The organism is Thalassotalea sp. Y01 (genome assembly GCF_012932945.1).
GTDB lineage: Bacteria > Pseudomonadota > Gammaproteobacteria > Enterobacterales > Alteromonadaceae > Thalassotalea_A.
The window spans coordinates 1-213,423 of the sequence record NZ_JABBXG010000003.1 but is presented as its reverse complement, the minus strand read 5'-3'; the positions used below and the strand labels follow the sequence as shown (position 1 = coordinate 213,423).

Annotated in this window: 192 protein-coding genes, 1 tRNA gene, 1 other RNA gene and 1 pseudogene; 80 read left to right on the top strand and 115 right to left on the bottom strand. The window is 43.3% G+C overall.

Annotated elements, in window-relative coordinates; translation table 11 throughout:
- Window positions 1-100: 100 nt before the first annotated feature.
- The 9 genes from HII16_RS05835 to HII16_RS05795 form a co-directional block, all read right to left on the bottom strand.
- Window positions 101-176, bottom strand: a tRNA-Phe gene (locus HII16_RS05835).
- Window positions 177-436: 260 nt separating this feature from the next.
- Window positions 437-754, bottom strand: a complete 318-nt coding sequence (locus HII16_RS05830; protein WP_169128307.1) for a DUF1289 domain-containing protein — start codon at window positions 752-754, stop codon at window positions 437-439.
- Window positions 755-964: 210 nt separating this feature from the next.
- Entirely contained in the window at window positions 965-2,524 is a 1,560-nt protein-coding gene (locus HII16_RS05825; protein ID WP_135439156.1) for a SulP family inorganic anion transporter, read from the bottom strand.
- 222 nt (window positions 2,525-2,746) lie between these two features.
- On the bottom strand, window positions 2,747-3,790 hold the full coding sequence (gene hemH / locus HII16_RS05820; protein ID WP_135439155.1) for a ferrochelatase: 1,044 nt from the start codon (window positions 3,788-3,790) through the stop codon (window positions 2,747-2,749).
- 11 nt (window positions 3,791-3,801) lie between these two features.
- Window positions 3,802-4,398 carry a glutathione peroxidase gene (locus HII16_RS05815; protein ID WP_169128305.1) on the bottom strand — a complete coding sequence of 199 codons (597 nt, stop codon included), beginning with the start codon at window positions 4,396-4,398 and terminating at the stop codon, window positions 3,802-3,804.
- 34 nt (window positions 4,399-4,432) lie between these two features.
- A complete protein-coding gene (ccmI, locus tag HII16_RS05810) occupies window positions 4,433-5,725 on the bottom strand; it encodes a c-type cytochrome biogenesis protein CcmI (protein WP_169128303.1) in 1,293 nt (430 codons plus the stop codon).
- Window positions 5,726-5,734: 9 nt separating this feature from the next.
- Entirely contained in the window at window positions 5,735-6,214 is a 480-nt protein-coding gene (locus HII16_RS05805; RefSeq protein WP_169128300.1) for a cytochrome c-type biogenesis protein, read from the bottom strand.
- Between the two features lie 3 nt (window positions 6,215-6,217).
- The gene (locus HII16_RS05800; protein WP_135439152.1) at window positions 6,218-6,763 is read right to left on the bottom strand and encodes a DsbE family thiol:disulfide interchange protein; all 546 of its coding nucleotides are present in this window, start codon (window positions 6,761-6,763) and stop codon (window positions 6,218-6,220) included.
- 3 nt (window positions 6,764-6,766) lie between these two features.
- Window positions 6,767-8,764 carry a heme lyase CcmF/NrfE family subunit gene (locus HII16_RS05795; RefSeq protein WP_169128298.1) on the bottom strand — a complete coding sequence of 666 codons (1,998 nt, stop codon included), beginning with the start codon at window positions 8,762-8,764 and terminating at the stop codon, window positions 6,767-6,769.
- 370 nt (window positions 8,765-9,134) lie between these two features.
- Between HII16_RS05795 and ccmA the strand changes: the two genes are divergently transcribed.
- The 7 genes from ccmA (at window position 9,135) to HII16_RS05760 (ending at window position 15,380) form a co-directional block, all read left to right on the top strand.
- Window positions 9,135-9,779, top strand: a complete 645-nt coding sequence (gene ccmA / locus HII16_RS05790) for a cytochrome c biogenesis heme-transporting ATPase CcmA (protein WP_169128296.1) — start codon at window positions 9,135-9,137, stop codon at window positions 9,777-9,779.
- Window positions 9,776-10,462, top strand: coding sequence for a heme exporter protein CcmB (gene ccmB / locus HII16_RS05785; RefSeq protein ID WP_135440478.1), 687 nt, complete (start codon window positions 9,776-9,778; stop codon window positions 10,460-10,462). Before ccmA ends, ccmB begins: the two co-directional genes overlap by 4 nt.
- Before the next feature lies 1 nt (window position 10,463).
- A complete protein-coding gene (locus tag HII16_RS05780) occupies window positions 10,464-11,204 on the top strand; it encodes a heme ABC transporter permease (protein WP_169128294.1) in 741 nt (246 codons plus the stop codon).
- A 10-nt stretch (window positions 11,205-11,214) separates the two neighbouring features.
- Window positions 11,215-11,424 carry a heme exporter protein CcmD gene (ccmD, locus tag HII16_RS05775; protein WP_135439148.1) on the top strand — a complete coding sequence of 70 codons (210 nt, stop codon included), beginning with the start codon at window positions 11,215-11,217 and terminating at the stop codon, window positions 11,422-11,424.
- A 1-nt stretch (window position 11,425) separates the two neighbouring features.
- Window positions 11,426-11,887, top strand: coding sequence for a cytochrome c maturation protein CcmE (ccmE, locus tag HII16_RS05770; protein ID WP_135439147.1), 462 nt, complete (start codon window positions 11,426-11,428; stop codon window positions 11,885-11,887).
- A 516-nt stretch (window positions 11,888-12,403) separates the two neighbouring features.
- Entirely contained in the window at window positions 12,404-15,007 is a 2,604-nt protein-coding gene (locus tag HII16_RS05765; RefSeq protein ID WP_169128292.1) for a TonB-dependent receptor, read from the top strand.
- Between the two features lie 106 nt (window positions 15,008-15,113).
- The gene (locus tag HII16_RS05760; RefSeq protein WP_169128290.1) at window positions 15,114-15,380 is read left to right on the top strand and encodes a hypothetical protein; all 267 of its coding nucleotides are present in this window, start codon (window positions 15,114-15,116) and stop codon (window positions 15,378-15,380) included.
- Between the two features lie 7 nt (window positions 15,381-15,387).
- Here the strand turns inward: HII16_RS05760 and HII16_RS05755 are convergent, their stop codons facing one another.
- The 6 genes from HII16_RS05755 to HII16_RS05730 form a co-directional block, all read right to left on the bottom strand.
- Window positions 15,388-15,789: a biopolymer transporter ExbD gene (locus tag HII16_RS05755; RefSeq protein WP_211183414.1), complete on the bottom strand. Its 402-nt coding sequence runs from the start codon at window positions 15,787-15,789 to the stop codon at window positions 15,388-15,390.
- A gap of 224 nt (window positions 15,790-16,013) precedes the next feature.
- Window positions 16,014-16,736, bottom strand: coding sequence for a response regulator transcription factor (locus HII16_RS05750; RefSeq protein WP_169128288.1), 723 nt, complete (start codon window positions 16,734-16,736; stop codon window positions 16,014-16,016).
- Between the two features lie 321 nt (window positions 16,737-17,057).
- Window positions 17,058-18,836, bottom strand: a complete 1,779-nt coding sequence (locus HII16_RS05745; protein ID WP_169128286.1) for an acyl-CoA dehydrogenase C-terminal domain-containing protein — start codon at window positions 18,834-18,836, stop codon at window positions 17,058-17,060.
- A 435-nt stretch (window positions 18,837-19,271) separates the two neighbouring features.
- Complete coding sequence (locus HII16_RS05740) at window positions 19,272-20,339, bottom strand: NAD(P)/FAD-dependent oxidoreductase (protein WP_169128284.1); 1,068 nt, start codon at window positions 20,337-20,339, stop codon at window positions 19,272-19,274.
- Window positions 20,340-20,478: 139 nt separating this feature from the next.
- Entirely contained in the window at window positions 20,479-20,991 is a 513-nt protein-coding gene (locus HII16_RS05735) for an RNA methyltransferase (RefSeq protein ID WP_169128282.1), read from the bottom strand.
- A gap of 135 nt (window positions 20,992-21,126) precedes the next feature.
- The gene (locus tag HII16_RS05730; protein ID WP_169128280.1) at window positions 21,127-22,509 is read right to left on the bottom strand and encodes a PhoH family protein; all 1,383 of its coding nucleotides are present in this window, start codon (window positions 22,507-22,509) and stop codon (window positions 21,127-21,129) included.
- A gap of 423 nt (window positions 22,510-22,932) precedes the next feature.
- Between HII16_RS05730 and rapA the strand changes: the two genes are divergently transcribed.
- Window positions 22,933-25,836 (top strand): RNA polymerase-associated protein RapA, encoded by a 2,904-nt coding sequence (gene rapA, locus HII16_RS05725; protein WP_169128278.1) that lies wholly within the window; start codon window positions 22,933-22,935, stop codon window positions 25,834-25,836.
- 32 nt (window positions 25,837-25,868) lie between these two features.
- The gene (gene rluA / locus HII16_RS05720; protein ID WP_169128276.1) at window positions 25,869-26,537 is read left to right on the top strand and encodes a bifunctional tRNA pseudouridine(32) synthase/23S rRNA pseudouridine(746) synthase RluA; all 669 of its coding nucleotides are present in this window, start codon (window positions 25,869-25,871) and stop codon (window positions 26,535-26,537) included.
- Window positions 26,538-26,586: 49 nt separating this feature from the next.
- Here the strand turns inward: rluA and djlA are convergent, their stop codons facing one another.
- Genes djlA through HII16_RS05705 form a run of 3 tightly spaced genes read right to left on the bottom strand, consistent with a single transcriptional unit; the run spans window position 26,587 to window position 29,080 of the window.
- Complete coding sequence (gene djlA, locus HII16_RS05715; protein ID WP_169128274.1) at window positions 26,587-27,381, bottom strand: co-chaperone DjlA; 795 nt, start codon at window positions 27,379-27,381, stop codon at window positions 26,587-26,589.
- A 23-nt stretch (window positions 27,382-27,404) separates the two neighbouring features.
- A complete protein-coding gene (murU, locus tag HII16_RS05710; RefSeq protein WP_169128263.1) occupies window positions 27,405-28,070 on the bottom strand; it encodes an N-acetylmuramate alpha-1-phosphate uridylyltransferase MurU in 666 nt (221 codons plus the stop codon).
- Entirely contained in the window at window positions 28,067-29,080 is a 1,014-nt protein-coding gene (locus HII16_RS05705) for a phosphotransferase (protein ID WP_211183413.1), read from the bottom strand. The genes murU and HII16_RS05705 overlap by 4 nt, the downstream gene beginning before the upstream one ends.
- Before the next feature lie 178 nt (window positions 29,081-29,258).
- Between HII16_RS05705 and lptD the strand changes: the two genes are divergently transcribed.
- From lptD to HII16_RS05670, 7 genes and pseudogenes are all read left to right on the top strand, one after another.
- Entirely contained in the window at window positions 29,259-31,541 is a 2,283-nt protein-coding gene (gene lptD / locus HII16_RS05700) for an LPS assembly protein LptD (protein ID WP_169128261.1), read from the top strand.
- A gap of 40 nt (window positions 31,542-31,581) precedes the next feature.
- Window positions 31,582-32,889 (top strand): annotated as a pseudogene (surA, locus tag HII16_RS05695) (peptidylprolyl isomerase SurA); the annotation flags it as partial.
- Window positions 32,889-33,872 carry a 4-hydroxythreonine-4-phosphate dehydrogenase PdxA gene (gene pdxA, locus HII16_RS05690; protein ID WP_169128248.1) on the top strand — a complete coding sequence of 328 codons (984 nt, stop codon included), beginning with the start codon at window positions 32,889-32,891 and terminating at the stop codon, window positions 33,870-33,872. The pseudogene surA and the gene pdxA, both read left to right, overlap by 1 nt.
- The gene (rsmA, locus tag HII16_RS05685; RefSeq protein WP_169128246.1) at window positions 33,869-34,675 is read left to right on the top strand and encodes a 16S rRNA (adenine(1518)-N(6)/adenine(1519)-N(6))-dimethyltransferase RsmA; all 807 of its coding nucleotides are present in this window, start codon (window positions 33,869-33,871) and stop codon (window positions 34,673-34,675) included. The genes pdxA and rsmA overlap by 4 nt, the downstream gene beginning before the upstream one ends.
- Before the next feature lie 13 nt (window positions 34,676-34,688).
- Entirely contained in the window at window positions 34,689-35,075 is a 387-nt protein-coding gene (apaG, locus tag HII16_RS05680) for a Co2+/Mg2+ efflux protein ApaG (protein WP_135439129.1), read from the top strand.
- Between the two features lie 2 nt (window positions 35,076-35,077).
- The gene (locus tag HII16_RS05675; protein WP_169128243.1) at window positions 35,078-35,890 is read left to right on the top strand and encodes a symmetrical bis(5'-nucleosyl)-tetraphosphatase; all 813 of its coding nucleotides are present in this window, start codon (window positions 35,078-35,080) and stop codon (window positions 35,888-35,890) included.
- Between the two features lie 70 nt (window positions 35,891-35,960).
- Window positions 35,961-36,884 (top strand): Dyp-type peroxidase, encoded by a 924-nt coding sequence (locus tag HII16_RS05670; RefSeq protein WP_169128552.1) that lies wholly within the window; start codon window positions 35,961-35,963, stop codon window positions 36,882-36,884.
- A 58-nt stretch (window positions 36,885-36,942) separates the two neighbouring features.
- On the opposite strand, the gene argR is transcribed toward HII16_RS05670, so the two are convergent.
- Window positions 36,943-37,413 carry a transcriptional regulator ArgR gene (argR, locus tag HII16_RS05665; protein WP_169128241.1) on the bottom strand — a complete coding sequence of 157 codons (471 nt, stop codon included), beginning with the start codon at window positions 37,411-37,413 and terminating at the stop codon, window positions 36,943-36,945.
- A 351-nt stretch (window positions 37,414-37,764) separates the two neighbouring features.
- Between argR and mdh the strand changes: the two genes are divergently transcribed.
- Entirely contained in the window at window positions 37,765-38,703 is a 939-nt protein-coding gene (gene mdh / locus HII16_RS05660) for a malate dehydrogenase (RefSeq protein ID WP_169128239.1), read from the top strand.
- A 128-nt stretch (window positions 38,704-38,831) separates the two neighbouring features.
- On the opposite strand, the gene HII16_RS05655 is transcribed toward mdh, so the two are convergent.
- The 8 genes from HII16_RS05655 to HII16_RS05620 all read right to left on the bottom strand — a co-directional run bounded on the left by HII16_RS05655 (window position 38,832) and on the right by HII16_RS05620 (window position 47,385).
- Window positions 38,832-39,305, bottom strand: coding sequence for a TlpA disulfide reductase family protein (locus HII16_RS05655; protein ID WP_169128237.1), 474 nt, complete (start codon window positions 39,303-39,305; stop codon window positions 38,832-38,834).
- The gene (locus HII16_RS05650; RefSeq protein WP_169128235.1) at window positions 39,305-39,634 is read right to left on the bottom strand and encodes a hypothetical protein; all 330 of its coding nucleotides are present in this window, start codon (window positions 39,632-39,634) and stop codon (window positions 39,305-39,307) included. The genes HII16_RS05655 and HII16_RS05650 overlap by 1 nt, the downstream gene beginning before the upstream one ends.
- A gap of 216 nt (window positions 39,635-39,850) precedes the next feature.
- Window positions 39,851-41,095: an ammonium transporter gene (locus tag HII16_RS05645; RefSeq protein WP_135439122.1), complete on the bottom strand. Its 1,245-nt coding sequence runs from the start codon at window positions 41,093-41,095 to the stop codon at window positions 39,851-39,853.
- Window positions 41,096-41,107: 12 nt separating this feature from the next.
- Window positions 41,108-41,446: a P-II family nitrogen regulator gene (locus HII16_RS05640; RefSeq protein WP_135439121.1), complete on the bottom strand. Its 339-nt coding sequence runs from the start codon at window positions 41,444-41,446 to the stop codon at window positions 41,108-41,110.
- A gap of 283 nt (window positions 41,447-41,729) precedes the next feature.
- On the bottom strand, window positions 41,730-42,335 hold the full coding sequence (locus HII16_RS05635) for a hypothetical protein (protein ID WP_169128233.1): 606 nt from the start codon (window positions 42,333-42,335) through the stop codon (window positions 41,730-41,732).
- 171 nt (window positions 42,336-42,506) lie between these two features.
- Entirely contained in the window at window positions 42,507-45,641 is a 3,135-nt protein-coding gene (locus tag HII16_RS05630) for an efflux RND transporter permease subunit (protein WP_169128231.1), read from the bottom strand.
- A 4-nt stretch (window positions 45,642-45,645) separates the two neighbouring features.
- Complete coding sequence (locus HII16_RS05625) at window positions 45,646-46,764, bottom strand: efflux RND transporter periplasmic adaptor subunit (protein ID WP_169128229.1); 1,119 nt, start codon at window positions 46,762-46,764, stop codon at window positions 45,646-45,648.
- Window positions 46,765-47,019: 255 nt separating this feature from the next.
- A complete protein-coding gene (locus HII16_RS05620) occupies window positions 47,020-47,385 on the bottom strand; it encodes a YacL family protein (protein WP_169128227.1) in 366 nt (121 codons plus the stop codon).
- Window positions 47,386-47,541: 156 nt separating this feature from the next.
- On the opposite strand from HII16_RS05620, the gene HII16_RS05615 reads away from it, so the two are divergent.
- The gene (locus HII16_RS05615; protein ID WP_169128225.1) at window positions 47,542-48,327 is read left to right on the top strand and encodes a hypothetical protein; all 786 of its coding nucleotides are present in this window, start codon (window positions 47,542-47,544) and stop codon (window positions 48,325-48,327) included.
- 192 nt (window positions 48,328-48,519) lie between these two features.
- Here HII16_RS05615 and acnB read toward each other — a convergent pair whose 3' ends face one another.
- Complete coding sequence (gene acnB, locus HII16_RS05610; RefSeq protein WP_169128223.1) at window positions 48,520-51,117, bottom strand: bifunctional aconitate hydratase 2/2-methylisocitrate dehydratase; 2,598 nt, start codon at window positions 51,115-51,117, stop codon at window positions 48,520-48,522.
- Window positions 51,118-51,484: 367 nt separating this feature from the next.
- On the opposite strand from acnB, the gene HII16_RS05605 reads away from it, so the two are divergent.
- The 5 genes from HII16_RS05605 (at window position 51,485) to HII16_RS05585 (ending at window position 56,746) form a co-directional block, all read left to right on the top strand.
- The gene (locus HII16_RS05605; protein WP_169128221.1) at window positions 51,485-52,462 is read left to right on the top strand and encodes a metallophosphoesterase; all 978 of its coding nucleotides are present in this window, start codon (window positions 51,485-51,487) and stop codon (window positions 52,460-52,462) included.
- A 185-nt stretch (window positions 52,463-52,647) separates the two neighbouring features.
- Window positions 52,648-53,328, top strand: coding sequence for a potassium channel family protein (locus HII16_RS05600; RefSeq protein WP_169128219.1), 681 nt, complete (start codon window positions 52,648-52,650; stop codon window positions 53,326-53,328).
- Complete coding sequence (locus HII16_RS05595) at window positions 53,321-54,406, top strand: AI-2E family transporter (RefSeq protein WP_169128217.1); 1,086 nt, start codon at window positions 53,321-53,323, stop codon at window positions 54,404-54,406. The genes HII16_RS05600 and HII16_RS05595 overlap by 8 nt, the downstream gene beginning before the upstream one ends.
- Before the next feature lie 17 nt (window positions 54,407-54,423).
- Window positions 54,424-55,659, top strand: a complete 1,236-nt coding sequence (locus tag HII16_RS05590) for an HlyD family secretion protein (RefSeq protein ID WP_169128215.1) — start codon at window positions 54,424-54,426, stop codon at window positions 55,657-55,659.
- A 7-nt stretch (window positions 55,660-55,666) separates the two neighbouring features.
- Window positions 55,667-56,746: a DUF2955 domain-containing protein gene (locus HII16_RS05585; RefSeq protein WP_169128213.1), complete on the top strand. Its 1,080-nt coding sequence runs from the start codon at window positions 55,667-55,669 to the stop codon at window positions 56,744-56,746.
- Window positions 56,747-57,013: 267 nt separating this feature from the next.
- On the opposite strand, the gene lpdA is transcribed toward HII16_RS05585, so the two are convergent.
- The 6 genes from lpdA to ampD form a co-directional block, all read right to left on the bottom strand.
- Window positions 57,014-58,450 (bottom strand): dihydrolipoyl dehydrogenase, encoded by a 1,437-nt coding sequence (gene lpdA / locus HII16_RS05580; RefSeq protein WP_169128211.1) that lies wholly within the window; start codon window positions 58,448-58,450, stop codon window positions 57,014-57,016.
- Window positions 58,451-58,776: 326 nt separating this feature from the next.
- Complete coding sequence (gene aceF / locus HII16_RS05575) at window positions 58,777-60,744, bottom strand: pyruvate dehydrogenase complex dihydrolipoyllysine-residue acetyltransferase (RefSeq protein WP_169128209.1); 1,968 nt, start codon at window positions 60,742-60,744, stop codon at window positions 58,777-58,779.
- 36 nt (window positions 60,745-60,780) lie between these two features.
- On the bottom strand, window positions 60,781-63,453 hold the full coding sequence (gene aceE, locus HII16_RS05570; protein WP_169128207.1) for a pyruvate dehydrogenase (acetyl-transferring), homodimeric type: 2,673 nt from the start codon (window positions 63,451-63,453) through the stop codon (window positions 60,781-60,783).
- A gap of 113 nt (window positions 63,454-63,566) precedes the next feature.
- Window positions 63,567-64,340, bottom strand: coding sequence for a pyruvate dehydrogenase complex transcriptional repressor PdhR (gene pdhR / locus HII16_RS05565; protein WP_169128205.1), 774 nt, complete (start codon window positions 64,338-64,340; stop codon window positions 63,567-63,569).
- Window positions 64,341-64,750: 410 nt separating this feature from the next.
- Window positions 64,751-65,596: a regulatory signaling modulator protein AmpE gene (ampE, locus tag HII16_RS05560; RefSeq protein ID WP_169128203.1), complete on the bottom strand. Its 846-nt coding sequence runs from the start codon at window positions 65,594-65,596 to the stop codon at window positions 64,751-64,753.
- A gap of 86 nt (window positions 65,597-65,682) precedes the next feature.
- The gene (gene ampD / locus HII16_RS05555; protein WP_248289515.1) at window positions 65,683-66,294 is read right to left on the bottom strand and encodes a 1,6-anhydro-N-acetylmuramyl-L-alanine amidase AmpD; all 612 of its coding nucleotides are present in this window, start codon (window positions 66,292-66,294) and stop codon (window positions 65,683-65,685) included.
- A gap of 21 nt (window positions 66,295-66,315) precedes the next feature.
- Here ampD and HII16_RS05550 point away from each other — a divergent pair, with 21 nt between their 5' ends.
- The 9 genes from HII16_RS05550 (at window position 66,316) to yacG (ending at window position 74,642) form a co-directional block, all read left to right on the top strand.
- On the top strand, window positions 66,316-66,837 hold the full coding sequence (locus HII16_RS05550) for a TIGR02281 family clan AA aspartic protease (RefSeq protein ID WP_169128201.1): 522 nt from the start codon (window positions 66,316-66,318) through the stop codon (window positions 66,835-66,837).
- Between the two features lie 57 nt (window positions 66,838-66,894).
- Window positions 66,895-67,788, top strand: coding sequence for a carboxylating nicotinate-nucleotide diphosphorylase (gene nadC, locus HII16_RS05545; RefSeq protein ID WP_169128199.1), 894 nt, complete (start codon window positions 66,895-66,897; stop codon window positions 67,786-67,788).
- A 470-nt stretch (window positions 67,789-68,258) separates the two neighbouring features.
- On the top strand, window positions 68,259-68,654 hold the full coding sequence (locus HII16_RS17035) for a prepilin-type N-terminal cleavage/methylation domain-containing protein (RefSeq protein ID WP_169128197.1): 396 nt from the start codon (window positions 68,259-68,261) through the stop codon (window positions 68,652-68,654).
- A gap of 128 nt (window positions 68,655-68,782) precedes the next feature.
- Complete coding sequence (pilB, locus tag HII16_RS05535; protein WP_169128195.1) at window positions 68,783-70,480, top strand: type IV-A pilus assembly ATPase PilB; 1,698 nt, start codon at window positions 68,783-68,785, stop codon at window positions 70,478-70,480.
- A 38-nt stretch (window positions 70,481-70,518) separates the two neighbouring features.
- Window positions 70,519-71,760: a type II secretion system F family protein gene (locus HII16_RS05530; protein WP_211183412.1), complete on the top strand. Its 1,242-nt coding sequence runs from the start codon at window positions 70,519-70,521 to the stop codon at window positions 71,758-71,760.
- Between the two features lie 100 nt (window positions 71,761-71,860).
- Window positions 71,861-72,748, top strand: coding sequence for an A24 family peptidase (locus HII16_RS05525; protein ID WP_348981392.1), 888 nt, complete (start codon window positions 71,861-71,863; stop codon window positions 72,746-72,748).
- Complete coding sequence (gene coaE / locus HII16_RS05520) at window positions 72,749-73,360, top strand: dephospho-CoA kinase (RefSeq protein ID WP_169128193.1); 612 nt, start codon at window positions 72,749-72,751, stop codon at window positions 73,358-73,360.
- Between the two features lie 103 nt (window positions 73,361-73,463).
- Window positions 73,464-74,210 (top strand): cell division protein ZapD, encoded by a 747-nt coding sequence (zapD, locus tag HII16_RS05515; protein WP_169128191.1) that lies wholly within the window; start codon window positions 73,464-73,466, stop codon window positions 74,208-74,210.
- 195 nt (window positions 74,211-74,405) lie between these two features.
- Window positions 74,406-74,642: a DNA gyrase inhibitor YacG gene (gene yacG / locus HII16_RS05510; RefSeq protein ID WP_211183411.1), complete on the top strand. Its 237-nt coding sequence runs from the start codon at window positions 74,406-74,408 to the stop codon at window positions 74,640-74,642.
- Window positions 74,643-74,792: 150 nt separating this feature from the next.
- On the opposite strand, the gene HII16_RS05505 is transcribed toward yacG, so the two are convergent.
- Both HII16_RS05505 and HII16_RS05500 read right to left on the bottom strand, forming a co-directional pair.
- Window positions 74,793-75,335 carry a hypothetical protein gene (locus HII16_RS05505; protein ID WP_169128189.1) on the bottom strand — a complete coding sequence of 181 codons (543 nt, stop codon included), beginning with the start codon at window positions 75,333-75,335 and terminating at the stop codon, window positions 74,793-74,795.
- 216 nt (window positions 75,336-75,551) lie between these two features.
- On the bottom strand, window positions 75,552-76,436 hold the full coding sequence (locus HII16_RS05500) for a LysR substrate-binding domain-containing protein (RefSeq protein ID WP_169128187.1): 885 nt from the start codon (window positions 76,434-76,436) through the stop codon (window positions 75,552-75,554).
- A 481-nt stretch (window positions 76,437-76,917) separates the two neighbouring features.
- Between HII16_RS05500 and HII16_RS05495 the strand changes: the two genes are divergently transcribed.
- Complete coding sequence (locus HII16_RS05495; RefSeq protein WP_135439095.1) at window positions 76,918-77,433, top strand: DUF3465 domain-containing protein; 516 nt, start codon at window positions 76,918-76,920, stop codon at window positions 77,431-77,433.
- 97 nt (window positions 77,434-77,530) lie between these two features.
- Here HII16_RS05495 and mutT read toward each other — a convergent pair whose 3' ends face one another.
- The 3 genes from mutT to HII16_RS05480 form a co-directional block, all read right to left on the bottom strand.
- Entirely contained in the window at window positions 77,531-77,926 is a 396-nt protein-coding gene (mutT, locus tag HII16_RS05490) for an 8-oxo-dGTP diphosphatase MutT (RefSeq protein ID WP_169128185.1), read from the bottom strand.
- Window positions 77,927-78,014: 88 nt separating this feature from the next.
- Window positions 78,015-80,699, bottom strand: a complete 2,685-nt coding sequence (gene secA / locus HII16_RS05485) for a preprotein translocase subunit SecA (protein ID WP_169128183.1) — start codon at window positions 80,697-80,699, stop codon at window positions 78,015-78,017.
- Between the two features lie 85 nt (window positions 80,700-80,784).
- Window positions 80,785-81,687: a M23 family metallopeptidase gene (locus tag HII16_RS05480; protein ID WP_135439093.1), complete on the bottom strand. Its 903-nt coding sequence runs from the start codon at window positions 81,685-81,687 to the stop codon at window positions 80,785-80,787.
- Window positions 81,688-81,751: 64 nt separating this feature from the next.
- On the opposite strand from HII16_RS05480, the gene HII16_RS05475 reads away from it, so the two are divergent.
- Window positions 81,752-82,225 carry a DUF721 domain-containing protein gene (locus HII16_RS05475; protein ID WP_135439092.1) on the top strand — a complete coding sequence of 158 codons (474 nt, stop codon included), beginning with the start codon at window positions 81,752-81,754 and terminating at the stop codon, window positions 82,223-82,225.
- A gap of 54 nt (window positions 82,226-82,279) precedes the next feature.
- Here the strand turns inward: HII16_RS05475 and lpxC are convergent, their stop codons facing one another.
- The 16 genes from lpxC to mraZ all read right to left on the bottom strand — a co-directional run bounded on the left by lpxC (window position 82,280) and on the right by mraZ (window position 100,306).
- Window positions 82,280-83,191: a UDP-3-O-acyl-N-acetylglucosamine deacetylase gene (lpxC, locus tag HII16_RS05470; protein ID WP_169128181.1), complete on the bottom strand. Its 912-nt coding sequence runs from the start codon at window positions 83,189-83,191 to the stop codon at window positions 82,280-82,282.
- A gap of 276 nt (window positions 83,192-83,467) precedes the next feature.
- Window positions 83,468-84,616 (bottom strand): cell division protein FtsZ, encoded by a 1,149-nt coding sequence (ftsZ, locus tag HII16_RS05465; protein ID WP_135439090.1) that lies wholly within the window; start codon window positions 84,614-84,616, stop codon window positions 83,468-83,470.
- 67 nt (window positions 84,617-84,683) lie between these two features.
- Window positions 84,684-85,919: a cell division protein FtsA gene (ftsA, locus tag HII16_RS05460; RefSeq protein ID WP_135439089.1), complete on the bottom strand. Its 1,236-nt coding sequence runs from the start codon at window positions 85,917-85,919 to the stop codon at window positions 84,684-84,686.
- Window positions 85,912-86,688 (bottom strand): cell division protein FtsQ/DivIB, encoded by a 777-nt coding sequence (locus HII16_RS05455; RefSeq protein ID WP_169128179.1) that lies wholly within the window; start codon window positions 86,686-86,688, stop codon window positions 85,912-85,914. Before HII16_RS05455 ends, ftsA begins: the two co-directional genes overlap by 8 nt.
- Before the next feature lie 55 nt (window positions 86,689-86,743).
- A complete protein-coding gene (locus tag HII16_RS05450; RefSeq protein ID WP_169128177.1) occupies window positions 86,744-87,694 on the bottom strand; it encodes a D-alanine--D-alanine ligase in 951 nt (316 codons plus the stop codon).
- Window positions 87,691-89,115 carry a UDP-N-acetylmuramate--L-alanine ligase gene (murC, locus tag HII16_RS05445; RefSeq protein WP_169128542.1) on the bottom strand — a complete coding sequence of 475 codons (1,425 nt, stop codon included), beginning with the start codon at window positions 89,113-89,115 and terminating at the stop codon, window positions 87,691-87,693. Before murC ends, HII16_RS05450 begins: the two co-directional genes overlap by 4 nt.
- A gap of 11 nt (window positions 89,116-89,126) precedes the next feature.
- The gene (murG, locus tag HII16_RS05440) at window positions 89,127-90,203 is read right to left on the bottom strand and encodes an undecaprenyldiphospho-muramoylpentapeptide beta-N-acetylglucosaminyltransferase (protein WP_169128175.1); all 1,077 of its coding nucleotides are present in this window, start codon (window positions 90,201-90,203) and stop codon (window positions 89,127-89,129) included.
- A complete protein-coding gene (gene ftsW, locus HII16_RS05435) occupies window positions 90,203-91,396 on the bottom strand; it encodes a cell division protein FtsW (RefSeq protein ID WP_169128173.1) in 1,194 nt (397 codons plus the stop codon). Before ftsW ends, murG begins: the two co-directional genes overlap by 1 nt.
- Window positions 91,396-92,724 (bottom strand): UDP-N-acetylmuramoyl-L-alanine--D-glutamate ligase, encoded by a 1,329-nt coding sequence (murD, locus tag HII16_RS05430; protein ID WP_169128171.1) that lies wholly within the window; start codon window positions 92,722-92,724, stop codon window positions 91,396-91,398. The genes ftsW and murD overlap by 1 nt, the downstream gene beginning before the upstream one ends.
- Window positions 92,725-92,762: 38 nt before the next feature.
- Window positions 92,763-93,842 (bottom strand): phospho-N-acetylmuramoyl-pentapeptide-transferase, encoded by a 1,080-nt coding sequence (gene mraY, locus HII16_RS05425; protein ID WP_135439084.1) that lies wholly within the window; start codon window positions 93,840-93,842, stop codon window positions 92,763-92,765.
- Window positions 93,836-95,230 carry a UDP-N-acetylmuramoyl-tripeptide--D-alanyl-D-alanine ligase gene (gene murF / locus HII16_RS05420; RefSeq protein ID WP_169128169.1) on the bottom strand — a complete coding sequence of 465 codons (1,395 nt, stop codon included), beginning with the start codon at window positions 95,228-95,230 and terminating at the stop codon, window positions 93,836-93,838. Before murF ends, mraY begins: the two co-directional genes overlap by 7 nt.
- Window positions 95,227-96,765 (bottom strand): UDP-N-acetylmuramoyl-L-alanyl-D-glutamate--2,6-diaminopimelate ligase, encoded by a 1,539-nt coding sequence (gene murE, locus HII16_RS05415; RefSeq protein ID WP_169128167.1) that lies wholly within the window; start codon window positions 96,763-96,765, stop codon window positions 95,227-95,229. The genes murF and murE overlap by 4 nt, the downstream gene beginning before the upstream one ends.
- A complete protein-coding gene (locus HII16_RS05410) occupies window positions 96,758-98,524 on the bottom strand; it encodes a penicillin-binding transpeptidase domain-containing protein (RefSeq protein WP_169128165.1) in 1,767 nt (588 codons plus the stop codon). Before HII16_RS05410 ends, murE begins: the two co-directional genes overlap by 8 nt.
- The gene (gene ftsL, locus HII16_RS05405; RefSeq protein WP_169128163.1) at window positions 98,524-98,832 is read right to left on the bottom strand and encodes a cell division protein FtsL; all 309 of its coding nucleotides are present in this window, start codon (window positions 98,830-98,832) and stop codon (window positions 98,524-98,526) included. The genes HII16_RS05410 and ftsL overlap by 1 nt, the downstream gene beginning before the upstream one ends.
- 48 nt (window positions 98,833-98,880) lie before the next feature.
- Window positions 98,881-99,822, bottom strand: a complete 942-nt coding sequence (gene rsmH, locus HII16_RS05400) for a 16S rRNA (cytosine(1402)-N(4))-methyltransferase RsmH (RefSeq protein WP_169128161.1) — start codon at window positions 99,820-99,822, stop codon at window positions 98,881-98,883.
- 25 nt (window positions 99,823-99,847) lie between these two features.
- Complete coding sequence (mraZ, locus tag HII16_RS05395) at window positions 99,848-100,306, bottom strand: division/cell wall cluster transcriptional repressor MraZ (protein WP_135439079.1); 459 nt, start codon at window positions 100,304-100,306, stop codon at window positions 99,848-99,850.
- Between the two features lie 292 nt (window positions 100,307-100,598).
- Between mraZ and HII16_RS16750 the strand changes: the two genes are divergently transcribed.
- The 4 genes from HII16_RS16750 to HII16_RS05380 all read left to right on the top strand — a co-directional run bounded on the left by HII16_RS16750 (window position 100,599) and on the right by HII16_RS05380 (window position 109,833).
- Window positions 100,599-100,844: a hypothetical protein gene (locus HII16_RS16750; protein ID WP_211183410.1), complete on the top strand. Its 246-nt coding sequence runs from the start codon at window positions 100,599-100,601 to the stop codon at window positions 100,842-100,844.
- Between the two features lie 109 nt (window positions 100,845-100,953).
- The gene (tkt, locus tag HII16_RS05390) at window positions 100,954-102,954 is read left to right on the top strand and encodes a transketolase (protein ID WP_169128159.1); all 2,001 of its coding nucleotides are present in this window, start codon (window positions 100,954-100,956) and stop codon (window positions 102,952-102,954) included.
- A 16-nt stretch (window positions 102,955-102,970) separates the two neighbouring features.
- Complete coding sequence (gene pgi, locus HII16_RS05385) at window positions 102,971-104,611, top strand: glucose-6-phosphate isomerase (protein ID WP_169128157.1); 1,641 nt, start codon at window positions 102,971-102,973, stop codon at window positions 104,609-104,611.
- Window positions 104,612-104,775: 164 nt separating this feature from the next.
- The gene (locus tag HII16_RS05380; protein WP_169128154.1) at window positions 104,776-109,833 is read left to right on the top strand and encodes a PAS domain S-box protein; all 5,058 of its coding nucleotides are present in this window, start codon (window positions 104,776-104,778) and stop codon (window positions 109,831-109,833) included.
- Window positions 109,834-109,993: 160 nt separating this feature from the next.
- On the opposite strand, the gene HII16_RS05375 is transcribed toward HII16_RS05380, so the two are convergent.
- The 4 genes from HII16_RS05375 to rnpB all read right to left on the bottom strand — a co-directional run bounded on the left by HII16_RS05375 (window position 109,994) and on the right by rnpB (window position 113,490).
- Window positions 109,994-110,713 (bottom strand): DUF481 domain-containing protein, encoded by a 720-nt coding sequence (locus HII16_RS05375; RefSeq protein ID WP_169128152.1) that lies wholly within the window; start codon window positions 110,711-110,713, stop codon window positions 109,994-109,996.
- A gap of 239 nt (window positions 110,714-110,952) precedes the next feature.
- Window positions 110,953-112,278 (bottom strand): GntP family permease, encoded by a 1,326-nt coding sequence (locus HII16_RS05370; protein ID WP_169128150.1) that lies wholly within the window; start codon window positions 112,276-112,278, stop codon window positions 110,953-110,955.
- A gap of 160 nt (window positions 112,279-112,438) precedes the next feature.
- Window positions 112,439-112,852, bottom strand: a complete 414-nt coding sequence (locus HII16_RS05365; RefSeq protein ID WP_169128148.1) for a hypothetical protein — start codon at window positions 112,850-112,852, stop codon at window positions 112,439-112,441.
- A 251-nt stretch (window positions 112,853-113,103) separates the two neighbouring features.
- An RNA gene (gene rnpB, locus HII16_RS05360) (RNase P RNA component class A) lies at window positions 113,104-113,490 on the bottom strand.
- A gap of 114 nt (window positions 113,491-113,604) precedes the next feature.
- On the opposite strand from rnpB, the gene HII16_RS05355 reads away from it, so the two are divergent.
- The 4 genes from HII16_RS05355 (at window position 113,605) to HII16_RS05340 (ending at window position 116,123) form a co-directional block, all read left to right on the top strand.
- The gene (locus HII16_RS05355; RefSeq protein WP_169128146.1) at window positions 113,605-114,906 is read left to right on the top strand and encodes a DASH family cryptochrome; all 1,302 of its coding nucleotides are present in this window, start codon (window positions 113,605-113,607) and stop codon (window positions 114,904-114,906) included.
- 4 nt (window positions 114,907-114,910) lie between these two features.
- On the top strand, window positions 114,911-115,060 hold the full coding sequence (locus HII16_RS05350) for a DUF2256 domain-containing protein (protein WP_169128145.1): 150 nt from the start codon (window positions 114,911-114,913) through the stop codon (window positions 115,058-115,060).
- 104 nt (window positions 115,061-115,164) lie between these two features.
- On the top strand, window positions 115,165-115,419 hold the full coding sequence (locus HII16_RS05345; protein ID WP_169128144.1) for a DUF3081 domain-containing protein: 255 nt from the start codon (window positions 115,165-115,167) through the stop codon (window positions 115,417-115,419).
- Between the two features lie 53 nt (window positions 115,420-115,472).
- The gene (locus HII16_RS05340; RefSeq protein ID WP_211183409.1) at window positions 115,473-116,123 is read left to right on the top strand and encodes a glutathione S-transferase family protein; all 651 of its coding nucleotides are present in this window, start codon (window positions 115,473-115,475) and stop codon (window positions 116,121-116,123) included.
- Here the strand turns inward: HII16_RS05340 and rsmI are convergent.
- Entirely contained in the window at window positions 116,099-116,947 is an 849-nt protein-coding gene (gene rsmI / locus HII16_RS05335) for a 16S rRNA (cytidine(1402)-2'-O)-methyltransferase (RefSeq protein ID WP_169128143.1), read from the bottom strand. The genes HII16_RS05340 and rsmI overlap by 25 nt on opposite strands.
- A gap of 129 nt (window positions 116,948-117,076) precedes the next feature.
- Here rsmI and HII16_RS05330 point away from each other — a divergent pair, with 129 nt between their 5' ends.
- Genes HII16_RS05330 through HII16_RS05315 form a run of 4 tightly spaced genes read left to right on the top strand, consistent with a single transcriptional unit; the run spans window position 117,077 to window position 120,587 of the window.
- Window positions 117,077-119,032 (top strand): penicillin-binding protein activator, encoded by a 1,956-nt coding sequence (locus tag HII16_RS05330; protein ID WP_169128142.1) that lies wholly within the window; start codon window positions 117,077-117,079, stop codon window positions 119,030-119,032.
- Complete coding sequence (locus tag HII16_RS05325; protein ID WP_135439066.1) at window positions 119,019-119,399, top strand: YraN family protein; 381 nt, start codon at window positions 119,019-119,021, stop codon at window positions 119,397-119,399. Before HII16_RS05330 ends, HII16_RS05325 begins: the two co-directional genes overlap by 14 nt.
- 3 nt (window positions 119,400-119,402) lie before the next feature.
- Complete coding sequence (locus tag HII16_RS05320) at window positions 119,403-119,993, top strand: phosphoheptose isomerase (protein ID WP_135439065.1); 591 nt, start codon at window positions 119,403-119,405, stop codon at window positions 119,991-119,993.
- A 30-nt stretch (window positions 119,994-120,023) separates the two neighbouring features.
- On the top strand, window positions 120,024-120,587 hold the full coding sequence (locus HII16_RS05315; RefSeq protein WP_135439064.1) for a BON domain-containing protein: 564 nt from the start codon (window positions 120,024-120,026) through the stop codon (window positions 120,585-120,587).
- Window positions 120,588-120,639: 52 nt separating this feature from the next.
- Here HII16_RS05315 and HII16_RS05310 read toward each other — a convergent pair whose 3' ends face one another.
- The 10 genes from HII16_RS05310 to zapE all read right to left on the bottom strand — a co-directional run bounded on the left by HII16_RS05310 (window position 120,640) and on the right by zapE (window position 129,437).
- Window positions 120,640-121,320 (bottom strand): hypothetical protein, encoded by a 681-nt coding sequence (locus HII16_RS05310; RefSeq protein WP_169128141.1) that lies wholly within the window; start codon window positions 121,318-121,320, stop codon window positions 120,640-120,642.
- Window positions 121,321-121,376: 56 nt separating this feature from the next.
- Window positions 121,377-122,975 carry a hypothetical protein gene (locus HII16_RS05305; protein ID WP_169128140.1) on the bottom strand — a complete coding sequence of 533 codons (1,599 nt, stop codon included), beginning with the start codon at window positions 122,973-122,975 and terminating at the stop codon, window positions 121,377-121,379.
- 94 nt (window positions 122,976-123,069) lie between these two features.
- A complete protein-coding gene (locus HII16_RS05300; RefSeq protein ID WP_228445264.1) occupies window positions 123,070-123,474 on the bottom strand; it encodes a ClpXP protease specificity-enhancing factor in 405 nt (134 codons plus the stop codon).
- A 19-nt stretch (window positions 123,475-123,493) separates the two neighbouring features.
- A complete protein-coding gene (gene sspA / locus HII16_RS05295) occupies window positions 123,494-124,135 on the bottom strand; it encodes a stringent starvation protein SspA (RefSeq protein WP_135439061.1) in 642 nt (213 codons plus the stop codon).
- Between the two features lie 142 nt (window positions 124,136-124,277).
- Window positions 124,278-125,033, bottom strand: a complete 756-nt coding sequence (locus HII16_RS05290; protein WP_135439060.1) for a cytochrome c1 — start codon at window positions 125,031-125,033, stop codon at window positions 124,278-124,280.
- Window positions 125,033-126,298 (bottom strand): cytochrome bc complex cytochrome b subunit, encoded by a 1,266-nt coding sequence (locus tag HII16_RS05285; RefSeq protein WP_169128138.1) that lies wholly within the window; start codon window positions 126,296-126,298, stop codon window positions 125,033-125,035. Before HII16_RS05285 ends, HII16_RS05290 begins: the two co-directional genes overlap by 1 nt.
- Complete coding sequence (gene petA, locus HII16_RS05280; RefSeq protein ID WP_135439058.1) at window positions 126,298-126,888, bottom strand: ubiquinol-cytochrome c reductase iron-sulfur subunit; 591 nt, start codon at window positions 126,886-126,888, stop codon at window positions 126,298-126,300. The genes HII16_RS05285 and petA overlap by 1 nt, the downstream gene beginning before the upstream one ends.
- Window positions 126,889-127,252: 364 nt before the next feature.
- Window positions 127,253-127,645, bottom strand: coding sequence for a 30S ribosomal protein S9 (gene rpsI / locus HII16_RS05275; protein ID WP_135439057.1), 393 nt, complete (start codon window positions 127,643-127,645; stop codon window positions 127,253-127,255).
- 2 nt (window positions 127,646-127,647) lie between these two features.
- On the bottom strand, window positions 127,648-128,076 hold the full coding sequence (gene rplM, locus HII16_RS05270; protein WP_135439056.1) for a 50S ribosomal protein L13: 429 nt from the start codon (window positions 128,074-128,076) through the stop codon (window positions 127,648-127,650).
- Window positions 128,077-128,321: 245 nt separating this feature from the next.
- Window positions 128,322-129,437 (bottom strand): cell division protein ZapE, encoded by a 1,116-nt coding sequence (gene zapE / locus HII16_RS05265; RefSeq protein ID WP_169128136.1) that lies wholly within the window; start codon window positions 129,435-129,437, stop codon window positions 128,322-128,324.
- 328 nt (window positions 129,438-129,765) lie between these two features.
- Between zapE and HII16_RS05260 the strand changes: the two genes are divergently transcribed.
- The 3 genes from HII16_RS05260 to HII16_RS05250 all read left to right on the top strand — a co-directional run bounded on the left by HII16_RS05260 (window position 129,766) and on the right by HII16_RS05250 (window position 132,948).
- Window positions 129,766-130,218 carry a DUF1043 family protein gene (locus HII16_RS05260; protein ID WP_169128134.1) on the top strand — a complete coding sequence of 151 codons (453 nt, stop codon included), beginning with the start codon at window positions 129,766-129,768 and terminating at the stop codon, window positions 130,216-130,218.
- 158 nt (window positions 130,219-130,376) lie between these two features.
- The gene (locus HII16_RS05255) at window positions 130,377-131,723 is read left to right on the top strand and encodes a DegQ family serine endoprotease (protein ID WP_169128132.1); all 1,347 of its coding nucleotides are present in this window, start codon (window positions 130,377-130,379) and stop codon (window positions 131,721-131,723) included.
- Between the two features lie 163 nt (window positions 131,724-131,886).
- The gene (locus HII16_RS05250) at window positions 131,887-132,948 is read left to right on the top strand and encodes a trypsin-like peptidase domain-containing protein (RefSeq protein WP_135439052.1); all 1,062 of its coding nucleotides are present in this window, start codon (window positions 131,887-131,889) and stop codon (window positions 132,946-132,948) included.
- 83 nt (window positions 132,949-133,031) lie between these two features.
- On the opposite strand, the gene murA is transcribed toward HII16_RS05250, so the two are convergent.
- From murA to HII16_RS05205, 9 genes are all read right to left on the bottom strand, one after another.
- Window positions 133,032-134,294 (bottom strand): UDP-N-acetylglucosamine 1-carboxyvinyltransferase, encoded by a 1,263-nt coding sequence (gene murA / locus HII16_RS05245; RefSeq protein WP_169128130.1) that lies wholly within the window; start codon window positions 134,292-134,294, stop codon window positions 133,032-133,034.
- 33 nt (window positions 134,295-134,327) lie between these two features.
- Window positions 134,328-134,585 carry a BolA/IbaG family iron-sulfur metabolism protein gene (locus HII16_RS05240; protein ID WP_135439050.1) on the bottom strand — a complete coding sequence of 86 codons (258 nt, stop codon included), beginning with the start codon at window positions 134,583-134,585 and terminating at the stop codon, window positions 134,328-134,330.
- Window positions 134,586-134,642: 57 nt separating this feature from the next.
- Window positions 134,643-134,945 carry an STAS domain-containing protein gene (locus tag HII16_RS05235; RefSeq protein WP_169128128.1) on the bottom strand — a complete coding sequence of 101 codons (303 nt, stop codon included), beginning with the start codon at window positions 134,943-134,945 and terminating at the stop codon, window positions 134,643-134,645.
- Window positions 134,946-134,948: 3 nt separating this feature from the next.
- A complete protein-coding gene (mlaC, locus tag HII16_RS05230; RefSeq protein WP_169128126.1) occupies window positions 134,949-135,644 on the bottom strand; it encodes a phospholipid-binding protein MlaC in 696 nt (231 codons plus the stop codon).
- A 23-nt stretch (window positions 135,645-135,667) separates the two neighbouring features.
- Window positions 135,668-136,141 carry an outer membrane lipid asymmetry maintenance protein MlaD gene (gene mlaD, locus HII16_RS05225; protein ID WP_135439047.1) on the bottom strand — a complete coding sequence of 158 codons (474 nt, stop codon included), beginning with the start codon at window positions 136,139-136,141 and terminating at the stop codon, window positions 135,668-135,670.
- Between the two features lie 18 nt (window positions 136,142-136,159).
- Complete coding sequence (gene mlaE, locus HII16_RS05220) at window positions 136,160-136,939, bottom strand: lipid asymmetry maintenance ABC transporter permease subunit MlaE (protein WP_211183408.1); 780 nt, start codon at window positions 136,937-136,939, stop codon at window positions 136,160-136,162.
- Complete coding sequence (gene mlaF / locus HII16_RS05215) at window positions 136,939-137,739, bottom strand: phospholipid ABC transporter ATP-binding protein MlaF (protein WP_169128124.1); 801 nt, start codon at window positions 137,737-137,739, stop codon at window positions 136,939-136,941. The genes mlaE and mlaF overlap by 1 nt, the downstream gene beginning before the upstream one ends.
- Before the next feature lie 315 nt (window positions 137,740-138,054).
- Window positions 138,055-138,855 (bottom strand): outer membrane protein OmpK, encoded by an 801-nt coding sequence (locus HII16_RS05210; protein ID WP_169128122.1) that lies wholly within the window; start codon window positions 138,853-138,855, stop codon window positions 138,055-138,057.
- A 339-nt stretch (window positions 138,856-139,194) separates the two neighbouring features.
- Window positions 139,195-140,004, bottom strand: coding sequence for an outer membrane protein OmpK (locus tag HII16_RS05205; protein WP_135439044.1), 810 nt, complete (start codon window positions 140,002-140,004; stop codon window positions 139,195-139,197).
- A 255-nt stretch (window positions 140,005-140,259) separates the two neighbouring features.
- Here HII16_RS05205 and HII16_RS05200 point away from each other — a divergent pair, with 255 nt between their 5' ends.
- The 12 genes from HII16_RS05200 (at window position 140,260) to mgtE (ending at window position 149,720) form a co-directional block, all read left to right on the top strand.
- Entirely contained in the window at window positions 140,260-141,228 is a 969-nt protein-coding gene (locus HII16_RS05200) for a calcium/sodium antiporter (protein ID WP_169128120.1), read from the top strand.
- Between the two features lie 13 nt (window positions 141,229-141,241).
- Window positions 141,242-142,216: a KpsF/GutQ family sugar-phosphate isomerase gene (locus HII16_RS05195; protein ID WP_169128118.1), complete on the top strand. Its 975-nt coding sequence runs from the start codon at window positions 141,242-141,244 to the stop codon at window positions 142,214-142,216.
- 18 nt (window positions 142,217-142,234) lie between these two features.
- Window positions 142,235-142,783: a 3-deoxy-manno-octulosonate-8-phosphatase KdsC gene (gene kdsC / locus HII16_RS05190; protein ID WP_169128536.1), complete on the top strand. Its 549-nt coding sequence runs from the start codon at window positions 142,235-142,237 to the stop codon at window positions 142,781-142,783.
- A complete protein-coding gene (gene lptC / locus HII16_RS05185) occupies window positions 142,780-143,346 on the top strand; it encodes an LPS export ABC transporter periplasmic protein LptC (RefSeq protein ID WP_169128117.1) in 567 nt (188 codons plus the stop codon). The genes kdsC and lptC overlap by 4 nt, the downstream gene beginning before the upstream one ends.
- Window positions 143,336-143,869: a lipopolysaccharide transport periplasmic protein LptA gene (lptA, locus tag HII16_RS05180; protein ID WP_169128116.1), complete on the top strand. Its 534-nt coding sequence runs from the start codon at window positions 143,336-143,338 to the stop codon at window positions 143,867-143,869. The genes lptC and lptA overlap by 11 nt, the downstream gene beginning before the upstream one ends.
- Before the next feature lie 2 nt (window positions 143,870-143,871).
- A complete protein-coding gene (gene lptB, locus HII16_RS05175) occupies window positions 143,872-144,600 on the top strand; it encodes an LPS export ABC transporter ATP-binding protein (RefSeq protein WP_135439039.1) in 729 nt (242 codons plus the stop codon).
- A gap of 99 nt (window positions 144,601-144,699) precedes the next feature.
- Window positions 144,700-146,163: an RNA polymerase factor sigma-54 gene (locus HII16_RS05170; protein WP_169128114.1), complete on the top strand. Its 1,464-nt coding sequence runs from the start codon at window positions 144,700-144,702 to the stop codon at window positions 146,161-146,163.
- Between the two features lie 23 nt (window positions 146,164-146,186).
- Window positions 146,187-146,474, top strand: a complete 288-nt coding sequence (gene hpf / locus HII16_RS05165; protein ID WP_169128112.1) for a ribosome hibernation promoting factor — start codon at window positions 146,187-146,189, stop codon at window positions 146,472-146,474.
- Between the two features lie 4 nt (window positions 146,475-146,478).
- Window positions 146,479-146,928, top strand: coding sequence for a PTS IIA-like nitrogen regulatory protein PtsN (gene ptsN / locus HII16_RS05160; RefSeq protein WP_169128110.1), 450 nt, complete (start codon window positions 146,479-146,481; stop codon window positions 146,926-146,928).
- Between the two features lie 12 nt (window positions 146,929-146,940).
- Entirely contained in the window at window positions 146,941-147,786 is an 846-nt protein-coding gene (gene rapZ / locus HII16_RS05155; RefSeq protein ID WP_135439035.1) for an RNase adapter RapZ, read from the top strand.
- Between the two features lie 44 nt (window positions 147,787-147,830).
- Window positions 147,831-148,109: an HPr family phosphocarrier protein gene (locus HII16_RS05150; protein WP_169128108.1), complete on the top strand. Its 279-nt coding sequence runs from the start codon at window positions 147,831-147,833 to the stop codon at window positions 148,107-148,109.
- A gap of 240 nt (window positions 148,110-148,349) precedes the next feature.
- Entirely contained in the window at window positions 148,350-149,720 is a 1,371-nt protein-coding gene (mgtE, locus tag HII16_RS05145) for a magnesium transporter (RefSeq protein WP_169128106.1), read from the top strand.
- A 271-nt stretch (window positions 149,721-149,991) separates the two neighbouring features.
- Here mgtE and pmbA read toward each other — a convergent pair whose 3' ends face one another.
- Entirely contained in the window at window positions 149,992-151,335 is a 1,344-nt protein-coding gene (pmbA, locus tag HII16_RS05140) for a metalloprotease PmbA (protein ID WP_169128104.1), read from the bottom strand.
- A 143-nt stretch (window positions 151,336-151,478) separates the two neighbouring features.
- Between pmbA and yjgA the strand changes: the two genes are divergently transcribed.
- Window positions 151,479-152,024, top strand: a complete 546-nt coding sequence (yjgA, locus tag HII16_RS05135) for a ribosome biogenesis factor YjgA (RefSeq protein ID WP_169128102.1) — start codon at window positions 151,479-151,481, stop codon at window positions 152,022-152,024.
- A gap of 81 nt (window positions 152,025-152,105) precedes the next feature.
- Here yjgA and tldD read toward each other — a convergent pair whose 3' ends face one another.
- The 8 genes from tldD to HII16_RS05095 are packed head-to-tail and all read right to left on the bottom strand — an operon-like array spanning window position 152,106 to window position 162,979.
- Window positions 152,106-153,545 (bottom strand): metalloprotease TldD, encoded by a 1,440-nt coding sequence (tldD, locus tag HII16_RS05130; RefSeq protein WP_169128534.1) that lies wholly within the window; start codon window positions 153,543-153,545, stop codon window positions 152,106-152,108.
- Window positions 153,546-153,561: 16 nt separating this feature from the next.
- Window positions 153,562-154,395 carry a carbon-nitrogen hydrolase family protein gene (locus HII16_RS05125; protein ID WP_169128100.1) on the bottom strand — a complete coding sequence of 278 codons (834 nt, stop codon included), beginning with the start codon at window positions 154,393-154,395 and terminating at the stop codon, window positions 153,562-153,564.
- A gap of 1 nt (window position 154,396) precedes the next feature.
- On the bottom strand, window positions 154,397-158,473 hold the full coding sequence (locus HII16_RS05120; RefSeq protein WP_169128098.1) for a YhdP family protein: 4,077 nt from the start codon (window positions 158,471-158,473) through the stop codon (window positions 154,397-154,399).
- On the bottom strand, window positions 158,473-159,942 hold the full coding sequence (gene rng / locus HII16_RS05115; protein ID WP_169128096.1) for a ribonuclease G: 1,470 nt from the start codon (window positions 159,940-159,942) through the stop codon (window positions 158,473-158,475). The genes HII16_RS05120 and rng overlap by 1 nt, the downstream gene beginning before the upstream one ends.
- Entirely contained in the window at window positions 159,942-160,523 is a 582-nt protein-coding gene (locus tag HII16_RS05110) for a Maf family protein (RefSeq protein WP_169128094.1), read from the bottom strand. The genes rng and HII16_RS05110 overlap by 1 nt, the downstream gene beginning before the upstream one ends.
- Window positions 160,523-161,005: a rod shape-determining protein MreD gene (gene mreD / locus HII16_RS05105; protein ID WP_135439027.1), complete on the bottom strand. Its 483-nt coding sequence runs from the start codon at window positions 161,003-161,005 to the stop codon at window positions 160,523-160,525. Before mreD ends, HII16_RS05110 begins: the two co-directional genes overlap by 1 nt.
- The gene (gene mreC, locus HII16_RS05100; RefSeq protein ID WP_169128092.1) at window positions 160,986-161,879 is read right to left on the bottom strand and encodes a rod shape-determining protein MreC; all 894 of its coding nucleotides are present in this window, start codon (window positions 161,877-161,879) and stop codon (window positions 160,986-160,988) included. Before mreC ends, mreD begins: the two co-directional genes overlap by 20 nt.
- Before the next feature lie 56 nt (window positions 161,880-161,935).
- Window positions 161,936-162,979 (bottom strand): rod shape-determining protein, encoded by a 1,044-nt coding sequence (locus HII16_RS05095; RefSeq protein WP_169128090.1) that lies wholly within the window; start codon window positions 162,977-162,979, stop codon window positions 161,936-161,938.
- Window positions 162,980-163,456: 477 nt separating this feature from the next.
- Here HII16_RS05095 and HII16_RS05090 point away from each other — a divergent pair, with 477 nt between their 5' ends.
- Window positions 163,457-164,407 (top strand): pyridoxal-phosphate dependent enzyme, encoded by a 951-nt coding sequence (locus tag HII16_RS05090; protein WP_169128088.1) that lies wholly within the window; start codon window positions 163,457-163,459, stop codon window positions 164,405-164,407.
- Window positions 164,408-164,457: 50 nt separating this feature from the next.
- Here HII16_RS05090 and HII16_RS05085 read toward each other — a convergent pair whose 3' ends face one another.
- The 8 genes from HII16_RS05085 to rnr form a co-directional block, all read right to left on the bottom strand.
- The gene (locus HII16_RS05085; protein WP_135439023.1) at window positions 164,458-165,186 is read right to left on the bottom strand and encodes a complement resistance protein TraT; all 729 of its coding nucleotides are present in this window, start codon (window positions 165,184-165,186) and stop codon (window positions 164,458-164,460) included.
- Window positions 165,187-165,198: 12 nt separating this feature from the next.
- The gene (locus HII16_RS05080) at window positions 165,199-165,909 is read right to left on the bottom strand and encodes a complement resistance protein TraT (RefSeq protein ID WP_169128086.1); all 711 of its coding nucleotides are present in this window, start codon (window positions 165,907-165,909) and stop codon (window positions 165,199-165,201) included.
- Window positions 165,910-166,110: 201 nt separating this feature from the next.
- Window positions 166,111-166,563 carry a 50S ribosomal protein L9 gene (gene rplI / locus HII16_RS05075; protein WP_135439021.1) on the bottom strand — a complete coding sequence of 151 codons (453 nt, stop codon included), beginning with the start codon at window positions 166,561-166,563 and terminating at the stop codon, window positions 166,111-166,113.
- An 18-nt stretch (window positions 166,564-166,581) separates the two neighbouring features.
- The gene (gene rpsR, locus HII16_RS05070; RefSeq protein ID WP_169128084.1) at window positions 166,582-166,809 is read right to left on the bottom strand and encodes a 30S ribosomal protein S18; all 228 of its coding nucleotides are present in this window, start codon (window positions 166,807-166,809) and stop codon (window positions 166,582-166,584) included.
- Window positions 166,810-166,818: 9 nt separating this feature from the next.
- Window positions 166,819-167,127 (bottom strand): primosomal replication protein N, encoded by a 309-nt coding sequence (gene priB / locus HII16_RS05065; protein ID WP_169128082.1) that lies wholly within the window; start codon window positions 167,125-167,127, stop codon window positions 166,819-166,821.
- Window positions 167,128-167,133: 6 nt separating this feature from the next.
- On the bottom strand, window positions 167,134-167,544 hold the full coding sequence (rpsF, locus tag HII16_RS05060) for a 30S ribosomal protein S6 (RefSeq protein ID WP_135439018.1): 411 nt from the start codon (window positions 167,542-167,544) through the stop codon (window positions 167,134-167,136).
- 218 nt (window positions 167,545-167,762) lie between these two features.
- The gene (gene rlmB, locus HII16_RS05055; protein WP_169128080.1) at window positions 167,763-168,521 is read right to left on the bottom strand and encodes a 23S rRNA (guanosine(2251)-2'-O)-methyltransferase RlmB; all 759 of its coding nucleotides are present in this window, start codon (window positions 168,519-168,521) and stop codon (window positions 167,763-167,765) included.
- Window positions 168,522-168,560: 39 nt separating this feature from the next.
- Window positions 168,561-170,969: a ribonuclease R gene (gene rnr / locus HII16_RS05050; RefSeq protein WP_169128078.1), complete on the bottom strand. Its 2,409-nt coding sequence runs from the start codon at window positions 170,967-170,969 to the stop codon at window positions 168,561-168,563.
- Window positions 170,970-171,105: 136 nt separating this feature from the next.
- On the opposite strand from rnr, the gene HII16_RS05045 reads away from it, so the two are divergent.
- Together HII16_RS05045 and HII16_RS05040 are read left to right on the top strand one after the other, a co-directional pair.
- Complete coding sequence (locus HII16_RS05045) at window positions 171,106-171,537, top strand: cytochrome c (protein ID WP_169128076.1); 432 nt, start codon at window positions 171,106-171,108, stop codon at window positions 171,535-171,537.
- Window positions 171,538-171,557: 20 nt separating this feature from the next.
- Window positions 171,558-172,214, top strand: coding sequence for a cytochrome b/b6 domain-containing protein (locus HII16_RS05040; protein ID WP_169128074.1), 657 nt, complete (start codon window positions 171,558-171,560; stop codon window positions 172,212-172,214).
- Between the two features lie 84 nt (window positions 172,215-172,298).
- On the opposite strand, the gene HII16_RS05035 is transcribed toward HII16_RS05040, so the two are convergent.
- The 6 genes from HII16_RS05035 to HII16_RS05010 all read right to left on the bottom strand — a co-directional run bounded on the left by HII16_RS05035 (window position 172,299) and on the right by HII16_RS05010 (window position 180,367).
- Entirely contained in the window at window positions 172,299-173,165 is an 867-nt protein-coding gene (locus HII16_RS05035) for a TraB/GumN family protein (protein WP_169128072.1), read from the bottom strand.
- Window positions 173,166-173,268: 103 nt separating this feature from the next.
- Window positions 173,269-174,693, bottom strand: coding sequence for a M20/M25/M40 family metallo-hydrolase (locus HII16_RS05030; RefSeq protein ID WP_169128070.1), 1,425 nt, complete (start codon window positions 174,691-174,693; stop codon window positions 173,269-173,271).
- 51 nt (window positions 174,694-174,744) lie between these two features.
- On the bottom strand, window positions 174,745-177,873 hold the full coding sequence (locus tag HII16_RS05025) for an efflux RND transporter permease subunit (protein ID WP_169128068.1): 3,129 nt from the start codon (window positions 177,871-177,873) through the stop codon (window positions 174,745-174,747).
- Window positions 177,874-178,974, bottom strand: coding sequence for an efflux RND transporter periplasmic adaptor subunit (locus tag HII16_RS05020; RefSeq protein ID WP_169128066.1), 1,101 nt, complete (start codon window positions 178,972-178,974; stop codon window positions 177,874-177,876). It abuts the gene before it with no gap.
- A 203-nt stretch (window positions 178,975-179,177) separates the two neighbouring features.
- Window positions 179,178-179,519 carry an iron-sulfur cluster insertion protein ErpA gene (gene erpA / locus HII16_RS05015; protein ID WP_169128064.1) on the bottom strand — a complete coding sequence of 114 codons (342 nt, stop codon included), beginning with the start codon at window positions 179,517-179,519 and terminating at the stop codon, window positions 179,178-179,180.
- A gap of 128 nt (window positions 179,520-179,647) precedes the next feature.
- Window positions 179,648-180,367 (bottom strand): DUF6776 family protein, encoded by a 720-nt coding sequence (locus HII16_RS05010; RefSeq protein ID WP_169128062.1) that lies wholly within the window; start codon window positions 180,365-180,367, stop codon window positions 179,648-179,650.
- Between the two features lie 91 nt (window positions 180,368-180,458).
- Between HII16_RS05010 and HII16_RS05005 the strand changes: the two genes are divergently transcribed.
- The 4 genes from HII16_RS05005 to hemL all read left to right on the top strand — a co-directional run bounded on the left by HII16_RS05005 (window position 180,459) and on the right by hemL (window position 184,997).
- On the top strand, window positions 180,459-182,114 hold the full coding sequence (locus HII16_RS05005) for a chloride channel protein (RefSeq protein WP_169128060.1): 1,656 nt from the start codon (window positions 180,459-180,461) through the stop codon (window positions 182,112-182,114).
- The gene (locus HII16_RS05000; protein WP_169128058.1) at window positions 182,115-182,549 is read left to right on the top strand and encodes a CopD family protein; all 435 of its coding nucleotides are present in this window, start codon (window positions 182,115-182,117) and stop codon (window positions 182,547-182,549) included.
- A gap of 140 nt (window positions 182,550-182,689) precedes the next feature.
- Window positions 182,690-183,703, top strand: coding sequence for an aspartate carbamoyltransferase (locus HII16_RS04995; RefSeq protein WP_211183405.1), 1,014 nt, complete (start codon window positions 182,690-182,692; stop codon window positions 183,701-183,703).
- 13 nt (window positions 183,704-183,716) lie between these two features.
- A complete protein-coding gene (gene hemL / locus HII16_RS04990; RefSeq protein WP_169128056.1) occupies window positions 183,717-184,997 on the top strand; it encodes a glutamate-1-semialdehyde 2,1-aminomutase in 1,281 nt (426 codons plus the stop codon).
- A 70-nt stretch (window positions 184,998-185,067) separates the two neighbouring features.
- On the opposite strand, the gene mrcB is transcribed toward hemL, so the two are convergent.
- Together mrcB and hrpB are read right to left on the bottom strand one after the other, a co-directional pair.
- Window positions 185,068-187,416: a penicillin-binding protein 1B gene (gene mrcB / locus HII16_RS04985; protein ID WP_169128054.1), complete on the bottom strand. Its 2,349-nt coding sequence runs from the start codon at window positions 187,414-187,416 to the stop codon at window positions 185,068-185,070.
- Complete coding sequence (gene hrpB / locus HII16_RS04980; protein WP_169128052.1) at window positions 187,406-189,949, bottom strand: ATP-dependent helicase HrpB; 2,544 nt, start codon at window positions 189,947-189,949, stop codon at window positions 187,406-187,408. The genes mrcB and hrpB overlap by 11 nt, the downstream gene beginning before the upstream one ends.
- 115 nt (window positions 189,950-190,064) lie before the next feature.
- Here hrpB and thpR point away from each other — a divergent pair, with 115 nt between their 5' ends.
- Window positions 190,065-190,598 (top strand): RNA 2',3'-cyclic phosphodiesterase, encoded by a 534-nt coding sequence (gene thpR, locus HII16_RS04975; protein WP_169128050.1) that lies wholly within the window; start codon window positions 190,065-190,067, stop codon window positions 190,596-190,598.
- Window positions 190,599-190,622: 24 nt separating this feature from the next.
- The gene (locus tag HII16_RS04970; RefSeq protein WP_169128040.1) at window positions 190,623-191,501 is read left to right on the top strand and encodes a hypothetical protein; all 879 of its coding nucleotides are present in this window, start codon (window positions 190,623-190,625) and stop codon (window positions 191,499-191,501) included.
- 14 nt (window positions 191,502-191,515) lie between these two features.
- On the opposite strand, the gene HII16_RS04965 is transcribed toward HII16_RS04970, so the two are convergent.
- Complete coding sequence (locus HII16_RS04965) at window positions 191,516-193,132, bottom strand: mechanosensitive ion channel domain-containing protein (protein WP_169128038.1); 1,617 nt, start codon at window positions 193,130-193,132, stop codon at window positions 191,516-191,518.
- A 152-nt stretch (window positions 193,133-193,284) separates the two neighbouring features.
- Window positions 193,285-194,574: an aminopeptidase PepB gene (gene pepB, locus HII16_RS04960; RefSeq protein WP_169128036.1), complete on the bottom strand. Its 1,290-nt coding sequence runs from the start codon at window positions 194,572-194,574 to the stop codon at window positions 193,285-193,287.
- A gap of 218 nt (window positions 194,575-194,792) precedes the next feature.
- On the opposite strand from pepB, the gene sfsA reads away from it, so the two are divergent.
- The 7 genes from sfsA to panC all read left to right on the top strand — a co-directional run bounded on the left by sfsA (window position 194,793) and on the right by panC (window position 200,760).
- Window positions 194,793-195,500 carry a DNA/RNA nuclease SfsA gene (sfsA, locus tag HII16_RS04955; RefSeq protein WP_169128034.1) on the top strand — a complete coding sequence of 236 codons (708 nt, stop codon included), beginning with the start codon at window positions 194,793-194,795 and terminating at the stop codon, window positions 195,498-195,500.
- 173 nt (window positions 195,501-195,673) lie between these two features.
- The gene (gene dksA / locus HII16_RS04950; RefSeq protein WP_135438998.1) at window positions 195,674-196,120 is read left to right on the top strand and encodes an RNA polymerase-binding protein DksA; all 447 of its coding nucleotides are present in this window, start codon (window positions 195,674-195,676) and stop codon (window positions 196,118-196,120) included.
- 2 nt (window positions 196,121-196,122) lie between these two features.
- The gene (gene gluQRS, locus HII16_RS04945; protein WP_211183404.1) at window positions 196,123-197,034 is read left to right on the top strand and encodes a tRNA glutamyl-Q(34) synthetase GluQRS; all 912 of its coding nucleotides are present in this window, start codon (window positions 196,123-196,125) and stop codon (window positions 197,032-197,034) included.
- Window positions 197,035-197,201: 167 nt separating this feature from the next.
- Window positions 197,202-198,545: a polynucleotide adenylyltransferase PcnB gene (gene pcnB, locus HII16_RS04940; RefSeq protein WP_169128032.1), complete on the top strand. Its 1,344-nt coding sequence runs from the start codon at window positions 197,202-197,204 to the stop codon at window positions 198,543-198,545.
- Window positions 198,545-199,042 carry a 2-amino-4-hydroxy-6-hydroxymethyldihydropteridine diphosphokinase gene (folK, locus tag HII16_RS04935; protein WP_169128030.1) on the top strand — a complete coding sequence of 166 codons (498 nt, stop codon included), beginning with the start codon at window positions 198,545-198,547 and terminating at the stop codon, window positions 199,040-199,042. Before pcnB ends, folK begins: the two co-directional genes overlap by 1 nt.
- A 66-nt stretch (window positions 199,043-199,108) precedes the next feature.
- Window positions 199,109-199,903 carry a 3-methyl-2-oxobutanoate hydroxymethyltransferase gene (panB, locus tag HII16_RS04930; RefSeq protein WP_169128028.1) on the top strand — a complete coding sequence of 265 codons (795 nt, stop codon included), beginning with the start codon at window positions 199,109-199,111 and terminating at the stop codon, window positions 199,901-199,903.
- Between the two features lie 8 nt (window positions 199,904-199,911).
- A complete protein-coding gene (gene panC / locus HII16_RS04925) occupies window positions 199,912-200,760 on the top strand; it encodes a pantoate--beta-alanine ligase (protein ID WP_169128027.1) in 849 nt (282 codons plus the stop codon).
- An 85-nt stretch (window positions 200,761-200,845) separates the two neighbouring features.
- On the opposite strand, the gene panP is transcribed toward panC, so the two are convergent.
- From panP to HII16_RS04895, 6 genes are all read right to left on the bottom strand, one after another.
- Window positions 200,846-202,483 carry a pyridoxal-dependent aspartate 1-decarboxylase PanP gene (gene panP, locus HII16_RS04920; protein WP_169128026.1) on the bottom strand — a complete coding sequence of 546 codons (1,638 nt, stop codon included), beginning with the start codon at window positions 202,481-202,483 and terminating at the stop codon, window positions 200,846-200,848.
- A 151-nt stretch (window positions 202,484-202,634) separates the two neighbouring features.
- Window positions 202,635-204,869, bottom strand: coding sequence for a cation:dicarboxylase symporter family transporter (locus tag HII16_RS04915; RefSeq protein ID WP_169128025.1), 2,235 nt, complete (start codon window positions 204,867-204,869; stop codon window positions 202,635-202,637).
- Window positions 204,866-206,032 carry an N-acetyl-alpha-D-glucosaminyl L-malate synthase BshA gene (gene bshA / locus HII16_RS04910; RefSeq protein WP_169128024.1) on the bottom strand — a complete coding sequence of 389 codons (1,167 nt, stop codon included), beginning with the start codon at window positions 206,030-206,032 and terminating at the stop codon, window positions 204,866-204,868. Before bshA ends, HII16_RS04915 begins: the two co-directional genes overlap by 4 nt.
- 112 nt (window positions 206,033-206,144) lie before the next feature.
- On the bottom strand, window positions 206,145-206,810 hold the full coding sequence (locus tag HII16_RS04905; protein ID WP_169128023.1) for an SAM-dependent methyltransferase: 666 nt from the start codon (window positions 206,808-206,810) through the stop codon (window positions 206,145-206,147).
- Window positions 206,810-207,583: an ABC transporter permease gene (locus tag HII16_RS04900; protein ID WP_169128022.1), complete on the bottom strand. Its 774-nt coding sequence runs from the start codon at window positions 207,581-207,583 to the stop codon at window positions 206,810-206,812. Before HII16_RS04900 ends, HII16_RS04905 begins: the two co-directional genes overlap by 1 nt.
- Window positions 207,580-208,506, bottom strand: coding sequence for an ABC transporter ATP-binding protein (locus tag HII16_RS04895; protein WP_169128021.1), 927 nt, complete (start codon window positions 208,504-208,506; stop codon window positions 207,580-207,582). The genes HII16_RS04900 and HII16_RS04895 overlap by 4 nt, the downstream gene beginning before the upstream one ends.
- A 112-nt stretch (window positions 208,507-208,618) precedes the next feature.
- Between HII16_RS04895 and HII16_RS04890 the strand changes: the two genes are divergently transcribed.
- Window positions 208,619-209,107 carry a transcription elongation factor GreAB gene (locus HII16_RS04890; RefSeq protein ID WP_169128019.1) on the top strand — a complete coding sequence of 163 codons (489 nt, stop codon included), beginning with the start codon at window positions 208,619-208,621 and terminating at the stop codon, window positions 209,105-209,107.
- Here the strand turns inward: HII16_RS04890 and HII16_RS04885 are convergent.
- Complete coding sequence (locus HII16_RS04885; RefSeq protein WP_169128017.1) at window positions 209,099-210,460, bottom strand: MFS transporter; 1,362 nt, start codon at window positions 210,458-210,460, stop codon at window positions 209,099-209,101. The two genes, HII16_RS04890 and HII16_RS04885, sit on opposite strands and share 9 nt — an antisense overlap.
- An 82-nt stretch (window positions 210,461-210,542) precedes the next feature.
- Complete coding sequence (locus HII16_RS04880; protein ID WP_169128015.1) at window positions 210,543-210,941, bottom strand: thioesterase family protein; 399 nt, start codon at window positions 210,939-210,941, stop codon at window positions 210,543-210,545.
- Between the two features lie 80 nt (window positions 210,942-211,021).
- Here HII16_RS04880 and HII16_RS04875 point away from each other — a divergent pair, with 80 nt between their 5' ends.
- Entirely contained in the window at window positions 211,022-211,717 is a 696-nt protein-coding gene (locus HII16_RS04875) for a 2OG-Fe(II) oxygenase (RefSeq protein WP_169128013.1), read from the top strand.
- A gap of 54 nt (window positions 211,718-211,771) precedes the next feature.
- Here HII16_RS04875 and pssA read toward each other — a convergent pair whose 3' ends face one another.
- Window positions 211,772-213,115 (bottom strand): CDP-diacylglycerol--serine O-phosphatidyltransferase, encoded by a 1,344-nt coding sequence (gene pssA / locus HII16_RS04870; protein ID WP_169128011.1) that lies wholly within the window; start codon window positions 213,113-213,115, stop codon window positions 211,772-211,774.
- Window positions 213,116-213,423 lie beyond the last annotated feature (308 nt).

Sequence of the window (213,423 nt, the reverse complement as noted above, 5' to 3'; positions counted from 1 at the left end):
TCTAGCAATTAGCTAGGTATTGTTAGTAAACTTAAAACCCAATTAAAGAAAGCAAATCCTAGAAAGTAAAAAACCAGCCATAAGGCTGGTTTTTTATATATGGTGCCCAGAGGCGGAATCGAACCACCGACACGGGGATTTTCAATCCCCTGCTCTACCGACTGAGCTATCTGGGCAAATCTCGGTTTTAACTTTAAATCCCTGGGGATTTTCAATGCAATTCCAAATGGCTCTACCGACTGAGCTAGCTGGGCAAATCTCGGTTTTAACTTTAAATCCCTTGGAATTTAAGGGTAATTCCAAGTCGCTCTACCGACTGAGCTAGACAACAAGGTATTTCCTTGAAGTGCGCGTATAATATAGCGCATCCTTGGCTATGGCAACCTCTTTTTTATGAAAAAAACTCACATGCCTAATTTATGCACAATAATTGACATTAGAGTTCAAAATCATTGAAATCGTCTTCATCCACGGATGTACAAATAAACTGTTCTGGTTTGAAATCGAGCAAAGATGGCTGTTTATTTTCACTATCTGTTTGCTCTTTTTTCTCTTTCGGTGGGGCTTTGCGGCGCTTCTCTCGTTGTAAGCATAGCTTAATGACGCGTTGCTTTTCACTGTTGCTCAAATCTAACCAACCAAACCTCTCATCCCGCGTGCGAAAGCAGCCCTGGCAATAGCCACGGGCATCTGCCTTGCAGACACCGCGGCAAGGGCTCGGCACATCAAAAAAGTCGAGTTGCAAATCTTTCATTCAGTACAACGTTTCTCTGAGTTAATTTAATAAGGTAACGGATGGGTATCTAGCGGCTAGCTAAAAAACAACCAGTTCAATAACTAAATGTACTTCGAAAACAGGCGTATGGCAACTTACACGGCGATTTAAGGCGGATAAATTAGCGTGCGTTTCGGCAATAAAAAACGGCCCTGAGGCCGTTTTTCAAATATCGATAACTGCTAAATGTTAGTCTAGCTTATCCGATGCTATGCGATAATTCGGATCTTCATAGTAATTCAATTCAACCAAATCACCGGCTTTCTTCAACAATAACTTACACTCAGGGCTTAAGTGGCGTAAGTGTAAGGTTTTACCGCGTTTCTTATAACGGTCGGCCAAGGTATCAATTGCTTCAATACCAGAATGATCAGCCACTCGTGACTTTTTAAATTCGACGATGACATCTTTGCTGTCATTTTGTGGATCGAATTGCTCTAGGAAACTGGTTACCGCACCGAAGAACAATGGACCATCAACTTCATATAACGTCCAACCGGTTTGCTCACATTCAGAGCGATGAACGATAACATGCTTGGCATGTTGCCATGCAAATACAAGCGCAGAAACGATAACACCAACGATAACCGCGACAGCTAAATCACTGATTACCGTAACACCTGACACTAAGGCGATGACAAACGCATCGGCTTTAGGAATCTTGCGCATGATACGAAATGAAGACCATTCAAATGTACCGATAACAACAATAAACATAACACCAACTAGCGCAGCCAGCGGTATCATCTCAATTAAGCCTGAAGCGAATAGGATAAAGAACAACAAACCAAGGGCTGCCACAATACCTGACGTTCTGCCACGGCCGCCAGAGTTTACATTGATCATTGATTGACCAATCATCGCACAACCACCCATGCCGCCGAAGAAGCCGTTCACTGTATTAGCGGCACCTTGCGCAACACATTCACGGTTGGCTTGACCATGGGTCTCGGTCAGCTCATCAATCAAGCTTAGGGTTAATAATGATTCAATAAGACCAATCGCCGCCAATACTAACGAGAACGGTAGGATGATCATCAGCATATCCCAGTTCCATGGTACATCAGGGATATTAAAGCTAGGTAAACCACCTTGCAAGGTTCGAGCCGGATCACCAGTCATATCACGGACATAATCAATAACCGTACGCGCATCAACGTCGGTATAAACGGCAATCAAGGTAACCACGACAATGGCAACCAATGACGACGGTACCGCTTTGGTTAACTTAGGTAAGAAGTGAATAATCGCCATGGTCAAAGCAACAAGTGCCAACATGGTGTACATCGCGGTACCTGTCATCCATTCAAATTCACCGGCTTCATTCATCACTTTGAACTGACCTAGCTGGGCAAGGAAGATAACAATCGCTAAACCATTTACAAATCCGAGCATGACCGGATGCGGTACCAGACGAATAAACTTACCGAGCTTGAATATACCGGCGAGAATTTGTATCAGACCGGTTAACAGCACCGCGGCAAATAAATATTGCACACCATGCAAGGCGACAAGGGACACCATAACGACAGCCATAGCGCCGGTTGCACCAGAAATCATTCCTGGGCGGCCACCAAATGCCGATGTAATCAAGCCAACCATAAAGGCAGCATATAAACCAACCAGCGGATCAACACCGGCGACGAATGCGAAAGCCACAGCTTCAGGTATCAAGGCCAACGCAACGGTTATGCCGGATAACACATCATTCTTTAAGCTAGCGACTTTACTCGCATGAAGTTCAAACATGATTTACTCACAAAAGAGAAGAAGAGCTGAGCGCAGTCAAGCACTTAGCTAATAACTATAGTTGTTAAGCCAATAATTGATGGATTAACGCGCAGAAAACAAGCGCGGGATGTTAATGATTTTTGACGTTTTTGTCAATGTAAACGGCAATTTACTGAAAACTAATTCGCTGTCGTCAGCAAGGTTGGATGCCCCGACTATCGCTTAATTCGGGGCTTAGAGTTAAATATGCGGTTTAATAAGATTAATTATGGTATCGATATGATCATCGCGATCATTTAACGCTTTGATGTAATGGAAGGTTTCGCCGCCGGCATCGCTAAATACCTTACGACTTTCAACATCCAATTCTTCAAGAGTCTCTAGGCAATCGGCGCTAAATGCCGGGCTAATCAAGGCAATGTGTTTTACCCCTGCTTGGGCTAATTCCTCAATGGTGTCATCAGTATATGGCTTTAACCACTCTGCTTTACCAAAACGAGACTGAAACGTCATAACAAAATCATCGTCACTAAAGCCGAGTTTTTGTGCCAGTAAACGCGTCGTCTTATGACAAAAACAATAATATGGATCACCATTGCTATGGAACAATTTTGGCATACCATGATATGACAACAATAGCTTTTGTGGCTTGCCATGTTGCTCTATATGCTCATTTATAGACGCTGCCAAAGCATCGATATACCCTGGGTTGTCGTGGTAACTGCCAATAAAATGCAAGCTAGGAATCCAGCGCCAAGATTTGACCTCATCGACCACCGCATCAAACACCGAGCCGGTGGTAGGTCCAGCATATTGCGGGTAAAGCGGCATAACAATAATTTTATTAATGCCTTGGCGTTGGAAGTTTTGTAACGCCTTATCGATAGATGGTTGGCCATAACGCATGGCCAAATCTACCGCAACATAATCACCGTATTGTGCTGCCAACACCTCAGCCACTTTGTCTTTTTGTTGTTCAGAAATCACCATTAAAGGCGAACCTTGCTCGGTCCATATGCTCTGATACAGCTTCGCAGACTTTGCAGGTCGAATGCGCAAGATAATGCCATGGAGGATTATCATCCAGACCAAACGAGGGATTTCAACAACACGCGGGTCACTTAAAAATTGACGCAGGTAAACACGCAATGCGTCGCTTGTAGGCGCTTGTGGCGTGCCTAAATTAGTTAATAACACACCTACCTTGGCTTTGCCTGTGTTGGCAGGCCCTTGGCTGATGTCGGCATCATGAAGCTGTTTATTATTGGCTTTATATCGTGACATTCTGTCGACTCTTAAATACTGCTACCAAGTTGTTTTTCTATCGCCTGAATTAACTCTTTTGAATCCGGGTTTGTCTTAGAATTAAATCGTTCAATGGTTTTGCCGTTGGCACTGACCAAATATTTATAAAAATTCCAATAAGGCGATGCGGTTTTTTCCCCTAAGTGAGCGAAAATTGGATGAGCACCATCACCGCGCACTTCGACCGTGGTAAACATTGGGAACGTGACGCCGTAGTTTACGAAACAGACTTTAGCGGTATCCTTTTCATCATCTTCTTCTTGGAAAAAATCATCTGAAGGGAAGCCAAGAATAACGAGACCTCTGTCTTTGTACTTTTGATACAGCGCTTCAAGGCCTTCAAATTGCGGTGTGAAACCACAATTACTGGCGGTATTGACGATTAAAAACGTCTTACCTGCGTATTGTTCGCAAATAGCGGTTTGCTTACTTGAATTCAAACGAGTGATATTGTGATCAAGAAAGGCTGGGCAAGTGACTTTGTTTATTGCCTCAACATTGCTGTCTGTATCAGCAGCTTGGCTTGTTAGTGACGCAAACGCTAAGCTAAACACGGTTGCGGTTTTGGTAATCATTGGGTATTTCATGGTTTTCTTCCCTATTTAATAGTGTTTATTGTTGTTATTTAACGACACTATCAATGATTAAGTTTAATGGCTCTGCACCTTTAACATTAATTTGTTTGGCTTCGCCTTTATAATCGCCCGCTTTAATGCCAGGTGTTCCTGATTGTGAAATCACGGCAAAAACGTCAACTTGCTCGACCATAGATAAGGTCATTTGGCCATTCATAGACATCGAGTCATCCAAGGTAACGACATACGGTAAATCGCTGGCACGTACTTTAACAGCAGCTAATGGCATTCTTGGACCATTACTGGCGACCGCATAAATAAACACGGTTTTATCGGCTTGGTCTGCCATCAGAGACATGATCTCATCAGACATAGAGACCGATAAGGCAATTGCTGCTACATCAGCACCTGTGTTCGCTGAGCGCTCAGTGCTCTCAGAGTTCATAGTCGCGCTTTCTTCTGCCATGCCGGCAACCGGTACACCTTCCGCACGCATTTGCGCTTCTTTTATGGCTTCCATAAGTGCAGGTGCATTGCTACCCGCATTACCACTGTCAAGAATCTGCTGCCAACTTTGCGAGGCCTGAGTGAAACGGTTATTAAGGAAATGATCCATGCCAATCAACATTAACGTGGTCGCATCATTTGGATCTAAGGTCAATGCCTTAGCCAATAAGTTATCGACTTGCTCATTGCGTTGACGGTTGTTTTTGTAATATATCGATTGCGCTTGCAAGGCCAAAATATCGGCTTGTTCACCTTCAATCTCATTGACCTTACCAAAGGCAACAAAGGCGCTATCGAACTCACCAACATTGGTTAGGATTTGCCCTAACTGAAACCATGCATTGGAATTATCCGGATTATCTTGCACTTCTTTATGTAAGGATTGCAATTGAGCTATGATCATCTGAGCTTGCGACTGCTCACCTTGAGGATGATCAGTTGGCATAGATTGTGCCAATTCGACTTGTTCGTGGGCGCCATATTGCACATACATAACAACACTATAAGCAACAACAAACACGGTCATAATCGCCGGCCAAACAAAGGATGTTTTCTTATCTTTGGCTTCCGCTTCTTTGTCACTGGCATTCATATCCAGTACTAATGATCGATCTAGCTCTTGTTTCAAAAATTCGAAGTTTTCTTGATCGATGCCGCCTTCTTGCAGATCTTTTTCAAGTTCCGTTAGGTGCTCGTAATACAAATCTTTATTGGTTTGACCGCGCATATTTGATTGGTCAGCTTGGTATAAACGGCGTTGGAAAAAATGGCGCCAAATAAACAAAATTGCCAACAACAGTAGCAATACAGCAAAAATATAAAAAGTTGTCATAATGGGCCTTTAGTCCTTGAGAATATCTTCAAGTTGTTTTTGTTGTTCTGCAGACAATGCTTTCGTTTGGCGTTGTTTTTTACGCAACAGCGAAATCACCACGATCAGACCTATTAATACAAACGCCGCCGGACCAAACCAAAGAGCGTAGGTCAGCTCATTTACTTTTGGGCGATACAATACATACTCACCATAGCGCTCAACCATAAAGTTCATGATCTCACTGTCTGAGCGACCATCAAGTAACATGGTGTAGACTTCTTTACGTAAGTCTGCCGCTATTGGTGAATTTGAATCCGCTAGATTTTGATTTTGACACTTAGGGCAGCGCAGCTCATAGTTCAATTCCGCAAAGCGCTTTTTCATTACCTCGTCAGGAAACTCATAGGTATCGATTGGACTAGCCTGTATTGACATCGCCGCCATCGCTGCAAATATCAAGGTCAGTATTGCCATCCATTGTGACTTTGCTATAGATAATCGGTTCATTGCTTAACTACCGCCCATTTCCATTTCAATTTGATTTATTAACGGCAGAAACTCTCGTTGCCATACGTTTTTTTCCAGTACACCAGCAAAACGCTTACGGATAATATTATTGTGATCGACCACAAAAGTTTCCGGTGCGCCATAGACGCCTAAATCGAGGCCAAGCTTGCCATCAACATCGTAGACTGAGAATTGATAAGGGTCTTTGTAATACTGCAACCATTCTACGGCAGCACCGCGCTCGTCTTTGTAATTAATGCCATACACACTAAAGCGAGGATCCTTAGATAACTTAACTAAGAACGGGTGCTCAATTTTACATGACGGGCACCAAGTGGCCCAAACATTGACAATTTTAATGCCCGGATTAAAGTTTTCCGAGGTCATGGTTTGTCCAGCATCTTTTAATTTAGTGAGCTGAAACTGTGGAAACGATTTGCCCACCAAAGCCGACGGCATATCCTGTGGGTTTAAACTCAAACCACGGAATAACAAAAGACCCAACAGTAAAAACAACACTAAAGGGATCAGGCGAATTACAACTTTCATTAACTAAGCTCCAACCTCAGCTTCGGCACTGACAACACCGTTGTCGACAACTTTTTGCTCGCTGCGTTTCGTCTTACGGCGACGATAACGTTTATCCAGCATGGCAAAGATACCGCCCATGCCCATAAAGATTGCACCTAGCCATATCCAACGTACAAACGGTTTGTAATGCACACGCACGGCCCAGGCACCAGCACCGAGTGGATCGCCTAATGCGACATAAACATCACGAAACAGTCCAGGATTAATCGCCGCTTCAGTCATGCCCATGGTTTGCACTCGATATGTGCGACGTTCTGGTTGCAACAAATCGATCATCTCACCGTCATCATACAACGCGATTTGACCTTGTTCCGCTGAATAATTTGGCCCTTCAACGGCTTTAACACCATTGAACTCTACCTCGTAACCTGACACCTCAACACGGGTACCTGGCGACATCTTGATATTACTTTCCTGTTCATAGGTTGACACCATGGTCACACCGACGATGGTAACGCCAATACCAATATGCGCAACCGCCATGCCCAAGTGTGACAAACTAAGGCGCTTGAACTGCCATTGACCTTTGCCAATATGAATTTGATTCTTTAAATCTTTCGCGGCGACCAGCATGACCCATGTCGCTAACGTGATACCAAAAGCAACGGAGCTAATAAATTGACCGCCATATAACACTGGAAATGCCAAACCAAATAATACCGCAAAGATAGATATCCACTTAAGTTGACGACTAAGTTCACCTTTTTTCGCTTTCTTCCAGCGAATCAGAGGCCCAATGCCCATAAAGATAAACATCGTTGACATTATCGGTACGAACACCGCGTTAAAATACGGAGGTCCAACGGATATTTTGCCCATGCCCAGCGCATCAATAATCAATGGATACAGGGTACCGAGTAACACGGTTACCGCAGCTGCAACTAAAAAGACATTACAAATCAGAATCGCCGTCTCACGAGAGACCAATTCAAAGCGCGAGAAACTGCCAACATTGGTACCACGAATTGCGTACAGCAATAACGAACAACCGACGGCAATCGCTAGCAGTACTAATATAAAGCTACCTCGCGTTGGGTCAGCCGCGAACGAATGCACCGATGTCAGTACGCCAGAACGTACGAGGAAGGTTCCCAGCAAGCTTAAGCTAAACGTAAAGATAGCCAATAACACGGTCCAATTTCGAAATGCGCCACGTTTTTCGGTCACCGCTAATGAGTGTATTAACGCGGTGCCAACTAACCACGGCATAAAAGAGGCATTTTCAACCGGATCCCAGAACCACCAGCCACCCCAGCCAAGTTCGTAATACGCCCACCAACTGCCCAACGCGATACCTATGGTTAAAAACATCCATGCGGCTAATGTCCAAGGTCGTGACCAACGTGCCCAAGCCGCATCCATTTTGCCACACATCAACGCAGCTATAGCGAAGGCAAAGGCAACGGAAAAACCAACATAGCCCATGTACAACATAGGCGGATGGATGATAAGGCCAACATCTTGCAACAATGGATTTAAGTCTCGCCCTTCCATCGGCATGTTAGGCAATAAGCGTTCAAATGGATTAGAGGTGAAGATGGTAAAGGCCATAAAGCCAACCGCAACCATGCCCATAATCGCAAGAACACGGGATACAAATGCTTGATCGACATGTTTAGAAAACTTGGCGACCGCCATGGTCCATGCCGTCAGTGAAAACACCCACAGTAATAATGAGCCTTCATGACCGCCCCATACGGCACTAATTTTGAAATAATAAGGAAGCTGCGAGTTCGAATGCCCCGCGACGTACTTTACTGAAAAATCATCAACGACAAAGCAATAGCCGAGCAACAGAATACTTATTGTCGTAAATAAAAACATTGCGCTTGTTAGTGGTTTGGCATAGTTAATAAGTCGCTGGTTTTGACCATACACGCCCACCAAAGGGACTATAGACAAACACACAGCAAACGCCATAGCTATGATAAGCGACAGCAGGCCAAGTTCAGGAATCATTCACTTCTCCAGAATTGCATTAAGCAAACTCTATCTTATTGGGTACACAGTAAAATGGGTAAAATCGAACCATTATACCAACACCGATCAATATTAAAACGTAAATAGCAGCAAAAATGTTTAACAAAGTGCGTCAAAAAGCCATTTAAATCAGCATAACGTATAAGAAATCTAGTTGCACATATACTAGATAACAACAAACAATGCCTATTTGATATAGATTAATTGTATTGGTTCAGCCTCGTAATAAACTGAGCAACAAACTCTGCCAACAACTTTAGTGAATATTTTTATTAAAGTCTTCTTTTGCGACGCACAAAGAAGTAGAATTGGCACTAAAATAAACAACTTATTGAACAACAGGTGGCCCTTGAGCAATACCCCATATTTGCTACAAGCTGACAATTTGACCTGCATTCGTGAAGACCGAATCTTGTTTGAAGATTTGAACTTTTCCGTGAGTGCCGGCGATATTATTCAGATTGAAGGCGCAAATGGCACCGGTAAAACCAGCCTGTTACGAATTCTCTCTGGTTTATCAATGCCTTATGCGGGCCATGTGCGTTTCGCTGGTGAGGATATCCACCACATTAATGAAGAGTTCAATCAAGACTTGTTGTTTTTAGGTCATTTGCCAGGGGTTAAAGGTGAAATGACCAGTGAAGAAAATTTACGTTTTTATCTGAGCTTGCACGGTCTCGATGCCGAACTTGCTGAACAAACCCTTGAACAAGTCAATTTGTATGGCTTTGAAGATGCCAAAGCCGGTCATTTAAGTGCCGGTCAACATCGCCGCATTGCGCTTGCTCGTTTATGGCAAAGTAATGCGCGTATTTGGATCTTAGATGAACCTTTTACGGCAATCGATAAAAACGGCGTTAAAAAACTGGAACAGTTGTTATTAGCCCATGCCGAAAAAGGCGGTTGTGTTATTTTAACCACTCACCAAGACCTAAGTTTGCCGTCAGAGCAGTACCAAAAAATCACCTTAGAGCACAGCTATTATGGAGAATAAGCATGTCATTATCCTATAGCTCTGCCTTTATGCTCATTTTGAAACGCGATTTAACCATCGCCTTTCGTCATCGCGACGACATTGTTAACCCGTTGCTGTTCTTTATTATTGTTTGTTCTTTATTTCCGTTAGGCATTGGCCCGGCAAGCAATACCTTAATGAAAATTGCACCAGGGGTTATTTGGGTTGCTGCCCTGCTCGCCACCTTATTGTCACTGGAACGATTATTTAAAAATGATCACCAAGACGGTTCGTTAGAACAGATGCTATTAAGCCCGTGCCCGAATTTCATCTTAGTTTTAGCAAAAATAACCGCACACTGGTTGATCACTGGGCTGCCGTTGATTATCATCGCGCCATTACTCGGTGTATTACTGAATTTGCATGAGCAAAGCTTTATCGCATTGATGTTAACCCTTTTGGTGGGCACACCCGTATTAAGTTTATTAGGGGCTATCGGTGTGGCATTGACCGTTGGCTTGAAAAAAGGCGGTGTGTTGTTGAGTTTACTGGTATTGCCTTTATATATACCCGTACTTATATTCGCCACTAACGCCATTGATGCAGCCAGTATGAATTTGCCCTATAATGGCCAACTGGCAGTAATTGCTGCGTTGTTTTTTGGTTCTCTAACTTTGGCACCTTTTGCGGTAAGCGCCGCTTTGAAAGTGAGTACAAACTAATATGTGGAAATGGTTACACCCATACGCTAATCCAGAAATCAGCTACCATTTTTGCGGTAAGCTGACACCTTGGTTGACGGCTATCGCCATTATTTTATTGACGGTCGGCATGGCATTCGGCTTGCTATTTTCTCCAGCTGATTATCAACAAGGTGAAAGCGTTCGCATCTTTTATCTGCATGTACCATCTGCCATGTTATCGATGGGCATTTATCTAGGTATGGCCATTGCCGCATTGTGTGGTCTGGTTTGGCAGTTGAAACTCGCTGAAGCATCTATTGCGGCCCTCGCGCCGATTGGTGCGGCATTTACCGCCATAGCATTATTTACAGGCGCCGCTTGGGGCAAGCCAATGTGGGGCACATGGTGGGTATGGGATGCTCGATTAACATCAGAGCTGATCTTACTATTCCTCTATTTTGGTGTGATTGCCTTGCACAATGCTTTTGATGATAAGGCGCTGGCAGGTAAAGCAGCGAGCGTATTGGCATTGGTTGGTGTGATTAATTTGCCGATTATTCATTATTCGGTTGAATGGTGGAACACCTTGCATCAAGGGGCAACCATCTCAAAATTTGAGAAGCCATCGATGTCTACGGATATGCTGATACCATTTTTGATATGTTTTCTCGGCTTCGCCTTTTTGGTTGGCAGTTTATTTTGCGTTCGATTCAGAGCACAAATTATCGAACGAAATGCCATGCGCCCTTGGGTTAAAGAACTTGCGATGAAGGCTCAGTAGGAGAAATAGCATGGCATTTGACAGCATAAGTGAATTTTTTAATATGGGTGGCTATGGCTTTTATGTCTGGCTATCTTATGCGTTTTGCGCGGTATTGCTAACCGCATTAACCATCAACAGTATGGGTATGCAAAACGCTTTGTTTAAAAAAATTAAGCAAAGACTCAAACGTGAGGCCAAACTTAAACAAGCCGCCGAACGTCGTAAACAAGGTATGTAGTATGAATCCTCGTCGTAAAAAAAGATTAACTATTATTAGCTCCATTCTCGCTGGTGTGGCCATTGTTGCCGGTTTATCGCTGTATGCACTTAGCACAAACATAGATTTGTTCTTTACCCCGTCAGAAATCGTTAACGGTAAAGACGATACCGGTGAAAAGCCCGTTGTCGGGCAACGTATTCGTGTTGGCGGTTTGGTTGTCGCTGGTACAGTGAATAGAGATTCAGAAAGTTTAAAAGTACAATTTAAGCTGATTGATACCGGGCCGATGATCACAGTTAAATACGATGGCATCTTGCCAGACCTATTTCGTGAGGGGCAGGGTATTGTTGCACAAGGTACGTTAATAGAACCAACGGTGCTTGAAGCTAGTGAAGTACTGGCTAAACATGACGAAGAGTACATGCCAAAAGAAATCGCTGAAAAAGTTGGCAAGCATCACCAAAAGCCAACTTATAACTAGAGACGCCGTATTACGTCTTTTATAAAGTCCGCCTTATGCGGACTTTTTTGTTTTTATGGCAACAATTGATACCAGTTACAACCTCAATCCGGCCAAATAATGTGCCAAGTTAAGAAAAAAACTTCAAGCAAAGCGCAAAAAAAAAGCGAATTAGGGACTTAAAATGTTTCAAGTTTGCAACAGCCAGCATGGTTGATTACAAACTGTTACAGATGGATGTTTTCCGAAAATTTATCACAAACTACTGTTTTAATTGGAGAAAACCATGGCATCTGGTCGTTTATTCAACAGACACATATTGCTCGATATATAACCAACAACACATGACACCTGTCAAAACATAAAAATAAAAACATAACAATCAATACCTTAAGGCATCATGCAACATATCATTAACAGCTCTTGCGGCTGTGTTACATAGCATTCTCCTTGGTTACACATTTCTCATAAGATGTGACCGAACGTAACGAGCGAATAAAAATTTTAACGCTCATTATCTATCCCCAGGAGTAAATTATGTTTAATAAGAATTTAATAACAAGAGCATTAATGCTTGGTGCCGCAGCATCGACGACGATGTTTTCCGCAAACACCAAAGCTGAAGAAAATGAAACAGCCGATGTAGAACGCATTGAAGTTACCGGTTCTCGTATCAAGCGCGCCGATATGGAAACAGCGAGTCCGGTTACGGTTATTGGTGCTGAAGAAATTCTTGCCTCAGGTGCAACCTCAATCGACCAAGTATTACAAAAAACCACAGCAGCAAGTGGTGCAATGACGAACCCAGGCATTAATAACGGTTCAGGTGGTAACGCGACCATCAACCTACGTGGTTTAGGCTCTAACCGTACCCTAGTGTTGGTTAACGGCCGTCGTATGATTAATTCAGGTACCGGTGCGTCGTCATCAGTTGATTTGAACACCATCCCTGTTTCTATGATTCAACGTGTTGAAGTTCTTAAAGATGGTGCTTCTGCGGTATACGGTTCCGATGCTGTTGCAGGTGTTGTGAACATCATTCTAAAGAAAGATTTTGAAGGCTTTGAGATTAATACCTCTGGTGGTATCTCAGGCGAAGGCGACGGTGAAGAATTTAGCATCGACGTCACCATGGGTGGTTCTTTCGACAAAGGTAATGTTGTCGTTGGTATCCAATATATGGACCGTGGCGAAGTAGGCATGGGTGACCGCGATGGCACTAAGTGTGATTACACCGAAGTTGAAAACGGTAATGGCGATCTTGAACTAGCCTGTGGTGGTTCAAGCTACACGCCATACGGTCACATCTGGTCAGGTGATAAGAGCTTGCAAGGTGAAGAAGGCGGTGGCTGGCACGAATTTGGTGCCGACGACAAGTATAACTACAACCCAGAAAGCTACTTGTACACACCAATGCAGAAACTAAACATCACAGGTTTAGGTACCTATGAAGTGTCTGATTACACCATGTTCTTCTCAGAAATGATGTACTCAAAGCGTTGGTCAGAGCAACAAATGGCACCACAGCCGGTATGGTTTGATTTTGAATACCAAGACTGGATGGGTGACTCGTTACTAGAGCACGGCATCAACTATGGGGACGATATTTCTTACGGTCGTCGTATGACCGACACCGGTGCTCGTGAGTTTTCACAAACGGTTGATACCGTGCGCGTTGTTGCTGGTTTAGAAGGTGAATTGGATAACGGTTGGACTTGGGATACATCAGTAACCTTTGGCCGTAATGACTCTGTAGACAAGCTAGCTAACCTGCACAATATGGGTATGATTCAGCAAGACATTGAAGCCGGTGTATTTAACCCGCTAGATCAATCGTCTTGGCAGCCAGAAACCATGGGTGAGTACGTTTACACTGAAGTAAACAGTGGTGGTAGTGAAATGTTTGTTCTTGCCGGTTCATTAGCCGGTGAAGTTATGGAACTTCCAGCAGGTTACTTAGGTTTCGCAGCAGGCCTAGAAACTCGTACTGAAAAAGCATGGTACACGCCTGACTCGTTAACCTCACAAGGTATGGCAAATGACCCGAAAGTTGACCCAACGGCCGGTGAGTACGATGTAAATGAAGCCTATTTAGAATTGGCTATTCCAGTATTGTCTGACTTGCCATTTGCTGAGCATGTTGAAATCAGTACCGCTGTACGTGCATTTGACTACTCGACATTTGGTAGTGATTCAACCTGGAAACTTGGTTTGACTTGGAAAGTAAACGACCAACTAATGTTGCGCTCTGTAGCCTCAACTGCATTCCGTGCGCCGTCAGTTGACGAGCTTTACGGTGGTGCGTCACCTTCGTTTGACCAAATTTCACACCCGGCAACGGATCAAGAGCAAGCAGAAGTGACCGTTGGTGGTAACTCAGAGCTTACTCCTGAAGAAGCAGATACCTTTACAGTTGGTGTGGTTTACGAGCCAGAGTGGTTAGATGGTTTATCAATCACTGCGGATTACTACCAAATCGAAATCGACAACGCGATCACGCAAGTAGACTCGCAATACATTGTTGACCAATGTTTGGATAATTCTGGTACCCCGATCAATCAAGACTCGGCACTTTGTCAATCAGCTGACATCAGCATGGACAATACTGGCCGTATTAGCTTCAACAACCAACTGCAAAACATTGGTGCAGAAAACACCTCTGGTGTCGATTTAAACATCGCTTATGCATTTGATGCGTTCGGTTTGGATTGGAGAACAGGTCTAGATACCACGTTCCTAAACGAGTACGAAGTTGAAGCGACCGGTGAAACGGTAGATTATGCCGGTGTTATCACAGGTGGTATCGGTAGCTACGCTGAAATCAAGTCTAACTTGTCAGTAGACGTAAGTGGCTCTAACTGGGATGCAGGTTATAAGCTTCGTTATATCTCAGGCATGGACAGCGCCGTATGTTTGGATGATCCATCATCTTGTTACGCGCCGACCACACCAAGCGTTGTCTACCACGATTTGAACGGTGCTTACCACTTCAGCGAAACGCTAACTTTCTCTGGTGGTGTTAACAACATGTTTGATAAAGAGGCGCCTTACTACACTGGTAATAATGATGCCAATACGGACCCGTACACATATGACACTATGGGTCGTTACTTCTTCGCACGCGCTACTATCAAGTTCTAAGCGAAGCAGTTAACTAAAATCAGCAAGCGATGGCATAAGCCATCGCTTCTATTTTTTTAAATTCAATGTATTAACACGTATATTGATTAAAACTTAGGTAAACACCATGTCATTCAAAAAACTCATACGAGAAGAAAGCAAACGATTTGCACAGGCGCCTTATGCCTATACGCTCGCTTTATTCTTGTTAATTTTTGGCTTAACCACATGCTCATGGAGTATTGCTGAACTGCTGGAAATAACGAGTTTTTCTTATAATTACAGCCTGACCACAATATTTTCATTGGCGTTGTCGATTTTCACCTTAATTTTACTCAATATCGAAGCGGATAAATGCCAAACCAAGGACAATCAAATAACACGTAATTGTTAATGCTGTGTCACTTAGACACTAAAGCAATTGCAAGACCTTCGATTTCTTTAATCTGATCCATTACCGCGACAACGACGTCATGTGTGGTTTGTGCGCTGGCAGATATCATCACCGTCGACACCGGTTGTTTAACCAACAAAAACTGCAAACTGGCACTTACCCGCTCGACATCAACCATCCTATTATTGACATAGACTGCCCCGTTATTATCAATTTGCACTAAAATAGACGGCTTCGCTGGGTCTGAATTGGTGTTGTTAAGTTGCGGACGATGTAAGTCCAATCCCGACTCTTTGACAAACGAGGTGGTGACAATAAAAAAGATTAACATGATAAATACAATATCAAGCATTGGCGTCATATCTACGCCAGCGTCTTGATTTATGTGATTGCGCTTTTTCGCCAACATATAATTCCCCTGTTTTTTTGATCGTTTGCTTAGTTGCTTGCTTGGTTACATAGTTACTTGCTTGTTAATGCCTAACCATCACCAGGCCAATCCGCCGCTCAATCTAAACAGCTAAATTTAAACAGCTCTGTAAAAACAACGATCGAGAAACCTTAAAGGGGTTAAATAGATATAAAAAAACGAGGCCAAGCCTCGTTTGTTCAAATTTGATATTGTTAATTCGATTATCCGTCGTCTGCTGACAATAGATAACCTTTACCCCAAATGGTTTTAATTTGGGTTTTTTCTACACCTTGGCTTACCAGTTTATCGCGCAAACGCGACAACCTCACATCAACCGAACGTTCTGACCCGTCATATTCTCTGCCAAGCAATAATTTGTAGATATCATCGCGAGTTAACACTTTACCGGCATTGAACATCAGCAAGCTTAGCAGTTCAAACTCAAACACACTGAGTGATATTTCATTGCCATTGACTTCACATTTTTGCTCACTTGGCGTCAAGGTAATTTCACCAACAGTGACTTTTTGACGGCTATTACTGGCGGTTTTACCTTTACTGCGACGCAATAAAGCTTCGATATGGGCACCAATAAGTTGCGGACTGGTCGGTTTAACTAAATAATCATCAGCACCGACGTTAAATGCGGCTAATTGCTCAGCCTCACTATCGCTTGATGTTAAAAATAGAATAGGACCATTATAAGTCGCTCGCAATTCGTGACAAACCTTGAAACCATCTTTGCCAGGCAAGCCTATATCAAGAATAATCAAATCCGGTTGGATCTTAATTTGACTGCGCGCAGCCTGATCACCACGAAACACCTGATGCACAACATGGGAAGATTTTTCTAAAAATGATTTCAATAGAGACGACAATACCTTGTCATCTTCAACGATCATTATGGTTGAAAACTCGCTCACCGAAGCTAAATCTTTATTCATTTTCCAATCTTTTGGCAAAAGTATGGGTGTGGATTTACACCTTTTGACACGTTGCTTAACGTATTTTGGATACAAATCCGCCTTTTAAACTAATCCTAAATACTAGATCAACTAAATGGTTAAAACTGTTTACAATTGTAACCTGATATTCCTAAAAGTCATGGCACAACAAATAAATGGCGCTAAAAGCTGTGAACGTGTCTCGATTGGGTGGCTTTTATAGCGTTTTATTAATATTTAGCTGTTACATTTACAGGCACATAAATAAAAAGACCGAGGCAATCGCCTCGGTCTTTCAATTAATATCATTTATCCATATGACTAAAATAGCTCGTCATCTAATTCGAACACCACTTCAGCCGCTGATGCCGCTGATGCTGCAAGTGACAATCTACGAGGCAAGATACGGGCAAAGAAATAACGCGCCGTAACCAATTTGCCTTTATAGAAATCATCACTGTCTTGTTTTTCAAGTGACGCTTTTGCCATCATAGCCCATACATAGGCCATTGCGGTATAGCCAAACACATGCAGATAATCACACGCTGCCGTACCTAATTGTTCAGGATTTTTCGCCGCTTTACCAAGAACATCCGTGGTCAGTGACACGAAATCCTCTACAGCTACAGCCAGTGGCTGAATAAACTCCGCCATTTCAGGGGTTTGATTGGCAGCAATAAAGGCACCAACTTCTTCGCCAAATAAGCGTAAGAATGCACCTTGGTTAGCGGCTAATTTACGACCGATTAAATCCATTGCTTGCACACCATTGGTGCCTTCATAAATTTGCGCGATACGAGCATCACGAACAAGCTGTTCTTGGCCCCACTCTCGCACATAACCGTGACCACCAAAAACTTGCTGACCAGCAATGGTATTTTCTAAGCCCAAATCAGAGAAGAATGCTTTGGCCAACGGTGTCATCAACGCTGTTAAGGCCTCACCTTTGGCTTGTTCATCACCACTGGCGTATTTGCTTAAGTCCAGCTGCTTCGAAATATACATCGCCAGAGCACGATTACCTTCGTTAATCGCTTTCATGGTAAGCAACATACGACGCACATCACCATGGACCATTAATGAATCCGCTGCTTTATCAGGTGACTTCGTGCCCGTTAGACTGCGACTTTGTACACGATCTTTAGCGTATTCAACGGCATTTTGATAGGAACGTACGCCTGCGCCTAAGCCTTGGATACCAACACCAATTCGCTCGTAGTTCATCATCGTAAACATACACGCTAAGCCTTTGTTTAACTCGCCGACAAGATAGCCTTCCGCATCATCAAAGTTTAAAACACAGGTTGCCGAAGCATGTATACCCATTTTGTGCTCAACACTGCCGCAAGATACGCCATTGCGTTCGCCCAAGCTGCCGTCGGCATTTACTTTAAACTTCGGCACAAGAAACAGGGAAATACCGCGAGAGCCGGCAGGCGCATCAGGAAGTTTCGCCAGCACTAGATGAATAATATTATCCGTTAAATCTTGCTCACCGCCGGTGATGAATATTTTCGAGCCGGTTAGCTTATAGGTGTCATTTTCACTTGGCACGGCTTTGGTGCGAATCATACCTAAATCGGTACCAGCATGAGATTCGGTCAAACACATAGTACCTGCCCATTCACCACTGTACATACGCGGTAGGTAGGTTTCTCTTAATTGATCTGAACCATGTTTCGCCAGTGACAAACACGCACCGCTGGTAAGCCCAGGGTACAAAGAAAATGCCATATCCGCGCCACACACCATCTCTTCTTGCAGAGCAGTTAGCATTTTCGGCATACCCATGCCACCGAACTCGGTATCACCGCCTAAGCCAATCCAGCCGCCTTCAGCGTAGGTTTGAAACGCTTCTTTATAGCCTGGTGCGGTTGTTACTTCACCGTTATCCCAGCTAACACCAACTTCATCACCTTCACGACTGATAGGTGCAATGACCTGCTCACAAATTTTTGCGCATTCCGACAAAATAGCGTCAGCGGTTTCTTTATCTATATTTTCTGCCAACTGCGGCAGTTGTGACCACATTTGATCCGCTTTAAATACATCATAAAGTAGAAAATTCATATCTTTTAAAGGTACTTGATAATCAGCCACGTCGGCCTCCTGAAAATTATTTAATGCCTATCGCCAAAGTTATTATTTAGTTTAGATTGTATACGGCAATAGATTGAGATCAGTTTAAAATTAAAACCATCAATTAAAACACTTGTTTGAATAATGCTATAACTGGACGGATGTGTAAAGAGCTAATGTCAATAATTTGTCCCACACGGGGCGATATCTTGGCTGATGGCTATCGACAACACCAAAACCAGACAATTCCAGCGAGCAATAGTAGCCCGCAAGAAACCAAGTAACCAAGTAACCAACTGTTTTTAATGAATAATATTCCTTCAAGGCATGACGAAAGCAACGCGTTTGTTATGACAGGCGTTGAGTGTCTTTATGGGTAGATTTGATGAGCAATTAGCAAATAATGGTGCAGGCAGATCACCTTGATGCATCAGCTTGATAGATTAACTGGATGCACTAAGCAATGGCAGAGTTGAGCGGACGCGCCAGTTGTTGCTGTTGAAAGTATTGGCTAAGATATTCTGCATCTTTAGCGACGCCACCTAATGTTGCCGAGCCACGAGTATGCATCCAAGGTAAACCGATAAAGTACATACCGGCACACTCACCAACGCCGCGGTAGTTAACCGGGTAACCCGTTTCATCGAATTCAATATTACCAAGCCAACGATAATCTGGTTTATAACCTGTGGCCCAAATGATGTTTTTAATGTCGGCGATGGATTCACCCTCAAAATCAAGCCTATTGTTTTGTGCTGCGGTAATGCGTGGCAAGGTCGTAACATTACTTTTGCTAAGCAATGCTTTTACATTGGTACCAATAACTGGCTGCATACGCTTTTTTATCTGCCTGCCTAAATAGGAATATTTGTTGAGTGACAAAATACCGAATGACTTTAACCACCACCATAAGGTTTTTCCCAAAAACTGTTGCGGTAACGATGCCATACTGCTGATACCTGAGATGTAGCAATCTCTGTTGGTTTGGGCGACCTCTTTTAGAATCTGCACCCCAGAATCACCACCACCAACGACTAAGGTTTTGCCCGGCTGCAACTGCTCTGGACTCTGGTATTCTCGTGAATGGATTTGAACGATATCATCACCTATATGCTCGGCGCATGATGGTAAAAAAGGCGTATGGAATGGGCCGGTTGCCACTATCACTTGTTGGCACGATAACTCGCCTTGATTGGTATGCAAGGTAAAGGCACCTTGTTGACCTGTGAGCTTTTCAACTTTGGTGTTTAATTGAAGCGGAATATTAAAAGTCGCAACGTAACGTTTTAGATAGTGCGCTACATCATCCTTGTTTGGATACTCGCGTTCACACTCAAATGCTAAGCCCGGCAGGTTATTGTATTTTTTTGGGGTAAATAGAGTCAGCGAATGCCAACGAGATAACCAACTGCTGCCGACTTCAGGACCTGCATCGACGACCAAAAATGACGCGTCTAACGTTTGTAATTGTTGCGCCATGGCCAATCCTGCCTGACTACCACCAACAATAATAAACTGATACATAGAACCTATTACCTTATTCACCGTAAAAACGCGCACATGGTAACAGCATGGATTGGCTAATTAGAGTTGTGCACTAAATTAATGCAAGACTAATCTAGGTAAAGTGTAAACTTGCAACGATTTACCGCTTAAAAAAAGATTATGGTGATTTCACTTTCACCTTGTTATTGATATCTCGACTGCTGCGAATAAGCTCGTCACCGGCTATTTTATTGGCCGATTTTGCTAGTCTATCGTACAACACCACATTCACCGTAGCCGCCAAATTCATACAACCTATGGTCGGGATGTAGACAACGTCGTCAGCGCTGTCGATAACACTTTGACTGATAGTGCCATCTTCTGGACCAAAGACATAATAGGCATTATCTGGGTGTTGATATTCTGGTAATGGCGTTGCCCCTTCGACAAGATCAACACAGACCATGGTTGCCTCTTGCGGTTTACCGGCAATAATGTGCTCGACTTCGGTTAACGGAATCTTTTGCGTTATGTTTTTGGTGTCAGTATGAAATTTCGCTGCGTGACTGTACCGTTGACCGCTATAACATACAGCATTCACCTGATAGTTGCCGCTGGCACGCATCACTGAGCCGACATTAGTGGGGCTTTTAGGGTTTATTAAACCAATGTGTACCTTGCCTGTCGTCATTTGGAGCCTTATTCACGTTACTTAGCTGACATTACGTCGTAAAGGTTTTATTTAGTAATTAAATCAGGGCAATTAAACGCAAAAAAGCTTGCCGAAGCAAGCTTTTTAATGACTACCATTGAGACGCTGTAATGATTACAGGTTTTCTTCGGCAAATGAGGCCAATGAACTACGTACCACACCATTAAGATTTACCGTGGTACTTCCAGGATAATCTTTAAAGCGTTCAACAATATAGGTTAAACCTGAAGTTAACGCGGTTAAGTAATTACTATCAATTTGCGCTAGGTTACCAGAACAAATTAACTTAGTGCCTTGACCACAACGAGTGATGATAGTCTTTAACTGTGCCGCAGTAAGGTTTTGACATTCATCTAAAATGACCACCGCGTTTTGCAATGAACGACCACGCATAAAGTTCACCGATTTAAACTGAATATTAGCCTTTTCCATGATGTAGTTCATGCTGCCGTGCATGCTTTCATCTTGCTTATGTAACACTTCCAAAGAGTCAGTGATGGCTGCCAACCATGGTGCCATCTTCTCTTCTTCGGTACCGGGTAAGAAACCTATCGATTCGGCAATCTCTGGTGTTGAACGGGTAACAATGATTTTCTCATAGGCGCCACGTTCAACCACATTTTCCAATGCACTGGCCAGTGCTAATAAGGTTTTACCACAACCGGCAGGCCCGGTCAGAATGACTAAGTCAATATCTGGATCGAGCAACGCATCAAATGCCATGCCCTGATAAATGTTTTTTGGATGTATACCCCAGGCATTGCGCCCCATTAAGCGCTCATGGCCTAAATCTTGAACCACTAACTTATCGTCGCGTATTTCAACGATTTTGCCGGCAAAGGTTTTATCTTCGTCAATTAAGTATTCATTTATAAAAGCGCCTGGAACGATGTCTTTGTCAATAAGATGCTGGGTGTAACGACCAGTGGTTTCACTGTCACACTCTTGCACTTGTTGCCAAAATTCACCGGTGAATTTGTGATAACCCTTGGTAAGAAATTTGATATCGTCAACCAATTGGTCAGTACGATAATCTTCTACATAGGCAAGTCCAGCACCTTTACCTTTAAGACGCATATTAATGTCTTTGGTCACCAAGACAACGCGTTTGTCTGGGTTATGTTCTTGCAAATACAAAGCACTGTTTATGATACGATTGTCGTTTTCATTGTGGGACAATGCGCCACTTTTTTCTTCCAAGCCAAAGTCATTAAAAATGGACAAGGTACCTGGATTCTCTTGCGTTTCACTGGTATTGGGCAGTGGCACACCTGCTAAAACTTCCTCAGGTGTCGAGTCTTTGAGTACATCCTCTAAAGCTCGTATGGCGACGCGTGCGTCACGACTGACGTCTTTGCGTCTGTCTTTAATACTGTCGAGTTCTTCGAGTACCGTCATGGGTACAACAACTTCATGTTCATCGAAGGAGAGAAAAGCGAAAGGTTCGTGGAGAAGAATATTGGTGTCTAGTACATAAAGGGTGCTTTTTTCTATCATAGTTAGTCCTACAGCGCTTAGTGGTTTAACTGAATGTTGTTACCAGTTCCACTGGCAGAGCAGCATTCGCTAAAGTAAGAGTATGTTGCCTGTATTCCTCCTTTTTGTAGCCATCCTTAAAACCAATCTGACAGCTTTTTACATAACTTACAAGGGGCAAATATGAAATATAGATGAAGATTTTTAATTTGATTCTATGCTTATATTCGGGGTGCCGTGTTCTCGTTTAATAAAGACTGTGTATTATCTGGCGAACAGGTTATCGCAAGACTTGCATTTGTGCGTTAATCATAGGCTGCGATGGTTCGCTGTTTAGGAACTACACAAACATCTCGATTTACATAAATAAGGGGTGAAAACTCCGGTCTAAATCGTTACCATAGCGCCCTTTTTTGCATTGCCCTCGGTGTGGAGTTTATCAATATGACGTTTTCTTTGGGTCAGCGCTGGATCAGCGACAGTGAATCAGATCAAGGTCTGGGTACAATTGTCGATATTTCTGGTCGTTTTGTCACGGTGTTATACACAGCAACCGGCGAATCTCGCCAATACGCGATTAAAGATGCGCCTCTGACTCGGGTTATCTTCTCCGTCGGAGATGTCATTCCTTCACACGAAAATTTCAGTATTACCGTTAGCGAGGTTCAATCTACCGACGATCTGTATACCTATATTGGTGAACGATTGGATAACGGTGAGACCGTCGCGTTAAAAGAAATGATGCTAGATCATTTCATCAAATTTAATAAACCACACGATCGCTTAATGAATGGTCAATTTGATCGTTTAGACTGGTATCAACTGCGTAAATCATCTTTGCAATATCAATATCAACAGCAGCAATCCGATCTCACCGGCTTACTCGGTGGTCGTGTTTCATTGATTCCACACCAGCTACATATTGCTGAAGAAGTTGGTAAACGATTTGCTCCAAGAGTATTGCTTGCCGATGAGGTGGGCTTAGGTAAAACCATAGAAGCAGGTTTGATCATCCATCAGCAGCTGGTATCTGGCAGAGCACAACGGGTTCTTATTGCCGTGCCAGAATCATTGATGCACCAATGGCTGGTGGAAATGTTGCGCCGCTTTAATCTCAGGTTCAGCATTTTTGATGAAGAGCGATGCCAACAATATGATGGTGAAGAAAACCCATTCAGTAGCGAACAACTGGTACTCGTCAATCTCGATTTCCTATCTCACAATGCTGAGCAATTTGAAAATATTGCTAACGAAGATTGGGATCTGTTGGTGGTCGACGAGGCACATCATCTGCAATGGTCAGCAAGCGAACCTTCGGTTGAATATCAATGTATCGAAATTCTTGCCCACAGTATTCCCGGTGTGTTGTTGCTAACCGCAACACCAGACCAACTTGGTCATGAAAGCCATTTCGCACGATTGCGCTTGCTAGATAGTAATCGTTTTTATGACTACCAAGCGTTTCTCAAAGAAGAAGGCGGCTATCAACAAGTTGCCGATGCAGCCAATAGTGTATTAGCAGAGCAAGGCTTAACGAGTGCACAGCAAACCACGCTAAAAGAGCTGATTGCCGAGTCTGATATCGAACCACTGCTGATTGACTTGCAACAGGATAATGATCGCCGAGATAACGCCAAACAGTCGTTACTATCCATGTTGTTAGATCGACATGGTACCGGTCGTATTCTATTTAGAAACTCGCGAAATACCATAAAAGGCTTTCCAAAACGTCAGCTATTTAGCCAAGAATTGGCGTTACCTGTGCAGTATGACGCAGTCATGAATCAGCTAATTGAAAGCTCGGATATAGAAGAGTTAAGAACGCGCGACGTAAGTAAGTACCTATTTACCCCAGAAGCCCTTTACCACCTTGATCCCCGAGAAGAAAGCTGGACAGAGTTTGATCCTAGGGTCGACTTTTTAATCGACTTGTTATTGCAAAATCGTCAGCAAAAAGTTCTGGTTATTTGTGCACATGCACAAACGGCAAAAGACCTTGAACAGGCGTTAAGAATAAAAGAAGGCATTCGTGCCGCAGTTTTTCATGAAGGTATGAGTATCTTCGAACGCGATAAAGCGGCAGCCTATTTTGCTCAGCAAGAAGAAGCTGCGCAAGTGTTGCTGTGTTCTGAAATCGGTTCCGAGGGACGCAACTTCCAATTTGCCCACCATTTGGTGTTATTCGATTTACCAACCAACCCTGATTTATTAGAGCAGCGTATTGGTCGCCTCGACCGAATTGGACAAACCGAGGATATCGCCTTACATGTGCCTTATTTTGCCAACTCGCCGCAAGGCATGTTGCTCAATTGGTACCATAATGCACTCGATGCGTTTGAGCATACCTGCGTCACTGCTCGTGCGGTTTATGAGCGATTTTCTCATGACGTTAATACGTTAGCCTTGCAAGGAATATGGCAAGACGAAGCGATGACTAACCTGATTGAAGCGAGCAAAGAGCTGCATTTGCAACTCAAACAAGACCTTGAACAAGGTCGCGATAAACTGTTGGAGATCAATTCATCAGGCCAAGGACACGCTCAAACCTTAGTAAGTCGTATTGCCAAGCAAGATGCCAGTTTTGACTTGCCAACGTATATGTTTGGCGTGTTTGACGTGTTCGGTCTTAATCAAGACGATCGCAGTGACAATGGCATCGCTTTGACACCTAGCGAGCATATGCTTAGTGCCAATTTCCCACATTTACCAGAAGATGGTACCACGGTCACCTTTGATCGCGACACGGCGTTAAGTAATGAAGATTATCAACTACTTAGTTGGGATCATCCGATGGTTACTGGTGCTATGGACATGGTGCTTAGTGATGATATTGGTAATGCCAGTATCGGTATTTTAACCAACCCAGCGATTCCTGTCGGTACCTTCTTTGTTGAGTGCATTTATACCTTAGCAGCGATGGCACCAAGCCAGTTGCAAGTGGGCCGTTATCTGCCAACCACACCAATCCGTATATTGCTTGATAAAAACGGCAATGATTTATCAGACAAGGTTGCCGAGTCGGTATTCGATAATCAGTTATCCCCGGTGAAAAAACAGGTTGGTTTGCAGTTAGTTAAGGCACTTAAGAGTCAAATCCCTGCTATTGTCGATAAAGCGGAACAGCACAGTAACAGCAAAGTCGCCAGCCTTATTGCCAAGGCAAAACAGCAAATGCAAGAATCACTGGCGCAAGAACACCAGCGTTTAACCGCCCTTGCGAGCATTAATCCTAACGTGCGACAATCTGAGATTGATTTTATTGTTCATCAACAACAAGAGCTTGAACACGTTATTGATCATGCGCAATTAAAGTTTGAAGCCATTCGCTTAATTGTGGTCAGTAGCTAAGTTGGCCATTCATTACACGTAGTAAGGTTGTCATGAGCGCTAATCCTGATTTTGTATATCGACCACCTATGAGCCCTTATCTGGATATTATTTATCTGGATGAGGACTTATTGGTATTAAACAAGCCAAGTGGCCTGTTAACCGTGCCTGGTCGCCTAGCAGAACATCAGGATTGTTTGCAAACTCGGGTACAGCGAGTGCTGCCAACAGCCACCATTGTGCATCGTCTTGATATGGCGACATCCGGTATCATCATCATGGCGCTTAACAAACAAAGTCATGTTGCCATATCCCGTCAATTTGAAAAACGCCAGACGAAAAAGTACTACCTCGCCCGTGTGCACGGGCAATTAAAACAAAAACAAGGCAGCGTAGATTTACCCTTGATATGTGACTGGCCGAATAGGCCAAAGCAAATGGTATGTCATGAGCGTGGCAAACAAGCCCTTACTCACTATAAAGTCTTAGAAGAACAGCGAGAATATAGTTTGCTGGAACTGAAACCGATAACGGGTCGCTCGCATCAACTTAGGGTGCATATGTTGTCTTTAGGTCATCCGATTCTTGGTGACCGCTTATATGCTCATGCTTCGGCGCTCGCGTTAGCCGACCGCTTGCAGTTGCATTCTCGATACTATGCTATTTATCACCCAAAAACCGGCGAGCAGTTAGAATTTCTCGCGCCGTGCCCATTTACCTAGTTTTTGAGCTAGTACTTATAATAGTTTGCTTGTTAGCGGGCGGTAATGGCTATTTATTTTGCTCGCTGACTAACTCATACGCGGCCTGAATATCTTGTGCCTTTTGTTTGGCATCGTCCATTAATTCCGGTGGTAAGCCTTTGGCGACTAACTTGTCCGGGTGATGTTGAGCCATCAATTTGCGGTAGGATTTTTTCACCTCTTTAAAGTCAGTATTGGCATCGACGCCAAGCACTCGATAAGCATTTGCGAGTTGCTGCTTTGCTTGAGCTGGTGATACATGGCCACCTTGCTGATGAAACTGCTCACCGGCAACAATTCGATCTAACAAGGCATCTAACTCACGGCTAGAGATACCTAAGCCTTTCGCTAATTTATGTAATATACGGCGTTCTTCTGGGTGCAAGTCACCATCAGCGAAGGCTGCTTGAATTTGGATTTCAATGAACATTTGCAGCAAGTCGTGGCGGCCAAAGCAGGCAACGCGCAGTTGCCTGATTTTCTTTTGCAACTGAAAATCAGCCTGCTTGCCATCACCAAACGCTTTTTGCGCAAGTTTGGTGGTCTCAGCATCCAGTCCCCAACGTTTCATTGACGCACTTGCAAAGGCGATTTCTTCTTCACTGACTCGACCACTGGCTTTGGCGATATGACCCATGATCGAATACGTGGCATCAAAGAAGATGCGCTGTCGATCGGTCTCGCTTTGTTTTCCTAAGGTGCTAAAGTCGAAATTTAGCCCTTTATCGACTTTATGACCTAGCCACAACCCCAATAAAGCACCAATAAGCCGCCCAGCCATAAAACCGAGTAGAAAACCAATGACTTTGCCCCAAATACGCATAATTTTGTGCCTGTAATAACTCTTTATTGCCTTAAAAGGCTATCAATATGTTGTAATCGTTCGATGGTGCCAACATCACTCCACAGCCCCTGATGGCATTGACCACCAATACGATTTTCTGCCATAGCTTTCCTTAAAATGGGTGCCAATGGCTGTTTTTCAATAGCTAGCCCTGCAAATAGCTGTGGCTGATAAATACCAATGCCGGCATAGGTGAGTTTTGCTTGCTCGCCGTCAACCGATAACCGTTGTTGTTGTAAGCAAAAATCCCCCTGTGGGTTATGCTCTGGATTTTCAACCATTAACAACTGCGCCAAATCACCATCTTGATACTTTAAGTCAGCATAGTTAACGTCACAATAGACATCACCATTAACCAGTAAGAAGGGCTGTTCACCAAGTAACGGTAAGGCTTTGACGATTCCGCCAGCGGTTTCTAAGGCGCCGTCGCGCTCCCAAGAATATTGAATATCGATACCCCATTGGCTGCCATCAGAAAAATATTGCTCTATTTGCTCACCAAGCCAGGCCAAGTTAATGACAAATTCAATATAGCCGGCTTTTTTCAGTGCCAAAATATGATGTTCAATCAACGGAATACCAGCGACTTTTAATAACGGCTTCGGGGTATTGTCGGTTAAAGGCCGCATACGCTCACCACGACCGGCTGCTAAGATCATAACCTTCATTGTTGTTCCTGCTTATCTGCAACTAATGGCAATACTTGTTGCGCCACCAGTTCACTTAAAAACTGTAACTCTGGGTATTTTGCCGCGATATCGACCACATAGGACAGCGTCAAAGGGATATCGTTCAAATAACCAGGCTTATTGTCTCGCAAATATAAACGCGCAAATATGCCGCTGGCTTTTACATGGCGTTGCAGGCCCATTAAATCAAACCAGCGCTGAAAATGTTGATAGCTGACCGCATCCGGCACAGGTTGTGCCCACTGTTGATAATATTCACAAACCAAAGGGGCGATTTGCTGCTGTGGCCAGCGTACATAACAATCGCGTAATAAGGATACAAGGTCATAGGTAACAGGCCCTATCACAGCATCTTGAAAATCTATCACAGCTAACGGCTCATCCGCGCCGGTTAACATCAAATTTCGGCTGTGAAAATCGCGGTGCACAACGGTTTGAGGTTGTTCTAAGGCGCTATCAATTAGCACTTGAAAACACTGCTGTAATTGCTGCTGTTGCAGCTCAGTTAAACTTATATCTAAATAATGCGTCACTAACCATTCACTAAAGATATCCATTTCCATTTGCAAAAATGGACCGTCATAGACAGGTAACTGCCAGTCTTTTATATCTTGTAACGATTGGATCTTGGCAAGCTCAGTAAGCGCTAGGCGATAATAATCAGGCATGGTATGTGGCGTTAGTTTGTCAGACAACAAGGTTTCGCCAAGATCTTCAAGGCAGAAAAAACCCAACGACTGATGATAATGATAAATAGCCGGTACGTGTATGTGCTTAGCTTTCATCGCCGTTGCAATCGCAAAGAACGCTTCGTTGTTGCATTTATCCGGTGGTGAGTCGACGGCAATATAGCGCTTACCTTGGATTTCAAAGCGAAAATAACGGCGAAAACCAGCATCGCCAGTAAGTGCTTGTAGTTGAATTGATGAAGATGAAAATTGTTCAGTTAACCAGCGTGTTAGCGCTTCGATACGACTTTGTGCAGACAATATAAGATCCCGGGAATTATTTGTTTAATCATGGACAAAAAATTGCCAAGCTATGTTAAACTATAAAGCAAGAATAAGATTAAAGATACCAGATACTTATTTGCGGTAACAAGTATTGGTAGTAGGCTTTTCAATAAAAATCAGACAAGCCTTTATTAGCATTTTGAACGGACAGTGAATGCAACACTACACGAAACTAATATTAATAGCGTGTGCCGCTGGCCCGGCTATAGTTGACGCACAAGAGCAAGAGCCAAAAAGTTCTACTCGATGCCAGATTATCCCGCCAGAGCCGATTGCCCTTGTTAACGACATCGACCGCACTAATGAGTTAATCATTATTGAGTCGAAGAAATCCGTCGTTGAGAAAAATAAAAAGACCACGTTAAGTGGTGGTGTCGTGTTGTCTAATGGTGGCAATAAAATTGCTGCTGATGAAGTCACTATCGACAAAGAAGGTGGCCAAATCACCACCAAGGGGCAGACAAAATTCCAAAATGATAGCGTCACCGTTGATGCCGATAGTTTATCTGCCAGCAGTACCGACAACACCGCCGAGCTCACCAATACCAGTTATCGCCTAAATAACAGCCCAGGTCGCGGCAGTGCGAAAACCTTGGGCTTAAATGAAGATGGCGTGGTGCTAGAAGACTCGACCTTTACCACTTGTACTGAAGAAGTACCTGATTGGCAATTAAGTGCCAGTGAAATTCGACTATCAAACGATGATAACGAAGGTGAGGCTTGGAATTCGGTATTTCGTATCAAAGACGTACCGGTGTTTTACTTACCTTATTTCAACTTTCCGCTAACCGACGATCGCAAGACCGGTTTGCTGTATCCACAAATAGGTTCGTCAGGCAGCAGTGGTTTTGAATATGGTCAGCCATTTTATTGGAACATCGCGCCAAACATGGACGCGACGATCACCCCTTATTACATGTCAAAGCGCGGTACGCAGCTAAATAGTGAGTTCCGTTATTTATTTTCCGGTCAATTTGGTCAATTAAACCTCGAATATCTTGATGAAGATGATGAGTTAATCAATAACGACGACGCGCGTTACTTGCATCGCTATCAACACTTTGGCACGTTCGCTGAAAATTATCGTGTACATATTGATTACAGCGATATTAGCGATGATAACTACTTAGTAGATATTGGCAGTTCACACTTTAGTAAGTCTGACGCCTATCTATGGCGTATTGGTGAGTTGTCGTATTTCAGTGATTTTTGGCATACCACGGTCAAGCTACAAGATTTTGAAGTACTCGGTGACAACAACGAAAGCTATCAAACCTTGCCGCAATTGGAAGGTGAGTTATATCTACCTGTCGGGTTGTCTCACGCCACTTTTAATATGTACGGCGAATATACTCGATTTGATATCTCAGAACCGAATTTACCTACCGCGGATCGTTTTCACTTAGAAGCTGGCTTTACCTTGCCAATTTCAACGCCAGGCTGGTTCTTTGACACCGACATGCGGGTAATGCATACCTATTATCAACAGGATAATATCGATTTTATTTCTCAAACCAGTGGCATTGAACTGGATGATGAAGTTAATCGAACATTACCTAAAGTGCGCTTGCATGGTGGGTTAAACTTTGATCGCGATACCTCGTTTCTGTTTGCTGACAAGATGCAAACATTTGAGCCGCAAATTCAGTACCTGTATATTCCACAAGATGACCAAAGCAATATCTTTATTTATGATACCTCGCCATTGCAAGATGACTTTGATGGCCTGTTTCGCGACCGCCGTTTTAGTGGTTTAGATCGCATCGCTGAAGCGAATCAAGTATCAATCGGTGCAACGACGCGTATTTTAAATGCCGATAATACGGAACTTTTCCACCTAAGCTTAGGTCGTATTTTTTATCTCAATGATAGTAACATCACGTTTGATGAAGAAGGTGAACGTGTTGATGAGTCGTCGCTTGCCGGTGACTTGTTTATTCAGTTAGCTCGACGCTGGCAGTTACAAACGGAAATTCAATACAACACCGACAATTCGACCACAGATAAAAGTCAGGTGAGCTTGGATTATCGTCATAACGAACGTAACCTGTTTCAAATCAGTCACCGGTATATTCGTAATTTCTCTGGTGAAACGATTGAGCAAGTAAGGGCATTAACCAGTTTTCCTTTAAATCAAGACTGGACATTTGTCGGTCATGTGACTCAAGATTTGGTTGGCAGGCGCTCTTTAGAGAGTTACGCTGGCTTCCAATATGAGAGCTGTTGTTGGGCTGTACGATTTGCTTATCATCGTGATATTAATACAAACCTTGACGATGAAGACTTTAATGATCAAAATCGCGATGAATTCGATAGTGGTTTTATGATACAGTTCGTACTCAAAGGTCTTGGCGGCAAACAACAACCGTTGCCGATCGACGATATGCTTGAAACAGGTATCTTCGGCTACAAGCGCCCCTATTTTTTAAATAATTGATTTGGCGAGTGATCTCGCCCAATAAAATAAACTAAGATGTAAAATGAAAACGATTACTAAGACGGCTATAGCATTATCAGGCCTCATCCTGTCCCTTGTTACCAGTTTCAATACTTTTGCCAAGCCTCAAGAACTAGACCGCGTAGTTGCTATTGTCAACTCGGGTGTGGTACTTGAGTCTGACATCGAAGACTTGGTTAACAGCGTAAAGCAACAAGCAAAGGCTGAAAACCAAAGCCTACCTTCAGACAAAGCACTGCGTACTCAAGCGATGGAAAAGCTGATTAATGACAGCTTATTATTGCAAATGGGTGAGCGTATGGGTGTGCAAATCAGCGATGCGCAACTGGATCAAACGTTGGCCAGCCTTGCCCAAGAACGCAACATGACGGTAGAACAGTTTCGTCAAAAGCTGGTAGATGCCGGTGCTAACTTCGAGCGTTACCGTGAAGGTATTCGAACCGAAATGATCGTTAATGAAGTTCGTCGAGGTAGTGTGCGTCGTCGCGTTAACATAACGCCACAGGAAGTTGATAACTTAGTTGAGTTGATGAAAGAGCAAACCAACGCTAATGTTGAATACCGCCTTGGTCACATCTTGATTGCTTTCCCAGATGAGCCGACTCAAGCCGACCTTGAAGATGCTAAACAACGTGCCGACAAGGTTATTGATCTGTTAAATACTGGCGCTGACTTCAAAAAGATTGCGATTGCTTCATCAAGTGCACCTACCGCTCTTCAAGGTGGTGATTTAGGCTGGCGCGGTATTAACGAACTACCAACCTTATTTGCCGACTTAGTTGATGGTAAGCCAGAAGGTGAAGTTTATGGTCCGATTCGTACCGGTCTTGGTTTTAACATCATCAAAGTCATGGAAATCCGTGGTAAAGAAAAAGTTGAAGTAACTGAGTCACGTTCTCGTCATATCTTAATCAAGCCATCTATCATCTTGTCTGAACAAAAAGCGGAAAACATGCTGCAAGATATGCTAGATCAAATTGAAAAAGGCGAAGCCGATTTTGATACCCTAGCCAGAGAGCATTCAGAAGGCCCTACCTCTTCGCGTGGTGGTGACTTAGGTTGGGCAGACCCTGACTCTTACGATCCTGCCTTCGCGCAAGTCATCAAAGCGTTGGACGTTGAAGAGTATTCTAAACCGTTTCGCTCTTCATTCGGTTGGCACATCGTGCAATTAACCGACCGTCGTACCCTTGATGCAACGGAACAAAATACTGAAAACCGTGCTTATCAGTTGATATTCAATCGTAAATTTGGTGCAGAAGCACTGCGCTGGATGAAAGAAACCCGTGACGGCGCTTACATTGAAGTCATGGATGATGACGAGTAATGATTAACAAAATCGCGATTACTCCGGGCGAACCCGCTGGTGTTGGCCCGGATATTCTTATTGCACTGGTACAACAACAATGGCCAGCGCAATTGGTTGCTGTAGCGGATCCACAATTATTGACGCAGCGCGCCGAACTACTCGGCCTACCGCTAACGATAAGTGAATACGATTCAACAGCGGCGCCGAAAGAACACCTACCTGGTCATATCGATGTTATCACGGTACCACTCAATGATACCTGTGTGGCGGGTGAGTTGAACCCGAACAATGGTGCTTACGTGGTCGAAACTTTACGTATCGCCAGTGAACGCAATATGTCAGGGGAGTTCAAAGCGGTGTGTACCGGCCCGGTGCACAAAGGCTTAATCAATAAAGCTGGTATTCCTTTTTCAGGACACACCGAGTTTTTTGCCCAGCAAGCAAACTGTAATGACGTGGTTATGATGCTCGCAACAGAAGGTTTGCGTGTCTCGTTGATGACGACCCATATTCCTTTAGCTTACGTATCAAAAGCCATTACCTACGACAGAGTTTTAAAGATTACTCGTATTCTCAATCAAGACTTGAAAGAAAAGTTTGGCATCAAAGAGCCAAAAATTTACGTCTGTGGTTTAAACCCACATGCCGGTGAAGATGGTCATTTAGGTAAAGAAGAGATCACCACGATAACCCCTGCCCTTAATGCCTTGCGCAATGAAGGTATGAAGCTATTTGGTCCATTACCTGCAGACACCATTTTTCAAGATAAATATCTACGTGATGCCGATGCTGTTTTGGCTATGTATCACGATCAAGGCTTACCAGTGCTAAAATATAAAGGGTTTGGCGATTCAGTAAACATTACCCTTGGTTTACCATTTATCCGTACTTCGGTAGATCACGGCACAGCTATTGAACTTGCAGGAACCACAAAAGCCGATGTCGGCAGCTTTAAAGCCGCATTATCCCATGCGATTGAACTAGTAGATAATCAGCAATGAGTAAGTCACACTTAGGCCATCAGGCCAAAAAACGTTTCGGTCAAAACTTTCTCCACGATGACGCCGTAATCAGTCGCATTGTTGATGCTATTGATCCCGGTGAAAATGAAAACCTAATTGAAATTGGTCCAGGCTTAGGCGCATTAACCGAACCGGTTATAGAACGTGCCGGTGATATCAGCGTGGTTGAACTTGACCGCGACTTAGCGCATCGATTACGCCATCACCCATTTATCGCCAAGCATTTGACCATCTATGAAACCGATGCGTTAAAATTTGATTTTTCGACCCTTGCTAATGACAAACCACTGCGTGTATTTGGTAACTTACCTTACAATATTTCCACGCCATTGATTTTTCACTTGCTAAGTTTTGGTGACAAAATCAAAGATATGCACTTTATGCTGCAAAAAGAAGTGGTCAATCGTATGGCTGCAAGTCCTGACAGCAAAGCCTATGGACGTTTGTCTATTATGTGTCAGTATTACTGTAAAGTAATGCCTGTCATGGAAATTGGCCCAGAAGCGTTTCAGCCGCCTCCGAAGGTCGATAGTGCTATTGTCCGTCTGGTTCCGCGTGAACAAATAGAGCACCCTGCCCACGATATTAAGTGGTTAAATAGGGTTTGTACCGAGGCTTTTAATCAGCGTCGTAAAACCATTCGTAACAGCCTGAAAAAGCTACTCAGCGCTGAGCAATTAGAGCAATTAGGTATCTCGCCATCACTACGTCCTGAAAATATCAGCTTGCAGGAATACGTAAAAGTTGCTAATTATTTAGCAGAGAACCCGCCAAAAAAATAATAGTAGGGCAAAGATGAGCAGTAATGATCCAGGACAACTTGTCAAAGTCACAACCTCAGTAGATTTTATCGAGGAACAATCGGACAGTTACCAGAATCGCTTTGTATTCAGCTATACAATTACGATAGAGAATAATAGCGACAAGACTCTACAGCTTATTTCCCGCAGCTGGTTAATAACCGACGCCAATGGCCACAAAGTCACTGTTGAAGGCGATGGCGTCGTCGGCCAACAACCTATCTTAAACAGCGGTCAGCGTTACCGTTATTCAAGTGGTTCAATTATTAAGACCCCTATTGGTGCTATGGAGGGGTTTTACACCATGCGTGACCTCGACAAGAACCAATATCGCGTCGACATCCCAGTCTTCGGTCTCGCCGTTCCTAATATGTTGAACTAGTTATGGCGATATACCTGATAGGAGATATTCAGGGTTGCCATACAGAACTTCTGCAACTCGTAGACAAGATTAATTTTAATGCCAAAAAAGACCAGCTTTGGTTTTGCGGCGATCTTGTTGCCCGAGGACCAGACTCGTTAGCGACATTACGTTATATAAAAGGCTTAGGAAAAGCGGCGAAAACGGTATTAGGCAATCATGATTTGCATTTAATTGCCACTTACCATGGTATTGGCCGCGTCAATAAAAAAGACAAGCTTGAAGAGCTACTCAACGCCAAAGACTGTGCAGAGCTGATGGATTGGCTGCTGCAACAACCTCTCGTATTGCAACTTCCAGATGCCGATGCCTACTTAAGTCACGCCGGTTTACCACCGGAATGGACCCCGAAAAAAGCCTTAAAAATGTCGGCCTTTGTACAGAAAAAACTGCAAAGTAAGAAGCGTAAAAAGTGGCTACGGGATATGTATGGCGATTTCCCGAATAAATGGCAGCACGCCCATTCCGATATCGAAAAGTTTCGCTTCACAGTTAATGCCATGACTCGTATGCGCTTTTGTTATCAAGATGGTGGCCTAGAACTAAACTGTAAAGGTTCACCACAAACCAATCAAAACAAGCACTTACAGCCTTGGTATGAAGTGCAACAGAATTTAGCCAACGTTGATTGGATATTTGGTCATTGGGCGGCTCTTGAAGGCAATACCATAGCGAAAAATATCCATGCCATCGACACCGGTTGCGTATGGGGAGGAACACTCACCGCCCTACGTTGGCCCGATAAGAAACTTTTTCAGGTAAATGCTGCCAAATAATGCCCGTCTCGCTTTCTTAATTGTTCATTAATTCATATACTTAATTAAAAATATTAGCGAGTTAATAATGATGGCTATTGAGCAATTTGGCGTTTGTGCGGAACCGAATCTGCACAGTTACTACCTGATGTTTAACGTAACAGATAATAAAGATGCGTTTATTCGCAAGATTTTGGCAAAGCTTCCCGCCATGTTCGACGAATATGCTCACAATTTCTCCGAAGCTAACCTAAATACTGTTATCGCCATTGGTGCTAATTATTGGGATCGTTATTATCCTACTGCTCGCCCTAGCCAACTTAAAGCCTTTGAGCACATTCAAGTTGATAATCGCGTTGCACCGGCGACAAACTATGATCTGTACCTGCAAATTCGCAGTGACCGCGCCGATGTTAACCATGTTGTATCGACCAAAGTATGCGAAATGTTAGGCGATGCCGTAGAGTTAGTTGAACAAGTTAAAGGCTTTCGATATCTCGACGGTCGCGACTTAACCGGTTTTGTTGACGGTACCGAAAACCCCAAAGGATTACACAAACGCGAGGTTGCTCTTTTGGACGACAGCTGTGGTGACTTTAGCAAAGGCAGTTATCTGCATATCCAACGTTTTCGCCATAACTTTAAAGCATGGGAAGGCTTAGAAACAAAACAACAAGAAGATATTATTGGCCGTACCAAGGTTGATGATATTGAATACGCCTCAGAAGATAAAGCGCCAACGGCACACGTTAAACGTACCAATCTAAAAGATGCTGATGGCAATAGTATGGAAATACTCAGACAAAGCATGCCGTATGGTCATATGAAGAATCAAGGCCTGTTCTTCGTGTCATTTTGTTACACCCCAGTCAACTTTGAAGAGCAGTTAAAGAGCATGTATGCCGGTGATGAGCACGGCAACTACGATCACATCTTAAAATATACTCAAGCCGAAACAGGTGCATCTTTCTTTGTGCCGTCGATGGATTTATTAGAACAAGCCGCGGAACTTTAACTCATTAGAAAAAACAAAGGGCGCTTAAAGCGCCCTTTGTCATCGATTCTTGAATTGCCTAATTCATTTTCTGAAATAGCATAAACAATTTTTCTTTAATTGACTGTATATCATTAACCGAGGTTGGTGAGATAAAGATGGTATCATCGCCTGCAATGGTACCTAAAACGCCGTCGGCTTTGCCTAGTGAGTCCAGTAAACGAGCAATTAATTGTGCCGCGCCCGGACTGGTACGAACGATTAACATAACTTCATTAGACTCGATATCTAGCACTAATTGTTTGAGCGGACTTTTTGCCGTCGGCACACCAAGTTCAGCAGGTAAACAATAGACCATTTCCTGTCGGGCATTGCGGGTTCTGACCGCGCCAAACTTGCTTAACATACGTGAAACTTTTGACTGACTGACGTTATCAAAACCTTGCGCTTTAAGGGCTTCAACGATATCGCCCTGTGAACCAAACTGCTCTTGTTTTAGCAGATCTTTAAACGCATTGATTAAAGCTTCCTGTTTTTGCTGTGTGCTCATAAATTATTCTTTTGACCGTATTTTCGGTGTTTACTGGTGACAGTAATCACGTTAAAACAATTCCCCAATACCTAATGGTTAACGCTCATTTCGACTGAGTCTATTTGACCAAAGGTGTCCCAATTCTTGTCGTTTCTTATTGTAATGTTCAGTTTATATTACAAATATCGAGATTCTGAACTAAAGTATCATATCACCATAGCCCTATTGTTGACAAAAGTGTTTGTATTTTTAGTCTCAATTTTGTATCTTTTGTGCACTAAAAAATTAAAGTAATTACTCAATCTGGAATTATCGTCTAGATTGGCTGTTAAGTGATTACTAACACTCACATCATTTTGGAGAAATTCAATGAAAGTTGCCGTTCTTGGTGCAGCCGGTGGTATCGGTCAAGCCTTATCACTATTACTTAAAACTCAATTACCAGCAGGTTCAGAGTTATCTTTGTATGACGTAGCCCCAGTTGTTCCAGGTGTTGCCGTTGACTTATCTCACATACCTACTGATGTAACAGTTAAAGGTTACGGCGCTGATGATTTAGCGACTGCCCTATCAGGTTGTGACATTGTAATTATTCCAGCAGGTATGCCACGTAAGCCAGGTATGGACCGTGCTGACCTATTTGCTGTCAATGCTGGCATCATTAAGACACTTGCTGAAGGCATCGTTGCTAACTGTCCAAAAGCGCTTGTTGGTGTTATTACCAACCCAGTAAACGGCACTGTGCCAATTGTTGCTGAAGTTTTCAAAAAAGCAGGTACTTACGAAGCGAACCGCGTATTTGGTGTAACAACTCTTGATGTTATCCGTAGCGAAACCTTCATCGCTAAGCTAAAAGGCAAGTCGACTTCAGAGGTTAAAGTACCAGTAATCGGTGGTCACTCAGGTACAACTATTCTTCCTCTACTTTCACAAGTTGAAGGTGTTGAGTTTACTCAAGAAGAAATCGACGCACTAACACCACGCATCCAAAATGCTGGTACCGAAGTTGTTAACGCAAAAGCTGGTGGCGGTTCTGCAACACTTTCTATGGGTGCTGCAGCAGCTCGTTTTTGTTTATCACTGGTACGTGGTCTACAAGGTGAAGAAGGCGTTGTTGACTACGCATATGTTCAAGGTAACACTGGTGATGCTGAATACTTCGCACAACCAGTTGTACTTGGCAAGAACGGTGTAGAAGAGTACTTACCATACGGTGAGCTTAGCGCTTATGAGCAAAAAGCAAAAGACGACATGCTAGCGACTCTAAACAAAGATATCCAAGAAGGTGTTGATTTCATCAACGCGTAATCACTTGGTTGCTACGCAATAAAAAACGGTCGCAATAGCGACCGTTTTTATTTTCAAGGGGTCAGATGACTTGATTCAATTCAAGTCATCTGACCCCTTGAAAAATGATGAGTTTAACTGCTGGTCATTTACTGTTGTAATAGCTCGACCAATTCAGCTTCATATTGTGCCTGTTTGTTAACAAAAAAGCCGGTATGAGCTTGGACTATTTTGCCACTGCGATCATAAATGAAACTGCTTGGCATGCCTTTTAATTCAAACTTTTTTGCCAATCGGCCATCGGGATCGTAGATCACCGAAAAGTTTGCAGGGTGTTCGGCAATAAAGGCTTCCGCCATGGCCTGTTTCACATCAACGTTAACCGAAATTACCGTTAATCCTTGCTGCTGATATTTGTTCTGCATTTCATTCATCCAAGGAAAGGACTTTTTACAAGGAATACACCAAGAGGCCCAAAAATCGAGATAAATAACCTTACCTTTATTTTCCGCGACCATGGTTTTCAGTTCACTGATACTATCGACAACCGTTTCAGCCTGTAATGATTTGCTCGCGAATAGCAAAGGCGAAATCATTACTAACACCGCAAGCATGTTACGCATTAATCGCTAGCTCCAGTTGCGGTTTCTACGTCTTCTGGGCGACCTTCGCGTAGGATGCTATCGACCGAGGTTTGGTTATTACATCGCTCATCGGTTTTATCATCACGATAGTAACGGATATTAACGCAATCTTGCTCATAGCGACGCTCGAGTTCAGTGCGTTTAATGGGATTATTTTTTGCGTTTACGATTTGCCTTTGAAGTTGTGCACATTGTTCGCGTTGCTCCGAGGTAAAGACGATATCTTCACATGGATCTTCACTGATAAAAGCACATCCGGCTTGGCTAAGCATTAGGGTGGAAAGAAGCGATATAGTTATTGTTTTCATAAGTACTACCTGATAATGCTGTATTAGTTATTTGTAACATAGCACCTGATTTGACAATCGGCAATGTGATCAGTCGACAAAGCGAAAAAACAACGAATTTGTGTTTGAGTGGTGTTTAGTAATTCAACAAAACAATCGCTAACTGTTTATTAATAATAAAAAAAGGGCCGGTATAAACCGGCCCTAAACTTTAACCAACTAGCGTCGTTATTGTTATTATCCTTTTAGCGAGACAAACTCAGGGTATGCTTCGACACCACAATCAGATTTGTCCACACCATTGTATTCTTCATCTTCACTAACACGGATGCCCATGGTTTTCTTCAATACAAACCATACTGCAAAACTTGCTGCAAATACCCATGCGAAGATAACGAATGCACCGTATAACTGAGCACCAAATGTTGCATCGCCGTTGCTAAATGGTACAACCATTAGCGCGAAGAAACCAACAACACCGTGAACGGAGATGGCACCTACTGGATCATCAATCTTGACTTTATCCAGAGAGGTAATTGAAAGTACCACTAACATACCACCAAGTGCACCAAGTAAGCTTGCAAACAGTGGAGATGGAGATAGTGGGTCAGCGGTAATCGTTACCAAACCAGCTAATGCACCATTTAGAATCATGGTTAGGTCGGCTTTACCCCAAATTACTTTATTAAGTAATAGTGCGGCAACAGCACCTGCAGCGGCTGCAGCATTGGTGTTAACGAAAATTTGACCAACAGCGGTTGCGTTTTCAGCATCAGATAGAAGCAATTGAGAACCACCGTTAAAACCAAACCAACCCATCCATAAGATGAAAGTACCAAGCGTAGCCAATGGCATGTTTGAACCTGGGATTGGGAAGATTTCACCGTTTTTACCGTATTTACCCTTACGAGCACCTAACAGTAATACACCAGCAAGTGCTGCAGCGGCACCGGCCATGTGAACAATACCAGAACCTGCGAAGTCGCTAAAACCAGCTTCAGATAAGAAACCACCGCCCCAAGTCCAGTAACCTTCAACAGGGTAGATAAAGCCTGTTAAAACAACGGTAAATATTAAGAATGCCCAAAGCTTCATGCGCTCAGCTACGGCACCCGATACAATAGACATTGCTGTGGCAACGAATACTACTTGAAAGAAGAAATCTGACTCTAAAGAATGATCAGCACCTTCCGCTTGTGTACCAATTAAACCGGCAATTGATGGTAAGATACCGCCTTCAGCGTTATCTACGTACATAATATTGTAACCAACCAACAAAAACATCACACATGCAATTGAATACAGCGCAATGTTTTTAGTTAGAATTTCAGTAGTGTTCTTAGAGCGAACCATACCCGCTTCAAGCATGGCAAAACCTGCCGCCATCCACATTACTAATACACCTGACAACAAAAAGTAAAAGGTATCAAGCGCGAATCTAAGTTCGGTTACTGTACCTGTTAATGTCGTTAACTCTTCCATTTTATCCCCCTGTTAAAGCGCTGCAGTATCAAGCTCACCAGTACGAATACGTACCGCTTGATCCAAGTCATATACAAAAATCTTACCGTCACCGATTTTTCCGGTATGTGCAGATTTGCTGATGGCTTCAACAACACGTTCAGCATCTTCTGCTTTTACCGCTATTTCTAGTTTTACTTTTGGTAAGAAATCTACTTGATATTCAGCACCGCGATATAATTCGGTGTGACCCTTTTGACGACCAAAACCACGTACTTCTGATACGGTTAGGCCTTCGACACCGACTTCAGAAATAGCTTCTCTGACGTCGTCTAATTTGAATGGTTTAATTATTGCGTTTATTAATTTCATTATCGCCCCCTAATAGTTGCTGGATTAATGGTTACAAGTTGCGTACCAACAAATATAAAACCAATAAAAACAATAATTTAAATTATTTTAAGTTGATTAATGAAAACACAACGCACCAAGTTGGGGCGTTGTGACCGCCATGTTGCTTTAAAACTGTGCTAATTATTTTTGCAGAAATACCTAAAACAGAAGCTGCCGAAAGAAGCGAGTAATAGAAACGAGTAACAGAAACTAATATTAGAAAGGAGTATCGATATAAAAACCGACTTTGGTTTATTAATCGTTAGTGGTCTTGGTCGCTAACGAGTGCCTTACATCGCTCATCAATGATACTCACCACGTCTTTCGAATACACCAAAGATGTATGAGTTTGATTCAGTACAATGTGCTCTGTCATGCCTGGTATACGAGTTTCAGCAATACTCACTGTACCATCGGAGTCCTCGACTCCATCGCGCCATACCCGATCCAGTAGCGGTCTAGCACCAATTTTAATAGAACCAGCGATAGAGATAAGCTTTTGCGGCACAGGCCAAGATTTAGTGAATCGTTTAGGCAATAAACCAAATTGAGTCGAAGAACCTAACAGATATTGAATGTTTACTTTTTTCATGTCTTCGGCAATTTGTGCGCCTTGATGTGGCGTGCCAAGAGTTATCACTAACGGTACGCGTTCAACCGATACTTGACGAGTAAATAAGTACTCAGTTGCAACGAGCCCGCCAAGTGAATGACCGAGCAACACCGTCGGCCCATCACCGACACGTTTATCAATGCTGTGAAACAATTTTTCTTTGTCGACTTTGGTACTTGGGTAAGAAATGTTTTCGACGATATGGCCAAGCTGCATAAGGCGATTGGCCAGCGGAGCCATGATAACTTTGTTCATAAACAATCCGTGTAATATGACAATTTTCATTTCTGTTCCAAATCAGATTAATAAGGGTAGGCGCTTTGATTTTGCTATAAAACTATTCGCTTGGCAAACTCAGTTTAGCGACCAAGCAAATAAAAATCGCACCAATTCAAACGAGTTAATGCGATTGATTTGCCTATTGATTTAACCGTGAGTTAAATTTGATGGCTGTCGTTTACGCTTAAATTGGTTGCCTATATCCTCTCGTATCATATATAGACTCGGAATCAAAAATAGCGTTATTACGGTGGCGAAGATAATACCGAAACCCAGTGATATTGCCATTGGGATAATAAACTGCGCCTGTAAGCTGGTCTCAAAATAGATAGGTAAAATACCAAAAAAGGTGGTAAGTGATGTCAGCAATATCGCGCGAAAACGTTGCATACCCGCTTCAATAACGATATCCATCATTCGCATACCGGTATTTTTGGCACGGTTAATAAAGTCGACCAAAATCAGCGAGTCATTGACGACAACACCGGATAACGCAATAAAACCGTACATAGACATCATATTAATGGTTTTACCGACGATCATATGTCCCCAGATGGCGCCAATGATACCAAACGGAATAACCGACATGATCACGAGTGGTTGGGTATATGATTTGGTTGGTATGGCAATCAAACCGTAAATTAAAAATAACGCCGTTACTGCCGCAAACATTAACTGCTGTAAAAAGTCCTGCTGATCTTTGCTCGCACCTTCCATTCCATATTTTACAGTCGGGTATTTAGCCAAAATAGCAGGGATTATTTGCTCATTGAATTCACCAAGCACTTTGCGAGACTCGACTTTTTCACTGTCAATTTCAGCAGCGATTTTGATGGTACGTTTATTATTGATACGGGTGATTTTTGAGAACCCTTGGCCGATTTCAACATCAGCAACCTGATAGAACGGCACTTCTTGACCACTCGGGGTACGAACCCACATGTTTTCTAAGTCAGTGATTGAACGACGTTCTTCTTCAGGGTAGCGCACCATAACTTTCACTTCATTACGTCCACGCTGTATACGTTGCGCTTCATCGCCATAAAATGCCTGACGTACTTGTTTACCGAGATCGGATAACGACAAGCCCAGCACTTCTGCCTCAGGACGAATCGACAATTTAATTTCTTCACTACCACGACTGAAAGAATTACGGATGTCATACACACCGTCGTATTCACCGAGTTTGTCCTGCACTTCCAAGGCAGCCTGTTCAAGCTCATACTCGTCCAAACCATTTAGTTGGAACTCCAAGGCAGCGCCACCCCCCGCATTGGTACCGGCAAATAGGCGGAGCTCTTTGACTCCAGGGATTTCGCCGATTTGTTCGCGCCATAATTTTTCAATCTCAAAAGCGTTTAATTCACGAAACTCTGATTTATTTAATTCCATTAAAAAACCGCCAGCGAGATTGCCGTTGGTAAACACCATAATATGACGGATAAAGCTTTCTCCTTGATAGAGGTTTTGCTCTGCCATTTCGTAGCCTGAGTCAATAACTCGCTGCAATGCCTCATTACGTCGTTCCGGTGCCATACCGTCCTCCATAATGATTTGCCCTTGAATAAAGTCACTAGGCACACTAGGAAACACCTCTGTTTTAACCAATGAACCGGCAATTAAACCAATTGAAAGAAAAAACAAAGCGATAAACGCTGCCATGGTGGTATAGCGATTTTTCAATGACCAGGTAATCGATCGTAGATAGGTGTTTTTAATAAAACTGTCGAGCCACGCTTTAAAGCGCAATTGAATGCGATGCACAATATGGGCGTTGTCGGGATCAATCTCGGTGTACTTCATGTGCGCTAAATGCGCTGGCAAGATCCACTTCGACTCAATGATAGAGAAAACCAGACAAAGCATTACCACGATGGCGATTGATTGGAAAAAGCCAGAGAAGTTGGTGTCGATAAAAATGAGCGGCGCAAATGCGGCAATGGTGGTTAAAACCCCGAAGGTCGCAGGCATTGCGACTCGATGCGCGCCACGAATGACGTTATCAACCGAGTGGCCTTTATTTTGCACTTCGCTATAGACGCTTTCACCGATAACAATGGCGTCATCAACGACAATACCCAATACCATGATAAAAGCGAATAAGCTGAGTAAGTTTACGGTTACTGAGAAATCCCCTAATAACGGCATCATCATAAATGCGCCAAGGAAACAAATTGGAATGCCGACCATAACCCAAAAAGCGACACGCACTCGTAAAAATAAGGTTAAGACTAAAAACACTAATGCTGCACCAAGCATTAGGTTTTCAAACATCATGGTCAGGCGCTCGCTCAAATAAAACGACGAGTCAGCAAAGACCTCGACATTGGCACCTTCAGGCAATGACTGCTGCTTTTTATCAACATAAGCACGTACTTGTTTGGCAATTTCTAAATCGTTTTGATTACTAGTAGAGCGAACACGAATACTGGTGGTATTTTTGCCATCAAATAACGCGAAGCCTTCATCTTCAACGAAGGCGTCCTTAACGTTGGCAATATCGCCAAGGGTCAAATGCGTACCATCAGAATTAGTGCGTAATACCAGACGAGAAAATTCTTGCCCAGTATAGGCTTGGCCTTCTGTACGTAATTGGATATAGCCACCGCTGGATTTAATGGTACCACCAGGTAAATCAAGCGAAGAGCGCTTAATGGCTTGTGAGATCTCATCAAACGTCAGGCCATATTCAAGTAATTGCAATTCCGATATCTCAATCGATATTTCATAATCTCGAATACCAACCACTTCAGCAATGTTGACGTCTGGTAATGCTGTTATTTCATCTTTAATGTCTTGCGCCAGCTCCTGTCGGGTGCGCCTGTCCATCTGACCATTAACCGATACCCAAAGTACGTCCATCTGAAACTCTTGCTTCATCACTAAGGGCCGCTCAATTTGTGCGGGAAAAGTGGTGATGGTATCTATTTGCATTTGAATTTCATTGAGCTTATCTTCCAGCGAATATCCGGAATTGATCTCGATGGTCACCGTTGCAAGGCCCTCAGTTGCCTCCGAGGTAACGCGCTTTAATCCTTGTACATTTTCTAACTTTTCTTCGATCTGCAAAATAACCGACTGTTCGACATCGGCGGGTGAGGCACCAAGATGCGTCACCGTAACCATAATCGTATTAGGGCTAAATTCCGGGAACATCTTTTTGGTGATATTGAAATAAGAGTAAATACCCATGATGATGATAAACACCATCATTAAATTGGCAGCTACACTGTTGCGAGCAAACCAAGCAATGATACCCGTGAGTTTTTCTTGCTGCTCCATGATGCTACTCCGAGTCTGGTTCAGGCTTTATTGCGGCAACTTGCTCACCTTCAACGCGCAGCGGCATGCCTTGCACAGGAGTACGTAAACTGGTCATCACTATGCGGTCGCCTGCGCTGAAATTATTTTTCACGTAAACGTCTTCGCCTTGGGCACGCACCACTTCAACCTCGATCACTTTGAGCTTGTTGTTGGCATCAATGATATGCAGCACGTTGGTGCCATGAATCGCTTCTCTTGGCACAACAACGATATTGTCGGCTTTCTTTCCTTGAATAATCGCATTAACGAACATGCCAATACGCACTTCGTCGTCATGTTCACGATTTTTTAAGTTATAGGGATCGTCAATCTGCGCGACAATATAGTGCACACGGGATTCATTATTGACCACGCCTTCATAGCGGGCGATGAATGATGACCACTCATCTACTTTAAAGCCGTCGTGGTAGATGATTTTAACAGGACGCGAGGTATCGCCGATTTCATTTACTTTTGGCAAGTTTAAAAAGCGTAAATCAGATTGTTTGACCGGCAGCCGCACTTCGGCATAATCTATGGCAAAGGTCTTCGCCAATTGACCACCTATCGATACATATTGACCAATATCGACGTATTTCTCGACCAATAACGCATCGTAAGGCGCATATATTTTGGTGCGTTCTAATTTGGTTTGTGCTTCTTTCAAATCCGCTTGCGAGGCTTTTACATCGGCTCTCGCCTTTTGTAATTGCGGTGTTCGCAACGCTAAAATTGGTGCATCATCTAATGGTTTGCCGGTCATGCGCCATTCTTCTTTGGCCTGATCTGAACGGGCTTGTTCTTGAATAAACTCGGCTTGCATCGATTCTAGACGTGATTGCGCTTCGAGCAAATTTACTTCATAGACGATAGGATCAATTTCCAGCATTAATTCGCCTTTAGAAAAATAACCGCCGACTCGTAATTTTTCGGACACAAAGGTAATTTGTCCTGACACTTCAGAAATCATTACTGTTTCAGTACGTGCCTTTACGGTGCCCTGACTAGTGACTTCAAATACCACATCCTTGACTTCAATGTCGTTGGTTTTAACCAGTGGTGGACTAATATCGATCTCTTTTTTCTCCGGCTTTTGCGCCATTGAAGCGAGCCCCACAAACCCTAGAATGCCAGCAAGGATGATCGCTATTGGCACTATTATGTTTTTCGTTCGACTCGGCGGGGCCGGGTTTTGAGCTTCGATCTGAGGATGTAATTTAGTCATTGCTAAGTACCGCGTTAATGATTTTTAAAGCCTTGATATAGCGACTTAAATATAGCGCTAAAGCATTAATTTTTCTTCTATTTTTTCACTATAAAGTGATTTAACTCAATCGCCTATGTAATTTACATTGATTTACCAAAACTGATGCCAGGCACTAAGCATTTCCAGTAAGTCTTCTACGCCGCAACTCGCCGTTTGGTTCATATCGAAATTATCTACATCATCAATTAACCGCTCGGGTAAGTCTTCGTCACTGCAAATAATGTTCGCAAAAACGGTAGCCTCGCCCTCTTCTATACTCAATGAATACTCTTTACCGTTCAGTTGCTGCTTATCACTGCGGGTTTCGCTGGCATTAACAAGCGCTTGTACAGCATTAAATTTTGATTGGTCGGTGCCTATTTCACTTTCAAGCCACGGGCCGAATACATGATGTTCAAGGTTAAACTCGGCGCGAGGCTGGCCATTAATAAAGTCGAGGGTAAATTGATAATCCATAATTGCTCTGGGTTGCTGTTAAAACAGTTGCTTAAGATAAAAAGTAGATGATAAACGCGTTAATTTTACTATGTTGGAAACTAAAAAGCGTTAACAACATCAAACGACCCATTGGAGTTAATAATAATTTAACATATTTTGATAACAACAGGGACTATGACCGCTACTAAAGCCAAAAAATCAAAACTGAACTTGGTTAACGCACTGAGCTTGTCAGTGTTGCTGCACCTTGTTTTACTTGCGGTGTTTTTATCGCAATCAGTTGGCGTCGACAAGCTCAGTAATCGCCAGCAATGGCACGCAAACGCAAATCTTATCGATACACCTAAGCAAAATATCAAAAGCTACATTTATCGTTCACCAAAAAAAACAGCTGTTAAGGCCCAGTTAACACCTGAGTTAACTTCTGAGCAAACACCTGAACTAGAGCCTCAGTTAGCACCCCAGTTAAAAGCTGGGTCCAACGGCAATGTGGAGGCAGAAGACAACAATGAAGCAACGGAACCAACAAGCAAACAGCAATCCCCTTCAGCAAGTCCCGCCAGCCCGAGCAAAGATGTGATGGCAAAAGACACACAAGGCAGTGACTTTAATCCCTATAAAACACGCATGCAGTTTGCTGAAAAGCTGCAACAACAAAGTCTGTTAGATATGCAAAAGCCGGAAAACAATAATGGCCCTTTACCGAACTGGCAAGCAGCCCCGATTAAACCGTTAGTAAAAACACAATTACAAATAGACGCTGAAAATACCACGGTCATAGGAAATGAAACCATCATCAAAAAAGATGGCTGGTGTCAGCAAAGTACTGATTTAAGTTTTATCGATGATAATTTGGGGACGGTTTATTCGGCAAGTTTCTGCGGTGAAAGCAAAGCGGATAAATACTACCGAGAATTTATGAACAAGCACATGGAAGCATATAAACGCAAAGGCGAATAAACCGTGAGCAGTACCCATTAAAAATTAGCGTTTGGAGTTAGTAGCAATCTCGCGACAATAGTTCTGGCAAAGCCCATCACAAGATTCATGGCAACGCTCATGGCCATACTTATGAAAACGTCCAGGACAATCTGAAAACAATAAAAAGGGCCGCATTAGCGACCCTTTATGGTGTTATTAGTTAAACCGCAGTTATGCTACGTTTTGGGCAATAACAACTTCTTTTGCTTTGTTGGTGTAACTTTCCATCTTGTGGAAGTTCAAGTAACGGTATGTATCGGCTGCTGTTGCATCGATTTGCTTAGCGTATTCCATGTACTCTTCTACAGATGGTAAACGACCAACGATAGCGCCAACGGCAGCTAGCTCTGCTGACGTTAAGTAAACGTTAGCGCCGGTACCTAAACGGTTCGGGAAGTTACGAGTAGAGGTTGACAATACGGTCGCCTTGTCAGCAACACGTGCTTGGTTACCCATACACAGTGAACAACCTGGAGTTTCGATACGAACACCAGACTTACCGTAGATTGAGTAGTAACCTTCTTCAGTTAACTGATCACGGTCCATCTTAGTTGGTGGAGCAACCCACATACGTGTTGATAAAGCACCGCCAAAGTTTTCAAGCAATTTACCCGCTGCACGGAAGTGACCAATGTTGGTCATACAAGAGCCGATGAATACTTCATCAACTTGGTCGCCAGCAACATCAGAAAGAAGCTTGGCATCATCTGGGTCGTTCGGACAACAAACGATTGGCTCTTTGATATCAGCTAGATCAATTTCGATAACGTGGGCATATTCTGCATCCGCGTCAGCTTCCATTAGTGATGGGTTCGCTAACCACTCTTGCATGCCGTTGATACGACGCTCGATGGTACGAACATCGCCGTAACCTTCAGAGATCATCCACTTAAGCATAACGATGTTTGACTCAAGGTATTCTTTAACAGCGTCTTCTTCAAGCTTGATGGTACAACCTGCAGCTGAACGCTCAGCAGATGCATCAGATAATTCAAATGCTTGCTCAACAGTCAAACCTTTAAGGCCTTCAATCTCTAGTACACGACCAGAGAATTCGTTGATTTTACCCGCTTTTTCAACAGTTAATAGACCGTTTTTGATGCCGTAGTAAGGGATAGCGTGTACTAGGTCACGTAAAGTGATACCTGGTTGCATTTCACCTTTAAAGCGAACCAATACTGATTCAGGCATATCAAGAGGCATAACGCCGGTAGCGGCAGCAAATGCAACCAAACCAGAACCCGCAGGGAATGAAATACCAAGAGGGAAACGCGTATGAGAATCACCACCTGTACCAACAGTGTCAGGCAACAACATACGGTTTAACCATGAGTGAATTACGCCGTCACCTGGACGAAGTGATACACCACCACGGTTCATGATGAAATCAGGTAATGTGTGGTGAGTTTGCACATCAACTGGCTTAGGGTAAGCAGAGGTATGACAGAAAGACTGCATGGTTAAGTCAGCTGAGAAACCAAGACATGCTAAATCTTTTAGCTCGTCACGGGTCATAGGACCTGTGGTATCTTGTGAACCAACGGTTGTCATTTTCGGCTCGCAGTATTGACCAGCACGAATACCGTCAACGCCACATGCTTTACCAACCATCTTCTGTGCAAGGGTGTAACCTTTACCAGAGTCAACAACATCAACAGGCTTGTTGAATAAATCAGTTTCACCAAGACCTAGTGCTTCACGTGCACGGCCAGTTAGACCACGACCGATGATTAGAGGAATACGACCACCAGCACGAACTTCATCAAGAAGTACCGGGCTAAGCTCAAACGTAGAGATAACTTCGTCCGTACCAGAACGCTTAACAACACCTTCGTAAGGGAAGATATCAATCACATCGCCCATGTTCATTGCTTGCACGTCTAGTTCGATTGGCAATGCACCAGAATCTTCCATTGTGTTGTAGAAGATAGGGGCGATTTTACCGCCTAAACAAACACCACCACCACGCTTATTCGGTACGTATGGGATATCATCACCCATAAACCAAAGTACTGAGTTAGTCGCTGACTTACGAGATGAACCGGTACCAACAACATCACCTACGTAGGCAAGAGGAATGTTGTCTTGTTGTAGTTCTTCAATTTGCGCGATTGGACCAATCGTACCGTCTTGATCAGGGTTGATACCGTCACGAGCCATCTTTAACATTGCTTTGGCGTGTAGAGGAATATCAGGACGAGACCAAGCATCAGGTGCTGGAGATAAGTCATCGGTGTTAGTCTCACCAGTAACTTTAAATACTTTAACCGTGATCTTCTCAGCTACGGCGTCACGGTTAGTAAACCATTCACCGTTAGCCCATGATTCCATAACGGCTTTAGCTTGAGCATTACCCGCTTCAGCCTTTTCTTTTACGTCATAGAAAGAATCGAACATAAGAAGTGTTTTAGAAAGACCGGTAGCGGCGGTAGCAGCTAGCGCTTCATCTTCTAATAAATCGATCATAGGTTGGATGTTGTAACCACCTAACATGGTACCTAGTAATTCGGTAGCACGTTCAGCATTAAGGATTGGTGAATTTGCTTCGCCTTTAGCTAATGCGGCTAAGAAGCCAGCTTTAACGTAAGCGGCATCATCAACACCTGGAGGCACGCGATTGGTTAGAAGGTCTAAAAGAAACTCTTCTTCGCCTGCTGGTGGGTTTTTAACAAGTTCTACTAGCTGAGCAACTTGTTCTGCATCTAGTGGCTTAGGAACAATACCTTCTGCCGCACGCTCTTCTACGTGTTTACGATAATCTTGAAGCACTTTGCTTTCCTCTCTTGCATAAAACGGATGTACCGGGTGTTAACCCTGTTCTGAACACTCGTTTATTGTGATTTTTAACCGCGCAAATTATACGGGATCTGCCGCAAAAACTGAATACACAAGTCAGTAATTAAATTTATATCTGGTATTCATGGCGTTTATATTGATTTACATCTCGGTATAGAGTCAGGGCAGAACCGTTTGTTATTTTAGCCTACCTTGGATGACATTTTGGTGACGATTACATTTTAATTTGAGAACAAGGCATAAGGGCTAAGGGCTAAGCGATATTGTGGCAGGTTATTTATTTTCACCCCCGATTTAGATTCTATACTTTGTTTGGTTGAGTAAATTAACGGGACAACAGATGTCACATACAAAGACCTTTGCGTTGATAACTTTTTTCATTGGCTGTTTTGCCATACAGGCAAAAGCACCAGATTTTGTCGCACCAAAAGAACAGCCCGACATGGTTCGTTTTGCCATCATTGCCGATTTAACCGGTGGTGAGCGTCCGGGAGTTTTTAATGTTGCAGCCGAAGGCATTGCCCGACTGCAGCCCGATTTTATCATGAGTATTGGTGATTTAATCGAAGGCGGTACCGAAGACATCGCGCAAATGAACAAAGAATGGCGAACCTTTAAAGCCAACCTCAATAACCCTGACATTAGTTTTTATCCGACCGTTGGCAACCATGACATATCCAACAGCGTCATGCGTGACTGGTATGAATCGACAATTGGACCACGCTATTACCATTTCGTCTATAAAAATGCCTTGTTTATCGTTATCGACAGTGAGGATTTTAGTGATGAATTTTTCATTGAATTAAAACAAAAACGCGATAAAGCCATAGAGGCCTATAAAACCAACCCTGATCAATTTGCCGATACGGAATACGCGAAAATGCCACAACGTCACTATGGCAAGATTAGCAAACAACAAACAGACTATGTATTAAAGGTATTAAAGCAAAACACCGAGGTACGTTGGACCTTTCTGTTTATGCATAAACCGGTTTGGCAAGACGAAAACGAGAGCAACTTTAAGCTGCTAGAGGATGCAATGAAGGATAGAAGCTATACCGTTTTTAACGGCCATGTACATATGTATCAACACACCCACCGCTTTGGCATGGACTACATTCAGCTGGCAACATCCGGTGGCAAAATGTTTGCCGGTAAAAGTCAAAATATGGACCACATCACAATGGTCGCTTTATCCGATGATAAGCCGACCTATCTCAATATTAAACTCGACGGCATGATTGACAAAACAGGTAAAATTCCAGCAAAAGGCGATACCCTATGCTTTTCTGCATCAGACTGTGCCAAAAGTAAATAAGCCGACAATTCACTGGCTTTAATTTCATCTACAACAAGGCGTTGTCTGACGCCTTGCTGAACTTAATATAAATTCATAATAAACAACTGCTTAGTTTGTATAAAAATTGGCAGCATTTGCAACGCTAAACTATGCTTTTAAAGCATGTTAAACAAAAATAAACCTGACAGGATCTGCTCACCTTAATGACTAATAAAGATAATTTTATCTACCTTACCTGGTCGTTAGCATTACTGCTGTTTGCGGTGACCATAGTACAAAACAGTGTCGACCCCGCTTGGCAGCGTCTAGTGCAGTCGGCAACTGTGCTTACGTTATTACTCGCTGTTTGGGGAGTACAAAAGCGTGAAAAGCGCCGCTTTGTGCTGCCTGTATTGATCATTGCCTTCTCTGTCGGTGGCAATTTATTTGATGACAACAGTGAAAACTATTTCCATTTATTCTTACTGTTGGTGTTTTTAATTTTGACCGCCTTTAAAACCGCCAAACAGGTACTGTTTAGCGGTGAAGTTACTGGCAACACAATTTTAGGGTCAATATGTCTATATGTCTTATTTGGTCTGATTTGGGCAGTACTGTACACCCTACTCGAAATTTTATTTGGCAATGCCTTTACCGGCATTGGTGATAGCACTAGCTGGCATCAGCTATTGCCTGATTTTATTTACTTTTCATTCGTAACAATTACCACATTAGGCTATGGCGACATTTCGCCAATTGTGCCGATAACCCGTTTTTTTGTATACCTTGAAGCCATCATTGGTCAGTTTTACATAGCCATTCTGGTCGCTAGTTTGGTTGGCTCCAGATTATCGAGTGTACAAGAACCTAAATCCTATAAACCTGAAGGGCAAGACGATGAATAATTCAAACCTTAGCGATACTAGCCGCAGCATCATAGATGCCGGTATAGTCATTATCGCCGGCATGATACTTGGGATAGCCTGTTTTGATATCATTAGGCCATTTATACTTCCTATTGCGTGGGGGGCGATTATTGCTATCGCGTTATACCCACTATTTAATAAGCTAAAAACCAGTTTAGGTGGCAAAGGCGGCTTAGCGGCGGCCATACTCACCATTATTGGTATTTCAGCCTTAGTGATTCCTACGGTGACGTTTTCTAGTTCCGCAATCGACGCTATTGGCTCAGTAGGAGAGCAATTAAAAGAAGGCACCCTTGATGTACCACCACCAAGTGAAAAGGTAAAAGAGTGGCCATTAATCGGCGAAAAAACCTATACCGCTTGGGAGAAAGCTGCCACCAACATTGAAGGCTTCGCCAGTCAGTATTCTGAACAAATCAAAAATACATTTTCTGCGATGCTCGGCGCCGCAGCCAGTTTTGGTGGGGTGATATTGCAATTCGTTTTTTCGATGATCATTACCGCCATATTCTGGACCAATGCCGAGGCGTGTAATAGAGGATGTCAGATTTTCTTCTCTCGTCTAATGGGCGACAAAAGCGATGAAATCCTAAAAAATAGCGTGGCAACAGTGCGCAGTGTTGGCGCCGGTATTTTAGGTATCGCCTTTACGCAAGCCATACTGGCCGGTATTGGCTTGGTCGTCGCGGGCATTCCAGCAGCCGGCATTTGGGTATTGTTAGTTTTGATTGTCGCCATCGTACAATTGCCACCTATCCTAATTCTTGGTCCTATTGCTGCTTATTACTTCTCTGTCGCTGACACCACGCCTGCAGTGATATTCTTAATCTATTCATTTTTAGTGAGTATGAGTGATGCATTCTTAAAACCCTTATTGCTCGGTCGTGGTACCGACATCCCCATGCTGGTGATTTTGATGGGCGCCATTGGTGGCATGATAATGTCCGGTATCATTGGTTTATTTACCGGTGCGGTGATTCTAGCCTTAGGTTATCAAGTGATGCTGATGTGGCTTAATTCTCGTCAAACAAAGCCCCAGGAAAGCGCCGAAGAGTAACGCAGAAAAGGTGTTCAATGAGCTCTAATTACGATAAAAATAAGCAAGATAACGGCGGCAATGATGACGCAACTGAAGCACAACATAGTTCAGCTTCAGCTGCCGAGTCAGAAAGCAAGTTAGAAGCCAAGACAGAAGCCGAAGACGCAAAAGCTAGCGAGGAAAAGCCGGCTGGCAAAGCTGCTAAACCAGACTTTGCCAAGCGTTTTTCTAAAATAACGTTATCTTTGGCATTGTTGTATTTTCTTTGGTATGTGATTGGCGATCGGGTTACGCCAATCTCTGACCAAGGTCGCATTAGAGCGTTTGTTATTCCTGTGGTACCGCAAGTTGCTGGTAAAGTGTCAAAGATTTATGTTGGCGGTGACAAGGTGGTCAAAAAAGATCAAGTGCTATTTGAAATCGACGATAGGGATTATCAATTGGCATTGGAAAAAGCCAAAGCTAATCTCGAACTCACCGGACAAGAAATCGGCGCAGATACTGCGGTACTTGATTCCGCCAAAGCACGACTCGATCAAGCCAAAGCGGATTTAGAAGTAAAGAAAATAAACACCAGCCGAGTTTTTATCCTTGAGCAAGAAGGCATTATTTCAGGTTTTGATGGCGATCGTGCTCGTGGCGTTTTAACGCAAGCAGAGCTTGCTGTAGTCGATGCCGAAGCCGGTTATGAACAAGCTAAACAAAAACTCGGCAAAGAGGGGAAAAATAACCCCAAACTATTATCTGCACTGGCGGAGTTATCCACTGCTCGTTTAAATCTAAGTCGCACCAAAGTATCCGCACCGAGTGATGGTGTGGTCTCTTATGCGAAAATAAATGTCGGTTACTATGCCGCTGTTGGCCAACAAATCATGACTTTTATTGGCAAAGACACGGTGTGGATAGAAGCCAGCTTTAGAGAAAATAATTTAGGCAATTTAAAGTCGGGGGATCCGGTCGATATCATTCTCGATTCCGCCCCCGGTCAAATATTTAAAGGCAGTATTGGCACCATAGGTTTTGGTGTTAATTTTGACAAAAATGAACCTGGCGCCCTGCCTACACCAGAAAAACCAACCGGTTGGATGCGCGATCCACAGCGTTTCTCGGTCAATATCATATTCAAAGCCCCAGAAAGCATACCTAAACGCTTATTGCGCGAAGGTGGCCAAGTCAGCGTTATCGCCTACACCGATGAAAGCAATATTGTTTTCGACAAGTTAGGCAAAGCGTGGGCTTGGATTACGTCTTATATGTCTTACTTGTATTAGTACAACCATGAGAGTGACGACCGCAATTCATCATGCCTTGCACAGTCAAAGTGATGATGTGATCAGAATGTTGCGACTCACTTTTGGCCTGACGCTCGCCATCGCATTAGCGTTTGCGATTGCTTGGCCGCTGTCTTTTATTACCGCCGTGTTTACCGGCAGCTTTTTAGGTAATCGCAGCGGTAAAATGCCATTTAAATTACTTGTCACATTATTGATGGTGGCAACGACCGCCTTTGTTAGCGGCATTTTGATATCCAGCATGCTGCTTAACTATCCTATCGTTTTCATGTTGGTGATGACGTTAATTATTTTCGCGGTTTCTTATTGGAGTTATCGCGGAGGTAATGATTTTGTCATTGCCATGTTATTGGTAGGCTTTACCTTAGTACCGCTGCTTGGCATATTACACCCAGCCATCGCTGGTATTGTGACGCAAAATTTTATTATTTCTTGCGGTTTAGCTCTGTTTATCACCATGCTGTCCCACGAGATCATTCCCGATAAGCCGGATGTGGTCACCGCCCCTCCTAAACCCGTATTTGATGTTGGTGATAAAGTCATCGGTTTTCAATTGGCGCTGCTCAGTACCATCATCATCATGCCGGCGATGATATTCTTTTTTTATTTTGGACTGACATCCGATTTACTGGTGCTGGTATTTATTGCCATATTGGCACAAAAGCCTGATGTACTTATCGGTATGAAGGGTGCGATGGGGCTTTTGCTCGGCAATATTATGGGCGGCATCATATCCATCGTTATTTTTAATGCCTTGATTATGGTGCCAAGTTACACGTTTATGATCTTAGTCTTTTTAGTGTTGATATCGTCTTTAGGGCGGGTCATTTTTTCCGACTCACGGCTTGCCCCATTATATGCGATGGCACTCAACACTGTGGTTATTATTGTTGCCAAAGGCAGTGGTGAAGATGGCAATGCCGCCGATGACTTTTATATACGCATATTCCAGATTGGTGCCGCTTGCGCCTACGTTGTCTTTGCAGCCTATGTGACCACGCCTTGGCTTAGTCAAATCAAAGCCCAGTACCACCAATTGCAACAAAAAGCCGCATCACCGCAATAGAACCGCTATAGCTGAATTACGTTAATAGAATCACCATAGTCGTGTCACGATACTCTAGTCATTGTAAGGAGGATAGCTAATCACAACATAATAATTAAACGATACAGCTCAGTAGGTTTAGGGGCTTTAAGCCAACGTCTTAAAGCAAATATCTTCATTCCAATACCGTTAAGCCAGTACCGTTAAGCCAATGCCTTTAAGATAATATTTGCCCATAAAAAAACGCCAGCACTTGCTGACGTTTTTGATAGCGATGCAATTAAAGAATTACTTCTTCTTTTTCTTAACCGCTTTGGCGTTTGGCAAGTCAGTAATTGAACCTTCAAATACTTCAGCTGCCAAGCCAACAGACTCGTTTAATGTCGGGTGAGCATGAATGGTCAAACCAACATCTTCCGCATCAGCGCCCATTTCAACCGCTAATCCGATTTCACCTAACATTTCACCAGCATTGATACCAACGATAGCACCACCTAGTACGCGACCAGTGTCTTTATCGAAGATCATCTTAGTTTTACCTTCAGTACGCGCTGAAGCAATTGCACGACCTGATGCAGACCAAGGAAAGTTAGCAACTTCGATGTTTAAGCCTTGCTCTTTCGCTTCACGTTCAGTAACACCTACCCATGCAATCTCAGGGTCAGTGTAAGCAATTGAAGGGATACAGCGTGGTTCAAATACGTGCTTCTTACCAGCAATAACTTCAGCTGCAACGTGCGCTTCGTGAACCGCTTTATGAGCAAGCATAGGTTGACCAACAACGTCACCAATTGCGAAGATATGTGGCACGTTAGTGCGTAGCTCGTTGCTTACGTTGATGAAACCGCGCTCATCCACATTAACGCCAGCTTTATCAGCGGCAATTAAATGACCGTTTGGTTTACGACCTACAGCAACCAAGATCTTGTCAAAACGAACCTGACCTTCTGGTGCTTTTTTGCCTTCAAACGTTACATATAAACCGTCTTCTTTTGCATCAACGGCAACAACCTTGGTTGAAAGCATGATTGATTTAAAGCGTGGTTTGTTGTGCTTAGTATAAATTTTAACAACGTCTGCGTCAGCCGCTGGTACCAATTGGTCAGCAAACTCAACAACAGAAACGTTAGCGCCTAATGAGCTGTATACCGTACCCATTTCAAGACCGATGATACCACCACCTAAAACAAGCATCTCTTCAGGTACGTCTTTAAGCTCAAGTGCACCTGTTGAGTCGATGATGCGGTCATCTTCTGGAATGAACGGCAAGTTCACAACAGATGAACCACAAGCGATGATCGCGTTGTCAAAGTTTACTGTGGTGTTACCGTCAGTGCTTTCAACTTCAATGCTGTTAGCGCCGGTGAATTTACCGTAACCGTTAACAACCTTAACTTTACGCATCTTGGCCATACCGCCAACGCCTTGGGTAAGCTTGCCAACAACTTCGCTGTCTTTCCACTGGCGAATTTTTTCCAGGTCAATTTCTGGTTGACCAAAAGTAACACCGTGAGCGGCCATGTCTTTTGCATCATCAATCACTTTAGCAACGTGAAGAAGTGCTTTAGATGGAATACAGCCGACGTTTAGACAAACGCCACCTAAGTTGCTGTACTTTTCAATTAATACTACGTCTAAGCCTAAATCTGCGGCTCGGAATGCTGCAGAATAACCGCCAGGGCCTGAACCTAAAACCACGACTTGTGTTTTAATTTCGTTGCTCATGTTTACCTCAAATTCTTGAAATTAGCGCCAATACTTAACCTGTGATTGACTACCAAATTACACCCCTAAACTCGTTCAGGCATGCAGTAAAATTCCTATTGTGAATGCGTTTAAAAGTGCTTAAGAAAACTTTTAACACACCCTCTAATTTTTTAAACGGGGCAAGTTTACAGTGTGTGACAAAAAATCGCCAACATTTATGTAAAAAATTCCAACCATGCTCTGCGCCTGCGCTTAACCTAGGTAAACTTTTCGATGCTTTGCAAAAGGGTTGTAATAATTGCCACCAAATTAAAATCGCCGGTGCGAACACCGGCTAAAACGATTTACAAAATCATTTGACGAATATCGGTCATCATTGATGACAAATAAACGCTAAAGCGTGCTGCTAACGCGCCATCAATTACTCTGTGATCATACGATAGAGACAGAGGTAACATCAGACGAGGCACAAACTCGCTACCATTCCACTTAGGTTTCATATCTGACTTAGAGACCCCCAAAATGGCAACATCAGGCGCATTTACGATAGGTGTAAATGCTGTACCACCAATACCACCTAATGATGAAATGGTGAAACAACTGCCTTGCATATCCTTCGCCGTTAACTTACCGTCACGAGCTTTGGCAGAAATTTCCAATAACTCTTTAGACAGTTCATAAATACCTTTTTGATCAACGTCACGTACAACCGGTACAACCAAACCATTTGGCGTATCAACGGCAACACCAATGTGCACGTATTTTTTCATGATCAAGCTTTCGCCATCTTCACTCAAACTTGAGTTAAATACCGGGTACTCACGAAGCGCAGCGGCTGCCGCCTTCAAGATAAACACCAATGGCGTGATCTTAAAGCCTAACTTCTTCTTCTCCGCCAACACATTTTGTTGTTTACGGAATGCTTCTACTTCAGTGATATCGGCTTCATCAAATTGCGTAACATGTGGAATCGTTACCCAGTTGCGATGCAGATTAGGTCCTGAGATTTTTTGAATACGGGTTAATGGCACTTGCTCAATTTCACCAAATTTAGAGAAATCTACTTTTGGTTGAGCGATAACTTGCAAGCCACCTTCACCACTGGCAACCGAGGTGTTCGCCGTTGCTTTCGGACGTGACAATTCGTATTTCACATACGACTGCACATCTTCTTTCATGATGCGAGCTTTTTTACCGGTGCCTTTCACCTTGGATAAATCAACACCAAATTCACGGGCTAAACGGCGAATCGCCGGCGATGCGTAAATTTGACCTTGCTTCAGTGCAGAACCTGCACTTGGGTGGTGTGGTACTGGAGCGGCTTTCTTTTGTTGCGGCGCAGGTGCAGCAACAACCGTTTGTTCTTTCGCAGCTTCAACCGCTGGAGCAGCCGGTGCAGGTGCGACAGCAGCTTGGGTTTCAAGCAACAATACTAGGCTGCCTTCTCCCACTTTATCGCCAACAGCAACTTTCACTTCTACGACCTTGCCACCTTGTGGTGCAGGAACGTCCATGGTTGCTTTGTCAGTTTCAAGGGTTATCAAGCCATCTTCGGCAGCGATGTCATCACCGGCAGCAACTAGTACATCAATAACGTCAACTTCACCGTCTTGACCAATATCAGGTACGCTAACCTCGATAATGGCACTGGCTGCAGGAGCCGCTGGTGCCGCAGCTGATGCTGGCGTATCTGCTACAGGGGCTGGCGCAGCCGGAACTTGTGCAGCTGGTGTTGCAGCTGACGCTGATGCACCAACTTCTAGTAACAAGACTAAGCTGCCTTCTCCCACTTTATCACCAACAGCGACTTTCACTTCAACGACCTTGCCACCTTGTGGGGCAGGAACGTCCATGGTCGCTTTATCGGTTTCAAGGGTTATTAAACCATCTTCAGCACTGATTTCATCACCCGCGGCGACCAATACATCGATGATATCAACTTCACCGTCCTGACCAATGTCAGGTACGGTAATTTCAACAACGTCAGAGCCGCCTGTTGCTGGTGCAGCAGCTGCTGCAGGTACAGCTTCAGCAGCCGGAGCTGCGGCTTGTTCTGCTGGAGCAGAATCCGCAGCAACAACCTCAAGAACAACGATCAAATCGCCTTCTGAAATTTTGTCACCAATCGCAACTTTAATTTCTTTAACCACACCAGCATCCGATGATGGTATGTCCATTGAAGCTTTGTCAGTTTCAACACTTACCAATGCATCTTCTACCGCTACAGTGTCTCCGACAGCAACGCTTAGTTCGATAACTTCGACTTCGTCACCACCGACATCCGGTACGAGAATTTCTTTTATATCAGACATGTTATTATCCTTGCCTTACTTACGCTAATTGCTTAATTAAGCGTAAAGCGGGTTAATCTTGTCAGCGTCAATACCAAAGTCTTTAATGGCCTTGGTCACTACGTCCATTTTGATCTCGCCACGCTGGGCCAGTTCATACAACGAAGCAACAACAATATAGTTGTGATCAACTTCAAAGTGACGACGCAAGTTGGCGCGCGAATCAGAGCGACCGAAACCGTCGGTACCAAGTACACGGAAATCGGTGTCAATAAATGCACGAACTTGATCTGAGTACGCTTTGACATAATCCGTAGCTGAAATTGCTGGACCTGCATCTTTACTGATAACAGTTGAGATATAAGGTACTTTCGCTTCACTTTCTGGGTGTAGCATGTTCCAGCGATTCGCTTCTTGGCCATCTCGCGCCAATTCGTTGTATGACGTTACCGAGTAAACATCTGACGATATTGCAAACTCTTCGGCTAGAATTCGAGCAGCTTCTCTTACTTGCAGCAAGATTGTACCTGAACCCATTAACTGAACATTGGCTTTAGCTTTTTTGCTTGGCTCAACACGGTCTAGTTTATAAATACCTTTAATGATGCCTTCTTCAGCATCCGCGGGCATTGCTGGGTGTTGATAGTTTTCATTCATTAACGTTAGGTAGTAGAAAATGTTTTCATTTTCTTCATACATACGGCGTAAACCTTCACGAACGATAACCGCGACTTCATAACCGTATGTTGGATCATAAGTTAAACAGTTCGGGATAAGGTTTGCTTGTACATGCGAATGACCATCCTGATGCTGCAGACCTTCACCGTTAAGTGTGGTACGACCGGCAGTAGCACCTAATAGGAAACCACGTGCCTGACTATCACCAGCAGCCCATGCTAAGTCACCAACACGTTGGAAACCAAACATTGAGTAGTAGATGTAGAACGGAATGGTTGTCGCATTACAAGTTGAATAAGACGTACCAGATGCAACCCATGACGCCATGGCACCTAATTCGTTAATACCTTCTTGCAATACCTGACCTTTTTTATCTTCGCGGTAGTACGCGACTTGGTCAGCATCTTGTGGCACGTATTTTTGCCCTTCATGAGCGTAAATACCGACTTGACGGAATAAACCTTCCATACCAAAAGTACGCGCTTCATCAGGAATGATTGGCACGATTCGGTCACCAATCTTTTTATCTTTAAGCAATGCATTCAAAATACGAACGAAGGTCATGGTAGACGATACTTCACGTTCGCCACTGCCTTTGGTAATTGCTTCAAATGTTTTTAACGGTGGGATCTCAAGAGACTCTTCCGCTTGTTCGCGACGGGCAGGTAGTGAACCACCAAGGCCTTCACGGCGCGCACGCATATATTGCATTTCTGGGCTGTCATCAGCAAAACGGAAGAAAGGCAATTCTTCTAATTGATCATCGGCAATTGGCATATTGAAACGATCGCGGTATTGCTTGATTGATTCAATGTCCATTTTTTTAACGTTATGTGCAACGTTTTGCGCTTCACCTGATTGACCTAAACCGTAACCTTTTACTGTTTTTGCCAAGATAACGGTTGGACGATCTTTGGTTTTCTTAGCATGGTCATATGCTGCGTAGACTTTAACCGGATCGTGACCACCACGGTTTAAACGCCAAATATCAGCATCTGACATGTTGGCAACCATAGCGGCTGTTTCAGGGTATTTACCGAACCAGTTTTCACGGGTGTATTTGCCGCCTTTTGCTTTACAGTTTTGGTACTCACCATCAACTGTTTCATTCATAAGCTGCAAAAGTTTACCGGATGTGTCGCGAGCAATTAACGGATCCCAGTAAGAACCCCAAATAACTTTAACAACTTCCCAACCAGCACCACGGAAGGTACCTTCTAGTTCTTGAATGATCTTACCGTTACCACGAACCGGACCATCAAGACGTTGCAAGTTACAGTTGATAACGAAACATAGGTTGTCTAGACCTTCACGAGCTGCCAAGCCAATCGCACCTAATGATTCTGGCTCATCAGTCTCACCATCACCTAGGAAACAATAAACGCGCTGATCTGAACAGTCTTTGATACCACGGTCCGTTAAGTACTTAAGGAAACGTGCGGTATAGATAGCTTGCAATGGACCCAAGCCCATAGATACTGTCGGAAACTGCCAAAAATCTTGCATAAGATGTGGATGCGGGTAAGACGATAAACCTTCACCGTCAACTTCCTGACGGAAGTTATCCATTTGCGTTTCAGATAAACGTCCTTCAAGGAATGCACGGGCATAAATACCAGGAGAGATATGACCTTGAGCAAATATAAAGTCACCACCGTCGGCCGGACTTGCTGCTTTAAAGAAGTGGTTAAAACCAACATCATATAAAGTTGCACTTGATGCGAATGATCCAATATGACCACCAAGCTCTAGGTCTTTCTTAGATGCACGTAAAACCAATGCCATCGCATTCCAGCGAATCGCTGCACGAATGCGTGATTCAATGGTTTGGTCAGCAGGCATGTTAGGTTCTTGGCCAACAGGGATTGAGTTTACATAAGCAGTAGTTGCTTCAAACGGTAAATGAGTACCACCGCGACGGGCGCGCTCGATCAACGACTCAAGAATGTGATGTGCACGTTCTGGCCCATCTTGTTCAAGAATAGCTTCTAACGACTCAAGCCATTCTTGTGTTTCTTGCGGATCGATATCGTGATTGATTTGATCAGTCATAACGATGTTTTTCTCCAAATTTACGCCTTTATTTTCAAGGACGTTTTAATTTTTAAGTTGCCTTAAAGGTAGTCGAAAATAACGATAAACCTTAATTCTAAAGGCATTAAAGCTTACTGGGTTTGCAGTCGTCGCAACGATCTGGTGACCCTTGAGTTTTCTTCCGCCAGATTAAGCATTATCTCTTCGATGTAGGCCAAGTTTTTATGGCTTGCTCCCCACGCTTTGTTGGGTTCACCGCTGATAATACTTTCCATCAGACGCTTGCGGTAATGAGCAATTCGCGCCGGAACTTCCGGACGTTTTGCCAATACCTGTAAATTCTTTTCTATATTGTCGATAAGCAAACCGCTCATCGCACGGGCCAAATGCAAAATCACCGCATTATGCGAGGCCTCACATATGGCTAAGTAAAATTCAAAAACACTTTGCGCTTCACCGCGAAAATTTTCACTTAGCTGAGTGTTTTCAATATGGGCAACGGTAATTGCTTCATATTTCGCTTCAATATTGCTGAAGTCTTCTTTGGTACCACGCATCGCAGCATAATATGCAGCCATACCTTCAATGCCGTGTCGAAACTCAAGTAAATCAAATTGTGACTCACCTTTATTTGCCATTAACGCAAACAAAGGGTCCGACAAGCCGCTCAATAATTTATCCGCAACAAAGGTGCCACCGCCCTGACGACGAAAAACCAAACCTTTAGCTTCTAAATTTTGAATCGCTTCACGCAACGATGGACGGGAAACACTGAATTGCTCGGCTAATTCTCGCTCAGGTGGTAATTTTTGTCCGGCCGATAAGCTTCCTTCGAGTATCATTTCTTCTAACTGAGAAGTGATTACATCAGATAACTTAGGTTGTTTAATCTTCTTATAAGCCATTGAAAAATATTACAAACCTTTCGATTTAAAACCAATAACCATGGTCAATTGGTATTACCAATTCAGGGTTTCGATGCTTTAAAGTAACAGAGTTCTGTTATAATGTAAAATTATTACAACTACGACCAGTGCAACAAGACTTGTCACAAATTAGCAAAAAACCTCAATGGTATGACCAATATATTAAAAATTGATGTTCGCAGTGTTCGCACGCAACGCTGTTATATATAAAGGGATAGGTAAAATATAGATGCAAATATTTAGCTTGCCAGAAAAGCGCAAAGTTAAGAGCAAGGTAAAGGACTAAGTAAAGCGACAGGTAAAGCGGTAAATGAGCAAAATAGCAGCGCTAAAAATAAAAAAGAGCCGTAAACGACTCTTTTTAGTGGCGATATGAAACTAACTTTCAGCTAGTGGATAACCCCCGCCATTGTCATAAATGCGGTAGCGGCGAGTAATAACATTACATTGCGTTTGGCAAGACGCACCAAAAAGCCAGGTTCAGCGGTTAAATCCCCTTCTTCAATCGTGATTTCTTCCGATATTTTGGCAACTTCACATAAATAACGGCGATTAGTAATATGGGTGTTTAACATACCTTCCAACCAATAGGTTAAGGCTCTAGAGAAATGACCAACCAACATATAACCTAAGGCGACAAAGCGCACCGGAATAAAATCAATAACCCTCAGCAAAGACCCCGACTTTTCAACGGCAATCTCAGGTAATATTGGTTCATCATTACCGTTACGAACCTCAGAGTTAGTAGCAACAAGCAAACGATAGAAGACAACAGCAGCGATACCAAAGAAGATAAACATGAGCATAACCGCCATATAGTAACGGTAATTTACCCATACTAAAGTTTGACCGAACGACTCTTGTTCACTTTGCTGGCCATTTTGCAGCTCCATTTGATAATGAGACACCGCGACTTCATCGCCACGCATTGCCGCATTTAAGAAATTTTTGTAAGACTCTCTCGCGGTGTTCGAACCAAGACAGATAATAAGCAATAAGGTGGAGGCGACAAATTCAATCAAGCCGCTGTCAAAAAATTCTAACAAGCCCCACAATATAAGGGCAGGCACCACAGCAAACGCTAAAATATTGCCGCGATTTTTGCTGATTTCACCTTTGGACACAAAACCACGCACGAGTTTAACGTACGAAATAAAATAGGTATCAAAATGCCAGTTCTTTGACACCATTACTCGCTCAGCAGCGAGTGCAATAAGCAAACTGATAAGACTCATGTATATCCTGACGACAATCGTTTGTTGTTTTTAAAAAAGCTGATACCTAATAGTATACAAAGATAATACTCAGAAACCATATAAAGTTACTGTTTTAAAATACAATTATCCGCAACAGAAGCGAAATATTGTTGCCAGTCAAAACTTTTTCCGGGATCCGTCTTACGCCCTGGGGCAATATGACAATGACCGGTAATACGCTGCTTATTAATATCAGGATAATTAGCCATGATGGCTTCGGTTAAGGTTGCTAGAGAGCTGTATTGTGATTCGGTATAAGGCAGTTCATCGGTGCCTTCCATCTCGATGCCGATAGAATAATCATTACATTTTTGTCGACCACAAAACTCAGACACGCCGGCGTGCCAGGCGCGTTTATTTAGCGGAACATATTGAATCACCGAGCCATCACGTCGAACTAAAAGGTGCGCAGACACTCTTAACTTATATATGTCTTTGAAATAATCATCGTCATTAGGGTTTAATTGCCCAAGAAAAAGGTCGGTTATATGATTTGAGCCAAATTTACCCGGCGGTAAGGAAATGTTGTGAATAACCAACAAACTGATGTCATCGCATTCTCTATCATCACAATGCGGCGATGCCTTATGACTGATATGAAAGTCAAAACTATTGCTATCAAGCCAACCTTTATTGATCTTCACCTGTACAACCACCATAGTATTAAATAAGAGCATTATTAAACTACAAGATATCTTATGAGCGAAACAGATCACAGTAAAAAAATGGGCAAAACCATGATGTGGATAGCATGGGGGCTATTTTTTGCGCTAATGATATGGTTTTTCCAAGGCGCTTTGGACAAACAGCACAACCCAAACCAAAGACCACAACTTAACTTAACCCATGACGGTAAGAACGAAGTCACCCTTAAGCGCAATCGTTACGGTCATTATCTGTCACCAGGCAATATTAATGGTAGTGAGGTGCTGTTCTTACTCGATACGGGGGCGACAAATGTGTCTATTCCCGCCAATGTCGCCCAAGCTCTCAACTTGCCGGTTCTTGGTACACATTATGTACAAACGGCGAACGGCTCAGTAAAAGTGCAACGAACTGAAATTGAGCAATTGAGCATTGGCAATATAATTTTGTATAATGTCGCCGCAAACATTAACCCAGGCATGGATACCGCTGAAATCCTGCTGGGCATGAGTGCATTAAAACAACTCGAATTCAAACAAAGCGGCCAATATTTGACACTGACAGAGCAATATTAGGTCACCTATAAACGCTATGTTTGCAAACAAAAATCAACAAGGTCATAGAGATTTAATATGTCAGAGCAAAACCTGAGCATTAGCCCGGAACTGGAAAAAGATATCGCAACCACCATTGCCTGGGCTCTCGCTGAAGATTTAGGAGCCGCGCCAGGCGAACAAGCCAGTACCGACAATGATATAACCGCACAACTTATTCCTGCAGAAAATCAAGCAGTGGCAACCATTATTTGCCGTGAAGATTGTGTTGTATCAGGCGTCGCTTGGGTTAATGAAGTATTCAAACAACTTGACCAAGAAACAGGCCTTAGCACGCAAATCACTTGGTTTGTACAAGACGGGCAAACTGCGAAAGCCAACACCACCTTGTGCGAATTACAAGGTAACGCCCGTTTGTTGTTAACGGGTGAGCGTACCGCTCTGAACTTTTTACAAAGCCTTTGTGGCACGGCTACCATCACCAGCCAATACGTAAAAGAGCTTGAAGGCGGTGAGACCAAACTACTTGATACCCGTAAAACCATTCCCGGTATGCGCAGCGCACAAAAATACGCGGTGACCTGCGGTGGCGGCCATAACCATCGTATTGGCTTGTTTGACGCTTACCTTATTAAAGAGAATCACGTCAATGCCTGTGGTGGCATCAAAAATGCGGTACAAACTGCACAGCAAAACCACCCAGGTAAAACCGTAGAAGTCGAAGTCGAGAGCCTTGATGAATTAGAGCAAGCGATTGATGCCGGTGCCGACATTATCATGCTCGATAACTTTAGCACCGAAATGATTGCCAAAGCGGTTGAGCTGACACGTGGCAAAGCCAAGTTAGAAGTATCAGGTAATATGACATTGGAAAAGCTAAAAGCGTATACCGCTGCAAAAGTAGACTTTATATCGGTTGGCGCACTAACCAAGCATGTTAATGCCATCGATTTGTCGATGCGATTTGCTTAAATTTAGCGACTTCTTAAAGTTGTAGCATTAAACATAACTGGAAGCGCAATTTAAAAAGCGCTATCGCAGTAATTAGCAGGCATCAAAATCCCAATAAAAGTCCCAGCTCAGGCTGGGATTTTTAATTTAAAACGCCACTCAATTAAAGCAATTTAATCAATTACAACGGATTAAGTTATAGCGAACTACTAGTAAACTAGTAACAAATCACCAACAAACCGTTAGCAACATAAGCTTGCCAAGCTTCCTGCAATCACCGTTAATTTCGGGCTCTTAGTAAACAAATCAACGCATTAGCAACATTTTTAGTGCTTAAAAACAATTACAAAACTGTATAACCGTTGAACAAATGCACAAAAATGCAGCAAAAGGTAAAATTTTGATCAAATTATAATTTACATTTTTTGCCAGATGTTTCATATTAGTCACTAGCCCCCATAACAATAAATATATATTTAATGGAATTTAATATGAAAACTATGAAATCTAATCAGGGTTTTACCCTTATCGAATTGATGATCGTTGTTGCGATTATCGGTATTCTTGCAGCTGTTGCACTACCTGCTTATCAAGATTACACGGCTAAATCAAAAGCTGCACAAGCTGTTGCGTCTTTAGCTGGTAACAAAATTAAAGTTGCTGAAGTATACTCAGTGTCAGGTACTTTAGGCTGTACTAACGATGGCGTTGCTATTCAGCATTGTACTGGCAATGGTGTTTTATCTCGTGCAGATTCTACTAATACCATTACTGCGACATTGACACCAACAGCGTCAACTACCGCTGGTGAAGCACTAACATGGGCCTGTACTCTTGCAGGTACAGGTGCAGTTGCGATTACAGGTTGTACTGTACCTGCCGCTTAAGTTACCGAATATATAACTTACAAGTTATAAATTGTTTTTAAAAAAGCTGGCTATTAAGCCAGCTTTTTTATTTCGTTTTTATATGAAAGAATGTATGCTGTAGTAAACATACAATAAGAAGAAAACCAATGAAAGGACTTCATCGACAATCTAGTATCCTTTCCGCTGTGGTCCGCAACGAGTTAATAGCGAAAGACAAAGCGGCGGCAATATTTGAAGAGTGCAAAAAAAACCAACGTTCTGTTGTTAAACATCTTTTAGACAAAGAGAAGCTCCCTTCTAAGAACTTAATTAAAGCACTTTCAAAAAGTTTTGGCATACCTCTAATTAATTTGAAAAGCCTACATCTGGAAGCAATACCAGATGGTTTGCGCAACGAAAAATTGGTTAATAAACATACCGCTCTGCCTCTTTATCTCCGTGGTGGTATTCTTTATGTTGCAGTCTCTGATCCTACTAACATTGATGCCTTAGAAGAATTTCAATTTAATACTGGCCATAACACCGAAATGGTCCTTGCCGACGATAAAATGTTACGCGAGACTATCGAAAATATTTTGGAAGATGATCATGCTGCACTTGAGCTATCAGATTTAGATGCAGACGAGCTAACAGATATAGATGTCGAGGAAACAAAAAAAGATGACGACCCAAGCGGGGGCGAAAATGACGCCCCCATTGTTGTCTACATTAACAAAATTCTCCTTGATGCCATTAAAAAAGGCGCATCAGATTTGCACTTTGAACCGTTCGAGAAGAAGTTCCGAATCCGTTTTCGTGTTGATGGTATCTTAACTGAAGTCGCAGCGCCGCCAGTGAATTTAGCTAGCCGGATGACAGCTCGATTAAAAGTTATGTCAAAGCTCGATATCGCCGAGCGTCGCGTACCACAAGATGGTCGCATAAAGTTAGCCATTACAAAGAGTAAGTCCATTGATTTTCGTGTCTCTACCCTACCAACTATGTGGGGCGAAAAAGTGGTAATGCGTATTCTTGACAGTTCAAGTGCAAAACTTGGTATCGATATTCTCGGTTATGAAGAAGAGCAAAAAGCATTGTATTTAGATGCGTTATCAAAGCCGCAAGGCATGATACTGGTAACCGGCCCTACCGGTTCAGGTAAAACCGTATCACTTTATACCGGCCTGAATATTCTTAATACTGAAGAGCGAAATATATCCACTGCAGAGGATCCAGTTGAAATTAACCTTGAGGGTGTTAACCAGGTTCAAATTAACAATAAAGCCGGACTGACCTTTGCCGAAGCATTGAAATCCTTTCTGCGTCAAGATCCAGATATCGTCATGGTCGGTGAGATTCGAGATTTAGAAACAGCGGAAATCGCCATCAAAGCGGCACAAACCGGTCACTTGGTATTATCAACCCTGCATACAAACTCAGCAGCTGAAACTCTGACTCGTTTATTAAATATGGGCGTGCCCTCTTATAACGTCGCAAGTTCAGTAAGCCTAATTATCGCCCAGCGTCTAGCGCGTCGTTTGTGTAATCACTGTAAAGAAGTGGATGACATTTCTGAACAAGCGTTAATTGAGCTTGGTTTCGATGCTGCCGAAGTATCAGGCATTACCATATACAAACCAAAAGGCTGTGATGAATGCACCAAAGGCTATAAAGGCCGTGTGGGTATATATGAAGTGATGAAAATAAGTAGTGCAAACGCCAAACTGATTATGGATGGTGGCAGCTCATTGGAAATCGCTGATCAAGCGCAAAAAGAAGGGTATAACAACCTACGCCAGTCGGCATTATTGAAAGCTAAAGCAGGCGTAACCAGTCTTGCGGAAGTAAGCCGTGTAACTGCATAACGGTTATAGTAAACGCATAATTATAAAAAGAGAATATTATGGCAGTAACAAGTTCCCAACCGAAAATGGTCAAACCTAAGCCTCTTGAGACGTTTCAATGGGAAGGGGTAAATCGTAAGGGTAAAAAAATCAAAGGTGAGCTTTCCGCGACCAACGCCATGGAACTGAAAGCTCAATTACGCAAGCAAGGTATCACCCCGTTAAAGCATAAGAAAAAACAAAAGTCACTGTTCAATGGTGACAAACCGATAAGGCCAGTAGATATTGCCGTTGTGACCCGTCAGATTGCCACAATGCTAACGGCTGGTGTTCCACTAGTTCAAACCATTGAAATGATCGGTAAAGGAAATGATAACGGCAATATGCGTAAGCTGCTCGGTGATATAGGAAACAAGATTCAATCTGGCCTGCCTTTATCCGAGTGTTTGCGAGAACACCCTAAGTATTTTGACGATTTGTATTGTGATCTAGTTGAATCCGGTGAGCAATCAGGTGCATTAGAAGCGATATTTGATCGAATCGCCATCTACAAGGAAAAAGCGGAAGCGCTTAAATCAAAGATCAAGAAAGCACTTTTTTATCCAATATCAGTTCTAGTGATTGCTGCAGTAGTTACCTCAATACTTCTTATTTTTGTAGTACCCACCTTCGTCGATATATTCAATGATTTTGGTGCAGAGCTACCTGCATTTACAACTTTCGTTGTCAATATTTCAGACTTTATGGTGTCTTCTTGGTACCTAATGTTAGGCGCACTTATCGCTGCTGGCTGGGCCTTTAAACAGGCACATTTTAGAAGTCAGGATTTTCGAGACAAAGTAGACGCCGCTGTTTTAAAAATACCGGTAATAGGCATGATATTAGATAAAGCCGCTGTAGCGCGATTTGCACGAACTCTATCGACAACCTTTGCTGCCGGTGTACCGCTCATAGATGCTTTAGATTCAGCTGCTGGTGCTTCTGGCAACGCAGTTTATCGAGAAGCTATTAACGAGATTCGCGGTGAAGTATCTGCTGGTATGCAAATGAACCTTGCTATGCGCAACGTAAACCTATTTCCTGACATGGTAACGCAAATGGTTACCATAGGTGAAGAATCTGGTGCTCTAGACGATATGTTAGCCAAAGTTGCGACAATCTATGAACAAGAAGTTGATGATGCAGTAGATGGCTTAACATCATTACTTGAGCCTTTAATTATGGCGGTGTTGGGTGTAGTGATTGGTGGCTTGATCATTGCGATGTATCTGCCTATCTTCGCAATGGGATCTATTATTTAATAATATATCTAACTATATTAGCTTAGCGCCGAAGTATATTAACAAGCTTCGGCGTTTTCATTTACCATCATAATATCAATAAAAATTTAAGGGTCACGTTGTGCTGTCGGATGTAACATCTTTATTTGAACAAGTACCTGTTGCGTATTTTTCTTTCTCCCTTATTCTTGGCCTAATCATTGGTAGCTTCCTAAACGTGGTGATATTTCGTTTACCAAAAATGATTGAAGCCGAGTGGGACTGTGAATGTCGTGAGTTTTTAGCGGATGATTTGAAAGACTCAGCTAAGAACAAAGAGCCACAAAAAGTGACTCTTTCAAAGCCCGCTTCTACTTGCCCTAAATGCGGTCACAAAATCAAGATATGGGAAAATATCCCAGTGATTTCTTGGTTATTATTGCGCGGTAAATGTTCTTCTTGCAGTAACCCGATTTCAGCCCGCTACCCAATTATTGAAACCATAACCGGTATCTCGACGGTTGTTATCGCTATGCATTTTGGGGTGACTTGGCAAGCTGCGGTTATGATGGTGCTAAGCTGGTGTCTGATCGCCCTTACCATGATTGATTTTGATAAAATGATTCTACCAGATCAGATCACTTTGCCGTTGGTTTGGATAGGTTTGATCCTTGGCTTAAATGACGTATTTGTCAGTTTAGATCAGGCGGTAATAGGTGCCATTGCTGGATATATGAGCTTGTGGTCTATCTATTGGCTATTCAAGTTAGTCACAGGTAAAGAGGGTATGGGCTATGGTGACTTTAAGTTATTTGCCGTATTTGGTGCTTGGTTTGGATGGCAAGTACTACCGATGCTGATTTTAATGGCCTCTTTGGTCGGCGCTATTGTCGGTATCAGTTTAATGGTATTTAAAAGCCATGAGGGCTCAAAGCCAATTCCCTTTGGCCCTTACCTTGCTGTTGCTGGTTGGATCACAGCACTTTGGGGTGAAGGTATCTGGGCTTGGTATATGGGAATAATGGTATAAATGTCTAAAGTAATTATCGGTTTAACTGGTGGCATTGGCAGCGGCAAGACAACCGTTGCCAACTTATTTGCTGAATATGGCGTCGATATCATCGATGCCGATATCGTAGCCCGACAAATTGTGCAACCTGGGCAACCTGCACTGCAGCATATCGCCGCTCACTTTGGTGAAGACTATATTCTTGCCGATGGCAAACTAAACCGAGCAAAGCTTCGAGAAAAGGTATTTGCTAATCCTGACGATAAAGCTTGGCTGAATGGCTTATTGCATCCATTAATTCGACAAACCATGAATGAGCAATGCCAGAACGCCAAAAGCCCTTATTGTTTTTTGGTTGCGCCTTTATTAATTGAAAACGGCATTAACCGCAGCGTTGATAACGTACTGGTCATCGATGTAAAACCTGAGACACAAATAGCCAGAACGGTTGCCAGAGACAATAATAGCAAAGAGCAAGTTAAACGTATCATTGCTGCACAAGTTGGCAGAGAAGAGCGTCTTATTCATGCTGACTTTGTTATTAATAACGATAAAGCGACAATGGAAGAATTGCGTATGCAAGTAGAAATATTGCATCGCAAGTTTTTAAAAATGGTCACGGAAGACGTTTAAAACAAACTATTTCGCGAAAACCATTTAGCTCATATTGCCTTTGCCCTATTCTCTGGTTACTATAGAAAAGATTACAACAATAATTACAACAATAGTTACCTCAATGGCTGGCATTCTATACGAGCACCCGTTAAACGAACGGATCCGCAACTACTTGAAGTTAGAGCAATTATTTGCTCAAGCTCGGTCTTGCCTTGCTCAAGAATTTGATTCGAGTCATACCTCTTTTTTTAATGCACTATTTACCATTCTAGATACCATTGATCGCACCGATGTACGTGGTGATATGATCAAAGATTTGGAAAAATTAGAGCATAATCTGCACCTTTGGTCAAAATCACCAGCGGTTAACGATAAAGCACTGCAATTAAATCTAGAACAAACTAAAAAGCTTTCGACTGAATTACGCTCTAAGCAAAACCAGTGGGGCTCACTTAAAGAAGACAAGTTTTTGGATGCAATGCGCAAGCGTTTTAGTTTAACCGGTGCCTATTGCGGTTTTGACTTACCCGCCCTTGTGCATTGGCTAAACCAACCACCGATATTTATTCAACAAGATATCGACCGTTGGTTGTCATGTTTAAGCACCATTGAACAGGCCCTCGTATTGGTATTGAAGTTTATTCGTCAAAAATCTAACTTTGAACTGGTTGAAGTCGGCAATAGCTTTTATCAAGATAACGGTGAAGGATTGTTGTTACTTCGTATTGAATTAGAAGATGGCGCTGATTATTTTCCTTCGGTAAGTGGCAACCGATATCGTTATTCGATACGTTTCATGGAGCTATGCGAAGCGAAGGGACAGCAATACATTACAGATAATGTTTCATTTAAACTCGCTAAGTGTTAACCCCCGTAAAAGCAATCTATAATCTCTCGATAAACCAACTAAAGCTGCTAAATCCAAGTTAAAACCTCACTAAAACCTTGCTAAAACCTTGCTAAAACCTCACTCAAATCTACCTAAACCCTACAATAGCTATTTTATAAATCACTTGGGTGCGTTAAAATCTGGTCATTATTCGCCATTAAAAACATTGTCATTATGGTCACCAAAGTAAATTGCCCTACATGTGAAAAACAAGTCATCTGGAACAAAGATGCTAAATATCGGCCATTTTGTTCTGAGCGCTGTAAATTAATAGATTTAGGTGATTGGGCTGAAGAAAATCACAAAATTTCCCAACCTGCGCAAGGTGCTGATGCATTGAGTGAAGAGATGCTTGATGCGCTTGAAGATCAGTTTTTGCAAAGTAACAAATTTTTTGTCGATTCTGAGTAATGCTTATTCTGTCATTAGTAAAATAAAAGGTGCGCAGTTTTTTAACTCTTGCGCACCTTGATTTGTAAAATCATATTTTCACCTTTTTCATTACAATTTCTGTCGCATCCTTTCCTCCTCAGCAGCGATAGCTGCAATTACAAGTTACATTTAGTGATTACTTGCTAACATCTCTTTTTTCATTAGTGCGACCGTCATGGCTTCAATATTTGCTTTAACGATGCGGTTATCGTCATATTTCATCGCCATATTAAAGTCTTTAAATGCACTTACCTTGTCACCTAAATAGTGATTTACAATGGCGCGATTACTGTAAGCGATGGCCGTAAGATATGCACTGGCATTGCTCTCGCTGTTGCTAATCACTTCAATTGCTTTATCACATGCGATTTTTGCCTCACTAAAGCGGCTAAGCTTTAAGTTCGCCACGCAATTTGCCATTAACAGTTCCAGCTTTTCATTTACGTCATTAGCTGAGTTGATTTTGCTTAACGCATCTTCATAGTCACCAGCATTAATGTCACGCAATCCGGTACTGTTTTCGATCATAGCAATCTTAAATGTACTATTAAGGTGTGCAAGGTCTTCGTCAACCATCTTAGCGTTGGCTATATGGCTATGAGCAAGGCCGGCAAGCAATAACGTTGCTAGCGGCAGCTTTAAGCCTTTAAGTATGTGAGTTGATGTTTTCATCAGTATGTCTCCTTGAAATTAAAAAAGCGCAAACCAATCGGTTTACGCTCTCACTCTAGAAAAACAGGCCAATTCTGACAAACGAAATAAAATGACCTTTATAGGTTAATAAAATTCATATGATATTTTTATGACGCGTTATCGGGGCACTTTGGTAGCAAGCGCGATTAAGACCCAGCACTAGCGCACTAACTGCTTGTTAGTAACATTAGCCTCTTAATATAAGTCACAAAATGTCTCTTGCATCCAATTGGCAAACATTAATAGTTCGTCAGATTGCTCAAGGTTTTCATGCTGCACTAAAAAGTATCTATCATTGGTCACTAACTCTTCTTCATAAAGGCGCACCAATAACTGCTCTTTAAACCAAGTTTGACTTATTGGCAAAGGAATTAACGCTATACCCATGCCTTGTTGTGCTGCTCGAGCGACGCCAAACATACTATCAAATTGAATAATCTGCTTTGGATCAAAGTCCGGTACACCAACTTCATCTGCCCATTGGTGCCAAGCCCAGGGTCTGGATTGATGCAATATCAAAGGGACCGTTTTTAATGCTTTAAAACCCTCAGACGCCCACTTTCGATAAAGGCGTTTATTACATGCCGGTACATATCTTACTGGGAACAAATCGGTGATAACTGGACTATTTGGACGACCTCTGGACAAGACAATAGACAAATCGGCACTGGCAGCCGCTTGTGATCCTGTTTTAACCGTCTCAAGTTGTAAATTAATATCCGGGTGTGCCTGAGTCCAGTCGCTTAAACTCGGCACAAACAATTCGCTAGCAAAAAACTCAGGCAAGCTAATGGTGATGGTTTTATTTTGTTTGCTATTGGTGAAGTCATCAATGGTACTTTCTAAATCGGTAATAATCGGTTGAATGGCATGATAAAAACGCTTGCCGGCACTGGTTAATTCAATGGCTCGGGTTTGGCGAGTAAATAAATTAAATCCAAGTTGCTCTTCCAACTGCTTGATTTGATGACTGACGGCAGATGGCGTAAGAAAAAGCTTAGATGCGGCATGCTTAAAACTTAAACACTTGGCAGCTATACAAAAGGAGCGCAAACCACGAATGGGTGTTTGAACGGCCATGAGTAATGAAAAATCCTAAGGGAATCAAAAACATTGATGATGCAATTCCCGCACCAACCATGTAAACCACTGTTTAATATAGGTTTAATTAAAATATAAATTAAATTAACGATTTTAAGAGCAACATAGCGCACTAAACTTGTGCATTTAAATGACGGGAAGAAAAATGGGCACCTAAAAGGTGCCCTAAAAATAACCAAATGATACTTTGTAAACTCATGGGGAGAGTTGTATTTATGATCTTGGGGAGACCAAATCAACAAAGCAAGGTAACGATAAGCTTTTTCCTGAAGTTCGACAAACGAGAAGAAATCATTTAACGAATTAAATAATTTCATCCATTTATATCATTGCCTTTGCAAATATCAATAAAGTGGCATTAAAAACTAAGATTCATTGCCTATACCCTTGCATTTGCGTTTCGCTATTTGGCATACTAAAAAGAGAATTAGAACTAGAGTACAACATACCTACTTTTATTATGAAGCATATCCTTATCGCCTTCGTCTTATTTGTCGCTGGCATTACTTTTTTGGAAGTACAATCAAAAACCAATGCTGAACCTGTCGCTGCAGACGTAAAGCCGACCAATGACATTGAAACATTAGAGCGTGCTTTTAGTAGCAGTAATTATCAAGAGTCCATAAACCTTGATGACTTTTCTGATCTAGAGAAAATTAGTTACGCCTTTGACAATGGCTTGTCTGATATCCAAGTTAGAGGCTTTGGTGAGGTCACCAAAGTACTGGCAGATGATAACGACGGCAGTAGACACCAACGTTTTATTGTCCGCTTGCAGAATAAACACACCTTATTGATAGCTCACAATATTGATTTAGCTAAACGAATCAATACCTTGCGCCAAGGTGATGAGATTGAATTTTATGGTGAGTATGAGTGGAACGACAAAGGTGGTGTGGTGCATTGGACTCATAAAGATCCACGCAATAAGCATGAGCACGGTTATTTGCGTCATTCCGGGTTGAAATACTGGTAAGCCCTAAGCTACTAAATTTAATTCAATAAAAAAGCTTAATGAGTGATCATTAAGCTTTTTTATTGCTTAGCGCACCGTGCGTTTTATTTGCTAATAGCTACAAACCTTTGTCGATAATTTTGGCTACAATGGCATCATTGGCCTTTGGAAAATCAATTTTGCTGAGTTGGTCTGCACTAAACCAACCTTGTTGTTGGCCTTCTTGTGCGGTTGGTTCCCCGGCAAACTGATCAACCAAAAACACCTCCAACAAAACCTGCTTATCAACGTAATCGTGGCTAATCTCAATCAAGGGTTGCATCGCTAGCGTATCGATAGCGATTTCTTCCTGTAATTCTCTATGCAAGGCCTGATGCACGGTTTCATTGTCTTCGACTTTACCACCAGGAAACTCCCACTTACCCCCCTGATGAGCGCTAGCAAGCCTCTTTGTTAAAAAGAACTGACCTTGTCGATAAATTACGCCAACGGCAACGTGTACTCGTTTAGTCATCGTCATTACTTCTGTTTAGTTATTAATTGTTTTAGCTCGTATAACAAAAAGGACGGTAATAACCGTCCTTCCTTCATTTCAGTACCTATTAGCCTAATTTGCCATGACACTGTTTATATTTCTTACCTGAACCACACGGGCAAGGCTCATTGCGGCCTACGCGCGGCAGTTTGTTATCTTCTGTTGCCGTGCCACTGCTTTCATGAGTAAATTGCTTTTGCGCTTCTTCGGCTTTTTGCTGCTGTTGCTGCTCCATTTTTTCTACTTCGCTTTCTTGTTGAATGCGAACCTTAGAAAGCAGGCTAACAACATCGTATTTCAGGTTATCTAGCATACCTGAGAACAAGGCAAATGATTCTTTCTTGTATTCTTGCTTAGGGTTTTTCTGTGCATAACCACGTAAATGAATACCTTGACGCAAATGGTCCATCGCCGCTAAGTGCTCTTTCCAAAGGTTATCAAGTGTTTGCAACATAACCGCTTTTTCAAAGTGGCGCAGTACTTCGGTACCGATTTGCTCTTCTTTGGCTTTATAAGCGTTATCGACTTCTTCGATGACTTTGTCGCGAAGTGATTCTTCGTGCAACTTATCGTCTTCTTCTAGCCACTTAGCAATTGGTAAATCAAGCGCTAAGTCACCTTTCAACTGCTCTTCTAGACCTTGAATATCCCACATCTCTTCTAACGACTGTGGTGGGATATGGCCAGCAATAATGCCGCTAACAACATCTAGGCGAATTGCTGCAATGGTTTCTTCAATATCACCGTCATCAAGCAATTCGTTACGTTGATCGTAAATTACTTTACGTTGGTCGTTCGCCACATCATCGTATTCAAGCAATTGCTTACGGATGTCAAAGTTACGACCTTCAACTTTACGTTGTGCATTCTCGATAGACTTAGTTACCCATGGGTGTTCAATGGCTTCACCGTGTTCCATACCCAATTTACGCATCATGTTGGCAATACGTTCTGAGGCGAAAATACGCATCAAACCATCTTCCATTGAAAGATAAAAGCGCGTAGAACCGGCATCACCTTGACGACCACTTCGTCCACGTAACTGGTTATCGATACGACGAGATTCATGGCGTTCGGTGGCAACGATATGTAAACCGCCAGCCTCAAGCACTTGTTCATGCTCTTCTTGCCATTTACTTGTCGCTGCGTCGATCTGCTCTTGGCTTGGGCTATCAAGCTTAGCTAATTCTGCCGCTAGATTACCACCTAATACGATATCGGTACCACGACCGGCCATGTTCGTGGCGATGGTCACCGCGCTAAGTTTACCAGCATTGGCAACGATCTCCGCTTCTTCGGCATGGAATTTAGCGTTTAATACTTTGTGTTTGATCTTTTCTTTGCGCAAGAACTGTGACAAGAACTCAGATGTTTCGATACTGATGGTACCAACCAATACCGGTTGACCACGTTTAACGCAATCTTGGATATCTTCAAGTATCGCTTCAAATTTTTCTTGCTGCGTCAGGTACACTAAATCAGGTAAATCTTGACGGATCATTGGGCGATTCGTTGGTACAACTACCGTCTCTAGACCATAAATATGATTAAATTCAAATGCCTCAGTATCAGCTGTACCGGTCATACCGGATAGTTTTTGATATAAGCGGAAATAGTTTTGAAAGGTAATAGACGCTAATGTCTGGTTTTCGTTTTGAATGTCTACACCTTCTTTGGCTTCAACAGCCTGATGCAAGCCTTCTGACCAGCGACGACCTTCCATAGTACGACCGGTATGTTCATCAACGATAACAATTTCACCGTCTTTAACGATGTAATCAACATCCTTAACAAATAGTTTGTGTGAACGCAGTGCCGCCATAACATGGTGCAACAATGAAATGCTGCTTGCGCCATAAAGCGAGTCACCTTCGGCTAACATGCCACGCTCAGTAAGAATCTCTTCAACACGCACCTGGCCACGTTCTGTCAGATATACCTGTTTTGATTTTTCATCAACGGTATAGTCACCGGTACTTTCAACGCCCTCTTCATCTTCTCGGTCTTGCAACTCAAGTAGAGGAACGATTTGGTCGATCATCTTGTACAGCTCTGAACTGTCTTCAGCTGCACCAGAGATGATTAATGGTGTACGAGCTTCATCGATAAGAATAGAGTCGACCTCATCGATTACAGCGAAGTTTAACGGACGTTGTACACGTTGTTGTGGCGAAAATGCCATATTGTCACGGAGATAGTCAAAACCGAACTCGTTATTGGTACCGTAGGTGATATCCGCTTCATAGGCTGCTTTCTTATCTTCAGGTTGCATACCCGGGATATTACAACCAACCGTCAAACCTAAATATTCAAATAATGGACGTGCCCAATCTGCATCACGCTTGGCTAAGTAATCGTTAACGGTAATTACATGTACACCTTTACCGGTTAACGCATTCAAATATGATGGCAGCGTTGCGGTTAATGTTTTACCTTCACCGGTACGCATCTCGGAAATTTTACCTTGATGCAACACCATACCACCGACCATTTGCACGTCGAAATGACGCATACCAAATACTCGAATACTGGCTTCGCGTACTACCGCAAATGCTTCAACTAAGATATCGCTCAGGCTAGCACCGCCTTCAATACGCTCTTTAAACTCAGCTGTTTTGCCTTTCAATTCCTCATCGCTTAGCGCTTTGATGGTATCTTCAAGGGCATTAATTTTAGTAACTTCTTTATTTAATTGTTTCAGTAGGCGATCGTTACGGCTACCGAACAGCTTCGTCATTAATTTTACAAACATGTTTATTAAACCAATTATTCAAATATATTTTGGCGACTACTAGGATTTTAGAGTGCGTTAAGTATTGTTATCGAGTGGATTTATCTTAAGTTTTTGGCTTGCGATAAACGTATTTTGCAGGATTGATTTGTTTGTCGTTTCTAAGAATTTCGTAATGTACATGTGGACCAGTTGATCGGCCAGTTGAACCCATTCTCGCAACAGGCTGACCTTTACTTACCACATCACCGAGCGTAACCAGGTTTAGTTTGTTATGGGCGTAACGGGTTTTGTAGCCATTACCATGGTCTATTTCAACCATATTACCATAACCATACTTCTCACCTGAGAAACTCACAACGCCACTACCCGTAGCGAATACTTCGGCGTTTTCCTTACCAGCAAAGTCGACGCCTTTATGCATCGCCGGTTTACCAGTGAAAGGATCTTTACGAACTCCGTAATACGATGACAACCAACCTTTACCTATAGGTCGTCCCGATAAATAACTCGTATTTTCGATATGGTGACCCAAAGCCAAAGATTCAAGTAATTTTAATTGATTTTCTTTGTGATCAAGGCTCAGGCTTAAATCGGAAATATGTTGATCGAGGTCACTATAAGACAAATGGCTTTGCACCGCCTGCGTTTGCAGCGGTCCACCACTTGATGGCATGGTCGCCATTTTAAACTCGTCTTTGGGAATATCAACTTCTTCAGCTAATCGTTCACCAAGGGCATTCAATCTTGCAACATGAGATTGCAACTCAGCAATTTTTGCAGTTAAGGCAACAACTTGTTCATTGCGGTAACTGTCATTTTGTTGTTTCGGTTTAACCAAATCTTGATTGGTTTGCAGGTGCGCAGGCATTTCTTCAGGAGATAAGACCGAATGCATAACCAATCCAGATACCACGGCAAAGCCGCCAACGATGGCTAACCAACGAGGCTTACTTAGTTTCATTGAGAAACGAACATTTTGTCCGCGGTATATTAGTGTTAAACTCATAAACTCAAATTATTTTAGACAACGTTTGCCACTTTAACATAAAACCGCCATGGCACCATAAAAGATGAAACGAATCGTTAAAGCTCCACAAGATTTACAAACCTTGTTGCAAACTGCTAGCAGTAATATGGCTAATATTTCGGTAAAAGCACAATCACTGCAAATATTGGCCGACATTGTTAGACAAACTTGCCCAGATCTTCCTGAAGATGCCTGGCAAATTGCCAATTGTCGCGAAAACTTAGTTATCTTAGAAGCTAAATCTTCGGTATGGGGCCAACGGCTACAATTTGAACGTAACAATATAGCAAGCCAGCTCAGTTTGCAAACTCAGGGCATATTTAATCGCATTGAAATTAAAGTAAATCCTTTTGCTGTGAGAAAGCAAATAAAAGAGCAAGAGCCGGCGAAAGAGAAAAAATCTATGTCAGCAGAAAGCGCTGAAGAATTACGAAAAGTAGCCGAGAATGCGCCGGACGGATTAAAACAAAAACTATTAAAACTCGCCTCTCATGTAAAACAAAAAAATAACCAATAAAAAACGGAGCATTAAGCTCCGTTTTTTATTTAATCTGACCGACTTTATCGTAAGTTATGCATATATCGCATCTTGGTAGGCAATAGGTGATGGACGTTCGTCTTCATAAGTCACCCACTCCCAACTGTCTTCGCGTTTAAATACTTCGCGCAATAACATATTGTTTAAGCCATGACCTGACTTATAGGCATTAAGCTCGCCTAAGATGCTAACACTGCCCATATATAGGTCACCGATAGCGTCTAAGATTTTGTGCTTAACGAATTCGTCGTCGTAACGTAACTCATCAGAGTTAAGCATTTTGTACTCATCAAGTACGATAGCGTTTTCTAAGCTACCGCCAAGGGCTAGATTGTGAGAGCGTAAAAACTCAATGTCACGCATAAAACCAAAGGTACGTGCACGGCTGATTTCTTTTACGAACGAATTGCTCGACAAGTCCAAGCTCATTTGTTGCGTTGTGTTGGCAATCACAGGATGATCAAAGTCGATAGAAAAGTTTACTTTGAATCCTTCGTGTGGGCGTAACTCTGCCCACTTATCGCCTTCTTCAACACGAATAGGCTTGGTAATGCGTAAGAATCTCTTCGCTGCATTTTGCTCTTCAACACCAACGGATTGAATCAAATAGACGAAAGGTAATGAGCTACCATCCATGATCGGAATCTCAGGCGAATCGACTTCAACAATCATATTATCGATGCCTAGACCGGCAACAGCAGCTAAAAGGTGTTCTACGGTGGACACTTGAACACCTTGTTCGTTTACCAGACACGTACACAGCGTCGTCTCACCAACCGCTTTCGGGGTTGCTGGGATATCGACAGCAGGACTTAGGTCAACACGACGGAAAATAATTCCAGTATTGGCCGGTGCAGGACGGAGAGTTAACTGCACTTTTTCACCTTTATGTAAGCCAACGCCAACGGCGTCTATTGCTTGTTTTAATGTACGTTGCTTGATCATATTTCGCCTTATAATCTTTTAGACCACCACGCTTTTAACAAATTCTTTAAAAAAGCGAGGCAGAATAATAGCAAAATTATCCTTTAGAGTCAAAAGTCTAACCTATTGGCCTGATACTTGCTTTACAACTTGTTACAACTGCATTAACAGCTGTAATCCGCTTGCATCAAGACGTAAACCAATCCGCCAAAGACCATTACTCTGGTTACAATTAGCCACAATCTGAAACATCACATTCCAAATTGGACGCCAGCCTGATATTAATCAGACCGGATATTAGTCCGCTTGCTTACGCAAAAATGCAGGAATATCAAGATAATCCGCATCTGGTGCCGATGCAGGAGCAGCCTGCGGGCGTTCTTCAACAAATTGCGACTGGGCAACTTCTGGCTCTGGCGTATACGGCGCGTTTACAACCATTGGCTCAGGCTTTTGCACTGGCGGCACAATTGAAATTTCCGGTTTTTGCTGTTGGCCGATACCTGTAGCAACAACCGTAACGCGTAACTCGTCGGTCATTTCAGGGTCGATAACAGCACCGACAACAACGGTGGCATTTTCAGATGCAAAGGCACGAACAGCGTTACCAACGGTTTCAAATTCATCAATTGAAATATCTAAACCTGCGGTAATGTTTACCAAAATACCGCGAGCACCAGCTAAATCGACATCTTCCAGTAGCGGGCTTGAAATAGCAGCTTCTGCTGCTTCTTCAGCACGATCTTCACCACTTGCACAACCTGAGCCCATCATCGCTGTACCCATTTCTGACATAACAGTACGTACGTCAGCAAAGTCAACGTTAATTAAACCAGGGCGAGTAATCAGCTCAGCAATACCTTGAACAGCACCTAGTAATACATTATTAGCCGCTTTAAAGGCGTCTAATAGTGATGTGCCTGGACCTAATACTTTTAATAGTTTTTCATTCGGAATGGTGATCAGTGAATCAACATTCTTTGATAAAAACTCAATACCTTGGTCGGCATAGTTCATACGCTTCTTGCCTTCAAACGGGAATGGTTTGGTCACAACCGCAACGGTCAAGATACCCATTTCCTTAGCAATTTCAGCAACCACAGGAGCAGCACCGGTACCTGTACCACCGCCCATACCGGCAGCGATAAAGATCATGTCAGCACCCTGTAAGGTCTGGCGAATGGTTTCGCGATCTTCTTCTGCACTGCGACGACCAATTTCAGGGTTTGCGCCTGCGCCCAAGCCCTTAGTTACGTCGGCACCGAGTTGCAAAGTCACGGTCGCAGAAGAATTGCGCAGTGCCTGTGAGTCGGTATTCGCGGTAATAAATTCCACGCCTTCGATGGTTTGCACCACCATGTGTTCAACGGCGTTACCACCGCCTCCACCAACGCCGATGACTTTAATCACCGCTTCTTCGTTGTGCTCTTCCATTAATTCAAACATAATTTTCTCTCCGTTCTATCGTTTTTTGTTCCACCAAAAAAATGTTCAATTTTAAAATTTTGTCTATCTAAAAGTTGTTATTAAACCAACTTTTCAAGCGCGAAAGCATGCCAACCACACTTTCCCCTGCGCCCAACTCTGTAGTTTTATCATTGCTCGCTTGCAAGCCGTAATGCAGCAAACCAACAACGGTTGCATAACTTGGATCGTTAACGTAATCGGTTAAGCCTTCAATATTTAATGGCGTGCCCACACGTACCGGCATTTGGAATACTTCTTCAGCGAATTCCACCACGCCTTCCATTTTTGCAGTACCACCGGTAAGGACGATACCGGCAGCGATTTGATCCTCGAGTCCACTTGACTTAATTTCTTCTTGGATCAACTCAAATAATTCGTGATAACGCGGCTCAACAACTTCGGCTAAGGTATGACGAGACATACTACGCGCCGGGCGACCGCCAACACTTGGTACTTCAATGTTTTCTTCCATGCTGACCATTTGGCGTAATGCACATGCATATTGCACCTTAATGTCTTCTGCATGACTCAATGGCGTTCTAAATATTTTTGCAATGTCGCTGCTTACCTGATTACCGCCCACTGGGATAACGGCACTGTGGCGAATAGCGCCACCTGCGACCACTGAAATGTCTAATGTGCCTGCCCCCATATCAACGACACAGACACCTAATTCTTTTTCATCATCGGTTAATACCGAATAGCTTGATGCCAGCGCAGAAAAAATTAATTGATCAGCGCTTAAATTACAGCGCTCAACACATTTAACGATGTTCTTTGCCATATCGTTAGCACAGGTAATGATGTGCACCTTGGCTTCCATGCGAACGCCTGACATGCCGATAGGGCTTTTAATGCCTTCTTGTACATCAACGCTGTATTCTTGTGGTAATACATGCAGCATTTTACGTTCGGCTGACATAGGCACAGAGCGCGCGGTATGAATTACGTTTTCGACGTCTTCCTGCGTCACTTCATGGTCATTGATTGGCACCATGCCGTTTTCATTTTGACAAGAGACATGTTTACCGGAAATACCAAGATATACAGAACCAATACTGCAATCGGCCATTAGTTCCGCTTCATTAACGGCTCGTTGAATTGATTGCACCACCAAATTGAGATCATTTACGCCACCTTTATCCATACCACGGGCGGCATGGTGGCCTACACCAACAATGCTTAATTGGTTGTCAGGTGTCACTTCACCAACAACGGCGACGATCTTGGACGTACCAATATCGAGACCAACAACCAAATTTCTTTCTACTGCTTTAGGCATTTGTTTTTTCTTCTTCTAGTTTTGGTTTCCAACCAACGGCCATGCCGGTGTCATAGCGCAGGTCGATATAATCTACTTGCATGTCTTGCTTGGCCATTGATTTAATTTGCCTGTAGGCATCCATAAATCGTTGCACTCGCATGACTCTGTCTTCGCGCCCCAGATTTAAAGAGACGCCATCTTTTAGCGTTAAAACCCACGAATGACGCTCACTTAGCACCAATTCATCAATCTCAACCTCAATATAATTAAGCAACAAATTCAAGTCTCTGTATGTTGCTAAAGCCAGAGTTTCACTGCCTTCTGGACCAAATAACTTTGGTAACCCCGGAGCTACCCGTGTTTGATCTGCTTGGAAAATGACACCTTGTTCATTGATAAAAAAATCATCATTCCATTGCGCTACCGGTGTTTGGTCAATCACATAAACACTTACCGTATCAGGCCATTGCTTGCGCACAGACGCCGAGTACACCCAGGGTAACTGCTCTAGTTCATGCTGTATCAAATTAACATCCAGTTGGAAAAAGTTATCCAACTCGCCCTGACGTAACGCGGCAACAATTTCAGCATTAAAGGTGTATGGTGTTTTACCTTTTATCACTAACGATGACACGGGTGAGGCTTCATCCTGCATCATCGATTGATATACCTTTACCAGCCCAAAGATCATTAACATGGTTACAACAATAAAAAACGCCAATCCGGACCAATAGTTCATTGGTACCTGATCAAGCAAATTATTATTATTGTCTTTGCTCTTGCTCATAATCTATTGCTAACGCCTTAAGCTAATCCCTTTAACGATATTTCTTTTTATTCAATTACTTATGTATGTCACTTAGCTGCAATATTCGGCTCACTAGGTCTTGAAAGTCTAAGCCTGCGACCTTTGCAGCTTTCGGTACCAAGGATGTTTCTGTCATACCTGGAACCGTATTAACTTCCAGCAAGTTAAAATTCCCTTCGCTATCTTGCATCACATCAACACGACCCCAACCTTGGGCGCCGGTTGCTCGAAACGCTTTTAACGCCAATGATTGCAATTGTGCTTCTTGCTCTGCTGGTAAACCACATGGGCACAAGTACTGGGTACTATTGCTTTGGTACTTGGCCTGATAATCATAAAACTCGTTTGGTGTGACCATAGATATTGCTGGCAATGCCTGCTCACCTAAAACCGCCACCGTAAATTCCGCACCACTAAGCCATGCTTCAACTAACACTTGATGGTCGTACTTGAACGCGTTTTCTAGTGCTCTCGCTAACTCATCTGCATCACGGGCTATTGCCATGCCAATACTCGAACCTTCTTTGGCTGGCTTGACCATGGCTTTGCCACCAAGGTTTTGCAAAATCTGTTGGCAAGCGTCGGCGCAGTAATCATCCTCGTTTACCACAGCAAAGTCAGCGGTTGGTAAACCACTGGCTTTAAATATTTGCTTGGTCCGAACCTTGTCCATCGACAACGCTGACCCTAATACACCGGAACCTGTATATGGAATCGACATGTATTCCAATGCACCTTGGATGCATCCGTCTTCACCACCACGACCATGCAAGGCAATAAATACCCGGTCGATGCCTAAGCTTTGCAGTTGGTTCAAAGCGACGTCTTTGGTATCAATACCGCTAACCTTAAAGCCCGCTTTTTGTAACCCATTGATAACCGCTTTGCCTGAATTTAATGACACCTCTCGCTCAGCACTGTTGCCACCAAAAAGTACGGCGATATGCTGTTGCTTTAGTTGGTTAAGGTCAAGCAAGGTGCTCATGACGCATCCCCTTTGACGTTTAACTCCGGCGCCGCTACGACATCACGAGCAATAGCGCCAACATTACCGGCACCTTGGGTAATCAACATGTCGCCATGCTCTAATACGTTGCCAAGAATTTGTGGCAGTTGCTCTGGCGAACTAACATAAATTGGCTCCATGCTACCGCGAGAACGAATGCTCCAAGCCAAAGACTTAGAATCGGCATTAGCGATGTGCTCTTCACCCGCTGCGTATACATCGAGTAAAATCAATTGATCAACCGATGCCAACACTTCGACAAAATCTTCGTATAAATCACGTGTACGTGAATAACGGTGTGGTTGGAACATCATGACCAAACGACGCTCTGGCCAACCACTGCGCATCGCTTTAATAGTTGCTGCAACTTCACTTGGGTGATGACCATAATCATCAATCACCGTCATCTCGCCTTTTTCAGTGGCGATATCAGCTAGATGCTCAAAACGACGCCCTATGCCTTCAAATTTCTCTAGTGCTTCAACAATGGCTTTATCTTCAACGCCTTCATCGGTCGCTACAGCAATCGCTGCAAGGGCGTTAGCAACGTTATGCAAACCAGGTAGATTTAACGTTACTTGTAAATCGTCACGTTCTTTTCGCAACACAGTAAATTTGCTGACACCGGCATCTTGCTGATAATCAATGGCTCTAACGTCAGCGTCTTCACTAAAACCGTAGGTAATAAACTGACGGCCTACACGAGGTAAAATTTCAGCAACGACAGGATTATCAATGCACAACACCGCTAGACCATAAAATGGCAAGTTATGTAAAAACTCAACATAGGTGTCTTTTAATTTTTCAAAGTCACCTTCGTAGGTATCCATGTGATCCGCATCTATATTGGTAATAACCGACACCATAGGTTGCAAATGCAAGAAAGAGGCATCGCTTTCATCTGCTTCAGCAACCAAATATCGGCTCTTTCCTAATCGTGCATTAGTACCGGCACTGTTTAACAAGCCACCGATAACAAATGTTGGATCCAGTTGCCCTTCGGCAAGGATACTGGCAATCAAACTCGTAGTAGTGGTTTTACCGTGCGTGCCTGCGATGGCAATACCATGGCGAAAACGCATCAACTCGGCAAGCATCTCAGCACGAGGTACAATTGGAATACGCTGCTCTTGTGCGGCAACCAATTCAACATTATCGGCTTTAATGGCGCTAGACACGACAACAACGCTGGCATCAGCAACGTTGTCACTTTGATGACCAATGTTAATTTTTGCACCCAGCTTAGTTAGACGGTTTACCACTGGGTTAGCACCTATGTCAGACCCCGTCACTTGATAACCTTCGTTAAGTAATACCTCGGCAATACCACCCATGCCAGCACCACCGATACCAACAAAATGTATGATTTTTACACGACGCATTTCTGGAATATTCATCATAAATTCTTTCACTAATCCACTAATGACCGACACAAGGTTGCAACTTGTTCGGTAGCATTAGGTGTAGAAACCGCTTTGCAGGCCTTAGCCATTTTCTTCAAAACTGATTCTGAACTAAATAACATGTTCAATTTTCGCGATAATAAGGTCGCGTTTAATTCTGATTGCGGCAACATATAAGCCGCCCCAGCATCAACAAGATATTGAGCATTTTTAGTTTGGTGATCATCAACCGCGTGTGGCAATGGGATAAAGATTGCGGGTTTTGCCGCCATCGCCAATTCAGACACGGTAAGAGCACCGGCACGACATATCACCACATCCGCCCAATCATAGGCTTCGGCCATATCGTCAATAAACTCGGATACTTTGATCTTACTTTCATCAACTTGGTAACCTTGATAAGACGCATCGACATCTGTCTTGTTACCTTTACCGGTTTGATGCCAAACATCGATACCTTGCAGTTTAATTTGTGAAATAGCTTGCGGTACGGTGTCATTAAGCACTTTGGCACCTAAACTGCCGCCAACAACTAGCACCCGCTTATTGATTTCACGCTCATGTTCATCGGTTAACATGCTGATGTTGCCACGCACTGGGTTACCTACCACTTGCGCGTTAACACCGCTACTGAAGGCATTCGGAAATGCGCTCAATACTTTGCTGGCTATTTTGGCTAGGTAACGATTGGTCATGCCGGCCACGGCATTTTGTTCGTGCAATATTAACGGAATACGCTTAATCCAAGCGGCGACACCACCTGGAGCACTTGCATAGCCACCCATACCAAGTACCACATCCGGTTGTACTTGATTTATTACATCTAGCGATTGCCACACAGATTGTAAAACTTTAAATGGCATAGTCAGCTTTGACTTCCAACCTTTACCGCGTAAACCGGAGATATTGATAAAGGAAATATCTATATTGTGCGCTGGGATAACTTGCGCTTCCATTCGATCAGACGTACCAAGCCAATGCACATGCCAGCCTTGTTGCTGCAAATATTCAGCCACAGCTAAACCTGGGAAAATATGCCCACCGGTACCGCCTGCCATAATCAAAATTGTTGGACGTTTAGACACTACTTACGCCCTCCTTTCGAGGTTGCTTGAATCGCCTGCAACCTTAATTCATGATCAATGCGAATTAATACGACTATCGCCAGTGTCATGACTATCATTGAACTACCACCATAACTGATCAACGGCATGGTGAGGCCCTTGGTTGGGAATATCCCAGCGCTGGCACCAACATTTACTGCCGTTTGAAAGCTCATCCAAATACCTATTGAATAGGCGAAAAAACCTTCAAAATACTTTTCTTTTTCCAGTGCTTGTCGTCCTAGATACAGTGCTTTGACAACGAGAACCAAAACAACTGCCAGCAACGCCAACACACCAACAAAACCAAATTCTTCGCCAACTACTGCCATAACGAAGTCGGTATGAGCTTCAGGTAAGTAATCTAGCTTTTGAATGCTATTCCCTAACCCCAAACCAAAAAATTCGCCACGGCCATAAGCCATAAGCGATTGGGTTAATTGATAGCCAATACCAAATTCATCTGCCCACGGGTTCAAAAAACCCGTAATACGAGCCAAACGATAGGGCTCGTTAATTATCATTAGCGAAAATGCACTGAGTACCGCCACGACAATAGCAGCAAACTGCCACAACCTAGCGCCTGCTAAAAACAGTAAACCTAAGGCAGTACACCCCATCACAATCACAGTTCCCAAGTCGGGTTGCAACAGTAACAGCACGGCGAGGATGAATAATACCAACAATGGCTTGAAAAAGCCTTTAAAATTATCCATTACTTCGTCACGACGACGCACTAAATAGGCTGATAGATAACAAAAGAAAAATAACTTAGCAGGTTCCGCTACTTGAACGTTGATCAGCCCTAAGCGAATCCATCGAGTTGAGCCGTTTACTTTATGACCAACTATCAGTACCGCGACCAATAAAAGGATCGCAAACAGCAATAAAGCCCAACTGGATTTATGCCACTTGTCCATCTCTATTTTTAAGGCAAAAAACGCCACTGCCAAGCTCAGTAATACATAAATACCATGGCGTATAACAAAGTGAAACGGGTTATTGTATAAACGCTCACCAACAGGGATAGACGCGCTGGCAACCATCATCAAGCCCAAAAAATAAAGGGTGAAGGCTAAGATAATAAAGGTACGATCAAACGTCGCTGGAGCGGTGTCATGGTTGCCCTGACTAAACCACATAGGTAACTTTAATTGCCCTGCAAATGCCAACATCAGTGTATTTCCCTTACTGCCTGAATAAACATATCGCCACGCTGCATGTAGTTGTTAAACATATCAATACTGGCGCATGCCGGTGACAACAATACTAAATCGCCGGGTGTCGCTAACTGGCGAGCCGTCTTGACCGCTTGCTGTAAGGTGTCGACTTTAATCGTTCCAGCTTTCAAGCTCGCTATTTCATCACCATCTTTGCCAAGGGTGATTAAGTGATCGACTTTGCTCAAACCTGGCAACAATTCATTAAAATCAGCGCCCTTACCATCACCGCCGGCGATAAGGATCATTTTTTGACGTGCTCGGGCTAACCCCTCTATTGCCGCCAATGTGGCACCGATATTGGTTGCTTTCGAATCGTTTATCCAAACGATGCCATCATAGGTATCGATTTGCTTACAGCGATGATCGAGACCTTCAAAAGACACTAAACCTTGTGCCAATTTATCTATCTGCCAATCGGCACAAACCCCCAATGCCAACGCCGCCAAACAGTTGAGTTGGTTGTGCTTGCCAGCCAAGGGTAAGCGGGCGCAATCAAGCAGTTTTGTGTCGCCGTAGGCTAAAAAATCTTTATCTCCATCAACAACAACACCAAAGTGCCCTGGTAGGGGTGCATCAAGACCAAAACTGATATCAGCGTCGTTTACCGTCTCAGGGCGAGTGCTGAGTTGTTCGCGATTAAATACCCGACGACGGCTTTGCTGGTATATGCGATGTTTAATCGCACTGTAGTTTTCCAGCGTGTGATGACGATCCAAATGATCATCACATATATTAAGAACGGTACCAGCCACTGCATCTAAAGAGACCATGGTTTCAAGCTGAAAGCTCGATAGCTCAAGGATAACCAGTTCGGATTCTTGTTCAGCAACCTCTAAGACCGGTAAACCGATATTACCGGCAAGTACCGCCTCGACGCCCATGTATTTCGCCAAATGCGCCAATAAACTCACCACGGTCGATTTACCATTGGAGCCGGTAACAGCAAGTTTCGGCGAGCTATTGACGCGACAATACAGCTCAACATCACCAATCAGTTCGGCATCAGCGCGCACGTTGTCACGAATCTCGGCAATATTAATGTCGACACCAGGGCTGGCAATGATGATATCAGCTGCGGCAATTGTTGTTGCATGCCAACCACCGGCAATGAGTTTTGCCTCTTTATTTAACTGCGCTAGGCGCTTTTGCCCTGGCGGTTGTTGGCGCGAGTCGTTGACAGCAAAGTCTACGCCAGTGGCCGTTAAATAGCGGGCACTGGCAAGTCCTGTGGCGCCAAGGCCCAGGACTAAAACATTTTTGCCGTTAAACATACTCATCATAAAGGGTTACTTAGTTATCTCTTTTTTTTTATTGTCGATTAACGTAATTTCAATGTTGCCAAACCAATCAACACTAACACCACGGAAATAATCCAGAATCGAACAATAACTCGTGGCTCTGGCCAACCTTTTAATTCATAGTGATGGTGAATCGGTGCCATGCGAAATATACGTTTCGCTCGCAACTTGTAGGAGCCAACCTGCAATATCACCGATACCGTTTCAATTACGAAGATGCCGCCCATAATAAACAGCACAAGTTCCTGTTTTACCAATACCGCAATAACACCTAAAATCGCACCTAACGCTAATGAGCCAACATCGCCCATAAACACTTGCGCTGGGTAGGTGTTAAACCACAAAAAACCAAGCCCGGCACCGACAATCGAGGTACATATAATCACCAGCTCACTGGTCTCGCGAATATGCGGTAAATTTAGATATTCAGAGAAATTAGCATTACCAGTAACATAAGCAAATACCGCAAATGCGCCGGCAACTAAAATCGTCGGTACGATAGCCAAACCATCTAAACCATCGGTCAGGTTGACTGCGTTTGAGGTACCAACAATGACAAAATACACTAAGGCTACATACAACACGCCTAGTTGTGGCATCACGTCTTTTACGAATGGGATCAATAACGTGGTGCCTTCTGGCTGGGCAATAGCATACAAATAAAATGCGGTCGCTAAACCTGCAGCGGTTTGCCAAAAATACTTCCAGCGAGCAATTAGGCCGTTCGGGTCTTTGCGGATCACTTTACGATAGTCATCAACAAAGCCAATAAGACCAAAGCTTACGGTGACAAACAACACCACCTGAACATAACGATTACTGAGATCAGCCCATAACAGGACGCTCAATAATATGGTGCCCAAAATAAGGATACCGCCCATGGTTGGCGTACCGGATTTTGACAAGTGACTTTGCGGGCCGTCATCACGAACAGTTTGGCCGATTTGCATGGTTTGCAAATAGCGAATCAATTTAGGGCCAAAGTACAATGACGCAATTAATGCGGTTAATGTGGCAACAATGGCGCGGAACGTTAGATAGGAGAACACGTTAAAACCGCTGTAAAATTCCGTCAGATATTGACCTAACCAGACTAACATGAACCCACCTCAGCCTTGTTACGCCATTGTTTAATGTCTTCAACGACAAGTTCCATACGGGCACTGCGTGAGCCCTTAACCAAAATAGTAATTGTTTGTTCCTCGTTAGAAAGCAATTGTGCCAGTTTTTCTATCAGCTTGTCTCGCTGTGAAAAATGCGCGCCATCGCCATTAAACACTTGTGAAGCGCTTTGACTTAGCACACCAAGTGTTAATACGTTATCTATGTGATGTATTAATGCATGTTCACCGATTTCTTGGTGATAACGACGAGCATCTTCGCCAAGTTCGGCCATGTCGCCAAGTATCAGGATTCGGCGGCCTGCATAACTGCCGAGCAATTCGACACCGGCTTTAGTCGATTCAACATTGGCGTTATAGGTATCATCAATGAGGGTCATTTTGCCCGGTAAACTGATCAGATTTAAACGGCCTTTAACCGGCGCCATATTTCCAAGCCCAGATTTGATCTGTTCTAAGGTTGCACCAAACTCAAGCGCTATGGCTGCGGCAGCGACGGCGTTACATACATTATGGCGACCCGGTATAGGCACGGTAATGTCGATATTGCCTTGATATGTATTTAAAGTGAAGCTGCTAAAACCTAGGTCATTGAGACGAACATCACTGCAATAACAATCGGCTTCTTTTACGCAGCTAAATTTGCGTACGGTTTTATCGGTTAAGCGCCATTGCCACTTATGGGTATATGGAGTGTCTTGGTTATATAGAGCCACCCCGGTTTCACCTAGCCCTTCAAATATCTCGCCTTTGGCGCGAGCAACACCACATAAATCACCAAAGCCTTCTAAATGGGCTGCAGCAATATTATTAATGACGGCGACATCTGGCTTAGTAAGGGTTGTGGTATAGGCAATTTCACCAATGTGATTGGCACCAAGTTCGATCACCGCATATTCATGCTGATGCTCGAGACGCAATAACGTTAATGGCACGCCAATTTCGTTATTGAAGTTACCATCAGTGGCTAACACGGTGCCAAGTTGTGACAAAATCGCTGCCACCATTTCTTTTACCGTGGTTTTACCGCTACTGCCTGTGATGGCAACAGTTTTTGGATTAACTTGCTGTTTTACATAAGCGGCAAGTTTACCCATAGCTTTGTAGCAATCGGTAACCACCAGCTGCGGGATGTCGACATCTTGCTCAGTCTCAACCAAGGCGACAGAACACCCGATATCGGATGCTTGCGCAACAAAGCGATGACCATCAAAGTTCGGCCCTTTAAGAGCAATAAACAAGTCACCGGCTTGTAATTGACGCGAATCGGAACTGACACTGGTGATAGCCAGAGTTTCCGGCTCCGCGCAACGTAATATGTTTCCACCGACTACATCGGCGATTTCATTTAACAGTAATGGGATCATTGACCTTCCCTCTGTAAATAAAATTGACGAACAACCTCGCGCTCATGATAGGCGATGGTTTGTTCCCCAATTATTAAATAATCTTCGTGCCCCTTGCCGGCCAGTAGCACCATATCGTCACTACTCGCATTCGACAAGGTTGATAACACCGCTTGTTGACGGTCTAGTATCGTCGTTGTTTTATCTTGGGCTTTTATGCCTTTAGCTATATCCGCGGCAATTGTTTCAGGCTGTTCGGTTCTTGGGTTATCGTTGGTAAGCACTATGTGATCAGCGTATTGCTCAGCAATGGCCCCCATTAAAGCTCGTTTGCCTTTATCTCTGTCGCCACCACAACCAAAAACCGCCCATAGTTTACCCTGACAATGCGCCGTTGCCGAACGCAACGCTTGCTCTAATCCATCAGGCGTGTGGGCATAATCAACTACCGCTGTCGGCGCATTCGCCGCACTGAATACTTCCATACGACCTGCAACTGGCTGTAAATTAGCCACCAAGTCAGGTAAATCGGCAAGCGTGATACCTTGTAATAGCGCCACGGCGATAACCGCCAACAAATTAGCAACATTAAACTCACCGAGCAATGGGCTATCTAACTGACATTGGCCGAAACTTGATTTTAAAGTAAAACGTATGCCGTTGTTGTGACAATCAAGGTCACAGGCGATTAGATAATGCCAGCCAGCAAATTCGCTTTCATCTGCGTCAATAGCAAACGCCATTTTAGGGTTTGTATCGGGCAGACTATACAACCACTGTTTACCAATGGCATCATCGGCATTTATCACCCATTTTTGCGTGCCATTCGCGACAAACATCGCCTTTTTCGCATCGGCGTAGCTTTGCATATCGCCGTGATAATCAAGATGATCACGACTTAAGTTTGTGAATACCGCAATATCAAGCATCTCGCTGTTTAAACGATGTTGATGCAATGCATGTGAGGATACTTCCATGGCCACTGTGTTCACCTGTTGTGCGGTAAACTCAGCTAACAGCTGTTGTAACAAGGTTGGTCCTGGGGTGGTGTTGTTAATATCCACCAGATTATCCAAGGTACCCGCACCAAGGGTGCCGATTATAGCGCTTTTGTTGCTCTTGGTAGAGAGCAATTGTGCTAAAAGTTGGCAACAACTGGTTTTGCCATTGGTGCCCGTTACTCCAACCAAGGTCATTGTATCAGCGGGGTTGTTATAATAATTTGCCGCCAATAGATGCAATTGCTTTGCCAATTGATAAAACGCCACACTTGGCACTTGACCACTGGCGCCCTCAAGCATTGTCACTTGCCCATGTTGTTGCGGTTGTTGGCATTGATAAATGACTAACGCTGCACCATTTTGTACAGCGGTATCGATGAATTGTTTGGCATCTTTTTGCGTACCAATTACGGCGGCAAAGATATCGTTTGCGTTTACCTGTCGAGAATCGTTAACCAAGTTGCGGCAATGATTATCAACAAAGCCTGTTGCCGCTAAATCAATACCTAGCCCGAGCAGTGTTTGGTTAATCGAGAAGTGACTTTGATTAGGCATCATTGTCTCCCTCTTTAACCGTCAATTGACTGATACGGGATGTATCGTCTGGGGCAATGTTCAAGGTGGTTAACGCGCCTTTCATAATACGCGAGAATACCGGTGCGGCGACTTCACCACCGTGATAATCATCACCACCGGGTTCGTTAATCACCACAACAACCACGATCTTAGGATCAGACACTGGCGCAACACCGGCAAAAATGCCCATATATTCATTACTATAACCGCCAGCGGCTGCCTTACGCACGGTGCCGGTTTTGCCTGCGACACGGTAGCCATCGACTTTGGCTTTTGGCGCACCTTGCAACACCACCTGCTCCATCATATGTAATACAGTGCGGGCGTTTTCGGCATCAACCACTTGCTCGCCTTCATTAAACTTAGGATCTTTTAAAATAGACAAGGGGACTTTTTTACCACCATTGCCAAGCGTTGCGTAAAAGCGCGCCAACTGCAGTGGCGTAATGGCCAAGCCATAACCCCATGATAAGGTTGCCAATTCAAATTTTGACCAACGGTTACGATCCGATAAGCGGCCTGAGCTTTCACCAATCAAGCCTGTCCCTGTATCTTCAGAAAAGCCCATTTCAAAAAACTTCGAAAGCAAGAACTCCTTTGGAATCTCCATTGCTAAACGCGTGGTCCCCATATTCGATGACTTAATTAATACCTCGGTAAGACTTAATTTACCGTAGTTTCTTGGGTCAGAAACACGGCGTCCACCAATACGCATCGAACCTGGTGAGGTGTTAATAATATCGTCTTTTTCAACCGAGCCTAATTCTAACGCGCTTAATATCGTTAACGGCTTCATGGTTGAACCCGGTTCAAACATATCGGTAATGGCGCGATTACGAAATCTGTGTGTTGCCATTCCCTTACGATTATTTGGGTTGTAAGACGGGCCATTCACCATCGCCAATATTTCGCCACTGTGAATATCTAAGACAACCACCGAGCCGGATATCGCCTGGAACGACTTAACCGCCGCTTTTAATTCTCGATAAGCTAACGCTTGAATGCGCTGATCTATCGATAGGGTAATATCTTCAGGATCTTGTTTGTCGACTTTTTCCAAAATTTCAATGCGGTTACCGTGGGCATCCTTGATGTATTTGTCTTTGCCGTTGACACCGGTTAAGTGCTCGTCAAACAGACGCTCAATGCCTTCTATACCATCTTCATCAACATTGGTAAAACCAACCACATGCGCGCTGATTTCGCCAGAGGGATAAAAACGTTTGGTTTCTAATACCACCTCTATACCTGGGATGTTCAGGCTTACTTCAATGTAATCTGCCATTTGCGGCGACACGTGTCGCGACAAATATGTAAAACGTTTCTTCGGATTGGTTCCTATTTTGTCGATAATGGCCGAAACGTTCATGTCCAATACTTGGGCGAGAACATCGAGACGTTTTTGCCAATCTTTACGGGTGCGCTCGTCTTTGAGGGCGTTTTTACCTTCAATAAAGCGTTGCGGGTCGGCATAAACCGTTTTAACAGGCACAGAGATGGCTAACTCTTCGCCGTTGCGATCGAGGATGGCACCTCGATAAGAATGTACTTTGGCGTTGCGGACGGTGCGATTTTCACCTTTTTGTTGAAGGGATTCAGGTTCGACGACTTGAATATAGGCGGAGCGGGCTACCAAACTGGTGAATACAAGGCAAATCAAGCCTACAACCACGTGAAATCGCCAAGCGATGGTGGTTGGTTTTAGGTTTGCTTTATTACGTTTAGCCTTAGTACCCATTATGGAATTTTTATTATTATTTCACTGTTAATTTCAGGCCGATGCATATGCAGCTCTTTATCAGCCTTGGTTTCAATTTCACTGTGCTCTGCCAGTGAGTTTTGCTCTAATTGCAAGTTGCGCCATTCAACATGAAGGCTGTCACGATCACCATATAATTTTTCCAAATCACTGGTTGCCTGCCGGTTGATATGTGTCATATAGATCACCGCAAACGCCGAAAGCAGTACCAACATAGCCATGAGATAGGTACCGCTATAACGCTTAATGTCTTGCCATATTTCCTGGGTTAAAACCAGTTTAGCCATGGTTATTCCTTTTAACCGATGACACTATTGCCCAATAGTTGTTATCGATTAATCTTTTGCCAAGCGCCGAGCAACTCGAAGAACTGAACTGCGCGAGCGTACGTTGTCAGAAACTTCAGATTTACTTGGTTTGGTGCGCCCCACCAACGCCAGCTTTTTACCTTTTTGTAATTCTTCTTCTGTAATTGGCATACCACGTGGCACTTTCTTGCCTTGGCTATGCTTTTTCATAAACTGTTTGACCAGTCTGTCTTCCAATGAATGGAAGCTAATGACCACCAAACGGCCATCTTCTTTTAATACATCCAATGATGCCGCTAATGCGCTTTCGATTTGATCCAGTTCCGAGTTGATGTACATGCGAATCGCTTGAAAACTTCGTGTCGCTGGATGTTTTTTAATTTCTTTTTGTGGTGCCGCTTGCTTGATAATTCTCGCCAACTCACCGGTGGTGGTAATATCTTGCTCTTGTCGGGCATCAACAATGGCGTTGGCAATACGCCACGCCATTTTTTCTTCACCAAAAGTTCTTAACACCCAGGTGATGTCTTCAACATCGGCAACTTTTATCCATTCTGCCGCTGTTTGGCCTTTGCTGGTATCCATACGCATATCCAACGGGCCATCATTCATAAAGCTAAAACCTCGACTGGCATCATCCAGTTGCGGCGAGGAGACGCCTAAGTCCAACAAGATTCCGTCGACCCGACTAATTACATCCAGATCGACGGCAATATCTTGCAGGTTAGCGAAGCCACTGTGCACTATGCTAAATCGAGGATCGTCAGCAAATCTTTGCGCAGACTCTATTGCTTGTAGATCACGATCAATGGCTATCAAACGTCCGTTTTCACCCAGGCTTTTTAGTATCAGTCCAGAATGTCCACCACGACCAAAAGTACAGTCGATATAGGTGCCATCTGGTTTTATATCCAGGCCATCTACGGCTTCTTGTAGTAATACTGAAATGTGTGCAAATTCTGTTGCCATAACTATTCCAAGCCTTAACCTAAGGCTAAAGCGATAAATCCGATAAACGTTCGGTTAATTCCAGCTTGCCTTGCTGATTGTCTTCAATTCCTTGATGCATTTGTGTCTGCCAGTCGTCTTCATTCCAGATTTCAAACTTATTAAACAAACCAACCAAGATAACGTTTTTTTCGAGATTAGCGTGTTGGCGCAGAACACTGCTTAATAGCAGGCGACCACTTTTATCTATTTCACATTCAGTAGCGTTACCCAGGAGAATACGTTTTATGGTACGCTCACTCGGGTTCATATCGGATAGGCGGCTCAACTTAAGTTCTAGCTCTTCCCATTCCGACAGTGGATACAACAATAAACAACGACTTTCAGTATGTAGAGTGCACACCATTTTACCCTCGAAATCGGCAAACAAAGACTCACGGTACCGTGTCGGTATCGTGATCCGATTTTTGCTATCTAAGGTGATGTTGCTTGCGCCTCTAAACATAATTTTTGTTGTTTTTCTATCGCTGTTGTTATTGTTCACTTTTTAAACAATAGCCTAAAGATCCACATTTCTCCACTTTTTCCCACTTAAGTCTAGTTTAGTGACTATAGTCAACCCTTGTCAAGGGTAATTAAGCAACAAAAATATTTGCTGAAGGGCTTGTAATGCAAGGCTTGCTAGTGAATCGGCGCTAAGTTGTTATATATGTGGAATTTTGGGCAACGTCATGGTGATATTAACCCAAAAATTAATTTAAAAATCAGGCTTTTTGCTGATCAATTGTGCGGCAATTGTGACGGATGATAATCCTAGGAGGATAATTGTGGGATTTTACCAGATAGCAGATCAAAAAAGGAGCCTTAACCCCAAGGCATTAACCCCGATTTTTTTGCTTTCAAGCAAACAAGTATTAGGCTTGCATTTGTTCCAACTCTTTGCCTTGGATTTCATAGACCTGCTTAGCAATAAAGATGATAAAAATAATCACCTAAACCGTATAGAAGCTGTAAGTGATCATATTTTAAGATTATCTGCTTAGACACCGTCTATACTCTTATCTGGTGACAACAGGATTCTTCTCCCATCTTGTTGTCACCACCCTATTTCCGCAATCTGGCTATTGCCTGACAGTTAAAAGGTATATTCATATGGCAACCCGCAAACAACTTGCAAATGCAATTCGTGTACTGGCTATGGATGCCGTACAAAAAGCTAAATCGGGCCACCCTGGCGCCCCTATGGGTATGGCTGATATCGCTGAAGTTCTATTCAATGATCATCTAAAGCATAACCCTAGCAATCCCGACTGGCCCGACCGCGATCGTTTCGTGCTATCTAATGGCCATGGTTCTATGCTGATTTATTCTTTGTTGCATTTAAGTGGTTACGACCTTGGCATGGAAGATTTAAAACAATTTAGACAATTGCATTCTCGTACCCCGGGTCACCCTGAATATGGCTATACCCCAGGTGTCGAAACTACCACGGGGCCTTTAGGCGCCGGTATTGCTAATGCGGTAGGTATGGCCATTGCGGAAAAAGCGCTGGCGAGTCACTTTAACCGTCCTAGCTTTGATATTGTTGACCACTATACCTATAGCTTTTTAGGCGATGGCTGCCTGATGGAAGGTATCTCGCATGAAGTGTGTTCGCTAGCGGGCACCCTCGGGCTTGGTAAATTGATCGCTTTTTACGATGACAATGGTATTTCTATTGATGGTCATGTTGAGGGTTGGTTTACCGACAACAGCGCACAACGCTTTAATGCCTATGGTTGGCATGTCATTGATAACGTCGATGGACATGACAGCAACGCCATCGACCAGGCAATAAAAGAGGCCAAAGCGGTTTCTGACAAACCAACATTAATTGTCTGTAAAACCGTTATCGGCTTCGGCTCACCAAACAAAAGTGGTAGCCATGATTGTCATGGTGCGCCATTAGGAGATGATGAAATTGCCGCGAGTCGTGAGTTTCTCGGCTGGACTTATCCACCTTTTGAAATCCCAGATGACATTTACCAAGGCTGGGATAACAAAGCCAACGGCCAAGCTAACGAGTCTAGCTGGCAACAATTATTCAGCGCCTATCAAGTTGCTTTTCCCGAGCTTGCCACTGAATATCAACGCCGAGTTATCGATAAAGCCTTGCCGCAAAATTTTGATCAGATGAGCAATGATTACATTGCCCAATGTCAGCATCAAATGGCCAATATAGCCTCACGTAAAGCTTCACAAAATGCCATTGAAGCTTATGCTCCGCACTTACCTGAACTGCTTGGTGGTAGTGCCGACCTAGCGGGTTCAAACCTGACGTTATGGTCTGGCTCGAAAGGGATAAACAAAGACGATGGCGATGGTAATTACCTCTATTACGGGGTACGTGAATTTGGTATGAGCGCGATTATGAACGGATTGTCCTTACATGGCGGTTTTATTAACTATGGTGCGACCTTTTTAATGTTCATGGAATACGCCCGCAATGCGGTACGCATGTCGGCACTGATGGGCATTCAAAATATTTTTGTTTATACCCATGACTCCATTGGCCAAGGTGAAGACGGGCCAACACATCAACCGGTTGAGCAATTAACCAATTTACGCACTACCCCTAAACTAACAACATGGCGCCCTTGCGATGCAACGGAATCGGCTGTGGCATGGAAGCATGCGATTAAAAATCAAAGTGGACCTTCGGCCTTGGTGTTCTCACGTCAAAACCTGGCGCATCAACCAAGAACCGCAGAGCAAATTGCCGCTATCGAGCAAGGTGGTTACGTGTTACATGATAGTGATGGCGCACCACAGGTTATCTTAATTGCGACTGGCTCAGAAGTAGAGCCGACTATGGACGCAGCTAATGCTCTACAGGCTAATGGAGTACAGGTACGCGTCGTATCGATGCCGAGTACATCACTATTTGATCAACAGCCTGATGCCTATAAAGACTCGGTATTACCGAGTGATTGCCAACATATTGTCGCCGTTGAAGCGGCGCACCCTGATTTTTGGCACAAATATGTTGGTCGACAAGGTACCGTCATCGGCTTGGATCGATTTGGCGAATCGGCTCCAGGAGGCGCATTAATGGAGCATTTTGGTTTCAGCTCTGCTAATATCGTCGAACAAGTAGAACAACTCATTAAATAGTAAGGGAAAATTCTCCATGACTCGCTCGTCGTTACCCGCTTGGCAGGCATTACAGTCCCATGCCAAGGACATGCAAACACAATCGATCAAAGCCATGTTCGATGCCGATAATCAACGCTTTGATAACTTCTCATTGCGACTACCAGGGCTTTTATTTGATTACTCTAAGCAAAACATTAATCAGCAAACCATGTCTTTGTTTGAGCAATTAGCACAGCAATGTGACTTTGATACTTGGCGGGACAAAATGTTTGCCGGTGAGCGAATCAATATAACTGAAGATCGTAGCGTGCTGCATGTTGCTCTGCGTGCTGACACCAGTAAACCGCTTGAAGTCGACGGCGAAAATGTATCCGCACAAGTTGCAGAACAACTGGCGAAGATGAAAGCTTTTTGTGACAAAGTACAATCTGGCCAATGGCTTGGATTTACCGGAAAGCCAATGCGCCATATCGTTAGCATTGGTGTTGGCGGCTCTAACTTAGGCCCTGAAATGGCGACTAATGCCTTGAAGCATTACAAGCAAACTAACTTGTCTGTGCATTACGCCTCAAACGTTGATGGCAACCAGATTGCCGATGTACTTGATGCGGTCGATCTTGAAGCCACCTTATTTGTTGTCTCAAGTAAAACCTTTACCACCTCAGAAACCATGACCAATGCCAATACGGCAATGCAATATCTGGTTGATGCGCTTGGTGATAAAGCCGCTATCGGCAAACATTTTGTTGCGGTTTCGACTAATACTGAAAAGGTAACCGAATTTGGTATTGATGCCGATAACATTTTTGATATGTGGGATTGGGTAGGCGGTCGTTTCAGTTTATGGTCAACAATTGGTTTACCCATTGCGTTGTATCTAGGCTTTGAACACTTTGAGCAATTATTACTGGGTGCGCGTAACGTTGATGAGCATTTCGAATCTGCACCGCTCGGGCAAAACGTACCATTCATTATGGCCTGTTTAAGTATTTGGAACTGCAGTTTCTTAAATGCCCGTTCGCAAGTTATTCTGCCATATGATCAAGTGTTAAACCGCTTAACCGCATACTTACAACAAGCGGAAATGGAAAGTAACGGTAAGCACGTCAATTTTTCTGGTAACACCGTTGATTACAACACTGTGCCAACCATTTGGGGAGAAATTGGTATTAATGGCCAACACGCCTTCTATCAATATCTACACCAAGGCAATAATATCGTACCTGCAGATTTTATTGGCTCGATAACACCTATTCGCCATATGGCACATCACCATGACATTCTGATTGCCAATATGCTCGCGCAAGCAGAAGCATTTATGACCGGCGTCAGTGAAAGTGATGTGCGTGACAGCTTGGCAAAGGCCGGCAAGTCACAACAAGTCATTGATGAGCTTGCCGCACATAAAGTGCATCAAGGTAACCGCCCAAGTTCGATGTTTTTATTTGATAAGATCACACCATTCAGTCTTGGCCAATTAATTGCCATGTATGAGCACAAGATTTTTAGCCAAGGTATTTTGCTTGAAGTCTGTTCTTTTGATCAATGGGGCGTTGAGTTAGGCAAAGGCTTAGCCAATAATATTCATGCAGAAATTCTAGCCGATGGCGATGTTGACGGCCATGACAGCTCGACTCGCTCATTGATTAATTATTATAAAGCCAACAAAAGTTAACCTTATTTAAATAAGCAAAAGCGAGAACTTTGCGTCTCGCTTTTTTTATGCCTGGAGAAAAAATAGGGAAAAGCTAGTGATATTATTCCTGTTTCTATAACAATGCGCTAAGGTACTGCTATGCTTAAATAAATTGTCTAATCTAGCTTAGATTTTGAAGTACCATGTATAACGAATCCATTTTGGCCGCGGTCGTTCTGTTAATTGCTCTATTGATTTTTGTGGTACGCAAAATTCGCCAGCAAACACAACAGGAATTAACCCTATTTCTTGGTAATGCCCAGTCGCGGCAACTGATCGCTGGCGCCTTGATGATCTTTTTGATCATTATCTCGGTGATTATCAATTACGGTCTGCACACCATGCGTGAACAAATGCAGTCTCAGTCCACCTCGTCATTAACAACCGTTGCTGATACCACAGAGTCTTCCTTATTAACCTGGTACCATAATCAAATCGCCTCATTGAAAGTCATTTCTGAAGATGCTGAAAACATTCAATTGGTGCAACGACTACTCAAAGCGGATGTAAACACCCTCGCCACAAATCCTTATTTACACCGGCTGCGGATTCATTACAATGAACTGCCTTTAGAGTACCGTCATGTGGGCTTTTTCATTATTTCTCAAGATAACATTAATTACGGCTCATTGCGTGATGAAAATTTAGGGCAAAAGAACCTTATTGCCGAACGTTTTCCCGAACATTTGGACAGAGTATTTAATGGTGAAACCGTCATCATTGGTCCGATGCGCAGTGACGTATCATTACATCAAGTTCAAAAAGGATTAGGTGCCCACAACACCACCATGTTTATCGCCGGGCCAATGCGTAATGAGAAAGGCGACGTTGTCGCCGTAATGACATTGCGCATCGACCCATTTCGCGAACTGTTTAAAGTTACCACCAGTGCCCGAGTCGGTAAAAGTGGTGAAACCTACTTAGTCAACAAGCAAGGCATTCTAGTCTCTCCCAGCCGCTTTGAAAAACAACTTACCGAGATTGGTCTTATCTTAGGAGGCCAATCAAGTATTCTCAGTATCGAGTTAAAAGATCCCGGTCGTGAGCTGACCGCCAAGGCTCCGTATAATAAGCAAAAAGACAACGCGACTTGGCCGCTGATCGCCAGTGTGGAAAACGTGTTACAAGGCAAAAATGGTGAAAACAGCGAAGGTTATAATGACTATCGCGGGGTGAAAGTACTTGGCTCTTGGCGCTATGTCGAAGAGTTAGAACTTGGCATTATTACCGAAATCGATTTGCAAGAAGTTCAAGAAGGTTATGTGCAATTGCGCTATACCATCATCGCCGTTTTGCTGAGTATTATCGTATTAACGGCCTTGCTAGCCAACACCGCACTTAATATTGTCACGCGCATGAATAATCGTTTGGCGCAATCAAATAATGAGTTAGAGAGTCGTGTTGAAAAGCGCACCAAAGAGCTATCCGACCGAGAAGCTCGGCTATGGGATTTATATCAAAACTCCCCCGTTGCGCACGCTACTTTGCAACATAATGGCGCCATCAGTAAGCACAATAAAGTGTTTGCACAATTAGTCGGCTACGATACCGACCACATTAGTATCATTAAATGGCAACAATTACTCCCCGAAGATGACGCCAGCCATAGCGGCGAAAAAATGTTTGAATCCGCAAGAAACGGCGTGTCCCTAAAAGATATAAATATAGAACTGCTCAACGCCACCGGCGATATTCTCAAAATTGCTGCATCAGCAGTACCGTCACAAGACAATAAAGAAGTTCGCCTGTCACTGGTCGATATAACCGAGCGTGAGAAAGCACTGACATTGTTGACACAAAATGAACAACAATTCCGCTCTATGGTGACCAACATTCCTGGCACCGTATTTCGCTTTCGCTTTATCGAAGATTTTAATACTGATTCAAAACTCATATTTGTCAGTAAAAAGATCGAAGAAATCACCGGCCACAGCGCCGATAAATTTGTCGGTAAAGACGCAACATTAGATTTAGGCAACTTTGTTCACCCAGACGACCAAAAATTATTGGATGCGCTTACCGAACGCTCACTAAGAGATGGCAAGACATTCGCGATCACCATGCGCTTGAATAATAAAGATGGGAAGTACCGCACAGTGCAACTTAAGGCTGGGGCATTAAACGATCCGATCACCGACAGCAAATATTTTGATGGTGTGATGATTGACATCTCTGAGCAAGAGTCGCTGAAGAACGAATTACAAAATAGCGAAAGTCGCTACCGTACCATATTAGACAGTGTTGCTGATGGTGTCGTGGTTATTGATAAAAAAGGCATAGTGCAAGAATTTTCAACCGCAGCACAACGCATATTTGGATATAGCAGCGACGAAATCATTGGTAAAAATATTTCGGTTATTCAACCGAAACAGATTGCCGATCAGCATGATGAACTACTTGATAACTATAACTCCGGTAAAAGTTCGACGGTTGTCAATAATGTCCGTGAAGTCCAAGGCCAACGCAAAAATGGCGATGTTTTCCCTATGGACTTATCGGTCAAAGAAAGCGTGCTTGATAAAGAAACCGTCTTTATCGGCATTATGCGCGACATTACGGAGCGTCATGAGCAAGAGCTCAAAGTTAAGCAAAGTGAAGAGCGGCTTGATGCGGCAACCTTTGGTGCACGTATAGGTTTATGGGAATTTTTCCCTGATAAAGAAATCATCCGAGTTAACCGCGTTAGCGCCAATATGCTCGGTCTCAGCCATGACAGCGACTTTGTCGAAGAAGAGAAAGACTGGTTTACTCTGCACGATAGTTTGAATACGTGGGGCAAATATATCCACCCTGAAGACAAAGACATGGCCGAGCAACGCATGATTGAATATTTGCGTGGTCAACGTACCGAGTTTAAAGAAGAATTGCGCATGGGTGCAAACGCCAGTAAATGGATACTTGATGTGGGTCGCATTACTGAAACCGATACTGATGGTCGCGCGACACGGGTGTCGGGTGTGCATATTGACATTACCGAGCGCAAACAGCTGGAATTGGATTACATAAAAGCACAACAAGTGGCAGAAGAAGCGAATCAGGCGAAATCAGATTTCTTGGCCAATATGTCACATGAGATACGCACGCCAATGAATGCCATTATCGGCATGTCACATTTGGCGTTAGAAACCGACTTAGATAAGCAGCAACGCAATTATATTGATAAAGTGCATCGCAGTGCAGAAAGTCTGTTAGGGATTATCAATGACATCCTCGACTTCTCAAAAATTGAAGCTGGTAAACTCGATGTTGAAGAAATTGACTTTAACCTTGGCGATATCCTCGAGAATTTAACCAACTTCGTAAGCATCAAGGCCGAAGAGAAACACCTAGAATTATTGTTCGATATCGAATCTGAACTACCGATGAATTACAAAGGTGACCCACTCAGACTGACCCAAGTATTAATTAATCTGGCGAACAATGCGGTTAAGTTTACCAGCGAAGGGGAAGTGGTTATTCGTATCACCCGTAAATTCGCTAATGATGAAATTGCAGAGCTTGAGTTCTCGGTTATTGATTCAGGCATCGGTATGAGTGACGAGCAACAAGCCAAGCTATTTCAACCCTTCACTCAAGCCGATGCATCGACCACCCGCAAACATGGTGGTACCGGATTAGGTTTGGCAATATCGCAAAAGCTGGTCAAACTTATGGGCGGCGAAATAAAACTGGAAAGCGAAGCGAATAAAGGCAGCACCTTCTCTTTTGCCATCACCTTTAAACGTCAAACACCGCGACAAAGAAAGCCAATTGTGGCGCATCAAAAAATTGAACGTGTTCTCGTGGTGGATGATAACCTGCATGCGCGTATTATCTTTGAAAAAATCATCGCCAGCTTTGGTTATCAGGTGGATGTTGCAGAAAGTGCAGCAAGAGGCTTAGAGCTGCTGCAAGACGCGGATAAAATAAAACCTTATCAATTGGTATTAATGGATTGGCAAATGCCAACCATGGACGGCATTGAAGCAATTAAAATCATTCAATCCAAGCTTACGTTAAAACATAAGCCAATCATATTTATGGTCACAGCCTATGGCCGTGAAGAATTAAACATACGCCTAGAAAATCTGCAGGTTGAAACCATATTGACCAAGCCGGTGACCGCATCGAGCCTTAATGACGCGATCAATGATGCCATGGGCGACAAACGCTTAGGTGGCAATGGACATTCTCGTCGAGACGTTTCGGATGACGCAATTGAGGCACTACAAGGTGCCAATATACTGGCGGTTGAGGACAATGAAGTAAACCAAGAATTGATCATCGGCTTATTAGGCAATAACGGTATTCAATGTACCATCGCTAATAACGGCCAAGAAGCCATTGATATACTTAACAAGCAAAGCTTCGACGGTGTATTAATGGACTGCCAAATGCCGGTGATGGACGGGTATACCGCGACGAAACTGTTACGCCAGCATGATAAGTTTAAAGAGTTGCCTATTTTAGCGATGACCGCTAATGCCATGGCGGGCGACAGAGAAAAAGCCATACAAGCCGGGATGAATGATCATATCCCTAAACCGATAAACGTCAGTGCCATGTTTAAAACCATGGCGAAATGGATAACCCCGGCGCCTAGCAGCCAAGTCAGTGGCAAACAATCACCTGAACAAGCAATAGAACTCCCTGAAAATTGGCAATACATTGATATCAGCGATGGTCTAAAACGCACCATGGGCGATAAAAAACTCTACCTTAAGTTATTAAGGAAATTCGCCAGCAATCAACGAGACTTTGTCAGTAATTTCAACAAGGCGTTGACCGATAACGACGAAGACAGTGCCACTCGACTCAGCCATTCGCTAAAAGGATTGGCTGGCAATATTGGCGCAATGCAATTACTCCATACCGCGGAATTACTCGAAGCGCAATGTAAATCCGGTCATATTAGTAGTCGGAGTTTACAAGAAGTCGATACCGCGCTTCAGGACGTGTTAGCAGAACTTGAAACCTTGACGCCTGAAGACGTACAAATATCAACAAGTGCCGAGATAAGCGATCAACAACTGTATGATATTCTCTATCAATTGAAAGCCATGCTGGTTGATTATGACACGCAAACCGGCGAGTTTTTACAGCAAAACCAGCAAGCCTTAATGACTAAAGACAGCAATGGTTGGTTACTTAAACTCAGCCAAGCCGTTGAAAATTATGACTACGATAAAGCCATCATCTTGGTCGATGAAAAATTGAGTTAACAATTGCTCCAAAAAGAGAGTCTAGTCTAGCCTTTTAACACACAGCAAAAACACAAAATCCAGCGAGCGTTACCCCTGCTGGATTTTTATCTGAGTTCATGCGCTTACGATAACGCAAGACTAAAGCAGCTTAGCTTCAAGCAATCAACACAACCGCATTTTAGAAAGAATAAGTCACACTGACAATAGTTTCTGTGTCAGTGTCTTCACTTCCTTCTGGGACTTCAGATTGATATTTTACGTTGTAGCTCAGTTTCATTGCTAAGGCGCCAATCACTTGCACCTTTAACTCACTGCGGGAATAAGCGATATCGCTTTCATCACCTTTTTCATAACTAAGGTATTGTTTAAATGATGCGTTTTCTGAAAACTGCCAATCAACCAAAGTCGATAACGTCACAATTGGCTCATCTTCATCTTCACCTGTAGCAGGGTCTTCAACTTTCGAAGAACGATAACCGGCACCAGCCTCAAGATCCCAATCTAATGTTTCTAAGTCGTATAGGTTCCAACCCACACCAGCGGTTAGCGTTGATTGATAATCATAACCACTAAACTTGTCGGTTTCGTAGGTTGCACGACCAAACACATAGTTTTTCTCGGTAAAGTTATAAGCCAATCGTGTAAAGCCCATGTATTTCTCAGCAGTTCGGTCATCCTCAGTTTCAGAGAATAATGACTCAGCAATAACATCCCACTTCCATGGTTTATTTTCGCGAGTAACAGAAACTTTACCAGCCATCGTTGATTCTTCGGTGTTACCGGTAAGATTGGTATAACCAAAATCGACATCACCAGACCAAAGCTTTATCGCTTCATCTTCAGCATAAACATTGGCTGATGCCACAGAAAGGGCAAGCGCAAGATATTTAATAGTCATGATATTCCCTAAAATATTATTAATATTTGAGCAGCTAAGAGCCACGATTACTTTTTATACGAATATTGTAACCGCAATAGTTTAATAACACTACTGTTACAAACAGCGTATTTATCGTTAAAAATGCCGTTTTAAAGACTTAACAAATATGACATAGTCGATAAATGTTTAAAGACACTCTTATGATACGTACTGCGACATCCCACACTCCGATGTAATTGACACAACCATTTGCTGCGCTAACTCAAATACCAAATCGCACCTATGGTGCAAAAGGCAGGAACCACCATGGTCATTTTCGCCAGAGCCATATACGCCGACTGGTGTGTTTCACCACAAATAGCCCGTACTAATGTCACCACATAGCCATTGTGAGGCAGGCTATCTAACACTCCTGACGATAAAGAAATGGTGCGATGTAAATGCTCTGGATTAGCACCAGCGTCAAGATATATAGGCCCTAAAATAGGCAATGCGATGGTTTGTCCGCCAGATGCGGATCCGGTGATACCGGCAATGACTGTGACCGCAATCGCTGCGGACACCAAAGGAGCCCCCGGTATTGCCGTGACGGCGTCAACAGCAAAAGCAAATGCCGGAGTCACTTTAACAACCGTGCCAAAACCAACCACCGCAGAGGTATTCGCGCCAGCAACTAAAGCGCCTAAAGTACCTTCTGAGGTTACATTTTTTAGTTTACTGCTTAACTGGGGCCAGTATCCAATCAGCAACACCAAACATCCCGCCAGCAAGGCGATAACCAAGGCATTGTTTTTATATTCTTGATGAAACAAAAACGCGGTAATAAACACCGCAATTAACGAAACAAAGGCGATAATCGGGCTAACCTGCTGTGTTTGTTGTTGACCTTCGTTTGCCGACATAATTGATGCTTGGGGCAAGACAAAGCGCTCACCATTGGCATAGGCTTGGTTAATCATTCTGTTTAACCAAAAAATACCCGCAACAGCCATAACAACAGCAGTCACTAGGCTAACCGGCCAAGCAGCATAAGGCGTGGTACCTAAATATGGTGCGGGTAACCAGTTTTGTATTTCCATAGAGCCAGCACTGGTCATAGTAAATGTGACAGAGCCTAACGCTAGGGCGGCAGGAATAAAACGATGTGGTAAATCAGCTTGTTTAAATAGGCTAGCCGCTAACGGATACACGGCAAATGCGGCAATAAACGCACTAACGCCGCCATAGGTAAGAATGCCCGTTGCTAAGACAACCGCGGTAACCGCACGCTTCATACCAACATAATTAATAATCCAATAGGCAATGCTTTTCGCGCCACCAGAATACTCCATCAATTTGCCATACAAAGCACCGGTTAAGAATACTAAAAACCAAACACTTAAAAATTTACCAAAGCCCCCTAAGTAGGCGTCAGAATAATTTGCTGCATCTGGGTTACTGGCGCTGGCGAAAATGGCAAGGCCATTAGTAAGCGCAACCACGAGCGCACAAATTGGCGCCGCAATTAATAGGTCCATGCCTTTTAAAGCAAATATGGTGAGTAAAATTAATGAGGCGATTAAGCCAAGAAGACCGAAATCCATAACAGGGCAATTAATTTTTATTATTTGCGTTTGTTATATCACAGGCTGAGAAAAAGCGAAAATCGAAGAATAAAAAGTCGGTTAAAAAAACACCTCTGAACAGTTCATGTTCTGAGGTGTCAGTATTTGATTATCTTAGCGTTAGCAAGTAATTGGATGGTTATTCTGTTTTAGCAATAACTTCACTGTTATTTACAACGTATACGGGCGATTCTTTGTTTACACTGCTGCACTTAACATCAGGCTTATCGCACCAGGTATCAACAACAGCAAGCTCACCGGCGACTTCAACAACATAACGCCAGCCATAAACCGTCTGCTTTTTCTTATTCATTGCTCGTTTAGCACCGATTAAACCGCCAGCAACTTTTGCCGCATCATTACCACTGCCAGAACCTATGGTTGAGCCTATGGCAACACCCACACCTGCCGCTAAAACCGGTCTACCGTCTCGGCCCACTTCACCGGTGATCACCTCGCTGCTTTTAACAACGCCTTCTTGTACTGTGCTCGCCGCATTAGCGGTTGCACACAAACACGAAGAGACCAGTAAACAAGTGAATAGCTTTTTCATGAAGATACCTCAACAGTAGTGCCTTAATGGCAAAATAATAGTTCGAGAGTATAGAGATAAGCCTTACGCGGCGATAACAATAAATAGTCATGAGCGTTATGACTGATACGCATATCTATGTCGCTATCGCAATTTGGTCAAGCCATAGCTCAAGCAGGCTTCTACGGTATTAGCCGGTTCCAACGCGAGCGTTACTTAACCGTAAATATACAAAAACCCAGCTAACGTTAATTAGCTGGGTTTTATTTTGTTTAGTGAGTTGGCCGTATAAGCCGGGTTCTGTTATGTCTAAGACACGACAATCATTCGTCTAGGCTATGAGTCGCCCCATAGCTCAAGCAACCTACCCGGTTCCAACGCGAGCCACGCCGTCAGGAACCCTATTTGGTCTTGCTCCGGGTGGAGTTTACCCTACTGCCAACTGTTACCAGTGACCCGGTGCGCTCTTACCGCACCCTTTCAGCCTTACCTGTGCTACTAAGTAGCCATCGGCGGTCTTCTCTCTGCTGCACTTGTCGTCGGCTTTCGCCGCCCAGACGTTATCTGGCACCCTGCTCTTTGGAGCCCGGACTTTCCTCCCCTTACTCCGTCTACCCCGAAAGGTACAACGAGTAAGCAGCGATTGTCTGGCCAACTCGCGAACATTTTAATCGAATGCATGCTCTGGGTAAACGAATTTAGTGGATTAAATGACAAACAGACGGATAAAACCGAGCCAGTGTTTGTATCGTACAACCTATATGAGGGGTACTATGACAAACAATCTGTTTCTATTTACCAACGATTTACGCTTAGACGACAATTGGGCATTGCAAGCCGCAGCCGCCCAGTCTCAGAGGCTAGCACTGGCTTACCTGTTTGATGACAATGAATGCGTTGCTGATTTTAGCGACTGTCGGTTTACTGGCAACATGCGTTTAAATTTTATTCGGCAAGCCTTGCGGCAATTGCAAACACAACTTAAAAAGTTTGATCAGCACCTGCATATTGTTTCCAGTCATGGGGTGTCAGCGCTGATAGAATTTATTGAGCGGCATCAGATAACGACCTTATTTTGCTCGACGCCAGCGGCAAGCAATGAAAAACGTAAGCTGGCGTTTATCGTCAAGCGCTGCGGCGTCACATTGCATTGCGTCAACCAAACAACACTGCAGGCGGCAACCGATTTACCCTTCTCAATAGCAGAATTACCGCAAACCTTTAGTGCCTTTCGCCGTAAGGTTGAAAAACAGGACCTCAATATACAAGCGTGCATTAAGCTTATCAGCCTACCGCCGCCGGTTGCGCCGAAAGGCGATGATGGTATGCGTACAGCCAAAACCATATCGTCTGTTGAGTATGCGACTAATGGGGCGGCGATTTTAAACGATTACTTCAAAACCAAACGAGCGTTAACCTACAAGCAAACTCGTAACGCCTTAGACGATGAAGCTGCCTCGACGCGTTTTAGCCCACTATTGGCGAATGGTTTAGTATCCGCGAGGCAAATTTGGTGGGCACTGAAAGCGTTTGAACAAAACCATCAAGCCACTGAATCGACCTACTGGATAGGTTTTGAATTACTCTGGCGCGACTACTTTTACTGGTTATTGGCAAAACATAAAGATCGTTTTTTTAAATTCACCGGCATTACTGGAAAGCGTCCTCTAACCAGTTTTCATCCACAGCGTTTTAAGGCGTTTTGTAGCGGGCGAACACCTTCTGCGCTTGTCAACGCGGCAGTAAACCAACTCAATGCAACCGGTTATTTATCGAATCGAGCCAGACAAATAGTCGCCAGTTATTTCGTCAATGAATTACAGCTTGATTGGCGTTTTGGCGCCAAGTTTTTTCAAATGCAATTGATCGATTACGATGTCGCTGCAAATTGGGGCAACTGGCAATACATCGCTGGTGTTGGATGCGACCCAAGACAGGGGCGGCATTTTAATATAGATAAACAGCAACAACTCTATGACCCAGATGGGCATTATATTAAGCGTTGGCGAGGTCAGTCCTATAGACAGACGTTAGACTCAGACATGGTTGACTGGCCGCAGATGCAAGTACGATAAACTGATGCCTGTCGCCGATAAACGTGCCACAAAAGTCTGCCCTGTGTGCATGAGACCATTTAATTGGCGCAAAAAATGGCGCAATAACTGGCCAAGCATTATCTATTGCTCGGCGCGTTGTCGTTCTCAACGCCGAGCACTATCGCGTAAATGAACCATTTTTCTGGTAAGTTATAGAGCAACTCAATAGAGTATAAGATTGCTATTGTGATAGGTAATACAGCGCAATAAATTGAGTAACGCGATAGAGGGAGCGAGATGGAAAACCTAATTGATAACAAGGTGGCATTGACTGCATTTGAACGCATTACCCGATTGGGTGAAAAAACTGATACGGGTTATCAGTTTCAAGGGGTGAGTGCTTGGCAAGATTATGACGGTTATACCTGCTTTTTAGGATATAACGATGTCACCATGACATTAATGTTTCACGGTAAATATGACATCGAATACAGCACCAGCGATTCACTTAAGCAATTTATGAAAAAAATAAACCTTATTTGCGCCGACTAACAACGAACTGTTCTATATTAATATTTAGATAATGTATTGATTTGGCGAAATTTATGAGTATAGAACTTTGGCATTGCCACAACTCTCGCTCTTTACGAGTGCTTTGGGCGTTGGAAGAGATGCAAATCCCCTTCACCTTACACAACCTGGCTTTCCCACCGCGCTTTCGTCATCCGGAATTTATTGAAATTAACAACCTTGGCACCGTTCCTTACCTTCGCGACGATACCATCAATATGACCGAGTCTTGTGCAATTTTGGTCTATTTGGCCAATAAATATGGCCAAGAACATTTAACCATCAGTTGCCAACACGCCGATTATGGTGATTATCTCAATTGGCTATTTCAAAGCGATGCCACCTTAACCTTTCCACTGACTCTGTTACTGCGGTATGGTCAATTTGAAAGCCAAGAACGTCAACAACCGCAAGTCGTCGAAGATTATAGCGTTTGGTTTTTAGCAAGGTTAAAGCGCCTGAATGAGCACCTGGTCGATAAAACCTACTTAGTTGATGAACGTTTTACCATCGCCGATATAGCCGTTGGCTACAGTTTGTATTTAGGGCAACTGCTTGGCTTAGACCAACACTATAAGCCACAAACTAAATCTTATTGGCAACGTTTACAGCAAAGACCGGCGTTTATGAGCAGTGTCAATGTCGGCGCCAACGAAGCCGATTACTTCATATCTAAAGCAAACTGATACAAGGCATTCTTTTTAACGCCGTGAATTTCTGCGGCGATTGCGCAGGCCTTTTTCGGCTTCATTTCCGCCACCAATAACTTTAAAGTTGCGATGGCCTCAGGTGGTATGGCATCCGGATCACGTGGCTTACCCTCGATGATTAATACCATCTCACCTTTTAATTGATTGGCATCTTGTTGCAACCAAGCTAGCACATTTTCTGCGCTGTCTGCATGAACAGTTTCAAAGGTTTTCGTCAATTCTCGGGCGATGACAATTTGTCGAGCACCACCGAGCTGGCTAACGATATCTGCTACCGTATCTATCGCCCGACGAGGCGCATCATAAAACACCATGGTCCGCGACTCTTCGGCAAGTTTTGCTAATACGCTCTGTCGCGCCGTCGATTTAGACGGTAAAAACCCTTCGAAAGAAAATCTATCGGTCGCTAACCCAGACACAGACAATGCCGCTATGGCAGCACAGGCACCTGGTACGGGAACTACCGCAAGGTTTTCCCTTCTAAGATGACGAACAATATGAAAACCTGGATCAGAAATGAGCGGTGTGCCGGCATCAGATACTAAAGCAATACTTTGCCCTTGCTGTAACATGTTGGCGATTTGTTCTTGTCTTTGACGCTCGTTATGATCGTGCAGCGACATGGTTTTATTTTTAATATTAAACGCGGTCAGTAATTTATTGGTATGACGGGTATCTTCACAGGCGATAACATCAACTTGAGAAAGCACGTCAATCGCGCGTTGAGTGATATCAAACAGGTTACCTATTGGCGTTGAAACCACATATAATGTACCTGAATTAACCGTAAACTGATTCATAGATAAATTTCCAGAGAAGACAAATGGTTGCTCGCAAAGCAGTGAGCGGTTTATTATATACCAATATACTCCCATAACCAGAAAGATAGTCTTATAGTTGCATATACTATTGATAGGATTGGCTAGCCAGTGACAATAAAAATAACTGCAAAACATCGTAACAACCTACTTCTTGCTGCTGTGTCCAGTGCCTTGCTATTTGCTTGTGCCAGTCCGCAACAAGAAAAACTACCCGTTCAAGTCAACGAACCTATAACTGAGGTTAAAATTGAGCAACCGAAAAGCGAATTAAGCGCCGACGATTTGCTTAGTAAAGCTGAGGCGGCTGAAATCGACAAAGCCATCGTTTATTTATTACAGGCTGCCGATAAATACATCGACCAACAACAGCTTGGTAAAAGCTTGCACCTGTCAAATCAGTTAAGCCGCCTTTCGCTAACCCAGTCGCAACAAAACTACAACTTGCTTAATAGTGCCGAAGCGCTGTTTGAGTTGGGAGAGCTCGATCTCGCCAAACAACAATTAGCTGAAATCGATAGCGCAGCACCAACGGAGAGACAACTGTACCTTAATGCGCAAGTACACCAGCAATTAGGGTTAAGCGTTGAAGCGATCAGTGCCTATTTGACCTTTTATCAAAATTACCCAAGCTCAGAGGTAAATGACATTGAAGGCTTGTACGAATTAATTGCCTCTTTACAGCCTTGGCAAAAATCTGCGTTAAAAAAACACCCCGTCGAAGGGTTAAACGGTTGGTTGGCATTCGATACAGCATTGGCGCAAAATGCTGACAACGCCGTACAACTTAATAAAGCATTAAGCCAATGGCAAAGTCGTTACAGTGAACACCCAGCCAACCAGCTGCTAAACCAGTTTTCAGGCCTTGCCAATGAATTGGATAAACAACCTAAAGTAACCAGCATTGCGGTGTTATTGCCATTATCGGGGCGAGAAAAATCGGTTGGAAGTACCATTCAAGCGGGCATTATTGCCGCCTACGATGGACAGCGAGAGCTAAATTTTATTGATACTAACTCGGCACCAATGGCGACGTTAATTTTGCAACTGCAAGAGCAATCGCCTGATGTGGTTATTGGACCTCTATTAAAACGCCATGTCGATAGTTACTTGCAGATAGGTAATGAGAAACCGCAACCAAGTTTCAGTTCAATAAGCAGCGAAGCGAGCCTGAACCCAAGCCCGATGTCGCCAGAACCAAGCGCTAATGTTACTGAAAACACCTTAAAAACAGGGTTAAGTTACCCATGGCAAACCTTGTTATTAAATTTACCAGATCAACAGCAATTGCAAGACAACCAATTTGCCCTGTCTATGCTACCCGAAGATGAAGCAGAGCAAGCGGCGTTCACCTTAAGTAAGAAAGGGTTTAATAATGCCATGGTGTTAAGCCAAAACAATGCGATTGGTAAACGAATTGCGCAAAGCTTTGCCAATCAATGGTTCCAGCAAACAGGTACCGAAATTACCGTGGTTTATTACCCACCAGGCAAACAAATGCAAAACGCGGTTAAATCCAGTATGGATGTGGGCCTGTCAGACGAGCGAATTTATCTGATGCGAAATCGCATCAAGGAAAATGTAAAATCTGAGGCTAGAAGTCGCCGTGATGTTGATATGATTTATCTTATTGCCAGTACCGATCAGGCTCGCTTAGTGAAACCTTACATTGACGTTAATATCAGCCCGTTTGCCGAAGCGATACCGGTGTTTGCCAGCTCTCGCAGTCATGACAAACGTGCCAACCGCAATACTCGTCGCGACTTAAGTGGTTTGGTGTTTACGGATTCACCGTGGTTGCTACCTGGCATGCCGGAAAATGATGCATTATACAGCGAAGCCCAGCAACTATGGCCAAACCGTTCTAGTCAGATGGAACGTTTTTATGCCATGGGTATCGATAGTATTCAGCTACTCGACAAATTATCAGCAATGGAATTAATCCCGTCTATTGTCCACAATGGAGAGACTGGTGATCTAAAAATGAATCAAAGCCGAGTAATAAGTCGTTCTTTGTCTTGGGCTAAATTCCGTTCATCAAGGGTATCTCCCCTTGCTATGGAATAAGCTAAGTAAACGTCAGCAAGGCCAGCAATATGAGCAATTGGCGTGTCAGTACTTGCAACAACATGGATTGCAATTAGTCAGCAAGAACTTTACTTGCAAGCTAGGCGAGATTGATTTGGTCATGAACGATGCGGATTGCTTGGTATTTGTTGAAGTAAAATATAGAAAAAATAGTAAGTTTGGCAGTGCTGCTGAGATGGTTAATCACACTAAGCAACAAAAAATTATTAAAACTGCACAACTTTTTCTGCAAAAACGTGGTCTTAGTGAATATAATACAGCATGCCGATTTGATGTTGTCAGCATCACAGGCTCTGAGCGGACACCCGAATATTGCTGGCACAAAAATGCCTTCTATGGAGAATAAAACATGTTAGAAAGGGTTAAACATAACTTTCGCGAAAGTATCGAAACCAAAATTGCAGCCAGTGAAGAATTACCTGTCGCTATTGAAAAAGGCGGGATGACTATGGTTGAGTGCCTACTTGGCGGCCATAAAATTCTTAGCTGTGGTAATGGTGGTAGTGCGGGTGATGCACAACACTTTTCCTCTGAGCTTTTAAATCGCTACGAAACTGAGCGCCCAAGTTTACCCGCGATCGCCCTGACCACCGACAGTTCCACCCTGACCTCAATCGCTAACGATTATAGCTATGAAGAAGTGTTCTCAAAGCAGGTTAGAGCGTTAGGTAACGCTGGCGATATTCTATTAGCTATTTCAACCAGTGGTAATTCGCAAAACGTCATCAAGGCGATTGAAGCGGCCGTTGCTCGAGATATGAAAATCATTGCACTAACAGGTAGAGATGGTGGTGAGATAGCCGGATTACTTGGTGAAAACGATGTCGAAATTCGCGTGCCATCAGCTCGTACCGCAAGAATTCAAGAAGTTCACTTGCTTGCGATACACTGTTTGTGCGAAATTATTGATACGACCCTGTTCCCACAAGCGGACAGTTAAACAATAACAACCTAAAGCAAGATAATAAAAATGAAAAAGTTAACCATTGCGCTATTATCACTAACCATGTTGCAGGGCTGTGCTGCTGCCATTATTGCTGGCGTAGGTGCCGGTGCCGCGTCTGTAAATGACCGCCGTACTATTGGCGCTCAGGTTGATGATCAAACTATTGAAGTAAAAGCTTATACGCTAATTGCTGATAACAGTGAATTAGATGATGTCACCCGAGTACAAATCACCAGCTTAAACGGTACTGTACTTGTTGTTGGTCAAGCACCAAACCAGAATATCCGCAATAAGGTGATTGCCACCATTAAAGATATTCAGGGTATTCGCAAATTGCATAATCAAATTCGTATTGGCAATACAACGACCATAGGTACTCGTACCAATGACACTTGGCTTACGACTAAGGTGAAAACCGAATTACTTGCCTCGGATAAACTAGACGGGACAGCAATTAAAGTTATCACCGAAGATTCAGAAGTGTTTTTGATGGGTATGGTGAATGCCAATGAAGCCAATATTGCTGTCGAAATTGTTCGCAACATTAATGGTGTCGCAAGAGTTTATAAAGCTTTTGAAAACATCTAATCTGCGTTTAGGTATAACATTAGATGCAATAAAGGCGCTTTAAGCGCCTTTATTATTGCGACTTAATATCAAATGTAACGTTAAAGTCGCGCCACATTCGCCAGCTTAACCCATAAAAGCAGATCATTAGTAAACCCAAATTCCATTCGACAATATTTTCCCGTTCAAAGCTACTGTATCCCGTATATTGCATCACAACAGAGCCAACACCGACCAATAACATAATTACCAACAACGCGAGTTTAATACGTAAACAGCGTTTAAATACTGCGCTGAAATTGACCTTGTCTTGCAACTTAAATAAGGCGTTTATCATCAGTAATTGCGCTAACGGTGACAGGCCAAAGTAGAGAATAATGCCGTATCGACGCATGTAACGATAGACATGACCGTCAGTGCCTAAAAAGTCGGCATACACTGCCAAGCTTATTGCGCCTATGATGCCACACGCTAGCATCCAGCGCAGCGAACGCTCGTACTGACAGCCAAGTTTTTGCAGCCATACATAGGCTAGATACCAATACAATATCAACAGTACCGCATGCGCGATTTCAAAGGCGCGAAAAATAAATAGGCTATAACCTCGTCGGCCTGCGCGGCTAATTGACGTGCAGCCATCAAAGTAAGGAATACATTGCGGCACCCACTCATTGCTCGCACTGATCACATACACCAGATTCGGGGTGATAAAGCCAACGATAAAAACAATAAGTGCCAGATGTTTGGGTTGCATAATGCCCTAGTCTAGACGCTAGAGAGACTTTGCTCCATTACCAAGGCCAGTGCTGATTAAAAATGTCGCCGTGCTAACAGGCGAATTTCTAGCCCTTTGACGTCATCGTTATCACTTAACGCGTACGCAAGGTCAACATGAATCACTTTGTTGTCTCCTGCCGCATGAGGGCTGTATAAACGTAGGCCAAGTCCAACGGAGTCGAGCCAGCCATCTTCATCGTTAACCAATATCGAGTCGCCTGTAGCTTTGCCGCGGTCGTAAAATGCGACACCAGCGACATTGAATAGTCGCCACCAATTTAGGTTTGGATAATAACGCCCTTCTAAGGTATACAAATGACTGTTTTCGCCATGCTGATATTGCACCGGGTAGCCGCGTAATCCGGTATCCCCGCCAATGGTGACAATGCGATCTAAGTATTCGTTGTCGCTATATTGATTGGCGCTCTTAAGGTATAGAGTCCAACGATCTGCCAACGTCCAAAATAACTCACCGGTGACCAATGCTCGTGTTCTATCTTGTTGATGGTTTTGGTCATAATCAACGGCCGAGTTAAATGCCAAGTACCATTGTGCACCAAGGTTAAAAAACTTACTTGCGCTGAGTTGCCAGCTGCTGTCTCTGGTGTTGTCATCCTGACCATCTGATATCGCCAGCCGACTTTGTATATGCCAACCAAAATTGATGTCTTCGATTTTTCCGACTTGATAGATATTGCTCAGCTTTTGATGTTGCTTTTGTTGGAACTCGAGGCCGACAAATAGCGCGGAAAATTCACGATCTGCAGGTAAAAAAGGTGCTGTGTTATCGTCTTCTATGGCAAATCGATGCCGGTCAAGGCCATAGCCAAACTGCATCCGCCAAAATCGCTGTTGATTATTACTCAACAAATGTTGGTAAGAGGCGAAATAATTAAGAATATCATGACCGTATTCATACTCGTCGTTATCATTATGAAACAAGGTATCGACACGTTCATTGTCGTTATAGAACAATTTATAGGCGTAGCTATCTGCACTACTGGCAAACTTTTTAGCCAGTGAAATTGCTTGCTGTTGACCGTCATCATTATCGGCAAAGCGTAACCCCAACTCACTATTGGCAAATAATACATGAGGCACAGTCGCATTAGCGATGAAGCCTGAACGACGACTGTTTTCAAATGTCTTCAGGTCAAGCTCAATACCACGACCAAGAAAATTGCGCTCTTTAACCCCTAACGCATAGCGATTTTTGCCACCTTTACGCGAAAAATCTAAGGTTGGTAACAAGGACCAATTATCTCGAGTGGTAACGGTTACCTTCGCGGCTTTATCATCTACCTTGATATCCGCTTCCTCAATATAACTGAGCTTGCGTAACTTTCGCTCCCACTCTGCTAATTGCTTAGCCGTTAATTGACATTGCGATACAAACCAAGATGATTCTTGGCGCAGTGTTGATTCGGTGGTATTGATGTGTAATTTGTTGGCCCAATCATGAAAGAAATAGTGTTGTTCTATATCATCACTAAAGATCGGTTGATTGATAAACTCGACTGTCATTGGTTGGCAGGTGCTTGTGGTCGTCTCATTGTCACTGGCATAACTAGAATATGCCGCAAGTGTGCAACATGCCAAGACCAAAAGACTGCGCCAAGAGGTTGAATTCAAATCAATTTCCAACGTCGTTATTTTTTCTAAGTCTACAACAAAAAAACCAGCAACATGCTGGTTTTTATATATTTACTGATGCCGTGTTATCGACTTATTTGACGATAGATAAGCTTGGCTTACCTTTTTTCTCAGGTCGTTTTGGCTCTTCTTCTGGTTCGCTTTCCCCTAGTTCAGGGTAATCGACGACAAAAGAACTACCAACACCGTTTTCTCGAGCATATATCGCGGCAACCGCTTCATGAGGGACGTAAAGGTGTTCAACCTTACCACCAAACCTGGCAGTAAACTCAATCACCTCTTCACTCATACTGATTGAACCAACTGAAGCGGGCGTAATATTCAGCACAATTTGACCATTGTCGATATGATTTTCTGGCACAACAACATTAGGATAATTGGTATCGACCACAATATATGGCGTCAGTTCATTATCCAAAATCCAGTCATAGAATGCCCGGATCAAGTACGGTTTATTCGATGTCATGTCTACGGTCATTGTACTTCCTCAGCGATGCTTAGGCTGGACGACCAAAGCGAAGCTCGCGTTCGATTTCAGTTAACGAGGCCTGGAATGATTCGCGATCAAATAAGCGCAACATATACGCTTTCAATTCGCGACTGCCTTGGCCTGATAACTCGATACCTAATACCGGTAAACGCCATAGTAATGGTGCCAAGTAGCAATCAACCAAACTAAACTCTTCACTCATAAAGTACGGTGCTTCGTTTAGGATTGGGGCAACACTTAGCAGGCTCTCACGTAGCTCCTGACGCGCTTTTTCAGCGGCATCAGCGTCTCCTGACATTACGACTCTGGCAAGCGTATACCAATCATTTTCAATGCGGTGCATCATCAAACGACTACGTCCACGAGATACCGGGTAAACAGGCATCAAAGGTGGATGTGGGAAACGCTCATCCAGATATTCCATAATGATTTTCGCTTCGTACAATGCCAACTCACGATCAATAAGAGTTGGAACTGTGCCATATGGATTTAAATCAATTAAATCTTCAGGCAAATTATCTGGGTCTACCAAATGAATATCTACACCGACGCCTTTCTCAGCAAGCACGATACGAGCTTGATGTGAATACATATCATCGGCCAGAGAAAACAAGGTCATTACAGAACGTTTGTTGGCGGCTACAGCCATATATCCTCCAAATGTGTCATTTCCAATATTGCCAAAATATCCTTGGCAATCAAGGTACTGTATAAGTACGCGAAAGGGGCTAACCAAAATTATCGTTTCGATAACCAGTATAGCCCCAATAAGTTAGCTTAAGAAAGTAATATTAGTGAACGTCGCGCCAATATTCTTTCTTCAGCAAGTATGATAGTACGAACAAGATGAACAAGAAGCCAATTACCCAGTAACCTAGGCGCTTACGTTCAACCTTCACTGGCTCACCAGTATATTCTAGGAAGTTAGCCAAGTCGCGAACCAAAGTATCGTACTCTTGTGGTGTTAATTGACCAGGTTGAGTTAATACTAGATCCGCAGAGGTCAACGGGCGTTGCTCAGTCGATGGCAATTGCAACATTGCTTTTGCGTCATCGCTTAGCTCTTGTACGCCTTGCAGTTGTTGGAATACGTGTGGCATCCCAACATCTTTAAACACGGCGTTGTTAACACCGAACGGACGATTTTCGTCAGCATAGAACGAGCGCAAGTAGGTGTATAACCAATCCGCACCGCCTTTCTTGTAACGAGTTACCAATGTTAAATCCGGTGGCGCAGCACCGAACCACGCAGCCGCTTCTTTTGCTGGCATCGTGTTGACAATATGGTCACCGACTTTTTCGCCAGTGAACATAAGCGTCTCGATACCTTCTTTCTCATCGATTTCTAAATCAGCGAAGGTACGGTTATAACGTTGATACTGCAACGAGTGACAACCAAGACAGTAATTCATAAAGGTTTCAGCACCGTTACGTAATGACTGTTTGTCAGTAAGATCGTTGTTAGCTTTATCTAACGGAATGTTAGGACCTGCTGCAAATGCTAGAACAGGTACTAGAGCCAATAATGCAATAAGTGTTTTTTTCATTATTTTGTCACTCTCTCTGGAACTGGCTTAGTGTTCTCACCTTTTGAGTAGAACCAAAGGGCGATGAAGAAACCGAAGTAACCAATGGTAGTAATTGTACCAATCAAGTTATTGATAAAGTTCGACGGTTGAGTACCTAGGTAACCTAGTACGACGAAACACACAGCGAATTGAACAAGATTAAACAAATGTAACTTACTGCGGAATCGGAACGAGCGCACAACGCCACGATCAAACCATGGTAAAGCGAATAGCATACCAATAGCAGCAAACATCAGGATCATACCACCTAACTTGTCAGGAACTACACGTAAGATGGTGTAGAATGGACCGAAGTACCATACCGGAGCAATGTGCTCTGGCGTCTTCAAGCCATTAGCTGGTTCAAAGTTTGGCGCCTCAAGGAAGTAACCACCACCTTCAGGGAAGAAGAACATAACCCAGCAGAACAAGATAAGGAAACCAACAACACCCATGATGTCTTTAACAGAGTAATAAGGGTGGAACGGAATCGCATCAACGATATCGTATTTTTTGGTGTAATGTTCATGGAATTTGAACTTACTTTGCTCTTCGTCTGGTACTGAGCCTTTTGGCTTCTTAATGTCGGTACCATCTGGGTTATTCGAACCAACTTCGTGCAAGGCTAGGATGTGCAAGAATACCAACACACAAAGCACAAGTGGCAATGCAATAACATGCAAAGCGAAGAAACGGTTCAAGGTAGCGCCAGAGATGACGTAGTCACCACGAATCCAGGTAGTCAGATCATCACCGATAACCGGAATCGCACCAAACAAGGATATAATTACCTGTGCACCCCAGTAACTCATGTTACCCCAAGGCAATAAGTAACCCATGAATGCTTCAGCCATTAGCACCAAGTAAATCAACATACCGAAGATCCACAGCAATTCGCGAGGCTTTTGGTAAGAACCATAAATTAAGCCACGGAACATGTGCAAGTAAACAACAACGAAGAACGCTGACGCACCGGTAGAATGCATGTAACGTAGCAACCAACCGTAGTCGACATCACGCATGATGTATTCTACAGAAGCGAATGCACCATCGCCTGATGGTTCGTAGTTCATAGTTAACCAAATACCAGTAACGATTTGGTTAACAAGTACTAGCATGGCTAGAGAGCCAAAAAAGTACCAAAAGTTAAAGTTTTTAGGTGCCGGGTACTGACCTACGTGCTTATTCCAAGCATCCGTAACTGGCAAACGCTTGTCAATCCAAGCCATAAAGTTAGCAAGCATTATGCGTCTCCTTTACCAATACCGATAACAAGCGTGTTGTCATCTGGGAATGAATGCTCTGGAACAACTAGGTTCAATGGAGCAGGAACACCAGCAAATACACGACCAGCCATATCAAACTTAGAACCGTGACACGGGCAGAAGAAACCGTAATCTACGCCTTCAACATGCTCAGCAAAATCGCCTTTTTTGTATGTTGGAGCACAACCTAAGTGAGTACAAACACCTTCAGCTACCAAATACTCAGGATTAATTGAGCGGTATTGATTTTGTGCGTATGCAGGTTGCTGTTCTTCTTGCGAATTAGGATCTCGTAACTGATCTTCATGACCGCCTAATGCATCGATGATCGTCGCTGGACGACGAACAACATAGATAGGCTTACCACGATACTCTGCACGTACCAGCTGACCAGCTTGAATTTTACTAATATTTACTTCGACTGGGGCACCGGCAGCTTTAGCTTTGGCACTTGGGTTCCAGGAAGCGATGAATGGCACAGCTGCACCAGCAACGCCTACACCACCAACGACAGATGTCGTGATTGTTAGGAAGCGTCGACGGCCGTTGTCCACGGGCGCATTGCTCATTTCATTTCTCCAATACTATTTATTAGACACAGAAAAAATTGTCTCGCCAGAGCTATATTAAACGTATCGCTCTGCCGATAGGATTTTTCTTACAACGATTTCTCGTGAATTTTCAGGAAAATTGTTGTTTTTATTGAATTTTGCTTCATTTTAACGAAAACAGAAAAAAGGTAGCAAAATTACGATTAAAAAATTTTGCTTATAATAAAGAATTGTACATTTTTTTACAAGATAAAACCTTGTCGGAAGTGCGCTTATTTCGGCCTTTTTCTGCAATAGCCTAAACAGTGTAAATTTTGGGTAAACAATTATTTAAGAAAAAAAAACCGGCCAGAAGGCCGGTTTTTTGCATCGAATAGTAAAATTAACGTTTCGAGAATTGTGGACGCTTACGCGCTTTGTGTAGACCCACTTTCTTACGTTCAACTTTACGAGCATCACGAGTAACGTAACCTGCTTTACGAAGCTCTGAACGTAGAGTTTCGTCAAACTGCATTAGCGCACGAGTGATACCGTGACGGATCGCACCAGCTTGACCAGAGATACCACCACCAACTACGGTGATGTTAAGGTCAAACTTCTCAACCATTTCAACAAGCTCAAGTGGTTGACGAACAACCATACGTGCTGTTGGACGGCCGAAATAAGTTTCGATGTCACGATTGTTAATGGTAATAGTACCTTTACCAGCTTTCATGAATACACGAGCTACAGAGCTCTTGCGGCGACCAGTGCCGTAATATTGATTATCAGCCATGATTACAACTCCAATACTTTAGGTTGTTGTGCCGCATGCTTGTGCTCAGCGCCAGCATACACTTTAAGTTTACGGTACATGTCACGGCCTAGAGGACCTTTTGGCAACATACCTTTAACTGCGAATTCAATTACACGCTCTGGTGCTTTTTCGATTAGCTTTTCAAAGCTAATTTGCTTAAGACCACCAGGGAATTCAGTGTGCGAGTAGTAAATTTTACCTTTCGCTTTGTTACCAGTTACACGTACTTTTTCAGCGTTAACAACAACGATATAATCACCGGTGTCACAGTGAGGAGTGTATTCTGGCTTGTGCTTACCGCGTAGGCGACGAGCAATTTCAGTAGCGATACGACCTAAAGTTTTACCTTCGGCGTCCACTACAAACCATTCGCGAGTTACGCTTTCTGGTTTAGCTACAAAAGTTTTCATTGATAAAAACCCATAATAAATAAGTTACATAAAAAGTTATTGCTACCAATAACCGATTAAATAGACTACGTTTTTACCCCTTCGAGTATCGAGTCTGTTGCTTTTTCAAGCGTTGTAACGTTGGGAGCCGCGAATTATAGAGAATATTTTTGTAAAAATGAAGTTTAATTTTCAATCAAATAGCGTTTTTTACAAAATATTGCAATTTAATGGATAAATTCAGGGCATAACTTTGCCAACAATGACTAAGGCAAGTGTTCAGAGCCCAGATATTCCATAGATTGCATTTCTTGTAAGCGAGATAAACAACGTTTGAATTCAAAATTTAAACCGCCGTCGCTGTACAATTGCTCCATTTCTACCTCGGCAGAGATAATCAGTTTCACATTTCGTTCGTAAAACTCATCGACCAGAGCGATAAAACGGCGAGCGCTATCGTCGGTTTCACGGCCCATTTGTTTCACATTGGCGAGCAACACCGTATGGTAAATACGACTTAGCTCCATATAGTCTGATTGACTGCGAGCGGATTCACACAGCTCACTAAAGTCAAACTGCACTACGCCATCACTTTCTCGTAGAGTGGTCAAAGGGCGATTATTAATTTTTAAGACCTTGCCCTGCTGACCCGGCTCAACCGTTAATTGGCTAAAATAAAGCGCCATATTTTCATCGGCTTTGGCATCAAGTGGGGAATGAAAAATTTCCGCTTGTTCAAGGGTGCGCAAGCGATAATCAATACCACTATCGACATTAACCACATCACAGTTTTCGTTAATCAACTTAATCGCCGGCAAAAAGCGAGCCCGCTGTAAGCCATTTCTATACAGTTCATCTGGAATAATGTTTGACGTCGCGACTAAGGTGACATTGTGGGCAAATAACTCTTCAAATAAGGTGCCAAGCAACATGGCATCAGTAATGTCAGAAACAAAGAATTCATCGAAACAAATAATACGGGTTTCTTTGGCAAACTTTTTAGCAATGATTTTTAACGGGTCTTGCTGACCTTTAAGCAGATTAAGCTCGTCATGCACACGATGCATAAAGCGATGAAAGTGAACCCGCATTTTTTGCTCAAACGGCAAACAATCATAGAAAGTGTCGACTAAATAAGTTTTACCTCGACCAACACCACCCCAAAAATAAATGCCTTTGACTTTATTTACCTTTGGTTTGGCCATGGTTTTAACCCAGCCTTTGAGCACTTTCTTAAAGCCAGTAACCGCTATCGGCTTAGTCTGCAAATCATCATACAAGCGCTGCAGTTGCTTAACCGCGTTTTCTTGTGCTGAATCGTGACTGAAACCGTTAGTTTGAAGATCTTGTTGGTATTTTTGCCAAGGTGTTAGCTTAATCATGGTATCGCTTTCGATAACTTATAAATAAGAGTATGGATGATTCACCTCTGATCATTATCAATTTCATGCTATGACGTTGAAAAATTACAAATAATCACCAGATCGGAGGTGTGAAAGTATTAAATTAACGCTATTATAAGAGAAGGCAACCAAGACTGCTATGGCAACTTGGTTGAAAACTCCATTAGGGCTGTCATTCTAATCTAATAAAACCCTAAAAAGAGTCATAAAATAACAAAATCCCTGGTTACACTCTAATCCTCTATAGCTTACTATACGTATCAAAACAGGAAACCAGGTTATTGTGTCGAAACAGTAAGGAATAAATATGGAATTCATCTACCTTCTCATCGGTGTCATCATCGGCGCTGCCGGCGGTTTTTTCGCGCGCAAACAAATGTCGGCTTCAGAACAAGAGTTTAAACACCTGCAACAAGAAGTGACTGAGAGTAAGACTTCACTTGAGCAGTATCAAAATGAAGTGGCAACACATCTACAAAACTCAACTAATTTATTGGCAAAAATGAATGACGCTTGCAAAACAGCGATGATTCAAATGGAACAAAGTACGCAACTATTGGACCGAGCCAATCAACGCAGCAATGAAATGCCTTTCTTCTCAGCCGAAACTGAAGCGCACATTCGCTCTAATCCGTTACCGAAGAAAGCTAAGCGCGGTGTACGCAACGAAGCGTTAACTGAGCCACCTCGTGATTATTCAGATGATCCGAGTGGTATATTCAGTGACGCGCAACAAGTTGTTACAAACAAGGCGAGCTAATATACAGCTCGTTTTGAACTTTGCTTATTCAAGTGAGTCACTAGTTAACAGTTACGACGAATTTTTATTCGTGATACGCAATCAAGCCCGGCTTAACTCTGGGCTTTGTTTTTTCAGCATAAAAATATTAAGAATTAACTAAAATTGGAGTCTTATATATGAAAAAGAAGTTTGCACTGACCCCTGTCGCGCTTTTAATTGGTTCTTTAACATTATTCCCCGCTAGTTCATATGCTGCCTTGCCAGCGCAAGTAGACGGTCAAAGTTTACCGTCATTAGCCCCGATGTTAGAACAAACCACACCCGCTGTTGTAAGCATTAGTGTGGAAGGTACGCAAGAAGTACAACAATCCGATCCTTTCCGATTCTTCTTTGGCCAACGCCGTGGTCAAGAACCGCAAGAGCGCCCATTTAGAGGCTTAGGCTCAGGTGTTATTATTGACGCCGATAAAGGTTATATCGTTACCAATAACCATGTTATTGACGAAGCCGACACCATACTGGTCAATCTCACCGATGGTCGTCAGTTTAAAGCCAAGAAAATAGGCACCGATGCACAAAGTGATATCGCGTTGCTGCAAATAGACGGTGAAGACCTGACCGAAATTAAAATCGCTAATTCAGATGATCTGCGCGTCGGTGACTTTGCCGTCGCCATTGGTAGCCCATTTGGACTTGGCCAAACCGTTACCTCTGGTATTGTCAGTGCGTTGGGCCGTAGTGGCCTTAACATTGAACAGCTGGAAGACTTTATTCAAACCGATGCGGCAATTAATAGCGGCAATTCCGGTGGCGCGTTAGTCAATTTAAGAGGCGAGCTTATCGGTATCAATACCGCGATTCTAGGCCCTAATGGTGGCAACGTTGGTATCGGTTTTGCGATACCATCAACGATGATGCAAAATCTCGTCAATCAAATCATCGAATACGGTGAAGTACGCCGTGGCGTGCTCGGTGTCACCGGTAACTCAATTAATCCTGAATTGGCAAAAGCCATGGATTTAGAGACCAATCAAGGTGGTTTTGTCTCACAAGTGGCGCCAGATTCAGCAGCGGAACAAGCAGGCTTAAAAGCCGGCGACATTATCATTGAAGTGAATGGTCGCAAAATTCGCAACTTCAATGAATTGCGTGGCAAGATAGGTTCTATTGGTGCCGGTAATGAGGTTGAGTTGACGATTTTACGAGACGGTAAACGCAAAACCTTTGACGTCACCCTAAAAGGCACAACCGAGGCCAACATCGCTGCCTCCAGTTTGCACCCTATGCTACAAGGTGCTCAATTAAGCAGTAGTGAAGATGGCGAGGGCGTGCTGGTTAAAAACGTTATCGAAAACTCCCCTGCAGCAGCCGTTGGCCTGCAAGATGGTGACGTTATCGCCGGTGTGAACCGCAAACCAGTAAGTAACTTAGCTGAGTTTCGCGATCTACTTGCAGAAATTGAAGGCGTTGTCGCACTCAATATCGTGCGTGGGAACACCAAACTCTACTTAATGATGCGCTAAGCTATGAGCGTTTTTCAAAGGGAAGCTATGCTTCCCTTTTTTGTTAGCAATTTGCCATCACAAGAATCTAGCCTGCGCATAAAACCGATGAGTTAACTCTTTGTCGCCGGTGAGAAAAGTGCTAGTATTTTAATTATTGCCCTTTAACAACAATAAGCTGCGGATGAAAATTTTACCGGCACTTTCCTATATTCTTAGAGCGATCAGTTATGGCCTATTAACTGCCGTTGTATTATTGATATTGGTGCCAGAGTTACGTGACGGCAACAGTGTATCCTTTAATATATTCAAGCCAGACACGCAAAAATCTGACCCTATGTCCTTTGCGACAGCCGTCGCCAAAGCCGCACCAGCGGTGGTTAACATCTATTCCGAGACCATTGAGCGCGGCAACTATTATCAAAATACACCGCGTAAACAAGTTAAGCTTGGCTCTGGGGTGATTATGGATCCTAGAGGTTATATCCTCACCAATTATCATGTGGTAATGAATGCGGATATGATTCGCGTGGTTCTGCAAGATAACACACGACTCACCGCCGAACTAATTGGTAGTGACCAAATTACCGACCTAGCGGTGTTAAAAGTTGCCGCTGATAATTTACCCGTCATTCCTCGCGACGACAGCCTCACCCCGTTGGTTGGTGACGTTGTATTGGCGATTGGCAATCCATTGAATATTGGTCAAACCGTCACTCAAGGAATTATCAGTGCCACAGGTCGTAATGGTTTAAGTAGTACCAATTATCGTGAATTTTTACAAATGGATGCGGCGATCAATGACGGTAACTCAGGTGGCGCATTGGTCAATTCTAATGGTGATTTAGTCGGTATTACCTCTGCGCAATTTAAACGATTAAGTCCACAAGTTAATATTCAAGGGATATTCTTTGCCGTGCCCTATAAACTGGCGGCCAAGGTTATGCGTGAGTTGATTGAAAACGGCCAAGTCATTCGCGGTTGGTTAGGGGTAAGCTCTGATAGTTACAATCATCACCTTAAAGGCTTTGTTGTTAATCAAATTACGCCAGGTGGTCCTGCAGAAGCGGCAGGATTAGCGATTAACGATGTGGTTCATAAAATTGGAGGCCAGGAAATTAACAGCATCAACCACGCCTTGGATATTATTGCGGAAACCAATCCTGGCGCACAGCTTGAATTCACCATTTATCGCGAGAATAAGCTGATCACCATACCAGTGATTATTGGCGAATTTAAACGCTAACCGCTGCTAATAAATGCCGCGAATAGGCGATCAAAAAAGGCAACCTAAAGTTGCCTTTTTTATTATTGTACAAAGAGTTAAATCTAGTTGATTTTAAAACGAGTGATAGTCGCACCCAGTTTTTGCAACTTGTCTTCAATCTTTTGATAACCACGATCAATGTGGTAGATACGATCAACTATAGTCTCACCATCAGCAACTAGGCCGGCGATAACCAAACTTGCAGAGGCACGCAAATCCGTTGCCATTACTTGAGCGGAGGTCAATCCCTCAACACCAACAGATACTGCGGTATTACCTTCAAGTTTGATGTCTGCACCCATACGTTGTAATTCTGGTACGTGCATAAATCGATTTTCGAATATCGTCTCAACTGTCGTCGCGGTGCCTTGTGCGATAGCGTTTAAGGTAACGAATTGCGCCTGCATATCGGTTGGAAATGCCGGGTGTGGTGCGGTACGAATATTTACCGCTTTCGGGCGTTCATTCATTTCCAGTTCGATCCAGTCATCGCCAAAGGTAACGGCAGCGCCGGCTTCTTGCAATTTACTGATAACCGCTTCCAACGCATGCGGGTCGGTATTCAGGCAACGTATTTTGCCACCAGTAACCGCAGCAGCAACCAAGAATGTCCCGGTTTCAATGCGATCAGGCATAACCTTATGTTCTGCACCTTGCAATGACTCGACACCTTCAATGGTCAATGTGTCAGTGCCAGCACCAGATACGTTGCCGCCCATGGCGTTAATGAAATTGGCTAAATCAACAATTTCAGGTTCACGTGCGGCATTTTCAATAATGGTGGTACCTTCAGCCAGTGCAGCGGCCATCATTAAGTTTTCAGTACCCGTTACGCTAACTGCATCCATAAAGATGGTTGCGCCTTGCAAACGGCCTTGTTTCTTAGCGATGATATAACCATTTTCGACATTAATTTCTGCCCCCATCATTTTCAGGCCAGAAATATGCAAATCGACCGGTCTTGCACCGATAGCACAGCCACCAGGCAATGATACTTCCGCGTGGCCAAAACGAGCCAACAAAGGACCAAGTACCAAAATTGACGCACGCATGGTCTTTACCATCTCATACGGCGCTAAACAGTTATTGATTTGAGAAGCATCAATATGCACGGCATCATCACCCTGCCAAGACACTTGCGCGCCTAACTCACCCAATAATTTACAGGTAGTATTAATGTCATTCAATTGAGGTACATTACTTACTGTCAACGGAGTTTCAGCAAGAATGGTTGCAAATAAAATCGGTAATGCGGAGTTTTTGGCACCGCTGATGACGACATCGCCATTCAGTTGGTTACCACTACTTATACGAAACGCGTCCAAAATAGCCCTTCTTAGTGTTATTTAATATGTTATTTATGACGGCATATTAAACATTTTTTCACGCTGCCATTGAGCAGAGTTAAATGTTTTAATGGTTACCGCGTGGATTTTGCCTTCGGCAATAGCGCCTGCCAATGGCGCGTATACCGTTTGCTGTTTTTTTACACGAGACATATCATCAAACATATCGGCAACGGCAATCACTTTACATTGTGAGCCATCAAAAGTGACATGTAATTCATCCAGCGTCAGACTGTCGTGCAGCAAACGTTCAATATCACTAACATCCATAGTGACTTCTCCAATTTTGTATTTAAGTTGCCAGAAATGGCGTTTATAGATTGACGCTTAATCCAGCGCCAACAGCTCATTAACTCGGCTTAAAGTAGCGAGTTTAACCAATTCTAAGGGTGGTTGGGAATAGTTAATTTTGATTTGTTTTTGCGCAGCGAACTCGAACAGCGCTAACAGCCAGGCCAGGCCTGCGGTATCAACCTTATTAAGCTTCGATAAATCAATATCTTGGCTATCTTGACCAACAATATCGGCAAAAACCTTTTGTTGCTTACCGATTATGCTTTTTCTTGTTAGTTCACCAACGACGGCCAACTGACCGTCATCATTGGTATCTATAGTAAAGTCGTTACTCAAAGATTACTGCTCCGTCGCCGGTTCACTTTGGGCTTCAATCTTAGCCCTAACTTCATCGGCGTTATCTTTAAATACGATCTTACGCTGACTTTTTTCCTTTAGCATTTCGGTTACTTTTGGCACACCGTTTTGCGCTAAAATACTGCGTAATTCTTTTTGCTTGGCATCTAATAGACTAATGCCTTCAGCTACAAGATCGAATGCTTGCCATTCATTGGTTTTACTGTTTTTACGGACTTTAAATTGAATGTTAATTGGTGGGCGTTGCTCGTCGATAATATCAACACCAACCATAACAATTTTCTTCTTAGAAAAATCTTGTTCCGGCTTGAATACGATGCGTTGATTATCATACAAAGTGAAAACCTGTGCATATGAGGTAATCAAATATTCACGAAATGCTGCGACAAATTCACGTCGCTCATCTTTGCTGGCTTTCTTGGCGTAGTTGCCAAGCACTTTCAATCCTGCATATTGATAAAATATGTGTGGCATCAACTCTTCACGAACGATGTCCTTAAGAATTTCAGGGTTTTCACTAATGTTTTTTTCTTCACTTGCAAAACGGTCAAATGTAACTTGTGCAACTTCTTCAATCATTGCATAAGGGTTTGATTTGTCGACATCAGCGCTCGCCAATGCAGAAAAACTTACAATCGTAAAAACAAAACTGATTAATTTAATAAATAAAATTTTCATAAATGCTAATTCCGACAAATAGATTAGTCTTCACCCTGGCTAAACAAAAACTGACCAATCAACTCTTCTAATACCAGAGCTGGCTTAGTATCTTCAATAAAATCACCTGGCTGTAATGTACCTACACCAAGCTCTTCATCAACAAACCCAGGCTCTAAGCCAAGATATTGCTCACCTAATAGACCCGCAGTCAATATAGAGACCGAGGTAGACTCAGAAAAATTGCTGTACTTACTGTAAATATCAAGAGTCACTACCGGCATATAATCTTCTGTATCCAGCTGAATCGACTGAACTCGACCAACGGTTACGCCACCAACTTTGATTGGTGAACGCTCTTTTAAGCCACCGATATTGTCAAATTTGGCATACAGTTTGTAGGTTTCACCATTACCTTTGATGCCAGCATCAGCAACTTTCAACGCTAATGCCAATAGAGCAGCTATGCCCAATGCAACAAAAATTCCTACCATTAATTCTATTTTCTTCGACACCATGTCACTACACCTACTATGCTAATTCGCAAACATCAGGGCGGTCAGAATAAAATCCAGACCTAAAACTATTAACGACGACTGTACCACCGTGGATGTGGTCGCCCGACTTATGCCTTCTGACGTCGGCACACAATCATAACCTTTATATACAGCAACCCAAGTAACGACAAAGGCAAACACTACTGCCTTTATCATGCCGTTCATGACGTCAGCACTCCAATCCACCTGAGCTTGCATCACTGACCAATACGTACCAGAGTCAACACCTAGCCAATCAACACCGACTAAATGCCCACCAAAAATCCCCACCGCCGAAAAAATCGCAACCAACAATGGCATAGATATAAAACCAGCCCAAAAACGTGGTGCAATAACGCGTCGCAATGGATCTACGGCCATCATTTCCATACTACTGAGTTGTTCGGTTGCTTTCATTAAGCCTATCTCAGCGGTTAATGCTGAACCAGCTCGACCGGCAAATAATAACGCCGTAACAACGGGTCCTAACTCACGCAGTATAGACAGCGCAACCATTGGACCTAGGCTCGCTTCAGCGCCGTAGCCTACCAGTATAGTGTATCCTTGCAGCGCTATAACCATACCGATAAAGGTACCGGAAACGATAATTATCAACAGTGATAATACGCCAACTGAATACAATTGCTTAGCCAGCAGTGGCCAGCCTTTACGCACACTGGGCCAATGTAACAATGCTGATAACAACATCAACAACGCTCTACCTAGCCCCGCCACCATAGCGACTGTGGCACGCCCTAAACTTGCTATTTGTTCAATCATTAACCAGCATCTCCAAGCAACTGCTTTTTATATGAGCTTGCAGGGTAATGAAATGGCACCGGTCCATCGGCTTCGCCTTTTATAAATTGTTTCACCAATAGTGATTGTTGCTGCTCGATTTCTTGCGGTGTGCCTTCACCAATGATACGTTGATCAGCAATGATGTATATGTAATCAGCGATACTCATCACCTCAGGCACATCATGGGAAACGACAACCGAGGTTAACCCTAACGCGTCATTAAGATCGCGAATAAGGCGAACAACAACCCCCATTGAAATTGGATCCTGACCAGCAAAAGGTTCATCGTATAGAATCAACTCAGGATCAAGGGCAATGGCTCTGGCCAACGCCGCACGTCGAGCCATACCGCCGGATAACTCGCTTGGGTGCAGTTCCATAGCGCCACGCAAGCCAACAGCTTCTAGCTTCATCATCACCATTTTAGCAATCAAATCTTCTGGAAGTTGACTGTGCTCTCTAATAGGAAACGCAACATTGTCAAATACCGACATATCAGTAAATAAGGCACCAGATTGAAATAACATACTGATTTTTTTACGGAGACGATAAAGGTCCTTGCGAGACAATGCAGGAATGTTTTCGCCGGCAAACAGGATTTCACCTTGCTGGGGTTTTAATTGCCCACCAATAAGACGCAACAACGTGGTTTTACCAATACCACTTGGTCCCATGATTGCGGTGACTTTGCCTTTCGGAATGTTGAGGCTGATATTATCGTAAATACAACGCTCTTCCCTGAAAAAGCTTAAGTTTTTGATCTCTACAAGATTTTCCATCTTCACTTACTGATAATTATTATCGTTTCGATTTTACCCGAGCTGTATTGGTTTCGCATTATAAATTAGTAAGTAATTGTTAATATATTATAATTTTTAGCCAATCACGTCCGCTTTTTCAGAACGAAGTACCACAAAACAGGTTTTTTATCTTCAAATTATAGCTTACGACCCTAGTTCAAGGATTAAGTTCGTTAGGTATTTGCAATATAAATTAAAAATATCAAATAAACAGCGTTATTTAGCTCACAAAAAAACAGCGCCTTGGCGCCGTTTTTCGTAAAATACTGCATCTTTTATCAATATTCTGCGTTATTAGAAATTGTATTTAGCGGTGACGATTGCCGCATCTTGATAGGCTGAGGTACCAAGCTTGTGGTCAGCGTAACGGTATTGCAAGCCAAGTGTCAGTTTCTTATTGGTGTGCCACCAAAGAGATACCGCACCATTGTGACCAACTGAGTTTATGGTGTATTGCGTACCATTGTTACGGAATTGATCATCTCGGCCAAATTCAGTTTCATGCCATTGCGTTACGGCAAATTTTTCTTCGCCAATCATAAAATCATAACCTAATACATAGCCGGCCATGAAACCGTTCATACCTGAACCAGCAAACGTTTGATTTTCAACGTGCACACCAATAAATGGTTTAATCCACAATCCTGATTCAGTAAACAAGTCGTAACTTACACCCAACACGACGTTTTGATCGTAAAAGCCACCAGATGCTTCTGTGAATGAGTATATGTGACCATAGTAGTTCCAATTTGACTCACCGATATTGACCGCAACAGAACCTTTCGCTGCGATACGGAAACCGTCGGTATCCCCTTTATCGTCTTCATCGGTGCGTGAGTTCTGTGGATTTTCAAAATCGATAAAACCGTATACATCCCCCCAATCAAAGCCTGCGCCACCTTCAACTTCGATATAAAAGAAATCTTCTTTAGCGCCACCAAAGCCGCCGATATCAGGATCCGTTCTGTCTTCCGTCTTGTCGCTCCAGTCAAGATAGTTTATCGAAACATTTGCAAAACCATAATACTGTTCTGCCAACGCTGGGGTAGCTGCCATAGTCGCTGAAGTCGCCAATACAATCGCCAATTTACGCATCTTAATATCTCACATCTAATACATCACGCAGGCTGTTGCTGAAAAAGCACCTGCTGCCTAAAAACTGGCGGGCATTGTATCGATTATTTTCTGTGCAACCATCTTTGTTTGGTTATCAAATGTAATCAATTAGAGACAAAAATTAGAGGGAGAAAGGGAAATGACGAAAATACAACACATTGAATGAGCATTTGCGTTACAAAAGATCACAATAAACATGGAACTTTCCAGTTTATGTGACTTTGTAACCGCCAAGCGCTGTTAAAATTACGTTAAATAACAAAGGTGTAAACTTGATCTCGATCAAACTGTAAACGACAAGTAAACCCAGTTAACATACTAGAAATTGTATTTCAGGGTGTAAATTATGGCGTCATGATAGGCGGCTGTGCCTAATTTATGATCAGCGTAACGGTATTGAACGCCGGTGGTCATTTTACTGCTGAAGTGCCACCAAAGTGCTACCGCGCCGTTCCAACCCGTCGAGTTCAATGTGTATTGGGTACCATTGCCTCTAAATTGGTCTTTACGCGCAAACTCAGTTTCATGCCATTGGCTGATACCAAATTTTTGTTCGCCAATTTGGAAATCATAGCCCAACACCCAACCTGCCATATAACCATTAGTACCTGAACCGTTAAATGTTTGGTTTTCGATATGCACACCAAGAAATGGTTTCATCCAAAAACCGGATTCGGTAAAAATGTCATAACTAAAGCCCAACACCCAGTTTTGATCATAAAAGCCGTTCGATGCTTCAGAAAAGCTATAAAAATGCGAGTAGTAATTCCAATTTGAGTCGCCAACATTAACCGCGATCGAGCCTTTCATTGCATAACGAAAACCATCAGTTTCGCCAGCATCTTCTGAAAACTGACCGTAGTTGCGACTATTACCAGGGTTTTCAACATCAAAGAAACCATAGATATCGCCCCAATCAAACCCGGCTCCACCTTCTACTTCGATGTAGAAGAAGTCTTCTTTTTCCCCACCAAAGCCACCAATATCGGGATTAGAACGATCTTCGGCTTTATCAGTCCAATCTAGAAAGTTGATGTTTACATCAGCAAAACCATAAAATTGTTCCGCCTGTGCGTTGGAGGTCACGAATGCAAATGACAAAAGTGGAAGTAGTAACTTATTTTTCATGGTGATTCCCTATATTGCTTAACAGGTTGTCTGGCTTTATTTGCTACTTGCAGCAAATGGCTCTGTTATTGCTATGAATAAAAGCTTATTTTGTTTTTCAATATTTGCCATTTTTCACGGCGATTTTGTCTAAAACTAAGGGAAATTTTGCTTAAATCTGTGATTTCTCCACAAATTTTTGTTTATTTGTACTTTATCTCTTTTAATTTGTGTCATTTACAGCGAAAATTTAAAGGCTATTTTATGGAGCAATAGATGTTCATTGAAGTCTTAATACTAATAATTTCTCTTATCGCGCTAATCTACAGCGCCGATAAATTTGTCTTTGGCGCAGCAGCGATTGCGCGTAATTATGGCATTGCGCCGATGATTATCGGTCTTACTATCGTCGCGATGGGCTCATCCGCGCCGGAAATGGTGGTGGCAGCAACAGCTTCATTACAAGGCGCACCGGATACCGCAATAGGTAATGCTATCGGTTCAAATATCACTAACATCGCTTTAGTGTTGGGCCTTACTGCGTTATGCAAACCGTTAGCCGTTTCATCACTCACCTTAAAACGTGAGTTACCGATTCTATTAATCGTCACCTTTATTGCCAGCTATATGCTCTTTGATCTGAATTTCAGCTTTATTGAGGGCTTGTTATTAATGGTCGGCTTCTTGGTGTTCATCATTAGTTTACTTATGGTGAGTATAAAACAAGTAAAGCACCATAAAATTGAAGATCCGATGATTACTGAAGCGCAATCTGAAATCCCAGAAAACGTCAATAACTTAGTCGCCCTAGCTTGGTTGGTGTTTGGACTCGTGCTACTGCCATTAAGTGCTAATTACCTAGTTGAATCAGCCACGGTTATTGCCAAAGCGTTAGGCATGAGCGATTTAGTGATTGGTTTAACGATTATTGCAATTGGTACCAGCTTGCCGGAATTGGCCGCGAGTGTGGTCAGCATCATCAAAAAAGAAGATGATTTGGCTTTAGGCAATATCATCGGCTCCAATATCTTTAACATTCTTGCTGTTTTAGCTTTACCTGGTCTTATCGCGCCCGGTGTCGTTGACAGTGAAGTCGCGAGTCGTGATGTGCCATACATGATGGCGTTGACCATTCTCCTTTTTGCCTTGTGTTTTAGCCGCTCTGGACATTTTAGAATCACCCGTGTTAAAGGTGGGGTTATCTTCATTGGCTTTATCGTCTATCAATACCTAATCTTTACCTAGGATTCTTTAGTTTATGCCTAATGCAAAACAATTTAAGCAACTTGCCGCAAACGTAATCGATATTGAAAAACAAGCAATCGAAAATTTGCATAATTATATCGACGACGAATTTGCCAAGGCCTGTCAATTGATGTTTGATTGCTCAGGTCGAGTTATTGTTATCGGTATGGGTAAGTCCGGTCATGTCGGCGGCAAAATTGCAGCGACATTGGCCAGCACAGGAACACCAGCTTTTTTCGTTCACCCTGGAGAAGCCAGTCATGGTGACTTGGGGATGGTGACTAGCTCAGATGTGGTCTTGGCGATATCGAATTCCGGTGAAACCGCTGAAGTATTGGCGATTATGCCGGTTATTAAGCGCATCGGTTCAACCTTGATTGGTATGTCAGGCAATACCAATTCAACATTAGCGAAATTGAGTGACGTACATATTTGCATCGCCGTGCCTCAAGAAGCATGCCCGTTAGGTCTTGCACCTACGTCGAGCACAACAGCGACCTTGGTGATGGGAGATGCGATGGCGGTGGCGTTATTAAACGCTCGCGGCTTTACTGCTGATGACTTTGCATTGTCACACCCAGGTGGCAGCTTAGGTAAACGTCTGTTATTGCGACTTGAAGATGTTATGCACAGTGGTGATAGACTGCCTACAATTCATTATCGGGCACTTATTAAAGATGCACTTGTCGAAATGACACAGAAGGGTTTGGGTATGACCGCCATTACCGATGATGATGGTCGCTTATTGGGCTTATTCACCGATGGTGATTTACGCCGAATCCTTGATGAGCAGGTAAATCTGCATCATGATTATATTGAATCGGTGATGACCAAACATCCCGTGGTTGCTAAACGACAAATGTTGGCAGCCGAAGCATTAAAGCTAATGGAAGATAAAAGCATCAATGGTTTAATCATCGTTAATGATGACAATGAGCCTGTCGGCGCAATGAATATGCACGATATACTTAAAGCAGGAGTATTGTAATTGAGTACTGGCAAAACCATGACCACTACCTTGTACGGGCAGGTCGACAGCGCCATTATAGAGAAAGCTAAACAGATAAAATTATTGGTCTGTGATATCGATGGTGTTTTTTCTGACGGTCGTATCTACCTCGGTAACGATGGTGAAGAGTTAAAAGCATTTAACACAAAAGATGGTTTTGGTATTAAAGCCGTCGGTCAAAATGGTGTCGATGTTGCTGTCATCACCGGGCGCAACTCCAACATAGTACAAAATCGCATGCGCGCTCTGAACGTAAAATTCATTGTTCAGGGACAAGAAAATAAAATGCCTGCGCTTATCGATATCGCCAATCAATTGTCTATCGACCTAGAACAAATAGCCTATATCGGCGATGACGTACCAGACTTACCCTGTATCGAGCAGGTTGGTTTTGGTGTTGCCGTTAACGACGCCCACCCTTTGGTTAAAAATGGTGCTGACTACATTACCTTTTTAGCTGGTGGATGCGGCGCGGTACGGGAATTATGTGACCTTATTATGCAATCCCAAAACACCTTGCATCTGGCAACAGGAGCGAGTGTATGAGTCGATTGCATCTGATTTCTATTCTGTTGTTTATTTTGGCTCTGGCGTCTTATGGATACCTTCATTATCAACAATCACAGCAAGCTGACGTTGAGGTAATTAAACCTTTAGATGAGCCTGCTTTTGTTGCTAATGCACTAAGCTCAAAGAAATTCGACAGTGATGGTCATCTGGTGCACACCATTTACGCAGAGCAAATGACCCACTTTGATCAACTGGGCGAAACCAAATTACTTAAGCCAGCTTACACTTTATACCCCGATGACGGCTCTGAGCCTTGGCGACTAACCGCAGAAAGCGGTTTTCTCGGCAAAGACAATATCTTAATTCTAAAAGATAGAGTAAGATTAATCTGTGAAGATAAAAATGCCTTCATCTCAGAAGTTCATGGGGAAGAATTGGCATTGGATTTGGATACTAAAATAATAACCTCAGACCAAAATATCCTATTGAAAGGTAAAGACTTTACCATGAGCGGCGTAGGTTTGAAGGTTGATATAAATACTACCGAAATGACATTGAGTGAACATGTACAAACAACCTTTAAAAAACATGACTCATAAATTATTAGTCAGTGCTGCCTTATTGCTTCCCAGCTTTTGGCTGAGTGCTGAGCAATCAGACTTTGAAAAAGAAATTAAAATTGTTGCGCAAAAACAGTCAACCGATTTAAAAAATCGCATTGCTAGTTATATCGACGACGTCAAAATAACCCAGGGCACTTTGACTATCGAAGCCGATTTAGTTCAAGTCAGCAATGAAAATGATTCACAGGCAAAAAAATATTTGGCTAAGGGAACACCGGCCAGATTTAGCCAAACGCTCGATAATGGTGATCAAATTGAATTGCAAGCCAATGAAATTAGCTACTCACCATTAACCAATATCATCGTTATTCGTGGTAATGCCAAAGTAAGTCAGCAAGGCAGTATGGTGCAAGGTGATGTGATTACCTATAACCTTGAAACCGAGCAGCTTACTGCCGATGGTGATGGCGGCGGCATTGTAACCACAATTATCGAACCTGATGTGAAAGACAAGATCAACAAAAAAGACAATAACGAAACCACTGAACAAGAACAGTAATCATGACTGCAACACTCGAAGCCAAAAATCTCGCTAAGGCCTATAAAGGTCGTAAAGTTGTTAAAGATGTCAGTATGACGGTTAAAGCCGGTCAAGTTGTTGGCTTGCTGGGTCCTAATGGCGCAGGTAAAACCACATCGTTTTATATGATTGTCGGCCTAGTCGCTAGCGATGAAGGTACAGTGACACTGAACAATGTTGATCTTACCTTATCGCCTATGCATGAGAGAGCGCGTCACGGCATCGGATATTTGCCTCAAGAAGCATCGATTTTTCGCAAGCTTTCAGTCTACGATAACATCATGTCTATACTACAAACCCGCAAGGAAATGACAGCAAATGAGCGTCAAGAAAAGCTTGAGTCGTTGGTTGAAGAGTTTAATATCGGTCATATCGTAGAAAATACAGGGCAAAGCCTATCCGGTGGTGAACGCCGCCGCGTCGAAATTGCCAGAGCATTGGCAGCGGATCCGCAATTTATCTTGCTCGATGAGCCGTTTGCCGGTGTTGACCCTATTTCAGTGGGTGACATTAAAAAAATTATCTTACATTTAAAAGAACGTGGTATCGGTGTCCTTATCACTGATCACAATGTTCGTGAAACTTTGGATGTATGTGAGCATGCCTATATCGTTAGCCATGGTGAGTTGATAGCCCAAGGCAATGCTGAACAAGTTTTATCAAATCAACATGTACGAGACGTCTACCTAGGCGAGAAATTCACGCTATAGTTATAACTAGTGCAAGGAAAAAACGCCGCAATGATACAGGCTTAATTGCTTGGTTATGCATTGCCTCTTGTATTCTGTTTTATGGAAAGCAATTAACTAATGAGACCAAGTCTTCAGCTGCGCATTGGCCAGCACCTAACGATGACTCCACAATTGCAACAAGCGATAAAATTGTTGCAACTATCGACCTTGGATCTACAACAGGAAATTCAGGAAGCGCTTGAAAGCAATCCATTGCTGGAAGCCGATGACAATCAGCAACAAAGTAATGAGGCAAGCGCCACCGAAACCAACGGTTTAGACGGCAGTGAAGATGCAACGCCAACACAAGATGAAATCACCACTAGTGAAGCCTTAACCCAAAATGAAATCCCAGAAGAGTTGTCTGTCGACTCAACATGGGAAGAAAGCTTTAGTGCCGGAGTCTCCAACACTGGAATGGCATCCGGTAATGACGATACCGTCTATCAAGGTGAAACCACGGAAAACATCCATGATCACCTTACCTGGCAGATGGAACTAACACCATTTACTGAAACCGATAAAACCATCGCGGTGGCGATTATTGACGCCATCGACGACGCCGGTTACTTAACGGTCACTACAGAAGACATCCAAGAAAGCTTAGGCGATGATGAGATTGAATTAGACGAAGTGGAGGCGGTATTAAAGCGCATCCATATGTTTGATCCTATTGGCTCCGGCGCGTGTTCTATTCAGCATTGCTTGCTGATTCAACTTGACCAATTTGACGCTGGCACGCCGTTTCTCAAAGAAGCAAAACTGGTTATCAATAATCATATTGACTTACTCGCCAATCGCGATTTTCGCACCATAATGCGTAAAACCAGACTTAAAGAGCCACAACTTCAAGAAGTGATGCGCCTAATCCACAGTCTTAACCCACGTCCAGGCGATGCCATCGTGCAAAACGAGGAACAATACATCATTCCTGATGTGAGTGTGTTTAAGAAAAACGGCCGATGGGTGGTTGAGCTAAATCCAGAAACTGCACCTAAACTAAATATCAATAATCACTACGCTTCGCTGGCAAAAACCAGTTCGGCGGAAGATAGCCAATTTATACGTTCGCATTTGCAGGAAGCAAAATGGTTTATTAAATCATTGGAAAGCCGCAATGAAACTCTGATGAAAGTGTCCAATTGCATTGTACAACAACAACAGGGCTTTTTTGAACATGGACCGGAAGCTATGCGTCCTATGGTACTGAACGACGTTGCCGAAGCGGTTGAGATGCACGAATCGACAATTTCTAGGGTTACCACACAAAAGTACATGCATACGCCGCGAGGAATATTTGAATTAAAATACTTCTTTTCAAGCCATGTGAGTACCGAAAACGGCGGGGAGTGTTCGTCTACTGCAATTCGAGCTTTAATTAAAAAACTGGTCGATGCTGAAAATCCGAAAAAACCATTGAGCGATAGTAAAATGGCGGAGCTTTTGGCAGATCAGGGGATTAACGTTGCACGCAGAACGATAGCCAAATACCGAGAGTCTTTGGGCATTCCTCCTTCAAACCAAAGAAAAAGCTTAATTTAAGCCAAACCATAAGGAAACAGCTTATGCAAATCAATCTTTCTGGTCATCATGTTGAAGTTACTGCCTCTATGAGAGCGTATGTTGAACAAAAATTTGACAAACTTGAACGTCATTTCGACCACATAAACAATGTTTATGTTGTATTGAAAGTAGAAAAGCTGCAGCAAATCGCCGAAGCCACACTGCACGTCAATCAGGGAGAGATTTTTGGCTCCGCTGAAAATGAAGACATGTATGCCTCCATTGATGCACTTGTGGAAAAACTAGATCGCCAAGTGCTAAAACACAAGGCCAAACTGTCTAAACATTAACTATATGAAACTCGCTAATTTGTTATCTCCGGACTGCACCATATGTGCAGCTCCGGGCAACAGTAAAAAAAATATTTTAGAGCAAATCAGTGTACTTGCCGCTAATAAAATCTCTACTTCGTCAGCCAAAGAGCTGCTAAACGATCTTATCGACAGAGAAAAACTCAGCAGTACCGGTATAGGCAAAGGTATTGCCATCCCGCATAGTAAAATCGATAACACTGAACAACCTGTGGCGGTGTTAATCACCACAGATAAAGCGGTCAACTTTGATGCGATTGATAATAAGCCTGTCGATATATTTTTCGCTTTATTCGTTCCTGAAGATAGCTGCCAACAACACCTAGAAACTCTGGCAAGTGTTGCGAAATACTTTTCAGACAAAGATAATAGTAAAAACGTGCGCCGCTGTACCAGCGCCAATCAACTCTATAGACTGGTCGCTAATGGCTAACAGGAGCAAGCAATGAAGTTAATGATCGTCAGTGGCCGATCCGGTTCAGGTAAAACCGTCGCCCTGCGAGTACTCGAAGATCTCGGTTATTATTGCGTTGATAATATCCCGGTAAACCTTTTACCCGCGTTGACCCATACCGTCATTAACGACTACGAAAATGTTGCCGTGTCATTGGATGTGCGCAACTTACCGCATAACCCGGAAGATGCTCGCGAGATCATTGATTATTTACCCAGTACGGTTGAGTTAAGCATTCTCTATCTTGACGCTGATGATCAAGAATTGGTGCGTCGTTACAGCGAAACCCGCCGATTACACCCTTTAATTCGTCAAAACATGGCGTTAGATCAAGCGATATCATTAGAGAAAAAGCTACTCGATCCGGTGGCCAGTCGCGCCAACCTTTATATTAATACCACCAGTTTGACGCCACATCAGTTAGCGGATTTAGTGCGTGAACGAGTGATGGGCTCAAAAACCGGTTCTTTGGTTATTGTGTTTGAATCATTTGGTTTTAAATATGGTGTGCCAACCGACGCCGATTATGTCTTCGATGCCCGCTTCTTGCCAAACCCATTTTGGGAACAGGGACTGAAGCCATACAATGGCCTCGATCAACCGGTTCAAGACTTTCTTGCTAGCCAACCGATTGTCACTAAGTTTATTTGGCAGATAAACTCTTTTATGATGACTTGGTTGCCACATTTAGAACGTAATAACCGCACCTATTTAACCATAGCGGTTGGATGCACAGGCGGACAGCATCGCAGTGTTTATATTGCAGAAGCTCTCGCCAAACAATTTCGCAAAGAAGAACGAGATGTGCAAATTCGTCATCGCGAACTTACTAAATAGCGACACTAAGACTCGCGACCAAGTTATCCAGGAAAGCAACGGCCATGTCCACTTGTGAATCACGCTTCGTAAAAATAGAAAATAAACTCGGCTTACATGCAAGAGCTGCAACTAAACTGGCGAAATTAAGCCAAAACTATCGTGCCACCATCACCATTAAACTGGATGACAAGTCCGCCGACGCCGACTCTATTATGGGCTTAATGCTGCTCACTGGCAGTCAAGGAAAAACCGTTGAAGTGATCAGCGAAGGCGATGATGCCGAACAAGCACTGAGCGCGGTTTGCCAATTATTCGGTGATAAGTTTGATGAAGCTGAATAACCAACAACCCCGCTACTAGATTTTTAACACCTCGTTAAGCAACTGATTTAGCAGCCAACTTTTGACAAAAATACAGAACTCGCTGAAATATTAGCTGATAATTTCCGCTAATTACGTTACACTTCAACCAGATAACTCATATTAATGGGACGCAATCTAATCCTATAGGTTTGCTATTCGCGCTAAAATTGTAGCTCAACCCATCAATATCAAAATTAAACAATAACAGCACCCTTGAGCATGAGGTGGAACGTGCCAGAGTTGTCAGAACAGGAAATCAGCCAACAAAGACTACTGGAAATAAATACCGCTCTCGACAGTGGTATGTTCGTGTACGTGCGAAAAATGTTCCAGAGTATGCCTGCCTATGACATAGCCTTATTACTTGAATCATCACCAGCTAAAGGCCGTACTGTGCTATGGCAGCTGGTCGACCCAGATCTGCACGGCGAAATCCTCGAAGAATTATCGGAAGAAGTTCGTAAAGGCATATTGAAAAACATGCAGCCTGAGAAGGTTGCTGCCGCCGCAGAAGGCATGGACATCGATGATTTGGCAGAAGTGTTACGTACCCTGCCAGATTCTGCCTACAACGAAGTACTTGATTCAATGGATGCCCAGGATAGAACCCGGGTAGAACAAGCGCTTTCATACGATCCGGAAACTGCCGGTGGTATCATGAATACCGATGCCATCACATTGCGTCCGGATGTGACCATTGATGTGGTATTGCGCTATTTACGCTTAAAAGCTGAATTGCCGGAAGCGACCGACTCGTTTTATGTGGTTAATCGCGATGACAAGCTCATCGGTAGCGTTTCTCTTGCTTCATTGGTTACCGCAAGACCAGAGCAAACCATTGCGGAAATCACCGATACCGAAACCATCCCGGTTAATGTCGCTATGGAAGATACCGAAGTGGCAATTATGTTTGAGCGCCATGATTGGTTCTCAGCACCGGTCGTCGATGATAGCAATCGCTTATTAGGTCGTATTACCATTGACGATGTGGTCGATATCATTCGTGAAGACGCGGAACACTCCATGATGAGTTTAGCCGGTCTAGATGATGAAGCAGATACCTTCGCGCCGGTTATCAAAAGTACTCAACAACGGTCTGTTTGGCTCGGTGTAAACCTTATTACCGCGCTACTTGCCGTCGCGGTATCGAGCATGTTCGAACCCATTCTTGCAGAAATGGCCATTTTAGCGGTACTTAATACCCTAGTGCCAAGTATGGGTGGTGTGGCTGGAAGCCAAACCTTAACCCTGGTTATTCGTGGTATGGCACTTGGTCATATTGGTGATAATAACGCCCGCACCATCTTAACCAAAGAACTTGCGGTTGGCTTTTTGAATGGTCTAATTTGGTCACTGCTCATTGCCTCTATTGTCTCCTTATGGAAACAAGATCTAATGCTTGGTGGCATCATTGCTTTTGCCATGTTGGCTAACCTCACGGTTGCAGGTCTTGCTGGTGTTATCACTCCATTGGCGATGAAACGCATCAATATTGACCCTGCCCTTGCTGGCGGTGTTATCCTGACGACCATCACTGATGTGGTTGGTATCTTTGCATTTTTAGGCACTGCCACCCTGCTATTAAGCTAATTAAAGCTAAATCAAATCTGCCACGACGATAGCGAATATTATTAAGTGTTAAGTAAAACATTGATTGCTGTGTTATGAGCAGGAGTTATGACTCGTGCCTTGATATGGATATGGGTTTTGCATTGAAACAGGACTGGCTTGCACTAGTTTGCATTAGAACTAATTTGGATTATAACTTAACGGTAATTAACGTCGCTGACAACCTGTACAGCTTGGATTCAATACACTGAATCTCGGCATATGCAGGCGTCAAAGACATGTGAATTCAGGGTTATTGACCTGATACTTGCATCTGTTCGATCAATAAACTGCCGGTTTGGATACTGCCACGCAAATCAAAATCATTGCCGCTTAACACCAGACTTTTGAAAATATCTTTAAGGTTTCCTGCGATGGTAATCTCTGACACAGGGTAAGCTATTTCGCCATTTTCGACCCAAAACCCAGCGGCGCCACGAGAATAATCACCAGTAACAACGTTCACCCCTTGCCCCATTAATTCCGTCACCAGCAAACCAGTACCGAGCTGTTTCAGCATGGCGTCGAAATCACCACCGTTGGCGGATACCTGCCAATTGTGAATCCCACCCGCATTACCTGTGGTTTGTAACCCCAGTTTACGAGCCGAATAACTGGTTAATAAATACGACTGCAAATGACCATCTTTAATGATATCGCGCTCGATTGTCGCAACACCTTCCGAGTCAAAAGCAGAGCTCGCCAGACCGCGCTTTATAAATGGCATTTCTCGTATTTGCAGATGTTCATTGAAAACTTGTTCACCAATAGAGTCTATCAAGAATGACGAGTCACGATATAAATTACCACCACTGATCGCGGAGATAAAATGACCAAACAGACTGTTGGCAACATCAGCACGAAACATCACTGGGCACTTTTGTGTCGCGAGCTTACGACCATTCAATCGAGCCAGAGCCGCATCTGCAGCTTGTTCACCTAAGGTCTTTGGCTCTTGTAAATTGGCAAATTCGCGACTGACACTGTAATTGTAATCACGTTGCATATCGTCCGCGTCGCCAGCGATCATCATACAGGTCAGGCTATGACGTGTACTTGGGTAGGCGACTAATTGACCATGGCTATTGCCATAGACTTTAAAACCTTCGTAACTGGCAAAATTGGCGCCGTCAGAATTGATGATGCGTTGATCACGCTCTAACGCGGCGACTTCAGTCTCACGCGCCAATTCAATTGCTTGGTCTGGCGTTATCGATTGCGGGTGATAAAGATCCAAATCCTCTGGTTCAAATGCTAAGGATTGTTTATCTGCCAATCCTGCACATGGGTCGACAGAGGTATAGTCGGCAATATTAATTGCTGCTTGCACCGATTGCTGCAAGGCGCTATCGGATAGATCCGCTGTCGAAGCAGAGCCTTTACGACCATCTTTATATAAAGAGATGCCTAACGCACCATCGTTATTAAACTCAACCGTGTCAACCTCGCCCATGCGCGTTGAGACACTCAGTCCCTGCATTTTAGAAATCGACACCTCGGCACTGTTGGCACCAAGTTTTTTTGCCATTTCCAGTACTTTGCTGACACTGTCTTTGACTTGTTCTATTGACTGATCAATTGATTGCTTTTGTTCCATGATTTGGCAGATATAGGAATAGACTTAGGGCAAGGATATCACAGCCAGTAATTTTCCCAACGCCAATTCGATAATTTATACAGATAATTTCCAACAAGCCCGCAAATGCGCAGTAAAAACAGTTATAATAAGAAAAACTTAACTTGTTAAAATTTCAGGATATGGCTAGAGAAATTGGCGAATACGATGAAGAAAACGACATTCTTTACGTAAGCAAAACCGAACTTAAACAGGACATGAAAAATCTGGCAAAGCTTGCAGAAGACATTTGCCATATGGGGGCAAAGCAACGCAGTCAATTAGCACTGAATGGTGAAATTGAAGCGGCTTTGGTTGTTGCCGATAAAATCAAAGGTAAACACGATGCCTTTAATCGCAACGTACAATTTATTGCTAAGCAGCTAAACAGTCTTGACGTTGAAGCACTGCAATTACAAATCGATATCATGCAAAACAAGCATGGCATTGCCGAAGTACAGCACCGCTTTTATGAAGAATTGCGTGATGAGATTATTAACGCAGACAACAACCGTATTGAAGCGCTTATTAGCGACAATGCAGGCTTTGATCGGCAACGTTTAAGACAGCTTATTCGTCTGGCAGGCAAAGAAGTAAAGCAACAAAAGCCTGGTAAAAACTACAAAGAGTTGTTTAAGTACCTCAAAGAAAACGTACCATTTAAAAAATAACGGTTCTGCTTTTGCTTCAGATATAAAAAAGGCCCGCTTCCCTATTAAGGGAGCGGGCCTTTTATATTCGCTATAGTGCGGTTACTGAGTGCCGCCTATGGTCATTTCATCGACTTTTAAGGTAGGCTGACCAACGCCAACAGGCACTGACTGGCCGTCTTTTCCGCAGACACCAACACCACTATCTAACGCCAGATCGTTACCAACCATACTTACATTTTGCATCGCTTCCGGGCCGCTACCGATTAAAGTCGCGCCTTTTACTGGTGAGGTGATTTCACCATCTTCAATTAAATACGCCTCAGCGGTGGTAAAGACGAACTTACCTGAGGTGATATCTACTTGTCCGCCAGCAAAGTTTGGCGCATAAATACCTTTCTTCACCGATTTAATAATATCTTGTGGTTGGTGCTCACCAGCAAGCATATAGGTGTTGGTCATACGCGGCATTGGCAAATGTGCATAAGATTCACGACGACCATTACCTGTTGGTTTAACACCCATTAAATGCGCATTATGTTTGTCTTGCATGTAACCACGTAAAATACCATTTTCAATTAAAGTATTGTATTGCCCAGGTGTGCCTTCATCATCAATAGATATAGAGCCTCGGCGTCCTTGCATGGTACCGTCATCGACAATCGTACAATGCTCTGAGGCAACACGCTGACCAATTTTGCCAGAGAATGCTGAAGAGCCTTTTCGGTTAAAATCGCCCTCTAAGCCGTGTCCAACCGCTTCATGTAATAACACACCCGGCCAACCTGCACCTAACACAACCGGCAGCATACCCGCTGGAGCATCAATCGCATTAAGGTTAACCAATGCTTGACGAACCGCTTCTTCTGCATAACATTTGTATCTTGGCTTATTGCCATCTAATTCAAAAAAGTAACTGTAATCAGTACGTGCACCGCCACCAGAATTGCCGCGTTCACGGCGACCATTGTCTTCCACCAACACCGAACAATTCAGGCGCACTAATGGGCGGATATCATTGGCAAAAGTACCATCACTCGCTGCAACTAATATTCGCTCATAGACGCCAGACATACTAACAATGACCTGTTTGACACGGCTATCTTGAGCTCTAGCGTGCGCTTCGACCTCATGCAGTAGATTGATTTTTTTTTCTTGTGCCAAACTTTGCAATGGGTCGTTATGTTGGTATAACGGCGTTGCATCTGTCGGACTAAACACTTTCACCGAGCCAGACTTTTCTTCACTAACAATACTTCTCGCCGCTGTAGAAGCTTTCATTAATGCATCAAGGTTGATGTCATCAGAATAAGCGAAACCCGTTTTTTCACCCGCAATTGCACGCACGCCAACACCTCGTTCGATGTTGTGTGAGCCTTCCTTTACGATGCCATCTTCAAGCATCCAATGTTCATTACTGGATGCTTGAAAGTACAAATCAGCAAAATCAATTTTGCGCGTAAACATATGGTCTAGGCTGCGTTGTAATTCTTCACGGCCTAAATCACTGGCGTGCAGTAATTCTTGTTCAACATGGTTCATTAACGGATCCATCAAGTCAGGGCTCATTGCTGTTCAATGAGCAATTAAAGCGATTATGTTTTGCAACTGGAATACTTTGTCTGACCCGCTTAAGCAGGTCTAAATCCAGCGGCGCGGTTATACTGGTCAGCTCGTCGGTTAAACAGCAAACTACCTCACCCCAAGGGTCGATTATCATCGAATGGCCATAGGTTTGTCGACCATTTTTATGCTCGCCAGATTGGCCTGCTGCAACGATATAACATTGATTCTCTATCGCTCTTGCTTGCAGCAAAGGTTGCCAATGGGCTTTACCGGTAACTTGGGTAAAGGCCGCAGGTACAGCGATAACATTGGCACCTAATGCCGCTAATTGCTGAAATAGTGCAGGAAAGCGCAAGTCATAACAAATACTCAGGCCCAATTGAATATCTTGTAAAGGCTGTTGCACCACCTTGAGACCAGCGTCAGTATATGCAGACTCACGATAGCTTTTTTCACTATCTTCGACATCAACATCAAATAGGTGCAGTTTTTGGTAGTTGGCCAGCAAACTACCGTCTGGTGCAAACAATACACTCGTCGCTTGAAATTTTTCGCCAGTGCCTTGTGTTGGTATGCTGCCTGCCAATAAATATATGGCATATTTGCGGGCAAGCTGCTGCAAACCTTGCTGCATTTTACCTGCGCCTATCGGCTCAGCAATATCCAACTGTTGTTTATCGCGTCCACCAAAAAACAAACAACATTCAGGTAACACAACAAGGTGTTCAGCGGCGATGGATAGAGTCGATAACTGCTGGTCGACAAACGCTAGATTTGCATCAATATCAGGCACCGACTGCATTTGTATCGCCGTCAACTTCGCCATATCAAATATCCGTCGAAGCGTCGCTATTAACGTCAGCGCCGACTTTCTCGTCTAAGACCTCAGTCTCAGGCACTTTAGCACCCGACACCTTGTCAGCCACAAGTTTGTTTTCAATGGCCTTATCTTTTCGCTCAGGCTTTCGAATAGCGTTAGTGTTGGAAGCGGTTTGCACGCCACCGTGTTGGTCTTGTTGCTGCTGCAAGTCACTCAAATCAGGCTTTGACTTACCCACATTGACGTTACGACTTTTGCGATCAACTTCTTTGAAACTTGGCTCGGCAACGGTGCCAGTTAACTCAAAGGTAATCACAGAGATAACTTCGGCCTTCTCAATAGCTTCATTGACCACTAACGCCGCGGCACCGGCAAGTGGATTAAATAGCCAAGCTGCGATAACCGGCAAACTGGAGGTAACTTTCGGTGCAAATGACATTCTATAGTCAAGCTGATGATTCACCAGGCTGGTATTACCTTGGATGGTTAGGTTACCTGCAGCGCCATTCATTTTCAGGTTATCGGTGTAAACAACACCGTTTACGACGGTAAAATCACCTTTGAAATCACTGTAAAACATGCCTTTGGCAAACACATCGCGAAAATCCAGGGTCAATTTACGAATCAAGGATTGCAAACTCAACACACTAAACAAACGAGCGCCTTGGTCACTGACCTCAGCAAGGTAACCATCATCAAGTCTAGCCTTAGCCTTGCCACTCAATGACTCGACATTAAACTGATGCGGCCCACCTTTCCATTTCAATTCATAGCTGCTCTTAAAGCCACTGTCTTTGATTCCAGATTGGATATCAAATATAGCCAGTTCTTTTTCGACGTCCGCCGTATTTAAGGTGCCCGATAATTCCGTGATATCGACAATGCTGTCTTTTCGCCATGAACCACTTAACTTAAGTTCTGTTTTTTTGCGCGTTGCAGTAAAGTCACGCAATAACACCATGCTACCATCGCTCTTTTCCAGCTCAAGCGTGACCTTGCCAAAATCGAATAACTGATATTTACAGCTGTCACAGGTAAGCTTTAAATTAGGAAAATCTGCCGGGCTTATATTTGCTTGCTCCGCATCATTTTTTTCGGGTGCTGGCGGAAATACTTCAACTTGCTCTGGCGGCTCCGTCTGTTCCGTTAATAATTCAGGATCCTGAAAGTGAATAAAATCAGCATCAACTTCTAGCCCACGCTGTTCAAATTCGTGGAAGAATTTTATGCGCCCACGTATCTCATCACTGTTTAGCTGTAATAGCCACCAGTCTTGCTGAAACAATAAATTGAAATCAACATGATGAATAGGCACACCATACAGATCAACAGTGTCAACGTTACCACGAATCCTTTCTGGCGCTTCAAGAAAAGCATAGCTTTCCTCATTGGAAGCAATCTCTTTGTCATCAGGTAATGAATCGATAATGGCAAAAATAAACTTATGCCAAGGATCGTATTCAATACGCTTTAAGCTGGTGGTGATGTGGAAACCATCCATTGGCAACACCATCTTTTGTGTGCCCAGCACCAGTTGCGCGCGTTTAAAGGAAACCTTTTGATGATCAAGCTCGCCGGAGAAGCTCAAATTGTCACCTAAACTTGCCTCTATTGACGATTTATTAGCATCACCCCTTACCTTTACAGCAAGTGAGCGCTTACTTTTTGCTTTTTTCAAATACGGTTTTGGTAAATTTAACTGCGCTTTTTCGAGGTTCGAATCCAAGTCCAATCGATAGGAGATATCTCCCTCACTTGGAATAAATAACTTTAGTTTGCCTTGCCAATCGGCTTGCCCTTGTACATAGGTTTGCAGTGGTTTCGGGATTTGCGCATTGTAGTGCTCAGGCTGCCAAGCAGCATCTAAGTCAATATCAACACGGTAAAAGTCATCCTTAGTCTGGCCTTTAACATTCAACTTCATTGGCATACCACGCCAATAAACATTTATATCTTTGGTGGTAATGTAATCATTAACAAAGGTTAGTTGGCCATTGACGCGATCAAAGTCCATTTCCGGTGCGGCTAAGTTGATCTTGTTATCAGCGAAATTTATCACACCTTTGGCAACGGCGTTGTCGGTGTCAGACAAAGGCAAATCCAGGCTAAACGTGCCGCTAATAAACCCTTCTGGGCCAATATGCTGTAATGTACTACCAACGCTTTCTGCTAATGGGCTGTTATTCATAACATGAGCCACATCTTTGGCTTTGCCTTCGACTTGCGTTCTTACGGTCAATATTGAATCGCCACTCAGGGTCGCAATACCAACCTCAACGCCCTTAGTTTCTATCCCTGCTAACGTGCCGTCGTAAGCCGTTATAAACATAGCATCATTGGTAAAATTTAAGTTGAGATCTGCATCCGTGATGGCAGGCCAAGATGACTCAAATGTATACTTGGCTTTGTGCAAATCCGCATCAACGATAAACGCGCCGGAGCGGTCTAAATAGGGAAAGGTATTAACCGGTCCATTAACCAACACACCAGCTTGCGTTATTTCACCATAGCCAATCGCTTCGGTTAGATACTCAACGAGTCCAGGGTCCATAATAGGTAACGGCAGATAATATTGTGCTTTAGATGCATCACCTTCGGTAACGTATGCATATAAACTTAACCAACCCGGATTATCTGCTTGTTGCTGATATTGCACATCAGCCTCAACGGTTAATTCATCTGAACTAACCTTGATGTCTTCTACCTGCAGACGCCATGCGTCTTGCTGCCAGCTTACATTGGCTTTGGCGTGCAACTCATTAAATGGTATTGGTCTTGAGAAACCGTCAGCAAAGTCTAGTGCACTATCACGGGCAGTGATATTGAGTTGTACTTGCGAGTTGGTCAGTAGTAATTGACCATCTAGGTTAGCGATTCCAGGAATGCCGTTAGCGTGATCAACACCAAATTCATTAATATCGGTTGTTAAGCGAAATTTTGTGCCTTTGCTATGCAGTGAAATATCGGTTAACTCGCCGCGCAAATTCAAACTGGCAAATGCCTTGGCTTGCTCACTTTCTTGTTCAACCACAGAGAAAACTTGCCATAGGTTTTGCAAATCAATATCTGACACATGCAATAGTAACTCGGTGCCATCAACATAGCCGTTAAAGCTTAGCGGTTGCCACGCTTGTTGGTCAAAAAACAACGGCAATTCAGAGCTAAATAATGTGTATGCATGGCCTGGATTATCCATTTCTCGATATAAGCTAATATGACCTTTTGGCAAACTTAACGTGTGTTGCTCGTCAAAACTAAACCAAGAGACTTCATTTTCGCCCAAGGTTAAGTGTGCTTGGGTGAGCTTGCCCTTTTCAATATGCAGCCATGTCTCTAGATTGATGCGACTACTGAATCTATCGGCTCTTTCTCCAAACTGCTCGGTAAGCCAGTCAGTGGCATCTATATCGGTACCGGAGAGATATATGTTGCCTTTAACCTTGTCGCGAGTATTACCTTCAAGATTAATTAACAGTTTTGCGCTTTTAGCGGAGATCCCTTCGATTTCGAGCTTACCTATGCCGTGATGTTTTTTACCATCATTATGCCAAGCCAATTTGCTCAGCAATAGGGTTTGTGTACGCTGACGGTTGGTATGGTGTATTTTCGAATTAATAACCGAGAAACGGCTGACTTGTTTAAATAGCAGCTCAAAAATGGCATCGATATCGGTTTCAGCTTGGGCTCGATCAGCGCTAATTTGAGTTTGATCGAGATTGATCTGTGCACCGTCTAAGGTGAAGTTGTGAATTTTTAGTTTTTGTTGGGTTAAGGTGTACCAAAAATCAAGCCGTACATCGATTTCATTGACACGAACAGACAAGGCCGCAGAGTTAAGTAAGTCGACGTCACGCAAGATCAGCGTTGGACCAAACTTTTCCCAACCCGCGGAAAGTTCGCCAATGCTTATCTCGCCGTCGTAACGGGAGTTGATAACATCTTCAAGCTCTTCTTTAAAGGCGGGTGCATGGGGTAATAATATTCGGGCAGAGGTGATCAAAACCGCAAGCAATACCAACAGTACTGCCAGAGTTTTGTATAACCTGTTTAACCAGGTATTTAAATATGCCCAAAAAGCGTCCACTACATCATCACCACGTCAAACTGCTCCTGGTTATACAAGGACTCGGTTTGTACTCTAATCTGCTTACCGATAAACATCTCTAATTCAGCTAAGTGATGCAGTTCATCTTCATTAAGCGCTTCGGAAACTTTCGGTGCGGCGTAAACAATAAACTTGTCGGCATCATAGGCGCGATTAACTCGCACGATTTCACGTAATATTTCAAAACACACGGTTTCGACTGTTTTTAGTTGGCCTCGACCATCACAGGTCGGACACTCATCGCACAACACATGCTCTAAGGATTCACGGGTGCGTTTACGGGTCATTTCAACCAGACCTAATTGAGAAAAGTTACTGATACTGTATTTAACATTATCTTTAGCCATCGCCAATTCTAAGCTGTGTAATACCCGTTTCTGGTGTTCATTATCAATCATATCGATAAAATCGATAATAATAATACCACCTAAATTTCTCAGTCGCAGTTGTCGAGCAATTGCTTGAGTGGCCTCAATATTGGTATTAAAGATGGTCTCTTCGAGATTGCGATGTCCGACAAAGGCACCGGTATTAATATCTATAGTGGTCATTGCTTCAGTTTGATCAATGATCAAATAGCCACCGGATTTCAATTCAACTTTGCGTTGCAAGGCACGCTGAATTTCGGTTTCGACGGAAAACAAATCAAATATTGGTTTTTCACCTGGGTAATAGGCGACAATATCTTTAAGCTCTGGCACAAACTCTTCGGTAAATTCGCTGATTTGTTCAAAGGTTAATTTTGAGTCAACCCGAATACGCTCTAGTCCGCTGCCAACAAAGTCGCGAATGATGCGACAGGCCAAATGCAAATCCTGATACAAGGCTAAGTCGGTTTGCTTGCGCTGCTTACGTTCACGAACTTTGCTCCACACACGACGCAAAAATTCAGCATCATGGACCATTTCATCTTCACCGGCACCTTCGGCGGCGGTGCGCACAATAAAACCACCATCGTCATCGCAAAAAGGCAACACAATATTACGTAATCGATTGCGTTCTTCTTCGTCTTCAATTCGCTGGGATACACCGGCATGAGAGGAATTAGGCATCATAACCAAATAGCGCGATGCTATGGTTAAGTCGGTGGTCAGGCGCGCCCCTTTAGTGCCCAAAGGATCTTTTACCACTTGCACCATAAGATACTGACCTTCATGCACTAAGGTGCGAATATCGGCCACTTCATTATCATTGCTGTTTGATTCACCACTAGTGATCAATCGCGTACGAATATCCGAGGCATGCAAAAATGCCGCTTTATCTAAACCGATATCAACAAACGCGGCTTGCATGCCAGGCAATACTCGAATGACTTTACCTAAATAGATATTACCGACAATACCTCGCTTAGCATTACGCTCAATATGAACTTCTTGTAATGTTCCATTTTCAATTAATGCCACTCGCGTTTCGCTTGGTGTCACATTAATCAGTAATTCACCGCTCATTATCCACCTGTTGCCCGTTGTGCTTCATTTAGCAATTCTTGAGTTTCGCATAGAGGTAGGCCAACGACTGCGGAATAGCTCCCCTCAATTCGTTTGACAAATTTCCCACCAATCCCTTGGATCCCATAACTACCCGCTTTATCTTGAGGTTCGTTGCTTTGCCAATAGGCTGTTATTTCTTGTTCTGATATTTTTCTAAACTGTACTTTGGTGATAACACAATCGATAAGTTCTTGTTCACCGTTAAAAAGGCAAACGGCGGTCATCACCTGATGTGTGTTTGTAGACAGCATGCTCAGTGTCTTTTGACAATCGGCGAAGTCTTTGGGTTTGCCTAAAATATGCTGTTCAAATACAACTATAGTATCTGAACCCAGTGACCAACAATGTCTATCTGCATCTTTAATATTACCCCAACCTCGAGCCGCTTTTTCTCGCGCCATGCGACAAACATATTGTTCTGCGGTTTCATCAGGTATAACCGCTTCATCAATCTCTGCCTCTACTAGGCTAAAGGATGGCTGCAACTGTGCTAACAGCTCTTTACGTCTCGGTGACTTTGAAGCGAGATATAAGCTCATTAGTGCACTCGAAAATGGCGTCGTACTTTGCGTAGCAGTAAAAACACCACAAACCACAAGGCAGATGAGGTCAATACCGGTTTTAAATAACTGATGGCGAAATCAACATCAAATAAAAATCGTTGAATCCAAAATACAATCAAGTGATACAACGCAACAAACAAGCCTATAATTAACGACTGTTGCCACAGCGAAAAGTTGCGAATTTTTTGATAATTATTGGCACTAACATAGACCACTAACGCACTGGCAAAGGCGTTCACACCAAGAACCGATCCCAATAATACGTCAATGATAAAACCAACAAACCAGCCATATAGCACGTTCACTCGATTTGGTAACGCTAGTGACCAATAAACCAAAACCATTAACGTCCAGTTTGGACGAAATGAATCTGCGCCTAACGGCATAGGGATGATGGTCAATATTAATGAGACCACCAAGGTTATGACAATAACAATATTATTGTTCTTGGCCTTCATTAACCGCTCCTGGTTCCATTGCTTGTTCCGTGTCTACCATTTGTATCGCCTGACTTTGTGGTGGCGTTAATAACAATAGATATCTTAATTTGTCCATCTCAACCAAGGGGCTGACACGGATTTTGGCAAATTCTTTATTGGGGTCTTCAGACACGTAATTGACCGTCGCGACAGGATAGCCTTCTGGGAATTTACCGCCCAAGCCAGAAGTGACTAGCGTATCGCCAACGCGAATATCACTGGAATTTGGCACATGGGTGACATCCATTTGTTTGATACTACCGGTGCCACGGGCAATCACTCTAAGTCCATTGCGATGCACACGCAATGGTATGGCATGACTAATATCGGTAATCAGCAATACTCGGGAATTATTCAGACCTACATGGCGGATTTGGCCAACCACGCCGGTATCATTAACGACCGGCTGACCTTCATAAAGACCGTCGTTTTGGCCTCTATCGATGACTACTTGATGTGAATAGGGATCACTGTCTACCGATTGAATTTCGGCGACCATTTTGTCGATTTTATCGCGAACAGGAGATGACAATAAACTTCTTAGGCGATCATTCTCTTGCTTAAGAATATCCAACTCCAACAAACGCTCACGCAAGAGTAGCTCGTTCATTTGCAGACGTTGATTGTCCATTTTTAATTGCTGACGAGTAACAAGGTTTTCTGATGCGTAATCCATTACTTGCCTTGGGGTACTGGCGATGTACTGTAATGGGCTGACCATCGATTGGAAAACCCCGCGAACTGCGTCAAAGCTAGCAAGTTTATGATCCAATAAAATCAACAGCATAGATAAAATCAATGCTGTAAACATACGTCTGTGACTGGAGTAGCCTTCAATAAATATTGGCGTCATAAATATCGCAAAGGCAGCTTAAGCTGCCTGTGTATTACAATTTAATCCGGTACGGTTTACTCGTAAGCAAACAGATCACCACCGTGCATATCAATCATTTCCAGTGCCTTACCGCCACCTCGTGCAACACACGTTAGTGGATCGTCAGCAACAATAACCGGAATGCCCGTTTCTTCGGCAAGTAATCGATCTAAGTCTTTCAACAAAGCACCACCACCGGTCAACACCATACCGCGTTCAGAAATATCTGACGCTAGTTCTGGTGGACATTGTTCAAGTGCAACCATAACCGCACTGACAATACCAGTAAGAGGTTCTTGCAAGGCTTCAAGAATTTCATTGCTGTTCAGCGTGAAACTTCTTGGCACACCTTCAGCAAGGTTACGACCACGAACTTCGATTTCCATCATCTCTTCGCCTGGGTAGGCACTGCCGATTTCTTGTTTGATGCGCTCTGCGGTTGCTTCACCAATCAAACTACCAAAGTTACGACGTACGTAGTTAATGATGGCGTCATCAAATTTGTCGCCACCAATTCGCACTGAAGATGAGTAAACTAGGCCATTAAGTGAGATGATACCAACTTCAGTCGTACCACCACCAATATCAACAACCATAGAACCTTCTGCTGCAGATACAGGTAAGTCAGCACCGATTGCCGCCGCCATAGGCTCATCAATTAGGTAAACATCACGTGCACCAGCACCAAGTGCTGATTCTTTAATCGCACGTCGCTCAACCTGTGTAGAACCACAAGGAACACAAACCAATACTCTCGGGCTTGGACGCAAGAAGTTATTTGAATGAACTTGTTTGATGAAGTGCTGCAACATTTTTTCAGTAACAAAAAAGTTGGCGATAACACCATCTTTCATTGGACGAATAGCCTCAATATTACCCGGCGTACGACCCAACATTTGTTTTGCTGCAGTACCGACAGCGGCAACACTTTTATTGCCACCAGCTTTGTCTTGACGAATCGCAACTACTGACGGCTCGTCAAGAACAATCCCCTGATCTTTAACATAAATTAAAGTATTGGCTGTCCCCAAATCAATAGACAGGTCATTTGAGAACATTCCACGTAAAACTTTCAACATGTGGAGGTAATTCCTTTAGCTTGTTTGCTGGGTATAATGATGGTTTCGAAAACCAACATCGTAGCCAAGCTTTATTATCATTAGAGCGCGTTGTTTTTTGTGATGTTTAAACCAACCAAAGTTTAACCATTACAAGGCAACACATCCTAGGTAAATTTTTCTTAAATAATACGCTTATCATACCCGACTCTGCCCTAAAAGACAGGGGTAAACATGAAAAAACAGCAAAAAATTTCACCTATGCAAAACTAAGCGTTAATTTTCAATATTTAGCCATTCGTCAATTATTAACAATCGTAGGAAAAATACGGCGAATATCGCATAATGATGACTTCAATCAGTGGTGCCAATATACAACTTCAAGCTTTACAATGATTCATTTTTGCCAAGCTGATATGATAAAATTCGGTAACTCAAAACAGTACAATGCAAGTAACCATTATTTCATTATAAATAAGGAAGATAAAAGCGTTACAGATGAGTCCGTTACAGCCAATTTTAATTGATGAATTTAAACACGCAGGCATCGAAGTAATGATCAAGCGTGACGACTTATTGCACCCGATTATCTCCGGCAATAAATGGCGTAAACTAAAGTACAACCTACTTGAGGCGAAGAACCAAAGTATCAAAAAGGTTATTAGTTTTGGTGGTGCCTATTCAAATCACATTCACGCCCTAGCGTACGCCTGCAAATTACAGCAGTTAGATTGCCTCGGCATTATTCGTGGTGAGTCCGAATACCAAAACAACTTTACCTTAAGTTGGGCTAGGCACTGGGGAATGAATTTACAATTTGTCGATAGGCAGACCTATCGATTACGCCATCAACAAGCATTTTTGCAGCAACTAGCCAGTCAACATGAGCGCAGTATGATCATCCCGGAAGGCGGTTCAAACCATTTAGCCTTACCCGGTATTGCCGAAATCATTGATGAGCTTGAACTGCAAACAAAGTATGACTACCTCATTACCCCCGTCGGTAGTGGCGGCACCTTAGCTGGTTTGATACAGGCTGATAAAAATCGCCATCAATTACTGGGTATTTCGGTTTTAAAACAAGACGGCTATCTCGAGCAAGAAGTCGCAAATTTACTGCCGCAATCGGCTCAAGATTATCCTAACTGGCGCATTATTAATGACCATCATTGCGGCGGCTATGGTAAGTTCAAAGCAGAGCATGTCGCACAAATAGCCGATCTCATACAGCGCACGAATATTCCATTCGAACCGGTCTATTCGGGTAAGATGATGCTGGCTTTAATGGCTATGGCCAAGTCAGGTTATTTCGCACCAGGCAGTCGCGTTGTGTTGTTACATACAGGAGGGTTACAGGGCTTAGGTGGGTTGGCGCAGCGCCAGCGTATAAATCCTAGCGACTTTATTATGCCAATTTCGGCGCCAGATTCGGAACAGTCAATTAAATAATATATCAGGCCAGTAAATACCGGCCCGACATAAACGTCTTAACTGTTTTTTTAAAGCATACCAGATAGCGACGTAATCAAACCTTGGCGCAATGCCGGTTCCGCCTCTTCAAATTTAAGGTTGGCTTTATTGGCCAGTGAGACAATGCGAGTTTGATACTTTTTACGATCGACAACTTCCGACGACGTTTGTGTTTTCGAACCCGATTCACCTTGTTTTAATACGGCTTTCTCTGATTGATTTACGCGTACACCGTCTTTGGCTTTTTCAGAAATCTGAATATCGGTGATCATGGTAAATAAATTATCATCGACCATAGCATCAAAGATAACCCCTAGGCCTGCACCGGCAACGCCTGCGGCTATTTGCCCTGTACCATCACCAAATTGTGCGCCCGCGGCGGCACCAGCGACAGCTGAGCCGAAGGTACCGAACGAATCACCTGAGCGTAAATCGGTACGACCCACTTGTAATACGTTAACTTGCAACCAATAGTGTGCTGCTTCTGGATCATCTATAACTTGGTATCCTTTAGCTGCAATGGCATTTCTAACTTCATTTTCATAGGTCAAGCCAGGCTTGTCGGATGTATTGCGCAGTTGCAAAAACACCGTGCGTTTATCCGCTGATACCGGGTCTAACCAGACGGTTGAAGACATTTTCGTTTGCACATCCAAATTGCGCTTTTTAACCGATGTGTGCAAGGCACCGCAACCGGCTAGCGACAGCGTGAAGATGGCAAGTAATAGTGTGGCAAAATACTGCTTGTACTGTTTCATTATCGTTCCTCGTTACAAAATGCCAGACATTGACTGTATCAATCCCTGTAATAATTGTTGTTCAGCTTCTTCAAAGGTCAAATTAACCTGATTAGCTGTAGATGTTATGCGTGTCTGATACTTTTTGCGGCCTACAATCTCAACACTGTCTTGTTGGACGTTGCCTGATTCACCTTGTTTTAAGGTCGCCTCATTCGTTTCGGTTACTCTGACACCATCTTTGGCTTTCTCTGAAATCTGCAAATCAGTGATCATGACATAGACGATATCGCTAACCAAAGCATCGGTAAGCACACCAATTAAACCGCCGACGACAGTTGCCGCAACCTGGCCATCACCATCGCCAAACATTGAGCCTATCTGTGCGCCTTGAATCGCGGCGCCATAACCTTTGTCGCGACCATTGACGCTACGTAAATCGGAGCGACCTACTTGCAAGACATTAGCTTGAATCCAGTAATGTGCCTGATCAGGATCATCAACAATGGTGTAACCTTTGGCGGCAATCGCATTGGCTACCGGGGTGGCATAATCTATTTGTTGTTTATCAGAGGTATTTCTTAATTGCAGATAAACGGTGCGTTTTTCTGCTGGGACAGGTTCAAGCATTATCGTCGCAGACATTTGAGTCTCGACCTGTAAATCCTTTTTATCGACCGCAGTATGCAAAGCCCCGCAGCCAACCACACCCCAGGATAAAATAAAAAATAGTATAAGTTTCATACCTTTAAAAGGCATACATCTACATCCTGTATAAGCTTATAGTTGATATCATCATACTCCATAAGACCTCAGAAAGTCGAAAATTGCTCAATTTTTTTGTAACTGAATTTGAAACTAAGCATGTTTCACTGAATGCAAAGACAAAAAAGCCCGACTAATTAATATTAGTCGGGCTTTTTTTAAATCGAAAAAATATTTCGATTAAGCTTCCGCGATAACAACAACTTTAACAGTTGTGTCTACGTCCGCGTGTAGGTGGATAGTGATTTCATATTCACCAGTTTCACGGATAGTACCTAGAGGAAGACGAACTTCAGCTTTAGCAACTTCAACACCAGCTTCAGTTAAAGCTTCAGCGATGTCGTTAGTGCCGATTGAACCGAATAGTTTACCTTCGTCACCTGCTTTAGAAGCAATAGTTACTTCAGCAAGTTCAGTAAGCTTAACAGCGCGAGCTTCAGCAGCTGCTAATTCGTCAGCTAGTTTAGCTTCAAGTTCAGCACGACGAGCTTCAAAGTGCTCAACGTTCGCTTTAGAAGCGATTACTGCTTTACCTTGTGGAAGTAGGAAGTTACGAGCGTAACCAGATTTCACTTCTACCTGATCACCCAGGCCGCCTAACTTGGCAATTTTATCAAGAAGAATTACTTGCATGTTAATAGCCCCTTTAGGTTACTTGTGTAGATCTGTATATGGTAGCAAAGATAAGTAACGAGCACGCTTGATCGCACGACCAAGTTGACGTTGATACTTAGCTGACGTACCAGTGATACGGCTAGGAACGATTTTACCACTTTCAGTGATGTAGTTTTTTAATGTAGCGATATCTTTGTAATCGATTTCTGCTACACCTTCTGCGCTAAAGCGACAGAACTTGCGACGTCTAAATAAACGAGACATGGATTTCTCCTAATTAATCATTTCTACGTTTTGGGCATGCAGTACCAAAATCGGATTTCCGTTTCTGGATTCATGACGGTTAATAAAACCTGTCACTTTTACTTGTGTACCCAATACTAATTCACGAGATAAATTTTGTGACCAACTACCTGTTGCCACCACCTGCATTCTGACGAATGACTGACGATTCAAGCCTGCTTCGGTTTGCGTTGACTTATGGTCAATTGAAAACTTGCAGTGGGCTATACCAGCTGGTGTTATCGACAATTGCGGGGCTCTCATAACCTCGCCTGTCAAAACAAGACAATTTTCAGTCACTAATTACTATTCTTCGCTTGCAGCTTCTTCAGCTTTTGCTTCAGCAGCTGGCGCTTCTTTAGCAACTTCTTTTTTCTCGCGACGGTCTTGACGTTCTTCTTTGGCAGCAGCCATTGGAGACGCTTCAGTTACCGCACCTTTAGTACGCATGATCATGTTACGGATAACTACATCGTTGTAACGGAAAGAAGTTTCTAATTCATCAACTACTGACTGTGGCGCTTCAACGTTCATAAGAACGTAGTGTGCTTTGTGCAGCTTGTTGATTGGGTAAGCTAGTTGACGACGACCCCAGTCTTCTAGACGGGTGATCTTGCCTTCAGCAGCTTCGATCATATCGGTATAACGTTGGATCATACCGTTAACTTGTTCACTCTGATCAGGGTGAACCATAAATACGATTTCGTAATGACGCATTACGAGCTCCCTACGGTTGTAGCCTCTTTCTGGCTCAGCCACACCAGCATAAAGGCAAGGAACGAATAAAGTGGCTGAATTAAGCTGGCGTATTGTAGGGAAAATGAACAGTAAAGGCAAGTAATTGTTTGCAACCAAATTACCGAGCCGCTTAGATTTATAAACAGCTCAGCAAAATAGTTATAATTATCTGAATATGAAAGGATTATCTAATCGATTTAGCTGTGAAGACGTTGTCGAACAATTTCAAATAAACAGATGCCTGAGGCAACCGATACATTCAAACTGGAGACTGAACCTGCCATTGGCAACTTAACCAACTCATCACAGGTTTCTCGCGTGAGACGGCGCATGCCCTTGCCTTCTGCGCCCATAACCAATGCCATTGGCCCGAGCAACTTACACTCATATAGGCTATGTTCAGCTTCTCCAGCGGTGCCGACTACCCAAACACCAAGCTGTTGCAATTGTTTTAATGCTCTAGTTAAATTAGTCACTTGCACTAATGGTACGGTTTCAGTCGCACCTACCGCGACCTTACGCACTGTTGAGGTGATGCGTGCCGCATTATCTTTTGGCACGATGATAGCTTGCACGCCAGCGGCGTCGGCGTTACGTAAACAGGCACCAAGATTGTGCGGGTCAGTTACCCCATCCAACACCAAAAAGAATGGTACCTGACCACGCGCTGTTGCATCATTCAATATCGTATCAAGGTCTTGCTCGCTATAAACCTTACCAGGCTTAACTCTGGCAATAACGCCTTGATGTTGCTCACCGCCGCTTTTGTCATCCATCGCCTTACGGTGGGTAAATTGCACGGCAACACCGTATTTACGAGCCAAATTAATGATCGGCATCATGCGCTCATCTTCCCTGCCTTTGAGACACCAAATTTCAATAAAGCGCTCAGGGGCGCGTTTAATTAGGGAATTAACGGCGTGTATACCAAATACCAATTCATCTTGCTTAGCCATGTGTCGATTATTCTCTTTTACTGTGTTACTTGGTGAATTCTAAGATTTTGTGCGTTTGCGCGCATTCTTTCCAGGCCTTGGTTTTGCCTTGTTGCGACGGCTCGCTTTAGACTTGCTTTTGCTCTTTTTCGCTGGTTTATCATCTTTGTTTGTTTTAGCCGAACCTCGCGACCATAAATCAGGGCCTTGTTCAGCTTTTTTAGCGGCCTTCTTGTTGGCATTCTTTGTCTTCTTGCGAAGGTTTTTACCAGCACGCTCTAATACCGCATTATCGCCGGCCAAAATAAGATCAATTTTCTTCTCTTCAAGATTTACCGCTGCCACTTGCACACTGACTATATCGCCAACATGGTAGGTTTGCTTGGTTTTTTCACCAACTAAGCACATACGTACTTCATCATGTGAATAAAAGTCTTTACCCAAAGAGCTGATGTGTACCAAGCCTTCGATATGAAAGTCTTGCAGGCGGGCGAAGAAACCAAAGTTAGTGACCGTGGCAATAACCCCGGTGAATGTATCACCGACATGGTCTTGCATAAACTCACACTTAAGCCAGTCAGCCACTTCACGTGTTGCCTCATCAGCACGACGTTCCGTCATTGAGCAGTGCTCGCCTAATTCGGTGACTTGTTGCTCATCATAGGTGTGAAAGCCGGCGTTGACTCTGTCAGTTTGCTGCTGTTCAAGTACGGCTTTAATGACTCTGTGCACCACCAAGTCCGGATAACGACGAATTGGCGAGGTAAAGTGCGCGTATTGCGGCAGGGCCAATCCAAAGTGACCGATATTCTCAGCCTGATATACTGCTTGTTTCATCGAGCGCAGCATCATTGTTTGAATCAGTTCTTTGTCTGGTCGCTCGGCAATGCGTCCAGCTATTTCACCAAAATCGTGTGGCTCAGGCTCTTCTTTCTTGGCTAATTCAATACCAAGTTCAGCCAAATAACTAACAAGGTTGTTGTATTTTTCTGAGTTTGGCTTGTCATGAACACGAAATAAGCCCGGCTTTTGATGCTTCTCGATAAATTTAGCGGTAGATACGTTTGCCAGAATCATACACTCTTCAATGATTTTGTGTGCATCGTTGCGTACCACAGGCTCCACTGAGTCAATTTTACGATTGGCGTTATAAATAAAGCGTACTTCTTCGGTTTCAAATTCTATTGCACCACGATTGCGACGTGCATGCACTAGGGCATGATACATAGCGTGTAATTGCTCAAGATCGCTGACTTGCTCAGCATATTGTTGGCGCAGTTCTTTATCACCGTCTAATATGGCAGCGACTTTGGTGTAGGTAAAACGTGCATGCGAGCGCATTAATGCCGGATAAAACTTAGAGCCAGTCAATTTACCATTGGCACTAACCGTCATCTCACACACCATACATAGGCGGTCAACGTCAGGGTTTAATGAACACAAACCATTAGATAGTACTTCCGGTAGCATAGGGACAACTTGATTTGGGAAGTATACTGAATTCCCGCGCTTAATCGCCTCTTCATCTAGTGCGGTACCAGGTCGAACATAATAACTGACATCGGCAATAGCGACCCACAAACGCCAACCACCGGAAGGCTTACTTTGACAATAAACGGCGTCATCGAAATCGCGCGCGTCTTCACCATCGATGGTTACTAACGGTAAATCACGCAGATCGACGCGCCCCTGCTTAGCGGCTTCATCGACTTCACTATCAAGATTGTCGATTTCTTCAAGCAAAGCCTGCGGCCAGCTATGAGGAATATCGTGACTGTGTATTGCCACCTGCACTTCCATGCCAGGTGCCATATGCTCACCGAGCACTTCAACCACTTTACCCAAGGCGGTACTGCGCTTTGACGGGCGCTGAACTAATTCAATAATAACCATGTTGCCATGACGGGCGCCAAGGCGTTTGTCGCTAGGGATGATGATCTCATGGCATATACGCGCGTCTTCAGGCACAACCGTGATCACCGAATGCTCGACAAATATGCGGCCAATGATTTTTTCTTTACGAGGCACCAGCACATCAAGCACTTTAATTTCTTGGCGACCTTTGGCATCGTCACTTGCCGTAACCCGCGCTTCAACCACATCACCATGGATCAAGTTACGCATTTCATAAAATGGAATAAACAAATCTTTATCGCCGGTATCTGGTTTTAAGAAACCAAAGCCGTCTCGATGACCGATAACTTGACCGGTAATAATTTGTTTTTCTGTGGCAATGGCGTATTGCTTAAATTTGGTAAAAACTAATTGACCAGAATTTTCCATCGCTCTTAAACGACGTTTAATGGCAATTTTTTGCTCTTCCTCGCGATACCCCAAGGCTTTGATGATTTGCGCCAGGCTCATTGGAAAACCCTTTTGTTCGAGAAGATTTAGAATATATTCTCGACTGGCAATTGGCTTGTCATATTTAGCAGCTTCGCGCTGAAAATTGGGATCTTTAGATTTCACGATTTGATCTGTCTGGTTTTTTAGTTAGTATACCACCTTAAATTTAAATGTGGCTTGAATTTAATTTGCTAGGTGTCGGTGGGTAACGCTGCCGATAAAAGTAAAATCGAATCAAGTTAGCTAAAGGAAGTATAAAATGATTAAAAAAGTATTACTCGGCGCCCTGATCAGCCTTTCAACCATGTCGACTGCATTTGCAGCTCACCCTATGTGTGGCGAAACAGAGCTTGCACGCATCATGTCTGACATGAAGAACAATATGAAAGCGATTAAAAATTCATTTAAACGTGGTGAGCAAGAATTACTAGACGACGCTGCAAAAGCGTTATTGTCGAACATTCGTGAAAGCGATACTTTAGTGCCATTGTCTATTTCAGATAAACAAGAACTAAGCGAAGAGCAAAAGAAACAGTTCAACGATTACCAAAAAGGCATGGCTGCACTTGAAGAAGCGGCCATGGAACTAATCGCTGCCAAAGATGATGCTGAACGCAAAGCGGCAATCGGTAAAATCGGTAAAACCGCAAAGAAAGGTCATAAAGCCTTTAAAATGGATTGCGACGAGTAAGTTCGCCCGCGGTAACCATTATGCAGTCGATACGTGTTTGGGATAACTTTACCCGCTTATATCATATCAGCCAGCTGATACTTCTCGGTTTGCTTTGGTATAGCGGTGATAATGCTGACTTTGAATTGCATTTTCAGTGCGGATTCGCCTTGGCCGGCCTATGGATTACTCGCATCATTTGGGGATTTTGTGGCAGCGATACATCAAGATTTGGCCACTTTATCAAATCCCCTTGGCGAGTGTTAAAAGCTTGGCGGAGCAACCTAATAGTCCAGCCACATCAAGGTCATAACCCGGTTGGCGGTTACATGGTGTTGGCATTGTTAGGCACCTTATTTCTGCAAATTATCACCGGCTTATTTGCTACCGATGATGTGTTGGCAGAAGGCCCGCTTTACGCATTTGTCAGCGAAAGTACGGTTGAATTCATGGACAGTCTGCATGCTAGCAATTTCGATATTTTACTGATTTTGATAGCCATTCATACCCTAGCCGGTATTTTGCATTTAATACGTGGTGATAATGTCATCAAAGCAATTATTACTGGTAAAAAGAAAGTGCCGGTTAAATATGCGGTCACTGAGCACAATTTTAAATCAGCGTTATTGCCGACCATTGTATGGTTGTTCGTTGCCGCCATACTCTATTATTTGGGTATGTCTTACGCCAGCTATTAATTGCGTCAGTAAAATATTTTGAAAACAAAAGGCTCAACGTTATCGCTAACAGTTGAGCCTTTTTAATGATGACAAGCGATTAATTTATAATTGCTTTACGGTATAACCTTTATCTTTTAAAGTTTTTAATACACCGTCACTACCGACTAAATGCAGGGCACCGACCAGAACAAATTCCACTTCATCGGTTTTGAAGTAGCTTTCGATATCATCAATCCAATTATTGTTGCGAGTCACAATCAATGAATTGTATGATTTTGGAAATTTGTCTTTCCAATCTTTTGCCGCTAAATCAAACAGAGCTTGGCTATCACCGTCGCGCCATGCAGCTTTCATTTCTGCCATCATATCCGCTAGGCGACCCATATCATCTAAGGTGTAATTGATGTATTCATCTTCATAACCTTGACCCATATTGGCCAAAAACTCTATTTGCTCTTCTGGCAGCTCTAAAAATTTAAAGGATTTATCATCATTATTGCCGCGCATGGTGTAGAACATATCAACACCGGTACCGCCAATTCCAAGGCGTTGCAGTTCAATCATGGTCAAGGTGATTGACAACATTGATGGCTTTAACGGTTTTAACTGAGCAATGGGTAACTGACGCTCAGTCATATAGGTATTAAGGCGTTTCACGGTTTCAGGTTTTAAAACATCTTCATAGGTTCGACCATCCTGATAGGTCATCTTCTTCATCATTTGTTGCTGAAATGCCGGCGTTTGTGTGGCACTCATGTCCATTTCAAGAACCAGTATCTGTGATTTACTATACGCTTGCTCAAACGCTTCAGGTAATGGGTAATCACTTTGCGCCAGTACATGCACGGTACCACCAAGATAAACCGTCTGACCGTCTTTACTGACTTGCCAAACTGGTGATTTCGCACTGGCAATCGTGGTAAACAAACATAGTGTCGCCGCTGCGGTGAACTTCCATAGTCGATTCATATTTTTTCCTTTTTATTGGGTTTTCTCAAACTCATTTTAGGCCAAATAACAAAAAGGCCAATATCTGATATTGGCCTTTTCTTTTTCATTTGTAAATTATTGGTTACTTGCTAGCAGACTCGCTTGAACGAAACTCGGTGTCTGCTTGAGCGGAAAAATAAGCGAAAATGGTATATACCGCGGTGTTTTGCTGCAAATCTTCTGGATTAACTTTATCCAAGGTATCGTTCTCGGTATGGTGAATATCGAAATAACGAGTGCCATCTGGGGTAAAGTTCATCGCAGGAACGCCTTTATCGGTTACCAAGCCCATATCAGACTGGCCACGACCTTGGTTCGCAGTATTGTATGCCACACCCAATGGTTTTAGATACGACGCCAGCTCATCAATAGCTGGTACCGCTGCGTCGGCGACATTAGACTGCATCGCGTAAATCTTACCAAGACCAAAGTCCCACTCTGCAGCGATAACATGGTTTGCCAAGGTGTCTTTTTGATTGATGACATACTGTTTAGCACCTAATAGGCCAACTTCTTCACCAGCAAATAAAATAACACGAATAGTACGCTTTGGACGCTCAGCTAATTTACCAATATGAGCCGTAGCCGCCATAACCATAGCAACACCTAAACCATCATCAATTGCACCAGTGCCAACGTCCCAACTATCAAGGTGAGCACCAAGGGCAACGATTTGCTCTGGCAATTCTGAACCGGTGATTTCACCAATAACGTTAGCGCCTTTTACCGTTACCACTTCATTACGCATCGCCGTCACTTTTAATGAAAATTGCACTGGCTTATTACGTTTAAATTGGTTTACCAACAGGTCCGCATCAGGGTTTGATAACGCAACCGCCGGGATACGTTTTACGCCATTTTCATAGCGGGTAATACCTGTGTGTGGGGTACGATTATCGTCAGTACCGACAGAACGCATAATAAAACCAACGGCACCTTTTTGTGCGGCAACACTCGCACCACGTACTCGCGCCCCCACCGCTTTGCCATAACCTTTACCGGTCTTAAAGCGTTCCATACGGTAAGATACAAAGGCAATCTTGCCTGTTAGGCTATCTGCTTCAGCGGCTTCTAGATCAGCCAATGTATTAAAATGAATAACCTCAGCTTCAATGGCTTTATCACCGGTACCAACGCTTTCCCCTAAGGCAATGGCTTTTACAGGTTGTGGGAATGGCGCCAATACTTTTGCTTCAACGTCGCCACGAATCCACTGGAAATGAGCAACCTCTTCGGTCCAGACTTTATCAAAGCCAAGACTTTGCATCTTTTCTACAGCCCACTTTATGGCACGTTTGTCACCTTCGGTGCCAATCATACGCGCACCAACTTCAGTCGTTAATGACTCTTCAATTTCATAGGCTAAATCTGAGCTCAAGGCGGTCTCGCCCAATTGTGTCAATTGCGCTCGTTGTTCTTCGCTAAGAACCGAGGCTTGTTTTGCTGATACCGAAGCGGTAACCAAAAGCGCTAGCGAAACCGTTAGCGACAAAACTTTATTCATCATAAATGTATCCCAACATGCATGCCTGACCATACGGATTGTCAGTCAGGCTTATTAAACTTCTTCAAAGGCTGGAGCCGGTTGCCATTGTACATGCTTTTTCGGCTGATGTTTATAGTCACGTATGGCTAATAAACAAGGGGTTAAGATCAACGTCAGCAAGGTAGCAAATGCTAAGCCGCCAGCCACGGCGGTGGCCAATTGCGCCCACCACTGAGTTGACGGTGCGCCAAAGCTGATATCACGGCCAACAAAGTCGATATTCATTTGTAATACCATGGGCATTAGACCCAATATGGTGGTAATTGTGGTCAATAATACCGGTCGTAAACGTTGCGCGCCGGTGCGTAAAATGGCATCTTTTGCCGCCAAACCTTGGGCCCGTAACACATTATAGGTATCGATCAGAACGATATTGTTATTAACCACAATGCCGGCCAATGAAATCACCCCCAGCCCTGACATGACAATGCCAAATGGTTTACCGGCAATGAGCAGCGCTAAGAACACACCTACGGTTGAAAATAACACCGCCGATAAAATCAAAAACGATTGATAAAAGCTATTAAATTGGGTCACCAAGATAATCGCCATAACAAACAAGGCAACGCCAAAGGCATTAAGCAAAAAGTCTTGTGACTCCTGCTGATCTTCATTTTCGCCAGTGAACTTAACGGCAACGCTATACCAATCAACATCCAGTTTTTTTAAATCTTGTTGTAGTTTTGGCAATTCTTGAGATAACAAAACCCCTGATGCCATATCCGCTTGAATGGTAATCACTCGACGTGAATCAATACGACGAATCACGTCAACTTTTTGTGCCGCCTTTTTCTCGACAAAATTAGTCACCGGCACTAAGCCATCATTGGTTTTTAAACGCAGCTCATCCAAACGAGTAATGCTGCGTTTCTCAGGAGGAAAACGCACACGAATATCTAATTCATCGTCCACATCATCTGGGCGGTATTCACCGAGCTTCAAACCATTGGTAACCATTTGTACTGAGGTACCGACCAAGGTTGCATCAGCACTGAAGGTGGCCGCTAACGCACGATCGACTTTTAATTGCCACTCGATGCCAGGCTTTGAACCGCCATCTTCGACATTAATAAATTTGTCGCTGGCCATCATCGCTTGAGAAATCTTGCGTACCGCGTCTTGTAACTTATCTGGATAACGAGATGATAACTCTAATGCGATATCCTTGCCCTGCTGAGGCCCCATTTTATCTTTACGCACTTCCACTTGTACGCCGGCGTAATTGTCGACTCGACGATGAATATCCTGCACCACATCCTCCGCCGACTCGCGGAACTGCCAATTCATTAAATTAACCCGCAAACGACCAACAATATCTTCGCCGCCGACGCGCGTATAAAGCGATTTGATCGCCTCAATATCAAGGACGCGATGTTCTATTTCGCGCATGATTTCATCTTTTTCATCAATTGACAGATCGCCAAATGAACGCACAATAACGTTAATGCCGTCAGGTTCAACATCTGGGAAGAATTCACTACCTAGACCTGAGCTCCAATAATTGGTGAACACCGTCACGGCTAGCAATAACGTAAAAGCGAGTACTTTTGCTGGATGGCGTATCGCCAGCGTTAACAGGCGTAGATACTTGCCCATAAAACCGCTTATTTTGCTTAAATCACCGCTTTCTGCCAAGAGTAATTGTTGCTTTTGATTGGCGCTTATTGGGCGTGGTTTGCCCCACAGGGCGCCCATGGTTGGCACGAAAATTAACGCCATAAGCAGTGATGCCGTTAATACCGCAATTAGGGTTATTGGCATGAACTTCATAAATTCACCCATCATCCCTGGCCAGAACAATAAAGGTGCAAAGGCTGCTAACGTAGTCGCGGTTGAGGCAATGATTGGCCATGCCATTCGTTTTGCTGCCAAGGCATAAGCTTGCTCTTTATTCATGCCTTCACCCATTTGCCGGTCGGCAAACTCGGTGACAACAATAGCGCCGTCAACAAGCATGCCGACCGCCATGATTAAGGCAAATAGAACCACAATATTAACGGTCAAGCCAAATACCGCCAGCACCAAAATACCGGTTAAAAATGATCCCGGTATGGATAAACCGACCAGACTGGCGGTTCGTGCGCCAAGCGCTGCGACAATGACAATAACCACCAATACGACGGCTGAGATCACGTTATTTTGCAAATCACTCAACATGCTTTTCACAAAGCGAGATTGGTCACCGGTATAGTTGACTTGAATATGTTGCGGCCAAGCTTGGCGCTCCGTTTCAATTAACGCTTTGACATTATCGACTGTTTCAATAATGTTTTGCCCAGGGCGTTTTTTCACTTCAATAGACACCGCACGCTCGCCATTGATACGGGCGTATTCCGTAGGATCTTTATAGGAGCGGCGGACAATAGCCAAATCAGCAAAGGTGATGACTCTATCACCGTCTACTTTAATCGGCAGTTCCATTAAATCTTTTACTGTTTCAAACACCGACGGCACTTTAATGGCAAAACGGCCACGTCCGGTGTCCATGGTACCGGCAGGTACCAAACGGTTGTTGCGGGTAACCAAGTTAAAAATGTCGTTTTGATCAAGCCCATAACTTTCCATAAGCAATGGGTCGACGATGATCTCCAACATATCTTCGCGATCACCACCAATATCGACTTCTAATACCTGTGGCATGCTGGCAATTTTATCTTCTAAGCTCCTTGCCAAGTTAATCAAGCCTCGCTCGGTAACCGGACCGGATAAAAACACTGTTACCGCCGGTTGTTGGTTGGCCATGGTGACTTCTCGAACTACTGGTTCTTCAGTTTCATCAGGCAATTTGGCTTTCGCTAGGGTAACTTTGTCTCGCACATCAGCAAGCGCCTCTTTGGCATCGAAACCGGGCACAAACTCAAGGGTGATACTGGCATAGCTTTCGCTGGCAACCGCGCGCATTTCTTTAATACCTTCAATGGATTTGAGCTCATTTTCCATCGGCCTAACGAGCATGCGCTCAGCGTCTTCAGGAGATATGCCATCATGGATCATCGATACATAGATTTGCGGTATGGTGATATCTGGGTTTGATTCCTTAGGAATGTCGATATAGGTGAGTGCGCCGCTGATCAACAACAACGTAAATATCAATAAGATGGATCGGGTGCGGACAATCGCCGCATCTATCATCGCCAGCATCTAGTCGTTTGCCTCGACAGCCTCAACTTTATCGCCTGGGCGCACAAATCCTTGTCCCAGAGTAATAATACGTTGCTGCTCTCCTAAGCCCGTTAACCAGATACCGTCTTCTTCGCTTTTAACAATTTGGATTTTGGTAAATACAACATGATCATCAACCACCGATTTAACCCCAATATTGCCGACTTCATCAAGCGCTAATAACGCTGGCGTCAGTTTGATTGCTGGCACCATAGCCATTGGCATGTCAACTTCAGAACTGATGCCTGCAAGGTATTTCAAATCAGGGTTGTCGATGGCGATTTCCGCTTTAAAGGTATTGGTGCTTTCATTGGCGACACTGGCAATGTAACGCACCTTGCCTGTTAGACGCTGTTTATTGAGCAGAGTGATATCAGCGGTTTGCCCTTCGCGAATATGCGGTATTTGGTTTTCCGTAATATGAGCACGAATTACCAATGGGTCAAGATCCGCGACCATGGCAATGTCCTCACCAATGGCAACATAATCACCGACTTCGACATAACGTTCATTTAAGATGCCATCAAACGGGGCGACGATGGTGGTATTGGCCATATCCAGTTCGATACGGGCTAAATCGGCTTTGGCTTCAGTAACATCAGCTAAGCGTTGCGCCAGCGCAGATTCGTTTTGGTAACCACCTTTAAACAGCTCTTTGGCACCATAATAATCAACCCGTCGTTGCTTTAATAAAGTGCGGAAATGTTCTAATTGTGCCGGTAAATCATTGAGGGCAATTTTGGCGATGACGTCGCCTTTGTGAACAAAACTACCACGGCTCGCCAGCACCTCGGTGATTTCACCTTTTACTTGCGCTTGCAACGTCACATGACGATCGGGTTCGGTGCGACCATACAAGGTAACACTGTTCTCTACTTGTTCGGCGTAAAACGTTTCGACTTTAACTTTGGCTGGCGGTATGTTTTTACTGATGCTGGTATCGGGGTTTTGTTTAACATTAAAAATGCCACTGACTAACCAGATGATTAACAATAGACAAATAAGAATGGCAAGAAGATAGGGACGCTCCAGCAATGAAGAGGAAGAGTTAGAACGATTATTTTGGCCATGTGCCGCCATGAGAAATCCCAAAGTCTTTATTATTGTTAGCTGCCGTTAGATTTGGTTGTTCTAGAAGAGCAGCGTGTCATTATTATTGTCGCTAGTTCTAGTATAAAACGAAATTGCTCGATTAAGCAGCAATTAAATGCAAAAAAGCAGCAATTAATTGCTGCTTTTCAACGAGATAGACTTTAAATTTATTGGCTATTGCCATTCACGGTCTAAATAGAAAACGACGCACCACAACCACATGTGGTTTCAGCATTTGGATTATTCACCAAAAAGCGAGCGCCTTCTAAGCCTTCAACATAATCGACAATACCACCGACTAAATATTGTAAGCTCATTGGATCAACGACCATGGTGACGCCATTTTTCTCAATGGTCATATCGCCTTCATTAACTTTCTCGTCGAAAGTAAAGCCGTACTGAAAACCAGAACAACCACCCCCGGTAACATACACGCGCAGTTTAAGTTCAGCGTTCTCTTCTTCACTGATCAAAAACTTAACTTTGTTGGCAGCGGCATCGCTGAACTGGATTGGAATCTGGTTATCTGACATAACGACTTCTTAACACTCAAAAATGAATTCAACACATTCAAACAAGGCCTTTGATGCAACTGTAGACAGCAAAACCCAGCCACCTTGTTTGTTTCTAAGGCGAATTATCTTAAACCTGAGCGTTTAGATCAAGTATTACTTGGCCAAGCGTAGCTTTCATCGAGTCGATGGTACTTTTGCCACTTGCCAGACGGCAGTACCGCTGAGACATCAATTTTCTCCGGAATGAAGTTTTCTGGCAGAGTAAATTCGCCTTCAATCACCTGAAAGTATTGGAAGCTGAATGACAGCGCTTTTTTATCCAAAGCTGAGACATTACTTATGTTGATGCTTGCCGGTCGGCTTTGCAGACTGCCATCAAAGCTTACTTCAATATGTCCTTTGGCGTAGCGTTTGCTCTGCTGTTGTTGCACTAAAACGACGCGAAAACGGTAATGATTGGCACTTGCAGTTGGCATTACCTCAACTTCATCTATGATTACACCATTAGCGGTTTTTTCTGGCGCCATGATTTTTTCATAGAAAGCCAACTCTTTCTTTAACGAGAAATGGTCATCTTCAACACTGCGTAACGTTTGTTGAGCTTTGTGATTGGCAAGGCGCTCAATTTCCAACTCAACTTGCAGAGTATTAATTTGCGTACGAGCCAGCTCATTCATCTCGTAGAGTTTATCAAGACGTTGTTTTTGCTCTGTGATGACGCGGTCCTGATGATTTTTATAAGCGTGCCCAACTTTATAAGAGAGTACAGCAACCAGCAAAATGCTCGCGGCAATTATGATAAGTAGACGAAATGCACCAATCTTTTGATGAAGGTCGGAAAATGTTATTGATTTTAACCAGTTCATTTTTAACGTATTATATATTTAATCTGTAACTGTAACCGAAAACAAAAACGCTAAAAGGTTATTTATGTCGCTGGTGTCATTAAGAAAAAAATTGGCAAAACCCGAACCATCCTGGCAATTATGTTTGCTGGGTGTTTTGGGTGCAACCTTAGCGTCTGTTTTTATTATTTTGTTTCGCTATTGCGTTGAGTCTATCCAATTATTGTATTTACAAAGTGTGGATGACTACACCACTTTACCAGAATTTTACCGATTTATAACCCCATTAATTGCAGTATCTTTTATTCTTTTGATTGCCATCATCAGCCGTTTTAAGTATGCACGTATGGGTATTCCCTTTGTTTTATACCGGTTGAAAAGCGCTTATGGCTATATTCCGTTTAAAAATACCTTAACCCAATTTTTTGGCGGTATCGCTGCCCTAGCCGGTGGCTATTCCGTTGGTAGAGAAGGCCCTGCGGTACATATTGGTGCTGCTGCCAGTTCATTTTTAGGCAATAAACTGGCGTTACCATTAAATTCCGTGCGCATTTTATGCGCTTGTGGCATTGCCGCGGGTATTTCAGCCAGCTTTAACACCCCTTTAGCCGCGGTTATTTTCGTAATGGAGGTGATATTAAGGGAATATAAGTTGCATATATTCATCCCCGTTATTCTTGCCTCCATTATCGGTTCATTAATGACCCACGCATTTTTTGGTCCCTATCATGAGTTTGAATTTTTCGCTTATATTGCCATCGATTTTTGGCATTATCCTATATTGATCATCTTCGGCATGATTTTAGGCACTTTGGCCAAAGCCTTTAACAGCTCGCTTATTTTTGTCTTAAGACGCACTAGCCACATCCATATGGCGCAGCGTCTATTAATCGCTGCATTTTTGATGGGCATCATAGGCTTGCTAGTACCACATAGTATGGGCGCAAGTTTAAGTGCAATTGGCGCGTTACTCGATGATCGAACCCATGTATGGCTCATTATTGCGGTATTTGTCGCCAAATTTGTCGCCACCATCGTCGTGCTTGGTTTTGGTATTCCTGGCGGCATCATCGGCCCAACATTAGCCATCGGAGCTGTCGCGGGTGCGCTCATGGCATTTTTCATTGGCTTTATATTTACCGGCGCTAATTATGCCGGTGATTATGCATTGCTTGGCATGGCCGGTATGTTGGCGGCTTCATTAAGTGCGCCTTTGGCGGCGTTGTTAACCATTGTTGAATTGTCGAACCAATTGCAATTGATATTACCGGCAATGGTAGTGATCACCAGCGCTTACCTTACATCGAGTCAGTTTTGGAAAAATCGCTCGATATTTTTGCAACAACTTGAGTTTCAGCAATTACCATATCAAGTCAGCCCTGTTGAAGGCATACTGCAAAAGCACGGTGTACTCTCACATATGGATGAAGGCTTTAAAGTGATAGATACTAATGACCCTGCCACGGTCAAGGCGGAATTAACCGCCATGGATTCTGGTCGTTTGATTATACGTAATGATCAGGATGACACCGATTTCAGCTTGGTGCATATCGATATAAACTTGCATCCATTAGAAGAAGAAAGCAGCGCCGTTAAAACAACACCAATGCCTGCCATCGATTCACAAGCAACCTTGTCTGAAGCTTATTATGCCTTATACGAGAAACGTGAAGGCGCGGTATACATTTATCATAAATCAAAAGATAATATTGTCGGTGTGTTAGCATTTGAAAAAATTCGCGCGATATTAACTAAGGGAGCGATTTAGATGTCAATTTTGTGGGTAAAGGCTTTGCATATAGCCTTTATGGTTGCCTGGTTTGCTGGCATTTTTTATTTACCGCGACTGTTTGTTTATCACGCGGAATCAAATCAAAAATTAGTTCATGAACAATTGAAAACCATGGAACGTCGATTGTTGTTTTTTGTCACACCATTCGCCATTCTCACTTGGGTTTTTGGTTTATGGATGATGCATTATTACGGCACCACTTGGATCTTGGTGAGCAGTTGGCTGCATATTAAATTGTTATTGGTCATTTTGCTTACTGGCTACCACATATATTGTTTTAAATTGCTTGCTGATTTTAAGCATGATCGCAATACTCGCCGTGGTCGTTTTTATCGCATTTTTAATGAAATACCAGTGTTTGTATTGTTTGCCGCTATTATCCTTGCCGTAGTTAAACCGGTGTTATACTAGCGCATCCTTTATTAACAAAACCGTGGTTTTATGCTATTGTTGCGCGCAAAATTTAGCCATATTTATGCAAGTTTCAGTAAGCAACTTTCATATGGCTCTAGTACAGCAATAAAAAACATTATTAATCAGGTAGTTAATCAATGATGAAGTTTCAGGGCAGCCACATATTATCGGTATCCCAATTTGACCGCGAATCTGTCGCCAGAATTCTTGACGTCGCTAAACGCATGATTCCATACGCCAGCCGTCAAAAGCGCTGTAATGTATTGGAAGGAGCGATTTTAAATAATCTATTTTTTGAACCAAGCACTCGAACCCGCGTTTCCTTTGGTACCGCTTTTCAATTGCTTGGTGGCTTTGTCCATGAAACCGTCGGTCAGGAAAGTTCATCGCTGACCAAAGGTGAGTCATTATTTGATACCGCGCGAGTAATCAGCGGTTACGCTGACATCGTCGCTATGCGCCACCCAGCGATGCACTCGGTGGCTGAATTTGCCGAAGGCAGCACGGTACCCGTCATTAATGGCGGCGACGGCGCGAATGAACACCCTACCCAAGCATTACTTGATTTGTTCACCATTGAAGCGGAAATGAACCGCTTTAATAAGAACATTGACGACTTGAATATCGTCTTAATGGGCGACCTTAAGCATGGTCGCACCGTGCATTCACTGTCAAAACTATTGAGTTTGTATAACAACATCCACCTAACATTGGTATCACCAAAAGAGCTGCAAATGCCGGACCACGTGGTTAGTGCACTTGATAATGCTGGGCATAAGGTGACCATTACCGACTCTATGGTCGGCAATTTACAAAGCGATGTATTATATCAAACTCGAATTCAAGAAGAGCGTTTTGCCAGCAAAGGCGAAGCCGACATGTATCGAGGTCACTTTAGTCTCAATAAGTCTGTTTACGAGCAGCACTGTAAAGACAACACCGTCATTATGCACCCATTGCCACGAGACTCGCGCCCAGAGGCGAACGAACTCGATGTCGACTTGAATGACAATAACAATTTAGCCATCTTCCGCCAGGCACAAAATGGCGTACTTGTACGCATGGCCCTGTTTGCACTTGCGTTAGGCGTTGAAGATAAGCTAAGCCAATATGAACGCGAAGTGACTTGGTTTAGCAGTAAAGGTAATTAATACAGGACCCCATATGTCTCACTCAGAACAATTATTTAATAAAGCCCAACAAACCATCCCAGGTGGTGTTAATTCACCTGTTCGTGCCTTTAAAGGTGTTGGTGGTAGCCCTCGCTTTATCGAAAAAGCCGATGGTGCCTACACCTTCGACGCTGATGGCAACAAATACATTGATTACGTTGGTTCTTGGGGTCCGATGATCCTTGGCCATAATCACCCTAAAATTTTACAAGCGGTAGTTGAAACGGCGCAAAATGGCCTGAGCTTTGGTGCACCAACCGAGCTTGAAATTGACATGGCTGAAAAAGTACGTGAACTTGTGCCCAGCATGCAAAAGCTGCGCATGGTCAGTTCAGGTACCGAAGCGACCATGAGTGCGATTCGTTTAGCACGCGGCTTTACCGGACGTGACAAGATTCTTAAGTTTGAAGGTTGCTACCATGGCCACGCTGACTCATTGTTGGTTAAAGCTGGCTCAGGCGCGCTTACCTTAGGTGTACCAAATTCACCAGGTATTCCTGCAGATTTGGCGCAACACACGCTAACGGTAAACTTCAATGACCTCGATTCAGTGGAGCAAGCGTTCGCCAGTTATGGTGACGATATCGCCTGTATCATTGTCGAGCCAGTGGCCGGTAACATGAATTGTATTCCACCGGTTGCAGGGTTTCTTGAAGGCCTGCGCCGCATTTGTGATCAACATAAATCGGTATTGATTTTTGATGAAGTGATGACAGGTTTTCGAGTCGCCTTAGGTGGTGCACAAGCGCATTACGATATCGAACCTGATTTGACCACATTAGGTAAAGTCATTGGTGGTGGTATGCCAGTAGGTGCTTTTGGCGGTAAAGCTGAAATCATGGACTATATCGCACCAGTCGGCCCGGTTTATCAAGCAGGTACCTTGTCAGGTAACCCAATCGCCATGGCAGCTGGTCTTGCGGCATTATCGGAATTAAGCAGTAAAGATTATCATGCTGATTTAACGGCAATGACCAAACAACTGGCAGAAGGTTTTAAAGCCGCCGCCGATAAGCATGGCGTCGCACTTAGCATTAATTATGTCGGTGCTATGTTTGGTATTTTCTTCACTGACCAGTCACAGGTCGATACCTTTGCTCAAGTAATGAAATGCGATAATGACAAGTTCAATAAGTTTTTCCACTTGATGCTAGACGAAGGCGTGTATTTAGCGCCTTCTGCATTTGAAGCTGGCTTTTTATCTGCCGCTCATACCGCACAAGATATTGCCGATACAATAGCTGCTGCAGAGCGCTGTTTCGCCAAACTATAACAACGGCGTAACATGCAATAAAAAACGCCCGTTTTATGCGGGCGTTTTTATATCACAATAATGACTAATTTTAATCCGAGTCACTACCAAATAGACGCTCTAACCAGCTTGGTGGTTGCTTGCGTTTTTCCAGACATTTTGAGGTGTATTGCACACCATCACTGATGGCAGGATAATCGGCGACATTGGCACAATCTCCTAGCACGGCATTACCGGTTGCCAATTCAAATGTGGCCATCTCAACACCATCTGGCATAAAGTCATAACGATCGGAAATCCCCTGACGCTTCATGTAACTCGCGAACAAAGGTAGTGCACCGGAACTGCCGGTTAATTTTGTTTGTGCATTGTCATCACGGCCAATCCAAGTAGTCACCACAGACTGTTGGTCATAGCCGACAAACCAAGCATCACGACCATCATTACTGGTACCGGTTTTACCCGCCAGTTGCTGATGTGGTAAACGCCAAGACAGCGATCTAGCGGTACCTTCTTGGGTAACCCTATTTAGTGCAAAATCAAGTAAATACGCAGCTTGTTGCGGTATTCTTACATCGATAGTATCAAACCGACTCCACAGCTCTTCTCCGTCACCAGAGAGCACTTGGTTTATGGCTGAAGACTGGTTATAAAGACCGCCATTGGCAATGGTGTTATACCACTGGTTTACTTCTAACGGCGACATATCTATCGCCCCTAAGAATAAACTTGGCACTTGCTCTATATCGCCTTGATAGCCTAATGCCCATAGCGTATGCGAGACGTTGTCTACCCCTAATTGTTGACCTAGATTGACCGTAGGTACATTAAGAGAGCTGACCAAGGCGTCAATTAACGCGACTTTTCCGCGAAATTTACCATCATAATTCTTCGGCTGCCATGATTTACCACGACCGCCTTTCATGGTGATCGGTTGATCATCAAGTGGTGTGGCAAAATTGTACTGGTCAAAACGCTGTAAGGCGGTTAAATAAACCGCCGGCTTAATCAAAGAACCAATAGGACGTTGTGCATCTAAGGCGCGATTAAAGCCTGAAAATTTGACATCTTTACCGGCAACAACCGCTTCGACAGCACCGGTTCGAACATCACTGATGACCATAGCCGCTTCTAAATTTTTATCTTTTTGCTGGGTAGCGAGCGAATTGAGATGGGCAATTAACGCCTGCTCAGCATTTAGTTGCTTAACCAAATCAAAGCCGGTAAATACCCGTATGCCGGATTGCATGGCACTGGCGGCGCCCATGTCTTTGAGTTCGCGACGCACCAATTGCATATAGCCAGGGAAGGATTGTTTGGCCATGCGTCGTTCAGATCGAATCTCCAGTGGCGCCATCAACAATTTCTCGTAGGTCTGACTATCAAAAAAGTGATGCTTGAACATCAAGTCCAACACCAAATCACGTCGTTCAAGCGCACGTTCCGGACGACGCCATGGGTCAAAATAAGACGGGCCTTTTACTAAACCGACCAGCAATGCCAATTGGGCTTGGTCAAGGTTTTGAATATCTTTACCAAAATAAAACTCTGAGGCTAAGCCAAAACCATGCACGCCGTTGGCAAAATGCTGACCGAGATACACTTCATTAATGTATGCTTCGAGCAACTGATCTTTGGAGTATCTTAGCTCAAGGATAACCGACATTATAGCTTCGTTAACTTTACGCCATAGCGTTTTATCTCGGCTTAAGTACATGTTTTTCGCGAGTTGCTGAGTGAGCGTACTGCCCCCTTGAACCGTCTCGCCAGCCAATAGGTTTTTCCAAAACGCACGCATAATACCGGTTGGCGAGATACCGTGATGCTGATAAAAGTCTCTATCTTCGACCAAAAGCAAGACATCAATTAACGCTTCAGGGATTTGCTCCATGCTAAGCACCACACGATCTTCACCATCTGAAGAGGTAATGCGATCAATTAACACGGGTTCAAGCTTGACTTGATGCACTTGTTCATTATCGATAAACAAGCGAAATACTGAACCTTCGCGGGTTTGGATGCGAATGCGACTGGGGTTTTCAATACCGTAACCAAAATCAAACGGGCGACGATATATGGTGATGCTGTTTTTGCTGAGGTTATATTGGCCAGGTTCACGAACCATAGCGACCGACTTATAACCGATGTAATCCAATTCTGTTTTTAATTGACTTAGATTGAGTAGGCTATCTTTGTTTAAGTGCAAGACTCGACCATATACTTGCGCCGGCAATTGCCAACGCTGACCTTCAAAAGTCTGCCTTACCTTGCCATCAAGATAAATACTGTATAGCGAGAATGCAGCAATAAAAATAAGGGATAATTTGAATGCTGTGGATAACAAATACTGACTGATGTATTTATCACCACTGTCACCGGTTTTCACCTTTCCTTTGGTAAATCCCGGGCGTTCTTTCTTTTTTATTTTTCTACTTGCCATTGCCTATATGTTTCTTGGTTTTGTTTGTTGGCTTTGCATTGGCCGGATCATCTGGCCAATAGTGTTTGGGGTAATTGGCTTTCATGTCTTTTTGAACTTGGCCATAACTGCCTTGCCAAAATCTGCCTAAATCTTTGGTAATCTGTATCGGTCTGCCGGCGGGTGATAATAATTCAAGCACCACATTTACCCGCCCATTGGCCACCTTAGGTGAACTATCTAAACCATACACTTGCTGCATTGGCAAGGCAACCTTAGGCTCTAAAAACTCACTATATTGATAGGCAAATTTTCGCCCTAACGGACTAATATAATATTTCGGTACCCATAGCGATAACGCCTGTTGTTGCGGATAATCTAGAGTATTTAATAAAATATCATGAAAATTAAGACCTTGGAGCGCTTTAACTGAGGTTATGTTATCAATGTAAGGGGCTAGCCATTGGTTCAATTGAGCTAATAATGCCGCTTCTGACACATCAGGATAACCAGAGTCCGGAAAGTGCGTATGTAGCCAGCGCAAGCGATTCAGTAAACTTTGGCATTTGTCATCAAAACGCAGTACCGACAAGCCATTGCGACCAATATGTTCAAGCCAAACCTCGGCGTAATCAACAGCCTTGGCTTTATCGTTAAGCTGGGTACTCGACAACAGTATTTGACCCAACCTATGCTGTGATTCACTGATGATGCGTTGCTTTTTCTGATCATAATACGTGGTCTGTTGTTTTTGCTGCAGGTGCGGAAAATAGCGCATGATATCATCTAGCTGCAAAGGTGCCGCCAACTCAACCTGTAAGCGTTGCTGACGATTAAACACCCGAGCAACCAGTAAAAATGGCTGACCTGTTAAGCTATCAACGGGGTCAAGTTCAAGCCCTTTGCCATTCGCGGTTAAATATTTTGTGTCTTGATTGCGCGCTTTACTGATCCTTTCTGGATAAGCAAACGCTAACAACAGACCGGTTTTATCAACCGGCAGTTGAGCTTCTTGCAAACACATTTTATCTGCAATTAGATGCTCACCGAGGATGCGCCTTAGTGCTTGATACAGTCGTTGTGCCGATTGCAATATCCGTTTATTGATAGCGGATTTATGACGTTGTTCGACAGACAACAACATATATAGGCGATTGCGAATATCACTGTTGGCGGCATTTCTAGAGACAATATCACGCTCCTCCAATAGCGACGCTAATATACACGCTAATGACAGCAATTGGCCATCGTTACCGTCTATTGTTGGTGCCGATAACAACATATGGCCATACCTTGGGTGGGTGGCTAGTTTTGCCACATTTTGACCATGAGATGTTAAGCGTCGTTGTTGGTCGACGATTTGCAACTCCTGCAATAATTGCCAACATTGCTTTTCGCTACTTTCTGGCGGTAACTCGACAAAATGTAGCTGCTTAAACTCATGAACGCCCCATCGGGCAACATCCAGTGTTAGCGGCAGTAAATCACTCTGGCTAATTTGGCTGGCGCTGTGTTCCATACGTCGTTCAAAGTTTTCTTTAGAATAAACGCGAATACAACGCCCAGGCGCAACTCGACCAGCTCGACCACTGCGCTGAACCGCAGAAGCCTTACTAATTTGCTGTAAGTTCAGTCGATTCGATAAGGTTTGCACGTCATAGCTGGCGACCTTTTCCAATCCGGCATCGATTACCAGGGTTACGCCATCAATTGTTATAGAAGTCTCAGCAATATTGGTTGCCAACACCACTTTGTGCATCCCTGTCGGACTTGGTGCTATAGCTTGGCGCTGCTCTGCTAACGACATGTCGCCAAACAGACAATGCAGTTGATATGGTGTCGGCAGTCTGTCGGTGAGCAATTCGGCTAAGGTGTTAATTTCACCACTGCCTGGCAAAAATACTAGGCTGGAACCAACATTTGTCTGGCATTGTTCGACAATGACTTTAGCCAGATGATCGAGTAATCGTTTGTTGCCAACAACCGGCTGATAGTGCATTTCAACGGCATAGCTTTTGCCCGCACTGGTTAAATACTTGGCATCGGGCAAGCATTGCTGCAGGTAGAGATTATCGATAGTCGCCGACATCAATAACAAATTCAGATCATCTCGCAAGCCAAGCTGCACATCACGCGCCAACGCTAAGCCAAGATCGGCGTGAATCGAGCGTTCATGAAATTCATCAAAAATTATCAGGCCAACATCGGCAAGCTCATTATCATCGAGTATCATGCGTGTCAAAATACCTTCGGTAACAACCAAAAGGCGCGTTTCTTTGCTGACTTTGCTGTCACCACGCATCTGATATCCAACGGTTTTACCCAGAGGCTCATTAAGCATCTGCGCCAAACGCTGTGCCACCGAACGTGTTGCCAGACGTCGAGGCTGCAGCATAATGATTTTTTTGTCGGCAAATTGCGGCAATGGCAGTAACCATAACGGCAACACCGTGGATTTACCGGCACCTGGTGGCGCAGATAAGATGATGGTATTGGTCGATGTTAAGGTATTGAGCAGCTCTGTTTTAATATTGGTGACAGGATAACTGTCCAAGGCTTTTGTGCACATCAGGCAATAATTGACTAAGGTAGTTACATAATCACTGTTATAACACATATTAACAGCGCTATCTTACTGTTAAAGGCATCAACCACGAATAACACAAACTATGCGATTATTTTTTGCACTATCTCCAAGCCAAGATAAAAAACAGCAAATTGAGCAATGGCGACAACAACACATCGCCAGCCTTGGCCGACCGGTGCAGTCTGCCAATTACCATGTGACGCTGGCGTTTATTGGTCAGGTTACCCCATCGCAATTGCCAAGTTTGATAGCGCTGGCGAATAACATTGATAGCCCGCCAATACATATGACGCTAAACACTTTGCAATGCTGGCCAAAACCTAAGGTGTTATTTCTTGGCTGTCAGCACAGTGATACGCCAATTTACCAACTTGCCGAACAGTTACAACAGGGCTGTCGTCAGCTTGGTTTTGATATCATCGAGCGCCAATATGTACCGCACCTGACCTTATGTCGAAACACCGCACATTTGCCTGATGTCGATGATAAGATCATCAAGACGCTTAACCTGTCGCTGTCATTCTTCGACTTTTGTTTATACCAGTCGGTTTCCAGTGAACAGGGAGTAAGATATGATGTGCTGCATCGCTGGCTACTCTCCGCGCAGCAAACATAATAACGTCGGCAATCAAGAGCATTTATGAGCATTTATTTAAAATTTATCAGCGGCGCCTTTCAGCCTCGTAGCCTATTTATTCCTATGGCCAGCATTATTCTAGGTACCGGTTTATCGGCCTTACAATGGCCCGTTGATGGCAGCTTATTCGCCAGCTGTATTGTGTTAGTCATCATTGCTCAAACCGCGCTCAATCTAGCCGGAAATTATCAAGCGGCGTACGTTAACCATGCCAATGCGACGCAGCAACAAGGCGACCGTGTTGCCTTATTACGGCTTAGCTACGCTATGGCGATGTTATTTGCGATTGGATTTATTCTGCTACTAAGCGTTAGTGTCGGTTTTGCCATGCCGTCAATATTGTTGTCATTGTCTTTGCTGATCCCGTTTGCTATTACTGTGCGCATGAAGACACTGTTTAGCAAGGCGCAACTTTACCAATACAAAAAAGTTCACATGAGCTTTTGGGCATTGGCAAACGGCTTTCTTCCCTGCGTCATTGCGTTTTATTTACATACCGCGCACATCAGCGACTACAGTGTTGCCGCTGCCGCATGTGCAGCGCTATTGGCACTGCTTATTTCGTTAAGTAAACAGGCTTTATTTATCATTGAACAACACCAATTGATTGAAGCAGGGCAATTACCACAATCGTTAGCAACTAACCTTAAGTGGCAAAAGCTGGTGGTCATCACCACGTCATTGGCAACGGCAGCGACAATTTATTGGTTAAGTATTCCTTATTTGGCGGGTATCTGTATTCTAGCCTTACCATCTATCGTCGCTACTATCGCCACCGTTGAGCATTTGCCAGAGCCAGACATCGCCAGTGCGCAAACCACCAAAGTACAAATTGCCTACTTTGCCTATTGGGTGCTGTTTATTGTCGGTGTCATGTTATAGAGTTTGTGCTGATATTACTTGATGTTTTTCAAGGCAAGGTGTTGTTCTGGAAGAGCAAGTTCAACACCTAAACGGTCAATCAATTCAAGAATTTTGAAGTTAAGATCTTCCTCATATTGCTTATAGACCACACGATTTGAAGTAGTGACATAGGCATTAACCACAATGACAAAGGCATCAACATCAACATGTTCAAAACGAACATAGGTTTCCAAATCAACCACATTAGGATGGTTGACTACTAAATCGCGCATTTGCTCAACCAATGTCTGCAAGGTTTGTCTGGGCGTATTTAACCTAACGCGAAAGCGCTTATTGTAATATCGATGATCGATTTCACCGATATTTTCTAAATCCATTGAGGCAATCACCGAGTTCGGCACGTGCACCACCGCGCGATTAAGTTTGCGCATTTTCGTTGATCGTAAGCCGATTTCTTCAACCCGCCCCTGCGTATTGCCAAACTTACACATATCACCGGGTTTGACAGGTCGAGCAATATACAAGGTAAATGCACCAAAGATATTTTCCAGTGATTTTTGTGCCGCAAGGGCAACGGCTAAACTGCCTATGCCGAGGCCGGTAATGATGGTGGTAATATTGAATCCGGCATCGTCAAACCAGTTCAATAAGTACACCATCACCACGAATATTTTTAGCGTAGTGACCATAGGTTTAATGATGGCAATAGCATTTTGATCGTCGTTTTCTGCCCGAGAACTGTAGAGCGCGAAACAAAACTCGATGATACCCATGCTTAAAAAAATCGCCGCGAGATAGTTCAAGGTGCCGGTATCAATCCATACCCGGGCATTTATCGACAACCCTAAATGACCACTAAGCCATTGAATCAATATAAAAAACAAGAATAGTCGTAATGGAATACTAATAAAGCGTCGCATAGTGCGGCGATAGGTATCTGAGAACTCCACCAACTTAAGTAAAATCTGCCGTATCAATGCGGTAAAATACCACGATAACACCAAAATAATCACAAAACTGACAAACTGCCAATTCTCCATATCGAGTAGTTGGAATTCAGGCAATATGTGAGAGATAGACTCGGCCCAAGGATGGTAACCAAACTCTTGCCATAGAGCTGGAATATTAGCGACACTGCTGCCTGATATTTTCCACATTAAGCGGCCGTCGTCAGTGGTAATTCGCTGCAAATAAATCGGCACGTCATCTTTGCTGGTTTTAATAACCCCGAGTAAATCGCGATTGGCCGGCAGTCCATCTTCAACATGCCCTTGTTCATCATCACTGAGTAAAGAGATATCCAATGAATGGTGCTGTGACCAGACAATGGTTAAGCGATGAATCAATTCAGCCTTTCTCTCATCGGACAATTGCTTATCAAGGTAACGAAAATCAAAGTACTTAGCCGCGTTTTTATAATCCCCTGATTGCAACGCTTCGCCAATACTGAGCAGACTGGATAATGGAGTTTTGCCGCGTAATGGACTATCTATCGGCAAAGATTGAGCATTGCGTATGGCTTCATTTGCCTGCTCTTGACGCTCTTTAACTTCTTTCAGGGTTAAATCCTCTTCGGCTTTAACCACAGAAGAGTTCATTAACAGCAGCACGACAATGCCTAGCAATACTCGCAATAATGAGGCAAACATATTGATGTAAATAAGAAATTCATATCAGTTTATTGTTGTTTATTGAGTATAGATGAGCAGGCTTTATTTTGCTGAAAATGGCCATTCAATAGATTGCGGCCATAAAAAAACGAACACCGTAGTGTTCGCTTTTATCTAGTTGTGAAACCTTGTTACTGCATTAACAAGGCGGTAATTGTGGCAATACCTGAGCCTGTCGCACCGGCAGCCCATAAGCCACTGGCATGTTCGTTATAACACGCAGATAAGTCTAAATGCAGCCAGCCTTTACCTTGGTTAGGAACAAAGCGGGCTAAAAAGCCAGCGGCATTGCTGGCACCACCAGCACCGCCACCTTTTTGTGTGGTGCTATTTGCCGTATCAGCAAATGATGATGGACACTTGTTTTGATGAAACGGCGCTAATGGCAACTGCCAAGCTGGATCATTATGCTCGGCAGCAACCGCTAATGTCTTATTGGCAATTTCTTGATCAAGCGCGAACACGGCGTTGTATTCGCCACCGGTAGCCATCATTGCCGCGCCAGTTAGCGTCGCAGCATCAATGATCATGTCCGATTCAAATTCACTGGCTTTAATTAAGCCATCGGCCAACACCAAACGCCCTTCCGCGTCTGTATTGGCAATTTCAACCGACATGCCATTTTTATAGTGAAGAATATCGCCGAGCTTATAGGCATAACCACTGATCATATTCTCTGCACAACAAAGGATAAGTTTAATGCGCTTTTTCAGGCCAGATTTGATCGCCAAGGCCATCGCAGCGGTAACCGTTGCCGCGCCACCCATGTCACATTTCATCGAAAACATACCGGCGCTCGGTTTGATTGAATAGCCACCAGAATCAAATGTAATGCCTTTACCGACCAGTGTTGCATGTACCGGTTCAGCTTCATTTTTACTTGGGTTGTAATCGATAATAAGCATACCAGGATCATTGATACTGCCCTTACCAACATTATAGATGCCGACCCAACCGTCCAGCTCAAGGTTATCACCACTGATAATCTCAGCGCTGACATCATCCGGAGCTAACTCTTTAATGTACATCAACGCACTTTGGCATAATGTTTCTGGCACCAAGTTGGACGGAGTTTGATTGATTAAATCTCTGGCCCAAGCGTAACTGGCTTGCTTGTCATTTAAACGTTTAAGTTGCGATTCATCACCGCTAAACTCAACGTTTTCTAGCTTACCGACTTTACTGAACCCTTGAGCAAATGCCCATTGGCTGCTTTCGCACCAATGTTCGCCGTCAAGCTTGGCGTTAGCAACGCCTAAGGTTTCTATTTTACGACCCGCTTGTTGAATAGCGCGCAGGTCTTTATCTATCACATCAGTGATATGAATATGAATTTCATCATTATGGAAACTAATAGAGCTGGAAGCTTGCCAGTTATCTGGCGTTGCAGTGGAAAGTTTAATTATGGCTGTTTTGGTCATGAAGATTCCTATTCAATCGACATTAAGACAATGATATGTGTCACTTTTTAAAAAATGCGACGTTCAAGCCTTAAAATAATTGGATTATCAATTTGGCAATAGCTTGCCGAATTGGCTGCTATATAGCATAGTACACGAAAAAATGCGTAACAGCTGTCGTTACAATTTAAACAAACATTTTATCATTAAAATCAATAACAAAGTACCTGGCTATTACTATGAAATTTGACCCGCCATTGCAATCTGCGACCTTAATCAAACGCTATAAACGTTTTTTAACAGACATTAAGCTCGCAGATGGTAGCATCACCACGATTCATTGCCCGAATACCGGGGCGATGACCGGCTGTGCAGAATCCGGGTATACCGTTTGGTATTCATTATCAGATAACCCAAAGCGAAAATACCCAGGGACATTCGAGCTGGCGCAAAGCTTTGATAACCATTTCATCGGCATCAATACTGGCAATGCCAATAAATTGGTTATTGAAGCGATCAACAATGGTGTGATCAAAGAGCTAAACAATTATCAAACGGTTCGTAGCGAAGTAAAATACGGTGATGAAAACTCTCGCATTGATGTTATGCTGGAATCTGATGGACAGCCAACATGCTTTGTGGAAGTAAAATCAACGACCTTATTACAACAAGGTAGCGGTTACTTTCCCGATGCGGTGACCAGCCGTGGACAAAAACATATACGCGAATTAATTAGAATGCGCCAGCAAGGCCATCGAAGTGTATTGTTGTTTTGTGCGCAACATACAGGTATAAACAAGGTTAGAGTTGCAGACTTTATTGATTTGGAATATGCCAAGCTAATTGGCGAAGCGATAGCTGAAGGGGTCGAAATACTCGCCTATGGTTGTGAGATAAACAGTTTTGCGATACAAATTAGCAAAAAATTGCAATTTATCGCACCTTAACGCTTGATATTGAAATTTTAACCCTTATATTCCCTGTCTAACCTATAACAAGGGGCGTTGTAACAGATAAGCAATAAATTTTTCATAAATTCTTTGCCTGTGTTGATACATTCTGTTATAGATATCCCATTAGATGAATGCTAAAGAGTTAAGTAGTACTTAGGAGATTCGGCATGCCAACAAATAAAACACAAGCTATCGGCATCCTGGCATTAGCTGGCGTTGAGCCGTATAAAGAGAAGGCAGGCGAAGAGTATATGAACCCTGCCCAGGAAGAGCACTTCAAAAAGATTCTAGAAGCATGGCGCGCGCAATTACGCGAAGAAGTTGATCGCACCGTGACTCATATGAAAGACGAAGCAGCTAACTTCCCTGATCCAGTTGATCGTGCCGCGCAAGAAGAAGAGTTCAGTTTAGAGCTTCGTACCCGTGACCGTGAACGTAAACTGATCAAAAAAATTGAGAAAACATTACAGTTTATCGAAGAAAGTGATTTCGGTTTCTGTAACTCGTGTGGTATCGAAATTGGTATCAAACGACTTGAAGCACGCCCAACAGCGGATCTGTGCATCGAATGTAAAACTCTTGCAGAAATCAAAGAGCGTCAATTAGCAGGTTAATCTTGTTTAACCCTGACCTCATTGCATCTGATATCAATCGGCCACGACAGCAATATCGTGGCCGTTTTGCTCCCTCCCCCTCAGGTTTACTGCACTTCGGCTCGTTAATCGCCGCATTAGGCAGTTATCTACAAGCTAAAAGTCAACACGGCCAATGGCTGCTTCGTATCGAAGATATTGACAAACCACGCGAAATGCCTGGTGCAGATACACAAATTCTCAACACACTTGAAGCCTACGGTCTGCATTGGGACGAAGATGTGTTGTATCAAAGTAAGCAAGCGTCCTTATACGATGCGGTAATGGATGAATTACTTGCTAATCATATGAGTTACTACTGTCGCTGCAGTCGCGCCGAAATTAAGGCATTGGGCGGGATTTACCAAGGCCACTGTAAGCACCGTAATTACGATAAGCAACAAAGCGCGCTTAGACTCATCAATCAACATCCAGTCGATGATTTTGTTGATGGTGTACAAGGTCTGGTCAAGGTCGATAACGGATTAAGCCACGAAGACTTTATTATTCATCGCCGTGATGGCTTATACGCCTATCAATTAGCAGTGGTTATCGATGATATATACCAAGGCATAACTGAGGTTGTAAGGGGCTGCGATTTGTTGGAGCCAACGGCTCGACAAATCACCTTGTATAAGACCTTTGGCAAACCGTTACCAAGTTATGTGCACTTGCCTTTAGCGGTCACTGAACAAGGTTATAAACTAAGTAAGCAAAATGCCGCGCCCGCTATCGATAATGACCGACCACAACCAGCCTTGATTGCCGCTTTAGAATTTTTAGGGCAACAACCGGATGCACACCTTATAGATGCCACTGTAGAGCAACTTATTGACTGGGCTTTGCAGCATTGGCAACTTAATAAAGTCCCCAAACTCAAAGAAATATCACTATAATTTACGGGTATTTCCCTATTTGTATGAAATTTATCGATAAATCATAGGCTTTCCGTTCTCTTTTTGAGCAAAAAAGAGTATGATCGCGCCTTATTTTTCGACTCTGGCAACTTAAACAATTATTTGCGATGAAGATGTTTAACGCATTCATCAGGCTAATCAAATCGATGACAAAAAACGCTGACAGTAAGCAAACACAAAATCAACAATTTCCGATCGTGTTCGGACGCGATGAACATAATGTTTCACGCAATGAACTGAGTGAAAATGCGCTGAAAGTGTTATACCGACTTAACCGAGGTGGTTATGATGCCTACCTTGTAGGTGGTGGTGTGCGCGACATCTTATTGGGTCAACACCCAAAAGATTTTGATATTGTTACCAACGCAACGCCAGAACAGATAAAGAAACTATTTAGAAATTGCCGTCTTATCGGCCGTCGGTTTCGCCTTGCTCATATCGTATTTGGTCGTGACATTATCGAAGTGGCAACATTTCGAGGTCATCACAAAGAAGATCATTCCGATAAACAAAAGCTGTCGAAACAATCTGAACAAGGCATGCTGCTCAGAGATAATATCTATGGCAGCATAGACGAAGACGCTGAGCGCCGTGACTTCACCATCAATGCTTTGTACTACAGTATTAAAGATTTCAAAGTTTATGATTTTGCCAATGGTGTCGCCGATATCGAAAGTCGCACGATTCGTTTGATTGGCGATCCAGAAACACGATACCGAGAAGATCCAGTGCGTATGCTGCGGGCAATCCGCTTTGCGACCAAATTGGATATGGATATTGATCCTAAAACTCGTGAACCAATAACATCATTAGCACCACTTATGGCCAATATCCCACCGGCGCGTATGTTCGAAGAATATATGAAGTTATTTCTTGGTGGCAAAGCTCTAGAAAACTTTGACATGTTGGCGGAATATGAGCTGTTGCAGTACTTCTTCCCGCATATTAGTGAAGATATTAAGCATAATAGCGATGGCAATGCGGCGAAATTTGTACGCACAGTACTGCGCAATACTGATGCACGCATCAATCAAGGTAAACGGGTAACACCAGCATTTTTATTAGCGGCAGTTATCTGGCACCGGATCGAATCGCAAATACAAGTCTTTACAGAACAACATAACATGCCGTATCAAGATGCGTTCTTTACCGCTATGCATGAAGTGATGTCAGAGCAACAACGTTGTATTGCGATTCCTAAACGCTTTCAATTACCGATGAAAGACATCTGGTTCTTACAACAAAAATTGGAACAACGCGAACCGAAAAAGGTTTTCAAAACCTTAGAACACCCGCGCTTTCGTGCTGGTTATGACTTCTTGTTGATCCGTAGCGAAATTGAGCAAGGTGACTTGGTTGAGTTGGCTAATTGGTGGACCCACTTTCAAGAAGCCACGCCTGATACACAACAACAAATGCTAAAAAGTTTTCGACCGACTCGCCAGCGTCGTCGCCGTAATCCGCGCAAACGCAAGAAGGCAGCTGAGTAATGTCAACTGAGGTATATATCGGTCTAGGCAGTAATCTTGATAATCCTGGTTTACAAATACAGCACGCTGTCGATGCATTGGCTAAGATTAAGCGCTGTAATGTCGTTGATGTATCCTCGCTCTATTCCAGTAAACCGATGGGACCTCAGGACCAACCGGATTATATGAACGCGGTTGCATTATTGCACACAACACTTGAACCAGAAGACTTCCTCGATCAATTGCAAACTATTGAAGCCGATTTTGGCCGCGTCCGTAAAGATCAACGCTGGGGTGCGCGAGTGCTGGATTTAGATATCTTGTTATTCGGCGATCTCGTGATTAATAGCGAACGATTAACGGTACCACATTACGGTATGAAGGTAAGGGAATTTGTCATTTACCCGTTGGCTGAAATAAACGAAAATATTGCTCTACCGGATGGAACAAGTGTAAAAAGTTTACAGGCTAAACTGGACAAAAACGGCTTGTTTGTTGTCCGTAGATTGCACATTTAATATGAATATGCCACTGTTAGGCAATTTTTTAATGCCGGCTTAGGCACACATCAATAGCAAATTATTATGAGTAGAATAACTGTTAGTACCCTGCAAAAAATGAAGCAGGATGGTGAAAAAATTTCCACGATTACGGCCTACGATGCCAGCTTCAGTCATTTATTTGATGAAGCAGGAATACACGCCATGCTCATTGGCGACTCGCTTGGCATGGTATTGCAGGGCAAATCAGATACCCTCCCCGTGACCATTGAAGAGATCGGCTATCATACCGAATGCGTTCGTGCCGGTGCGACCAAAGCGCTGATTCTTGCCGATTTACCTTTTATGACCTACGCCACGCCAGAGCAAACCTATGAGAATGCGGCTAAATTGATGCGTGCCGGTGCCAACATGGTTAAATTAGAAGGCGGCGCATGGTTGGTTGAGACCATAAAAGGCCTAGTAGAGCGCAGCGTCCCTGTCTGTGGCCACCTTGGTTTGACACCACAGTCTGTTAACGTCTTTGGCGGTTTCAAAGTGCAAGGTCGTGACAATGAAAAAGCCAGGCAAATGATTGAGGATGCTAAGCAACTCGAAGCAGCTGGCATTCAACTGTTGGTACTCGAATGCATCCCGGTAGAATTAGCAAAAGCCATTACTGATGCATTAACAATCCCTGTTATTGGCATTGGCGCCGGCAATGTTACCGATGGTCAAATATTGGTGATGCATGACGCGTTTGGCATCTCTGTTGGCAAAATACCAAAGTTTTCCCGTAACTTCTTAGCGGACGCTGGTGATATACGCGCCGCGGTAGCTTTATATAAATCAGAAGTCGAAAGCGGCAACTTCCCTGGCCCAGAACACTGTTTTAATTAGGAGTTGTGATGCAGACCGTTTGTAACATAGAACAGCTGCGAACAGTTGTTAATGCCTGGCGTCAACAAGGCTTGCGCGTTGGCTTTGTGCCAACCATGGGTAACCTTCATGCGGGTCATATCTCCTTAATTGAAGAAGCGCATAAGCACGCCGATAAAATCGTCGCCAGCATTTTTGTCAATCCAATGCAGTTCGGTGCCAATGAAGATATTGGTAACTACCCAAGAACTCTTAGCGATGACCAAGAAAAGTTAGTTGCTGCTAATTGTGACTTACTGTTCACTCCAACACCGGAAATCATTTATCCAAAAGGGTTGGAAAATCAGACCTTTGTTGAGGTTCCAGATGTCTCTGTTGGCTACTGTGGAGAGTCTCGTCCAGGTCATTTTCGCGGTGTTGCTACGGTGGTCTGCAAGTTATTTAATCTGGTGCAGCCAGACATTGCATGTTTTGGTTTAAAGGATTACCAGCAGATTCAAGTCATTAAAACCATGGTTGAAGACTTATCCATGCCTATTGATGTCATTGCTGTGGAGACCAAGCGCGAAGCATCAGGTCTGGCGATGAGTTCGCGTAATAATTATTTGAATGACGCAGAAAAAGCCACTGCGGTTAATCTGTCACAAACTATGCGATGGTTAGCATCGCAACTTGCCAGTCATAACGATTATGACAAATTACTGCAACAAGCTCGCGCTAAAATTGACGCCAGCGGTATGAAAACCGATTACATACATATTGCTCACGCCCGCACATTAGAGCCAGCAACACAGAACGATAAATCATTAGTAATTTTAGCGGCGGCGCATTGCGGCAAGGCTCGACTTATCGATAACCTGCAAGTCGAGTTAGATTAGTGCTAAGTGCTAAGTGCTATAAAAATATAAAGAATATAAAAAAAGGAGGTCAATTGACCTCCTTTTTTGTATCCATAGCAAACACTTAAGTGGCTCGAATGGTGTCAATGATTTGAGGCAAGTATTGCAAGCTGCTGGCAGCAATTTGTTTCTGCTCGGCAAGCACATCTTTTAATATTTGTTCGGTCGTTAACGGGTTGGCCAAGACCACTCGAAATACTAAGGTTTTTCGGCCACTATATTTGGCAACTTCAATACGCGTACGTGACACAAACGACTTACCGTCTTCGCGTTGACGCTTTTGTATAAACTTAGTGAGCTTATCTAACAGCGAATTAATATCCAATGATTGCTGTGCATTGGCAGTTTGTAAGAATGATTGCACCGCCTGCGGTGCATATCGATAGGTAAGTAAACAAAGCTCCGGCTCAGAAATAAGCTCAAAATCACTGTCTTGATCAATTAACTGTGCAAAATATTTGGCTTTTTCAATACTCTGATTGATCAATAACTCATAGCCAGGACGAGATATTATATGCAAACTAGCGTATACCATCATCGCCATACCAGGACGCGACCCCTCCAAGGTGTGTGAACCTAAATCCTTTGAGCCTTTACGCAGTATGTATTCTGCATGGTGCTCAATCGATGCCACAGCCGCTGGGTTTTTAAAAACCACCAAACCTGCGCCCATTGGCACATACATTTGCTTATGAGCATCTATGGTGACTGAGTCCGCCAGTTCAATACCTTTCAATACATCGCGATACTTATTCGAGAGAAGTGTCGCGCCACCCCATGCGGCATCGACATGAAAATGGCAATTGTATTGCTCGGCAATGGCTGCCATTTCAGTCAGGGGATCAACATTACCGGTTTCAGTTGTGCCCGCGACACCAACCAAACACATCACTTTAATTTTTTGGCTTTCCAATTCTGCACAGGTTCGTTGCAGCTGTTCAATATCAATTCTATTGTGCTCATCAGTCGCTACCGAAATAACCGACTCACGACCAATACCAAGAATATCCGCGGCTTTCTTTAATGAGTAATGGCCACGCTCGGATACCACTATTGCCACACCTTGGTAACCATAATGTTGCAACGCCTTATGCAAACCTTGTTGTGCAACACCTTTAAACTCGCCATCAGCCTTAAGTAAGTTGTTACGAGCAACCCATAAAGCAGTGATATTGGCGACTGTTCCACCAGAGCAAAATGCCCCAAGAGAATGCCCTGCACTGTGCATAAATTCTTGATAGAAATCATCTGGCTCGTTATAAACCAGTCGATGCAACATACCAAGCACTTGACGCTCTAATGGCGTAAACGCTTTCGACGTTTCAATTTTTACTAGGTTTTGATTTAAACCTGTCATCAACTTAGTTAACGGCAGCAAAAAGTACGGTAGCGCTGAGGTCATATGACCAATAAAGCTTGGTGATGAGGTATGCACTGATTGTGATATCAGTTTATCCAATAGATGATGGGTATGGTCCGAAACATACTGCGGCTGCTCGGGTATCTGAGATTGGGCGAAATCTTTTTCAATTTCCGTTAATGGCTTATCAGTGGCAACAATAGATTTAGCCAAAAAGCCATTAAGGTTTTGCGAAATCTCCGCTTCGATTCGACCTAACGTAGAATCGGGAGCCTCCGGTATTGTAAATATTTGATGCAGTGATTCAGGGGTTGCCTGAGCCGCCCGTTTGTTTCTAGTCATAACCCAGTTCAGCAATTTATTTTATGCTGTTTATTAAATTGGCAGTTTTGTTACGCGGACTTTAATAAAAATTTCGCCAAATGTCTTGTAACTTTTATCGAGAATGTTGCTTTTTGCCCAAAAAAACAAACGAAACAGGACTTTTTGTCGGTCATTCTTCCTTGTTTGAAACCGCATTGCCGTCTGAAGACACTTCCTCGTCCTTAGGTTTGTCATCAACCCAGTGTAATACATCCTTGATTATTGACCAACGCGGTTTCTTAGGTACGGCGTTCTCCCCCAATATCCAATAAGAGTATAGTTTCTCAACATAGCCAGAAGAGTCTTGAATGGCTAACCAACTATTCAAAAAGGTTAATAATGGCAAGTTTTCAAGTGCAACCGCATATGCTGCCGGGAATGACTTTATGTTGTCATGATTATATACAGTGGTGTAATTAGGATAAATCATAGTCCAGGTTTTACCTGCTTCAAGGCTGATGATTAAACCATCCCAGGTTTTACCATTATCGCGGAAAAACTGACGATCACTGTCGATGATTTCGATGCTTACATTCGGATATTGGGTTTCTAACATTGGAATAATAGAATACTCACCGACCGCAGCAAGACGCAGTTTACCTGCTTTTCGAACCTTATCTGGCGTATCAAACTCATCGGCACGATGGTCTTTTACCACCACAGAATAGTGCAAGGTCAATACTTTGTTGGTGTAATTAGCACGGCCGATTCGGTTGGTTGTCATTTGCAAGCCGGAGACCGCGATATCAAATTGGCCGCGATTCATCGCCCTAATAGCATTGATGTCATTATAGGGAATCAATACTAAGGTGACTTCCAACTCAGAAGCCAACTTTTCCATCATCTCAATGTCAAAACCGACTAACTGACCTTGGCTGTTATAGAATGAAAATGGCATTTGTTTAGGGTTATAGCCAACCCGTAATTCACCACTTCTCTTAATGTCTTCGATACCGCGTAGTGGTTGAGGCTCAGCTAAATCATCAATCTCAGTTTTGGCTGCAATGTCTTCAGGTAATTCTTCAGCCTGCTTCATTTGCCTGACCACATCATCCATCACATATTCGGTATTGATAAAACTTTTCAGTAAAATGCCTGAGCCAAAAAGCAATCCGGCAAACACGACTGGCGTTAACGCGCTATAAATTACCAATCGTTTCACGCTTAGCTTGGCCAAACCCGCCAGCATCGCGGTACCACCTACAGCCAAAATGAATATGTTCATGGCGGCTAACAAGGATGTAAAGCGACTGGTAAATAAACTTGAAACCATATAAAGCTGGAATAAATCTGATGGCAACTCCATAGAATCAAGCAGCATAGGAACCGTTAAGTAAACGCTACCAAACAAACTGATCAAGCCATTAATTGCCATCGGTATGTACGTGATAAAATCAATGTCGCCGCCAGCAAACCAAGCGGCAAATAAAACAAAGACGATAGTTAATAATTTACCGAGGTTCGGAAAACTGAAGACTACGGGAATAATGATATTGGCATAATCATCGGTACTCTCATTGCCAATATTGTATTTATGGAAAAGCTCTTTGGTGCGCTCTATCAACAACGGCAAGACAATAAAAATATTACCCGCAGCGAACGCGGTGATCATTGCGTCTTTGGCAATACCTGATATATCCCTATATGAAAAAGGGGTAAAGCTCGCCACTAATGCTGGTAAGATCCAGTAGGTTAATATTAGGGTGAGAATAACATGGGCGACAAAATAGACTTGCAGCTTTTGAAATTCTTCCAAATCCATCGTCCCTGCCGTGGCGGCGGTCATCGCAAAAATCCCCAAAGGCATCAACTTGACGATGTACTGCGTTACCTTATTAAAAGCTTCGCCAAGCAACTGTAATGGCGCAAGCAGTGGCTCTTTGTTATCAATCGATATCAACGCGATACCGGTTGCCACACAAAATAATACGATGGCCGGTATGTAACTGTTCGATAAAGAGAAAAACGGATTTGCCGGAATATACAAATCAAGTAAGTCGACCTCTTCAGGATCGCTTAATACAGCAAGGCTAAAAAAGTCACCGGCCTGCCACTCTGGGAATGTCCATTTAATGGTATAAATGGTTAGGATACCTAAGCCCCAAATAATCAACATCAGCTTACCGACATTGATACCAAGGGACCGAGCCTGATGATATGACAGTTTACCAAGGCTGGAGATAAGTGAAACTATGATGTAAGGGATGATTGTCATCTGCAGTAGTTTGATGAACGCATCACCAATAATCGCCATCCACGCGATCATTTCGCCAAAAAATAAACCAAATACGATTCCAATCGCAAATGACAGCAATACTACGGTCGACATACTCATTTTTTTGTTATTATTTTGGGTTTTGCTCATAGAGATTGTTTATCCTTCTCTAGGGTCAATATAGATTTTCTGTGCTCTAGCAATGCGGCCTGATAGCAACTTAAATATTGCTCTACTTTGGCATCCCAACTAAATTTTTGCATGGCACGGGCACGCCCATTTTGGCCCATAAGATATTGCAGTTTATCGTTACTCATGATGTCGATAACAAAACCCGCCATTGAAACAACATCATCAGGGTCAGCTAAATAACCTGTCTCGCCATGTTTCGCCACTTCAGGTATGCCGTCAACATTACTGGAAACGGTCGGTATAGCGCTTGCCATAGCCTCTAAAACAACCATAGAGAACGATTCATGATAGCTAGGTTGAATCACACAATCAGCGTTGGGCAATAAGCTTTCCACATGATTAATATTGCCCATAAAATTGATCTTATCGATAATCCCCAAATCTGTAGCCATCTCCTTCATTGCGTCAATATCTGGGCCATTGCCAAGAAGTACCAAGCGACTTTTGATTTTACTTTGCACTAAGTGAAAGGCGGCAATAACCGCTTTGGTATTTTTCACCTCGCGAAAATTAGAAATATGCATGAGGATTTTTTCGTCCGGTTCAGCCAATGTTTGGCGCACTGCCGAACTTTTTTTATGCGGTGTAAAAACATCCATATCGATAAAGTTATTAATGACATCAATGTGATTGGTAATATTAAAATTAGCATGGATATAACTGCGCTGAAATTTAGATACGGTGGTGACCTTGGTACTCTTGTTAATGCTAAATTCATTTAACGGATACAAGGGACGATCTTGACCAACAACGGTGACATCGGTGCCATGAATCGTGGTGATGGTAGCAAATTTATATTGCGAGATTTCTTCAGCCAAGTAACAACATAATGAATGGGGAATGGAGTAATGTGCGTGCACCACATCCAGTTGATGCTTTTGCGCTACTTCAACGATTTTTGCCGTCAAAGCAAAGGTATACAAAGGATGTTCGAACAAGGGATAGTTGATTTCTTCAACCAAGTGCAGATGAATGTTAGGCTCGAGCTTATCGAGCTTAAACGGTCGTTCACGACATATAAAATGTATGTCATGACCTTTTCGTGCCAAACCAATACCCAACTGAGTTGCGATCAACCCAGAGCCACCAATACTGGGATGGCAAACTATTCCAATTCGCATAATAACCCATCACCCTTTTTTATTTATAAATAGAGCTGCGACGATAGTCGACTACTCATTTAAAAAAGTATAATTGGTTATTTCAATTTAGCCTATTTTCTTCAATATTTTCTTAGGCTTGCAGCGTTATATCAAGCTTGTAACAGGTTTGCTTACTGGCTTTATATTTGGCTTCAAAAGGGGTTAGAGGTTGCTCATCATTGACGGTAGAGAGTGCACCGCTAAAGCCAGCGATGGCTGCAGCCTGTTGAAACTCCTCCAGATAGAGGCGCCAATTACTGCGTAAATGCAACGTTTTACCGACTTTAATGATATAAGGAAACACCGCACTGCCATGCCATCGTCTTTGCAAATGCTTGGCCTTTGGCCATGGGTTAGGGTACAGAATATAATGCTTGTCTACCGGCCACTCAGCCTCTACCAATAAGCGATAAAAGTCGTTTAAGTCGGCTCGAACTAGGATATAGTTTTCCGCTTGCCATATATCATCAACATTACGATTAATACGATTGTCTGACTTATCAACACCTATAACTAATGCTGTGGGGTTTTGTGTGGCCAGAATACGCGTGCTTTGACCAACACCACAGCAGGCATCAAGAATAACTGGACCGCCATGGTTTTGAACTTTTTCATCGACCAGAGCAAATGCCGCTCGGGTATGATCAGCAATAGGTTTTTTAAACTCGTGACTGAGGTGCTTTTTGACAACCTCTGTCAGGCTTTCATGAATACCCGGTTGATTAGTAATGATTTGTTTCGAATCGCCAAAAGACATTAGCTGCGTAAACCTATTCCTTTACTGATTAAATACATGGCCACAGAGTATAGCACGAGCAAAAATGTTCCGATGACTGAAAACGCCATGGTTAGGCTGACATCACTGATACCAAGAAAGCCATATCGAAAAGCGTTGACCATATAGACTATCGGGTTGATTTGAGACACACCTTGCCAAAAATCAGGCAGCAAGGAAATGGAATAAAATACCCCGCCCAAATAGGTTAATGGCGTTAATATAAAGGTTGGAATAATAGAAATATCATCAAAACTACCGGCAAATATCGCATTGATTAAGCCACCTAGAGCAAATACCGCAGACGTTAGCATCACAGTGATTATTACCACGGCTATGTTATGAATCTGGATATCAGTAAACAACATGGCAATACAGGTAACGATCAAGCCAACCAGAATGCCACGGCACATACCGCCACCAACATAACCGGCAACAATAACCCAATTTGGAACAGGTGCGACCAGCATTTCTTCAACGTTGCGTTGCCATTTAGCACTAAAAAACGACGAGGCGACATTTGAATAAGAGTTGGTGATTACCGACATCATGATCAAGCCAGGCACAATAAACGCCATATAGTCAAAGCCATCCATTTGGCCAATACGTGAGCCAATTAGTGAGCCAAAGATAACAAAATATAAACTGATGGTAATCGCTGGCGGCACCAAAGTTTGTACCCAAATACGGGTAAAGCGGTGCACTTCCTTATGTAAAATACTGCTTAATGCAACTCGATTTTGATACCGTATCATGATTCTTCCTCCGCCTTATTAGCGACCAGAGTCACAAACAACTCTTCTAAACGGTTTGCTTTATTGCGCATACTCTTCACCTCTACACCTTGCTCGGATAGCTGGCTAAAGACAGGGTTAATGGCCTTAGACTTATCGACATCGACTTCCAATGTATGTTCATCAATTTGTCGAAACTCATAGCCTTGCAAACTTGGCGGCGTGGTCATATCTGATGTATCTAGTACAAAGGTTTCTACATGCAATTTTGATAGTAGGCTTTTCATCGATGTGTTTTCAACGATACGACCTTTATCGATAATGGCGATATTACGACAAAGCATTTCAGCTTCTTCTAAATAATGGGTGGTCAGAATTATGGTGATACCTTGGCCATTCAGTTCACGCAGATAAGTCCACATATGACGACGTAATTCGATATCAACACCCGCTGTTGGCTCATCGAGAATCAACATTTTAGGCTCATGCATCAGTGCTCTAGCAATCATCAAACGACGTTTCATACCACCAGATAAATTGCGTGATGGCTGGTCTTTTTTATCCCAAAGGTCTAATTGCTTAAGATACTTTTCAGCTCTAAGCGTTGCTTCTTTTCGAGCAACACCATAATAACCGGCCTGATTAACCAATATCTTCATTGGCGCTTCAAACTGATTAAAGTTAAATTCTTGTGGCACTAAGCCGAGAAAGCTTTTCGCCAAATCCAACTGCTGATCAATATTATGACCAAATACTTCAATATCGCCTTCGGTTTTGTTTACCAAAGACGTGACCACACCTATGGTGGTCGACTTACCAGCACCATTTGGCCCTAGCAATGCAAAGAAGTCACCTTGTTGGACTTGCAAATCAAGCCCTTTTACCGCTTCAAAGCCGCCTTTGTAGACTTTCCTTAAACCAGTAATTTTTAATGCAGGGGTCATAATACGTTCCTATGTCCTAGTTGCCTCATAGATATGGGCGATATCCTATTATTCAAGCTAGGCTAACAGTTTATTGGCATTTACCAGGTATATTTCTTTATAATTGTCGGTAATGAATATTGATAAACAACATCTAAAAAATAAAATCATCAGCCAGCTTGAGGTGGCATTGCAAAATGCGATGGCCTCTGCCGATAGCGCCAGAAAAGAAGCTACCGATGATCAAAGTGTCGCTGAGACCCAATATGATACCTTAGGTCTAGAAGCATCCTATTTGGCGCATGGTCAAAGTGAACGCGCTGCGCAACTGATAGAGCAAATACAAGCATATAAAGCGCTAGAGTTTAGACAATTCGGTGAAGACGACGCCATAGCCATCAGCGCGGTCATTCTATTGCAATCATTAGATGCAATGGCTACACAACATTATTTTATTGGTCCATTTGCTGGTGGTATGCAAATTAACGTTAGCGATATCACAATCACTGTCATCACCCCAAATGCACCGCTGGCTCGTGAATTAATTGGATTATATCAAGACGATGAATTTATCTGGCCAAGCGATAGCGGTCATAAACGAGTGATCAGTGGGTTAATTTAGCACGGTCTTTAACTGTTCCATATCGACTACTTTGTCATCCACTTTAACGTATGCAACAGAGTCGGTAAAAACAATGCTTGATTCGATAACACCGGGCATTTTCGCCAGACGATTAGCTAGTTGTTGGGCATGACTTTCATCGGTTAAGTTAATATTAAAACTTAAGCTTTTAGATTTGACGATGGGCTTCATTCCTAATGCTAACAGGAACCACACGATCATCAGCAATGCCGATACCAGAAACACTTGCGAATTGCCCCATAGTTGGGTAATTACCCCACCTAAAGCACCACCACAAAACGCACCAAAGAATTGACTGCTTGAAAAAATGCCCATTGCTGAGCCTTTCTGACCGGCAGGAGCGATTCGCGATAAGTTCGCTGGCATGGTTGCCTCAAGATAGTTAAAGGCAACAAAAAACAATACCACTAAGATAACAATAAGAGTGAAATCAGTACTTGTTTGCCACAAGGTAAGCAAGGTTGCGGTCATCAATAAAATAGCGCCACAAAAGGCCAGCTTCTCTTTATTCTTCTTTATCGCAATAATCATTACCGGCACCATTAACGCGAATGACACCAGCAATGCAGGTAAGTACAAGCGCCAGTGATCGGAGATGGCAAAACCTACTTCGGTCAATTGCACTGGTAATACAACGAACATCGCCGTTAACGCCATATGCAAAATAAATACACCGAGATTAAGGCGCATTAACTGCGAATCTTTAAGCATGCTTAGCAGCGCTGTAGGTGCAGCGACTAAATCGCCTTTTGGTGCTGTGGTGACCGCATTTGGCACCACGAACAAAACCAATGCCATGCCAAACACAGCAAAAATCGCGGTTAGATAAAATAGTCCGGCAAGACCGTAGTCTTTCGCGACCACTGGCCCCAACACCATTGCAATGGCGAATGATAAGCCAATAAACATACCAATGGTTGCCATCACTTTAGGGCGTTGCTCTTCACGAGACAGGTCGGCGGCCAATGCTAATGTTGCGCTGGCAATTGCGCCCATCCCTTGTAACGCACGACCAAATACGACACCATAAACCGACTCAGATTGAGCCGCAACGATGCTGCCGATACAAAACAACACTAAGCCACCTAAAATGACTGGCTTGCGACCAAACTTGTCGGATAATATTCCCATCGGAATCTGTAACAGAGCTTGTGTAAATCCATAAGCACCAATGGCAAGGCCAAGCCATAGAGGGCTATAACCTTCAAGTTCGACGCCATATATGGCAAATACAGGCAAGATCATAAAGAGACCGATCATGCGCATGCCAAATACCGCAGCTAACGAAAGCGATGCTTTTTTTTCAATGCTGTTTAAAGCGCTTGTACTCATGAATTTATTGATTATGAATTAAGATTATTAGGCCGCGAATTTTAACACGAAGTTACTGGCAAGATAAATGCAAATGCCATTATTAGCCAACTGTCGTCAAATGTTGCTGCAATTTCTCGCGAATATCATCAGCAATAGGTTCGGATGTTTGGCTTTGGTAGTTAAAGTTAACCATGATTGCTCGTCCATCGGCGCACTTTTTTTGATTTTGATAAAGCTCGTGATAGACAGTAAATGACGCATTACCTATTTTCTCAATGGAAGTTCTTACTTCAATGTTCTGTCCGTAATAAATCTGAGCAAGAAAGTTCACTTCGATCTTAGCCAGGATTAGCGGCCATTTTGTTATGTCTAAACTTGGGGTAAATAACTTAAATATCGGTGTTCTGGCGTTTTCAAACCAGACCGGTAGCTTAGCATTATTAATGTGGCCAAGCGCATCAGTATCGCTAAAACCAGGTGCAACCGAGTAATGAAACATAGAAAGACTACCAATTTTTATTAAAACAACTTAATCTATCCACAATTTATTCCTTTGCGCAGCGATAAGCAATATAACTGATGACAGATTTTATCGAAGTTTACGACAACGCCCTGCCAAAACAGTTTTGTCAGGATTTTATTAAACAATTCAATAGTAGCCCACATAAGGTCTCCGGCCGCACTGGTGGTGGTGTCGATAGCAGTAAAAAAATTAGCGAAGACATTTACTTAAACGAGCACCCAGAGTTCCAAGCCTCGTTAAATACTATTTTACAAGCAACCACCCAGTCGGTTGCTGACTATGTCAGTAAATACTACTTCAGCTTGATCAGTGGTATCAGCATTACCTTAAAACACCCGGTGAGCGGTGAGCCGACAAAATTGACTCATGAAAACTTTGATGAGGTTGGCCGCCCTAACGCGATGAACTTGCTGCGCTACTTATACCGCTTAGCCCCAGTTAATGCTCAGAAATATCAAAAAGGCTTAGGAAATTACAGTTACTGGCACTCAGAAATCTACCCTCAACCTAATGGCAATGAACCGTTGCACCGAGTACTACTGTTTCTTATCTATTTAAACGATATCGAAGAAGGTGGTGAGACGGACTTTTTCTATCAAGAAAAAAGCATTAAACCTAAAGCAGGTAGTATTGTTATAGCGCCTTGTGGTTTTACTCACACCCACCGAGGAAATGTGCCTGTCTCAGATGATAAATACGTTTTGACATCGTGGATTATGTTTAATCGCGCAGAGCAAATATATACCGGTTAACAATACCTTATTACGAAAAAAGCCACAAATGTTGGCTTTTTTAAGCGCTGAAATTTACAGAAAGCGTTTAAGTACGCGATCAAACTGTGTCAATTTAATGCGCCTCATTAGCTCTCTTGGTTTGTCAGGATAATCGTTAATAGATTCAATATCTTCTATTGAATTAACTCTTTTCGTGTTAGCCATGATCATATCGCGCTCACGATGCCATTGAGACTGCAATTGTTGGCCCTGATCATTGACCATCAAACCATTTTCGAGATCTAAGCTCCATGCCCGAGGGTTTAAGTTGCTGCCGGTAATAAGGTGATAAGTATCGTCGGCAACAATACCTTTAAGATGATAGCTATTATCACCGTCTTTCCATAAATGAATATTTAATTGGCCACTATCGACAAAGCTTTGATAGCGCTTGATAAAGTTTCGCAACAAAGTCTCATAGATATAAGGCACGATACAGATAGTTGAAAACTGTTCTTGATCAGCAATATAAAAATCGTTTGCGGTTTTATCACCGACTACGATGGTCACTTTCACGCCTTTTTTCAACGCCTTACGAAGATCAGCGGTTAATGGCTTAGGGAAATTAAAATATGGTGTAAAAATAACAAGCTCGCGCTTTGCAATGCGAAAGACTTTACGAGCAGTTGCATTAAGCTTATTTGCTCTAGGGCCTAAGCCTAACAATGGCATCACACTTAAATCAGTGGCTGCGGTCGTTGACGAGGTCACTTGATATCCACTGCCGCGTAATAACGCTTTTAAACGCTTTACGATGCCCTTGACTGCCTTTTTACCAGGCACTTTGTCTGCATTTAACTTAGGGGCTAAGTCACTATTAACAAAGCTGATATTTAAGAATCGAACAAAACTGTCGGCTAGATTAGCATTATAAAACAAGTGGTATCTGTCACAACGATATTTATCACCTTGGTGTAAATAAATATTATTGATGCTTGCGCCAGTAAACAACAAGGTATCATCAATAACAAACCCTTTTAAATGCAGTACGCCTAAGAATTCGCGCTGCTTAACTGGCACACCATATATATTAATCTTATGCTCATATTGCGCAGACATGTCCAAATATAATTGGCGATTACCTAACGATTCTGCTTCACCTATTAAGCCTCGTTGAGCACGATGAAAGTCAACAAAGATATTAACATCTAATTGCGGATTGGTTTGCTTGGCGTCAAAGATAGCGGTAAGAACTTCACGTCCAGCTTCATCATCTTGCAGGTAAAGAGCCGTAATATAAATACGCGATTTAGCCGTAGTAATCAGCTCTAAAAGTCGCTGATGGTACTCACGGGCAGAGTATAAAAACTCTACCTGTTCTGATGCTAAAGGTATGGTGTCTTGAACCGACAGCCCTTGATTACGGGAAAATATCATTGATTAAGGAATTATATAATTTTTACCTGATTATAAACGGATTTTTGCAACGAACAATAAAAAAGCCCGCTTTTGCCGGCTTTTTTCAAAATTAAAAGATTTGTTATAGCAAACATGCTTTACATCTGATGATGATGTCGAATTAGAGCTTAGCAATAGAGGTGGATAGTAAAGGCACCAGGTGACAAATCGAGGTTGCTGCCTTCGCCGCAATGACGTGCAGGGACGCACTAATGCCGCGGATGCATGGATGCACAGGAGCGGTGACGTGCAGGGACGCACTAATGCCGCGGATGCATGGATGCACA

What these genes read in the sequence shown, in the direction of transcription:
- HII16_RS05345 (WP_169128144.1), top strand. Translation starts at nt 115,165, where the DNA reads ATGGAAAACCTAATTGATAACAAGGTGGCATTGACTGCATTTGAACGC.
- rng (WP_169128096.1), bottom strand. Translation starts at nt 159,942, where the DNA reads ATGAGCGGTGAATTACTGATTAATGTGACACCAAGCGAAACGCGAGTG.
- HII16_RS04915 (WP_169128025.1), bottom strand. Translation starts at nt 204,869, where the DNA reads ATGAGCAAAACCCAAAATAATAACAAAAAAATGAGTATGTCGACCGTA.
- HII16_RS05290 (WP_135439060.1), bottom strand. Translation starts at nt 125,033, where the DNA reads ATGAAAAAAACACTTATTGCATTATTGGCTCTAGTACCTGTTCTAGCA.
- HII16_RS05210 (WP_169128122.1), bottom strand. Translation starts at nt 138,855, where the DNA reads ATGCGTAAATTGGCGATTGTATTGGCGACTTCAGCGACTATGGCAGCT.
- HII16_RS05620 (WP_169128227.1), bottom strand. Translation starts at nt 47,385, where the DNA reads ATGGATTATCAATTTACCCTCGACTTTATTAATGGCCAGCCTCGCGCC.
- HII16_RS04900 (WP_169128022.1), bottom strand. Translation starts at nt 207,583, where the DNA reads ATGATACGGTATCAAAATCGAGTTGCATTAAGCAGTATTTTACATAAG.
- HII16_RS17035 (WP_169128197.1), top strand. Translation starts at nt 68,259, where the DNA reads ATGAAAACTATGAAATCTAATCAGGGTTTTACCCTTATCGAATTGATG.
- HII16_RS05355 (WP_169128146.1), top strand. Translation starts at nt 113,605, where the DNA reads ATGACAAACAATCTGTTTCTATTTACCAACGATTTACGCTTAGACGAC.
- HII16_RS05600 (WP_169128219.1), top strand. Translation starts at nt 52,648, where the DNA reads ATGACTAATAAAGATAATTTTATCTACCTTACCTGGTCGTTAGCATTA.
- petA (WP_135439058.1), bottom strand. Translation starts at nt 126,888, where the DNA reads ATGAGCAATGCGCCCGTGGACAACGGCCGTCGACGCTTCCTAACAATC.
- panC (WP_169128027.1), top strand. Translation starts at nt 199,912, where the DNA reads ATGCAGACCGTTTGTAACATAGAACAGCTGCGAACAGTTGTTAATGCC.
- HII16_RS05380 (WP_169128154.1), top strand. Translation starts at nt 104,776, where the DNA reads ATGTATAACGAATCCATTTTGGCCGCGGTCGTTCTGTTAATTGCTCTA.
- aceF (WP_169128209.1), bottom strand. Translation starts at nt 60,744, where the DNA reads ATGTCTGATATAAAAGAAATTCTCGTACCGGATGTCGGTGGTGACGAA.
- HII16_RS05255 (WP_169128132.1), top strand. Translation starts at nt 130,377, where the DNA reads ATGAAAAAGAAGTTTGCACTGACCCCTGTCGCGCTTTTAATTGGTTCT.
- HII16_RS05615 (WP_169128225.1), top strand. Translation starts at nt 47,542, where the DNA reads ATGACCGCTACTAAAGCCAAAAAATCAAAACTGAACTTGGTTAACGCA.
- apaG (WP_135439129.1), top strand. Translation starts at nt 34,689, where the DNA reads ATGAGCAGTAATGATCCAGGACAACTTGTCAAAGTCACAACCTCAGTA.
- ccmI (WP_169128303.1), bottom strand. Translation starts at nt 5,725, where the DNA reads ATGACAACTTTTTATATTTTTGCTGTATTGCTACTGTTGTTGGCAATT.
- HII16_RS05450 (WP_169128177.1), bottom strand. Translation starts at nt 87,694, where the DNA reads ATGAGCACCTTGCTTGACCTTAACCAACTAAAGCAACAGCATATCGCC.
- lpxC (WP_169128181.1), bottom strand. Translation starts at nt 83,191, where the DNA reads ATGATCAAGCAACGTACATTAAAACAAGCAATAGACGCCGTTGGCGTT.
- HII16_RS05760 (WP_169128290.1), top strand. Translation starts at nt 15,114, where the DNA reads ATGTCATTCAAAAAACTCATACGAGAAGAAAGCAAACGATTTGCACAG.
- HII16_RS04995 (WP_211183405.1), top strand. Translation starts at nt 182,690, where the DNA reads ATGATGAAGTTTCAGGGCAGCCACATATTATCGGTATCCCAATTTGAC.
- HII16_RS05340 (WP_211183409.1), top strand. Translation starts at nt 115,473, where the DNA reads ATGAGTATAGAACTTTGGCATTGCCACAACTCTCGCTCTTTACGAGTG.
- rpsR (WP_169128084.1), bottom strand. Translation starts at nt 166,809, where the DNA reads ATGTCTCGTTTATTTAGACGTCGCAAGTTCTGTCGCTTTAGCGCAGAA.
- HII16_RS05150 (WP_169128108.1), top strand. Translation starts at nt 147,831, where the DNA reads ATGTCCACTTGTGAATCACGCTTCGTAAAAATAGAAAATAAACTCGGC.
- HII16_RS05805 (WP_169128300.1), bottom strand. Translation starts at nt 6,214, where the DNA reads ATGAACCGATTATCTATAGCAAAGTCACAATGGATGGCAATACTGACC.
- ftsA (WP_135439089.1), bottom strand. Translation starts at nt 85,919, where the DNA reads ATGCCTAAAGCAGTAGAAAGAAATTTGGTTGTTGGTCTCGATATTGGT.
- mrcB (WP_169128054.1), bottom strand. Translation starts at nt 187,416, where the DNA reads ATGGCAAGTAGAAAAATAAAAAAGAAAGAACGCCCGGGATTTACCAAA.
- HII16_RS05630 (WP_169128231.1), bottom strand. Translation starts at nt 45,641, where the DNA reads ATGGAGCAGCAAGAAAAACTCACGGGTATCATTGCTTGGTTTGCTCGC.
- mraY (WP_135439084.1), bottom strand. Translation starts at nt 93,842, where the DNA reads ATGTTAGTCTGGTTAGGTCAATATCTGACGGAATTTTACAGCGGTTTT.
- sfsA (WP_169128034.1), top strand. Translation starts at nt 194,793, where the DNA reads ATGAAATTTGACCCGCCATTGCAATCTGCGACCTTAATCAAACGCTAT.
- coaE (WP_169128193.1), top strand. Translation starts at nt 72,749, where the DNA reads ATGTCTAAAGTAATTATCGGTTTAACTGGTGGCATTGGCAGCGGCAAG.
- sspA (WP_135439061.1), bottom strand. Translation starts at nt 124,135, where the DNA reads ATGGCTGTAGCCGCCAACAAACGTTCTGTAATGACCTTGTTTTCTCTG.
- rapZ (WP_135439035.1), top strand. Translation starts at nt 146,941, where the DNA reads ATGAAGTTAATGATCGTCAGTGGCCGATCCGGTTCAGGTAAAACCGTC.
- rplM (WP_135439056.1), bottom strand. Translation starts at nt 128,076, where the DNA reads ATGAAAACTTTTGTAGCTAAACCAGAAAGCGTAACTCGCGAATGGTTT.
- kdsC (WP_169128536.1), top strand. Translation starts at nt 142,235, where the DNA reads ATGACCACTACCTTGTACGGGCAGGTCGACAGCGCCATTATAGAGAAA.
- murC (WP_169128542.1), bottom strand. Translation starts at nt 89,115, where the DNA reads ATGATGAATATTCCAGAAATGCGTCGTGTAAAAATCATACATTTTGTT.
- HII16_RS05365 (WP_169128148.1), bottom strand. Translation starts at nt 112,852, where the DNA reads ATGAAAAAGCTATTCACTTGTTTACTGGTCTCTTCGTGTTTGTGTGCA.
- rplI (WP_135439021.1), bottom strand. Translation starts at nt 166,563, where the DNA reads ATGCAAGTAATTCTTCTTGATAAAATTGCCAAGTTAGGCGGCCTGGGT.
- rsmH (WP_169128161.1), bottom strand. Translation starts at nt 99,822, where the DNA reads ATGGCAACAGAATTTGCACACATTTCAGTATTACTACAAGAAGCCGTA.
- rluA (WP_169128276.1), top strand. Translation starts at nt 25,869, where the DNA reads ATGAGCGCTAATCCTGATTTTGTATATCGACCACCTATGAGCCCTTAT.
- lptC (WP_169128117.1), top strand. Translation starts at nt 142,780, where the DNA reads ATGAGTCGATTGCATCTGATTTCTATTCTGTTGTTTATTTTGGCTCTG.
- pgi (WP_169128157.1), top strand. Translation starts at nt 102,971, where the DNA reads ATGACTCGCTCGTCGTTACCCGCTTGGCAGGCATTACAGTCCCATGCC.
- HII16_RS05285 (WP_169128138.1), bottom strand. Translation starts at nt 126,298, where the DNA reads ATGCTTGCTAACTTTATGGCTTGGATTGACAAGCGTTTGCCAGTTACG.
- HII16_RS05195 (WP_169128118.1), top strand. Translation starts at nt 141,242, where the DNA reads ATGCCTAATGCAAAACAATTTAAGCAACTTGCCGCAAACGTAATCGAT.
- lptA (WP_169128116.1), top strand. Translation starts at nt 143,336, where the DNA reads ATGACTCATAAATTATTAGTCAGTGCTGCCTTATTGCTTCCCAGCTTT.
- HII16_RS05670 (WP_169128552.1), top strand. Translation starts at nt 35,961, where the DNA reads ATGGCTATTGAGCAATTTGGCGTTTGTGCGGAACCGAATCTGCACAGT.
- HII16_RS05740 (WP_169128284.1), bottom strand. Translation starts at nt 20,339, where the DNA reads ATGTATCAGTTTATTATTGTTGGTGGTAGTCAGGCAGGATTGGCCATG.
- ftsL (WP_169128163.1), bottom strand. Translation starts at nt 98,832, where the DNA reads ATGGCTAAACTGGTTTTAACCCAGGAAATATGGCAAGACATTAAGCGT.
- HII16_RS05590 (WP_169128215.1), top strand. Translation starts at nt 54,424, where the DNA reads ATGAGCTCTAATTACGATAAAAATAAGCAAGATAACGGCGGCAATGAT.
- HII16_RS05455 (WP_169128179.1), bottom strand. Translation starts at nt 86,688, where the DNA reads ATGAGCAAGAGCAAAGACAATAATAATAATTTGCTTGATCAGGTACCA.
- hemH (WP_135439155.1), bottom strand. Translation starts at nt 3,790, where the DNA reads ATGTCACGATATAAAGCCAATAATAAACAGCTTCATGATGCCGACATC.
- ampE (WP_169128203.1), bottom strand. Translation starts at nt 65,596, where the DNA reads ATGAGTCTTATCAGTTTGCTTATTGCACTCGCTGCTGAGCGAGTAATG.
- zapD (WP_169128191.1), top strand. Translation starts at nt 73,464, where the DNA reads ATGGCTGGCATTCTATACGAGCACCCGTTAAACGAACGGATCCGCAAC.
- panB (WP_169128028.1), top strand. Translation starts at nt 199,109, where the DNA reads ATGAGTAGAATAACTGTTAGTACCCTGCAAAAAATGAAGCAGGATGGT.
- HII16_RS05475 (WP_135439092.1), top strand. Translation starts at nt 81,752, where the DNA reads ATGAAACGAATCGTTAAAGCTCCACAAGATTTACAAACCTTGTTGCAA.
- HII16_RS05765 (WP_169128292.1), top strand. Translation starts at nt 12,404, where the DNA reads ATGTTTAATAAGAATTTAATAACAAGAGCATTAATGCTTGGTGCCGCA.
- HII16_RS04875 (WP_169128013.1), top strand. Translation starts at nt 211,022, where the DNA reads ATGACAGATTTTATCGAAGTTTACGACAACGCCCTGCCAAAACAGTTT.
- lptD (WP_169128261.1), top strand. Translation starts at nt 29,259, where the DNA reads ATGCAACACTACACGAAACTAATATTAATAGCGTGTGCCGCTGGCCCG.
- folK (WP_169128030.1), top strand. Translation starts at nt 198,545, where the DNA reads ATGTCAACTGAGGTATATATCGGTCTAGGCAGTAATCTTGATAATCCT.
- HII16_RS05260 (WP_169128134.1), top strand. Translation starts at nt 129,766, where the DNA reads ATGGAATTCATCTACCTTCTCATCGGTGTCATCATCGGCGCTGCCGGC.
- HII16_RS04885 (WP_169128017.1), bottom strand. Translation starts at nt 210,460, where the DNA reads ATGAGTACAAGCGCTTTAAACAGCATTGAAAAAAAAGCATCGCTTTCG.
- HII16_RS05300 (WP_228445264.1), bottom strand. Translation starts at nt 123,474, where the DNA reads ATGACCGTAGACATGACATCGAATAAACCGTACTTGATCCGGGCATTC.
- HII16_RS04965 (WP_169128038.1), bottom strand. Translation starts at nt 193,132, where the DNA reads ATGTTTGCCTCATTATTGCGAGTATTGCTAGGCATTGTCGTGCTGCTG.
- HII16_RS05495 (WP_135439095.1), top strand. Translation starts at nt 76,918, where the DNA reads ATGAAGCATATCCTTATCGCCTTCGTCTTATTTGTCGCTGGCATTACT.
- HII16_RS05625 (WP_169128229.1), bottom strand. Translation starts at nt 46,764, where the DNA reads ATGGCGCAAAAGCCGGAGAAAAAAGAGATCGATATTAGTCCACCACTG.
- aceE (WP_169128207.1), bottom strand. Translation starts at nt 63,453, where the DNA reads ATGACTGATCAAATCAATCACGATATCGATCCGCAAGAAACACAAGAA.
- HII16_RS05730 (WP_169128280.1), bottom strand. Translation starts at nt 22,509, where the DNA reads ATGATAGAAAAAAGCACCCTTTATGTACTAGACACCAATATTCTTCTC.
- ptsN (WP_169128110.1), top strand. Translation starts at nt 146,479, where the DNA reads ATGAAACTCGCTAATTTGTTATCTCCGGACTGCACCATATGTGCAGCT.
- HII16_RS05505 (WP_169128189.1), bottom strand. Translation starts at nt 75,335, where the DNA reads ATGAAAACATCAACTCACATACTTAAAGGCTTAAAGCTGCCGCTAGCA.
- HII16_RS05125 (WP_169128100.1), bottom strand. Translation starts at nt 154,395, where the DNA reads ATGGCGAAGTTGACGGCGATACAAATGCAGTCGGTGCCTGATATTGAT.
- HII16_RS05795 (WP_169128298.1), bottom strand. Translation starts at nt 8,764, where the DNA reads ATGATTCCTGAACTTGGCCTGCTGTCGCTTATCATAGCTATGGCGTTT.
- pcnB (WP_169128032.1), top strand. Translation starts at nt 197,202, where the DNA reads ATGACAAAAAACGCTGACAGTAAGCAAACACAAAATCAACAATTTCCG.
- argR (WP_169128241.1), bottom strand. Translation starts at nt 37,413, where the DNA reads ATGAGCACACAGCAAAAACAGGAAGCTTTAATCAATGCGTTTAAAGAT.
- HII16_RS05605 (WP_169128221.1), top strand. Translation starts at nt 51,485, where the DNA reads ATGTCACATACAAAGACCTTTGCGTTGATAACTTTTTTCATTGGCTGT.
- HII16_RS05780 (WP_169128294.1), top strand. Translation starts at nt 10,464, where the DNA reads ATGTGGAAATGGTTACACCCATACGCTAATCCAGAAATCAGCTACCAT.
- djlA (WP_169128274.1), bottom strand. Translation starts at nt 27,381, where the DNA reads ATGCGTATTTGGGGCAAAGTCATTGGTTTTCTACTCGGTTTTATGGCT.
- HII16_RS05010 (WP_169128062.1), bottom strand. Translation starts at nt 180,367, where the DNA reads ATGAACTGGTTAAAATCAATAACATTTTCCGACCTTCATCAAAAGATT.
- HII16_RS05250 (WP_135439052.1), top strand. Translation starts at nt 131,887, where the DNA reads ATGAAAATTTTACCGGCACTTTCCTATATTCTTAGAGCGATCAGTTAT.
- HII16_RS04895 (WP_169128021.1), bottom strand. Translation starts at nt 208,506, where the DNA reads ATGACCCCTGCATTAAAAATTACTGGTTTAAGGAAAGTCTACAAAGGC.
- rsmI (WP_169128143.1), bottom strand. Translation starts at nt 116,947, where the DNA reads ATGAATCAGTTTACGGTTAATTCAGGTACATTATATGTGGTTTCAACG.
- mreC (WP_169128092.1), bottom strand. Translation starts at nt 161,879, where the DNA reads ATGACGCCAATATTTATTGAAGGCTACTCCAGTCACAGACGTATGTTT.
- mlaF (WP_169128124.1), bottom strand. Translation starts at nt 137,739, where the DNA reads ATGGAAAATCTTGTAGAGATCAAAAACTTAAGCTTTTTCAGGGAAGAG.
- HII16_RS05410 (WP_169128165.1), bottom strand. Translation starts at nt 98,524, where the DNA reads ATGGGTACTAAGGCTAAACGTAATAAAGCAAACCTAAAACCAACCACC.
- HII16_RS05480 (WP_135439093.1), bottom strand. Translation starts at nt 81,687, where the DNA reads ATGAGTTTAACACTAATATACCGCGGACAAAATGTTCGTTTCTCAATG.
- HII16_RS05530 (WP_211183412.1), top strand. Translation starts at nt 70,519, where the DNA reads ATGGCAGTAACAAGTTCCCAACCGAAAATGGTCAAACCTAAGCCTCTT.
- HII16_RS05025 (WP_169128068.1), bottom strand. Translation starts at nt 177,873, where the DNA reads ATGCTGGCGATGATAGATGCGGCGATTGTCCGCACCCGATCCATCTTA.
- HII16_RS05825 (WP_135439156.1), bottom strand. Translation starts at nt 2,524, where the DNA reads ATGTTTGAACTTCATGCGAGTAAAGTCGCTAGCTTAAAGAATGATGTG.
- lpdA (WP_169128211.1), bottom strand. Translation starts at nt 58,450, where the DNA reads ATGAGCAACGAAATTAAAACACAAGTCGTGGTTTTAGGTTCAGGCCCT.
- HII16_RS05640 (WP_135439121.1), bottom strand. Translation starts at nt 41,446, where the DNA reads ATGAAATTAATAAACGCAATAATTAAACCATTCAAATTAGACGACGTC.
- mutT (WP_169128185.1), bottom strand. Translation starts at nt 77,926, where the DNA reads ATGACTAAACGAGTACACGTTGCCGTTGGCGTAATTTATCGACAAGGT.
- ccmD (WP_135439148.1), top strand. Translation starts at nt 11,215, where the DNA reads ATGGCATTTGACAGCATAAGTGAATTTTTTAATATGGGTGGCTATGGC.
- HII16_RS05815 (WP_169128305.1), bottom strand. Translation starts at nt 4,398, where the DNA reads ATGAAATACCCAATGATTACCAAAACCGCAACCGTGTTTAGCTTAGCG.
- HII16_RS05650 (WP_169128235.1), bottom strand. Translation starts at nt 39,634, where the DNA reads ATGAAAACAATAACTATATCGCTTCTTTCCACCCTAATGCTTAGCCAA.
- HII16_RS05000 (WP_169128058.1), top strand. Translation starts at nt 182,115, where the DNA reads ATGTCAATTTTGTGGGTAAAGGCTTTGCATATAGCCTTTATGGTTGCC.
- HII16_RS05240 (WP_135439050.1), bottom strand. Translation starts at nt 134,585, where the DNA reads ATGGATGTTAGTGATATTGAACGTTTGCTGCACGACAGTCTGACGCTG.
- pepB (WP_169128036.1), bottom strand. Translation starts at nt 194,574, where the DNA reads ATGACCAAAACAGCCATAATTAAACTTTCCACTGCAACGCCAGATAAC.
- rpsI (WP_135439057.1), bottom strand. Translation starts at nt 127,645, where the DNA reads ATGGCTGATAATCAATATTACGGCACTGGTCGCCGCAAGAGCTCTGTA.
- pdxA (WP_169128248.1), top strand. Translation starts at nt 32,889, where the DNA reads ATGATTAACAAAATCGCGATTACTCCGGGCGAACCCGCTGGTGTTGGC.
- murE (WP_169128167.1), bottom strand. Translation starts at nt 96,765, where the DNA reads ATGCCTAATCAAAGTCACTTCTCGATTAACCAAACACTGCTCGGGCTA.
- lptB (WP_135439039.1), top strand. Translation starts at nt 143,872, where the DNA reads ATGACTGCAACACTCGAAGCCAAAAATCTCGCTAAGGCCTATAAAGGT.
- nadC (WP_169128199.1), top strand. Translation starts at nt 66,895, where the DNA reads ATGTCAGAGCAAAACCTGAGCATTAGCCCGGAACTGGAAAAAGATATC.
- HII16_RS05645 (WP_135439122.1), bottom strand. Translation starts at nt 41,095, where the DNA reads ATGGAAGAGTTAACGACATTAACAGGTACAGTAACCGAACTTAGATTC.
- HII16_RS05755 (WP_211183414.1), bottom strand. Translation starts at nt 15,789, where the DNA reads ATGTTGGCGAAAAAGCGCAATCACATAAATCAAGACGCTGGCGTAGAT.
- bshA (WP_169128024.1), bottom strand. Translation starts at nt 206,032, where the DNA reads ATGCGAATTGGAATAGTTTGCCATCCCAGTATTGGTGGCTCTGGGTTG.
- thpR (WP_169128050.1), top strand. Translation starts at nt 190,065, where the DNA reads ATGCGATTATTTTTTGCACTATCTCCAAGCCAAGATAAAAAACAGCAA.
- HII16_RS04970 (WP_169128040.1), top strand. Translation starts at nt 190,623, where the DNA reads ATGAGCATTTATTTAAAATTTATCAGCGGCGCCTTTCAGCCTCGTAGC.
- HII16_RS05170 (WP_169128114.1), top strand. Translation starts at nt 144,700, where the DNA reads ATGAGACCAAGTCTTCAGCTGCGCATTGGCCAGCACCTAACGATGACT.
- HII16_RS05200 (WP_169128120.1), top strand. Translation starts at nt 140,260, where the DNA reads ATGTTCATTGAAGTCTTAATACTAATAATTTCTCTTATCGCGCTAATC.
- HII16_RS05750 (WP_169128288.1), bottom strand. Translation starts at nt 16,736, where the DNA reads ATGAATAAAGATTTAGCTTCGGTGAGCGAGTTTTCAACCATAATGATC.
- secA (WP_169128183.1), bottom strand. Translation starts at nt 80,699, where the DNA reads ATGTTTGTAAAATTAATGACGAAGCTGTTCGGTAGCCGTAACGATCGC.
- HII16_RS05035 (WP_169128072.1), bottom strand. Translation starts at nt 173,165, where the DNA reads ATGAATCGACTATGGAAGTTCACCGCAGCGGCGACACTATGTTTGTTT.
- rlmB (WP_169128080.1), bottom strand. Translation starts at nt 168,521, where the DNA reads ATGGCTAAGCAAGATGAATTGGTATTTGGTATACACGCCGTTAATTCC.
- HII16_RS05320 (WP_135439065.1), top strand. Translation starts at nt 119,403, where the DNA reads ATGTTAGAAAGGGTTAAACATAACTTTCGCGAAAGTATCGAAACCAAA.
- HII16_RS05585 (WP_169128213.1), top strand. Translation starts at nt 55,667, where the DNA reads ATGAGAGTGACGACCGCAATTCATCATGCCTTGCACAGTCAAAGTGAT.
- murF (WP_169128169.1), bottom strand. Translation starts at nt 95,230, where the DNA reads ATGATCCCATTACTGTTAAATGAAATCGCCGATGTAGTCGGTGGAAAC.
- HII16_RS05110 (WP_169128094.1), bottom strand. Translation starts at nt 160,523, where the DNA reads ATGAGCTTATATCTCGCTTCAAAGTCACCGAGACGTAAAGAGCTGTTA.
- hpf (WP_169128112.1), top strand. Translation starts at nt 146,187, where the DNA reads ATGCAAATCAATCTTTCTGGTCATCATGTTGAAGTTACTGCCTCTATG.
- HII16_RS05550 (WP_169128201.1), top strand. Translation starts at nt 66,316, where the DNA reads ATGAGCGAAACAGATCACAGTAAAAAAATGGGCAAAACCATGATGTGG.
- HII16_RS05735 (WP_169128282.1), bottom strand. Translation starts at nt 20,991, where the DNA reads ATGACGACAGGCAAGGTACACATTGGTTTAATAAACCCTAAAAGCCCC.
- mraZ (WP_135439079.1), bottom strand. Translation starts at nt 100,306, where the DNA reads ATGTTTAGAGGCGCAAGCAACATCACCTTAGATAGCAAAAATCGGATC.
- mlaE (WP_211183408.1), bottom strand. Translation starts at nt 136,939, where the DNA reads ATGATTGAACAAATAGCAAGTTTAGGGCGTGCCACAGTCGCTATGGTG.
- pmbA (WP_169128104.1), bottom strand. Translation starts at nt 151,335, where the DNA reads ATGGAACAAAAGCAATCAATTGATCAGTCAATAGAACAAGTCAAAGAC.
- HII16_RS05800 (WP_135439152.1), bottom strand. Translation starts at nt 6,763, where the DNA reads ATGAAAGTTGTAATTCGCCTGATCCCTTTAGTGTTGTTTTTACTGTTG.
- mlaD (WP_135439047.1), bottom strand. Translation starts at nt 136,141, where the DNA reads ATGGTGTCGAAGAAAATAGAATTAATGGTAGGAATTTTTGTTGCATTG.
- HII16_RS05085 (WP_135439023.1), bottom strand. Translation starts at nt 165,186, where the DNA reads ATGAAACAGTACAAGCAGTATTTTGCCACACTATTACTTGCCATCTTC.
- dksA (WP_135438998.1), top strand. Translation starts at nt 195,674, where the DNA reads ATGCCAACAAATAAAACACAAGCTATCGGCATCCTGGCATTAGCTGGC.
- tldD (WP_169128534.1), bottom strand. Translation starts at nt 153,545, where the DNA reads ATGAACCATGTTGAACAAGAATTACTGCACGCCAGTGATTTAGGCCGT.
- HII16_RS05370 (WP_169128150.1), bottom strand. Translation starts at nt 112,278, where the DNA reads ATGGATTTCGGTCTTCTTGGCTTAATCGCCTCATTAATTTTACTCACC.
- mdh (WP_169128239.1), top strand. Translation starts at nt 37,765, where the DNA reads ATGAAAGTTGCCGTTCTTGGTGCAGCCGGTGGTATCGGTCAAGCCTTA.
- rapA (WP_169128278.1), top strand. Translation starts at nt 22,933, where the DNA reads ATGACGTTTTCTTTGGGTCAGCGCTGGATCAGCGACAGTGAATCAGAT.
- HII16_RS05655 (WP_169128237.1), bottom strand. Translation starts at nt 39,305, where the DNA reads ATGCGTAACATGCTTGCGGTGTTAGTAATGATTTCGCCTTTGCTATTC.
- HII16_RS05830 (WP_169128307.1), bottom strand. Translation starts at nt 754, where the DNA reads ATGAAAGATTTGCAACTCGACTTTTTTGATGTGCCGAGCCCTTGCCGC.
- pilB (WP_169128195.1), top strand. Translation starts at nt 68,783, where the DNA reads ATGAAAGGACTTCATCGACAATCTAGTATCCTTTCCGCTGTGGTCCGC.
- HII16_RS04880 (WP_169128015.1), bottom strand. Translation starts at nt 210,941, where the DNA reads ATGTTTCATTACTCGGTTGCACCTGGTTTTAGCGATACTGATGCGCTT.
- panP (WP_169128026.1), bottom strand. Translation starts at nt 202,483, where the DNA reads ATGACTAGAAACAAACGGGCGGCTCAGGCAACCCCTGAATCACTGCAT.
- HII16_RS05090 (WP_169128088.1), top strand. Translation starts at nt 163,457, where the DNA reads ATGAGTCCGTTACAGCCAATTTTAATTGATGAATTTAAACACGCAGGC.
- HII16_RS05020 (WP_169128066.1), bottom strand. Translation starts at nt 178,974, where the DNA reads ATGGCGGCACATGGCCAAAATAATCGTTCTAACTCTTCCTCTTCATTG.
- HII16_RS05500 (WP_169128187.1), bottom strand. Translation starts at nt 76,436, where the DNA reads ATGGCCGTTCAAACACCCATTCGTGGTTTGCGCTCCTTTTGTATAGCT.
- ccmE (WP_135439147.1), top strand. Translation starts at nt 11,426, where the DNA reads ATGAATCCTCGTCGTAAAAAAAGATTAACTATTATTAGCTCCATTCTC.
- erpA (WP_169128064.1), bottom strand. Translation starts at nt 179,519, where the DNA reads ATGTCAGATAACCAGATTCCAATCCAGTTCAGCGATGCCGCTGCCAAC.
- HII16_RS05350 (WP_169128145.1), top strand. Translation starts at nt 114,911, where the DNA reads ATGCCTGTCGCCGATAAACGTGCCACAAAAGTCTGCCCTGTGTGCATG.
- HII16_RS05045 (WP_169128076.1), top strand. Translation starts at nt 171,106, where the DNA reads ATGATTAAAAAAGTATTACTCGGCGCCCTGATCAGCCTTTCAACCATG.
- yacG (WP_211183411.1), top strand. Translation starts at nt 74,406, where the DNA reads ATGGTCACCAAAGTAAATTGCCCTACATGTGAAAAACAAGTCATCTGG.
- murD (WP_169128171.1), bottom strand. Translation starts at nt 92,724, where the DNA reads ATGATGAGTATGTTTAACGGCAAAAATGTTTTAGTCCTGGGCCTTGGC.
- hemL (WP_169128056.1), top strand. Translation starts at nt 183,717, where the DNA reads ATGTCTCACTCAGAACAATTATTTAATAAAGCCCAACAAACCATCCCA.
- HII16_RS05095 (WP_169128090.1), bottom strand. Translation starts at nt 162,979, where the DNA reads ATGTTGAAAGTTTTACGTGGAATGTTCTCAAATGACCTGTCTATTGAT.
- ampD (WP_248289515.1), bottom strand. Translation starts at nt 66,294, where the DNA reads ATGCTCTTATTTAATACTATGGTGGTTGTACAGGTGAAGATCAATAAA.
- murU (WP_169128263.1), bottom strand. Translation starts at nt 28,070, where the DNA reads ATGAAGGTTATGATCTTAGCAGCCGGTCGTGGTGAGCGTATGCGGCCT.
- HII16_RS05595 (WP_169128217.1), top strand. Translation starts at nt 53,321, where the DNA reads ATGAATAATTCAAACCTTAGCGATACTAGCCGCAGCATCATAGATGCC.
- mlaC (WP_169128126.1), bottom strand. Translation starts at nt 135,644, where the DNA reads ATGAAAATTTTATTTATTAAATTAATCAGTTTTGTTTTTACGATTGTA.
- rpsF (WP_135439018.1), bottom strand. Translation starts at nt 167,544, where the DNA reads ATGCGTCATTACGAAATCGTATTTATGGTTCACCCTGATCAGAGTGAA.
- HII16_RS04905 (WP_169128023.1), bottom strand. Translation starts at nt 206,810, where the DNA reads ATGTCTTTTGGCGATTCGAAACAAATCATTACTAATCAACCGGGTATT.
- mreD (WP_135439027.1), bottom strand. Translation starts at nt 161,005, where the DNA reads ATGAAGGCCAAGAACAATAATATTGTTATTGTCATAACCTTGGTGGTC.
- HII16_RS05675 (WP_169128243.1), top strand. Translation starts at nt 35,078, where the DNA reads ATGGCGATATACCTGATAGGAGATATTCAGGGTTGCCATACAGAACTT.
- pssA (WP_169128011.1), bottom strand. Translation starts at nt 213,115, where the DNA reads ATGATATTTTCCCGTAATCAAGGGCTGTCGGTTCAAGACACCATACCT.
- tkt (WP_169128159.1), top strand. Translation starts at nt 100,954, where the DNA reads ATGGCAACCCGCAAACAACTTGCAAATGCAATTCGTGTACTGGCTATG.
- HII16_RS05030 (WP_169128070.1), bottom strand. Translation starts at nt 174,693, where the DNA reads ATGATGAATAAAGTTTTGTCGCTAACGGTTTCGCTAGCGCTTTTGGTT.
- HII16_RS05040 (WP_169128074.1), top strand. Translation starts at nt 171,558, where the DNA reads ATGCAGTCGATACGTGTTTGGGATAACTTTACCCGCTTATATCATATC.
- HII16_RS05375 (WP_169128152.1), bottom strand. Translation starts at nt 110,713, where the DNA reads ATGACTATTAAATATCTTGCGCTTGCCCTTTCTGTGGCATCAGCCAAT.
- HII16_RS05205 (WP_135439044.1), bottom strand. Translation starts at nt 140,004, where the DNA reads ATGAAAAATAAGTTACTACTTCCACTTTTGTCATTTGCATTCGTGACC.
- ftsZ (WP_135439090.1), bottom strand. Translation starts at nt 84,616, where the DNA reads ATGTTTGAATTAATGGAAGAGCACAACGAAGAAGCGGTGATTAAAGTC.
- ftsW (WP_169128173.1), bottom strand. Translation starts at nt 91,396, where the DNA reads ATGTTGGCATTTGCAGGGCAATTAAAGTTACCTATGTGGTTTAGTCAG.
- HII16_RS04890 (WP_169128019.1), top strand. Translation starts at nt 208,619, where the DNA reads ATGAATATTGATAAACAACATCTAAAAAATAAAATCATCAGCCAGCTT.
- zapE (WP_169128136.1), bottom strand. Translation starts at nt 129,437, where the DNA reads ATGATTAAGCTAACACCTTGGCAAAAATACCAACAAGATCTTCAAACT.
- HII16_RS05080 (WP_169128086.1), bottom strand. Translation starts at nt 165,909, where the DNA reads ATGAAACTTATACTATTTTTTATTTTATCCTGGGGTGTGGTTGGCTGC.
- pdhR (WP_169128205.1), bottom strand. Translation starts at nt 64,340, where the DNA reads ATGGCTTATAAGAAGATTAAACAACCTAAGTTATCTGATGTAATCACT.
- mgtE (WP_169128106.1), top strand. Translation starts at nt 148,350, where the DNA reads ATGAGGTGGAACGTGCCAGAGTTGTCAGAACAGGAAATCAGCCAACAA.
- HII16_RS05635 (WP_169128233.1), bottom strand. Translation starts at nt 42,335, where the DNA reads ATGAACAAAGTTATCATGGCTCCGCTGGCCAATCGCCTTATGCAGCTT.
- HII16_RS05310 (WP_169128141.1), bottom strand. Translation starts at nt 121,320, where the DNA reads ATGCAACCCAAACATCTGGCACTTATTGTTTTTATCGTTGGCTTTATC.
- HII16_RS05315 (WP_135439064.1), top strand. Translation starts at nt 120,024, where the DNA reads ATGAAAAAGTTAACCATTGCGCTATTATCACTAACCATGTTGCAGGGC.
- rsmA (WP_169128246.1), top strand. Translation starts at nt 33,869, where the DNA reads ATGAGTAAGTCACACTTAGGCCATCAGGCCAAAAAACGTTTCGGTCAA.